Genomic DNA, 226,184 nt, shown 5'->3' with positions numbered 1-226,184 from the left:
CAGTGAAACGATGCATCGCCGATGGTAGTGTGGGGTTTCCCCATGTGAGAGTAGGTCATCGTCAAGATTAAATTCCAGAACCCCTGTTTGCTAACGCAAACAGGGGTTTTGTTTTGGGCGGTCGAAAAGACAGCTAACATCCCAGTTCCGCCAATAACTGCCCACAGTGCTAAAGTCGCACCCTCGATTTTGCTTTTCCCAAGGAAGCCGTTATGCCGGATGCAACGTCCCTCAGTGCTGGATTCATGGTGGTTCACGGCAACCGCCTGGACGAACTGCGCAGCCTGGTGGTCAGTTGGATGCGCCGCTACCCCCTGGCGCCCCTGCAAAATGAAATCGCCCTGGTACAAAGTAACGGCATCGCCCAGTGGCTGAAGCTGGCCCTGGCTGAAGACCCGGAAGATGACGATATGGGCGGTTGTGGCATCGCCGCCGCGATCGATGTGCAATTGCCCGGCAGCTTCATGTGGCAGCTTTACCGCATGGTTCTGGGCCGAGATGAAATTCCGCCCAAATCCCTGCTCGATAAAGCCCCACTGACCTGGCGTCTAATGCGCCTGCTCCCAGAGCTTATCGATCAGCCGCACTTCGAACCGCTGCAGCGCTTCCTTACCCACGACACCGACCTGCGTAAACGCTACCAGCTCGCCGAACGCCTGGCGGACTTGTTCGACCAATATCAGGTTTATCGCGCCGACTGGCTGGAGGACTGGGCCGCCGGTCGCCACCAATTGCGTAACGGCCGAGGCGAAACCAAGCCCCTCAACCCGGCTAACTGCTGGCAAGCCGAACTGTGGCGTGCATTGTTGCTGGATGTAGGTGAAGAGGGCATGGCCGAAAGCCGTGCCGGCGTTCACCAGCGATTCATCGAGCGCATCAATTCGCTGGAGAGCGCCCCACCAGGCTTGCCATCTCGAGTCATCGTCTTCGGCATCTCCTCGTTGCCAGCACAGGCGCTTGAAGCCTTTGCCGGCCTGGCGCGATTCAGCCAAGTCCTGCTCTGCGTGCACAACCCTTGTCGCCATCATTGGGCCGACATCGTCGCTGACAAAGACCTGCTGCGTAACGAATACAAACGCCAAGCGCGCAAAGCAGGCATGCCGGTCACCATCGACCCACAAACCCTGCACCAGCACGCCCACCCGTTACTGGCCGCCTGGGGCAAGCAAGGCCGTGACTACATCAGCCTGTTGGACAGTTACGACGACCCCAATAGCTACCGGGCCGCATTCCGCGATGGCCGCATCGACCTGTTCAGCGACAGCGAGCCCACCACGCTGCTCAACCAGCTCCAGGACGATATCTTCGAACTGCGCCCACTCAACGAAACCCGCGAGCTATGGCCTGCCGTCGATCTGGAATGCGATACCTCAATCCGCTTCCACATTGCCCACAGTGCCCAACGCGAAGTCGAAATCCTTCACGACCAACTGCTCCAGCGCTTCAGTGTCGACGCTACGCTGCGGCCCCGGGACATCATCGTCATGGTCCCCGACGTCGACAGCTACGCGCCCCACATCCGCGCCGTGTTCGGTCAGCTTGAGCGCAACGATCCACGCTTTATCCCGTTCACCCTGACCGACCAAGGCCAACGCGGTCGCGACCCTCTGCTCATTGCCGTCGAACACCTGCTGAAACTCCCCGACAGCCGCTTCCCCGTCAGCGAAATCCTCGACCTGCTTGATGTTCCTGCCTTACGCGAACGTTTTGCCATCAAGGAGCGCGATCTGCCCACGTTGCACCGCTGGATCGAAGGCGCCGGTATCCGTTGGGGGCTTAACGCCGAACAACGTGCCGGGCTCGGACTGCCAACGGAGCTGGAACAAAACAGCTGGCGTTTCGGCCTTCGCCGCATGTTGCTCGGTTACGCAGTGGGCACCGGTGCTGCGTGTGACGGCATTGAGCCCTATGACGAAATCGGTGGCCTCGACGCCGCACTGATCGGCCCGCTCGTCGCCTTGCTCGACGCACTCAATGACGCTCATCAAGCCTTGTCGCAACCCGCGCCTCCGAAAGAGTGGGGCGAACGCCTGCAGCGCCTGATGCAATTGTTTTTCCTACCCAGCAGCGAACACGACGACTACCTGATGGGCCAGCTCGAACAACTCCGGGAAACCTGGCTGGAGACCTGCGAGTCCGTAGGCTTGCAGGACGAGTTACCCCTCACTGTCGTCCGCGAGGCCTGGCTGGCTGGCCTCGACCAGGGTCGCCTGTCCCAGCGATTCCTCGCCGGAGCTGTCAATTTTTGCACCCTGATGCCCATGCGTGCGATCCCCTTCAAGCTGGTTTGCCTGCTCGGCATGAACGACGGCGATTACCCGCGCGCGCAACCTCCGTTGGACTTCGACCTGATGGGGAGCGACTACCGCCCCGGCGATCGTTCACGTCGTGAAGACGACCGTTATCTGCTGCTCGAAGCCGTGCTTTCAGCGCGTGACCAGCTATACATCAGTTGGGTTGGCCGTAGCATCCGTGACAATAGCGATCGCCCGGCATCGGTACTGGTCGGCCAACTGCGTGACCATCTCAGCAGTGGCTGGCACCACGCACACAGCGACCAACCGTTGATCGAAGCGATGACACAAGAGCATCCGCTGCAACCGTTCAGCGCCCGCTACTTCCATGAGGGCGACGCGCTATTCAGCTACGCGCGCGAATGGCAGTTACTCCATGAAGCATCCGATGCCCTCCCGACGGATCACGACCTGGCACCCCACCAACAGGAAGAGCCCCTGAGTCTCGGCCAGCTCCAAGACTTCCTGCGCAACCCGGTAAAACATTTCTTCAGTCAACGTCTGAAAGTGTTCTTCGAAGCCGCCGAAGTGCCACTCGCTGACGAAGAGCCCTTCGTTCTCGACGCATTACAACGCTACAGCTTGAGCGACAGCCTGCTCAACGCCGCGCTCACCCAACCCGATCACTTTGATCAGGCCCTGAACGCCCAGGCCCTGCGCTTGCAAGGCAGTGGCCTGTTGCCGATGGTTGGTTTCGGCGAATACCTGCGCAACGAACTGATCGAGCCCTTGCCTGACCTGCTGCGGCGCCACCAGCAACTTCTGGCCCTGTGGCCCACGCCGCACCCCGGCGCCGAACCGGTCAGTTTTGAGCATCATGGTGTTCAGTTGGAAGGCTGGATCAGCGGCCTGCATCGACGCAGTGATGGCGGGTTGCTGAGCGTCACCACCATTCCCAACAGCATTGGCTCGATCAAGACCCGCAAGTGGCACCGCCTGATTCGGCCCTGGGTCAATCACGTGGTTGCCTGCGCCTGCGGCCTGCCGTTAAGCACTGGCCTGGTGGCCAGCGACGACACCTTGCTCCTGTCACCTCTGGATCAATCCAATGCCCAGGACGTGCTCGGCAACCTACTGCTCGCCTGGCACGTCGGAATGAGTAAACCGCTGCCTGTCGCCGTCAAGACTGCTTTTGCCTGGCTCGGCCAAACCGATCCCGCGAAGGCGCAGGCGGCCGCCAGTAAAGCCTACGAAGGTGATGGCCTGACCACCGATGGCGAACGTCGCGAAGCCCCGGCGCTCACCCGGCAATTTCCCGACTACGCCACACTCATCGCCAGCGAAGAATTCGAAGGTTGGTGCGAAACCTTGTATCGCCCCCTGCTCAACGCCCCGTGGCGATCACTCACCGGCGAGGAGGCCAGCGCATGACCAGCAAAGCCTTGGCCCTGGCCTTCCCGCTCAAAGGCAGCCAGCTGATTGAAGCCAGTGCCGGCACCGGCAAGACGTTCACCATCTCGGCCCTCTACCTGCGCCTGGTCCTCGGCCATGGTGGCGACGACGCGGGCTTTGGTCGTGAGCTGCTGCCGCCGCAAATCCTGGTGGTGACCTTCACCGACGCGGCCACCAAGGAGCTGCGCGAACGGATCCGTATCCGTCTGGCTGAAGCCGCTCGCTTTTTCCGCGAAGAAATTGAACAGCCCGACGCGCTCATCGCCGATCTGCGCGCCGACTACTCACCGGAACAATGGCCCGCCTGCGCGAACCGCCTGGACATCGCCGCCCAGTGGATGGATGAAGCCGCCGTCTCGACCATCCACAGTTGGTGCCAGCGCATGCTGCGCGAACACGCTTTCGACAGCGGCAGCCTGTTCACGCAAACCCTGGAAACCGACCACAGCGACTTGCTTGGCGAAGTGTTGCGCGATTACTGGCGACTGTTCTGCTACCCGATGCACGACGACGCGCTCAACTGGGTGCGCAATAACTGGGGTGGACCCGCAGCGCTGATGCCTCGGGTACGCGCGCTGTTTGGCAGCGAACGGCCTACTGGTGAGACCCGCGAGCCCGCCGAGCTGATCAACGCCTGCCTGCAGGAACGCCGCGAAGCGCTGATAACACTCAAGGCCCCCTGGCAACAATGGGCCGCCGAGTTGCGTGACATCTGCCTGCAAGCCGTGGCTGCCAAAGCCGTTGACGGTCGCAAGATGCAAGCGCGTTATTTCGAGCCCTGGTTCGAAAAGATCAGCGCCTGGGCCGCTGACGAAACCCTCGAGCAACTGGACATCGGCACCGGCTTCACGCGTTTGACGCCCGACGGCATCGCCGAAGCCTGGAAAGGCGAACCGCCGCAGCATCCCGGCATCGATGCCATGGCCGGCCTCAAGGCGGCCCTTGATGCGCTGCCGACACCCGACGCGGCCGTGTTGCAACACGCCGCCGGCTGGGTGGGCAAACGCTTCGAGGAAGAAAAGCGTCGTCGCGCCGAAATGGGCTTTGACGACATGCTCATCCGCCTCAACGCAGCCCTGCAGGCCGACGGTGGCGAGCGACTGGCCAGTGTGATCCGGGAGCAATTCCCGGTGGCGTTGATCGACGAGTTCCAGGACACCGACCCGGTGCAATACAGCATTTTCGACAGCATTTACCGCATCGAAGAGAATCACCTCGACAGCGGGCTGTTCCTGATCGGCGACCCCAAGCAGGCGATCTACGCCTTCCGTGGCGCCGACATCTACACTTACCTGCGCGCCCGACAGTCCACTACCGGTCGCCACCACACACTGGGCACCAACTTCCGCTCCAGCCATGCGATGGTCGAAGCGGTGAACCACGTGTTCCAGCGTGCCGAAACAGGCCGCGGTGCGTTCCTGTTCCGCGAGCCTCATGGCGAAAACCCGGTGCCTTTCCACTCGGTGCTGTCCCAGGGCCGCAAGGAACAATTGCAAGTCGGTGGCCAAACGCTGCCGGCGATGAACCTCTGGCACTTGCCCACTGACCAGCCGGTTTCCAATGCGGTTTATCGTCAGCAACTGGCAGCCGCCTGCGCCACGCACATTGTTGAATTGCTCAACGGCGGACAACAAGGTACTGCCGGCTTCCTACAAGCGGACGCAAGTTTCAACGGCGTGCTTCCGTCAGATATCGCCATCCTCGTGCGCGACGGCAAGGAAGCCCAGGCCGTGCGGGCCGAACTGGCCGCCCGTGGCGTACGTAGCGTGTACCTTTCCGACAAGGACTCGGTCTTCGCTGCCCAGGAAGCCCACGACCTGCTGGCCTGGCTCAAGGCGTGCGCCGAGCCGGATGTCGAGCGTCCGCTGCGCGCCGCCTTGGCTTGCGTCACCCTTGACCTGTCACTGCTGGAACTGGAGCGTCTGAACCAGGATGAGCTCGCGTGGGAAAGCCGCGTCATGCAGTTCCGTGGCTACCGTGCGATCTGGCGTACCCAAGGCGTGCTGCCGATGCTGCGCCGCCTGCTGCACGACTTCAAACTGCCGCAAACCCTGATCGCACGCAGCGATGGCGAACGTGTGCTGACCAACCTGCTGCACCTCAGCGAACTGCTGCAACAGGCCGCCTCGGAACTGGACGGCGAACAGGCACTGATCCGTCATTTGGCCGAACACCTGGCGCTCTCGGGTCAAGCGGGCGAGGAACAAATCCTGCGCCTGGAAAGTGATGAGCAACTGGTCAAGGTGGTGACGATCCACAAGTCAAAAGGCCTTGAGTACGACCTGGTTTTCCTGCCTTTCATCTGCTCGGCCAAACCGGTGGATGGCAGCCGCTTGCCGCTGCACTACCACGATGAACACGGTAAATCCCAAGTCAGCCTGCGCCCTACGCCTGAATTGATCGTCCAGGCCGACAACGAACGCCTGGCCGAAGACCTGCGCCTGTTCTACGTAGCCCTGACCCGCGCCAAGCATGCGTGCTGGTTGGGCATCGCCGACCTCAAGCGCGGTAACAGCAACAGCTCCGTGCTGCACCTGTCGGCGCTGGGTTATTTGCTCGGTGCGGGAGCGCCGTTGGGGGAGTCTGCCGGCCTGGCGCGTTGGCTGTTGGACCTGCAAGCAGGTTGCCCTGCCATCGACTATGCCCAGGTGCCCGAAGCGCAAGATATCGTCTTTCACCCACCCCGCAACGAAGCCACGTTGCGAGCGCCATTGCTGCCCAAGCGCAAGGCTGCGGAAAACTGGTGGATTGCCTCCTACAGTGCCTTGCGCATCGGCGACAGCATGAGCGCCGCCACGCTCGAAGCGCCGGAAAGCCCACAGGCCCAGAAGCTGTTCGATGACGAGCGTCTCGACCCGGATGCTCCACGCGAAGTGGCGGCGTCCGGCGGGGATATTCACCGCTTCCCACGCGGTCCTAACCCAGGGACCTTCCTCCACGGTCTGTTGGAATGGGCGGGGGAGGAGGGCTTCAACGTCACGCCCGAGGCCATCGAAAAGGCCGTGGGCGCTCGCTGCAACCGTCGCAACTGGGAAGGCTGGATCATCACCCTCAGCGATTGGCTCGGCCACCTGCTGCAAACACCACTGCCGGTGGATGACGGTCACGTTTCCCTCAGCCGTTTGCAGCAGTACCAGATCGAGATGGAGTTCTGGTTCGCCAGCCACAAAGTCGACGTGCTCGCCCTCGATAAACTGGTGTGCCAATACACCCACAGCGGCGTTTCCCGCGTCGCCGCCGAGCCCGTGCTGCTCAACGGCATGTTCAAGGGTTTTATCGATTTGACCTTTGAACATGATGGCCGCTACTACGTGGCCGATTACAAATCCAACTGGCTCGGTCCCGACGATTCGGCATACACCCAGGACGCCATGGAACAGTCGATCCTCGAGCACCGTTACGACCTGCAATACGTGCTTTACCTGCTGGCCCTGCACCGCCAACTCAAGGCGCGCCTGCCGGACTACGACTACGACCGCCATGTTGGCGGCGCGCTGTACCTGTTCCTGCGCGGTACACAGTCCACGAGCCAGGGGGCGTATTTCACCAGGCCACCACGGGACCTGATCGAAGGCCTGGACCTGTTGTTCCAGGGCAAGCCCATCCCGCCCAAGGCTGAGCCCGCCTGGGAACAAGGAGTGCTGTTATGAGCCTGTCGCCGTTACCGCTTGAGGAGCTGATGCCCCTCAGCCGCGCCGCCGACCTGGTGCAGCTGCTGGAACGCTGGGTGGATCGGGGTTGGTTGCGTGCCCTGGACAAAGCCTTCGTAGGCTTTCTGCACGAGCTAGATCCGCAGTCTGACCCGCTGGTGCTGCTGGCCGCCGCGCTGACCAGCCATCAACTGGGCCATGGCCACGTCTGCCTCGATCTGTTCGAAACGCTCAAGGCGCCGTACTTCGCGCTGTCGTTGCCGCCTGAAGGCGACCTGCAAACCGGCGCCATGCTGCTGCCTTCGCAGTTGCTCGAAGGCCTGGACGGCGCCCACTGGTGCCATGCGCTTGCCGCCAGCCACCTGGTCGCGCTGGCAGGCGATGGCAGCGAATCCGCCCGAAGTCGCCCATTGGTCCTGTCCGGCAAGCGTCTTTATCTGCGCCGCTACTGGACCTATGAGCGACGCATCGACACCGCCTTGCGCTTGCGTCTCGCCACCCATGAAAGTGTCGCCGCCGATTTGCCGCAGCGCTTGGACAGCCTGTTCGACCAACCGCCACCCGACGGCGTGATCGACTGGCAAAAGCTCGCCTGCGCCCTGGCCACTCGCGGTGCATTCAGCATCGTCACGGGTGGCCCCGGCACCGGCAAGACCACCACCGTGGTGCGTCTGCTCGCGCTGTTACAGGCGCCGGCTGTGGAAACCGGCAGCCCGTTGCGCATTCGCCTGGCCGCGCCCACCGGCAAGGCCGCGGCGCGCCTCACCGAGTCCATCAGCCAGCAAGTGCTGTCGCTGAAAGTGCCGGACAACGTGAAGGAAAAAATCCCGACCCAGGTCACCACTGTCCACCGCCTGCTGGGCAGTCGCCCGGGCACGCGGCATTTCCGTCATCACATCGGCAACCCATTGCCCCTGGACGTGCTGGTCGTCGACGAAGCCTCGATGATCGACCTGGAAATGATGGCCAACCTGCTCGACGCCCTGCCGCCGCATGCACGCCTGGTGCTGCTGGGCGACAAGGACCAATTGGCGTCGGTAGAAGCGGGGGCCGTACTCGGCGATCTATGCCGCGACGCCGAAGCCGGCTTCTACAGCGCCGAGACCCGCCAATGGCTGCAAGCCGTCAGTGGCGAAGACCTCAGCGCCAGTGGCCTGCAGGCCGACCTCGATGGCAGCCATCCCCTGGCCCAGCAAGTGGTGATGTTGCGCTACTCGCGACGTTTCGGCGAAGGCAGTGGCATCGGCCAACTGGCGCGTTGGGTCAACCAGCAAGACGCTGAGGAAGCTCGCAAGCTACTGGCAGCGCGCAGCCACAGCGACCTGTTCTGCGTCAGCCTCAAGGGCGAGCACGACCACGCCCTCGAGCGTCTGGTCCTGGACGGGCAGGGTAGCGACGGCGCCCAGGGTTATCGTTACTACCTCAACCTGCTGCAAAGCGCGAGGCCCGGGCCAGGCACCCCGCGCGAAGACCCTGCCTGGACCCACTGGGCGCAACAACTGCTGCAAGCCTTCGACGCGTTCCAACTGCTCTGTGCGGTGCGCAAAGGCCCCTGGGGCGTGGAAGGCCTGAACCTGCGCATCACCGCGGCCCTGCGCAAGGTGCGGCTGATCGAAGGCGAGGAGCAATGGTACGAAGGCCGCCCGGTGCTGATGACCCGCAACGATTACGGCCTGGGGTTGATGAACGGTGATATCGGCATCGCCCTCAAATTGCCCGAAAGTGACGGTGGCCCCCAGGTGCTGCGTGTCGCCTTCCCGCGTAATGATGGCCAGGGCGGCGTGCGTTTCGTACTGCCCAGCCGCCTGAATGATGTGGAAACCGTGTACGCCATGACCGTGCACAAATCCCAGGGCTCGGAGTTCACCCATACCGCGCTGATCCTGCCGGATGCGTTGAACCCGGTGCTCACCAAGGAGTTGATCTACACCGGCATCACCCGGGCCAAGCGCTGGTTCAGCTTGATCGAACCCCGGGGTGGCGTGTTTGAAGAAGCGGTAAGACGCAAGGTCAAGCGCTTGAGCGGGTTGATGCTGGAGTTGGGGCACGAGCCTGAGAAAATTGACTGACAGGTCATGCACTATTTCTGATTCAGGCGCCTGATTTTTCTGAAAAAATAGCGTGCCCCGCAAAGACCGGTCTTCGCGGGGTTTTGCGCCGCTGTGCTATCGTTGCGGCATCATTTAGAAAACATCTGAGAGAATTGCTGCATGAACGTGGCTGTCTCGCCCACAGAGCGCAGTTTGAGCTGGAGACGCAGGCTACTGATGGCGGTCCTGTGTGTGCTCGCGCCACACGTGTTCGCCCAGGCACCCGACCCCGCAGACCTGGCCGCCCAACGCGCCGAGTCGGTCACCCAAGTGGTGCTCGGTATCCTCAGCTATGCGCGTTGGCCGGTAGAGCCTGCGCAATTGCGCCTGTGTATCGTCGGCCCGACCCAATACACCGACGACCTGATCAAAGGCACCACCCAGGCCACCGGCCGTCCGGTCGTGGTGCAGCGCCTGCTGGCCAGCCATCCTGAAATCGTCAATGCATGTGATGCGGTGTACATCGGCAAACTCAGTGCCGATGAGCGCAGCCATTTGTTTACCTCGTTGATCGGTCACCCGGTGCTGAGCATCAGCGAAGGTGGCGACCAATGCACGGTGGGCAGCCTTTTCTGCCTGCGGGTGGGGGATGAGCAAGTGTCGTTCGAGGTCAACCTCGACTCCGTGGCACGTAGCGGCGTGCGCATTCACCCCAGCGTGCTGCAGTTGTCCCGTCGCCGAGCACCTGCGCCATGAGGGGAGATAAGGTGCGACCGACCCTGCGCTCCGTCATCGGCCGAGGGCACCTCATCCTGGCGCTGCTGGCAGTGACCCTGGCGAGCGTCTCGCTGACCCTGCTTGGCGTGTTGGCGCTGCGAGTTTATGCCGAACACAACTTGCACCTGATCGCACGCTCCATCAACTACACCGTGGAAGCGGCGGTGGTGTTCAACGACAGCGCCGCGGCCACTGAAGCCCTCAGCCTGATTGCCTCCACCGAAGAGGTGGCCAACGCCGAAGTCTTCGACGCCAATGGCAAGTTGCTGGCGCAGTGGATACGCCCGGATACCGGCATGCTCTCGCGGGTTGAACTGGAACTGGCGCATACCCTGCTTGAGCAACCCATCAGCCAGCCGATCCTCCATCAAGGGCGAGCCATTGGCAGCACTCATCTCACCGGTCACGGCGGTAGCCTGCTGCGCTTCCTGCTCAGCGGCCTGGCCGGGATTCTCATCTGCACCGCGCTCAGTGCGTGGATCGCGCTGCACCTGGCGCGACGCTTGTTGCGCGGCATCACCGGCCCGCTGCAAAGCCTCGCCGCCGTGGCCCACGCCGCCCGCAGCGAACGCGACTTCGACCGCCGCGTGCCGCCGGCGAAAATCGCCGAACTCGACAGCCTGGGCAGTGACTTCAACGCCTTGCTCGGCGAGATGGAAGCCTGGCAAAGCCACCTGCAAAGCGAAAACGAATCCCTCGCCCACCAGGCCAACCACGACAGCCTCACCGGCCTGCCCAACCGCGCCTTCTTTGAAGGCCGTTTGATCCGTGCCCTGCGAAGCGCGGCCAAGGTCAAGGAGCAGGTGGCGGTGCTTTACCTCGACAGCGACCGCTTCAAAGAGATCAACGACAGCTTTGGTCACGCCGCCGGTGATGCCGTCCTCGTGGCCGTTGCCGAGCGTGTGCGTGCGCAGTTGCGGGAAGACGATTTAGTCGCGCGCCTGGGCGGTGACGAATTCGCCATCCTGCTGGCGCCGTTGCACAAAGTGGAAGACGCCCGGCGCATCGCCGACAAGATCATCGCCAGCATGGACCTGCCAATCCCCGTGCCCGGCAATACCCAGGTATTGACCTCCCTCAGTATCGGCATCGCCATCTACCCCGATCATGGCGCCACCCCAGGTGCCTTACTCAATGCCGCCGACGCAGCGATGTACCAGGCCAAGCGTCTGTCCTCGGGCGGCCAGCAAACGGCGGAGTCGGAGCACTCTGCCGCCAACGTTCACCACAGGAGCTGACCCCTTGTTCTCGACCGCGCGTTTCATGTTTATCTCCCTGCTCGTCGCACTGCTCGCCCTCGGCGGCTGCCAGACGCCCCCGCCCAAAGGCCTGACCCCAGCGCAAGTGGCGGTCCTCAAGCAACAAGGCTTTGCGTTGACCGACGATGGCTGGGCCTTCGGCCTGTCCGGCAAAGTGCTGTTTGGCAGCGACGTCGAGACACTTAACCAACCCAGCACCGACATCGTCCAACGCATCGGCAAGGCCCTGCTGGGCGTGGGTATCGAGCGCGTTCGCGTCGACGGCCACACCGATGCGTCGGGCAAGGAAACCTACAACCAGCAACTGTCCCTGCGCCGCGCCAAAAGTGTGGCTGCGGTGTTGACCGGTGTGGGCATGAAGGAAGAAAACATCCAGCTGCGCGGGCTGGGCAGCAGTCAGCCAGTGGCGTCCAACGACACAGTGGCGGGACGCACCGAGAATCGGCGGGTGTCGATTGTGGTGATCGCGGACTGAGCCCGTCCCGCCGACCTCAATGTAAAACCCAATCAACTGTGGGAGCTGGTTTGCTGGCGATAGCGGTGTCTCAGTACTGGATGTACTGACGGACATACTGCCATCGCCGGCAAGCCAACTCCCACGGTGGGTTATGATGCTTCCCAAATTTGCAGTAGGGGTCACCACGGCATGTCGCTAAACCCAAACGGTAAGGTGCAATGGGGTAGAGAGTCTCTAGAAAACGTCCTGCAACTTAAAGCGAACCGTCGTTGATGGCCCTTTAATCCGCGAACCTGATCTCCCGCGTCTCCCCCATCAACAACCCCTGGTTCTGCTCGGTCACTTCCCTGATGTAATCCCACAACAACGTAATCCGCTTCAACTTCCTCAAGTCCTCCCGGCAGTACATCCAGAACTGCCGCGTAAGCGCAATCTGCTCCCCCAGCACCGGCAACAACCGTAGATCCTGTGCTGCCAGAAAACACGGCAATATCGCCATCGACCGCCCCTGTTGCGCCGCCACGTACTGGGCGATCACGCTGGTACTGCGCAGGCTGGCGCTGGCGCCGGGCACTACGTTCGCCAGGTACAGCAGCTCCGAACTGAACGCCAAGTCATCCACATAGCTGATAAACGGATGCTCGGCCAAATCCGCGGATTTGCGGATGGGCGGGTGTTGGTCCAGGTATTCCTGGGTCGCGTATAGCTGCAGTTTGTAGTCGCACAGCTTGCAGCACACATAGGGCCCGTGTTCCGGGCGCTCCAGGGCGATGACAATGTCGGCTTCGCGCTTGGACAGGCTGATGAAGTGGGGCAGGGGCAAGATGTCCACCGAGATGGCCGGGTAGGTGTCGACGAAGTGGCTCAGCTGCGGAGTGACAAAGAAGCTGCCGAAACCTTCGGTGCAGCCCATGCGCACGTGGCCGGACAGTGCCACGCCGGAGCCGGAGACTTGCTCGCAGGCCATGTGCAGGGTGCTTTCGATGGACTCGGCATAGCCCAGCAAACGCTGGCCTTCGGTGGTGAGGACGAAGCCGTTGGTCCGGGATTTTTCGAACAGCAGGGTGCCGAGGGACACTTCCAGCGAACTGATACGCCGCGACACCGTGGTGTAGTCCACCGCCAGGCGCTTGGCGGCCACGCTGGCCTTGCGGGTGCGGGCCACTTCGAGGAAAAACTTCAGGTCATCCCAGTTCAGGGAGCCCAGGGATGTGATGTTTTTTTGCATATTGGTCCGGCTTTTATGTGCGTTCTTATTAGAGATTTGCACATCTATACTCCAAAAACAGTCCGAACGCCTCATTCTTCAAGGCGATTCAACGCCTTGGTTCTCTGCATAACTATAAGATTTGGAGACCACATGAACGCATCTGCCGATATTTCCGTGCAACAGGTCAAGTTGCTGATCAACGGCGAGTGGGTCGAGTCCAAGACCACCGAGTGGCAAGACATCGTCAACCCGGCCACCCAGCAAGTGCTGGCCAAAGTCCCGTTCGCCACCGCCGATGAGGTCAACGCCGCCATCGACGCCGCCCACCGCGCCTTCCAGACCTGGAAGCTCACGCCGATCGGCGCGCGCATGCGCATCATGCTCAAGCTGCAGGCCTTGATCCGCGAACATTCCAAGCGCATTGCCGTGGTCCTCAGCAACGAGCAGGGCAAGACCATTGCAGATGCCGAAGGCGATATTTTCCGTGGCCTGGAAGTGGTGGAACACGCCTGCTCCATCGGCACCCTGCAAATGGGCGAGTTCGCTGAGAACGTTGCCGGTGGCGTCGACACCTACACGCTGCGCCAACCCATCGGCGTGTGCGCCGGCATCACGCCGTTCAACTTCCCGGCGATGATTCCGCTGTGGATGTTCCCGATGGCGATCGCCTGCGGTAACACGTTCGTCCTCAAGCCGTCCGAACAGGACCCGCTGTCGACCATGCTGCTGGTGGAGCTGGCGCTGGAAGCCGGTGTGCCGGCTGGCGTGCTCAACGTGGTGCACGGCGGCAAGGATGTGGTGGATGCGCTCTGCACCCACAAAGACATCAAGGCGGTGTCCTTCGTCGGCTCGACCGCCGTGGGCACCCATGTGTATGACCTGGCCGGCAAACATGGCAAGCGCGTGCAGTCGATGATGGGCGCCAAGAACCACGCCGTGGTGCTGCCGGATGCCAACCGCGAACACACCCTCAATGCCCTGGTGGGTGCGGGTTTCGGCGCAGCGGGTCAGCGTTGCATGGCCACGTCGGTGGTGGTGCTGGTGGGCGCGTCCAAGCAATGGCTGCCGGACCTCAAGGCGCTGGCGCAAAAGCTCAAGGTCAACGCGGGCAGCGAAGCCGGCACGGATGTGGGCCCGGTGATCTCCAAGCGCGCCAAGGCACGCATCCTCGAGCTGATCGAAAGCGGTGTGAAAGAAGGCGCCAAGCTGGAGCTCGACGGCCGCGACATCAAGGTGCCGGGCTTTGAGCAGGGCAACTTTGTCGGCCCGACCCTGTTCTCGGGCGTGACCCCCTCCATGCAGATCTACACCCAGGAAATCTTCGGCCCGGTGCTGGTGGTGCTGGAAGTCGACACCCTCGACCAGGCCATTGCGCTGGTCAATGCCAACCCATTCGGCAACGGCACCGGCCTGTTCACCCAGAGCGGTGCGGCGGCGCGCAAGTTCCAGAGCGAAATCGATGTAGGCCAGGTCGGTATCAATATCCCGATCCCGGTGCCGGTCCCCTTCTTCAGCTTCACGGGTTCGCGCGGTTCCAAGCTCGGCGACCTGGGCCCGTACGGCAAGCAAGTGGTGCAGTTCTACACCCAGACCAAAACCGTCACCAGCCGCTGGTTCGACGACGACACGGTCAACGATGGCGTCAACACCACCATCAACTTGCGCTGATACCGGGAGACGACCATGAAGATTGCATTTATCGGCTTGGGCAACATGGGCGCACCCATGGCCCGCAACCTGATCAAGGCCGGCCACGCGCTGAACCTGTTCGACCTGAACCAGGCAGTACTCAAGGAGTTGGCCGAACTGGGTGGCACCATCAGCGATTCACCGCGTGATGCCGCCAACGGTGCGGAGCTGGTGATTACCATGCTGCCGGCGGCGGCGCATGTGCGCAGCGTCTGGCTGAATGAAGACGGCGTACTCGCCGGTATCGGCAAGGGCGTACCGGCAGTGGATTGCAGCACCATCGACCCGCAAACCATCCGCGATGTAGCGGCGGCCGCGGCCAAGCAAGGTGTGGCCGTCGCCGACGCGCCGGTCTCGGGCGGCACCGGCGGCGCCCAGGCTGGCACCCTGACCTTCATGGTCGGCGCCACGCCGGAACTGTTTGCCACCCTGCAACCGGTGCTGGCGCAGATGGGCCGCAACATCGTGCTTTGCGGTGAGGTGGGCACTGGGCAAATCGCGAAGATCTGCAACAACCTGCTGTTGGGGATCAGCATGGTCGGCGTCAGCGAAGCCATGGCGCTTGGCGACGCGTTGGGCATCGACACCCAGGTGCTGGCCGGCATCATCAACAGCTCCACCGGGCGCTGCTGGAGTTCTGACACCTATAACCCATGGCCGGGCGTGATCGAGACTGCGCCATCGTCCCGTGGCTACACCGGTGGTTTCGGCGCCGACCTGATGCTCAAGGACCTGGGCCTCGCGACCGAGGCCGCGCGCCAGGCCAAGCAGCCCGTCATCCTGGGCGCCGTGGCCCAGCAGTTGTACCAATCGATGAGCCAGCGTGGGGAAGGGGGCAAGGACTTCTCAGCGATCATCAATAGCTATCGCAAGCCCAAGTAGGGGCGTTTCCGGGAGCCTGCTAATAGTGGGCTCCCGGGTTTTTGCGGCTCAAGCAAACACAAAATACTTGCGCACTGTCTCGACCACTTCCCACGTCCCCTTCATCCCCGGTTCCACCACGAAGATATCTCCAGCCCGCAAGTGAATCGGCGCCAGCCCATCGGGCGTGATGATGCAGTAGCCTTCCTGGAAGTGGCAGTATTCCCACTTCACGTAGTCCACGTACCACTTGCCCGGTGTGCAGATCCAGGTGCCCATGATCTTGCTGCCGTCTTCGCTGGTGTAGGCGTTGAGGTTGACGGTATGTGGGTCGCCCTCCAGCTTCTCCCATTTGCACGCGTCCAGGACGGGCAGTGGGTGGGTGTCGCGCAGTACGGTGATGGGCTTGGACATGATGACTCCGAGGCAGCGAATGGAAAGGTGCACCCTAAGGCCTCGGGCGTTGTGTCAGTGGTCTGAACTCGACATCGGGATGCCCAGAAGCGCAGGCAGGCGGTCATTCGGCAGGCACGGCGACATCCCGTGGGAGCCGGGCTTGCCCGCGATGGCGGCGGCACTGTTTGCATCGCCATCGCCTGACACACCGTCATCGCGGGCAAGCCCGGCTCCTACAGGGGAGGGGGAGGTGTTTCTGAACGGTAGATTTGTGCGCCTTGGCGCTATTTCTTCGCAGTAAGTGCGAAAGATTTCCCGCCTCGCGCCGGAATTCGCAAGAAAATTCGCGGCAGGCCCTCGTATCATTCACCGAAGTAACCGCCGAGAGCCTTCGAATGAACCCAATAAAAACGTGGTGGGATATCAGCCCGCCCTTGAGTACGGCGACCCCGACCTGGCCGGGGGATACGCCGTTCCAGGAAGAACGCGTGTGGCAGTTTGGCCCGGAGTGCCCGGTGAATGTCGGGCGTATCACCCTGTCGCCGCACACCGGTGCCCACGTGGATGCGCCGCTGCATTACAGCGCGGACGGCGCGCCCATCGGCGAGGTGTCGCTGGATGTCTACATGGGCGCATGCCGCGTACTGCATTGCCTGGACAGCGGTGCGCTGGTGCAGCCGCACCAGTTGGAGGGGCGTGTGGATAACCTGCCCGAGCGTGTGTTGCTGCGCACTTATCCACATGCGCCGCTGACCGAATGGGATGCGGACTTCACCGCCATCGCCCCGCAAACCATTGAGTTGCTCGCCAGCCTCGGCGTGCGCCTGGTCGGTATCGACACCCCGTCCCTTGACCCGCAACAGTCCAAGACCATGGATTCACACAACGCCGTGGCCCGCCATGGCATGGCGATTCTCGAAGGCATCGTGCTCGATGACGTACCGGAGGGCGACTATGAACTGATCGCGCTGCCGCTGCGTTTTGCCAACCTGGACGCGAGCCCGGTCCGCGCCATTCTCCGCCCGCTCAAGGAGCCCACGCGATGAGCCAATGTCCCTTCTCTGCCGATTACCAGCCGCCCGAAGAATGGCATAACGCCGAACTGAATTTTTCCGAGTCCATGAGCTACGGCGATTACCTGGACCTGGGCAAAGTCCTCAGCGCCCAGCACCCGCTGTCGCCCGACCACAACGAAATGCTGTTTATCATCCAGCACCAGACCTCCGAATTGTGGATGAAACTGATGCTCCACGAACTCAAGGCTGCCCGCGAACACGTGCGCCTGGGCGAGCTGCCGCCCGCGTTCAAGATGCTGGCGCGGGTGTCGCGCATCTTCGATCAACTGGTGCACGCCTGGGCGGTGCTGGCGACGATGACGCCGTCGGAATACAAGGCGATCCGGCCGTTCCTGGGGCAGTCGTCGGGGTTCCAGTCGTTCCAGTACCGCGAAATCGAATTTATCCTCGGCAATAAAAGCGCAGCACTGTTGCGGCCTCACGCCCATCGGCCGGAGCTGTTGAACGAGTTGAAAGTGGCAATCGCCACGCCGTCGCTGTATGACGAGGCGATCAACCTGATGATCAAGGCCGGCCTGGCGATTGATCCGAAACGTGCCGAGCGCGACCCGACGGCTGCGACGGTTCACGACGAGTCCGTGGAGGCGGCGTGGCGTGAGGTGTACCGCGACCCGACCCGCTACTGGGACCTGTATCAGTTGGCCGAGAAGTTTATCGACCTGGAGGATTCGTTCCGCCAATGGCGCTTCCGCCATGTGACCACGGTAGAGCGGATCATCGGCTTCCAGCCCGGCACTGGCGGCACGGAAGGTGTGGGGTATTTGCGCAAGATGCTCGACACGGTGTTGTTCCCCGAGTTGTGGCGAGTACGCTCGACGCTATAAACAAAAAGCCCCGGATCACCGGGGCTTTTCATTTGGCATGCATTCAAAACTGCAGGAGCTGGCTTGCCTGCGATGGCGCAGCTTCAGCCAGTCCACCCCGTGGCTGACACACCGCCATCGCGGGCACGCCCGGCTCCCCCAAATATCATTGTGCGTTGACGACCGCGTGACTCCTGCGCACCCGCAACCGATACGCCACATAGATAATCCCCACCCACACCGGCATCGCATACACCGACTCGCGAATGCCCGGGATCGCCAGCATCACACTGATGATCATCACCATGAATGCCAGGCACAGGTAGTTGCTGAACGGGAACCAGAAGGTCTTGAACGACGGCGTTACGCCTTGTTCACCCATGGCTTTGCGGAACTTGATGTGGGTGATGCTGATCAGCGCCCAGTTGATCATCAGCGAGGCAACCACCAGCGCAAACAGCCACTCCAGGGCACTCTGCGGTGCCACGTAGTTGACCACCACGCACAGCATCGTCACCAACGCCGAGATCGCCAGGGCCCGAATCGGCACGCCTTGCTTGTTCAGCTTCATCAGCGATTTGGGCGCATCGCCTTGCTCGGCCAGGCCGAACAGCATGCGGCTGTTGCAGTACACGCCGCTGTTGTACACCGAGAGCGCCGCGGTCAGCACCACGAAGTTGAGGATGTGCGCGGCGGTGTCGTTACCGATCAACGCGAAGATTTGCACGAACGGGCTGCCGCTGTAGGCATCGCCCGACGCGCCGAGGGTTTGCAGCAGCTGGTCCCATGGGTACAGCGACAGCAGCACGGTCAGGGCGCCGACGTAGAAAATCAGGATCCGGTACACCACCTGGTTGATCGCCTTCGGGATGACCTTGCGCGGCTCGCTGGCCTCGGCGGCGGTGATCCCCACCAGCTCCAGGCCACCGAACGAGAACATGATGAACGCCATGGACATCAACAGCCCCATGCCGCCATTCGGGAAGAACCCGCCGTGGCTCCACAGGTTGCTGATGGAGGCTTGTGGACCTCCGGTGCCGCTGAACAGCAGGTAGCAACCCAGGACGATCATGCCGACAATCGCCACCACCTTGATGATCGCGAACCAGAACTCGGCTTCCCCGAAGAACTTCACGTTCAGGGTGTTGATCAGGTTCACCGCGACAAAGAACACCAGTGCACTGACCCAGGTCGGGATCTCCGGCCACCAGAACTGGATGTATTTGCCCACCGCCGTCAGTTCGGCCATGCCCACCAGTACGTAGAGTACCCAGTAGTTCCAGCCCGCCAGGAAGCCTGCGTAGCCGCCCCAGTATTTGTGCGCGAAGTGGCTGAAGGAGCCGGCCACCGGCTCTTCGACGATCATCTCGCCGAGCTGGCGCATGATCAGGAACGCGATAAAACCGGCAATCGCGTAACCCAGGATCATCGACGGGCCCGCCGACTTGAGCACCCCGGCCGAGCCGAGGAACAACCCTGTGCCAATCGCCCCTCCCAAGGCGATCAGCTGAATGTGCCGGTTCTTCAGGCCACGCTTGAGGCCTACCGGGTTAACCATGTCATCCGCCATTAACATTCCCTTCTACTTGTTTTTCTCAGGGTTGAGTGCACGCCGCATCAGCCCCTCAGAAGTGCTGAGGGGTCAGATATTACTCTGCGTGAACTTTTCGTAATACAGCTGAACGCCATCAAGTGCCTGATCCGTCAGCCATTGCTGGATGGATTCGACCATTGGCGGGGGGCCGCACAGGTACATATCCGCCGATCTGTCCCGCAATTCGGCCAGGTCGAAATGGTCGGTGAGGTAGCCGCGCTTGCCGGGCCAGTCCTCTGAAGGTGCGCTGAGGACTTCGGTGTAGCGAAAACCCGGGATTTTCGCGGCATAGGCCTGGATGCGCGGCGCTTCGCACAAGTCTTCGGCACCGCGCACGCCGTAGTAGAGGTGCACGGGCTGGTCGCAACCATTGGCGGCCAGTTCATCGAGCATGCCGAGCAAGGCCGATAACCCGGTTCCACCCGCCACCAGTACCAATGGCTGGGTGACGTGACGCAAATAGAAGGCGCCAAGTGGTGCTTCCATCAACAGCTCATCGCCAACCTGGCAACGTTCGCGGATGTAATTGCTCATCACCCCATCAGGCAACAGGCGCAGCAGAAATTGCAGTTGATGGCCCGGAAGGTTGGCAAAGGAGTACGACCGCCAACTGTCCGTGCCCGGCACCGCCAAGCGCGCGTACTGGCCCGGCAGAAAATCCAGCGCCTGTTCCAACTGCACCTGCAGGATCGCCGTACTGGTCGACACTTGCTGCACCGCGCTCACCGTGCCACGCACCTGCACCGGGCCCGGCGCATTGCACAGGCTCGAATCAAAGTCGAAATAGAAGGTTGCATCGGACTTCACCCGCGTCTGGCAACTGAGCATCTTGCGTTGTTGCAGGTCGAGGCTGGAGAGGGCTTCCTCATCGACATAGTCCTGGCTGTAGTCGCCGGACTCGCAACGGCCCTGGCAGGTGCCGCAGACACCTTCGCGACAATCCAGAGGGATCTTGATGCCGTTGCGCAGCGCTGCATCCAACAGGATTTCATTGGCGCCCACCGGGAAAAACAGGGTCTTGCCGTCGGCAAAACTGAAGGCCACTTTGTGATTCATGTATTGCTCTCCGCGTATTTCTGACGTGCGCTCGCCACAACGCTCTCTGCTACAAGTGATAGAAATCGAGCACCGAATTAATCGTGTCGTTGAGCAGCAGCGCGTGCTTGCGGGTGATCAACCAGCTGTCGCCATCGGGTTTCAGGTGATAGGTGGCGTGGCCATAAAATTGCTCTGAGGTGGCCAGGCGATAGAACAGGGTGTGCCAGTTCAGTCGCACCTCCAGCGTGCCATCCGCCTGCTCGGCAATGCGCACGTTGTTGATCAGGTGCAAGGTGCGTGGCATCGGCGTGGCCGACGCGGCCTTGCCGGTGCGCAGGCGGAACACGCGGTCTTCCAGGCCCGAGCGGTTGGCGTAATAGATCAACGACATCTCGCGCTTGGGGTCGCGGGTGTAGACGTGCTCCGAGTCCCACTGCGGCAGGTGGAACTCGCTTTGCGAGTCGAACAACTGCACATAGGCATCCCAGTCCTGGGCGTCGCACAGCGCGGACTTGCGGTAGAAGAACTGCTCGATCTGGTACTGCAACTGGGCATTCATCACTTCACCTCCCGCAGTGTCAGCGCTTGCCTATCGAGGCCGTTGAGCAGGAACTGCTGCCAGTTGCGGTGCTGGTTGACGTAGAGGCCTTCGTGGGTGAACTCGGTGCCGGTCATCGCCGGTTGTATGCCGATGGCTTCGCTGTTGGGCGTGGGGCCGGTTTCCCAGCGGTGGCTGCCGCGTGAGATATCGCTCCAGCGTTCAAGCCGGCCCTGGAAACCGCGCTGGGCTTCGCGAAACTCCACCAGGTCATCCGGTGTGCCCATGCCGGACACGTTGAAGAAATCCTCGAACTGGCGGATCCGGTTTTCCCGGTCGGCATCGGACTCGTTCTTCACCCCCAGGCACTGGCTGATGATCTCGGTCTTGTTCCACGCCACCGGGCGGATGATGCGCAGCTGCGAGCTGATCTGGTCGAGGAAGAACAGGCTCGGGTAGATATTCAGGTTGCGCAGGCGGTGCATCATCCACTCGGCCTTTTGCTGGCCGTGTTCTTCCACCAGGCGCGGCATGATGGTGGCGTAGCCGGAGCGCACGCTGGGGTTGGGCATGTCGCTGAACAACAGGCTGTGGCCGTTATTGAACGCGAACCAGCCGTCATCGGTGTTGGCGTCGCCGGCGCCGAGCTTGCTGTAGTCCAGGGTGCTGCCTGCGCCTGTGCCGTTCTCGGTGTTTACCTGTTGGCGATGTTGCACCGTGGCCACGTAGTTGTAGTGCACGGTGCTGACGTGATAACCGTCCAGGCCGTTTTCGTTCTGCAGCTTCCAGTTGCCGTCGTAGGTGTAGGCGGATTTGCCCGGCAGCACTTCCAGCTCACCGGTAGCGGATTGGGCAACCATCATGTCGAAGAACACTTTGGCGTCGCCGAGGAAGTCTTCCAGGCCGTCGGTGCCATTCACGTCCAGGCTGATGAATACAAAGCCCCGGTAGCTCTCGATGCGTGCCTTTTTCAGGCCGCGTGTGGCTTTGTCGAAACCCTCCGGGTATTCCCCCGGTGCCTTGACCTTCACCAGTCGGCCGTCGCTCTTGTAGCACCAGGCATGGAACGGGCAGGTGAAGGTGGATTGGTTGCCCTTGCCGACCCGCGTCAGGGTGGTGCCGCGGTGCTGGCAGGCGTTGATCAACGCATTGAGCCGACCTTCGCCATCGCGGGTGATGATCATCGGCTGGCGCCCGGCGCGCATCGTCACGAAGTCGTGGTGATTGGCCAGTTCGCTTTCGTGGCAGGCGTAGATCCAGTTCTTTTCGAAGATCAGTTCCATCTCCAGATCGAACAGTTCCGGCTCGGTGAACATATCGCGGGCAATACGGAACACGTCGTCTGCCGGACGAAAGTCCAGGCAGCTTTCGATAAACGTTTTCCACTGCTCGACGCTTCTTGCACCACTCATGGGAGGCACCTTTTTGGGTAGGGGCTAATCGGTGGTTTATTAGAGGCAGCGGGGCAGGGTGCGGGCTATCCGCTTAGTGGGGGAACCTGGGCCGGAAAATTGGGCAGCAAATACCCAACCCGGTGCATAGTCGTGACGGGATGCGCTACTGTCTGGCGGGGCATGAGGCGAGAAAACCGGCGGCTTATCCGCCTAGTCGACGATTGCTATCCACCCAGTGGCTATTGCGCTGGCGTGGCGCATTACTTGCTATGGAACACTAACGACGCGCCGCCAGAGCGCGCAACAGCCTAACCGCCGTGGGTGCACCCTGATGAGCAGCCAAACGATTCAACGCTTCGACCTGGAGGGCGCCCGCAGCTGGATGTCCGGTATCTGCGGGCCCCATCGCCTGGCCACCGCCACGCCCGAACGCCTGCGCTTTCACCACAGCGCCAACGTATTCAAGTCCCGCGCCACTACCCTGGGTGTGATCGAATACGGCACTGACGTGACCATCGACATCGAAGACGCCGAGCACTTCAGCAGCTACAGCCTGAGCCTGCCCCTGGTGGGCGAGCAGGAGTTGAGCAAGAACGGTGAGCGCCTGAGTTCCAACCGCGACCAGGGTGTGATTATCTCGCCCAACGAGCATCAGGTGCTGGCGATCTCCGGCGACTGCCGCAAGTTGCAGGTGGTGATCACGCGCGCGGCGATGAGTGAGTCGCTGGAAGGTTTGCTGCAACGGCCGATCGAGGCGCCGTTGCGCTTTGAGTCGGTGATGGACGCGGTGGACGGTGCTTCAGCGTCGTGGTGGCGCATGGCGCGTTACTTCATTGCGGAGTTGGAGCATGGCAGTGAGTTGTATGAGCAGGCCGCCTTTACCCGCGACCTGGAAAGCTCGCTGATCAAGGGCCTGATCCTGGCCCAACCGAACAATTACTCCGAAGAACTGCGCGATGTCTTGGGGGTGAAACTGCCGCATTACCTGATCCGTGCCCGCCAGTGCATCCACGACAACGCCCGCGAAGCCGTGCACCTGGAAGACCTGGAAGCCGCCGCCGGTGTGTCGCGGTTCAAGCTGTTCGATGCGTTTCGCAAATACTTCGCGCTGTCGCCCATGGCCTATTTGAAGAAGTACCGACTTTCTGCCGTGCGCCAGGAAATCCTCGAACACGGCGCCACCCGTACCATTTCCGAGATCGCCCTGGGGTGGGGCTTTACTCACTTGGGACGGTTCTCGGCGGAGTACCGCAAGCTGTTCGATGAGTCGCCGAGCCAGACGTTGCAGCGCAAGCGTATGCGCAGCGTTTGAAAGCAATGAAGATCAAAAAGTGGGAGCTGGCTTTGGGGCTCAGATCAATTCTTCCACCAGGTGCAGGCAATGACTCAGCCCCGGCGACTGATCATTCACCCGCCGGCTGAGAATGATCGGCGACGTCGCGGTGGCTTCCACAATCGGCGTGTAGCCGATGTCGGCACGGTGCAGCACCTGCACCGAGGCCGGCACCAGTGTCACACCCATGCCGGCGCCGACCAGGCCGATGGCGGTCTGCAGTTCATTGGTCCACTGCGCTACCTTGAGGCTCAGGCCGTGGGCGTCGAACAGCGCGATCACGTGGTCGGCATAGCTGGGGCGAGGGTTGCCGGGGTAGAGCACGAAGGGTTCGGCGGCAAGTTGCGCGAGGGTCGCGGGGGCGGCCAGCAACGGGTGGCCGGTGGGCAGTACCGCCACCAGCCGATCCTCCACCAGCACGCGCTGGACAATGGCCGGGTCGTCGATGCGAATGCGCCCGAACCCTACGTCGATCCGCCCGGCCTTGAGCGCTTCGACCTGCTGCAGGGTCGTCATCTCCGACAGCCCCAACTCCAACTCCAGCGCCTCATGGGTGCGCAGCCGCCGAATCAGCTCCGGCAACACGCCGTACAGGGTCGACGGCGCGAAGCCGATACCCAGCCAGGTCTTCTCACCCTGGCCGATGCGTCGCGTGTTGTCGCAGACCTTGTTCAGTTGTTCCAGCAGCACATTGGCGTGCTCATAGAAAAAGCGCCCGGCCTCGGTCAGCCGCAACGGTCGACCACGCTCAAGCAGCACCACGCCCAATTCGTCCTCCAGTTGCTGGATCTGCCGGCTCAATGGCGGCTGGGCGATGTGCAGGCGTTCGGCGGCGCGGGTGAAATTCAGGGTTTCCCCCAGCACCTGGAAATAGCGCAGGTGACGCAGTTCCATAACGGCTCCTTTCATACCTTGAGGGTATTGCTTGAGACCAATTCTATATTGGAAGCCAAGAAAGATGCGGGACAGAATCGGCTTGAATCTAAAAAGAACCCAACGGGTATTGCCATGCCGATTTGCGCCATCGAGTCGATCGAGACGATCATCGTCGACCTTCCCACCATCCGCCCGCACAAGCTGGCGATGCACACGATGCAAAACCAGACCCTGGTGATCATCCGCCTGCGCTGCGCCGACGGCATCGAGGGCATCGGCGAAGCCACCACCATTGGCGGCCTGAGCTACGGCAATGAAAGCCCCGACAGCATCAAGGTCAACATCGACCGCCACTTCGCGCCGTTGCTGATCGGCCAGGACGCCAGCAACATCAACGCCGCCATGTTGCGCCTGGAACGCAGCATCCGTGGCAACACCTTTGCCAAGTCCGGCATCGAAAGTGCCTTGCTCGACGCCCTTGGCAAACGCCTGAACCTGCCGGTCAGCGAGCTGCTGGGTGGCCGCGTGCGCGATGCCTTGCCGGTGGCCTGGACCCTGGCCAGCGGCAACACCGAAAAGGACATTGCCGAGGCCGAAAAGATGCTCGACCTGCGCCGCCACCGCATCTTCAAATTGAAGATCGGTGCGGGTGACGTCAGCCACGACCTGGCCCATGTGATTGCGATCAAAAAGGCCCTGGGCGACCGCGCCAGTGTGCGCGTCGATGTCAACCAGGCCTGGGACGAAGCGGTTGCGTTGCGCGCGTGCAAGGTGCTCGGCGACAACGGCATCGACCTGATCGAACAGCCCATCTCACGCAACAACCGTGGCGGCATGGCGCGGCTCAACCTGTCGAGCCCGGCGCCGATCATGGCGGATGAGTCCATCGAGTGTGTCGAGGACGCCTTCAACTTGGCCCGCGAAGGCGCGGCGTCGGTGTTCGCCCTCAAGATCGCCAAGAACGGCGGCCCCCGCGCGGTACTGCGCACAGCGGCGATTGCCGAGGCGGCCGGGATCGGCCTGTACGGCGGCACCATGCTCGAAGGTGGCATCGGCACGCTGGCGTCGGCGCATGCCTTCCTCACGCTGAACAAGCTGGCGTGGGACACCGAACTGTTCGGCCCGTTGCTGCTCACCGAAGACATCCTCACCGAGCCGCCGGTGTACCGGGATTTCCAGCTGCATGTCTCCACCGCGCCGGGCCTGGGCCTGGCCGTCGATGAAGAGCGCCTGGCGTTCTTCCGTCGTGACAAACACTAAGAGGCGCCCACCATGCTGTTCCACGTAAAAATGACCGTGAACCTGCCCGTCGACATGAACCCCGAGCGCGCAGCCAGCTTGAAGGCTGATGAAAAAGCCCTCGCACAGCGCTTGCAGCACGAAGGCAAATGGCGCCACCTGTGGCGCATCGCCGGGCACTACGCCAACTACAGCGTGTTCGATGTCGACAGCGTTCAAGAACTGCACGACCTGCTGATGCAGCTGCCGCTTTATCCCTACATGGCCATCGAAGTGAACGCCCTGTGCCGGCACCCTTCGTCGATCCGTGAAGACGACCGTTAAGCCCGTCATGCCCCCAATAATTACAAGATGAGGAATGCACCATGTCCATCCGATTGTCCCAGACTGCCCCAGCCCAACAGTTTCTCGAAGAAGCCAGCGGCAACCTCAACGACGCTGGCAACCCGCGCACCAAGGCGTTGATCTACCGGATTCTGCGCGACACCGTGAACATCATCGAAGACCTGGAAGTGACCCCGGAAGAGTTCTGGAAGGCGGTCAATTACCTCAATGAGCTGGGCAAGAACCAGGAAGCCGGCCTGCTCGCCGCCGGGCTGGGCCTGGAGCATTACCTGGACTTGTTGATGGACGCCGCGGACGAGGAAGCCGGCAAGTCCGGTGGCACACCACGTACCATCGAAGGCCCGTTGTATGTGGCCGGGGCGCCGTTGAGCAAGTACGAGGCGCGGCTGGACGATGGCACGGACGACGCGGTGCCGCTGTTCATGCGCGGGCAAGTGCGCGACACCCATGGCAAGCCGCTGGCCGGGGCGATTGTGGATGTGTGGCAGGCCAATACCGGCGGTACGTATTCGTGGTTTGACCCCACGCAATCCGAATTCAACCTGCGCCGGCGCATCGAGACCGATGCCCAGGGCAACTACCGATTCCGCAGTATCGTGCCGTCCGGCTATGGCTGCCCGCCGACCGGGCCCACCCAGCAACTGCTCGACCAACTGGGGCGCCACGGCCAGCGGCCGGCGCATATTCACTTCTTCATTTCGGCGCCGGGGCATCGGCACCTGACCACGCAGATCAACCTGTCGGACGACCCGTACCTGCATGACGACTTTGCCTATGCGACGCGGGATGAGTTGATCGCCGAGATTCGCTTCAGTGACGACCCGCAACTGGCGCGCGAGTTTGGCGTGGAAGGGCGGTTTGCGCAGATTGATTTTGACTTTGAATTGCAGACTGCCGAAGCGCCGGTAGAACAAAAGCGCATGCAACGAGTCCGCGCGTTGGAAGATTAAATGCGGTTAAACAAGTGGGAGCGGGGTTGCTCGCGAATGCGTGGGATCAGCCAGCCGGTGTATTGACTGGCGCACCGTATTCGCGAGCAAGCCCGCTCCCACGGGTTTTAGGCTGTTGCGGTCATTTGCGGATGACCAGGTCCAACACTTCATCGCGATCCTTGATCTTCTGCAACACAATCTCCGAGCGGATATCCATCACCCCCGCCGTGCGGTTCAGGTGGTTCACGATAAAGTCCGAAAAGTGCTTGAGGTTGCGCGCCTGCACCCGCAGCACATAGTTGCTGGCGCCGGTGATCACATAGGCGCTGGCCACCTCCGGCCAGCCCTGCACCTTCTTGATAAATGTCTCATGCCAATCCTCCACATCCTGGCGCAAGGACAGGTGGACGATGGCCTCCAGCTCAATCCCCAGTTGCTCGGCATTCAGCACTGCACGGTAGCCGCTGATGATGCCCTCGCTCTCCAACAGACGCAGGCGGCGCAGGCACGCGGACGGCGACAGCGCGACTTTTTCTGCCAATTCCTGGTTGCTGATACGGCCATCCTGTTGCAGGAAATGCAGAAGGCGCAGGTCGGTGGCGTCGAGAATCATGGTTAGAATAAATCCGCGTATTTGGGGGTTAAATTCGAATTTCCTACAGCTTAATTAGCCTGTTACCCAGCACTTTGCACGAAAATTCTCTAAAACTTCGTTCATTATTTTGTCCATTCCGACTTATAAGAATCAGGACAGCCCATGACCACTCGAAGCGATTGCCAAGCCCTCGACGCCCAGGACCCGCTGGCGCCATTACGCCGCCAGTTCGCCCTGCCGGAGGGCGTGATCTACCTCGACGGCAACTCCCTTGGCGCACGCCCGGTGGCGGCGCTGGCCCGGGCACAGGCAGTGATCGCCGAAGAGTGGGGCAATGGTTTGATTCGCAGTTGGAACAGCGCCGGTTGGGCGCAGTTGTCCCAACGCCTGGGCGACCGCCTGGCACCGCTGATTGGTGCCCGCGACGGCGAAGTGGTGATCACCGATACCACCTCCATCAACCTGTTCAAGGTGCTCAGCGCCGCGTTGACCGTACAGCGCCAGCGTCAGCCTGGGCGCAAAGTGATCGTCAGCGAGGCGAGTAACTTTCCCACCGACCTGTACATCGCCGAGGGCCTGGCCGAGTTGCTGCAGCAAGGCTATTCGCTGCGCCTGGTGAACAGCCCGGACGAATTGCCCCAGGCCATCGACCAGGACGTGGCAGTGGTGATGCTTACCCACGTCAACTACAAGACCGGCTTCATGTACGACATGCAGGCGCTTACAGCCCTGAGCCACGAGTGTGGCGCGCTGAGTATCTGGGACCTGGCGCACTCGGCGGGCGCGGTGCCCATCGACCTGCATCAGGCCGGTGCCGATTACGCGATTGGCTGCACCTACAAATACCTCAACGGCGGCCCGGGCTCCCAGGCGTTTGTGTGGGTCAACCCGGCGCTGGTGGACGTGGTGCGCCAGCCGCTGTCGGGCTGGTTCGGGCACACCCGGCAGTTCGCCATGGAATCGAACTACGCACCGAGCGCCGGCATCGCCCGCTACCTGTGCGGCACGCAGCCGATCACTTCGCTGGCGATGGTTGAATGCGGCCTGGAGATTTTTGCCCAGACCGACATGGCCAGCCTGCGCAGCAAATCCCTGGCGCTGACCGACCTGTTCATCGCGTTGGTGCAAACCCGTTGCGCCGCCCATGAGCTGGTATTGATCACCCCGCGTGAGCACGCCCGGCGCGGCAGTCATGTGAGCTTCGAGCACCCTGAAGGCTACGCCGTGATCCAGGCCTTGATCGCCCGTGGCGTGATCGGTGACTACCGCGAGCCACGCATCATGCGCTTCGGCTTTACCCCGCTGTACACCCGCTTTACCGAGGTATGGGATGCCGTGGAAATCCTGGGTGACATCCTCGACAACCGCACCTGGGACCAGCCGCAGTTCAAAGTTCGCAACAGCGTCACCTGACACACCGCCGATCAAAATGTGGGAGCTGGCTTGCCTGCGATGACGGTGGTGAATGCACCGGCGCTATCGCAGGCAAGCCAGCTCCCACAGGGTTCAGCGTCAGCAACAACCATCACAATAATAAAGGGGCACACCACGTGACCACGCCAGACAACGGCTTTGCCGAGATCACCCACCGCGAGCTGGGCCTGCGGCGCCAGCTCACTTCCGGCCAGATGAGCATGATCGCCATTGGCGGCGCCATTGGCACCGGGCTGTTCATGGGCAGCGCCTACGCCATCGGTTATGCCGGCCCCAGTGTGCTGGTGAGCTACGCCATCGGCGCGTTGATCACGTTGCTGTTGATGGGCTGCCTGGCGGAGATGACGGTCGCCCATTCCACGTCCGGATCCTTCGGCGCCTACGCCGAGTTCTACATCAGCCCCCTGGCCGGCTTCCTGGTGCGGTACGCCTACTGGGCGGCGATTGTGCTGGCGGTAGGCGCCGAGGTCACGGCGGTGGCGATGTACATGAAGTACTGGTTCGCCGCTGTGCCGGAATGGGTGTGGATCGTGTCGTTTTCCAGCGTGCTGATCTTGCTCAACGCCATCAGCGTGAAGACCTTTGGCAACTTCGAATACTGGTTCTCGACGATCAAGATCAGCGCCATCGTTGGCTTCATCCTCCTCGCCGTTTACGTGGTGTTTGGCTCCGGGAACCCAGAGTACGGGGTGCAGAACTACACCGCTCACGACGGCTTTTTCCCCCATGGCCTGAACGGCATGTGGATCGCGGTGATCGTGTCGATCTTCAGCTACCTGAGTGTGGAGATGATCGCCGTGGCCGCCGGTGAAGCGGCCGACCCGGAACAGGCCGTGAAGAAGGCCTTCCGCGCCACCATCGTACGCCTGGTGGTGTTTTACCTGCTGACCCTGGCGCTGATGCTGGCCATCGTGCCGTGGAACCAGGCCGGGCAAACCCAGAGCCCGTTCGTGACGGTGATGCAGACCATCGGCATTCCCGGCGCCACCGGGGTGATGAACTTCGTGATCCTGATCGCGGCGCTGTCGGCGATGAACAGCCAGCTCTACATCACCACCCGCATGATGTTCAGCCTGTCCCGCGCCGGCTTTGCGCCCACGTCCATGGGCGCCTTGAGCAAGAGCGGCATTCCGCTGAACGCGTTGCTGCTGTCCAGCTCGGGCATTGCCCTGGCAACGTTGCTGAATGTGGTATACCCGGAAAGCTCATTCACCCTGATGATGGCCATCTCGATGTTTGGCGCGATCTTTACCTGGTTCATGATCTTCCTCACGCACTTCTTCTTCCGTCGCTACCGCAAGCGCCACGGCGGCGCGAAGCTGTCGTTCCAGCTGCGGCTGTTTCCCTACAGCACCCTGCTGGGCCTGGTGCTGATGGGCGCGGTGATGATCACCACGTACTTCACCGAGGCGTTCAAGATGACGCTGGTATTTGGCGTGCCGTTCCTGCTGATGCTGTCGGCGGTGTACTACGGGTTTTTCCGCAAGGGCAGGGCCAAGGCGTCGAACAAGGCCTTGGCGTAGCCGGGCAGATGTTCGAACGAGCGTGCGCAGAGCAGTAACCGGCGACAAGCCCAGTCCTCCGTGAGCGGCTGGGCCTTGACGCGACTTTCCGAGGGCGAACGCTGCAGCGCGGCCTGGGGCACGATACCCAGGCCAGCGCCACGGGCGACCATGCGAATCACCCCGTCAAACCCCTCGGCACGGATGCGTGTCTGCAAGCGAAAGCCTTCGTGCAGCGCCTGTTCTTCCAGGTACACCGCCAGCGCACTGTCGGCCGCCAAGCCGACGTAGTCGTGTCGCAGGCTGTCGATGAAACTCACGTTTTGCGGGGTGAGCGGATGGTCCAACGGCATGATCAGCACCAGCGGGTCATCGCGAAAGGGCAGGGTCTGCAAACCGTGGGTGTCGACGGCGTCGGAAATGATCCCGAGGTCGGCCGTGCCCTGGCGCAAGGCCTGGGTGATGCGCAGGCTCGGCAGCTCCTGCAGGTCGATATCGAGGTTGGGGTGCTCGCGCAAAAAGTCCGCCAGCAATTCCGGCAGGTATTCGCTGAGGGCGGTGGTGTTGCACAGCAGGCGCACCTGGCCTTTGACACCTTTGGCGTATTCCGCCAGGTCCTGTTGCAGGTGCTCGGCCTGTTGCAGCAGCAGGCGTGCATGACGGGCGAGGGCTTTGCCGGCGGGCGTTGGCGTGACGCCTCGACGGCCGCGCTCAAGAAACGCGATACCCATGGAGGCCTCCATCGCCCGGATGCGGGCGCTGGCCGCAGCCAGGGATAGATGGCTGCGGGCCGCGCCGGCGGTGATGTTGCCGGTGTCGAGGACGTGCAGGAAAAGGCGCAGATCAATCAGGTCAAAATGCATGGTTGCGGGGTTCCTGTGACTGGACTGGCGTCTTCGCGAGCCAGCCCGCTCCCACATGTGGATGGGCGAGCACCTTCAAGTGTGAAGCGGGCTTGCTCGCGAAAAGGCCCTCAGCCTCACACAAAACAAGAGGCTGCCTCAGTATATGGCGAATTTCCCGCGCCAGCGAAAACCCTCACACTGCCCCCATGAATACCTTCCTCGCGTTCTACCAAAACCTAGGACCAGCCTTGACCCTGCTGGTGATCGGCACCTTCCTGCTGGCTGGCACCGTCAAGGGGGTGATCGGCCTCGGCTTGCCCACCGTCGCCATGGGCATGCTTGGCCTGGCTATGCTGCCGGCGCAGGCAGCTGCATTGTTGATCGTCCCCTCGACGGTCACCAACCTGTGGCAGTTGGCATTCGGCGGTCACCTGGGCGCCCTGACCAAGCGACTTTGGCCGATGCTATTGCTGATCTTCCTCGGCACCGGGCTTGGCACCTTGTGGCTGGGCATGGACGGCGGTGGTTGGGTGATCCATGCATTGGGCGGGGCATTGCTGGTGTACGCACTGAGCGGATTGTTCCTGCCCTCGTTCAGGGTAAAGCCTGAAACCGAACGCTGGTTGGGTCCTCTATGCGGCGTGATGACCGGCGTCATCACCTCGGCAACCGGTGTGTTCGTGATCCCAGCCGTTCCCTATCTGCAAGCCCTGGGCTTGAATCGCGACCAACTGGTGCAGGCGCTAGGACTCTCATTCAGCGTGTCGACGCTGGCATTGGCTGCCGGGCTGGCCTGGCGCGGCACGCTTGGGGGCGGGGAAATCAACGCGTCGCTGCTGGCGCTGGTACCGGCACTGTTGGGCATGTGGTTGGGGCAGGTGGTGCGCAGGCGCGTCAGCGCGCTGTTGTTCAAGCGCGTATTTTTCATCGGCATGGGGTTGTTGGGCGCTCATCTGCTGATCGGTGGTTAACAATGGGCTGGGTATTCGTGCGCTCAGGTCAAATGTATTTTGCCGTGTCGCCGCTTATTCCCCGGGGCCAATGTCGTTAGCCTGCCGGCAGACATTTTTAACCCCTCTGGATGCCCTCCCATGAAAAAAGTCCTCCTGCTCAACGGCGGCAAACAGTTCGCTCACTCCGATGGTCGCTACAACAGCACCCTGCATGACGCCGCCGTGGCGTTGCTGGACCGCGCTGGCCTCGATGTCAACGTCACCCATATCGACGAAGGCTATGACGTTGCCGAAGAAGTCGCGAAATACCTCTGGGCCGATGTGATCATCTACCAGATGCCCGGTTGGTGGATGGGCGCACCGTGGATCGTCAAAAAGTACATTGATGAAGTCTTTACCCAAGGCCACGGCAGCCTGTACGCCAGCGACGGCCGCACCCGTTCCGACGCATCGCAGAAGTACGGCAGCGGCGGCCTGGTCCAGGGCAAGCAGTACATGTTGTCGCTGACCTGGAACGCGCCCCAGCAAGCCTTCGACGACCCGACCGACTTCTTTGAAGCCAAGGGCGTGGACGCGGTGTACTTCCCGTTCCACAAGGCCAACGAGTTCCTCGGTATGACGGGCCTGCCGACCTTCCTGTGTGTGGACGTGATGAAGCGCCCGGCCATCGAGGCTGACGTGGCGCGCTACGAACAGCATCTGGCGCAGGTGTTCAATATCTCGGTGTAAGCTGCTGTGAACCGATAACGAGGAGCGCCTGTGAAAGCCCGATCCGATGAGCTACAGATCTTCGTCAGTGTGATTGAATGCGGGTCGATTTCCGCTGCCGCAGAGCAGGTCGGGCAGACGCCCTCGGCGGTCAGCCGTACCTTGTCGCGCCTGGAAGCCAAGCTCGACACCACGCTGATCAACCGCACCACGCGGCGCATGGACCTGACCGAAGAGGGCAAGTATTTCTTCGAGCAGGCCAAGGTGATCCTGGCACAGATGGATGAGTTGGAAGAACGCCTGTCGTCACGCCAGAAAAAACCGGCGGGTCGCCTGCGTATCAATGCCGCCGTGCCGTTCATGCTGCATGGGATCGTGCCGTACATTGCCGAGTTTCGCAGCCTCTACCCGGAAATCCAGCTGGAGCTGAACAGCGACGACTTGATCATCGACCTGCTGGAACAGAGCACCGATATCGCCATTCGCATCGGTGCCCTGGCCGACTCCACCCTGCATGCGCGCGCCCTCGGCTCCACGCCGCTGCATATCCTCGCCAGCCCCGGCTACCTCAAGCAATACGGCACACCGACCACGGTCGCCGAGTTGGCGGACCATACCTTGCTGGGGTTCACCCAGACCGAAACCCTCAACCACTGGCCGCTGCGCCATGTGGAGGGCGACCGTTGGCTGATCCAGCCCAGCGTGGCGGCCTCCAGTGGCGAAACCGTGCGCCAGTTGACGCTGGAGGGGCAGGGCATCTGCTGCCTGTCGAACTTCATGACCATCGACGATATCGACGCCGGGCGCCTGGTGCCGGTGCTGGAGGCGTTCAACAGCGGTTATCGCCAGCCGATCCACGCGGTGTTCTATCGCAACTCGCAGTTGGCGTTGCGCATCCAGTGCTTCCTGGACTTCATACAGGCCAAGCTGGCGCGGTATGCCTGTTGATTCGTGACCTTGGCGCAAGAGTGAATTGGGCAACAGGGGCTTATTCGTCAGGGATGAGGCCCTGATACTGGACGCATCACTTACCCCGTCAGGAGCACTCTCCATGAACGTATTCGTTACCGGCGCCGCAGGTTTTATCGGTGGTTCCATCGCGACCGGCCTGGTCAAGGCTGGCCACACTGTCACCGGCCTGGTGCGCAGCGCCGAGCAAGCGGCTGAAATGACCGCCCTGGGCATTACCCCGGTGATCGGCAACCTTGACGACACCGCCGTATTGACTGAGCAAGCGCGCAAGGCTGATGCGGTGATCAACGCTGCGAGCAGCGACCATCGCGCCGCCGTAGAAACTCTGCTGGCTGCCTTGAAGGGTTCGAACAAGCCGTTCCTGCACACCAGCGGTTCAAGCATCGTCGGTGACGCGTCGGGTGGCAAGTCCAGCGATGTCATCTACTTCGAAGACAGCCTGCCAGAACCGACGGTCGACAAGGCTGCCCGCGTGGCCATCGACAACCTGATTCTGGCGGCTGCCAAGGACGGGGTGAATTCGGCGGTGATCTGTAACACCCTGATCTACGGGCACAGCCTGGGTGTGAAGCGCGACAGCGTGCAATTGCCCCGTCTGCTCAAGCAGGCACGCAAGAGCGGCGTGGTGCGCCATGTGGGCACCGGGCAGAACATCTGGTCCAACGTGCACATTGAAGATGTCGTGGCGCTGTACCTGCTGGCGTTGACGAAGAATGTACCGGGCACCTTCTACTTCGTGGAAAGCGGCGAGGCGTCATTCATCGACATGACCACCGCGATTGCCGACGCGCTGAACCTGGGCAAACCGCAGGATTGGCCATTGGCGGACGCCGAAGCCGAGTGGGGCTATGAAATGGCTAACTATGGCCTGGGTTCCAACAGCCGAGTGCGCGGCAAGCATGCCCGTGAACTGCTGGGCTGGGCGCCGAAGCGCACATCGGTGGTGGAGTGGATTCGCAACGAGATGGTGTGATGTTCGCGTGATACTGCGCTGCTGCCTTCGCGGGCAAGCCCGCTCCCATAGTTGACCGAGTTCCAACGTTGGAATGCAGTCAGTGTGGGGGCGGGCTTGCTTGCGAAGGGGGCGATACGCTCTTCGAGACTAGCCCCACCTCCTTCAATTCCGTACCATTCCCCGCCTAATCCCCCGCAATGCCCTGGTACCCCATGAACCTCACCCGTCTGCGCGCCGATGCCCTGGCCGGCCTCACCACGTCTTTCGCGTTGCTGCCCGAATGCATCGCCTTTGCCCTGGTGGCCCATCTCAACCCGCTCATGGGGCTGTATGGCGCCTTTATCATCTGCACCCTCACGGCATTATTTGGCGGCCGCCCCGGCATGGTGTCCGGTGCGGCGGGCTCGATGGCGGTGGTGATCGTTGCGTTGGTGGTGCAACACGGCGTGGCGTATTTGCTGGCCACGGTGTTGCTGGGCGGGCTGATCATGGTCGCCTTCGGCCTGCTGCGCCTGGGCAAGCTGGTGCGCATGGTGCCGCACTCGGTGATGCTGGGGTTCGTCAACGGCCTGGCAATCATCATTGCCCTGGCGCAATTGGAGCACTTCAAGAACGGTGAGCACTGGCTCAGTGGCACGCCGCTGTACGTGATGACCGGCCTGGTGCTGGTGACCATGGCCATCGTCTACCTGCTGCCGCGCATCACCCGCGCCGTGCCGCCCGCATTGGTGGCGATCCTCGGCGTCGGCCTGGCGGTGTACCTGCTCGGCCTGCCCACGCGCACGCTGGGCGACATGGCCCACATCGCTGGCGGCCTGCCGACCTTTGCCCTGCCGCAAGTCCCGTGGACCCTGGAAACCCTGGGCATCATTGCGCCCTATGCGTTCCTGATGGCCATGGTCGGGTTGCTGGAAACCCTGCTGACCCTCAACCTCACTGACGAAATCACCGAGACTCGCGGCTACCCCGACCGCGAAAGCGTAGCCCTGGGCGCCGCGAATATGGTCTCGGGCCTGTTCGGGGGCATGGGCGGTTGCGCGATGATCGGGCAAACCGTGATCAACCTCAGCTCCGGCGGGCGCGGGCGTTTCTCCGGGGTGTTCGCCGGGGTGATGATCCTGTTGTTCATTCTGTTCCTGTCACCGTTTATCGAGCGGATCCCGCTGGCGGCGCTGGTGGGGGTGATGTTCGTGGTGTCGCAGCAGACGTTTGCCTGGGCTTCGCTGCGGGTGATCAACAAGGTGCCGCTCAATGACGTGTTGGTGATTATCGCGGTGACCGTCATCACCGTGTTCACCGACCTGGCCACGGCGGTGCTGTGCGGGATTGTGATTGCAGCGTTGAATTTCGCCTGGCAACAAGCGCGGGAGCTGTATGCGGATGAGCACTTGGAGGCCGATGGCAGCAAGCTCTATCGCCTGCATGGCACGTTGTTCTTCGCCTCGACCACGCCGTTCCTGAATCAATTCGACCCGGCCAACGACCCGGCACAGGTGACGCTCGATTGCCGTCACCTGAGCTTTGTCGACTACTCGGCGATTGCCGCGCTGATGACCTTGCGCGAGCGCTATGCCAAGGCCGGCAAGCACCTGCGGGTGCTGCATTTGTCGGAGCGCTGCAAGAAGCTGCTCAAGCGAGCCAAGGTTCACCACGACTGACGTTGCAGGCGCTGGCAACCGGCTCCTGCACGGGGGATTTATGGCCCGACCAGGTCTTCGAGTTCCTGTGCGCGGGTCTGTGTCATGTCGAGCACACACCCGGAGCCGTTGACCTGGTCGATAGTGCCGCCGGTGGCCGAGCCTGCGAAGCCGCAATTGGCGTCACGGTATTTTATCCACAGGCGCTGCACGTCCTGCAGTTGCTGCTTGCGCGCGCCTTCCTGGGCGGCAAGGGCGGTCTTGTAGGCCCTGTTCAGGCGCGCGTCCTGCACCTTGGCTTCCTTGGCGTTGCAATTGACCATGTCGGCGGTCGTGTTGGCGGTGTCCATGCATTTTTTCAACGCCGCGTTGTCGGCGGCCGAAGCCGTGGTGCATAGGGCGAGGAACAGCGTGCTGGCGACAAAAGCGGTGCGAATCATGGTCGGTATCCTGGGCATGGGGGGAGGCGCATTCTATGACGCGAAGGTGCGCGTTGAGTTTCCGGCATCGGCTGATCTTCATGTAAGAACACCCCCCGAATTTTCATAGACGGTTGTCGGGCATATCCCAACGCGACAGCGCTTATCTGTGGGCGAAAATTACTTTCATTAAAATTGAAAATACTCCTCGGTAATGATTTATGAGTTTCACAACCAATTCGACGTGACCCTTTCCGAGGAGTACCGCATGGCCGCATCACCGGGCTTCGGGCTACTGGCATACGCTGCCATCGCCATTATCGCTTTGATCGTGCTGATTGCACGTTACCGGCTCAACCCGTTCATCGTCATCACCCTGGTGTCCATCGGCCTGGCGCTGACGGCAGGGATGCCGGCGGATACCATCATGGGTTCCTACGAGGCCGGCGTCGGCAAAACCTTGGGGCATATCGCCCTGGTCGTGGCGCTGGGCACCATGCTCGGCAAGATGATGGCCGAGTCCGGCGGTGCCGAGCAGGTGGCACGCACGTTGATCAATCGGTTCGGCGAGCGCAACGCCCACTGGGCCATGGTATGCATCGCTTTCCTGGTGGGGTTGCCACTGTTTTTCGAGGTCGGTTTTGTGTTGCTGGTGCCGATCGCCTTTACCGTTGCGCGGCGGGTGGGCGTGTCGATCCTGATGGTCGGGCTGCCGATGGTTGCCGGTCTGTCGGTGGTGCATGCGCTGGTGCCGCCGCATCCGGCGGCGATGATGGCGGTGCTGGCGTATAACGCGTCGGTGGGGCAGACCGTGTTGTATGCGATTCTGATCGGCATTCCTACGGCAATCATTGCCGGCCCGGTCTACGCCAAATTCATCGTGCCGCGTATTCACCTGCCGGCGCAGAACCCGCTGGAACGCCAGTTCATCGACCGCGAACCGCGTACGCGCTTGCCAAGCTTCACGCTGACCATGGGCACTATCCTGTTGCCGGTGGTGCTGATGATGATCGGCGGCTGGGCCAACGCGATCTCCACGCCGGGCAGCGGTTTCAACCAGTTCCTGCTGTTTATCGGCAACTCGGTGATTGCGCTCCTGGTGGCCACATTGGTGAGCTTCTGGACCTTGGGTATTGCGCAGGGTTTCAACCGCGAGTCGATCCTCAAGTTCACCAATGAATGTCTGGCTCCCACCGCGAGCATCACCTTGTTGGTGGGGGCGGGCGGCGGTTTGAATCGCATCCTGGTGGATGCGGGTGTGACCAACGAAATTCTGGGGCTGGCCCACGCTTTTCATCTGTCGCCATTGGTCATGGGTTGGCTGTTTGCCGCACTGATGCGTATTGCCACGGGCTCGGCCACGGTCGCCATGACCACCGCGTCCGGCGTGGTGGCGCCTGTCGCCATGGGCCTTGGCTATCCACACCCCGAATTGCTGGTGCTGGCCACCGGCGCCGGCTCGGTGATTTTTTCCCACGTGAACGACGGCGGCTTCTGGCTGATCAAGGAATACTTCAATATGACGGTGATCCAGACCTTCAAGACCTGGACCGTGCTGGAGACTTTGATTTCTGTGGTGGCCTTCGGTCTCACCTACGGCCTGTCTCTTGTTTTATGAGCCTCATCTTATAACCCGGAGACCCCATGGACATCCTCTACCAGATCCGCGCCCGCCAGGACGCCTTCAGCGCCGGCGAAGGGCGTATCGCCAAGCTGATGCTCGATGACGTGGGGTTTGCCGCGTCGGCCAGCCTGGAAGAGTTGTCCCAACGGGCCGAGGTGAGCACCGCCACCCTGTCGCGGTTCGCGCGCAGTGTGGGCTGTCGCGACCTGCGTGACTTGCGCCTGCAATTGGCCCAGGCCAGTGGGGTGGGCAGTCGCTACCTCGACCCTGCGGGGTTGCCCGAGCAGTCGGCATTTCACCGGCAGATCCTGGGGGATATCGAGGCGACGTTGCGTCAGCACTTGTCGGGGTTCAACCAGGCCAGCTTCGTCGATGCGGTCAACCTGCTGGGCAAGGCGCGGATGATCCACGCATTCGGCATGGGCGGCCCGTCGAGCCTGTGCAGCGATGAGTTGCAAGTACGCCTGGTACGCCTGGGCTATCCGATTGCCGCCTGCCATGACCCGGTGATGATGCGCGTCACCGCCGCAACACTGGGGCCGGAGCATGCGCTTATCGTGTGTTCTTTGACCGGCCTGACGCCCGAACTGCTGGACGTGGTGGAGCTGGCGCGCAACTACGACGCGCGCATGGTTGCCATCACCTTGGCCGACTCGCCGTTGGCTCGGCTGGCGGATGTACTGCTGCCCCTGCAGCCGGCGGAAACCAGCTTTATCTATAAGCCCACTGCGGCGCGCTACGGCATGCTGCTGGCCATCGACCTGCTCGCCACCGAACTGGCCCTGGCCCTGCCGGATGACAACCAGGAGCGTCTGCGGCGGATCAAGCTGGCCCTGGACGATTATCGCGGCGGCCCTGACAGCCTGCCGCTTGGAGACTGATATGAGATACGACACGCTGATACGCCAGGCGCTGATCATCGATGGCAGCAACACCCCGGGCTATGTGGCCGATGTGGGCCTGCGCGACGGGCGCATCGAGACGATTGGCGACCTGTCGAACGCCCAGGCTGAGCATGAGATCGATGCGAGTGGCTGCGTCTTGGCACCGGGTTTCATCGACGTGCACACCCACGATGACACGGTGGTGATTCGTCATCCACAGATGCTCCCCAAGCTCAGCCAGGGTGTGACCACGGTCATTGTGGGCAACTGTGGTATCAGCGCGTCGCCGGTGAGCTTGCGCAGCGATCCGCCGGACCCGATGAACCTGTTGGGTACGCGTGAGGCTTTCACTTACCCGCGCTTTGCCGATTACCGCGCCGCTGTGGAAGGTGCCCATCCGGCGGTGAACGTCGCTGCACTGATCGGCCATACCGCGTTGCGCAGCAACCATATGGACGACCTGCACCGCACCGCCTCCACGGATGAAATCGCGGCCATGCGCGTGCAGTTGCGAGAGAGCCTCGACGCCGGTGCCCTTGGTTTATCCACAGGCCTGGCCTACGCCAGTGCGTTCAACGCCGAGACCGACGAGGTGCTGCAATTGAGTGAGGAACTCACCGCGTTCGGTGCGGTGTACACCACCCACTTGCGCAGTGAATTCGAACCGGTGCTGGAGGCGATGGACGAAGCGTTCCTGATCGGCCGGCATGCCCAGGCACCCGTGATCATTTCCCACCTCAAATGTGCCGGTGCCGGTAACTGGGGGCGTAGCCCGCAGCTGTTGGCCTCGTTGGAACTGGCGGCGAAAACCCATCCGGTGGGCTGTGATTGCTACCCCTATGCTGCGAGTTCCTCGACCCTGGATCTCAAGCAGGTGACCGACGCGTTTCGTATCACCATCACCTGGTCGACGCCGCACCCGGAACTGGGCGGGCGAGATCTGCAGGATATTGCCGCAGAGTGGGACGTTTCATTGATGGACGCAGCGCGCCGGCTACAACCGGCGGGCGCGGTGTATTACGGGATGGATGAAGCGGATGTGCGGCGCATACTGGCGCACCCGCTGTCGATGGTCGGGTCAGATGGGTTGCCCGAGGATCCGTTCCCGCATCCGCGTTTGTGGGGCGCGTTTCCACGGGTATTGGGGCATTTCAGCCGCGATGTCGGGTTGTTCCCATTGCACACCGCCGTGCACAAGATGACCGGCCTTTCGGCGGCGCGTTTTGGCCTGGCCGAGCGAGGTGAAATTCGCGCAGGGCACTGGGCCGACCTGGTGTTGTTCGACCCGCTGCGCGTGCGCGACATGGCGGATTTCAAGGCGCCGCAACGCGCAGCGGAGGGCATCGATGGGGTGTGGGTCAACGGCGTGTTGAGCTATAGCGATGGGCAGGCCAATGGCCGGCGACCGGGTCGCTTCCTGGCACGTACTGGGGATTTGCGTCGTGGGTTTTCGTCTCTATAGTGGTGGCTCTCATACACGGAGCGGTCACCATGCACTTAGGAAAAGTCACCCCTATCCTGCGGATTTTCGACGAGGCCAAGGCGTTGGAATTCTACGTCGATTTCCTGGGGTTCAAGGTGGATTGGCAGCATCGTTTCGAGGCGAATTTCCCGCTGTATTTGCAGGTGTCGTTGGGTGAATGTGTGCTGCATTTGACTGAGCATCATGGCGATGCCTCGCCGGGTGCTGCGGTGCGGATCCAGGCGCAAGGGGTGGACGCCTATCAGCAGCAGTTGGCGGGCAAGGATTATCGGTATGCCAAGCCTGGGGTTGAGGAAACACCTTGGGGATCGCGGGAGATGAGCATCAAGGACCCGTTCGGGAATCGCGTGGTGTTTGTCGAGGAAGGCGAGGGCTGAAGGGCAAATCGCAGGCAATAAAAAACCGCCTTGGTAGGGCGGTTTTTTTTGCAATCCCAGTTAGTGGCTGGGGTTGCTGTCTCAAAGATGCAATGACCCGCAGGCGGATACTACCGACGGTCATTTTATCGCGCAAGGTTAGGCGATGGTCGGCACCGATAATCTTGAGCGTTTCATTATGTCGATTTCCGCTGCAGTAGCTTGCCGTAAATCTTCGAAACAACTACTGGATATTTAACCACTTTCCGTCACACCTTCATGGCGGATTTTGGTTAGGCTTCACCCCGTTCTGCGTTGGTTGCTTTTAGGTGAGCCGGGTACGCGCGCGAATTTTGGACTGATCGCCACGGGCTAGTAATCCGTGCCGGATTCATGCGGGAAGCCCATTAGCCCGGCCGCCTCAAAGATGCGATGACCCGCGTCCAAAGGCTCACGTGTTCCGGTAAGTGCGCTGGAGGTAAGGCCCAACTCACGGAGGGCCGAGTATGTCTAAGTTTGCACGACGTACGTGGAACCTCGTAGTGAACTGCCTACGTGCTTATCACGTCTGGAAGTTCCTGCGGGACAGCTTCGATGACCGCTAAGGTCTGAGAAGTGGAGCCGCCTCGGTCTAGGCCGAGGCGGCTTTTTGGTTGCTTACACCCGGAAATGACTGACCATCTGCTGCAACTGGCTGCCCAGCCGCGCCAGTTCCACACTCGACTTGGCTGTCTCGTCACTCGCCGTAGCGGTCTGTTCCGACACATCACGCACATTCACAATGCTGCGGCTGATCTCTTCAGCCACGGCGCTTTGCTGCTCGGCGGCGGCGGCGATCTGCTGGTTCATCGACTGGATATTCGACACCGTACGCGTGATGTTCTCCAGCGACACGCCGGCCTTGCGGGTCAGCTCGACACTGCTGTCGGTGAGGCTGCGGCTGTTGTTCATCACATTGGCCACTTGCTGGGTGCCATTCTGCAACCCGGCGACCAGGCCTTCGATTTCCTCGGTGGACTTCTGCGTGCGCTGGGCCAGGCCGCGCACTTCGTCAGCCACCACGGCAAACCCACGACCGGCTTCACCGGCACGCGCCGCTTCAATCGCGGCGTTGAGGGCCAGCAGGTTGGTCTGTTCGGCGACGGCCTTGATCACGTCCATCACGCTGCCGATCTTGTTGCTCTCTTGTTGCAGGTGGGTCATGGCGTCAGTGGAACGTGCCACTTCAGCGGCCAGGCGCTCGATCTGGGCGATGGCCTCAGCCACCACTTTGTCGCCTGCGCGGGCTTGGCCATCGGCATCGGCTGCCGCCAGGGAGGCTTGTTCGGCGTTACGTGCGACTTCCTGCACCGTGGCGGTCATTTCGTGCATCGCCGTGGCGACCTGATCGGTCTCGATCTTCTGGCTGTTCACGCCGGCGCTGGTTTGTTCGGTCACGGCCGACAACTCTTCAGCGGCGCTGGCGATCTGGGTCACGCCGTCGCGGATGCCGCTGATCAATTCACGCAGGGTGGTGCCCATGCGCTGGATACCTTGTTGCAGCACGCCCAATTCATCCCGACGAGTGACCTGGATGTTGTGGCTCAAGTCGCCGGAGGCAATGCGTTCCACCACGGCCAGGGTTTCCTGGATCGGGCGAGTGATCTGGCGGGTGATGATCAGTGCGGCGATGATGCCCACCAGCAGTGCCAGCAACGTGCTGATCAACTGCAGGCTACGGGCCTGGTCGCTTTCGGCATCGCGGCGAGTCAGTTGAATCTCGTACAGCTTGTCGCTGATCGTGACGATGTCGGCACCTTGTGTCGTCATTTCGGCACGGGCGTTAACGATGTTGGCGTTGGCCGCCTTGTAGTTCTGCACGGCGCTGCGATAGGCACCCAGGGCGGTTTCCAGCGCGGTCAATGCGCTTTGCTGGCTGGTACCGAAGGCGGCGCTGAGGTTTTTCAAGCCGGCGATGGCTTTTTCAATCTGTGCGGCAGCGCGGGCTTCTGTGTCCGGGTTGACGTTGCCGGTGTAGCCGCGCACTTCGTAGCGGGCCAACTGGAATTGCATCTTGGCGTCGGCCACGGCCTGGAATTGGGCAAGATGCTCCGAACTGTCGGGCATTTGCTTCACGCTGGCTTCCAACGCATCGATCTGTGCGTTGGCGATGTCGGCTTTGTCGCCCATCACCTGGCGGGAGGCGTTGCCATTACGGTAGGCCTCGCGCATTTTGTTCAACGACTGCTGGTACGCAGTGATGATGGATTTCTGCTCGTTGAGCAGCTTGAGGTTTTCCGGGCTCTTGAAGCTATCCAGCAATTTCTGTTGCTGGGCGGCGAAGGCATCCAGGTTGGTCTGTACGTTCTGGGCCACCGCTTCGTCGCCGTTGGCGAGCATGTATTGCAGGCGCACGATGCGCAGTTTGGTCAACGACGCGTTGAGCTGGGTGATATCGCTCATCCAGTTACTGCGGTCGATCAGGCTGCCCAGGCTGGTCCAGCCAGTCAATGCCAGTATCGACGTGAGGACAAGCACCAGGCCGAAGCCCAGGCCCAGTTTGAGGTTGACGCTGATGTTGCCGAACCAGCTATTCATCGAATGCTCCGCAAGAATGATGGGGTGTGCTGGACGGTTATTGATTTTGGAGCCAGCTGCTGTGTAGGGCTGTATCGGCGGCAAGCGGTGAATCTGAAATGCTATTTTGTCAGGGGTGACGAAGGGGCGCGATTGCAGGGAGCGGCCGGGGAGGGCTGATCATGGGTGGGTCTTGTGTGCTAGTCTGCTGGCCCTTTTAGTTCTGGGTAGCACGGGGAAACACGTGTTGTCCTACAGCGGAGCCTCTTCATGTCCGAAGTTAATCTGTCCACCGACGAAACCCGCGTCAGCTACGGTATCGGCCGTCAGTTGGGCGACCAACTGCGCGACAACCCGCCACCGGGCGTAAGCCTGGACGCGATCCTGGCTGGCCTGACCGACGCGTTCGCCGGCAAGCCTAGCCGCGTTGACCAAGAGCAAATGGCTGCCAGCTTCAAAGTGATCCGCGAAATCATGCAAGCCGAAGCAGCGGCCAAGGCTGAAGCCGCGGCTGGCGCTGGCCTGGCGTTCCTGGCTGAAAACGCCAAGCGTGATGGCATCACCACCCTGGCTTCCGGCCTGCAGTTCGAAGTGTTGACCGCAGGTGATGGCGCCAAGCCGACCCGTGAAGACCAGGTACGTACCCACTACCACGGCACCCTGATCGACGGCACTGTGTTCGACAGCTCCTACGAGCGCGGCCAGCCTGCAGAATTCCCGGTTGGCGGCGTGATCGCTGGCTGGACCGAAGCCCTGCAACTGATGAATGCCGGCAGCAAATGGCGTCTGTACGTGCCGAGCGAACTGGCTTACGGCGCTCAAGGCGTTGGTAGCATCCCGCCGCACAGCGTTCTGGTGTTCGACGTCGAGCTGCTCGACGTTCTGTAAGACCCGATAGCATCGGCGCCGGCTTCATGTGGGAGGCGGCTTGCCTGCGATAGCATCACCTCGGTAGCAGGGTTGACCGAGTTGTCTGCATCGCGGGCGCGCCCGGTTCCCCTATGAAGCCGGTGCACTCAGGTCTTGTGGATGTTTTCATGGATGGAACTTGCCATTCAGCTCCGTCGCCGGGCGCAACGCTCGGGCATAGCAGAACAGAAACAGATTACGCACCACCTCCTTCAGTACCCCAGGTTCACTCGAGCTCAGCCCGTTGACGTCCAGGTCACCCTGGTCCTGCAGTTCATTCAGCGCTTCTTCTTCCAGTACCGCACAGACTTCGCCGGTTTCCCGATGCAGGATCCGCAGGTAAGGGTGTGGGCGGTCCAGCCAGGCATCTATCAAATAAGTCATGGGTCGCATCTCCTTGATGGGTTTCAATGAGAATAATTCTTATTCGTAGAATAGCAAGTGCCTATTGGCGGTTTCTGGTTTTTTCTGTGTGGATATTGCGTTCGATCAACGAGGAGGGCGAAACGCCATCCCGCGGCGGGCGCGGGATGGAGACAGCAGGTTCAGACTTTGCGCACGAACTCGGACTTGAGCTTCATCGGGCCGATACCGTCGATCTTGCAATCGATATCGTGGTCGCCGTCGCACAGACGGATGTTCTTGACCTTGGTGCCGACCTTGACCACCAGGGACGTGCCCTTGACCTTGAGGTCTTTGATCACGGTGATGGTGTCGCCGTCCTGCAGGACGTTGCCCACAGAGTCTTTCTTCACGGTTTCGTCGCTGGCTGCTTCGGCCTCGTCATTAGCGGACCACTCATGGGCGCATTCCGGGCAGATCAGCTGGGCGCCGTCTTCGTAGGTGTATTCGCAATTGCATTTCGGGCAGGGTGGCAACGTGCTCACTAAAGCTCCTTGAAAGTCAGGATGGCTAAAAAGCGCACATTATATAGGGTTTTAGAGGTGGGTGGGGTTGGGCTCGGGCTAATGTGGAAACTGGCTGGCCTGCGAGAGCGGCAGTGAATTCACTCCCGTTATCGCAGGCCAGCCAGTTTCCAGATTACTGAGTGCGCAATCAGTGTGTACGCGCGACCGCAAACTCACTCAGCTCAACCAGGGCGTCCCGGTATTCGCTGGCCGGAAGGGCTTCCAGGCACTTGATCGCACGGGCCACGTAGTCGCGTGCCAGTTGCGCGGTGTACTCCAGGGAGCCGGACGCCTCGACAGCGGCACGGATGGCCTCCAGGTCTTCGATCCCGCCTTTCTGGATCGCCTTGCGCACCAGGGCGGCCTGTTCCGGCGTGCCTTCGCGCATGGTGTAGATCAGCGGCAAGGTCGGCTTGCCCTCGGCCAGGTCATCGCCGACGTTCTTGCCCAGGGTTTCGGCGTCGCCTTTATAGTCGAGCAGGTCGTCTACCAACTGGAACGCCACACCCAGGTGGTCACCAAAGGTGCGCAGGGCTTCGGCTTGTTCGGCCGTCGCACCGCACAGCGCGGCCGCGCTGTGGGTGGAGGCTTCGAAGAGCATCGCGGTTTTGCCGCGAATCACTTCCATGTAGGTTTCTTCGGTGGTGCTGGCGTCACGGACCTTCGACAGTTGCAGCACTTCGCCTTCGGCGATGATGCGCGTGGCCTGCGAAAGAATCTTCATGACGGGCATCGAGCCGAGTTCGACCATCATCTCGAACGAGCGCGAGTACAGGAAGTCGCCAACCAGCACGCTAGGGGCATTGCCCCACATGGCATTGGCGGTCTCGCGGCCACGGCGCATGCCAGACATGTCGACCACGTCGTCATGGAGCAGGGTGGCGGTGTGCAGGAATTCGATAGTGGCAGCCAGCAGGCGCACGTCATCGCCTTCGCGACCCAGGGCCTTGCCGCACAGCAACACTAATAAAGGACGCAGGCGTTTACCGCCCGCCGACGTAATGTAGTCGCCAATTTTGGAGACCAGCGGCACTTTAGAAGTCAGCTGCTTCTTGATGATGCCGTCGACGGCGCTAAAATCGTCCGCGACCGCGCGGTAGAAAGCTTGGGGTTGCATCAGCGACAGTCGCTCCAGAAGGGTTGCGCGGCATGCTAGGACCCAGGCCCCGTAGTGTCAAGGCGCGATAGACGGCCTCTTGCAACACCCGGTTGCCTTGCGTACAATCGCGCACCCTGAACTTCCTGGGCAGCACCTGCCTTACGCAATTGCATTCGGGACGTCCATCCCATGCAGCCATGCCAGCCAATACCTCTTCTTATAAAGCGCTGGGTGAGCAGGATTATCGGAGAAATACCATGTCGTACGCAGTAATTGTTACTGGTGGCAAGCAATACAAAGTCGCCCCAGGTGAATACCTGAAGATCGAAAAACTGGAAGTCGCTACCGGCGAATCCGTTACTTTTGATCGCGTTCTGTTGGTCGCCAATGGCGATGACGTGAACATCGGCGCTCCAGTTGTTGCTGGCGCTACCGTTGTGGCTGAAGTGATCTCCCAAGGTCGTCACGATAAAGTCCGCATCATCAAGTTCCGTCGTCGTAAGCACCACATGAAGCGTATGGGCCACCGCCAGTGGTACACCGAGATCAAAATCACCGGTATTCAGGCTTAATTTCAGCCTAATTCCTCACTAGGAGAATTGACTCATGGCACACAAAAAAGCTGGTGGTAGTACCCGTAACGGTCGCGACTCAGAAGCCAAACGCCTTGGCGTGAAGATGTATGGCGGCCAGAAAATCATTCCGGGCAACATCATCGTGCGTCAGCGCGGCACCCAATTCCACGCCGGTTACGGTGTTGGCATGGGTAAAGATCACACCCTCTTCGCGAAAATCGAAGGCGTGATCAAGTTTGAAGTAAAAGGCGCGTTCAACCGCCGTTACGTGAGCGTTGTCGCAGCTTAATTGCGAGATCGCTGGAAAAGCCCTGTCTTGCGACGGGGCTTTTTCGTTTGTGGGGTGAGTCTCTTGCAAAGCTGTTTGTGATGGGCTCAGGCGCTGGATTTGCGGTCGTTGATTGAGGTCGCTGCGCTCATTTTTGCAAGAGTCTTATGTCTTGGTTTCTTAAGCTCGTCCGTGCGGCGAGAGGCGTTTTGTTATGAAGTTCGTTGATGAAGTTTCCATCCGAGTAAAAGCAGGCGACGGCGGTAACGGTTGCATGAGTTTCCGTCGCGAAAAATTCATCGAAAACGGTGGCCCGAACGGCGGTGACGGCGGTGACGGCGGTTCCATCTACATGATGGCCGACGAAAACCTGAACACCCTGGTCGACTACCGTTACACCCGGCACTTCGATGCCGAGCGTGGCTCCAACGGTGGCAGCACCGACTGCACCGGCAAAAAAGGTGAAGACCTGGTACTGCGTGTACCGGTCGGCACCACGATCATCGACTCCGCCACCCAGGAAGTGATCGGCGACCTGACCAAGGCCGGCCAGAAGCTGATGGTTGTGCAGGGCGGCTGGCACGGTCTGGGTAACACCCGATTCAAGTCCAGCACCAACCGTGCGCCACGCCAGACCACGCCAGGCAAGCCCGGCGAGCAGCGTGACCTCAAGCTGGAAATGAAAGTACTCGCCGATGTAGGCCTGCTGGGCCTGCCAAACGCCGGTAAAAGTACCTTCATTCGCTCGGTTTCGGCCGCCAAGCCGAAAGTCGCCGACTACCCGTTCACCACCTTGGTACCCAACCTGGGCGTGGTCAGCGTTGACCGTTGGAAAAGCTTCGTGATCGCCGACATTCCCGGCCTCATCGAAGGCGCTTCCGATGGCGCAGGCCTAGGGATTCGCTTCCTCAAGCACTTGTCGCGTACCCGTCTGCTGTTGCACCTCGTGGATATGGCGCCGCTGGATGACACCAGTGCACCGGACGCCGCTGAAGTGATCGTCAGTGAACTGACCAAGTTCAGCCCGTCCCTGGCTGAGCGTGATCGTTGGCTGGTGCTGAACAAATGCGACCAGATCCTCGAAGAAGAGCACGAGGAGCGCGTCAAGGAAATCGTCGACCGCCTGGAGTGGGAAGGCCCGGTCTACGTGATCTCGGCCATCGCCAAAGAAGGCACCGAACGCCTGACCCGCGACATCATGCGCTACCTCGAAGACCGTGCCGACCGCCTGGCCGCCGATCCGGTATTCAAGGCCGAACTGGCCGAACTCGACCAGCGCATCGAAGACGAAGCCCGTGCCCAGCTGCAAGCCCTGGACGACCAGCGTGCCCTGCGCCGCAGCGGCGTGAAGTCAGTCCATGACATCGGCGACGATGATTGGGACGAAGAAGACGTGGATGATGAAGACGGTCCGGAAATCATTTACGTGCGCGACTGATTCGTTGCAGTAAACTTAAGCGCCGCTCACTCGAGCGGCGTTTTGGTATCTGTAGTCTTTAAAGTAGTCACGAATAACGTTATGGGCGGCGCTGGGTCGCGTGCAGCCCTCTATCTAAGGTTGAAGATGATGCGGAGCAAAGTGACAGGTGCACAGCGCTGGGTCGTAAAGATCGGAAGTGCGCTGTTGACGGCGGATGGCAAGGGGCTGGATCGCGCAGCCATGAGTGTCTGGGTCGAGCAGATGGTGGCCTTGCATGAGGCCGGTGTCGAGTTGGTGCTGGTGTCGTCCGGGGCGGTTGCCGCCGGCATGAGCCGCCTCGGCTGGACCGCGCGACCCAGCGCGATGCACGAGCTGCAAGCCGCCGCCGCCATCGGCCAGATGGGCCTGGTGCAAGCCTGGGAATCCAGCTTTGCCGAGCACGGCCGCCACACGGCGCAGATCCTGCTGACCCACGACGACCTGTCCGACCGCAAGCGCTACCTCAACGCCCGCAGTACGTTGCGCGCCTTGGTGGAGCTCAAGGTGGTGCCGGTGATCAACGAAAACGACACGGTGGTCACCGACGAAATCCGCTTCGGCGACAACGACACCCTGGCCGCCCTGGTGGCCAACCTGGTGGAAGCTGACCTGCTGGTGATCCTCACTGACCGCGACGGCATGTTCGACGCCGACCCGCGCAACAACCCCGACGCCCAACTGATCTACGAGGCGCGTGCCGATGACCCTGCGCTGGACGCCGTGGCCGGCAGCGTCGGCGGCGCCCTGGGCCGTGGCGGCATGCAGACCAAGCTGCGTGCAGCGCGCCTGGCCGCACGGTCCGGCGCCCACACCATCATCGTCGGTGGGCGCCTGGACCGCGTGCTGGACCGCCTCAAGGCCGGGGAGCGCATTGGTACGCTGCTGTCGCCGGAACGCGGCATGCTCGCGGCGCGCAAACAGTGGCTGGCCGGTCATCTGCAAACCCGTGGCACGCTGGTGTTGGACGACGGCGCGGTGTCGGCCCTGTCCCAAGGCAACAAGAGCTTGCTGCCGGTGGGCGTCAAGTTGGTGCAGGGCAGTTTCCGCCGTGGCGAGATGGTGGTGTGCGTGGCGCCGGACGGTCGCGAGATCGCCCGCGGCCTGGCGAACTACAGTGCCCTGGAAGCGCAGAAGATTATTGGACAATCGTCCGATGCGATTGTCGGATTATTGGGTTACATGGCCGAACCGGAACTGGTGCACCGCGATAACCTGATCCTGGTCTAATCAAAGGAATACACGATGCGCTCAATGAAAGTATTGCTCGGCTTGCTTTTGGCCATGCCACTGCTGGCCTCGGCTGAAGAAATTGCCCAAGTGTCGACCGTGTTCAAGTTTGTCGGCCCCAATGACCGGATTGTGGTCGAAGCCTTCGATGACCCCAAGGTCGACGGCGTGACCTGCTACCTGTCGCGTGCCAAGACCGGCGGCGTCAAGGGCGGCCTGGGCCTGGCCGAAGACCGCGCCGAAGCCTCGATTGCCTGCCGCCAAGTGGGCCCGATCCACTTCAAGGGCGAGCTCAAGGACGGCGACGAAGTCTTCAAGGAACGCACCTCGCTGGTGTTCAAGACCATGCAGGTGGTACGTTTCCTCGACAAGAAGCGCAACACCCTGGTGTACCTGGTCTATAGCGACCGCCTGATCGAAGGCAGCCCGCAGAACGCCGTGACGGCCATTCCGATTCTGCCCTGGCCGACCGCTCAGTAACCCGCAGGCGAGTTTTGTAATCGGCGTCTATGATTGCAGGCTTGCGGGTTGTAATCTCGAAAGGCCGCAATGCGAAGAACATGGGATATCTGGAGTTCGTCATGAGTGCTTTCCACGACCTGAAACTCAAAGCTTTGGACGGACAAGACCTGCCACTGGCGCCCTTCAAGGGGCAAGTGGTGCTGGTAGTCAACGTGGCCTCCAAATGTGGTTTGACCCCGCAATATGCCGCGCTGGAAAACCTCTACCAGCAGTACAAGGACCAGGGATTTACCGTGCTCGGCCTGCCGTGCAACCAGTTTGCAGGGCAGGAGCCGGGTACCGAGGAAGAGATCCAGTCGTTCTGCAGCCTGAACTACGGCGTGACGTTCCCGTTGGGCAGCAAGCTTGAGGTCAACGGTCCTGATCGTCATCAGCTGTACCGCCTGCTGGCGGGTGAGGGCGCCGAGTTTCCTGGGGATATCACCTGGAACTTCGAGAAATTCCTGCTGGGTAAGGATGGACGGGTACTCGCGCGCTTTTCTCCGCGTACGCCGCCCGATGATCCGTCGGTGGTCCAGGCCATCGAAAAAGCCCTGGCCTGAAACACCGGTTCGATCGTTCCCACGCCCCGCGTGGGAATGCCCTTCGGATGCTCCGCGTCCTGCTTTTACCCCTTAATCACCCAGATCAATAGTGCTATCCTGCACGGCGCGCTGCCCATATTATCGACATCATAAACCCTGTCTTCCGTGGAGCGCTCCCATGCCCGTCCAAGCCTTGTTCAAACCTTTCCAGCTCGGTGCATTGCAACTGTCGACCCGCGTCGTCATGGCGCCAATGACACGGTCGTTTTCCCCGGGTGGCGTACCCAGCGCCAAGGTGATCGAGTATTACCGCCGCCGCGCCGCTGCCGGCGTGGGCCTGATCATCACTGAAGGCACCGTGGTCGGCCACCGGGCGTCCAACGGTTACCCAAACGTCCCGCATTTCTATGGTGAAGCCGCGCTGGCCGGCTGGAAGAAAGTCGTCGACGCCGTGCACGCCGAGGGCGGCAAGATCGTTCCACAGCTTTGGCATGTGGGCAGTGTGCGCCGTATTGGCACCGAGCCTGATGCCAGCGTGCCGGCCTACGGTCCGATGGAGAAACTCAAGGACGGCAACGTGGTCGTCCACGGCATGACCCACCAAGACATCAAGGATGTCATCAACGCCTTCGCCCAAGCCGCCAAGGATGCCCAGGGCATCGGCATGGACGGCGTGGAAATCCACGGCGCCCACGGCTATCTGGTCGACCAGTTCTTCTGGGAGGGCAGCAACCAGCGTACGGACGAATACGGCGGCAGCCTGGCCAACCGCTCGCGCTTTGCCATCGAGCTGATCCAGGCCACGCGTGCTGCGGTGGGCCCGGACTTCCCGATCATCTTCCGTTTCTCCCAGTGGAAGCAACAGGACTACACCGCGCGCCTGGTGCAAACGCCGGAGGCGCTGGGAGCATTTCTCAAGCCGTTGTCTGACGCCGGCGTGGACATTTTCCACTGCTCTACACGCCGTTTCTGGGAGCCTGAATTCGAAGGTTCCGACCTCAACCTGGCCGGCTGGACCCGTCAGCTCACCGGCAAGCCGACCATCACCGTGGGCAGCGTTGGCCTGGATGGCGAGTTCCTGCAGTTCATGGTCAACACCGACAAGGTCGCGCAACCGGCCAGCCTGGAAAAGCTGCTGGAGCGCTTGAACAACGACGAGTTTGACCTGGTGGCCGTGGGCCGTGCATTGCTGGTGGACCCGGATTGGGCCGTGAAAGTGCGCGAAGGGCGCGAGGGTGACATCCTGCCGTTCAGTCGTGAGGCGTTGACGACCCTGGTGTAAGTGGCGACAGGACGGGCAGTGGGTGCCCGTCCTCACACACACCGCGTAACTGGCGTTCGAATTGCTCGATGATCGCCGGCCAGCCCTGGCGGCTGGCATGTTGGCGAGCGTTCAGTCGAGCCCGGCGCAAGGTCTCGCGCTCTTCCAGCAACCAGATGGCGGCATCGCAAAAAGCATTCTCATCCCCCGGCATCGCCAGTACGCCATTGTAGCCATGACGAATATGCTGGGTTGCGGCCGCCTGGTCGTACGCCACTACGCCGAGCCCGGAAGCCATGGCCTCTAGCACCACATTGCCGAAGGTTTCGGTCAGGCTGGGGAACAGGAACAGATCCCCGCAAGCATAGTGCCGGGCCAGCTCTTCGCCGCGCTGGGTACCGCAGAACACCGCGTCGGGCAGTTCCTGCTCCAACAGCGGGCGCTGCGGGCCATCGCCGACGATGATCAACTTCAGCCGGCGCCAGGGATAAGCATCCTGCAGCGTATCGAAGCAGCGTTTGAGCAGCCCCAGGTTCTTCTCCTGCGCCAGGCGCCCGACATGCAGGACTGCAATGTCGTCGTTTTCCAGGCCCCAGCTTTCGCGCAATGCATTGTCACGCTTGGCCGGGTGGAACAACTGGCTGTCGACCCCGCGGGACAACATTCCCAGGCGCTCGAAATGCCGGCGCTCCAACTCCAGCCGCTGGCTGGCGCTGGGCACCAGGGTCAGGGTCGAACGGTTGTGAAACCAGCGCAGGTAGTGAGTGACCATACGGCTCAACAGGCTCAAACCATATTGGTTCGAGTACTGCTGGAAATTGGTATGGAAGCCGCTGACCACGCTGATTCCCAGGCGACGTGCCGCGCGCAGGGCAGACAGGCCCAAGGGCCCTTCCGTGGCAATGTACAGGACGTCCGGGCGCTGGCGCGTCCAGCGCCTCAGCAACTTGTGCATCGACGACTGCCCCCATTGCAGGCCCGGATAACCCGGCAGCGGCCAGCCGCGGCACAGCAGTAGCGCGTCGTCGCTGGGGCGGCTCTGGTCGACGCCCTGGCGCGGGCGCACCAGCTCGACTTGATGGCCACGAGCGCGCAACCCCTCGCACAGGCGGCCAAGGGTATTGGCCACCCCGTTGATCTCTGGCGGGAAGGTTTCGGTGATGAGGGTGATGTGAAGCGAAGCTGTCGTCATGACCCACAGTGTCGCTGTAGGCCATGTCGTCATTGTGTCATCGAGATGATGGATTTATGACGTGGTCACTTTTTGCTGCTGTGCCATTGCCTCGGCCCCTTGCTCGCGCACCCAGAACAACGTGGCCCCGGCCACCGCCGCCGGCATCATCAGCAGGTTGACCACCGGCACGAGCAGCACCAGGTAAACGATCCCGCCAAAGCTCATGCTCTGCCAGCGCTTCTGGCGCAGCCAGGCGAGCATTTCGTTCCAGCCCAGCTTGTGGTTGTCGGCCGGGTAGTCGATGTACTGGATCGCCATCATCCACACGCCAAACAACAGCCAAAGCGGTGCCGCGATCAGGTTGACCACTGGAATGAACGACAGGATAAACAGGCCGATGGCCCGTGGCAGGAAGTAGCCCAGCTTGCGCATTTCCCGCGCCAGGGTGCGGGGGACCATGGCGATCAACTCGCCCCAGCTGAAGGCTGGGAAGTCATCGGTGCCTCGCACGACCACTTCGACCTTCTCTGACAGGAAGCCGTTGAAGGGCGCCGCGATAATGTTGGCCAGCATCGTGAAGGTGAAAAACACCATCAGCACCACCAGCACCACGAACAATGGCCATAGCAGGTAATTCAGGAAGCTCAGCCAGCTCGGCAGTGTCGGCATCAAGTGGTCCACCCACAGGCTGAACTGATGGCCGGCGAAATAGATCAAGCCGACGAACAGCACCAGGTTGATCGTCAGCGGCAACAGCACAAACAGGCGCAGGCCTGGGCTCAACACCAGTTTGAGGCCTTCACGCAGGTATTGCGGGCCGGAAAGAGCAGGGGCGGGCATGGAGAACTCCGAGCAAAGGAACGAACGCGCCGACCTTACCGGCTTTGCCTTCAAGGCGAAAGCGGCGACATCCGTGGTAACAAAGCCGTCGATTAATCGTGTGGACTGCATAGAGACCACCTATGAGCTGGATTGTTATTCCGTATTTCCTTAATCTTGCCCCCCTCGATACGCTGCACCCATTATTTTTCAGGGCCTGCGAGTTCAAGCCTTCCCCAAGTGCTTCGTGGTCCCTTTTTTATTCCAGCCACCTTGTACTCCGGGTGGTCGATAGGAGTGAGTCATGTCTGATACCCGTCATTCGCGAGTGATTATTCTCGGTTCCGGCCCTGCCGGTTACAGCGCTGCCGTCTACGCTGCCCGGGCCAACCTCAAGCCGTTGCTGATCACCGGCATGCAGGCGGGCGGTCAGTTGACCACCACCACTGAAGTCGACAACTGGCCGGGCGACGTCCACGGCCTGACCGGCCCGGTGCTGATGGAGCGCATGAAAGAGCACGCCGAACGCTTCGAAACCGAGATCGTGTTTGATCACATCAACAAGGTCGACTTCTCCAAGAAGCCTTACAGCCTCACCGGCGACAGCGGCGTCTACACCTGTGACGCGCTGATCATTGCCACCGGCGCCAGCGCCCGTTACCTGGGCCTGCCATCGGAAGAAGCGTTCATGGGCAAAGGCGTGTCCGCCTGCGCGACCTGCGACGGTTTCTTCTACCGCAACAAGCCGGTCGCCGTCGTCGGTGGCGGCAATACAGCCGTGGAAGAGGCGCTGTACCTGGCCAACATCGCCAGCACCGTGACCCTGGTTCACCGCCGCGAGACCTTCCGCGCCGAGAAGATCCTGATCGACAAGCTGCACGCCCGTGTGGCTGAAGGCAAGATCATCCTCAAGCTCAACGCCACCCTGGACGAAGTCCTGGGCGACAACATGGGCGTGACCGGTGCGCGCCTGAAAAACAACGACGGCAGCTACGACGAGTTGAAAGTCGACGGCGTGTTTATCGCCATCGGCCACACCCCGAACACCTCGCTGTTCGAAGGCGTGCTGGAAGCCAAAGACGGCTACCTGGTGGTGCAGGGCGGCCGTGAAGGCAACGCGACGGCCACCAACATCGAAGGTATCTTCGCTGCCGGTGACGTGGCTGACCACGTGTACCGTCAGGCCATCACCTCGGCCGGCGCCGGCTGCATGGCGGCATTGGACGCAGAGCGTTACCTCGACGGCCTGCAGAACGCTTCGTTCTGAACCCGTTGACCTAAAAAAACCGGCCCTGAGGCCGGTTTTTTTATTTCCGCGATTTAACTAACACCCAAGAACACATGTGGGAGCTGGCTTGCCTGCGATAACGGTGCACCAGGCACCATCACCATCGCGGGCACGCTGACCGGGTTAGCGGCGGGTCAGGGGGTGTGCGCTGAACTCCACACCGGCCAAGCCATTGGCGATCAATGCACGGATGTTGCCATGGTCGCTGCCCTCAGGCGTTGCCACCACCGAACGGTAATGCTCGCCAAACGCCAGCAACGCTTCCTGATCGCTCAACCCTTCCAGCAATGCCAATCCCAGTGTCTTGCACGAACCTTCGTTCTGCCCGGCAGCGTTTTCCACATCGCCGTTGGTGAAGGCTTGCGGCTGGTAGTCATAACCGGCAGCGACAAACGCCAGGGTATCGGCAAAAACGTGTTCGCCGCTGTTGAGGCTGGCGCGCAGGGTGTTCAGATCAGTCATGGGGTTTTCCTTTGGCGAACGCGGCCTGCTGGTCGGCGCTGGCTTCTTTCTGGTATTGGGCTTTCCACTCGGCGTACGGCATGCCGTACACCACTTCACGGGCATCATCGAGGCTCAGTTCGATCTGGCGCTCATCGGCTTCGGCCTTGTACCACTTGGACAAGCAGTTGCGGCAGAAGCCCGAGAGGTTCATCAGGTCAATGTTCTGCACATCCTTGCGGCTGTCCAGGTGGGCCACCAGCCGGCGGAAGGCGGCGGCTTCGAGTTCAAGGCGTTGTTGGTCGTTCATGGCGGTCTCTTCGAGACAGCTTCAAGCGGGTAAGCTTCAAGCTGCAAGTTGGAGTGAGATTGGCGTTAACGTGTGGCTTAAAGCTTATCGCTTGAGGTTGAGCGGCTCGCCGCGAGCGTTATCGACACCGATTCGGCAAAGCGCAGCGCATGCGGCTTGTCCACTTCGACCTCGGCGTACAGCACCGACTCGTTGCTCATCACCAGGTCAAGCAACTCCTGGGTCAGGCGCTCCAGCAGGGCAAAACGGTTGCCCTCGACGTGGGCGATGATTGCCTTGGTGATGGTGCGGTAATTCAGCGCGTGGTCGATATCGTTGTCGCGCACGGCGTCCTGGGCGGCATACAGGATGGTCAGGTTGATCAGCACATCCTGTTTGTTGAGGATCTCGTCCTCGTTGATGCCGATGTAGGTGCGCAGGCACAGGTCCTTGACCCGGATGCGCGCCATGCCTGGTTGAAGTTGTGGCATTGCTACTTGCTCCGTCCGATCAGTTGCAGGAACTCCATGCGCGTGGTGTTCGACTCGCGGAACGCGCCGAGCATCACCGAGGTGTTCATGGTTGAATTCTGTTTTTCCACGCCGCGCATCATCATGCACATGTGCTTGGCTTCGATCACCACGGCCACGCCGGCGGCCTGGGTCACGTCCTGGATGGCGTCGGCGATCTGCCGCGTGAGGTTTTCCTGGATCTGCAGGCGGCGGGCGAACATGTCGACGATGCGCGCCAGTTTCGACAGGCCCAGCACCTTGCCGGTCGGAATGTAGGCCACGTGAGCCTTGCCGATAAACGGCAGCAGGTGGTGTTCGCACAGTGAGTACAACTCGATGTCCTTGAGGATCACCATCTCGTCATTGTCAGAGGCAAACAGCGCACCGTTGACGATTTCTTCCAGGTTCTGCTCGTAGCCATGACACAGGTATTGCATGGCCTTGGCGGCGCGCTTGGGCGTATCGAGCAAGCCTTCGCGCTCGGGGTCTTCGCCCAAGCCCTTGAGGATCTCGCGGTAATGGTGGGGCAGGGATAAGGTCATACAACATCCTCACAAACGGCTTACTTGATATGCCGCCCGCCGTTGACGGTCAGGGTGGTACCGGTGACATAGGGGTTGTCCAGCAGGTAACGCACGCTCTGGTAGATCACTTCGGGCCCGGGCTCGATGCCCAGTGCCGACTTGGCCAGCACCTTGGCGCGGTAGGCTGCGTCATCGCCGTCGTTGAACATCACCATTGCCGGAGCGATGCCGTTGACCTTGATCAGCGGCGCAAGCTGCGCGGCAAACGACAGGGTCAGGCTGTCGAGCCCGGCCTTGGTGGCGCAATAGGCGATGTGCTGGCGGCTGCCCTTGCGCACCACGTCATCGCTGATATGCACGATGTCGGCGGGTGAAGAGCGTTGCAGCAAGGGTGAACAATGCAGGTTGATCAGGTACGGCGCAAGCATGTGCACGCTGAACATGTCGATCAAGGCGCGGCTCTCGTCACCCGGGGTTTCTGCAACCCAGGCCGAAGCGTTGTGGATGATGGCCCGCAAGCTGGGCGTCAGGTTCTTGAGCTCAGCGATAAACGCAAGGATCCCGGCTTCGCTGGAAAAGTCGGCAAACACACCGATCGCCCCGCGTTCGCGCAGCGCGTGCACGCCGGGGCGCTCGCTACGGTAGCTGAATATGACCGATTGGCCCTCGTCCAGCAGGCGCTGGGCGCAATGCAGGCCGACACGTTGGCCGGCACCGGTGATCAGGATCGGGGCATTTGTTGCGGTCATGGGGGGCTCGAATCGCTGGCAGATTGAAACTATACCAGCGACCGGCCACCCCGTGTATTCACGCCGCGGCTTCGGTGGCCTTGCGCGGGGTCGGGGCAGGATGCAGCCAATTCGCCAACAGGTGGGTCGACAGCGGGATGAACCAGTAGACCATCAGGGGCGTGAGCGCCAGGGTGCTGACCAGCACGCGTGGCGCCAGGTCCAACTCGCCCAGCAGCGGGCCCAGGACGAAGTTGAAGAGCAGCGACACCGGGAAAAACGCCAGCCAGATCGCTACTGCCTGCTTCCAGCGCGGCGGACGTGCCCCTACCGCGCCGAACCAGCCGTCGATGCCGCGCACGCGGTGCTCGGATGGGTCGGCAAACAAGTCGCTGCCACGGCTGAGCCACGCGCTGCGGGAGGCGGAAAACTCCCAGGCATGCAGGGTCTTCTCATCGGCGAAGCGGAATATGATCTGGAATTCATCATCATTGGGCGGTGGCGCGAGGACGCCTGAACCCAGGTAGCCGGGAAAGTCCGTGGCCAATTGCTCGCCTTCGCGCAGCCAGGCCATCAGTTCTTCGTAGCGACCCTTGGCCACGCGGCGCGCAACCATCAGGGTGACGGGTGAGGTAGACATTATGTATCTCCAGTAATCGGGTGCGCTGGACCGGGTAGGTGGCACACAGGCGTAGCCGCGGGGTAATGCGGCTGCGCTAAAAAACAGGCAAGGATTATTCCTGTTTTGCAAAAATACGCCAGACACTTCGGTCGGTTTGCCTGGCTGCTTGAATCGGACAGTTGATTCGGCGTTAAATGGGACCCACATTTACACGGATGTTTCCGACCTCAAATGCCCGAAATTACTGTGCCTCATCGCGAAATAGTCCACGGTATCCGTTCGGATGCCGATGCGTTGTTTCCTATTCGTGAAGTTTCGAGACTGACAGGTGTCAACCCGGTGACATTGCGTGCGTGGGAGCGACGTTACGGGCTGATCCAGCCCACGCGCACCGAAAGTGGGCACCGACTCTACTCCAAGACCGATATCCAGACCGTCAATCGTATTCTCGACTGGATCGAGCGCGGCGTGGCCGTGAGCAAGGTGGGCAAGATTCTCGCCCGTGACGATCAGCAGGCCGAAGCGGTACGGGCCGAGCGAGATACGGTCGAGGAAAATGAATGGCCGCAATGGCAGGTGCGGCTGATGCAGGCTGTCAGTGAATTCGACGACCGGCAGTTGGAAAGCCTCTATGGCCAGGTGCTCGCCAGCTACCCGCTCAGCGTGGCGTTCCAGGACATCCTGATGCCTCTGTGGAGCAACCTGCTACGCCACCAGGGCCGTTTTGGCCAGGCCAGCGAATGGCTGTTCCTCGACAGTTTCCTGCAAGTGCGTGCCTTGGAGCGCCTGCGCCTGGCATGTGCCACGAAGGCTCCACGGGTTTTGCTGGCGGCCATTCCCGGCGAGTGCCGTAAATTGGAGTTGCTGGTTGCCGCGTTGATGATGAGTCGAGATGCGCTGGCCGTGCAGGTGCTGCCCATGGGGCAACCGCTTGATGAATTGACGCTGGTCTGTGAAAAGACTCGGCCCCAAGGGCTCGTCCTCTTTTCCAATCACTCACACAACCAGGATCTGGCTGCGCGCCTGAACCGCTTGGCGTTGACCCTGGATTGCCCGCTGTTCCTCGCCGGTGCAGCCTCTGACCTTGCCGGGGCAGGGCTGTCGGGCACGTCCATCGGCTGCCTGGGCAATGACGGTCGCTCGATGCAGCAGCGCTTGCAGCAGTTTCTCGGCGGGACGCTGGATACCTGATCTCAGGCGTGCATCTGGGGGTGGACCAGGCGGTGTTGGTGCAGGATGAATTGGCGCAGGCGCTCGGTTTCATCCACGTCGCCCTGGTTCAGGCGGTAGGCAAACAACCCCCGTGCAGTTTCCCGCTCGAACGTGCCGCGCAGTGCGATGCGTTCATAGCCCGAGGGGCTGAACCACAGGGAAAAGGTTTTCGGCGGTTTGATCCTGCCGCGAATCTCCACCAGCACACCCTTGAATGACACCTCATGCACCCACAGTGCGCCCGGGGTGCCCTTGATGTTTTCCAGCGCTACGGGTGATTCCAGTGCCAGGCGCCACGGGCGGATCATCGGCCCGTCTTCGAAAATGCTCGGCACACCCAAGCGCAAATGCACGGCATGAAACTCATCCTCTACCAGGTGCAGGGGGAAGGTGAGTTGCTGGTTATCGAATTGCGCCTGGAGGGTGACGTGGTCGTGGGCGGCCAGCCGAGTGAGCAAATCGCGAAGTTGCGCGCCGCCATTGACGGTCAGGCTCGACGAAGCATCCCGCAGGTTGAGCTGTGGGTTGTGCTGCATGTTCTGAATGAAATCCAGCTCATCCTGGGTCAGAAGCGCATCGCGTTGCATCGATCGAGCTCGGTGAGGGGGTGTTAAAATGCCATTATCCTCCGTAATGAACGTATTTTCTAAATTTTGTTAGATCCGCTCGTCGCTTTGAGCGCCGCCAGCTCGGCCCCGACCCGCGCCAGCTCGGCTTCCAGTTGAGCCACGCGTTGCTGGGCCTTGATCTGGAGGGTGACGTCCTTTTGCACACCGACAAAGTAAGTCTGCTTGTCGGCCTCGTTGTATACCGTTGAAAGCGACAGCTCGTTCCAGAAGTGACTGCCGTCCTTGCGATAATTGCGCAGGATTTCCCGGCAGGATCCGCTGCTTTCCAAGGCATCGCGGATGGCCATCAGGGCCGGTTGGTCGCGGTCGCCCGCTTGGAGGAAGCGGCAATCCTGATAAAGGATTTCATCAAGGGTGTAGCCGGTCAGCCGTTCGAATGCCGGGTTGACATAGATCAGCGGCTTGTCCTTGCCTTCGCGTTCGGCAATGACGATACCGTCGTTGGATGCGTTCACGACCAGTTGCATCAGCTTGGCGTTAATCATTGAGCGGTCCATGGCTTGTGATTGAAGTTGGCAGTTTATGACATGCCCTGAATGTTGCACGGGGTGCGCCGAAATATTTGCGCCAGCTGTTAATATCCCAGGCTTTCGCTCAACTACAGGATCAGATTGATGAAAGTCGCCATCCTTTCCGGCTCGGTCTACGGCACGGCTGAAGAAGTTGCCCGTCACGCTGCCGGTATCCTCAATGCCGCCGGTTTTGAGGCCTGGCACAACCCTCGCGCCAGCCTGGCGGATGTGCAGGCGTTTGCGCCGGACGCTTTCCTGGCGGTGACCTCCACCACCGGCATGGGCGAACTGCCCGACAACCTGCAACCGCTGTATTCGATGATTCGCGACCAACTGCCGGCCGCCTGGCGCGGCCTGCCCGGTGCGGTGATCGGCCTGGGCGACGCCAGCTATGGCGACACGTTCTGTGGCGGCGGTGAGCAGATGCGCGAGCTGTTTGCCGAACTGGGCGTGCGCGAAGTGCTGCCGATGCTGCGCCTGGACGCCAGTGAAAGCGTCACGCCGGAAGCCGATGCCGAGCCATGGCTGGCTGAACTGGTCACTGCACTGCGCGCTTGACCGGAAATTCGCGCAGCAACGCGAGCCAGGCCTGGGCGGCCTTCGACAGATAGGCGCCTTCACGCCAGATAAACGCAATGTCCCAGCGCAGGTACTCGGGTGCCTTCAATGTGAGGCGTACCACGCCTGGCCGCACCAGCCCACGGGCGACCACACTGGGCAGCAGCACCACGCCCTGGCCGGCGGCGACCAGGGCGGCGAGGAAGTCCGCCTGGCCACTGCGACCGATTTCCTTCGGCGTAAACCCCAGTTGCTCACATGCCTGCATCAGGCGGTCGTTCAGCACGAAGCTGCGCTGGTACATCAGGAACGGCGTCTCCGCCAACTCCTCCAGGCGTACCTGGGCGTTATCCGCCAGGGGATGATCGATCGGCAATAACGCATCCAGTGGCTCGTCGCAGAACGCTTGCCAGGCAAATGCCGGGTCGCTGGGCTTCAAGCTGCCCCCCACTTCCAGTTCACCACTCAGGATGGCCTGCTCGATATTGCGGCTGCCGCCTTCCAGCAGTTGGGTGGTCACGTTCGGATAACGCCTGCGGTATTCGGCAAACAGCCCCGCGAACAAGGTGTCGCCCGCCAGCAGTGGCAGGCCCAGGCGCAATTCACCGCGGGTCAATTGCTGCATGTCATCCAATTCGCTGAGCAGCTCGTTTTGCAGGCGCAGCATGGCTTCGGCACGTTGCAGTACCACGTGGCCAGCGGCGGTCAGGCGGATCTGCGAGCCTATCCGGTCAAGCAGTGGCGTGCCGAGGCTTTGCTCCAAGTGCGCGACCTGCTTGCTGACAGCAGACTGGCTGATATGCAGGGTTTTGCCGGCCTGGGTAAATCCGCCCTGGTGGATCACTTCGACAAAACTGCGCAGCTGTTTGAATTCCATGGTGCGATTCCCGGCGTCGTATTCCAGAGTGGAATGGTTGGCAGTCTAACAATTCGCTGTGGGGATGGGGCGAGCCTCTCTAAAATGAGCGCCTGCGAGGACCCAAAGCCCATGAAACGTTTTATCCGTTTGTTCATTGAACTGGTCGTACTGCTGGCTATCTACCTGCTTGGCTGCCAACTGGCCGTGTGGTTGAAGTGGCCGGTTCCCGGTGGCGTCGTGGGCCTGGGCCTGTTGTTGGCAACCTTCGCCAGCGGCCTGGTCAAGCCGGCGGCCCTGCAATTGGGCGCGGGCGTGCTGATGGCCGAGATGCTGCTGTTCTTCATCCCCGCCTTGATGAGCCTGTTGGACTATGGTGGCCTGCTGCGCAATGACGGTTGGCGCATCCTGCTGGTGATCGGTTTCAGTACCTTGGCGGTGATGCTGGTCACGGCGTTCACCGTGGAGCTGGTCTGCCGCTGGAGGCTGCGCCATGAAGCTTGAACTGATGCCGGTGTTCTGGCTCGCCTTGACCTTGGGGGCGTACATCTTCAGCCGCTGGATCTACCGGCGTACCGGTCGCTACCTGTTGTCGCCGTTGATCCTGGTGCCTGTACTGCTGCTGGCGGTGGCCGTGCCCATGAACACGGCCTACGCCGAATACGCGGCCGACACCCACTGGCTGATGCTGGTACTCGGGCCGGTGACCGTGGCGTTCGCCGTGCCGATCTGGCAACAGCGGCGGCTGTTGGCGCGGCACTGGTCGGCGTTGTTGCTGGGGATGGTCGCGGGCAGCGCGGCGTCCATCGCCACTTCGTTCGGCCTGGCCAAAGCCCTGGCCTTGGACAGTGCGGTGACGATGTCGCTGGTGCCGCGCTCCATTACCACGCCGTTTGCCATGCCGGTGTCCTCCGACCTTGGCGGGGTACCGGAGCTGACGGCGGTGTTCGTGATGTTCACCGGTGTGTTTGGCGCCATGCTCGGCGGCGTGCTGCTCAAGTGGTTACCGTTGCGCACGCCTCTGGCGCGGGGCGCGTTATTCGGGGTAGGGGCCCACGGTGCGGGCGTCAGCCGGGCGCATGAAGTGGGGGGCGAAGAGGGCTCGGTCGCAGGGTTGGTGATGGTGCTGACGGGCTTGCTCAACCTGTTTGCCGTGCCTTTATTGGCGGCACTTCTCTGACACTGCTTGTGCGCAATTTAAACTATTCTCAACACTGACTCGTACGGTCATCAAGCTGGCTGCGAAGGCAACTCCTGCAGCCCCGACGTCTGACTAGACTGGCCCATCACTCAAAAAAACAATAACAATAACGTGCGCCAAGGAGGTCGTTACCGTGAGCCTAGTCCCCGTTCTATCGCCACAGAATGTCAAAGATCAGGTCAGCGCCGCCGAGTGGCAAACCCGCGTCGACCTGGCAGCCTGCTATCGCCTGGTGGCGATGCATGGTTGGGATGACCTGATCTTCACCCATATCTCCGCCAAGGTGCCGGGCACCGATGATTTCCTGATCAACCCCTATGGGCTGATGTTCCATGAGATCACTGCGTCGAGCCTGGTCAAGGTCGATCAAGCCGGCAACAAACTGATGGACAGCCCGTACGAGATCAACCCTGCGGGCTACACCATCCACAGCGCCATTCATGAAGTGCGTCACGATGTGACCTGTGTGTTGCATACCCACACCGCTGCCGGTGTCGCGGTGGCGGCGCAGAAGCAGGGTGTGTTGCCGATCAGCCAGCAATCGATCTTCGTACTGTCCAGTCTGGCCTATCACGCCTACGAGGGGGTGGCGTTGAACCACGAAGAGAAGGCCCGTCTGCAGGCCGACCTGGGCGAAAACAGCTTCCTGATGTTGCACAACCACGGTCTGCTGACCTGCGGCAGCACCATCGCCGACACCTTTTTGATGATGTTTACCTTCCAGCGCGCCTGCGACATCCAGGTGCTGGCGCAAAACGGCGGCGCCGAATTGATCGCCATCGGGCCGCAGATCCTTGCCGGCGCCAAGGCAATGGTGGCGGCTGTCACAAAGAGTGCTCAAGGTATGGGGGGCGCGCTGGCCTGGCCGGCGTTGCTGCGCAAGTTGGACAGCTTCGATCCTGGGTATAAAACCTGATGCCACTCGCCGAGATCCCGCTGAGTGTCTGGCGCAAACGCAGCCAGACGTTCGACTTCCACGGCCACACCATCCGCTACTGGGTGGCGGGGCAGGGAGAACCGTTGCTGTTGATCCATGGCTTCCCCACTGCCAGTTGGGACTGGCATTACCTGTGGCAGCCCCTGGCCCAGCGCAACCTGGTGATTGCCTGTGACATGCTCGGTTTTGGCGATTCGGCCAAACCTCTGGACCATGGTTATTGCCTGCTGGAGCAGGCGGATCTGCAGCAAGCGTTGCTCGAGCACCTGCGCGTGGAGCAGCCAGTACACGTGCTCGCCCATGACTACGGCGACAGCGTTACCCAGGAACTGCTCGCCAGGCACTACGAAGGTCGCTTTCATATGGCCAGCTGTGTGTTTCTCAACGGTGGTCTGTTTCCCGAAACCCATCGCCCGGCCCTGGTGCAGAAGATGTTGCTCAGCCCCCTGGGCTGGATGATCGGCCGCGCCTTCGGACGCAATGCCCTGGCGAACAGCTTCAATCAGATTTTCGGCCCCAATACCCGCCCCAGCGAAAGTGCCCTGGATGATTTCTGGAGCCTGATCGACTCTCACGAAGGCACGCGCATCCTGCATAAACTCATCGCCTACATCCCTCAGCGTCGACGCCTGCGTGAACGTTGGGTGCACGCGATGCAGCAGGGTGAAGTACCGCTGCGAGTGATCGATGGCGAGATCGACCCGATTTCCGGCGCCCACATGGTGGAGCGTTACCGCGCGTTGGTGCCACACGCCGACACGGTGCTGTTGGCCAATATCGGCCACTACCCGCAGATCGAGGCGCCGGTGCAGGTGCTCAAGCATTACCTGGCGTTTCGCGAGCGCATTGCTGGCCCCGTGTGGGAGCTGGCTTGCCTGCGATAGCATCGCTGCGGTTCGACTGAAAGGCCAAGGCGCTTGCATCGCAGGCGTGCCAGCGCCCACATGATCATCCCTCTGCCTTATCGAGCACCATTCAGGCTCAGTCGTGGTTATTGTGACCATGGCCCTCGTGCCTGACACTCGACCCATTCCCATTGTCGCCATTGGAGTTCGGTATGAGTGAATCAGTGCAGTTCCAGGATAAGGTCGTGATCGTCACCGGTGCCGGCGGCGGATTGGGTCGGGCCCATGCGCTGCTGTTCGCTAGACACGGCGCCAAAGTGCTGGTCAACGATCTGGGTGGCTCCACCCAGGGCGAAGGCGCCAACGCTTCGGCTGCTGACCGGGTCGTGGCCGAAATTCGCGAGGCGGGTGGTATCGCCGAGGCCAACCATGACTCTGTCACCGACGGTGACAAGATCGTGCAGAACGCCCTCGACGCTTTCGGCCGTATCGATGTGGTGGTCAACAACGCCGGTATCCTGCGCGACAAGACTTTCCACAAAATGGACGACAGCGACTGGGACCTGGTTTACCGGGTGCACGTCGAAGGCGCCTACAAAGTGACCCGCGCCGCCTGGCCTCATCTGCGCGAGCAAGGTTATGGCCGGGTGATCTTCACCGCGTCCACCTCGGGCATCTACGGCAACTTCGGCCAGTCCAACTACGGCATGGCCAAGCTCGGCCTGTATGGGCTGACCCGCACCCTGGCGCTGGAAGGGCGCAAGAACAACATCCTGGTCAACGCCATCGCGCCCACGGGGGGCACGCGCATGACTGAAGGCTTGATCCCGCCGCAAGTGTTCGAGCGCCTCAAGCCGGAGCTGGTCAGCCCGCTGGTGGTGTACCTGGGCAGCGAGGCCTGCCAGGAAACCTCCGGGCTGTTTGAAGTCGGTGGCGGCTGGATCGGCAAGACCCGCTGGGAACGCAGCCTGGGTGTGGGCTTTGACCCGCAAGCCGGTTTCTCGCCCGAGGACGTGGCGGCACACTGGCAGCAGATCTGCGACTTCGAGGGGGCCGCGCACCCCAAGGACAACATCGAGGCCCTGAAGGAGATGATGGCCAATCTACAGAAATACAGCCTGTGATCGTTGCTTGAAAAAGCTTGAATCCTGCGGGGCGCTGACAGCGCCCCGTTTTATTTTGGGCAAAAAAAAGCCGCTGCAAACGCAGCGGCTGAAGTAAGACGTTGGATCAAGGAGCGATAAATCAACGTCAGTGAACACCGGTAACAGATTGAAAAAAGACATCAATCCATCTGAATCAGGCTTTTCTTCCGGAGGGGGAAGCGGGCCATTTGCCCTGAAAGCCCGGCAAGAATAGCCGTTAGTAACAAAATGAGTAATGCCGATTCATGACAAGGACTGTTGCCGATTCGGCAACAGTTGCTGGGCGTGCTATCCATTCTCCTGATAACCCGCCATCCACCTGATGCATGCGCGCGCCCAGACCCCGGCCAGAGCGGCCTGTCATCCTTTCGAGCGACAACACGAATCCCTCCTTGGTGCGCTTATCGCTCCCCATGGGCGGCAGTAGGGTGGGGCCTTCTGTCACTCACCGGGGAAGACGCATGACAAGAACAACAATGCGCGCCATCTTCAGGCCACAGGCGCTGGCCGCTGCGGTTGCGTTGGGTTGCTGTGCCCAGGCACAGGCTGTTTCTTTCAACATTGGCGAGATCGAAGGGCAATTCGATTCGTCGCTGTCAGTGGGCGCGAGTTGGGGGATGCGTGATGCCGACAGCAAACTGGTGGGCACCGTGAATGGCGGCACCGGCCAGGCTTCCACGGGGGATGACGGGCGCCTGAACTTCAAGAAGGGCGAGACCTTCTCCAAGATCTTCAAGGGCCTGCACGACCTTGAGTTGAAGTACGGCGACACAGGCGTATTCGTACGCGGCAAGTACTGGTACGACTTCGAACTCAAGGACGAAGACCGCGAGTTCAAGCCCATCAGCGACCACAACCGCAAGGAAGGCGCCAAATCCAGCGGCGCGCAAATTCTCGATGCATTCGTCTACCACAACTATTCGCTGGGTGACCTGCCGGGCACCGTGCGCGCGGGCAAGCAGGTCGTGAGCTGGGGCGAAAGTACCTTCATCGGCAACTCCATCAACAGCATCAACCCGATTGACGTGTCGGCCTTTCGCCGTCCCGGTGCCGAGATCAAGGAAGGGCTGATTCCGGTCAACATGCTATTCGCGTCCCAGACCCTCACCAACCAACTGACGGTAGAAGGTTTCTACCAGCTGGAGTGGGACCAGACGGTACTGGATAACTGCGGCACCTTCTTCGGTGGCGACGTGGCGGCGGATGGGTGCACCAACAACTACACGGTGGGGAACCCGGCGATTGCGCCATTGCAACCTGTGGCTGCGGCGTTTGGCCAAGGGTTTGGCGTGACCAATGAAGGGGTGATCGTACGCCGCGCAGGTGACCGTGACGCGCGTGATTCCGGTCAGTTCGGCGCCGCGTTGCGCTGGCTCGGGGATGACACCGAGTACGGCCTGTACTTCATGAACTACCACAGCCGCACGCCGACGGTGGGCACCATCACCAACACCACCAGCCTGGCCACGCTCGGCGCGATTGCCGGTACCGCCAACGGCCTGGCGCCGGGTTCCGGCGCGGGCCTGGTGCAAAGCCTGATGCTCGGCCGCGGCCAGTACTACCTCGACTACCCCGAAGATATCCGCCTGTTCGGTGCCAGCTTCTCGACGACCTTGCCCACCGGCACGGCGTGGACCGGTGAGATCAGCTACCGGCCCAATGCCCCGGTGCAGCTCAATACCACCGACTTGACCCTGGCCCTGATCAACCCGGTCGCCGGTCAGCTGGCGTCACCCATCCGCAGCAACTTCGGTGACGACAACAAAGGCTATCGCCGTAAAGAGATCACTCAGATCCAAAGCACCATGACCCAGTTCTTCGACCAGGTGCTGGGCGCCGAACGGCTCACGGTGGTGGGTGAAGCGGCCATCGTCCATGTCGCAGGCCTGGAAGATAAATCCAAACTTCGCTATGGCCGCGACTCGGTGTACGGCGCCTACGGTTTCCAGGGTGACACCGATGGTTTCGTCACCTCCACCTCCTGGGGCTACCGCGCGCGGGCGATCCTGGACTACAACAACGTGATTGCCGGGATCAACCTCAAGCCCAACCTGTCCTGGTCCCATGACGTCGCCGGCTACGGCCCCAATGGCCTGTTCAACAAAGGCGCCAAGGCGATCAGCGTCGGTGTCGATGCGGACTACCGCAATACCTACACCGCCAGCCTCAGCTACACCGACTTCTTTGGTGGCGACTACAACACCCTGACCGACCGCGATTTCCTCGCCCTCAGCTTCGGCGTGAACTTCTGATCTGGCTTAAAGAAGGACAAGACTCTATGCGTAAGCTATTTGCGGTAATGGCCCTCAGCCTCTTGGCAGCCAATGTGATGGCAGCTGTGTCGCCGGACGAGGCTGCCAAGCTCGGTACCACCCTGACCCCAGTGGGCGCCGAAAAAGCCGGCAACGCCGACGGCTCGATCCCGGCCTGGACCGGTGGCATCCCCAAGAACGCCGGCGCGGTCGACAGCAAGGGCTTCCTGGCCGACCCGTTTGCCAGTGAAAAGCCGCTGTTCGTGATCACCGCGGCCACCGTCGACAAGTACAAGGACAAACTTTCCGACGGCCAGGTGGCGATGTTCAAGCGCTACCCCGAGACCTACAAGATTCCGGTGTACCCGACCCACCGTACGGTGAACCTGCCGCCGGAGATCTACGAGTCGATCAAGCGCAGCGCGCTGAACGTCAAGCCGATCAACGACGGCAACGGCCTGGAGAACTTCACCGGCAACCGCTACTACGCGTTTCCGATTCCCAAGAATGGCGTGGAAGTGCTGTGGAACCACATCACCCGTTATCACGGCGGCAACCTGCGCCGCATCATCACCCAGGCCACACCGCAGACCAACGGCAGCTACACGCCGATCCGCTTCGAGGAAGAAGTGGCCGTGCCGCAACTGATCCCCGACATGGACCCGGCCAAGGCGGCCAACGTGCTGACCTTCTTCAAGCAGTCGGTGACCGCGCCGGCGCGCCTGGCGGGCAACGTGCTGCTGGTGCATGAAACCCTCGACCAGGTGAAGGAACCGCGCCTGGCGTGGATCTACAACGCTGGCCAGCGCCGCGTGCGCCGTGCGCCGCAGGTGGCATATGACGGACCGGGGACGGCTTCCGACGGGCTGCGCACCTCGGACAACTTCGACATGTTCTCCGGCGCCCCGGACCGCTACGACTGGAAGCTGGTCGGCAAGAAAGAAATGTACATCCCCTACAACAGCTACAAGCTCGACCAGCCGACGCTCAAGTATGACGACATCATCAAGGCTGGCCACATCAACCAGGACCTGACGCGCTATGAGCTGCACCGCGTATGGGAAGTGGTGGGCACGGTCAAGCCGAGTGAGCGGCATATCTACGCCAAGCGCCACATGTACATCGACGAAGACAGCTGGCAGGTGGCGCTGGTGGATCACTACGATGGGCGTGGCCAACTGTGGCGGGTGGCCGAGGGGCATGCGCAGTTCTACTACAACCACCAGACCCCGGCCTACACCGTGGAAACCCTGTACGACATCATCGCCGGACGCTACCTCGCGCTGGGTATGAAGAATGAAGAGAAGAGCAGTTTTGTGTTTGGTTTCAATGCCAAGGCGGCGGACTACACGCCGGCGGCATTGAGGGCTGAGGGCGTGCGCTGAGCCTTGATGTGAAACGCAATCCCAATGTGGGAGCGGGCAAGCCCGCTCCCACATCGAGTTGTGGATGCCTTGAATTTTATGCTCGCCAATCACCCTGCTGAATCTTTCTTCAACAACCGCCAACCACAGGACTAGGGTAGGCGCCAGGTTGCATAACAATAAGAACGCAGGATGCAGCAATGACCGCCATGACACGCTGCCTGGACCGTCCTGGATTCATGCCTCGGCTGTCCGCCCACCATCTGCTGCGCCCACGCTTGGCCGAGCCGTTGCTGGCCGCACCGGTCAGGGTCAAGTTGCTGTGTGCCCCTGGCGGCAGTGGCAAGAGCGCGCTGCTCGCCGAGTGCGCGTTGCAGGCGCCAGCCGGCTGCCTGGTGTACTGGTTGCCGCTCAATGGTGCTGCCCTCGGCCCGATCGATCTTTGCCAACGGCTGGCGCAGATCCTCGGCCTGCCGTTCAGCGATGAAACGACGCTGCTGCTCGACCTCACTCGCTGGCAGACGCCAGCATGGTTGTTCATCGATGACTTCTGTCGCGCCGCCACACCCGAAACCGACGCGTTGCTCGACCGCTTGCTCACGGTCAGCAGCCCGGCGTTGACCTGGTGGCTGGGTGCGCGTCGTCGCCCCCTGTGTAACTGGCCGCGGTTGCTGCTCGACGATGAGTTGCTGGAGTGCGGCGCTGACCTGGCATTCACCTCGGCCGAGATCCAGCAACTGCTCATCCACGTGCCGGGGCAAACCGTCGACAGCGTGTTGCAGTTCAGTGCCGGCTGGTGTGCCGGTGTGCGCATCGCCTTGCTCGGCGATGCCCACCCGGAGAGGACCTTGCTCGATTACTTGCAGCACGAGCTGTTCAGTACGTTGCCGCCCGAACTGGCCGAAGCCTGGCGTGTGCTGGCGCATCTGCCGCGCTTCAACCCAGGGTTGTGCGAGCACCTGTTCGGCCATGGCGACGGCGATCAATACCTGCGCGATCTGCAGGCGCTCGGCGCGTTTATCCAGCCTTGGGAAGACACAGACTGGTTGCAGGTCTTTCCGCCGCTGGGCCGATTGCTGCGTGATGAGCCCTGGCCGGCCAAGCGCTCCTGGCACCGACGGGCCTGCCAGTGGTTCACCGCCGAACAGGACTGGCAGGCTGCGTTTGAACACGCGTTGCTGGCCGAAGAATATGAAGTGGCGGTGAGCCTGTTGCAGCACTTCAGTTTCGAGGACCTGTTCCGCCAGCAGAATGCGGTGTTGCTGTTGCGCCTGCATGAACAGCATGGCGATGAATTGATGCTGGGCTCGGCGCAACTGGTCGGGCTGGTGACGGCGGCGTTGCTGTTCGCCGGGCGTTTCGACCAGGCCGCGCGATGCATCGACCAGTTGGCGCGCTTCGCTCCGCAACCGACGGCGGCGCAACAGCGCTACCTGCTGGCCCGCTGGCAGGCACAGTGGGGCTGGCTGCTGCACCTGGGCGGCGATGCCGAGCGTTCCCGCGAACATTTCCTCGAGGCGCTGCAAGCGTTACCCGACAGCGCCTGGACGTCACGCCTGATGTGCTTGTCGGGCCTGACCCAGCAAGCCTTGCTGCGCGGCGAGTTGGACGTCGCCCAGGGCCTCAGCCGTGAAGCGCTGTGCCTGGCCCGTGCCCAGGGTTCGCTGTTGCTTGAGGCGCTGCTCGAACTGGATCACGCGCAGTTGCTGGAACAGCGTGGCGCGCCGTACCGAGCGCAAAGCCTGCTGGAAAACGTGCAGGCGATGTTGGTCGAGCAGCGGCTCACGGCCGGGCCGCTGGTCGGACGCATCGCGTTGCGCCGTGGGCATCTGGCGTTGCGCCAGGGGCACGACAGCCTGGCCGCCGACTGTTTCGAAACAGGCTTGGCGATGTGCCTGCACAGCCAGGACAAACGCGTGCTCTACGGGTTTCTCGGACTGGCCCTGCTGGCTGCCAACCGTGGCGATTACGCCCAGGCCTTTGTGCAACTGCGCGAGGCCGAGCGCTTGATGCAGCAACGCCAGGTCCCCGACACGGTGTATCGCGCAGTGTTGCTGCTGGTCAGCGGCCACTTCTGGTTGCAGCAGGGGCGCGCCGAACTCACGGCGCAAGCAGTGCGTCGCGTGCTTCGCCACTTCCGTGGGCCCCAGGCCAAGCAGGCTCCGCCGGCCACCCTGGAACTGATCCCGCGCCTGGAATACCTGCTGGTGCTGGCGGAAGTGAAACTGGGCTGCGCCGATCAACCGGTGGCGCGGCTCAAGGCCTTGCTGCACGCCACGCACCAGCGCGGCATGCTCTGCCTGGAAACCGAACTGCACCTGGTGCTGGGGGAGGTCGCCTGGCAAGTCGGTGACCCTGCGCTGGCGCGCCGTTCGCTGCAGGCCGGGCTGGCGCTGGCGGCACGCTGCCAGGTGCAGCAGGCGATTCGCGAGCTGCGGTTGCGTTCGCCGGGGTTGTTGAGTGAACTGGGCATGGAGCCACAGGCTTCAGCACCGGGCGTGGTGGAAAGCCCCCTGAGCCAACGCGAGTTGGAAGTGCTGCAACTGATCGCCCTTGGCAACTCCAACCTGGAAATCGCCGACCGCCTGTTTATCTCCCTGCACACCGTCAAGACCCATGCGCGGCGCATCCACAGCAAGCTAGGTGTGGAGCGACGTACGCAAGCGGTGGCCAAGGCCAAGACCCTGGGGTTGATGACCTAGGCGCAGAACGCCTGGCGATATTCGCCGGGTGTCGCGCCCATGGCTTGGCGGAAGCGATGGGTGAAGTGGCTGGCGCTGGAGAAACCGCACATCAACGCGATCTCGTTCAAGGGCAGGGCGCCACTGCGCAGCAGGGCCTGGGCGCGAGTGACGCGGCGCGCCAGCAGATATTGATGGGGCGGCAGGCCGAAGCTTTGACGGAACATCCGCGCGAAATGGTATTCCGACAATGCACACATCCCGGCGAGTTGGCCCAGGCTGATCGGGTCTTCGAGGTGCTGGTCGATGTACTCCACCAACAGCCGCCGTTGGTGCGCCGCCAGCCCGCCTTTAAGGCGCAGCCCGTCGAGGGCGCCCACTTGGCTAAGCAGGGTGTGGCTGAGCATTTCATGGGCCAGGCTGCTGGTCAGCAGGCGCTCGGCGGGTTCGTGCCAGTTCAGCGCGATCAACTGGTGAAAGCGCCGCGCCTGGCTGGCATCTTGCAGGAAGGTGCTTTCGCGCAGTTGCAGGGTGCGCGGCTCGCGGTCGAGCAGGGTGACGCAGCCCAGGGCAAATTGCTCCGGGCTGAAATACACGTGGGCCAGGCGTATCTCGCCGTTGATCACCCAGGCCGACTGATGCTCGGCCGGCAGGATGCACAGTTTGTCCGGCCCGCCCTTGGTGCCCGGTTGGTCACGCCGAAAGGTGCCGGTGCCACCGCCGATGTAGCACGACAGGGTGTGATGTGTCGGCGCCTGGTAGTCCTGTGAGTCGTGGTGGTTGCTCCACAAGGCCGCAGACAAGCCGTCACCGAGCTCGGCGCAGGCTTCCAGGCGTGCGTTGGGCGAGCGGTTAAGGGCTTGAAAGACTTGCAGGGATTCCAGATCAGGCATGGTTCGTACTCTTTGACGTCTTGCATCCTACTCCCCGCCGCCGAGGCTGTGATCCCACCGCCCGACAAAAGCGCAAGATTGTGCAAGAGCGCGCCCTGGATTAGGCGCCACACTGTGGCTCTATCGATGGAGCCTGCTATGAACCTTTCCCTGTATTTACTCACTGTGCTGATCTGGGGCACCACCTGGATCGCCCTGAAATGGCAACTGGGCGTGGTGGCGATTCCGGTGTCCATCGTCTATCGCTTCGGCCTGGCGGCGCTGGTGCTGTTTGCGTTGTTGCTGCTCAGCCGCAAGTTGCAGGTGATGAACCGGCGCGGCCACCTGATTTGCGTGGCCCAGGGGGTGTGCCTGTTTTGCGTCAACTTCATGTGCTTTCTCACGGCCAGCCAGTGGATCCCCAGCGGCTTGGTGGCGGTGGTGTTTTCCACGGCCACGTTGTGGAACGCGCTGAATGCCCGGGTGTTTTTCGGCCAGCGGGTGGCGCGCAATGTGTTGATGGGCGGCGCCCTGGGGCTCGCCGGGCTGGGCTTGCTGTTCTGGCCGGAACTGGTCGGGCACACCGCCAGCCCGCAGACCCTGCTTGGCTTGGGGCTGGCGTTGCTGGGGACCTTGTGTTTCTCGGCCGGCAACATGCTCTCGAGCCTGCAACAGAAAGCCGGGCTGAAGCCGCTGACCACCAATGCCTGGGGCATGGCCTATGGTTCGGCGATGCTCGCGACGTATTGCCTGGTACGCGGGATTCCGTTCGAGATGGACTGGAGCGCGCGGTATGTCGGTGCGCTGTGGTACCTGGTGATTCCGGGCTCGGTCATTGGCTTTACCGCGTACCTGACCCTGGTCGGGCGAATGGGGCCGGAGCGGGCGGCGTATTGCACCGTGCTGTTCCCAGTCGTTGCGCTGAATGTGTCGGCGTTCGCCGAGGGGTATCAGTGGACGGCGCCGGCGTTGGCGGGGTTGGTGTTGGTGATGTTGGGGAATGTGTTGGTGTTTCGTAAGCCTAAGGCTGCGAGCCCGGTTTTCAAGGCGAAGGCGGTCTGATGTGGGGGCAGGCAAGCCAGCTCCCCCATTTGGATTGGAGTTATCTGGTTATTTCATGCCCAGGCGCTTGGCCATGCGGCCTAGGTTGGCGCGGTCCAGGCCCAGTTCGCGGGCGGCGCTGGCCCAGTTGTGCTGGTGGCGTTCCAGGCAGGCGCTGATGACCTGGCGTTGATAGTGCTCCGTGGCTTGGCGCAGGTCGCCGGTGACGATGGGGGCCGTGTCGGCCGGCGCTTCGATCAGTGGCGCGCTCACATCGGGCAGGTCCAGGTCCTGGGCATTCAGGCTCAGAATCTTCGGCCGTTCGCGACAATTCCCCAGGGCTTTGAGTGCGCTGCGTCCGATCAAATGTTCCAGCTCCCGTACATTGCCCGGCCAGTTATAGGCCAGCAGCGCCGCCTGGGCATCGCTGGTCAGGCGCAGGCTGCCCAGGCCCATGCGTGAGCGGTTCTGTTCAAGAAAGAAGCCGGCCAGCAACAACACATCACGCCCGCGTTCGCGCAATGCGGGCACTTGCAGCGGGTACACGCTGAGGCGGTGATAGAAGTCCGCGCGGTAGCGACCATTGCGCACTTCGTCGGCGAGGTCGCGGTTGGTGGCAGCGATCAGGCGCACGTCCACCTGGTGTTCCTTGTCCGAGCCCAAGCGCTGCAACTGGCCACTTTGCAGCACGCGCAGCAGCTTGGCTTGCACCGTCAGCGACAGTTCGCCGACTTCGTCCAGAAACAACGTGCCGCCATTGGCCAGCTCGAATTTGCCACGCCGTTCGTTCAAGGCGCCGGTGAAGGCGCCGCGCACATGGCCAAACAGCTCGCTCTCCACCAGGGTTTCCGGCAGGGCGGCGCAGTTGAGGCTGATCAGCGGTTTATCGGCGCGGGGCGACGCCGCGTGAAGGGCCTGGGCCACCAGTTCCTTGCCCACCCCGGTCTCGCCGGTGATCAGCACGGTGAGGTCGCTGCCGCCCACCAGCTTGATTTCTTCTACCAGGCGCTTGTGGCTTTTGCTCTGGCCGATCATTTCCTTGTGCTGCTGGCCGCTGGCCTGACGGTAGATCTCGGCACGCTGGTGTTCGTCTTCGGCGCGCAGGGCCAGGCGCTCGATGCGCTCGGCGACGTTGACGGTGGCAGCGGCGAGGCTGGCGAAGGCTTGCAGGGCGTCCAGTTCCACGCGCTCGAAGCGCTCGGTGTCCAAGGCGTCCAAGGTCAGCAGGCCCCAGGGCTGGTCGTCGACGAACAGCGGGCAACCCATGCAATCGTGCACTTCCAGGTGCCCATGCAAGCCATCCACCAGGCCGTCGTAGGGGTCGGGCAATTCGCTGTCGCTGTCAAAACGCGTGGGGCCAGGGCTACTGAGCAGCACGGCAAAACGCGGATGCTCGCTGACCTTGAAGCGCCGGCCCAAGGTGTCGGCGCTCAAGCCATCCACGGCGAGCGGCACCAGCCAGTCACCGTCCAGGCGCAACAGTGCGGCGGCATCGCAGGGCAACAGCGCGCGCATGGCTTGCAGCAGGCGGCGGTAACGCTCGCCTTCGGGCAGCTCGCGGGACAGGTCGGCGACCAGAGGCAAGAGGGTGGTGAGCAGCGGTTGCGCAGTCATAATGACTCCTTGTAGTCCTTATGACTATAAGTTGTAGGAGGTCATACTGACTACATTTAATTTAACTCATTGAAAAACAACGAATAATAAGTTGGCACGAATACTGAGTAAGCCAGGGTAATCCGTGAAGAAGCCCAGGAGGCTCCCATGCTTAGTGCCCAAGACCGTGCCATCGTCAAATCCACCGTGCCCCTGCTGGAAAGTGGCGGCGAAGCGCTGATCACCCACTTCTACCGCATGATGCTCTCGGAATACCCGCAGGTGCGCCCGCTGTTCAACCAAGCCCACCAGGCCAGCGGCGACCAGCCCCGCGCCCTGGCCAATGGCGTGTTGATGTACGCGCGGCATATCGACCAGTTGGACCAGTTGGGCGACCTGGTGGCCAAGATCATCAACAAGCACGTGGCCCTGCAGATTCTGCCGGAGCACTATCCGATCGTCGGCGCCTGCCTGCTGCGCGCCATTTCCGAAGTGCTGGGCAGTGAGATTGCGACCCCTGAGGTGATGAGTGCCTGGGGCGCGGCCTACGGCCAGTTGGCGGACATCCTGATCGGCGCCGAGGCGGCCATTTATGCAGAGAAAGCCCAGGCGCCTGGCGGCTGGCGGGGGGCGCGGCCGTTCCTGCTGGTCAAGCGGGTGGAGGAGAGCGACGAAATCATCTCGTTCTATTTCGCCCCGGTGGACAACGGGCCGATACTCGCCGCGGCACCGGGTCAATACATCGGCATGAAGCTGATGCTGGATGGCGAGGAAGTGCGCCGCAACTATTCCCTGTCGGCCCTGACCGATGCCGGCCTGTACCGCATCAGCGTCAAGCGCGAAGCGGGTGGGCGGGTGTCCAACTACCTGCACGACCAAGTGCATGTCGGGGCGACCATCGACCTGTTCCCGCCGTCGGGTGAGTTCACCCTGGCGGCCAGCGACAAACCACTGGTGTTGATCAGCGGCGGCGTCGGCATCACACCGACCTTGCCGATGCTCGAGGCCGCCCTGGCCACTCAGCGTCCGGTGCACTTCATCCACTGTGCGCGTAACGGCGGCGTGCACGCATTCCGCGACTGGGTAGACACCCTGGCCGCCAAGCATCCACAGCTCAAGCGCTACTACTGCTACGCTGAGGACGACGGCGTAAGCCCCGCAGCGGACAAGGTCGGCCTGCTGAGCCAGGACCAACTGGCCGCCTGGTTGCCCGAGCAGCGCGACCTGGATGCCTACTTCCTCGGCCCTAAAGGCTTCATGGCCGCGATCAAGCGCCACCTCAAGGCCTTGGGCGTGCCCGAGACACAAAGCCGCTACGAATTCTTCGGCCCGGCCGCTGCCCTGGAATAGGGTTTCACCGATACACCGAGTCGGCGCCGTCGCGGGCAAGCCTGGCTCCCACAGGGAAACACGATCCCCTGTGGGAGCCGGGCTTGCCCGCGATGGCGTCCGCCCCGTCACAACATTTCCCTGGATTAATCCCCCGTTAACCCCTTTCTGTTTAAACCACTGCCTGTGTGTAAACTTGCGGCCATTGGCACAACCAAACAAAGGGAAACGGAGATGAGTGACGAATTGCGTTTAGGCAGGGAGCGGCGCTTTCTGGTGTTACTGGGCATTATCTGCCTGGCGCTGATCGGCGGTGCGCTTTACATGCAGGTGGTGCTGGGCGAGGCGCCATGCCCGCTGTGTATCCTGCAACGCTACGCCTTGCTGTTGATTGCGATCTTCGCGTTCATCGGCGCGGCCATGCGCACCAAAGGCGCTCTCACGCTGTTTGAAGGCCTGGTGATACTCAGCGCCCTCGGCGGGGTAGCCGCCGCCGGCCACCACGTGTACACCCAGTTCTTTCCTCAGGTCAGTTGCGGCATCGATGTGCTGCAACCGATCGTCGACGATCTGCCCCTGGCGAAAGTGTTCCCGCTGGGCTTCCAGGTCGATGGCTTCTGCAGCACCCCCTACCCACCGGTACTTGGCCTGTCCCTGGCACAGTGGGCACTGGTTGCGTTCGTGTTGACGGTGATCCTGGTGCCACTGGGTATCTACCGCAATCGCCAGCGCAAAGCCTGACACCCGCGTGACCTGCTGCTGCAAAACGCCCCGGTCGTTTTTGAACGAAGGCCGGGGCGTTTTTACGTGTAGGGATTTGTGAACAGAACGTGACGCCGGACAATTTCGGCTGCGCGCAGCGTGCGACATGTTGTCACACGGAAGCTGTCGCAGGACGTTTCTGACCCGCTAGACCGCCGCTTAAATTTGCATAAAACGGTCAAGATGTGCTGTCAGTTCGTGGTTCTGGCGAGCACCCGAACCTCGCGCCGCGCCAGCGATTCGGTGATGTCCGAATGCCTTGTTTTATGGGGGGTTGCATCGGTTTGGCATGCCCTTACGCGCTGTAAGGGTCCCCATGGATTGCTCAATAACACGGCAATTTTTGTGGTTTTTGCGAGGAATCGAACGCGATAAGATCGCGAACCGCTGCAATAATGGTGAAGGATTATTGCTGTAATCGATAAAAATTATTTCTTTATCAGACATGGTTTATACATCGCTAGCTAACTACAATCGCCCGCACTGAATGTCTGGTGCTGTTCAATATTTGAGCACTGGAGCGGTCGAGGGGCAGATGGATGGCTCTGTGCGACCCCAAGGTTCCGGCAGCCTTTCAACTATCCGCACCAAATGGAATTGGTCTGTAACAAGGCCTTTAACCACGAAATCGAATAAGAACTCACCGCAGGTCCGTGAAACGCCCCGTTATGGCGTGACGGGCAGGCTCTTATTCAATCGAAGAGAAATGCCAACCCTTGGCAGGGTGAAGTGTTGGCGATCAAAACCCAACTGCATTGCGCAAGCTGCTTTAGAGGTCGTGAGATGAGTAAAAACAGGTACCCCCGATTACTAGGCTTTTTGCCGCTGCTTGGCATGATGTTAATGCTGGGAGGCTGCAAGTGGACCTTGATGGACCCGAAAGGACAGATCGGTCTGGATCAACGAAACCTGATCATCACTGCCACCCTGCTGATGCTGCTGGTCGTGGTCCCTGTGATCATCATGACCTTCGCCTTCGCCTGGAAATACCGTGCGTCGAACACCAGCGCGACCTACGCGCCGAAGTGGTCGCACTCCACCAAGATTGAAATCGCGGTGTGGCTGGTCCCGATCCTCATCATCATCGCCCTGGGTTACATCACCTATAAGTCGACCCACGAGCTGGACCCGTACCGTCCGCTGGAATCCGACGTCAAGCCGATCAATATCGAAGTGGTCGCGCTGGACTGGAAGTGGCTGTTCATCTACCCGGACCTGGGTATCGCCACGGTGAACCAGATCCGTTTCCCGGAGAACACCCCGCTCAACTTCCGGATCACCTCCGACGCCGTGATGAACTCGTTCTTCATCCCAGCCCTGGGCGGCCAGATCTACGCGATGGCAGGCATGCAGACCCGACTGCACCTGATCGCCAACGAAAAAGCTGAAATGGAAGGCATCTCCGCGAACTACAGCGGCGCTGGCTTCACCGGCATGAAATTCAAAGCGATCTCGACGAGCCAGGAAGATTTCAACGCCTGGGTAGCCGAAGTCAAGGCCGCACCTAAACAGCTTGATCAAGCTGAATACGACGCCCTGACCAAACCGAGCCAGAACAACCCAGTCGCCCTGTACTCCGCGTATGAGCCGAACCTGTTTCAGAAAATCGTCGACAAGTACGAAGGTATGAAGCCAGGCAAGCCGGTCAAGCACGAGAAGAAAGAAGTGGCCGCGGTTGAAGGTTCTGACACGGGCTCGCATTCAACTGCTGGGGCAGAGGAGTAAACGATGTTTGGTAAATTAAGTTGGGATGCGGTCCCGTTCCACGAGCCGATCGTAATGGTGACCATCGCCATGATCGCGCTGGGTGGTCTGGCACTGTTTGCAGCAATCACTTATTTCAAGAAGTGGACCTACCTGTGGACCGAGTGGCTGACTTCGGTCGACCACAAGAAAATCGGCGTCATGTACGTCATCGTTGCCATGGTCATGCTGCTGCGTGGTTTTGCCGACGCCATCATGATGCGTACCCAGTTGGCCATGGCCACCGAGGGTTCGCCTGGCTACCTGCCACCTGAACACTATGACCAGATCTTCACCGCCCACGGTGTGATCATGATCATCTTCATGGCGATGCCATTCTTCACCGGCTTGATGAACCTTGCCTTGCCGCTGCAGATTGGTGCCCGTGACGTTGCCTACCCGTTCCTGAACTCCCTGAGCTTCTGGCTGCTGGTTTCCGGCGTTGTGCTGATCAACGTTTCCCTGGGCGTCGGCGAATTCGCCAAGACCGGTTGGGTTGCGTATCCGCCATTGTCGGGCCTGCAATACAGCCCTGGCGTGGGTGTGGACTACTACATCTGGGCGCTACAGTTATCAGGGCTCGGGACGACATTGACGGGGGTCAACTTCCTGGCCACCGTCCTGAAGATGCGCGCCCCTGGCATGAAACTGATGGACATGCCGATCTTCACCTGGACCTGCACCTGGGCAAACGTCCTGATCGTGGCTTCGTTCCCGATCCTGGCCGCTACCATGGCGCTGCTGTCGCTTGACCGTTACCTGGATTTCCACATTTTCACCAACGAACTTGGTGGCAATCCAATGATGTACGTGAACCTGTTCTGGGCATGGGGTCACCCTGAGGTGTACATCCTGATCCTGCCAGCGTTCGGTATCTTCTCCGAAGTGATCTCGACCTTTACCGGCAAGCGCCTGTTCGGTCACCACTCGATGGTTTACGCATCGGGCGCGATCTCTGTACTGGGCTTCATGGTTTGGCTGCACCACTTCTTCACCATGGGTTCGGGGGCCAGCGTCAACGCCTTCTTCGGCCTGGCGACGATGCTGATTTCCATCCCGACGGGGGTGAAGCTATTCAACTGGCTGTTCACCATCTACCACGGTCGTCTGCGCATGACCAGCCAGGTCCTGTGGACCCTGGGCTTCATGGTGACCTTCGCCATCGGCGGCATGACCGGCGTACTGCTGGCCATTCCAGGTGCTGACTTCGTACTGCACAACAGCCTGTTCGTGATCGCTCACTTCCACAACGTGATCATCGGTGGTGCTGTATTCGGTTACATCGCTGGTTTCAGCTTCTACTTCCCGAAAGCGTTCGGCTTCAAGCTGCACGAAGGTTGGGGCAAGGCTGCATTCTGGTTCTGGATCTCGGGCTTCTTCGTCGCGTTCATGCCGCTCTACGCTCTGGGCTTCATGGGCATGACCCGTCGTCTGAACGCCACCACCAACCCTGAGTGGGTGCCGTACCTGTACGTCGCCATGTTCGGTGCGGTGATGATCGCTGTGGGTATTGCCTGCCAGCTGATCCAGCTGTACGTGAGTATCCGTGACCGTAAGCAGAACGCTTGCGAATCCGGTGACCCATGGAATGGCCACACCCTGGAATGGTCGACTTCGTCGCCACCACCGTTCTACAACTTCGCCGTGATCCCTACTGCGAACACCATTGATGCGTTCACCGAAGCCAAGGAAGACGGTACTGCGTACCAGCGTCCTAAGCACTACGAACCGATCCACATGCCAAACAACACCGCCACTGGCGTGGTGATGGGTGCGCTATTGACCGTGTTCGGTTTCGCGATGATCTGGCACATCTGGTGGCTGGCAATCGCGAGCCTGGTGGGCACCATCGGCTACTTCATCGTCCACGCTGCACGTGATGATCAAGGCTACATGGTGCCGGTCGAGACGATCGAACGCATCGAAGCCGAGCAACACGCTCGCCTGGTCGCCGAGAAGAAAATCCCGGCCAACCGTGTAGAAACCTCGTTGGAACAGGCTTAAACCATGTCGAACTTAGTGACCAATGCTGGACACGCCCATGTCGATGACCATGGGCACGATGACCATCACCACGACTCGGGGCCGATGACCGTTTTCGGTTTCTGGCTCTACCTGATGACCGACTGCATCTTGTTTGCGTCGATCTTCGCGGTGTACGCGGTACTGGTAAACAACGTAGCGGGTGGCCCGTCGGGCCACGACATCTTCGAACTGCCCTACGTGCTCGGCGAAACCGCCTTGCTGTTGTTCAGTTCGATCACCTACGGCTTCGCCATGTTGGCCTTCTACAAGGGCAACAAGAAAGGCGTACTGAGCTGGTTGGCACTGACCTTCCTGTTCGGCCTGGGCTTTATCGGCATGGAGATCAACGAGTTCCACCTGCTGATCTCCGAAGGCTACGGCCCGCACCGTTCCGGCTTCCTGTCCGCGTTCTTCACGCTGGTAGGCACCCACGGTCTGCACGTAACTGCCGGCCTGCTGTGGATGGCGGTGATGATGTATCAGGTCAATAAACACGGCCTGACCAACACCAACAAGACTCGCCTGAGCTGCCTGAGCCTGTTCTGGCACTTCCTGGACGTGGTCTGGATCTGCGTCTTCACCGTTGTTTACCTGATGGGGACTCTGTAATGGCTAATGCACACTCCCATGACCATGACAGCCATGATTCGAGCCACGGCAGCGTTAAGTCGTACGCTATCGGCTTCATCCTGTCGGTAATCCTGACGCTCATCCCGTTCGGTCTGGTGATGTACCCGACCCTGCCGAAGTCGATCACTCTGATGATCGTGCTGGCATTCGCGGTGATTCAGGTTCTGGTTCACCTGGTGTACTTCCTGCACCTGGATCGTTCTAAAGAGCAGCGCGATAACGTGATTGCGTTCGTGTTCGCAGGCTTAGTAATCCTGCTGCTGGTTGGCCTGTCGATATGGATCATGTTCAGCATCCATACGTTCATGATGGCGAAGTGAGGTAAGACCCGATGTCGCTTAAGCACTTTATCCAAATCACCAAACCGGGGATCATTTTCGGTAACGTGCTTTCTGTGGCGGGCGGTTTCTTCCTGGCCTCCAAGGGACATGTCGATCTGGCCATCTTCCTGGCTGCAATGATCGGCACATCCCTGGTGGTAGCTTCCGGATGTGTGTTCAACAACTGCATCGACCGTGACATCGATATCAAGATGGAGCGCACCAAGAATCGCGTGCTGGTCCAGGGCCTCATCTCCCTGAAACTGGCACTGATCTACGCGACCGTCCTGGGTGTTGCCGGTGTGGCATTGTTGTACAAGGTGGCCAATCCGCTGGCGGCGCTGTTTGCCGTGATCGGCTTTGTCATCTACGTCGGCCTCTACAGCCTGTACCTCAAGCGCAAGTCGGTTCACGGCACGCTGGTGGGCAGTCTGTCGGGGGCGATGCCGCCGGTGATTGGTTATGTGGCTGTAACCAATAGCTTCGACATGGCCGCGCTGACGCTACTGGTGATGTTCAGCCTGTGGCAGATGCCGCATTCCTACGCCATCGCGATTTTCCGCTTCAATGACTACCTGGCTGCTTCGATTCCGGTCTTGCCGGTCAAACGCGGCATCCAGGTCGCCAAGAAACACATCCTGCTGTACATCCTGGCCTTCCTCGTGGCGACCTTGATGTTGACCTTCAGTGGCTACGCCGGCATGAGCTACCTTGCCGTCGCCGCGGCCATGGGCATGTACTGGTTGTACATGGCCTGGACCGGCTACAAGGCGGTGGACGACACCGTCTGGGCGCGCAAGCTGTTCGTGTTCTCGATCTTCACCATCACCGCGCTCAGCGTGATGATGTCCCTGGATTTCCAAGTGCCGAAAGAGCTGTTGCTGACCTACGCTCACTGAGTGGTACCGCAGTGAAAAAGCCCCGCCTTCGAGAGAAGCGCGGGGCTTTTTCTTGGGCGCGGGTTTAAATTCGCGGGCGTACTTCTCGTCATACCTCTCTGTACGCGCTGTGCGAATCCATCACCCGCCAACAAGGAGTAGCCACATGGTGAGCGTAAGTCGTCGGTCCCTTCTCGCCCTGGGCGCCGCCCTGCCTTTGCTGGGGCGCCTTGATTGGGCTGTTGCCAGCCCGCCGTCGAACACGACTGACAAGGTGCTGCTCAACTACAACGAAAGCCCCTACGGACCCTCACGGGCCGCCCGTGAGGCCATGCAGCAGGGAATTGCCGCATCCGGGCGTTATCCCTACAAACACATGTACGCCCTGGCCGCGCTGTTTGCCCAGCAGCAAGGCCTGTCGGAAGAGCAGGTGGCGGTGTTTTCGGGCTCCATGGCAGCCCTGCGCTATGCCGTCCTGGCATTCACCCGCCAGACCCGAGGGCTGGTGATGGCCACACCGTCCTACGAAGTACCGCGCCAGGCGGCCGAGTCGAACAAGGCACCGGTGAAGGAAGTCAGCCTGAGCGCCGACCACGCCCACGATATTCCGGCCATGCTCGCCGCCGACCCCGAGGCCGGCATGTTGTACCTGTGCAACCCCAACAACCCCACCGGTACCATCACCCCCACCGAGGCCATCCGCCAGGCATTGGCGGAGAAACCCAAAGGCAGCGTGCTGGTGGTGGACGAGGCTTATATCGACTTCGCCGACGTACCCAGCGTCGTCAGTTGGGTCAAGGACCACGATGACCTGCTGGTGCTGCGCACCTTCTCGAAAATCTACGGCATGGCCGGCGCCCGCCTGGGCCTGGCGATCGGTCACCCGGCGCTGCTGGAGCGGCTGGCGGTGTTCGGCGGTGATAACGTCCCGGCGGGCACCACCTTGCTCGGCGGCCTCGCCAGCCTGGAAGACGTGAAACTGCTGCCACAACGCAAGGCGCTCAACCAACAACAGCGCGATGAGACCGTGGCCTGGCTGCAAGAGCGTGGGTTCACGTGCACGGCGTCACAGGCCAACTGTTTCATGATCGACGTGAAACAACCGGCGGAGCAGGTGATCGAGGCACTGGCGGCGCAAGGCGTGATGATCGGGCGGGTGTGGAAGGACTGGCCCCAGTGGGTGCGGGTGACCGTGGGGAACAAGCGGGAGATGGCGCGGTTTCGCGAGGTATTCGCGCAGGTTGAACGGGGCGTTTGATTCAGTACAAACCCAATGTGGGAGCTGGCTTGCCGGCGATTCAAACGCCTCGGTGTATCAGTGATGCCGAGGTGATGCTATCGCAGGCAAGCCAGCTCCCACATTCAGGCTTGCGGTGTTTCAGGTCACTGCTGCGCGATGCTGTACCCAGCGAACGCCGTCTGCTGCTGCAACGCAGTAATCACGCTCTTGCGGCTCAGCGGCTGTTCAGCACCGGAGTTATCCACAAAGCTCTCGACTTCCAGCTCGGCTTCATCCCCATCGCCCACAAAGCTGAAGCCCAGGAACTCGAACGCCTCACGATCGACGTTCAGTTTCGAGCGCGGTGTACGCAGCGGCAGGGTGACGCTGCTGCCATCCTTGCTGATCACAAACACTTCGGCTTCCTTCTTGGGCCGTGACGCCTTGGTCTTGCCGGCGCTTGGGTTGCTGATGGCCTGGTGACTCTGGTTCAGCACTTTCAACGCCAGGCCATAGACCAGCTCCTGGAACTCGGGGTCGTCCTTGAAGCTGGACAGGATTCGGCTGATCGAGAACTGGGTGCTCAGGTGTTCCAGTGCAGCGTTATCGGCAGCCTCGGCATCCTTCAATTGCTTGAGCTGGCCCATCAGGTCGTAGGCCTTGTCGTCGTCGAAGGCATCGTGGGCCTGGCGGATGGCCACTCGCAGTTCGCGGATCTGGTCGCTTTCCTTGGAGGTGTGGAAAGCGTCCAGCACCATCTCGCTGATGATCTTGGCCGCTGGCAGATGCTGTGAAAGATTGATGGCGTTTTCGTATTCGGCTTTGGCGTGCAAGGCGACTACGGATTCTTCGGTGGCGGATTTTTCGGTGTAAGAATCGGACATTGAAATTTCACTACTTCAGTAAACGAGGACAAAAAAGCGTCGGGCATTTTCAGGGGGGAGGGGGAGCAGGTCAAGGCAGCACAATGCCCTTATCCCGACGCAACGCCGTCAGCGCCCGTTGCAGCCGGACTGCCCGCCCGCAAAACAGGCCTACGGTAAAGCCTGACACGCCACCCATCGCCATCAGCATCGTCGGCGTGCCGAGCAGCAACGGATGCACCGCCTGCTGGTAGCCGAAGTAGTACTTCACCGCAAAGAACAACTGCGAGATCAGCAGGGTCTTCCAGGTGCCTGGCAACACCAGGGTTTCGCCATTGGCATCCAGCCGTGCGCCTCGCGGATTGAACAGCAGCATCCCCACCAGGCTGCCCAGCACCGCGCCGCCAACCCAGGCACTGCTCGACAAGATTGAAGGCGCCAGCGACATCAACGACCACACCACCAGCACCACCGGCAGGAGCACCAGCGAGCGGCGATTCTCGCGGCCGCCCAGGCAGGCCTTGATGCCGTAGTAGCAGATCCACAGGTAAATGGCGTAGACCCAGATGGGCGTGCCTTGGAGGATATCGAGCATGATGTGCCTGCGTGCGGTGATGGGAGGGGGGCGATAGTCGTCGAGCGCTCTAGGCCGTGTCCATCGATTTGGCCCAGACCCCTATCAACACGCGGTGTCAGTATTGACCCCGGCATGGCCTGCACCTGCGCGGCGGCGTTCGTCATGCGCAACGTCCCGATCGGTGTGCGCGAGAAATTCCCGCGGGGCAAGCCTGCCGATGCGCGTGACTAGTCCAACTGCTTGAGGCAGGCCTCGAGGATATCCAGGCCTTCCTCCAGCACCGCAGGTTCAATGGTCAGCGGCGCCAACAAGCGGATGATGTGCCGCGCCTTGCCGCTGGGCATCAGCAACAACCCCGCGTCCCGCGCCAGGCTCAATAATTGAGCAAGCTGTTTGGGCGCGGGTGAGCCGTCGGCGTTGGCCAGCTCGATGCCGCGCATCGCACCCACGCCGGTCAGTCGACCGAGGTAGGGCGTCAGGCCTTGTGCGCGCCAGGTTTCATAACGGCTGACGATGGCTTCTTCCTGTTGTGAGCCCCAGGCGTGCAGGTGTTCATCGGTCATTGCATCGAGGGTGGCCAGTGCCGCCGCACATGCGATGGGATTGCCGGAATAGGTGCCGCCCAGTCCACCTTTGGGCAAGTTGTCCATCAGCGCCTTGCGCCCCACCACCGCGCCCAACGGCACGCCCCCGGCAATACTTTTGCCCAACAGGATCAAGTCGGGTTCGATACCCAGGCGCGAGAAGGCGAAACGGTTGCCGGTACGGCCAAAGCCCGATTGGATTTCATCGGCAATCAGCAGGATAGTGTTCTCATCGCAAAAGCGCCGCAGGGCCTGGGCGAATTCGCTGTCCAGCGCGAGAAAGCCACCTTCGCCCTGCACCGGCTCGATGATGAAACAGGCCACATCGGCGACGTCGATTTCCACGCTGAACAGGCGGTCCATGGCCTTCAGCGCTTCGCCACAGGTCACGCCGTTGTCGGCACTGGGGTAGGGCAAGTGATACACCGGGCCCGGCAGTACACCGACCTTTTGTTTGTAGGGCGCCACCTTGCCGTTGAGGTTGAGCGTGGCCAGGGTACGGCCGTGGAAAGCGCCGTCGAAGGCGACCACTGCGGTACGGCCGGTGGCGCCACGCACGATCTTCAGCGCGTTCTCCGCCGCTTCCGCGCCGCTGTTGGTGAGCATGCCGCTGACCGGATAGTCCACCGGCATGAACGCGGTCAGGCGGTCCATCAACTCGATATACGGCGCGTGTGGGGCAGCGTTGAACGCGTAGTGAGTCAGCCGGGTGGCTTGCTCGCGAATGGCTTCGACCACGCCAGGATGGCAATGGCCGAGGTTGAGCACACCGATACCGCCGACAAAGTCGATATAGCGTTTGCCCGAGGTGTCCCAGACCTCGGCGTTTTTACCGTGGCTGAGGCTGATGGGGTGAACGATGGAGATCGATTGGCTGATGGTTTCGCGGCTCATGAATCGGGGACTCGGCAGTGACGGGCTTGTTTTTATCTAAGCCGGGCGCCTGCCTTTGTCGCAAACGAAATAAAGTCGCCGGGTCATTATTAAAAGTCGGGATGTGCGCCGATGTATTCCACCATCCAGTTCAGGAAGGCCTTCACCTTGGGAATCTCGCCGGCATGTTCGGCGTGGGCGATAAAGTGCGCGCCGCTGCTGGGCATCGCATAGTTCCACGGAATCACCAGGCTGCCCTGGGCCAGTTCTTCGGCCACCAGGTACTGCGGCACCAAGGCCACGCCATAGCCTGACTGCGCCGCGCGAATGCACATGTAGAACGTGTCGAAGCGCGGTCCGTGGTAGCTGTTCTGCGAGTGCAGGCCCTGTTCCAGGAACCATTCGTGCCAGGCTTCCGGGCGCGAGGTGCATTGCAGCAGCGTGTGGTGCGACGACGCATCGCTGCCCTCGGCGACGAAACCCGGTGCACACACAGGTACCACGGCTTCACGGAACAGCTCGATGCAGGTCGCTCCCGGCCATGAGCCCTGGCCGAAGAAAAACGCGATATCGGCCTTGGCCTGCAGCACATCGAAGGGCTCCAACTCGTTGCGCACATCCAAGTGGATATTTGGATGTTTCGCTGCAAATGTCTTGAGTTTGGGCACCAGCCAACGGTCGCCGAAGGTTGGTTGGGTGGCGATGCGCAGCACTTCGGTTTCGCCGCCGTAGGTGAGGATGTAGCGACTGGAAATGTCCACTTGGGTCAGGATCTTGTGCACTTCTGCCAAGTACAGCGACCCCGCCGGCGACAGGTACAAGCGCTGGCGCACGCGTTCGAACAGGTTATGGCAGAGCATCTCTTCCAACTGCGCCACCTGCTTGCTCACTGCGCTCTGGGTCAGGTGCAGCTCTTCGGCGGCGCGGGTGAAACTCAAATGGCGGGCGGCCGCTTCGAAGCATTGCAGGGCGGTCATCGAAGGGGTCAAGCGTTTTGAAATCATGCAGTTCATTCCAAATCGGAAGGAGCCTTTGCCTAAAGGTCGTTTGTGGCAGCGGCGTAAAGCCGTTGATACTGCCCGGCAGCACTATAAACCGGCGCGGGCTGTGCGGCGCCGAATAATAAGGAATGACAGGGAGAGCCTTGCATGAACCCATTCAAAATGACGTTGGCCGCCATTGGCACCGCCGCCGCGCTTGGCCTGGCGAGCACCGCGCAGGCGGGCGTGACCTTGGACGCGATCCAGAAAAAAGGCTTCATCCAATGCGGCGTCAGCGATGGGCTGCCGGGCTTCGGCGTACCGGACAGCCAAGGCAAGATGACCGGTATCGATGTGGACGTGTGCCACGCAGTGGCGGCTGCCGTATTCGGCGATGCGTCGAAAGTGAAGTTCACCCAACTGACTGCCAAGGAACGCTTCACTGCGTTGCAGTCCGGTGAGATCGACCTGATCTCGCGCAACACCACGTGGACCAGCTCGCGTGATTCGGGCATGGGCCTGGTCTTCACCGGCGTGACTTACTACGACGGTATCGGCTTCCTGGTGAATAACAAGTTGGGCGTCACCGGTGCCAAGCAATTGGACGGTGCGACCGTGTGTATCCAGGCGGGCACCACCACCGAACTCAACGTCTCGGATTACTTTCGCACCAACGGCATGAAGTACACGCCGATCACCTTCGACACCGCCGACGAAAGCGCCAAGGGCCTGGAAGCCGGGCGTTGCGACGTGCTGACCACCGACCAGTCGGGCCTCTACGCCCAGCGCATCAAGATGGCCCACCCGGACGAGTTCGTGGTGTTGCCGGAAGTGATTTCCAAGGAACCGTTGGGGCCGCTGGTGCGCAAAGGCGATGACGAGTGGTTCAGCATCGTCAAGTGGACCCTGTTCGCCATGCTCAATGCCGAGGAAATGGGCATCACCTCGCAGAACGTCGAAGAGCAGGCCAAGACCAGCAAGAACCCGGATGTTGCACGGCTGCTGGGGGCCGACGGTGAATACGGCAAGGACCTGAAACTGCGCAAGGATTGGGTGGTGCAGATCGTCAAGCAAGTGGGTAACTACGGCGAAGTGTTCGAGCGCAATATCGGCCAGGGCAGCGTGCTGAAGATCAAGCGCGGCCTCAATGCGCTATGGAACAACGGCGGTATCCAGTACGCGCCGCCGGTTCGATAACACGCCGGGGTGTCATTGCGACACCCCATCCTTCCCCGCAGCCTTGGCGCGATACAACGCCTGGTCGGCACGCGCCATCAGGGCCGCGGGGGATTCATCCCGCTCACGCTCGGCAACGCCCAGGCTCAGGGTGACGTTGAAATCACCCGCGTGTGGCGTGCTCCTCATTGTCTGGTGAATGCGCTGCGCCAGTGCGGTGGCGGTCTCCAGCGAGGTTTTGGGCAGCACCAGTACAAACTCGTCACCTCCCCAACGGGCGAGCAGGTCAGCCGGGCGCAGGCAGCTTTGAAGGCACGCCACCACCCGCACCAGCGTCTGGTCGCCCACGCTGTGACCGTACCGGTCATTGATCGGCTTGAAGTTATCGATATCCACCGCGATCAACGCCAGCGGCAGCCGAAAGCGCTGGGCGCGGTCGCACGCTTGCAGCAATACTTTTTCCAGAAGGTAGCGGTTGGCAACCAGGGTCAGGGCATCCCGCTCGGCCAGGGCGCGGTTTTCATCCAGCTGAAGTTGCAATTGCTGATTGACCCGCGACAGTTCGCGCGTGCGTTCAGCCACCAATGCCTCAAGGGATTGATTGCGTCGTTCCAACTGTTCAACGGAGCATTTCCTGAGGTGTATATCGCGGTGTGCCCCCACCATGCGCGCCACCGAGCCGTCGGCATTGCGCGCAATCACGTAGCCCCGGTCTTCGATCCACAAATAGCTGCCATCCTTTTTGCGGCAACGGTACTCGGCTTGGTAGTGGGGCGCGCGACGGTGGATGTAGTCGTCAAACAGCTTCATCACCTGGGCGTAATCGTCCGGGTGAATCACGTTCTCCCAGGTGAACACGCTGTTCTCCAGCGCATGGCGGTGGTAGCCAAGCATTTCGTACCACCCTGGACTGCGGTAGACGAACCCGGTATTGGCGTTCCAATCCCAGATTCCGTCGCTGACCAACTCCAGTACGGTGTGCAGCATGTCGGCGTTGAAGTGAGAGAAGTCTTGCTTCAGCGGATTGTTGTCGGAGGTATCGCCCATCTTCGCGTTCCTTGCCTGGGCTGGCATTCAAGACCAGCCGATGTTGACGCCGATACTCCGTGGCTGGCGCTACTGTACAACGTGGCCTGGTTGCTTTGAATAGGGCGGGTGCACCGCTGAAGGTTGGTGGCCATTAGCTATTGCTGCGGGGCTTCCATCCGCGTCCGCGCCTTGCCATCTGCGTTGTGCTGGTAGATCGCTTCAGGCTGGCCCTGCTCATTGAAAAACACCTGGCCAATCCCCGCCGAGTTCCATAGCCGCTCGCCGGCTTCGGCATGCTCCGGGATATGCGGCACTACCTGCATGGTACGGCGACGGGTGAACCAGTTGAGGGGCGAGCGCGGCGAGTAAAGCCAGCGATTGAGGCGGTCGAACCATTCCAGCAGGCGCGGGGGGAACTCGTTCTTGATGCCGCTGCTGGTGATCTGCCAGATCCTGGGGCCGGCATTGCGATGGCGGATGAGCACCTCGTAGACGAACGAGTAGTGCACGTCCCCGGAGAGAATTACGTAGTTACCCGGTGTACGCGAGTGACGGAAGATATTGAGGATTACATGGGCCGCGCCGCGATGGGCCATCCAGTTTTCGGCGTCCACCAGCAACGGGTGGCCGCACCAACTGAAGATTTTCTGCACCGTCTCGATCAACTTGACGCCAAAGATCGGCGCGGGCGAGACGATGATGGCCGAAGGGTGGTCCAGCAGTTCCTGTTGCAGTTCACTCAAGGCCTCCCAGTCCAGCAGGCCGGAGGGTTGCTTGAGGGTGAACTCGCTGCGCCAACGACGGGTGCGGGTGTCGAGCACCACCAGGGCGGGGGTGGTGGGCAAGACGTAATGCCACTGCTGGAACGTGAGCAGCGTATCGATCAATTCATCCTGCGCGACGGCCTCGAGGTGGTTGGCCTGGGCCCGGTGGGTGAGCGCCTGGGTCTGGCTCACCTGTTCGCCAAATGCATCCGGCTGATTGCCCCAGCCCTGGCACAGCATGTAGGCCAGCAGGGCGTTGCCGATGATGCGTTTGGAGAATGGGTGGCCGTAGGCAGTTTCTTCCCATTGGGCACTGAGGTTCCAGTCGTCGGTGATGTCGTGATCGTCGAAGATCATCAAGGTCGACAGGTGGGCGAAGACCCGCGCGACGCCCGGCAGGCCGTCGCGGAATCGGTCGACCTGTACCTGTTCGCGGGCATATCGCTGCTGTTCTTCTGGGCTCAGTTGCGGCGTTTGGGGCGTGATCAGCGTCCATGGCGTGGGTGACCACACCAGCAGATACATCGCGATGACTTCCGCGAACGTCACCAGATGATTGTCCGCGGTGCTGCTGGTGAAGATGGGCTTTTTCACGCCCCCAAAGAAGCGCTCACGCAGGGTTTCGTTACTGTCCAGTGCCGGCAGCAGGTCGGCACGGTGGTAGTAACTGGCACGATGCCCATAGAGGGTGGCGCTGTCGTCTACCACGGCGCCCTCCAGGTATTCGTCAAACAGGCCTAGACGGTCGATCACTGCATGAATTGCCCGCAGCATTGGCCCGGCCACGTCGTCGGCGTACACCTGGTCGCCGCTCATCATCAGCAGGGTTGGGCGGTCGGCCGGGGTCTGGGCGTCGGCCAGCAGGCGGTCGACGCACAGCAGGCCTTCGTCGGCGCTGTGATGGGGTTTGCGGCACGAGCCGTGTACCAACTGATGGATACGGCCGTGCAAAACGAAACTCGGTAATTGGGCATTGGCGTACAGCAGGTGCGGGGCCCAGTCGGCGATACCGCCGTCGTCACACAACAGGTCGTAGCTGATCTCCACGTCCAGGGGCAGGGCGTCATCCAGCGACACATCGATCAAGTGGATAAACGCCTGGCGACCCACCGGTACGACTTGGCAGTGGTCGAGTGTGATCTCCCGTGTCTGCGTGGGCAGATGCAGCGTTAGCGTCAACGTCAGTGCTCGGCTGCCGACAAGCCACAACACCAGGCGCCGAGGTTCGAGGCGTCGCAGCAGTGGGCCGGCCAATACGGCGGGCAGTGTGTCGAGGTGCGGCATGCAGGCAAAGATTCCAGGCTGGATTGAACCGGCAAGATTATCGCAGTGAATGTCAGTGTTTTGTTAACAGGGCAATACGAAGGGCCGTGCACAGCCCTTCGCATCATAGTGGGTTAAAGCAGATTGCCTTGGCCCAGGCTGTCTAGCCCACCGCCGGTTTTGCGTTGTCGGTCATTGGCTGCCGAGCCTTGAACATCCGCGGCGTTCAGTTGGATGCGTGTGTCATCAAGGCTGCGCTTCTTGCGCAGCAGCCCTGCATCGTCCTGCTGCAGCGTGGGGTATTGAAAGTTGCCAAGTGTGTGGTTGATTGCGCCAAGCATGGGCGTTTCCTTCTAGATCAGTAGGGAATGCTTCGACTCATGGAGCGAAGCGAAGCCAAACTTATAGGGGGCAAACCGGCCCAGCTATAAACGCCCTGCTGCAAGATATGACGGGCCCTTGTGGCGTACGCTGGAAGTCGTTGCCCGGGCTGTTTTGTGCAATCGCGCGCGCGGGGTGACGTCGCACCGTCCCTGGCTTGCAGACCAAGCGCGGCCGATTGTGTGCCACCACGTTGCGTAACGCGCTGTCGCAATCCGGCAGGTAGTGCAGGCTGTCGTCAGCGGCAACCCTCACGCCCGCGTATCGACCGTGCCGCCCATGGCGCCTGCCCGTATGAGGCTTACCTGGCAACGCGAAACAAGCGTGGGAGCTGGCTTGCCTGCGATAGCTTCACCTCGGTATCACTGATACACCGAGGCGTCTGCATCGCGGGCAAGCCCGGCTCCCACACAGGCGCCACATTCATACCGCATCAGACATGCGAGTCCTTGATGACCTTCGGCACCGTAAAACGGAACTCACTGCCGCGGCCCACTTCACTTTCGGCAACGATCTTGCCGCCATGGGCCTGGACGATGCCTTGCGTGATGTACAGCCCCAGGCCGCTGCCGGTGGGGTTGTTTTCCGCCTGGGTCCAATACCGATCGAACACATGCGGCAGTTGTTCCGGCGCAATCCCCTCACCGGAGTCGCGTACCGAGAAGACGATTTCCTCGCCATTGCTCATGGCGCTGATGCCGATATTGCCCTGGCGCGGGGTGAACTTGATGGCGTTGCCGATCAGGTTCGACAACACCTGGAACATACGCTCAGGGTCGCCATTGATCTGCAGGCCCGGCTCGGCGTTGAACGACAGGTCGATGCCCTTTTCCATCGCCAGCGGTGCGAGCAAGGAGTAAGCCTCTTCGAACATCTGGCTCACGTCGAGCGTCACTGGCTTGACCACATACCGTCCGGCCTCGATTTTCGAGGTGTCGAGCAGGTCTTCCAGCAGCACGTTCATGCGCCCGGCAGCCTGTTGCATCGTGTCGATGGCCGAGGAAATCCGACGCGAGGTGTGCGGGCCATCAGAACTGAAGGCTTTTTGCATCATGCCGCACAGCATGGAAATCACGGTCATCGGGTTGCGCAGGTCGTGGGACACCACCGCCACCAGCTCATCACGCGCGCGTACGGCTTGTTGTTCGCGCAGCACCTGTCGCGCCAAGTCGTTTTCCAGGGCCGAGCGGCGCAGGTCGTTGGCGGCGAAACGGTCGCCATGGCTCCACTTGGTGGAAATGCCGGCCATTTCCACTTTCCAGATTTCAAACGATGTACGTGGGCGAAGGCGCAGGCCACCGTTAGAGTTTTCCAGGGCCAGCGGCTTATCTGGGTTGCCGCTCCAATTGATGTTCTCTTTCACTTCCGGGCGAAACCACAGCACGCCGTTGTCCACGGGCTTGGGCAGGCTCATGGCCAATACACCGCTGGCCACCTGCTGGAACTCCACTGCCGGCGGGTACACTGACACCAGGTTATGGCTGGAAAACACCGGCTCGCCGCTTTTCTGGAGCCACTTGTGCAAGGCGCGGATCTGCGCCGGCTCCGGGCAGTTGCCATAGCGGTGCAGTTGCTTGTCTTCGATAATGGCCACGCCGCCGGACAAGGTCAGCTCCATCAGCAACTGACCTTGCTGGGCCAGGCCGTCGAACACATTGTCGTTCGAACTCTTCATCGCTTGATCCAACCGGGCCAGGGCCTCGACTTTTTCTTCACGCTGACGGCTCAGGTCCAGGGCTTCCATGGCGCTGATCTGCAGTGAAAGCACCTGGCCGATGGTCTGGCAAGTGGTGCGAAGATCGTTCGGCACCAGCAGCGGCTGGCGGTTACCGCAACTGATCAGGCCCCAGAGTTTATCGCCCTTCATCAGCGAGATGCTCATGGACGACAGCACGCCCATGTTCTGCATGTACTGGCAGTGAATCGGCGACACACTGCGCAGGGTGGAAAAGCTCAAGTCCAGCGGCTGGCCAGTGTCCGGGCGCAGCTTGGGCAGCAGCGGCACCGGCTCATAGGCCGCATTCGGGATGATGCGCAGCCAGTTGGTGCGATACAACTCGCGGGCCTGCTCCGGGATGTCGGACGCGGGGAAGAACAGCCCGTTGAAGAGTTCCATGGACGGCGCCGAGGCTTCGGCAATCACTTGGCCATGGCCTTCTTCTTCGAAGCGGTAAATCAGGACGCGGTCGTAGCCGGTGATGGCCTGGATTTCGTTCACACTGATTTCGTACAGCGCTTGCAGGGTTTTCGCCGCCTGCAAGCGTTGCAGCATTTTGCCCAGGTCGCTGCTGCGAGCATTCTGCGACCGTGGGCGGAAATCCTTGAGCCGCGGTTCGAACTCCAGCACCAGCACGTTCTGATGGCGGTGCAGCAGGCCTTCGAATTCCGCGCCGTTGAAGGTGACGTGCAGCGCAGGGGCATCGAAAAACGTGTTGTTCTCGGCCATGGCGGCAACGGCCTTGGCGTGTTCGGCGCCGACCAGGGTGTGCAGCGGCTGGTCGAGCAGTGACTCGGCGGCGTGCCCGAACAAGGTGGCGACGTTGGCGCTGATCTGAATGATCTTCAGGTCCGGTTCCGACAACGTCAGCAGCACGCCGTGGGGCTGGATCGCCCCCGGAAAACGGATAGGCTCGTCGGCGCAGTTGGCAAGCAGCTCTTCAAAATCGTCGGGTTTCATAGCAGTACCTCCTGGCTGTCGAGCCATTGCTCAAAGCAGCTGAACGTCGAACGGGCTGCATCCACCGCGCGCTGCCGGGCAGGGGCGTCCAGTGGCATGCTGCCCAGGTAATCGAGAAAATCCTTCCAGCGGCGGCCGGTTTCTATGCCGTAGACGTTCAGGAACGCGCCTCCGGTGTCGGCCTCCAGGCCCAGGCGCTGGGCCATTTCCCGACGCAACACTTGGCCGCCCAAGGTCGCGCCCTCCAGTACATACAAGGCACCGAGGCAGGCAGCGGGTGTGTCCAGCGGGGGCAGGTTGGCGCAGCGGGGCAAAGCGTTGATGGCGTGGTCATCCAGGCCAAGGGCGTAGAGGTCCCTCACCAGCGTTGGCGTTTTCACACGCATCGCCTGGTCGAAGCCTTCGGGGATCAACTCACAGTCGTACAGTGCCGCTTCCATCGGCGCATAAAAGCCGTAGTACGCCTGGAGCAAACGTTGGTACCAGTCGGCATCCAGTCGCTCGGAAAAAAACGGCAAGCGCTTTTCCAACGCTACGTGCAGCAGGGCCGTGCCGGTGCGCAACGACTCCAGCAATGAGGGCGCACCAACGTCATGGGCCTGTGAATGCATTCAATAAGCTCGAAGTGTGGGCCTCTCGGCCATGAATGACGCGTGGAAATGGGCGGCGATTCTACACACCTCATGGCCATCAACTGAACGCACAGGGCGAAAAGGCTGACCAGCGGATCAGAAAAGTCGCTCCTTGCTCCAATAATGACCCTAAAAGGCACCCTGAAGTTCGGTTCAGGTGATGTCGCGACGCTATCAGTGCATGGACAAGCCTTGCTGGGTCAACGCCGTCTGTACGCACTGAAGCAGATGCTCAGTGCTCCACGGCTTGGGCAAAAATCGCACCGAGCCTCCCAGTTGCGCCGCCAGTTTAGTGTTGCCCGAGGTGAGCACCACCGGCACCGTTGGCCAACGGTGGGCCACCACCTTGCTCAAGTCATAGCCATTGAGCAGCCCCGGCATCTGGATGTCGCTGACAATCAGGTCGACCGGATCATCGCCCCGCTCCAGGTAAATCATCCCCTCATCCGCCGAAGGAAAAGATGTAACGACTGCACCGAAATCCTCCAGTACATCGACCATTAACGCGCGAATGATTTCGTCGTCTTCCAGTACCAAAATCGATGGCTGAGCCATGATCCTTACTCCTCCATCAGGGATTCAGTAAGGTGGAGTGGGAGGGACTGAAATAGGTTCGATTGGATGTGTGTGAGGGCGATGGGTGGTCGTTCCAGAGCATTTCCCGGGTGATTGCCAGAAGCGGCAGAGTGATGTCGATACAGGCATAATCGGTCTACCGTTGCCCGCCGTGGAGCCTTTGATGAAGTACGCCTTGTTCACCCTCGCCCTGATCCTTAACACCGGGTCGGCCTTCGCCGCCGGCGATGCCGAGGCGGGCGGCAAGCTCTTTGCGAAGACCTGCGGCGGCTGCCACAGTATCGGTGAGGGCGCACGCGGGGGCTTTGGCCCGGAACTCAATGGCATCATCGGCCGTCCTGCGGGGACGACCACCGACTATCAGTATTCCGACGCGATGAAAAACTCCGGCGTGGTCTGGACCCGCGACAAACTCGCGGCCTATATCGAGGCGCCGAAGAAGGTGGTGAGCGGCACGCGCATGATCTTCTGGGGCATCAGTGACCAGGAGAAGATTGACAACATCCTGGCCTACCTCGAAACGTTCCAGCCGAAATAATCATTCCCGCACGTTCTTGAACAGCATCAACCGCGCACTCTCGTGCAGGCCTCGGGTCAGGCCTTGCAAACGCTGGAACTCCTCGGGATGCTGCGCGGCCACGTCGTCCCGCGGGGTGAGGGACGCCAGGTCATGCAGGGTCGGTGAACTGCCGTCGTGCTGCATCTGCAGCAGGAAGTCCTGGGTCACGCCACCGATGATCGGGAAGGTGCCTTCCTGCAGTACCAGCGGCACCATGCGTTCGCCTTCCGGCGCCGGTTGCTGGATATCCCGGCCCATCGTGCCATTGCGAAACGGCACGCCCGCCATGCCGGCTACCGTGGGTAGCAGGTCTGCCAGGCCGACGGCTTCTTCGATCACCCGGGGTTGCAGGCCGGGCGCATGGATCAGCAGTGGCACGTTGTTGCTTTCCAGGCCCAACTGTTCGAAAGCGGGCGCCATGTGGGGGATCTGGCTGATGCGCGTGTTGTGGTCGCCAAAGAACACAAAGATGCTGTTGTCGTAGTAACCGCCTGCCTTGGCGATTTCCATCAGCCGGCCGATGTTGTAGTCCAGCAGGCGCACTGCGTTGTATTGCTCGACGCTGCGTGAGCCGGCGGCCTGGGCCTGCTCCAGTGTCACGTCGCTGACCTGGAAGCCATCGTTGTGCTCGGGGATGGTGAACGGGCGGTGATTGCCGGAGGTTTGCAGGTAGGCGAAGAAGGGCTGCGCCTTGGGTACAGCGCGCAGTAATGCGTCGCCTTCCTTGAACAAGTCCAGGTCGGAAATGCCCCACACGTCTACCCGTGGCGAACGCCAGTGGCGCTCTTCAAACAGCTGCACGCCTTCGATGCTCTGGCGGATCAGGGCATTGATATTCGCCCAGCCGGCGTTGCCACCGATCATGTAGAACTTCTGGTAGCCCTCGAAGGCGTTGATCAGCGTGTGTTGCCGCGTGATCAGCGGGTTACGCGTGGCGGTCTCCTGGCGGGTGACATCCGGCACGCCGGTGATGCTCGCCCACACGGTCTTGGCGGTGCCCGTGACGGGGACGTAGAAGTGTTTGAAGAACCAGCTTTGCGTGGCCAGTTTGTCCAGGTTCGGTGTGGGGTTGAGTGGATTGCCATAGGCACCTACGGCGCTGGTGCCGAGGGATTCGAGCATCACGAAGATCACGTTCGGCGGGCGTTCGACGGCCAGGCGATAAGGCTGCACGCCTTGTGTGCGGGTGAAGTCCAGTTGCTCGGCATCCGGCTGGTCCACGCCCAGGTACTGAGCGACCTGTGGGTAATGCTCGCGTACCTGGGCTTCATCGAATTGCGATTGACCAACCTTGAGCGTGTCGTACAAAAACAGCACCGGGTTCAGGCCCACCGCCGCCACCTGCGCGTTGCCGGAGAAGAACGCGTCGCTCCAGCGCAGCGGCACTGGATTCTCCAGGTTGAGGTTGGCGACGCGACCGAGCAGGGCCAGCAGCACGCCGACCACGCCGATGATGGAAACAGCCACCAAAGACAGTTTGCCGCTGGCACTGGGCGCACGGTCCAGGGTCAACCGCTCAAGGCACACCAACGCCCACACCCACAACGCCACCGCCGCCAGCCAGCACGCGGTTATCCACAGCACTGGATAGGTTTCCCACACCATCTGTTGTGAAATCTGTGCGTCTTGCAGGTAACGCAGAACCGTCGCATTGATGCGCACGCCAAGGTAGGCGTAGTGGCCGAAGTCGATGATGTACACCAGGCCGACCACGGCCAGTGCCACCATCAGGTAGGCGCGGGCCAGCCAGCGCAGGGCGGGGCGTGTGGTCAGGTTCCAGCGTGGGATCCAGGCGAGCAGCGCCAGCGGCAACAGGAGCAGCACCGCCAGGCGCAGGTCGAAACGCAGGCCGATGCCCAAGGTTTCCAAGAGTGCCGGGGTGCCCAGATCAAGGCCGGAAAAACCCAGCACGAACACCAGCCGCAGCGCGACCAGCAAGGCAAACACCAACCCGATCGCGCCCACGCCGTAGCGCAGGCGGCGTGATTGCAACGCACCCATCATTGACCTCTGCTCAATTTCATAAACACCACAATCAACTGTGGGAGCGGGTTTGCTCGCGAATGCAGTGGTTCAGTGCCAGCCATGCTGCCTGACTCTGCGCATTCGCGAGCAAGCCCGCTCCCACAGTTTGAGTTGCATCAATCCCGCGACCACGCAGTAACCCGCCAACAGCGGGTCGACCAGGTAATCCCAATAGTTTTCCGACGCCTTGAGCCGCAGCGCGAAGGCCAGGGTGCCCACCGCCAGCATCCACACGGCCAGTGCATTACGGCGCCACAGCATCAGCAGCGCCAAGGCACCCACCAGCACAATCATGGGCCGAGGGTTGAAGCCCCAGCGGTACGGATCGACATAGGTCAGGCCCAAGGTGGCGGGGTACAGCAGCAGGCTCAACACTGCGAACAGCAGCAACATCTGCACCTGATGCGCACGGCTGATCGGCTGTACCACCCCCAATCGGCGGAGTACAACCCACGCCAGCAACACCAGCGTGGTGATCGCCAGGTCATCGGTAAAACTGCGCACATACGCCGCCAGCGGCAGCTCATTGACCGGGATAAAACTCACCGCCGCCACTACCGGCAACCACCACGGGCGCCACGGAGCGCTGAATCGAAACGCACTCAACAGCACAAACCCCAGCAGCACGAAACTCAAATGAGCCTGCCATAAAGAAACCATTACAGGCGCTCCGCCAGCCAGGCTTCGTTGAAGCTGACATGTTTGATAAAGGTGTTATTCCACGAGTACACCAAGTGGTACATGCCGTCCGGGCTGCGGCTGAAGTACGGGTACTCGTATTCGAAGTCACAGCCCTGGGGTTTGCACACGCGGTAATCGAGGTTGCTGAGAAAGCGCTGCTCCAGCGGCAGGCGCCTGGCGCCACTGGAAGCGCGGAAACCTTCGCCGATGATTTCTTTATAGGCCTGGGGCGAAAACGGTTGGCCGAGCGGGTCGGGTGACTGGTCCAGCTCTACCACCGTGCGCCATTGGCTGAGCTGGGCGTCGGTGCCGTAGAGGCTGAGCTTGAAGCGGCCATCCTGCAGGTCGTTGAGCGCCACCAGCAAGCCGTCATCCTGGGTGCCCACTGCTGCCAGTGAGGAATTGGGGTTGGCCGGCTCCAGCGGGTACGGCTCGCTCCAGGTTTGCCCGGCGTCTTCGGTGCGGCTGGCAAGGACGCGGTGATGGGTGTCGCCGGCATAGCGCAACATCGCCACGGCGCGCTTGCCATCCAGTGGCACGATGGTCGGTTGCAATGAGTTCTTGCCGCGGCTGATGCGGAATTTATCGATCACCGCCCCGTCGGCGCTCAGGTACAGGTATTCGGCAAACTTGCCCATGAACTCGTGGTACACCGGCAGGCCGATGGAACCGTCGGCATGGAACACCGGCGCGGCGCGCACCAGGGTGCTGATATTGAAGAACGGCGAGGTCACCAGTTGCCTCGGCGGCGACCAGCTGGCGCCCAGGTCGTCCGACACCATCAGGTTGATTGCACTGGTGGCCCAGCCGCCGACTGACACCGACACGTAAAACATCCACAGGCGTTTGTCCGGCCCCAGGGCGATGACCGGGTTGCCCAGTTTGCGAATGTAGCGTTGGGTGCCATCGCGGGTGCTTTCGCGCGTGGCCAGGACCTGCTCGGCACCCCATTCGCCGCTGCGCGCATCAAAGCGTGCGGTGCGCACCTGCACGTCGGCGGCGCCCTCGCGCGAGCCGGCGAACCACACCGCCATCAAGTCACCGCCGGGCAGGGCGGTAACGGACGACGAGTGCACGAAGTCGGTGAGCTGGGTGGACACGAACCGGCTGCTGTACTGCGCCGGGGCCGCCACTTTTGCCGTGTTCGGGCTGGCCTGGGCAAACGGTGCCAATACATGGGGCGGATGGCTCTGCCAGGCGGCAAAAAATACCCCCAGCAGGCTGAATATCAATAAGACGGAGCGCATAGGGGACCTGTGGGTAAAAGGGTTACTGCGCACGCTCATCCGGCAGGCGCTTCCTGCGACCGGTGAGCATGGATAACGGCAGGTTGTCCCGCACCTGGAGGCTTTCAACGATGGCGGCCAGCACATGCACACAGACCAGCCCCAGCAGCACATTGGCGGCGGTCTCGTGGATTTGCCGGGGCCAGTCGGCGCCCCATAACGCGTCGACTTCCTGCATCAGGAAGCCGCTGGTGCCGATGGTCAGCAACGCCAGCAACATCAACAGCATCACCAGCGCGCCAATCGGCGAATGCCCCAGGCGATGCTGGGGCCTTCGGTTTAGCAACGAGCGCAAGTGCGCATTCAGGCGTTTCGGCGTCGGCCAAAAGTCCGCCCAGCGCGCGCTGCGCGGTCCGACAAATCCCCACACCACGCGTACCAGCAGCCAGGCCATGGCGTAGTAGCCCAGCCAGACATGCCAGTCATCGCCTGCTTCGTTAAAGAAGTAATTGGCGACAAAGACCCCGGCGATCGACAGATGAAACAGCCTCACCAGCGGGTCCCACAGGCGCAGGGATTCGCCTGGCATCAGCCCTTGATCTCGGTCTTCACGGCTTTGCCGGTGACCGGGTCGTGGTAGATCTCGACCTTGCGCTTGTCTTTGTCGAAGCCGTAGATCTCGTAGCAGTTGCCGTCAGTGACCTTGAACTTGCTGATTGTGTAGCCTTCGGCCTTGAGCTTGTCCTGGAAGGCCTTTTCGTCTTGCCATTGCGAGCGCTCGGCGGTAGTGCACTGCGGGCCGGCGACGGCCAGGGGGCTGGCGAGAATCAGGGACAGCAGGAGAATTTTGCGCATGGAAAAGCTCTCAGCAGAAGTGGGAGGTTTCACAGTGCAAAACCAACCTTAGCGCAACCTTAGTTGGCAATGCGCCGTAACATCTTTGCCGAAATAGCCTGGGCCAGAACCCGGCATGATGCCGCCGATTCCTACAGAGATTTTACTATGCGCCTACTCCTTGTCGAAGATGACCGTGCCCTCGGCCAGGGGATTCGCGTGGCGTTGGGCGCCGAAGGCTATACCCTCGATTGGTTGCAGGATGGCCTCGCGGCCCTGCATGCCCTGCGCACGGAAAGCTTCGACCTGTTGCTGCTCGACCTCGGCTTGCCGCGCCTCGATGGCCTTGATCTGTTGCAGCAATTGCGCGCCGAGCAACACGACGTGCCGGTTCTGATCCTCACCGCGCGAGACGGCACCAGCGAACGCATCGCCGGCCTGGACGCGGGTGCCGACGACTACCTGGTCAAGCCATTCGATGTGGAAGAACTCAAGGCCCGCGTGCGCGCCCTGCTGCGCCGCAGCCAGGGCCGCGCGCAACCGATGCTGGAACACGCCGGCATCAGCCTCGACCCGGTCACCCAGCAGGTGCGCTACCAGGACGCCGACATCATCGTCACCCCGATGGAATACCAACTGCTGCACCAACTGATGGTGCGCCCCGGCAAAGTCGTGACCCGCGAGCGGTTGTCGCGTGCGTTGTATGGCTGGCAGGATCGGGTCGAGAGCAACACCTTGGAAGTGCTGATCCACAACCTGCGTAAAAAATTATCCACCGAGCTGATCCGCACTGTGCGCGGTGTCGGCTATGTGCTGGCGCTCAAGCCATGACCTCGGTCCGCGCGCGTATCCTCATCCCGGTATTACTGCTGATCCTGGCGGGTGACGCCCTGATCAGTTGGTTGGTGCTGCGCGACAGCCACCACGAGATCGAAGAAGTCTACGATGCCCAGCTCGCCCAGAGTGCGCGTCTGCTCCAAGGTGTGCTGCGCCAGCGTGATCCAGGGGAAGCGGATTGGGAGCGTTTGTACCAGGCGTTCGACCAGGCCATGAGTCGCGTGGGGGAGGATGGCGTGGCCCACCCCTATGAAACTCGCCTGACCTTCCAGGTATGGAACCGTGAGGGTGAATTGCTCGTGCGCTCTGCCGAAGCCCCCGTGTTGGCAGCGCCGCCGGCGACCCTCGGTTCCCACGACCTGATGGACAACGGCAACGACTGGTGCGCCTTCCTCCTCGCCGACCCGCAGCAAGGGCTGCTGATCTGGGTGGGCGAGCGCGATGACATACGCCAGGACCTGATCCAGCGTATCGTGCGCCACACCCTCTGGCCGACGCTGATCGGCGTGCCGTTGCTGGCGCTGTTGATCTGGCTGGTGATCGGCTGGGGCTTCACACCCCTGCGCGCGATGGCCCTGTCCATCCGTGGGCGGACTGCCGAAACCTTGCAACCCTTGCACCTCAAGCCTTTGCCCAGCGACTTGGAACCCATGCAAACCGCGCTTAACCGCCTGTTGGTTCAAGTGGATGAGCTGCTGGAGCGCGAACGCCGTTTCATCGCCGACGCTGCCCATGAACTGCGCACACCGCTGGCGATCCTGCGCATTCACGCCCAGAACGCGCAGACTGCTGTCACCGAGGAGCAGCGCGGCGAAGCGTTGGAGTTCCTGGTCAACGGTGTCGACCGCGCCACGCGCATCGGCAGCCAATTGCTGACCATGGCGCGCATCGAACCGCAGTTGAACAACCCCGTGTGCGGGCGTGTGCACCTGACCGAACTGGTGCGCGAAGAACTCGCCGAGTTGACGCCACTGGCCATGGAAAAAGGGGTGGAACTGGTGCTCGAAGGCAATGAGGATTGCTGGGTAGAAACCGAGCCTGTGGCATTGGCCATTGCGTTCCAGAACCTGGTCACCAATGCCCTCAATTTTTCCCCTGTGGGCAGCGAAGTGAAAGTGGTGATTGGTGCTCATTGCCTGAGCGTGAAAGACCAGGGACCGGGGATTCAAGAGGCGCACATCGAGCGCCTGTTCGAGCGGTTTTACAGCCGTGGCAATGCCAATGGCGCAGGGCTGGGGTTGGCGATCGTGCAGATGATCGTCGGCAAGATCGGCTGCCGGTTGGCACTGCATAACCGCAAGCAGGGTGGGTTATGTGCGCGGTTGGTGTTTAACGAGCCCTAAGGGGAGCGCAGAGCGACGCCGATTAAATGTGGGAGCTGTCGAGCCCTGGCGAGGCTGCGATGGCGGCGGCATTGCGGGTATCTTCTTCGGCTGATACATCGCTTTCGCAGCCTCGCTGAAGCTCGACAGCTCCCACAGGGGATGTGCGGTGTCGGCTTTATTTAGGTCTGAAGTGTGAGCGCAATTTTTGCTGCGACGCCGATTAAATGTGGGCGCTGTCGAGCCCTGGCGAGGCTGCGAAGGCATCACCTCGGTATGCCTGCCAAACCACAATGCCTGTATCGCTGCTGTCCTTCAGCCCGACAGGCACACATCCCCCGTGCGGAACAATTTGTTTAAATTCGGGTCCAGTTCTCACTCTACATCCCCGATAAGGACATCCCCATGAAGCGCATCGCGCTGCTTTGCATCGCCCTCTCACTGGGCGCCTGCCAATCCAACCAACGCGACTCATCGCCCAGCCTGCTCAAGGACGGCATCCAGTTTCGGCAGAAAACCGTGGCCGTCGATGCGGATCACGCCAAAGTCATCATGAAAGCCTACGGCGGCACCGCCCCCGTGGAGTTCTCGATCCGCCGCGAAGGCGACCCCGACCAGCGCATGGAAACCCTCGGCACCGTGATGGACACTGGCGAAGGCCGCGTCCTCAACTGGATCGCCAAGCTCAACCAAACCGTTGCCAGTGCAGGGTTCAAGCGTTTTCCACAGCTGGAAATCCAGGCCGATCCTGGCAAGCAACTCACCGTGGCCAGCACGGCGAGCAATCGGGGCAACGGGGTTTACTACAGCTGTGGGCCGGTGATGAGCACCTTCAGCCCGGAGAAGGCAAAGGTGTACCTGGTGGAGTTTCAGTTCAAGCTGGATCCTTCGGCGTGTGCGCTGCAGGTGTTTGATATTACGGATCCGGGGAATCGTGTGTTGATTGGTGGGGCGGGGAGTGAAGCGAAGGCGGGGTGAGTAGGGTTGATTAAGCGGTGGGTGTTGCCCGCCGTTTGCGTGGAAAAGGGCGGGCGAGTACCACACCGTTGAACGTATGGGTGCAGCAATCACAATCGGGTTTCATCTGCTCGGGTGTCAGCTGTGGGTTGACCTTTTGCAGCAGGCCTGCTTCGTCGATACACAAACCGCTGTAGTAGCTGTTCTCATCCGTTCTCACGGACTCCTCCTTGTCGCCTTCATGCATCGCAACGATCCAGAATACGGGCTCCGGGCGATCCAAGCGGGCTTTGGCTTCGCTGAAAACCTCATCCCACGGGTGGCCGACTTTGGATAGGAGAAACCGGAATAGCGGGGTGTAATCAAAGCCGTGTCGTAGATGGCTGTGCATCGAGCCGCGGTTTGAAAGTTTGCCTTTTTCGCTTTTGGTGTGCCGCTCGTACCGGTAGGCGCGACAACTGCCGTGGCGCACGCCGTGGGTTCGGGTGTTGACTGAGCGGTAGAGGACGGGCTTTTGCAGTGTGGGTTTCATCACATCAGGACGCCTTTTTGGGTTGCTTTGGGGGCGGTGGCCAGGCGCCTTGGTAGTGAAAAGAAATCTGGAAGTCGAAAAGATCGGGCTCTATCACCCGCCGGAAATGTGGCTGAAGAATCACTATCCAACTTGGGAGTACGTCAAATCCGCCTGCATAGATTTGCGGTTCCTCGTGTAAATCGAGTTCTTCAAGAATACTGTTGTCTTCCTCAAAGTCTGCTGAGTATTCAGCTGCCTCCAGGATTTCTGTTTGTTTGTTGAACCATTGCAACCGTATTTTCATTGCCATCGCAAACGCTCCACTTATTTCTCTATACGTCTTTCATCTTTGGCCGGGCCACGCCGCTCACCGGTATAAGGGTCAAATGAACCTAGGTGTTTCACATCACTGTATCGGTAGACTTCCAGTTCACCTTTTTCTGAATCCCATTCAAAAAGTCGCTTTCCTTTCGCGTCCTTCCAACGCTCCCGAAGACCGCCACCATTACGTTTTCGCGTCTTTCTCTTCTGTTCTATCAAACCAGGGAAACCCGTAATGTCCTCGGTTTTGGGTGCCGGAAAGTAACTGTGGTCTGGGTTTTTCAAGCCCTTCCGAGGCTCATTCACCACCACATACAGCGGCCGAACCCCCGACTCCGCCGGGAACACCAGGATAAAATCCCGGTACTCCGGTGGATAAATCGGGTTCACCAGAATCTGCGCGGCCTTCTCCGTCGGCGGATAAATCCAGATCACTGGCGCTTGCGGCGCAGCCTCCAAGGCTGGAATACCTAAGGTGTCACTTGGATCAACGGCGGGCGTCCAGATCAACTCCACACCCTCATCCAGATCTGCCACAAACTGATCGCCACGGTGTTGGAACTGCACCACATCAATCATTTGCCAATCGGCATGGTTGCCCGTGTAAAACCCATACCCCTTGAGCGTGCCGTCCTCGCGTTGCTCGATATGCAGACGCATGTGCGAACGCGCCCGTTGCATCGTGCGTAACTGCTCCTCGCTGTAGAGCGCGCTATCACCCAGCTCCGACGGCCAGGCCAGCGCCACCAACCCCGTGAGCAGGCCCCCGGCAGCGGACCCGACGGCAGTCACCGCCGACTCCAGAACCGCCGAGCGCAACGCCAATTGCCCCAGGCCTGCGGGCAGTGCACTGCCGCCAATCTTGCGCAAGGCGACTGTGCCCTGGCTGCCCACCTCACGCCCGCCCAGCAGGCTTAAATGGGCGTACTCCTTGATGAGTTCCAGCGGGACATACCCGGCCGGGTTGAAGTATTGGGTGATGCCGTCAGGCAGTTGGCAGGGCTTAAGGAAAACGCAGCCGGGCGGTTTGGCGAGCGTGGGGGCCGGGGCAGGGGGTGGTTCGAAATAATCAACAGACGGCAAATAGGACACGCGCGATGGCTGCGGAGTCAGGATCCGTCGTTTGCGTATCGCTTCTTCGGTGGGCGGATAAAAGCGTTCTGACATGACGGGCTGACTTCCTTGTGCGAGGAAGTGAGCCTACGAGGGGGGCCCAGAAGGTTATGTCGGCTTAATTCGGTGGTTGGCGTGGGAAAAGTGGACAGTGCTTCCTTCGGCAACTTGTTTCGAATATTGCGATTTTCGTTTGTTTCGTTTAGCTTCGGTCGCAACTGAATTAAGTGTCGCCGGAGCTGCATCATGATCACCAATCACCTTCCCAAAACGATCCTTCCGCTGGAAAAGGAAGTCGAAGCCGCCGTACAAGGCCAGCGCGAATTGGCGTCCTTGCTATCGACCAAATTTGAAACCCAGCGCATCGACATCTTTGACAAAGAAGACAAACCCCACACCCTCGTACTCCCAACCTCAGCACTGCGCCTGTTGGTGGATATCCTGGGCGAGTTGGCTATCGGCAATGCCGTCAAGGTAGTCCCGGTGCATGCCGAACTCACCTCGCAGGAGGCCGCTGACCTGCTTAACGTTTCACGGCCACACCTGGTCAAGATGCTGGAGGAAGGCGCTATTCCCTTTACAAAAACCGGTCGGCATCGGCGAATCCGGTTTTCGGATTTGATGGCGTTCAAGCAGCGGCGAGATGAGGAAAGCCAGGAAGCAATGGAAGCGCTGGCGAATCAGGCCCAGGAGCTGGGAATGGGGTATGACGGATGAGGTGTTCGCCTTTTACCGCTGTATATGATGCTTGTGTTCTCTACCCGGCGGCGCTTAGGGATTTGCTGATGTGGCTTGGCCTGTCAGGGCTGTATCGAGCGAGATGGACTAGCCAGATTCATGAGGAGTGGAAGCGCAACGTACTCAAGAACCGACCCGATCTCACTGCTGAGCATGTGAATTGCACGTCAGCGCTGATGGACAAGGCTATACCTGACGCTTTGGTTACTGGATATGAGGATCTGTGTTCGAGCTTGGATCTGCCCGATCCGGATGATCGTCACGTACTGGCGGCCGCAATTCGGAGTAAAGCTGAGGTTATTGTGACCTTCAATTTGAAAGACTTCCCGACGCAGATCCTGTCTGCTTATGACATTGAGCCGATGCATCCGGATGACTTTATTTCGGATCTATGGGATCTGGATCAGGCGGCGGTGCTGGGGGCTGCGCAAAAGCAGAGGCGGGCGTTGAAGCGGCCTCCGATGGAGGCGGGAAGTTATCTTGAGATGTTGATGCGACAAGGGCTGGCACAGACAAGTAAGCTGCTTGGACCTTATGAGGTCATGCTATAAATTTTATATGTGAAGGTGTGACTTTGACTGAGGGTAACTGCGCCTGAAAAACCGTAAGGCAATAGCGCGCCTGCAGTAAAGAAGACCTCGGGACGCCAAGGTCTTTTTTTGCCCGCCGATCAGCCCAGCAGATGCTTGGAAATCAACCGCGAGATTTCCACAATCGACGTCTTCCCCGTGAACTCGAACTTCACCTTCCCCAACGACGAAAAGTAAATCTCCAGCTCCGAGTCCAGATCAAACGTCCCGGACGTCTCCACCGAATACGCCACGATGTTCTTATACGGCAGCGAGGTGAAGTCCTTCTTGCTGCCGGTAATGCCTTGCACGTTCACCGCGATGATGCGCTTGGTGGTGAACACCACACCGTCACGCATGGCCTTGTAGGCGTCGACCACTTCCTCACCGTCGAGCAGCAGGGCCGAGACGCGTTCGGCGTATTCATTGTTTTGCTTGAGCTTGAAGAAGCCTTTGTTGTTGAAGTCGATCATGGGCCTGCCCTTGGGTGAGTGGTGCGGTGGGTGTATGACGTTTTGCTCGCGGATCTGTATCTAACACGCGCATTTTGAACGCCCTACCATGGCGTCCAAGCCTACAACGTTGGCCAAATGTTTCACGTCGACAGAACAACAATCAAGGAGCCAAACGATGCCTGAAGTGTCCAGCTGGTTGGCCTATGCGCTGATTTCACTCGGCATGGTGCTGACGCCCGGCCCGAACATGATTTACCTCATCTCGCGGTCGATTTGCCAAGGGCGTACCGCGGGCTTTATTTCCTTGGGCGGCGTTGCGTTGGGCTTTTTGGTGTACATGCTGTGCGCGGCATTGGGGATCACCGCGTTGGTGATGGCGGTGCCATTTGCCTACGACGCCCTGCGATTGGGCGGTGCACTGTACCTGGCTTACCTGGCCTGGCAGGCGATCAAGCCGGGTGGCCGTTCGCCGTTCCAGGTTCAGTCCCTGCCCCAGGACAGCCCGCGCAAGCTGTTTACCATGGGCCTGGTGACCAACCTGCTGAACCCCAAGGTGGCGGTGATGTATATGTCGTTGCTGCCCCAGTTCATCGACCCGAACGGCCACGGCAGTGTGCTGGCGCAATCCTTGGTGCTGGGCTTTACGCAGATTTTCATCAGTGTGAGCGTCAACGCGCTGATTGCCACCATGGCGGGTTCGATCGCGGTGTTTTTTGTCACCCGCCCGGGCTGGCAAGTGGTGCAGCGCTGGCTGATGGGCTCGGTGCTGATGGGGTTGGCGGTGCGGATGGCGGTTGAAGGGCGGCGGTAGAGCGCCTTACTGGATGTCTTTGAGGTAATCCTTCAGGTTGGTCAGTGGTCCGCGCAGTTCATCCAACTGAGCAGCGTGTTGCACGTCACTCGCCAACCGTTGCAGCTCGCGGCCCATCACCGTATCGGGGCCGCCCAATGCCTCAAGTGCTTGATCGACACATTCCGCTAGTTTGGATTGAATAACGGCCAAATTGCCTTGCCGCACCAACAACCCAAACACTTCCCGCTCATACCCGTCCATCACCGGATCATCCCGCAAAACTGGGCTGCCGCCGTCCGTCTCGTGCACCAGCTTCAGTGCAAAAAGCGCAACCGCTTCCAGCGTCAATTCCATGGTGTCGGTTCCTCGGGGTGTGGGGGACGGCGATGATCACTGTTCTGCGCGTGAAAAAAAAGACCCACTACCGTGAACGTGGCGGCTCCCGCCACCGCAAAGTCCTGGGCCCGAGGAACGATATTAGTTAGCCATGTTCCAACTGGCCGTGCCAAGCGCACCCGGCCACCAGACGGAGAGGGTGCACGGCTTAACCCATTACAAGGACGCAAACACTCATGCAGTCATCGCCCACCCAAGCACCTTCCGCCACCGGCGAACGGGTCGCCAGTTTTCGCCACGGCAAGGGCTTCCTGATTTTCAGTGTGGTCTTCGGGGTTGTGTTGCTTGCCCTGGCCGGTTTCGTGCTGTACCTGGGCACGATCCTGCCACCGGGCAACGATGGCCCGGTCAACCTCCAGACGTCACGTGGCATGGCCTTGAACTTCGCCAACCCGCATACCCTTATCTACGCCACCAGTGCCTTGCTGGCCGTACTCGCCCTGGGCGTGTTTGCGGCCTACGCCTGGCACAAAAAACTGCGCGCCCCACGCTACAACGTGTTTGAGTTCGGCATCGAGCGCATCATCAACGAGCAACGCGAGTACACGGCGTTCGCCGATATCGAAGACCTGTACCTGTTCGGCTCCGGGCAAACCGTGATGACCGGCATGATCACCAACCTGGCCTATCGCCGTAACGCATCCGAGCCGTTCCATCGGGTGACTGAAAGCCTCAAGGGCTTCTACGAGTTCCAGCAATTGGTGCGCGAACTGCACGTACGTGCACGCATGCCGGCAGTGATCGCGACGCTGGAGATGGGTGCGGCGGTGACGTTCAACTGCATCAGCTCGGGGCAGGTCTGGGGCAAGCGCGTGAGCGGCAACTTCCTGAAAATTACCACCACACCGATCTTGGTCAGCCGCGCATTCCTGGAGTACCAGGGCCGCAACGTGCCGATGTCGTCGCTGCGCACCGTCGACCTCAACGCCTGGACCGAAAAAGTGGTGATCAAGGACGAGAGCGGCAACCCCGTGTTGTCGACCATCGCCACCGGCATTCTGAGCCACGACCTGTTCCTCAATACCCTCGACGCCGTGTTTGCGGCTGAACGACACACACGCGAGCTGGCTTGAGCCGGCCGCGTCATAGCTGAGGATAAAACGATGATTTATCGCGGCGCAGGCTGGCTGACGTTGTTTACACCGGTGGCCATGGTGCTGCTGTTGATGTGGCTGTGGCCCGACCCCAGCGTCAAACCCGGCAACACATCGCTGATGCAGGTGTTGATCGGCTTCGGGGTGGGTTCAGCGATCAACACCGTGCTGGGCGTTGTACTGAACCGACAACCGCACACCGATGGCGTGCGCCACCACTTCTTTTTTATGCCGATGCAGTGGCCGGCGCTGGCGATCACGGTGGTTTGCACGCTGATCGCCTTACTGAAATAACCCTACCGGCCGCTCGGCAAGGGCGGCCGCGTCTCGGCCTGTTCAAGGCTGACAGGGTAAGTGGTGTCAGTATCGCCGTCTTCCACGTGCAGGTTGCTTGGGTTCGTCGCAAGATCATCTACGGTTCGAGCGGGCGGGCGACCTCAAGCAAATGCCAGCTTCAGATCCACTGATCATTCACAGCGGTACGCTCCCCACCTTCATGCCCGGTATTCAAGATGCCCCGTGGCTCGATCATCATCAGCTTGGCCTCGCCTTCGGAGGCTGTGCTGTGCTCTACGCCGCGAGGGACCACGTACAGCTCACCTTGCGCCACATAGACCGGACCGCCTGGAAGGTCGATACGCAGGGTGCCTTCGAGTACCAGGAAGGCCTCGTCGGTTTCGGGGTGGGAATGCCAGATGAACTCGCCTTCGATGCGTACCACCTTGAACTGGTAGTCGTTCATCTCGGCGACGACGCGTGGGCTCCAGTGTTGGTCGATCAGGGAGGCTTTATGAGTGAGGTTTATGGGGTGGGTTGAGGGCAGTGGCTGGACCATGACGGGTGCTCGGATGGGGGGAGACGTCAGGTTAGCGAGGGAGGGGGTGGTGGGGCTTGTACGATCTTGCGAGGTAGCGGTGGTTGATTGTGTAGGGCGCGCACTTTTCTACAGAGGAAAAACGGTCGTGAGTTTCATGGTCTTTTTTTAGGATGGGCCGAGGGAGACTCGCGTGTTTCATATAAATCGTGGTTTGCAGCTCAATTATGTAAGCAGGGATACAAATCCCTATGGCCTGCTTGAGTGCGCGCCTGCGTTGGTAAGTGCTCCCCGTTGATAGAACCTTAAGTCGTATGGCACGGGTTGCAGCAGTGGAAGCATCCGTTGATCTTCTCGTTCACCCATGTTGATAGAGCTGCAACTGCAGCGCTGTGGCATATGAATACAGCCGGTTGTGGTGTTGTGTATCGCCTAGTCGCCTTTAGGCTGAACATTCTTGTTGATGATGAAAGACTGCACCTGCCAAGCCCTCGCGAGCTATCTATTCACGGAGGTTGTTATGAGGTCATCAGACTGTTATCGGTGGAATTTCAAGTGAATCGCTGTGTTTTCTTGGATGCGGTTTGACCCTCAGCGCTTGCGCAGCGAGGGTCATTGCCGCTTGAGAGTTTGCTCTATCTTAGTTTGAAACCTGTTCAAGGAAGATCAGTTGCAAAGGCTCCTTGAGCAAGCTATCGGCATTTGCTGCAAATTCCTTGAAGTACGGCGTTGCAAAGTGCGCATCGAGGGCGGCCTGATTCTTAAAGGCTTCACGCATGTAGAACGTACCCGGCTCGTCACGCAGCTCAAACAGCACATAGTCAAGGTTACCGGGCTCGGTGCGCGTTGGTTCAACCAGCGCCAACAAGCCTTGCTTGAGTGCCTGCTGCTGACCGGGTTTGGCCTTGAGCACGGCGATGGATACCAAGGGCTTTTGCATAGCGGTCGCTCCGTTGGGGGAAAGGTTCGGGTGTTGGCTGGCGCAGCCTGAGGTCATCGACACCATCAGCGTCAACCCCATGGACTTGATCAAGGTATTCATGCAAACCCCTCCAGCACAATCTTGCCACGCGCCTTGTTGCTCTCGACCAGCGCATGGGCACGGCGCATGTTGGCCGCATTGATAGCGCCGAAATGCTCACCCAGGGTGGTCTGCAAAATGCCTTGGTCGATCAGTTTGGCGATGCGATTGAGCAGATGATGCTGGTGGATCATGTCCGGGGTTTCGAACAGCGAGCGGGTGAACATCAACTCCCAGTGCAGGGACAATGACTTGAGCTTGAGCGGCATCACGTCCAGGCTGCGGGGATCATCGATCACTCCCAGGCGCCCTTGTGGTCGCAACACTTCGATCAATTGCGGCAAATGCTCTTCGGTGTGTGTCAGGCTGGCCACATGACTCACCTCGCCAACGCCCAGCGCCTGCAGTTGGGCCAGCATCGGCTGGCGATGGTCTATCACGTGATCGGCGCCCATGCGCTTGACCCAGTCGACAGTCTCCGGGCGCGAGGCGGTACCGATCACGGTCATGCCGGTCAACTCGCGAGCCAGTTGCACCAGCATCGAGCCCACGCCGCCGGCGGCACCTACCACCAGCAACACATCGCCATCGCCGCCGTCTTCGCGTACACCCAGGCGATCAAACAACAATTCCCAGGCGGTGATCGAGGTCAGCGGTAAGGCCGCAGCGTGGGCAGCGCTCAACGACTGAGGCCGGTGCCCGACAATACGCTCGTCCACCACCTGCAGTTCACTGTAACTGCCTGCCCGGGTCAGCGAGCCGGCGTAGTAGACCTTGTCCCCCGGCTTGAACAAACGGACTTCGGCGCCGACGTCGCGCACGGTACCGGCCGCGTCCCAGCCGAGCACCTTCGGTTCCTTGGCGAAGCTGCCGGAGCGGACTTTGGTGTCCACCGGGTTGACCGCGACCGCCTCCACTTCCACTAGCAGGTCCCTAGGGCCAGGCGTTGGCGCGGCAATATTGACGTCTTGCAGTGAGCGCGGGTCGTGGATGGGTAGACCGTGTTCGGTAAAGGCGATGGCTTTCATGGCAACTCATTGATGAGGGGGTTGCGAGCATCTTTACCGTTTCCACTACAAAGAAAAATCAACACAATGCAGCAACACTTTCACTCTGGTAGCGAAAATGATCCGTATCGATGACCTTGCTTTGTTCTTGCGCAGCGCCGCCCTGGGCAGCTTTACCGCCGCCGCGGTTGAGGCTGATTTGCTGCCGGGGCAGGTGGCCGCCGCGATCAAGCGGCTGGAGCGGGAACTGGAGGTGCGCCTGTTCACCCGCACGACGCGCAGCTTGCGCCTCAGCGCTGAAGGTGAGCAGTACCTGCCCACGGCGCGGTCAGTGCTCGAACACCTGGAGCAAGGTCGGGCCAACCTGCACGGTGACAATGCGCCGTTGCGTGGCACCCTGCAGATCGCCGCCCCGTCGGACCTGGGGCGCAATATCCTGCTGCCGTGGCTCACCGAATTCCGCCGCTTGCACCCCGAGTTGAACCTGCGTTTTCTGCTCTCTGACCACGTGAGCAACCTGTTTCGTGACCCCGTGGATGTGGCCATTCGCTACGGGCTGAACGAAGACGCCAACTACATTGCCTTGCCCCTGGTGCCCACTAACCGTCGGGTACTGGTGGCGTCTCCGGACTACCTGGCCCGCCATGACGCGCCACGAACGCCGCAGGACCTGTCGCGTCACGCGTGCCTGCCCTACCTGCAAAACGGTCGGCTGCATGACCGCTGGCAATTGGGTACGCAAACGGTGCACGTCGCCGGCCCGTTGTTCAGCGATGACGCCGATATAGTGCGCCGCTGGGCCCTGCAGGGCGAAGGGATCGCCTACAAATCCTGGCTGGACGTCTGCGCCGACGTACACGCAGGCCGTCTGGTGGTGCTGCTGACCGACTATCCCGGCGATGTGTACCCGCTGAGTTTCGCCTGCCCTCATCGCGGTCAGGTATCACGGGCAGTGACTGCGCTGCATCAATGGCTGAGGGAGCGCTTCATCGCCATTCCTCCTGTTGTCAGCGACGATTAGAACATTCTCATTTTGACAATCCTTCTGAATCGCCAAGCCATCTCTGATTATGAAAATTAGGCCAGTGTTCCTTGAGTATTACGGTATCGGCTCTCTACCAAGGCCAGTGCTAACTGGCTCATGTTGTGATCAGGGTTGCTTTTGCAGTAGCTATCGGCAAATGCAAGTGCCTTATCGTTGTCAAAAATCTCTGCCTGAAGGTTATTGGCGCTGTGCGTATATTGCTACCGCTGGGGCTGGCGTCTTCGCAGGCAGGCCAGCTCCCACAGGGGGGTGTGTTTGAGGTTGAGAGCAGGCGGTGATCGGTAATTCTGCTGACCGCCCACTTTTCTACAGGCGAAAAAAAAGACCTTGAATTTCAAGGTCTTTTTTTAAGATGGTGCCCGAGGGAGACTGTAGCCTCCCAAGTAATCTGTGGCTTGCAGCTAAATTACACCGTTAGGGATACATGCAGGGATACACCTCTGCCAGGGCTGAGTTCATTGGAGCAGAGCTATAGGCATATCGCGCTAACGGTCGTGCATCGTTGATCGGTCACGCCAAGGCTACAACCAACGATGCGGTGATCATCGGAATTGGCGTAAAGAGGCCTTTCAAATGACGCTCACACCACTGTTAGGAGTACTTACGAAATCCAAAGCCTAGACTCTTTTGCATTTTGATAGTCCGTTGAACTGAAGCGGGTAGGGGGGTGAAAAGCGTCTCTATCTGGGCTAGGTAGTCTTTTGTGACATTCCAGAAGTGTTCGGGCATCCCGTGATCCGCTAGATTCTCAAAGACACCGCCCTTTTTAAAATGGCGTTCCAGGTACATCGCCACGCCGTGGAGCTTGGCCTGCCAGTTCCACGGATAGACATCCTTCATGTCATCCGACATTTTAAGAGAGGGTTGTATAATCGCCGTCCCATGAGCGAGAACGTTACGAAGAGCGAACATGACCGTGATTGCTTCTTTGGCTTCTGCAGTGACTGATTTGTCGACAGATATGTCTGTGTAGAGCTCAATTTGGCGTTTGAGAGACTCCCACCCCCCCGCCATTTCGACTTCGGCATTAAACTTCGCCAGGAGTTGCTCCATTTTGCTTGGAGCGGTTTGTCCGGCAGCCATACCTCGCTCAACTGCCTCGCTGATGTCATCACGTAGCTTGTGTGCAAGGATGCTGCGAAGTGTCCCTTCGATTATCGAAGCATTCAGAATCAGCAGCGCGAAGGCGTTATTGTAGTTAGTCCACTGAAGTGGATCTGTGCTTTGACTTTCCGCTCGATACTGCTCTGACTCCCACGCCTTCTTGTGGGCCATCGCTAAGCTCTCATAAGCCACCACCAGCGAAGTGGCGGTTTCTAAACCTTTGTAGGCAGCCATAAATACTCCTAGTAATTGGACTCATATCCCGAACGGCGGCCATATCCTACTACTCATTTTTGCAATGATCCGCAGTGAGTGATTGGTTCTGGGGGCATTATCAGTCTTCATTGGCTTCAGGACGTCGTAGGAATGGTGGGGCCCCTGAGGAATACCTTGTGACACGGGGTCAGAAACCCGCGGGATCGTGGTAGCGGCAGCCACACCAGCTTACTGAAATTTCAACATTGAAATTGAAAGGATCTTGAAGAGAAAAGGGCATCCTTACCGGATCTGTAACGGTGCATGGTTTCGTTCAGGATTGTGAACGATTGGCTCGGTCAACTCGGTCAACCAGTCAACTAACTTTGGAGCCCAGCCACTAATGAGATCCGGCGGGTTCTATGCCCCGTATCTAAAAGAATTCTCCAGGGTCCCCACCATCGAACCAAAGCCAAGAGCATGACCCACCTCGCTCGCTGAAGGAGCAATACGCTAGGGGCTAGGGGGCTACCCTAATAAAACCGTGTTACCGGTGTTACGCGTGTTACATAAGTATATAACTATATGATTTTAATGGATTTATATCGCGTTACACATCTGTGGCTGGTTTGCCGATATGCGTGTTACATGGCGAAAAGGTGTTACACCAATTAATGCCTTGGTAGAGCTGTTTTTGATGATTGCAGCAGGTGCCGTCGACCTAGGGGCTTCGTTTAGAAGGGCAGCTACCGGCCAATAGCAGTCATTGCTTAGGCGCTGAATCAGACGCTGTAGACGCCTAAAGTCATGAGGGTGCGAATCTCTCCTTAATTGCCACATTCATAAAGCACAACATATTGATTTTAATAAATAAAATCTGGAGTTTGTGGTATTTGTAATCTGAAAAAAGGCCATATGGGACTGAGATGGGACTGGAGCGATATTTTGGTGCGATAGTGGCGACCACCGAATGGGGGCCTGACCTTCGCCAGCTATTTGATGAGCTAGGCTTCTGCGAACCGAACTCCAAGGAAGGCTGCTATGCCAAATAACTCAGATTCCAACATTGCCACTGCAGACGCACTCACGTTGCTATTGCACAACCAGCATGCACTTGGAGCGGCAATAGAGGAGGTCACAAGCTGGCTTTCAGGGAATGGCTTAGAAACCGTGGCAGAAAACGCAGTCATGGCGATGGAAACCTTGGACACAAATGCCAAAGCAATCAGAGATGCGATTATGCGTCTGCGGCAGTCCTAGAGAGTTGACTCTGATTCGGCGAACGAAAATGACCGGATTTTTTTAAGAGTTCGCGATAGTCATCTATCGGCCAAAAGGGATCGGAATAAATTCTGCTCCCGCCGCCAGATTGCGTCGCTCCTACTACACATCAGCACGATAGAAATTCCATGCTGAGGTCATCCAGTTGGCTTCTCGTAGACTCAATTTTACCGACTATTAGGTCGAGCGAGTTTTTGGAAAATTGGACAAGTTCATGTTCAAGCCCCCTCTTGCTGAATTTAATTTTGACTTGGGTGTACCCATCCACATTGGTTTGCATCCAATTCGCATGAACCACCTTGTTGCGGAGGCTTCCACACTCTCGTAGGTCTGAAAGGAGCTGTGGGAGCCAAGCAGGCTGATTCCCTCTCTCGCGGAAAAAATCAGAAGTGAATCGTTCGAACAAATCCAATTTTGTGGAGTACATCATATTCCCCACGACCAAGAGACCTTTTTGATCTGTTCGGTCAGATATGAATCCGCACAGGATGTTATCGATGTCCGCCTCAAGTGTATTAAACCAGAGGACAACTTCACCGATTAGAGGCATCAACTCGGAGACGTACTCATACGCATTAGCTGTATCTCCGAGACCTTCAATAATCAGTTGGCCTACCGGTATGGTCCTGGTCTTCATGGGTATCCGATCCTCTTAGTTAATCTACCGCACACAGTACGGCCTGAACACTGACGTTACGAGTGGTATCAGGTCGTGCCTTGTATACATCTGACCAGTGCTGTATTACGCACCGCGCTGATTGTTGAAATGAGTCAGCAGATCGGTTTCTTTCAACTCGTAATGCCCCATCAATTGGTAATAGTTGGTCACCGCTCGGTCAAGCAAATCCTTTGCTTCGGCCTTCGGATCAAAATAGACGGTTGAGTCATCGCTACCATTCATGTGTTTTGTCGAATTCTTCGCTTTATTCATTAGGTTATGGATAGCCTTCTCGGTGGCTGGCTCGCCCTCTAAAAATCGCGATAGATGTAGAGCACCGTTCCTCATGCTGTTGAATGATGACTCACCACCTTTCGACTCTACATGCTTACCCAGTATCTCTTCGGCAGCACCGGCAAGGCATATCGTTGCGAAATATTCTGGCGGTTCACTGAAAAAATGACGCAAGGCGGTATCGAGTAATTGGGATGCAATTTCGATTTTTTTCGTAGGGGTAGACATGTTGATTTACCTAATAAGTCTGGAAGGGAGAGACTAGTTCATAAGTAGAATTTTTTTTCTTGGCTGCGGTGACGTTCGATAAGTGATCATCGGTGATTTCTTAACCGCATTCAGCCGGTCGCTGTCAAGACGCGTCGCATGGATCTTTAGGCATGCATGTAATTCCGCCATATGTTCAATCGGCGCCCATACCTAGCCTATGCGAGGGCGCCTTTTCGTGGAACCAAGAGAACCGCTCCCCCAGGACTGGTCTACCATTCCACGACCTTCTGGTTTAAGGACAGGCCGACACTGGATCAAGAGGCGATTCGTCGTTGAGCACAAACAATAATCGGCGCTGGCATTTACGAAGAAGTACTATGCTCGCTCGTCGAGCGACACGCCGTGCGTGAATGCCTGGTGGCCTGGATTGACGGCGACCCCGACTGGGGCCTGTCGACTGCCTGGCCGGCAGCGGGGGAAGCTGGGTGCGACATGAGCCGATACGCAGCTGAGCCAGTCTGACGGCGGTGGGGCGCATTGCCGAGAGCGTCGGCTCAAGTGGATTCAGTGTAGAGCTGTAACCGGTGACAGCTTCAGGGTCACTTGCAACCTGCCCACCACATCCGGTCCGTCCTCATTGATCCACGTCCCGTAGTGCTTACGCATCATGTTGCCGTTGGTATAGCCATCTGTTCAGCGATCCAGTCGGTCGACGCCACGCCGGTGGTAAGCAGCTGACCGGCATAGGGGTGCCGGCATTGACCAGGTCTACGGTAACGAACGCCGGCGGCGAGCAAGTGCGCCTTGAAGAATTGATCGCGTACCACGGAGTCTTTGGCGTGCGGCAGGCCGCTTTTGGTATTCAGGAACACGAAGCGCAGCTTTTGTGGGCGCGCCGTTTTGTTGTTCCGCTCGACGAACTCCACGATTTCCGCTTTTCGGTGGCGGTTCAGCGCATCGATCTTGCGCAGGTCGCCCCGTTCGATGCTGCCATCGGTGCGGGCTTGGCTGCTTGTTTCAGCACTCGTTCGCGAACGACGGTCAGTCGGTCCAGCTCGTTCAGATCGTCTTTGGACAGGCTGCCGACTTTGTCCAGGAGCAGGGGGCAGTCAGCGGTTTTTCGTCCGGCAGCATGTCTTCCCATCCGCCCTGGCGGATCCAGGACTACGACTAGGTGCAACCATCAATCTGGGCGAGAGGATCACCAGCGTGGCCCTTGCCGGCGACCGAATGGACGACGCAATCCGTCATAGCGTAGAGCGGCAATTCCCCGAACTCACCGGCGGCTACCACCTGCCACGCTTTGGCCGAGTGGTGGCCGTGCCCTATGCGCCCGCCGCACCTGGTCTGTGCGACGACTTCCGGCCGCGCTTTGGCGTCGACGTGGAAGTGTTGCTGCCCGATGGCAAGCCAGATCCGAACCTGCCGATCCTGACAGGTCTGCCGCTGCCGGCGCCGATGGGCGGGTAAGAGGCGGGTATGTTTGGCTTCCCTGAAAAGGGAACCATGGTTGTGGTCAGCTTTGCATACGGCCTGCCGAACGAGCCCTTTATTACGCAGATCCTGCCTCATGGCCTTAGCCTGCCCGGGTGCCGAAGGGGGACCTAGTGTGGCAGCACAGCGAAGCTTGTCAGCAGCGTGTAGACGCCGACGGCAACTGGCTGCGCCAAACGGACGGCAAGATCCAGGACAAGGCGATCGAGCGGGAACTGGAGGCGATGAAGAGCATTGGGAGCTTCCAGAGCCACACCAGGACGATGGACGATTATTCAACCGTGAATCGGCGGGCGGGATCAAGACGCTCGAGGCGCTGGGCGCGCTCAAGCTGTTATCGGGTGGATCTGCGAGCCTGGCGGCGGTGGACGATCTGCACCAAGCGACCGGGCGCGGCTTGAACCTAGTGGTGGGGCAGAAGCATAACGCTACGGTGGGAGGGGATATGGAGGAGAGGATTATGGGAATGCGCCAAAGCGTCACGTCGGAAAATTGAGCCTTTAAAGCAAATTAGACTTGGGTAGGATCGGAGAATGTTAGCGTACTCAAGGTGTTGTGCGATTTGCTCGACTTGGTACGGGAGATTAATTTCCATCTGGCGGGACATGTTCGTGGGGCAACTCCGGCACCGGACAATGCGACGGCGTTTGCTCAGGCCGCTGCATCCACGCTGGTGCTCTCGACTCAGCTGACTCCGATTGCTCTCTAATCGCTAGACGAGGGTTTCGCTTCTGTGATTTTAAAACGTATTATTCTGCACCTCGATCTCGGAGCAGTTGGTTGAGGCTGGACGGCAGCGGCCACACGAATCTCGGTAGGCATGGATAGAGACTTGATGAATTCTAATGCTCAACATCAAATTACGTTTGCTTGGTGGAATACAGGGCTTGCTCCTTCTGCGGTCAGTCGCTCTACCCAAGACCAAAGAGACGTAGCTTGCTCGGTTATTATTTACATGATGGCGATCATCCAAGCAGATTTAATTGCGTTAGGTGAAATGTCTGATGAGGACTTTTCATATGTGGCTGAAAAGTGCGCCGCTGAAGGTTATGTTTTTGTCAGTGAGATAACCGATGCAGGTAAGTCGACCTTTGATATTTGTTATGTTTATAATTCGAATAAGCTTTTCGTGTATGGCTCAAAGGATATTATTTCCGGGAGAGGCAAAGCGACGTTGAAGGTTGCCAAGAAGCTTGAGCTACTCGCCCTAGGTTCAAGTTCCATGTTTCACGTTTATATTTCTCATTGGCCTAGTAGGCTCTGGTGTAGTGAAAATAATTTTAAACGAAGCATTCTGGGTGTTCGGCTTCGAGATCAGGTGGATACAATAATCGATAATATGCCAGATAAACCATTGGTTGTTTTGCTCGGAGATTACAATGATGAACCATTCGCGCAGTCACTCAGTGAGCTTTTAATGGCGTCGCGGGATATCGACTTGGTTCGGCGTAAGCCTGATTTGCTCTATAATCCCTTCTGGAAGCACCTGTCAAAAGTCAATGCGGAAAGTCAAACTGCCGGGAGTTATTTCTATAAGGGTGGCGAGGTTACGAAGTGGTTGACCTTTGATCAGGTAATTTTTTCCCATGCCTTCATTGAGGCAAAGGAATGGCGCTTGCTTGATGATTGTGAGCATATTTTAGATTTTTCGGACTATACTAAATTGGTTAAAAGCTCTGCTTCTAAATTTGACCACTTGCCAGTTTATGGAACAATTGAAAAGGTAGCCTGATATGGTTGATTTTATTGGTTCTCTTCAAAAGGGTCTCAGTGCCGCTCATATGGCGGAAAAGAATAAGCTGGAAATAAACTCTGTGTTTTCAATTCTAAATGAGCAGCTTTTTAATGCTTTTGAGGGTAAAATAAAAGTTGGGGTTTATAATAGGGTTAACCCATTTGGAGGGCTTCTAACCTTTTCGTCAAATAAGCCTAAGCCGGAAAGTCAGTTTATTGGAGCGAAAAATCCTCTTGCGGAAGACCAGTCTGCGGTGGAACTTGCAGGCTGGAAAATTGACGCTAATGGATATCCTTGCCATATAATAACGGCTGATGCTGAGACATACTGTGAGAATAAAACAGCGCTAGAGTATGGGTTGCAGTATTTACTTAGTCTGCCTGATGTCGGTGAAAAGGTTTTAGAGCTCTTGGCGCGAAAACCGAAGTCTGTAGTTAAACCTGACTAAAGTAGATTAAGTCCCTGAGCTAGAGGGGTGTTATTTTTGGTGATAGGTGTATGGCCTTGCCATTTATTTTTGCGCCATCATATTTGTGCATCAGCTCGATCGTTGATGCACTCGATTCTCGTAAGGACAAGCGTATTCGTGGCTATGCGCGATAACGTGGCGCCAATCAGTTGTGGCAGCAGCTCTCGCTGTCGGTGTTATACCTGTCAGCAGCGCTGCTATGGTTGAGTTGTAGCATGTCCCGCGCACTCTCACGTCTCCTTCTTTAGTTTCTAGCGTCACGCCCTAAGACGCATTGGTGTAAGCAGCATGTATGTGGCAGAATTGCCTTATTTGTCGCTGCGCATAACATGCAACGCTTTCATGGCGAACTCCTGCGCAATGTTTTCTTGTTCAAACACATTGCACTAATCATCCCACATGATTTCCAGGATCTAACGCAGTGTCGGGCCTCTGCGATCAACATCTTATGATGCGCATCAGGATTTAGCAGTGAAGCCTAGTCATCAGTAGCGCATTCCAAGCGTCGATGGTCGATGGTGTGTGCTTCAGGAGACGCACTTTGCGCGTAGAGCGCCGAGTTTTCGTCACGCGATAGGCCCCGCGCACCTTCGAGCGCCGGAAAGTTAACTTCCCCTGTTTGAGATCGACATTCTCCCGGGCCAACGCGATGGTCTCCGACACCGTGGCCCCGCCCAAATCATGAGCTGCACCATCAGCAGTTCCTGGGTGATATTGGTGGGTGTTTCGAGGATCTGCTTGATTTCCGCCCTGGTGAACGGATCAGTCGCCTCTGGATCGGGCAGGCGCACGAATAACCCCTCAGTCGGGTAGTGTGCGACCTTTTTCCGGGTACGGTCCAGCCGGAACACCTGACGCACGTTGCTGATGATGTCGCGGGTGAGGGAGGTGGCGCAGATCTATGCGGCCAATGAACTGGAGCCTATTCAGGCGCGTATGGCGCAGGTGAATGACTGGCTCGGGAGGAGGTAATGCAATTCAAACCTTATGAGCTGGCCCCTACTCAGTGAATAGGGGCTTTTCCGTCTGAGGGTCAGTCGTCGAAAACAACTTCACGGTCGTTGAGGTCAAAACTTGATATAGAGATCGCAAAGCGTTTGAACAAACCGAAAAAATCATTGAGAGGCATCTCAAGGTCAATCTTGCGAACCTGGACAGGTTGGCCTGATATGACTTCCTCATGAATCGTCTCGTATTTCCCCCCAGATGAAACTAGTGCAGTCACATAAACAGGTTTGTCCTGAACGTCGCCATGAACTTCACCTGACCACAGTTCAATACCGATCAGCGCTTCACCAGGGTTGAGCAGACCCTTTTCCTCTAGATAGTGGGAAAAGTCTCTATTGTCGTGTCGATCTGCTGCTGCGGTCCCTTTTAGGTCGTTGTACTGAACACTTGCCCCGAAAGTATCTTGCCCCATTACTCAATCTCCTTGATCTGAATACCACCGCCTTTATGGCGGTTTTTTTTGCCCTCAAAAGGGCTTGTGTGTGGCTGAAGCTTAGCTGGTCTCAGTGTCAAACTTGCGCTTTGGAAGCATTAAAAATGGCAAATTGACCATAGCATTTCGGGGTTGTCATGGTAACCGTATCCAGCAATTTGGCTCAATAAAGACTGGGGGCGGTGCATTCATGGAGCTCCGGTTGCGCAGCCCGCACGTTCGGGTGGTGAACTGGCGCATATCGTAGGGGAAATGACGTTCTACATGACCCGGCGCTGGCTGTCGGCCCCCTACCTCGCCTGCGGGCTAAATAGGTCGTTTTTTCTGCGCCCCCTGCGGACTACTATCGGCGGCTTTGGTTGGGCGCTTACTTGGCGTTTGGGAGGGGGTAGAAACCTGCGGGACCCTGCGAAGGTGGATATTCATAAGCTCGCAGCCGCCACAGACTGAAAGCCGAAAAATCTAGGGTATTTTTGTAATGGAAGGATATATCGAGGCGGAAGCTTCTTAGGCTTCCGCTTCGTCATCACTCTCCCTTTCTTTTGAGTTGGACGTCAATGAAATCAAGCTCTGCCTTGATTGCATCAATCGTGAGCGTCTCAACCTTGGTGATTTTGTTTGCTCTTGCGTTGAGCTTTTTCATACCAGCGATGCCGACAATTATTCCGTTTAAATGCAGCTTTCGGGCCCTTAGGTCATCAGGCATCTGAGCGCTGTTCTTTGGTAGTGGGTTCATGGTTAGACCGATGGTAGGCCCGAAGCAACCGGCCCTCGCCGGTTGTTTCGGGGAGGGTTTAGATTAGGCCGCCAACAGGTCAAGCAGGCTGTGTTGGTGTGAGCGTTCTGCAAGCTCGCGGAAGGTCCAGCTTCCGAAGTTTTCACCTTGCTCAGGGATTTGCAGCTTCAGCAGAGAAACCGGATCTTGACTAATCAGTCTTCGCGCAGCCCATAGCTTGCCGCCGGTCTCCAGCAGTGCTTTCGCCGCCTCATTCCATTGTTCTTCCAGCACAGTGTTCGCCAGGTGAGCCGCTTTGTTCTCGATCTTGGCGCGTTCTTTTTGTGCCTCTGTGATGTGCAGGTCAATCGTTACCAGCTCTTGCTCCAGCGCTGTGATGATCAGTTGTTGGCGACGGTGATGCTCAGCCGCAGCCGTGAGGTTTTTTGCTGCCTTTTGAGCTTCCGCGTTAGCGGCCTTCTCGCCCTCCACGTCGCCCCAGGCGACTGCCTGCGCATAAGCAGTGGCTGCGTCCGTTTCAGCTTGGCGAGCCTTTGCCATGTCTTCCTGATCGCTCTGGCGGACTTGCTGCAACCTGGTCTCGATGCTGCTGCGCTTTTCGTTAAGCTCCATCTCGTCGGCTTTCCAGTTCGCAATGCCACTGAGGTAGCCCGCAGCCAAGCTCTCACGGTTCGCCAGAGCCTCGAGGCGATCGATTTTTTGATTCAGGAGATAGATCTCATGATCTCGTGAGTCGATGCGTCTTTTGTGATCGTTGATTTCGTCTTGCACTGCCCGTTGGCGGCCCTGTTGGATAATCTCGGGGCTTTCCAGCGCCTCTTCGAGGGGCATCAAATCGCGCTGAATACTCTCCATTTCGAGGGTCAGTGTGTCGCGGCGGTCTTTCAGTTCTTGGATAGTGTTCATCTGTATTGTCTCTGGGTACTGCAGTTGATAGGGATAGTTGTCGAACGGCTGGCGAGGCCGGGAATGAGCCGGCACTACCTCGATCAGCAGGCATGCCGTCAAGCGGCCTTGGCCTCGCCTTCATCCGTTCCGGGAACTGTCTTCACCACATAGCAGCGTTGAGGCCCTAACCCGGGCAGACGAATCAAGCTGTACGCCTTTCCGTCATTTCCCGGCTCGAGCACGCCCCGTTGCAGCAGCTCCTTGTTCACCGCACTAATATTCATGCCCTTGAAGATCTCGGCCCTCCAGGCTTCCGGCAGCACGTAGTAGGTGTTGGTGGTGTGCAGGGCATCACCCATGCCGTGTTCCATCGTCTTGCGAAAGCCCAGTCGATCAATCGTGCGTGGGCCGTGTTCATCGATCTTGGCAGCCGCAGATTCCCAGCGGGTGAAGCGGCTTTCTCCAAAGCGTTCGATAACCTGGTGCAGTCGAGCCACAATCGCATCCCCCTCGAAGTTACCGGCGCCGCCACGCTCGGCTAGCCATGCATGCAGGCAAACCCGTGCAGCCGTCGTGGCCGTACCATCAGGCCAACCGGTGACTCCAAAGGCGGTAGCCAACTCTCCGGCCGCTGCGGCGAGGCCAAAGCGAAGGGCGGCACGCTGGGCCTGCCCACTGGCCGAGGCGGGCAGGTTTTGGGTGATGAACTGTTCCACCGTGCGGCGAATGATCACTGTCCACCTGAGCATTTCCCCGGGCGCGCACAGTGCGTGCAGGAAGGCGGTGAGGGGTGTGCCGTAGTACTTGGCTACGCGAGCCTTGAGCGCATCGGAGAGGGCAGCAGCATCCTCAAAACCATTCAGCACATCGAACATGCCGAGGCCTTTGCTCGCATCCGCAGGCACCGCAAGCATGCGCACCTCCATGCCTGCTTTCAGCTCCTTGTTTGCATCCGCCATGTGCTGCGCCAATGTCTTCTCGCCGGTCGAGAGAAACAGCAAGCGCCACTCCTGCACCTGTCGGCCTGCTTGTCCTCGATCATTCGCCCGGGCCTTGCCGGTGCCGTTTCCGAGCATGTACACCGTTTCCCCAATGATGCGTGCGTCACACATGCCGATTTCATCCAGCACCAGGAGGCCGTCTGAGTGTGCGGCGGCGATGGACTCCAGCGCGTTGTCTGTCGAGCGCCATGAACGCACCAGGCGAGGCCCGCCATAAACCGATGCAGCGACTTGCAGGTGAGTGGTCTTGCCCCCGGAGCTGTCGCCATACAGGTGGAAACCGCCCGACTCATGCCCCAGCATGTTCAGCAGAGGCCCTGCAAACGCCACAGAGACGACAAACGCCAAGCGATGGTTACCAACGCATAGCGCGCCGATTTGCTGCTGCCATTGCTCCAGGGTGCCCGCTTCGCTGATTGGTGGAAGCTGCGCACCGGCTTCATAAAAATGCAGGTGTTCGGCGTGCGAGCCGATTTGCTGTTCGGGCAAAAGGAAGGCGTTGTCGTGCCAGCCCAGGCGCGTCACCAATCGTGCGCGCTGGGCGCTATCGAAGCCGCCGAGATAGCTCTGCAGGTCATTACGGGCATTACGCCCCGACCGACTTCCAGCGAGGCGTAGGCCCATGTCTACCAGTGGCCCAAGTACATCCTTGCCGAAGTCGCCGGTCATGGTTCGGGCCGGAATGTTCCAACGTTTTTTAGCGCCGTCCGGGTCATCGAACTCAACCAACAAGCCCCAGTTGTGGCCCTTGTCGTCGCGAGTGCGGGCGATGATTTCCAGAGGCGAGCACACGGGGCGTGCCTCACCATCGTCGCCGGAATAAAAAACACCTTCAGCGGTCAGACGAAAGCCGCCCGGCAACAGATCATTTTTCGATTTCGCGGGGCGTTTGGCGGGTGCCTTGGCCTTCGGTTGTTGAGGTTCGGTTGGCTCAGCGGCACCGCCGTAAAACTCACCGCTGCGCACCATTTCGGCTAAGTGACCAGCGGTCCAGCCTTTGGCTAATGCGTCTGCTGCATCGTCTCCGTCAGCCCATTTTCCACCTTTGACGAGTGTTGGCTTGCCGCCTTTGCTGCTGGGCTTGAGATTGAACACGTCGAGCGCAATTCGTTGCACTGACGCGGCGCCCAGCTCAATCAGCTTGAGCTCAATGGCCTCCATGCACGTCTTGCCGCTGGCATCGTTATCCGGCCACAGCGCCACAGCGCGCCCTTTGAGTGGCGTCAGGTCGGCCTTGTGCCAAGAGTTGGAGCCGTTCGGCCAGCACGTGGCGACGTGTTCCGGCATCAGTTGAGCAGCGGCATCAGCTGCTTTCTCTCCCTCACACAACACCACGTGCGCATCGGCACGCTGTGCCAGCTCATCCAGGCGCAGCAGTGGCCGAGGCTCTGGCAACCCTTGCCAGCGCCATTGTGTGGTTTGTCCATCGGAGCGCTTGCACCAGGTCAAAGGCGCAAAGACTTTTCGCGGTTTGCCGTCTTCATCGGGGCCCAGGTCGAAGCGATACAGCGCCATGACTGGCTGGCCCTGCACATCGCGATAGATCCACACCTTGGACGGGGCGCCGTGTTGCCGATGTTTGGCCGGGCACTTGTTCATGGCCTCGGCCGGGATCGGCTGAATCGCGATCCACTCCGGCGCTGCGGGCTTTGTCGGTGAGTTTTTGGTGGTTGCAGATCCTGCGGAAACGCTGAGCAGATCCGCCAGCTTTTTGCAGGCCTCAACGTCGGTGCCGCCATCGATGTAACGCACCAGGTCGATCAGGTCACCGCCCTTATCGCCGGTGGCAAAATCCGCCCAGGTGCCTTTGCTCAAATTGATCTTGAGTGAGCCCGCACGTTTGTCAGAGCGGGTAGGGTTTGGTGCTGTGTATTCCTTGCCGCCATCAACACGTTTGCCATTTGGCAGCCAGTGAGCAAGCACACGTTCGATGTTCTTGAGAGCAGCGCTTTTTACGTCTGCAAAGCTGGGGCGTTTTGAGGTGTTGCCGGTGCGCTGAGTCATGGCGCTGTACTCGCTGCGTAGAGAGCATCGTTCACGTCATCGATCAGCGCTTTTGCCATCTCGCCCAGGTAGAACGCCGGCCAACTGAACCGCTCGCCTTTGTCACTCATGGCGGCATCGAGGGTCAGTTGATTGGCGTAGTACTGAAACAGCGATATGGCCTCAAGTGCGTCCTCGATCGGCACGCCTGCATTCACTCGGAATAGTTTCTGATGAGTGTCGTTAGCACAGGAGAACTCGGCACGCCCGAGAGTAGTGGCAGTGTTCACAAGGCACCGCCTTTCTGGCCCATTGGCACAGAGGAGGCGTCACCGTACAAGGCGAGTGTTTTGATCAAGCCCAAGGTGCCGCGCACGTCCCAAATAACGGATGACAGCACGCGGTTGGAGAGCACGGGTTTATCGCCGTCTAAATGATCTTCCAGCAGCATCAGAACTGAATCGGCGCGGTCGAGGGCGCAGGTGATAGCGTCGATGGGAATACCGGCTTCAGCATCCTGGCTGACGCAGAGCAGATCCTCGGGAAGTGAGAAGCCTGGGAGTATGCTCATTGGGCACCCCCTGCGGCTTCCAAGGCTCGCGCTTTGGACATATGGGCGTTGTAACGGGAGAGACGTGTAGCGAGGCTGGAGTTGGCGTGTAAAGCGGCGAGAGCCATGGCTCGATGAGCAGCGGCGCGAATTTTGGACGGATTGAGGGCGTGCATGTGGTGTAGCTCCTTTTCTGTGTAGGAGCTGCCACTGATCGTCGCCAAACGAATTAGGGTGGCAGCTGTGCGCAGGTTGGCGAACCGGGGAAAAGGAACCCGGCAGACCCGAAGGTCTCCCACGCACAGCCACCATAAAATAGGAATGCGGGCACAAAAAAAGCGCCTGCAATCGTAATGGGGGCGCCTGTGCGCCTTTTCTATCCGGGTCGCCAAACCCGGTCGCTGAATTTGCAGCGACGGGCACACAGTAACGCCCGTTTTTTGAAAGTGCAACTGTGCAGATCTCTTGCGGTTTTTTTCGATGCGGCATAAATTGACCAGGCATGTAGATTTACCTCAACGCCTCCGGTTGCCGCCGGGGGCGTTTTCGTTTCAGGCATGGATGTCCCAGCGCAGGGAGACAAAGGGCAACAGGTCGCCTTCGAGGCACGCGCGCGCATCCTCATAGGCATCGATTTGTTGGCCTTCGTCGACGATGATTGCTTGAGGGGCTTGGCAGGGAACTGACAATGCACACCAGATGCCATCCCTCCATCGCATCACCATCACTTCCCGGTGCAGGCGTTTTTGCTCAGTGCGGTAACGTTCAAAACGCTGCATACCGCGTGATGAGAACCCGACCTTTCTGAGTACTGAAAAAGGCTGCAAGATGGCCCTGTTGGCTACACGATTTTTCATGCTGCCACCTGATCGCGGGCAGCGATGCGTGCGCGAGTCCATGCCTGAACTTCTCCCAATACCCACGCAACCGGAGCGCTTCGGGCATTGCTGTTACTCAGCTTCACCGGCAACGGGAATCCGCTTTCAGGTTGACGCATCAGCTTGTAGATAGTCGGGCGTGCGAGCCCTACGATTGAAATGACCTCGGGCATGCGGATGAGAGTCATAGAGGGATCATGCGAGGGAATTGCTTTTAGTACGGTAGTCATAGCGAGCTAACCCTTTGTTAATTGAGACAACGGGTCATACGCTACGCAGGGGAGGGGGAGTGGACTGTGTCCGCTCCCTTTTTTATTTCAGAGGTCTAAGGCCCAGAGCGGTCAAATGCTCTCGAATGGTTTTTTTTGTACCGTGGCCCTTCCGTTCGGAAAGAATATTGGTCAGTTCTGCATCGGACAGACTTCGCATTTCAATTTTCCGACCGTTAATGATTTGCTCAGCAGACGCCTTGATTTTTGCTCGTCTATCCATCGTGTCAGTCTGTATTTTTGAGCTGGGATCTCGGTTCCCCTTACCGGCTTCCTGGCCTCGTCTTGTCGCCTTTTTTGAAAAGGCGTCGTTTAGAATTCGATGCATCAGGCTTGATGTGTTGAAGCCTTTTTGAAATACATTCATCTGCTCCACTTGGCGATAAAGACTCGCCATCAACAGTGCCTGATTCGCCTCTCCTAACAAAGTAGCGAAGTCTTCTCGTGCTCGGATTTCGTTTCCGCTACTGCGGTCCCGCTCTTTTTCAATCAGGGCAAGGTACTGGCGTGGTGAGTCATGTTTCAGCTGCACTATCAGGTCTGCATCAATGCCGTAAGTGGTGAGCTCAAGATCGAACAGCCAATTTGCGAGCGTCTCAACCGCCTGCGTTGCAAGTACCAGGGCATAGGTCGCCACAAGCTGTGAATCTGCTGCGGAATGACTGACCCCAAGAAACCGTCGAATGACACTAGGCAATGATCCTGCCTCTGCATAACTGGCATGCTCGCTAATTGCATCGCGAAGTCGATAAAGGGTTCTTGTTACCGACTCTGCGCACGGAGCGTAGGAGCCGTCCTCAAGCCAGAACGATGTAGCGGTGCTGATCAGATCGAAGGCATCTTTGAAGTGTTCGTTGAACTGCGGAAACAGCACAAGATTGCGAACGGCAATCTCGACTTCGTCCTGATCCCACACCAGGCACGTTATGTCGACGCCTGCAATTTCTAGCTCCTCTGCCTCGATGCCTCGCTCAATGTCCATCTAGGTCTTCCCGACGCCCCGAGGTCAGTGGGCTAACGCAGCGATTTGCGGATAAAAACGCCGATGCCAGCAGGGTCACGGGTGTGGCCGTTCTGTAACACGACTCCTCCATGTAACACGTGCTGCTCACAAGTTTTTCAGCGCGTGTAACGCTGAATATATTCAATAAATACAATGGTTTATTGGTTTGCGTAACACGCGTAACACCCGTAACACGATTTTTGAGGGGGTATAGGGTTGACGGCTTCACACGGCCTTCCCAAATTGACCTTGCACTACATTTCCGGCCTCTAGGGAATCAAGGTGATCGGCGTACCATTGCATCATTTTTACGCGTTGCTCAAAGTATTGGGCCTTGTTGTATACCCCCGAGATGCCTTCCTCTTTGTGAGCCAACTGCGCTTCAACGTGTTCCTTCGGCCAGCCATGCTCTCTAAGTAACGTGCTCGCGGTGTGTCGAGTGCCGTGGCCTACGAGACGACCTTTGTAGCCGATGGTTGCGAAGACTTTGTTGATTGTGTTTTCGCTGATGGTTGGGTTCTTCGCTCCTACACCGGGGAAAAGCCAACGACTCCGCCCCGTTAAGCTGTGCAGATCCCTCAACGCTATAACTGCTTGATGGGGAAGGGGGCATACAAAGTCCCGGCGCATCTTCATCTTGGCAGCAGGCGTCGTCCAAATTGCCCTCTCAAGGTCGAACTCTTTCCATTCAGCCAAGCGGACCATGCCTGGTCGGGAAGCCGTCCAGATACAAAGCCATGCGGCGGTGCGTGCCGTCAGTCTGCTCGGAGTGTATTTGAGTGCTTGGAGGAACTCAGCCAATTCAGGCTCCAGCAAGTGTGGATGCTGCTGAGTCTTGGGTGCCTGCGCGGCAATATCGCGAAGTCGGCTACCTGGATCGTTTTCGGTGAGTCCTAAACCAATCGCTCGGCCGAAGATTTGGTTGATCCAGGTGCGGCACTTTTCCGCCACGTTATGAGCGTCTCTGGCTTCGAGGGATGCCTGGAGATCTGCACAGTCGGTACGGGTGATTTCGTCGAGGGGCTTGTCTCCCAATGCGGGGAGTATGTCCTTGTCGAGGTAAGTGCGGATTTTGTGAAGGGTGGAGGGGGCGAGGCCCTTTTCTTCCTTGGCCTTGAGCCAAGCTTCAGCAGCAGCTCTAAACGTTCGGGCTTTGGCCGCATCGATTGCAGCTTTAGCGGATCGTTTCTGCTCAAGCGGATCGGCACCGCTACTCACTACTTTGCGTAGATCGGCAGCTTTGTCTCTTGCCAGCGCACCACTGACCTCTGGGTAACCCCCGAGCCCCATCCAAGCCCAATTGCCTGCCGGACGTTTGTAGCGTAGCTGCCAGGATTTACCACCATCAGGTTTGACCCTGAAGTAGAGGCCGTTTCCATCTAGCTCCCGGTATTCCTTTGACTCCGGCTCCAGCCCTGCAAGCGTTGTGTCTGCGAGAGGGCGGCGCTTGATATCTGCGCGCTTCATCCTTGTATCCCAAAGTTCGGTATTTTTCTCAGGATACAAGCAGGGATACAGGGATACAACGGATAAGGGGATACAGAGGTAGATGGCCAGACACAAAAAAACCGGCTCAAGTGGCCGGTTTCTCTGGTGCTGAGAGTCTGGTAGAGACTTTCAGATACTGCTATATGGTGCCCCGAGGGAGACTCGAACTCCCACTCCTTTCGAAAACGGATTTTGAATCCGCCGCGTCTACCAATTCCGCCATCAGGGCTCAATGGCGGCGAAGTATAGAGAGGTGATTACCGTTGGTCAATCACGTTTCATGGTCAATTTTGACTATTTCCGCTAGACTTCCCGGCCCTGCTAGACGAACCCCATCATGCGCGTTGCTGACTTTACTTTTGAGCTCCCTGATTCGCTGATCGCTCGCCACCCTTTGGCCGAGCGTCGCGCCAGTCGACTGCTGACCCTGGACGGGGTGAGCGGTGCCCTCGCACACCGTCAATTTACTGATTTGCTTGAGCATTTGCGCCCAGGCGATCTGATGGTGTTCAACAATACCCGGGTGATTCCGGCGCGGCTGTTTGGCCAGAAAGCTTCCGGCGGCAAGCTGGAAATTCTGGTGGAGCGGGTGCTGGACAGCCATCGCGTGCTGGCCCATGTGCGCTCCAGCAAGTCGCCGAAACCGGGGTCGAGCATCCTCATCGATGGCGGTGGCGAAGCCGAGATGGTGGCGCGTCATGATGCGCTGTTCGAACTCAAGTTCGCCGAAGAGGTCTTGCCGCTGCTGGAGCGTGTCGGCCATATGCCGTTGCCTCCTTATATAGACCGCCCCGACGAAGACTCGGACCGCGAGCGCTATCAGACGGTCTATTCGCAGCGCCCTGGCGCTGTTGCCGCGCCAACGGCCGGGCTGCATTTCGACCAGCCGCTGCTGGATGCGATTGCGGCCAAGGGCGTCGAGACCGCCTATGTGACCCTGCACGTGGGGGCCGGTACGTTTCAGCCGGTGCGTGTGGATAACATCGAAGACCACCATATGCACAGCGAATGGCTGGAAGTCAGCCAGGACGTCGTGGGCGCGGTTCAAGCGTGCAAGGCGCGCGGCGGGCGGGTGGTGGCCGTGGGCACCACCAGCGTGCGCTCGCTGGAAAGTGCGGCGCGTGATGGTGTGCTCAAGCCGTTCAGTGGCGACACCGATATCTTCATTTACCCAGGCCGGCCGTTCCATGTGGTCGATTGCCTGGTCACCAACTTCCATTTGCCGGAATCCACGCTGTTGATGCTGGTGTCGGCATTTGCCGGTTACCCCGAGACCATGGCCGCTTATCAAGCCGCCATCGACAATGGGTACCGTTTTTTCAGCTACGGTGATGCGATGTTTATCACCCGTAACCCGGCGCCACGCGGCCCAGAGGAACAACTATGAGTCGTATGTCGTTTGAACTGCTCGCCACCGACGGCAAGGCCCGTCGTGGTCGCCTGACCTTCCCGCGCGGCACCGTCGAGACCCCGGCGTTCATGCCGGTGGGCACCTACGGCACCGTCAAGGGCATGCTGCCGCGTGACATCGTTGCCACCGGCGCCGAGATCATCCTCGGCAACACGTTCCACCTGTGGCTGCGCCCGGGCACGGAAGTGATCAAGAAGCATGGCGACCTGCATGACTTCATGAAGTGGCAAGGCCCTATCCTGACCGACTCGGGTGGTTTCCAGGTGTTCAGCCTGGGCGCCATGCGCAAGATCAAAGAGGAGGGCGTGACCTTCGCCTCGCCGGTGGACGGTTCCAAGGTGTTCATGGGCCCCGAAGAGTCGATGCAGGTGCAGCGCGACCTGGGCTCCGACATCGTGATGATTTTCGACGAGTGCACGCCGTACCCGGCCGACGAAGACGTCGCGCGTATTTCCATGGAGCTGTCCCTGCGTTGGGCCCAGCGCTCCAAGAATGCCCATGGCGATAACACGGCGGCGCTGTTCGGTATCGTCCAGGGCGGCATGCACGAAAGCCTGCGCAAACGCTCGCTGGAAGGCCTGGACAAGATCGGTTTTGACGGCCTGGCCATCGGCGGTCTGTCGGTGGGCGAGCCCAAGCACGAGATGATCAAGGTGCTGGATTACCTGCCAGGCCTGATGCCGGCTGACAAACCTCGTTACCTTATGGGCGTTGGCAAACCGGAAGATCTCGTAGAGGGTGTGCGCCGCGGTGTGGACATGTTCGATTGCGTGATGCCAACCCGTAATGCCCGCAATGGGCATCTGTTCATCGATACAGGCGTGCTGAAGATCCGTAACGCGTTCCATCGCCATGATGATTCGCCGCTGGATCCTACCTGTGATTGCTACACCTGCCAGAACTTCTCCCGTGCTTATCTGCACCATCTGGACAAGTGTGGGGAAATGCTGGGTAGCATGTTGAATACCATCCACAATTTGCGTCACTACCAAGTCCTGATGGCTGGTTTGCGCGAGGCTATTCAACAGGGTACATTGGCCGCCTTCGTCGATGCCTTCTATGCCAAGCGCGGGCTCCCTGTGCCGCCCTTGGACTGAGTTTTCCGACCCTAAGATTCACTATTTGCAACTGGAGTGCTAAATGAGCTTTTTTATCTCTAACGCCATGGCTGACGCCGCTGCGCCTGCCGCTGCCGGTCCTATGGGCGGTGGTTTCGAGTGGATTTTCCTGGTCGGCTTCCTGGTCATCTTCTACCTGATGATCTGGCGTCCACAGGCCAAGCGCGCCAAAGAGCAGAAGAACCTGCTTGGCAGCCTGCAGAAAGGTGACGAAGTTGTGACCACCGGCGGTATCGCTGGCAAGATCACCAAGGTTTCCGATGCTTTCGTGGTACTGGAAGTCTCCGACACCGTAGAAATGAAGTTCCAGAAGGGCGCCATCGCCGCCACGCTGCCAAAAGGCACGCTCAAAGCGATCTAAGTAACAACCTTTACCAATCGACGGGGCGCGCAAGGCGCCCCGCGTTATAAGCGGGCGGCGTGATGCTGAACAAATACCCTCTGTGGAAATACGTACTGATCCTGGCGGTGCTGGCGATCGGTTTTATTTATTCCGCTCCCAATCTCTATCCTGATGACCCGGCGATCCAGATCACTGGCGCCAGCACTTCGCTGCAGGTCAATCAGGCTGACCTGGAACGCGCGAGCAAAGCGCTCACTGATGCGGGTATCCAGGTCAAGGCGGCAACATTGGCGGCTGATGCGAAGGGCGGCTTGTTGCGCCTGACCAAGGCAGAAGACCAATTGCCAGCCAAGGATGTCGTACGCAAGGCCATGGGTGACGACTATGTTGTCGCGCTCAACCTGGCACAGACCACGCCAACCTGGCTGCGCAAGATCGGCGCGCACCCGATGAAGCTGGGCCTGGACTTGTCCGGTGGTGTGCACTTCCTGCTGGAAGTCGACATGGACAAAGCCCTCGACGCGCGCTTGAAGGTCTACGAAGGCGACGTGAAGAGCCTGCTGCGTAAAGAGCGCCTGCGTTATCGCAGCCTGCCGCAGCTCAATGGTGCCATCCAGCTGGGCTTCTCTGACGAAGCGTCCCGCGAACAGGCCCGTGCCCTCATTCGCAAGAACTTCAACGATTTCGACATCGTACCGGCCGACCTGAACGGTCAACCTGTGCTGCGTCTGGCGATGACCCCAGCCAAGCTGGCGGAAATCCGCGAATACTCCATCAAGCAGAACTTGACCACGGTGCGTAACCGCGTCAACGAGCTGGGTGTGGCCGAGCCGATCGTCCAGCGCCAGGGCGCCAACCGCATCGTGGTTGAGCTGCCGGGCGTGCAGGACACCGCTGAAGCCAAGCGTATCCTGGGCAAGACTGCCAACCTGGAATTCCGTCTGGCGGCTGAGCCGGGTGCTACCCGCGCCACTGCCGAAGAGTTCGAGTTCCGCGAAGGCAACCGTCCTCCAGCGCTGATCGAGCGTGGCTTGATCATCACCGGTGACCAGGTAACTGACGCCAAGGCCGGTTTCGGCGAGCACGGCACCCCTGAAGTGAACATCCGCCTGGATGGTCATGGTGGCGAACTGATGAGCCGCGCCACGCGCAGCAACGTCGGTCGCAGCATGGCGGTGATCTTCATCGAGCAACGCCCGGTGACCACCTATACCAAGCAGATGGTCAATGGCGTCGAGAAAGACGTGCCGGTTCAGACCTTCAAGGAAGAGAAGAAGATCATCAGCCTGGCGACCATCCAGTCGCCGCTGGGTGCTCAGTTCCGTATCACTGGCCTGAACGGCCAGGGCGAGTCCTCGGAACTGGCCCTGCTGCTGCGTGCCGGTGGCCTGGCTGCGCCAATGTACTTCGCTGAAGAACGTACCATCGGCCCGAGCCTGGGTGCCGACAACATCACCAAGGGTATCGACGCGGCCTTGTGGGGCATGCTGTTCGTGTCGCTGTTCATCATCGCCATCTACCGCTTCTTCGGCATCATCGCCACCGTGGCCCTGGCGGGCAACATGGTGATGCTGCTGGCCTTGATGTCGCTGCTGGGCGCTACACTGACCCTGCCAGGTATCGCCGGTATCGTACTCACCATGGGTATGGCGGTAGACGCCAACGTACTGATCTTCTCGCGGATCCGTGAAGAGATCGCGGCGGGCATGACCGTACAGCGTGCAATCAACGAAGGCTTCGGCCGGGCATTTACCGCGATTCTCGACTCCAACTTGACCACCTTGCTGGTCGGCGGGATTCTCTTTGCCATGGGCACCGGCCCGGTCAAAGGTTTTGCGGTGACCATGTCCCTCGGTATCTTTACCTCGATGTTCACGGCCATCATGGTGACCCGCGCAATGGTCAACCTGATCTTTGGCGGGCGTGACTTCAAGAAGTTGTGGATTTAAGGGGCTGCCATGTTACGTACAATCAACTTCATGGGCGTTCGCAACGTTGCGTTCGGCGTCACCGTGCTCCTTACCGTTCTGGCGTTGTTCAGCTGGTTCCATAAGGGCCTGAACTACGGTCTGGACTTCACCGGCGGTACGCTCATCGAGCTGACCTACGAGAAGCCGGCCGACGTTACCCTGGTGCGCAACGAGCTGGTCAAGGCCGGCTATCACGAAGCCATCGTGCAGAGCTTCGGTGCCACCACCGACCTGCTGGTGCGTATGCCGGGCGAAGACCCGCAACTGGGTCACCAGGTTGCCGAGGCCTTGCAGAAGGTCGGCGGCGATAACCCGGCGTCGGTCAAGCGCGTCGAGTTCGTGGGCCCGCAGGTCGGTGAAGAGCTGCGCGACCAGGGCGGCCTCGGCATGCTGATGGCGCTGGTCGGCATCATGATCTACCTGGCTTTCCGCTTTCAGTGGAAGTTCGGTGTCGGCGCCATTGTGTCGCTGATCCACGACGTGATCGTGACCGTGGGTATCCTGGCGTACTTCCAGATCACCTTCGACCTGACCGTATTGGCGGCCGTGCTGGCGATCATTGGTTACTCACTCAACGACACCATCGTGGTATTCGACCGGGTTCGTGAGAACTTCCGTGTGCTGCGCAAGGCGACGCTGATCGAGAACATCAACATCTCGACCACCCAGACCCTGCTGCGGACCATGGCGACGTCGATCTCCACCTTGCTGGCGATTGCCGCGCTGATGATCTTCGGTGGCGACAACCTGTGGGGCTTCTCCCTGGCGCTGTTCATCGGCGTCCTGGCGGGCACCTACTCGTCGATCTACATCGCCAACGTGGTGCTGATCTGGCTGAACCTCAACAGCGAAGACTTGATCCCTCCTGCCGCCACCGGCAAGGAGGTCGACGACCGCCCTTGATGGGTGTTTGTCGATCGCTGTTACAAGAAAGGCGCGAGTATTGAACTCGCGCCTTTTTTTTTGCTCCAAGGCTGGGTATAGCGCGGACGTTTCGGTCCGCTTGTGATGGTCAGGAGGTTCAACGTGAACAAGTCGTTGCTGGTTGGTGCGGTATTGGGTGCTGTCGGTGTGACTGCCGGGGGTGCTGTTGCCACCTACAGCCTGGTAAAAAGCGGCCCTGAGTATGCGCAAGTGCTGGCGGTGCAGCCGGTGAAAACCCAGATTAAAACCCCGCGCGAGGTCTGCAAGGACGTCGCTGTGACCCGGCAGAAGCCGGTTCAGGATCAACATCAGATCGTCGGTACCGTCGTGGGTGCCCTGGCTGGTGGCCTGCTGGGCAACCAGGTCGGTGGCGGTAATGGCAAGAAGCTGGCTACGGTGGCCGGTGCGGTCGGTGGCGGTTACGCCGGTAACAAGGTTCAGGAAGGCATGCAGAACCGCGATACCTACACCACCACCCAAACCCGTTGTAACACCGTCAACGACATCAGCGACAAGGTGGTCGGCTATGACGTGCGTTACAACCTCGATGGCAAGGAAGGCACCGTGCGTATGGATCGCGACCCGGGTGGTCAGATTCCAGTCGACAAAGAAGGTCGCCTGGTCCTCGGCCAGAACCAGCAGTAATCCCGGGCTGGCGTCGGTCCAGATGGGGGAGTGGGCACGTCGGCTCCCCATTGGATTGAGTGTGCATCCGTGGGTATTGGGTGTTCCCAACGCCCAGGCATAAAAAAAGCACCCCTCGGGGTGCTTTTTTTGTGCTCGCTCGCTTAGCGCTTCAGCGAAGCCGGCAGGTGCGGCTGGATAGCCGTCAGCACCGCCTTGAAGCATTTGGTGTTGCCGGCAACCACGTGGCCTTTCTCAAGGAAGTCGTGACCGCCGGTGAAGTCGCTCACCAAACCGCCCGCTTCCTGGATCAGCAGGGCGCCTGCAGCCATGTCCCACTCGGACAGGCCCGACTCCCAGAACGCATCGAAACGACCCGCGGCCACATAAGCCAGGTCCAGGCTCGCTGCACCGGCGCGACGGATGCCGGCAGTCTGGCCAACCAGGGCGCGGAACATACCCAGGTAGTTTTCCAGGTTGTCCATCTGGTCGTCACGGAACGGGAAGCCGGTACCCAGCAGGGCGCCGTCCAGGCTGGTACGACCGCTGACGCGCAGGCGACGACCGTTCAGCTGGGCGCCACGGCCACGGCTGGCGGTGAATTCTTCCTGGCGGACGGGGTCCAGGACAACGGCGTGTTCCAGGCGGCCACGGTATTTGCACGCGATGCTCACGGCAAAGTGCGGGATGCCGCGCAGGAAGTTGGTGGTGCCATCCAGTGGGTCGATGATCCACAGGTAGTCTTCGCCTTCGCCGCTGCCTTTGTGCAGGCCGGTTTCTTCACCGAGGATGCCGTGGGTAGGGTAGGCCTTGCGCAGAGCGTCGATGATTTTCTGTTCGGCGGCGCGATCCACCTCGGATACGTAATCCTTGGCGTCTTTTTCGTCGACCTTGATGGTATCCAGGCGCTCGATGGAGCGGAAGATCAATTCACTGGCGCTGCGGGCGGCGCGCAGCGCGATATTCAGCATGGGCTGCATGGATGTGTCACCTAAGGTTGTTAAAGAAAGCCGAGCATTCTAGCAGAAACTTTCTTCAGGTGAAGGACGACGTTAGCTTTCATGGCATAACCTTAGGCTGTTCTGTAAGATTTGCTCCCCTTTCCCGTGTCCGAGAGCGCCTCCCTTGCTGCAAAACATTCGTGTCGTCTTGGTCAATACCAGTCATCCCGGCAACATCGGCGGGGTGGCGCGAGCCATGAAAAACATGGGGCTGACGCGCCTGGTGCTGGTCGAACCGCGTGTGTTCCCGCACCACGAGGCTGATGCCCGTGCGTCCGGTGCCAATGACATCCTGGAAAAAGCCCAGGTCGTCGCCACCCTGGAAGACGCCTTGGTCGGCTGCAACCTGGTGCTCGGCACCAGTGCCCGTGACCGTCGCATCCCCTGGCCGCTGCTGGATCCGCGCGAATGCGGCACCAAAGTGGTGGAAGAGGCCGCCGGTGGCGCTGAAATCGCCTTGGTCTTTGGTCGTGAAGACTCCGGCCTTACCAATGAAGAGCTGCAGCGATGTCATTACCACGTGCACATCCCATCAGACCCTGGGTTCAGCTCGCTGAACCTCGGGGCGGCGGTGCAGGTGTTGAGTTATGAAGTGCGCATGGCCTGGCTGGCCGCTGAAGGCCAGCCGAGCAAGGTGGAGAAGGACGAAGTGGCGTCGACCAAGAGTGGCGAGTTGGCCACCATGGACGAACTGGAGCGGTTCTATGAGCACTTGGAGCAAACCCTGGTGGCCATCGAGTTCCTCGATCCGGAAAAACCACGGCACTTGATGGCACGCCTGCGTCGCCTTTACGGACGCAGCTCGGTCAGCCGGGCAGAAATGAATATATTGCGTGGCATCCTCACGGAAACCCAGAAAGCGGCCCGTGGCGAGCTTCTTAAGCGGAAGGATTAAAAATGTTCGAGCGTTTGCGAGAAGATATCCAGAGTGTGTTCCACCGTGACCCGGCGGCGCGCAACGCCTTTGAAGTGCTGACGTGCTACCCCGGCATGCACGCGATCTGGATCCACCGCCTGTCTGGCGCCTTGTGGGGCATGGGCTGGAAATGGCTGGCGCGGCTGGTGTCGAACTTTGGACGCTGGTTGACCGGGATCGAGATTCACCCGGGTGCCAAGGTCGGTCGTCGCTTCTTTATCGATCATGGCATGGGCATCGTGATTGGCGAGACCGCCGAGATTGGCGATGACGTGACGCTCTATCAGGGCGTGACCCTGGGGGGTACGAGCTGGAACAAAGGCAAGCGTCATCCGACCCTGGAAAATGGCGTGGTGGTCGGGGCGGGCGCCAAGGTGCTCGGGCCGTTCACTGTCGGCGCGGGTGCCAAGGTGGGTTCAAATGCCGTGGTGACCAAGGCGGTGCCGCCTGGCGCAACGGTAGTGGGTATCCCTGGCCGAATCATCGTCAAGCCGGAGGTTGGCGACGAGCAGGAAGCCAAGCGCAAGGCCATGGCTGAGAAGATCGGCTTCGATGCCTACGGTGTCAGCGAAGACATGCCTGACCCGGTAGCGCGTGCCATTGGCCAATTGCTTGACCACCTCCAGGCGGTGGACGGCAAGCTGGAGGGTATGTGCGGTGCGCTGAAGGATCTGGGCAGTCCGTACTGTGCGAAAGATCTGCCCGAGTTGCGCGAAGAGGACTTCGCCGAAATCAAGGATGAGGCCGGTGCGACCAAGGCTGGCTAGATTTCAAGACCGGTAAGATCCCTGTGGGAGCTGGCTTGCCTGCGATTGCGGTCTGCCAGCCTCCCTTGAGTGGCTGATCCACCGCCATCGCAGGCGAGCCAGCTCCCCCATTTGATCTCCATTGGTCTTGAGGTCGGGCGTTAGCCCTGTTCCTGCTGTTCGTCCCCACCCCATCCTGCTATGATTCGCGCGCCCTTTTTACGGGTAATCCTGACTAAAGTACTAGGTCTTATAGTTGACTTAAATACTCGGGAATCGCATACTTGCCCACATTCTGAAACACCTTGGTAATTGTCCATGAGACTGACTACAAAAGGCCGATACGCGGTGACCGCCATGCTTGACCTGGCTTTGCACGCGCAAACTGGGCCGGTGTCCCTGGCCGATATCTCCGAGCGCCAAGGCATTTCCCTGTCCTACCTCGAGCAGTTGTTCGCCAAGTTGCGTCGCAGCAATCTGGTTTCCAGCGTTCGTGGTCCAGGTGGCGGCTATCAGCTGTCCCGCGACATGCAGGGCATCCAGGTCGCTCAGGTGATCGATGCGGTCAACGAATCCGTCGATGCCACCAAATGCCAGGGCCTGGGTGACTGCCACGCCGGCGACACCTGCCTGACGCACCACTTGTGGTGCGATCTGAGCCTGCAGATCCATGAGTTTTTGAGTGGTATCAGCTTGGCTGATCTTGTGACTCGCCGTGAGGTGCAAGAAGTAGCCCAGCGTCAGGACCAGCGCCGTTGCAACACCAAGGCGCCGCGTCTGGACAAGATCGAAGCGTCCGCCGTCGAGTGACAGCCGAAGAGCTAACGGCACGCCAGCCAGCCTGATTTAGGAGAAAGTCCATGAAATTGCCGATTTACCTTGATTACTCAGCGACCACCCCGGTTGATCCGCGTGTCGCGCAAAAGATGAGCGAATGCCTGCTGGTTGACGGAAACTTCGGCAACCCGGCCTCCCGTTCCCACGTGTTCGGCTGGAAAGCCGAGGAAGCGGTCGAGAACGCTCGTCGCCAGGTCGCTGACCTGGTTGGCGCAGACCCGCGTGAAATCGTCTGGACCTCCGGTGCCACCGAGTCCGACAACCTGGCTATCAAGGGCGCGGCGCATTTCTACGCGACCAAAGGCAAGCACCTGATCACCACCAAGATTGAGCACAAGGCTGTCCTCGACACCATGCGCCAACTGGAGCGTGAAGGTTTCGAGGTCACCTACCTCGAGCCAACCACCGACGGTATCGTCACCCCGGCCATGATCGAAGCCGCGCTGCGTGAAGACACCATCCTGGTTTCCGTGATTCACGTGAACAACGAAATCGGCACCATCAACGACATCGCGGCCATCGGCGAGCTGACCCGCTCGAAGGGCATCCTGCTGCACGTCGACGCTGCTCAGTCCACCGGCAAGGTCGATATCGACCTGTCGAAACTGAAAGTCGACCTGATGTCGTTCTCTGCCCACAAGACCTACGGTCCTAAAGGCATCGGCGCGCTGTACGTGAGCCGCAAGCCACGCGTGCGCATCGAAGCCACCATGCACGGCGGCGGTCACGAGCGCGGCATGCGTTCGGGCACCCTGGCGACCCACCAGATCGTCGGCATGGGCGAAGCTTTCCGTGTGGCCAAGGAAGACATGGCTGCCGAAAACGTGCGCATCAAGGCCCTGAGCGACCGCTTCTACAAGCAGGTCGAGAACCTTGAAGAGCTGTACATCAACGGCAGCATGACCGCCCGTGTACCGCACAACCTGAATTTGAGCTTCAACTACGTCGAAGGCGAGTCGCTGATCATGGCGCTCAAGGACCTGGCGGTTTCGTCCGGCTCGGCCTGCACCTCGGCGTCCCTTGAGCCTTCGTATGTACTGCGCGCCCTTGGCCGCAACGACGAACTGGCACACAGCTCGATCCGCTTTACGTTCGGCCGTTTCACCACCGAAGAGCAAGTCGACTACGCCGCGCAGAAAGTCTGCGAAGCCGTCAACAAGCTGCGCGTTCTGTCGCCGCTGTGGGACATGTACAAAGACGGTGTCGATATTTCCAAGATCGAGTGGGCGGCACACTAAATATAGAAGCCGCCACCCAAGCTCTGTAGGAACGTGGCGGTAAACGCAGGCGTTTCTACAGGGTTCCAGAGCGGCCCTGATGAGTGAGGATTCAGTACCATGGCTTACAGCGAAAAGGTCATCGACCACTACGAAAACCCGCGCAACGTCGGCAAGATGAACGCGGAAGATCCTGATGTCGGCACCGGCATGGTCGGCGCTCCGGCGTGCGGCGATGTTATGCGCCTGCAGATCAAGGTCAACGACGCTGGCGTCATCGAAGACGCCAAGTTCAAGACCTACGGCTGCGGTTCGGCCATCGCCTCCAGCTCCCTGGCGACCGAATGGATGAAAGGCAAGACCCTGGATGAGGCTGTCACTATCAGCAACACCCAGCTGGCCGAAGAACTGGCCCTGCCGCCAGTGAAAATCCACTGCTCGGTACTCGCAGAAGACGCCATCAAGGCGGCCGTTCGCGACTACAAGCAGAAGAAAGGCTTGATCTAAGCATTTGGCGACGAGTAAGGAGTCAACGATGGCTATCAGCATGACAGAAGCGGCTGCGCAGCACATTCGCCGCTCCCTGAATGGGCGCGGTAAAGGTGAGGGGATTCGTCTGGGTGTTCGCACCACGGGCTGTTCCGGCCTTGCCTACGTGCTGGAGTTTGTCGACGAGGTGGTTGAAGAGGACCAGGTGTTCGAGAGTCACGGCGAGAAAGTGATCATCGACCCCAAGAGCCTGACCTACCTGGACGGCACCGAACTCGATTTCGTCAAGGAAGGGTTGAACGAAGGCTTCAAGTTCAACAACCCCAACGTACGCGGTGAATGTGGCTGCGGCGAAAGCTTCAACATCTGAGGCTATTCGTGGGTACTCCTTGTCATTTCGCTTTATTCGAGCTGCAGCCGAGCTTTCGGCTGGACCTTGAGCAGCTTGCCACGCGCTACCGAGAACTGGCGCGTGGCGTGCATCCGGACCGCTTCGCTGACGCTTCCGAGCGTGAGCAACGCCTGGCGCTGGAGCAATCGGCCAGCCTCAACGAAGCCTATCAGACGCTCAAAAGCCCTCCTAAACGCGCGCGCTACCTGCTCGCGATGAACGGTGGCGAGTTGCCGCTGGAAGTCACGGTTCACGACCCGGACTTCCTGATGCAACAGATGCAGTGGCGTGAAGAGCTCGAAGACTTGCAGGACGAAGCCGATCTGGCGGGCGTCGCGGTCTTCAAGCGTCGTCTGAAAACGGCCCAGGATGAGCTCAACGAAAGCTTCGCAGCCTGTTGGGATGATGCAGCGCAACGCGAACAGGCCGAACGCCTGATGCGGCGCATGCAGTTCCTCGACAAGCTCACCTACGAAGTGCGCCAGTTAGAAGAGCGCCTCGACGATTAACCCAGTGTGCTGCCCGTGATGCACGCCTGATAGACAGATAAGACCTGATTACCATGGCCCTACTGCAAATCGCCGAACCCGGCCAAAGTCCTCAACCGCACCAGCGTCGCCTGGCAGTCGGGATTGACCTGGGCACCACCAATTCCCTGGTTGCTGCCTTGCGCAGCGGCCTGTCCGAGCCGTTGCCCGACGTCAACGGCCAGGTAATCCTGCCATCCGCCGTGCGTTATCACGCTGATCGCACCGAAGTCGGTGAGTCGGCCAAGCTGGCAGCGTCTACCGATCCCTTGAATACCGTGCTGTCGGTCAAGCGCTTGATGGGTCGTGGTCTGTCCGACGTCAAGCAATTGGGCGACCAGCTGCCGTACCGCTTTGTCGGCGGCGAATCCCACATGCCGTTCATCGACACTGTCCAGGGCCCGAAAAGCCCGGTAGAAGTGTCTGCCGATATCCTCAAGGTGCTGCGCCAGCGCGCGGAAAAAACCCTGGGCGGCGAACTGGTGGGTGCAGTGATCACCGTCCCGGCGTATTTCGATGACGCTCAGCGCCAAGCCACCAAGGACGCGGCGAAGCTCGCCGGCCTGAACGTGCTGCGTTTGCTCAACGAGCCGACTGCAGCCGCCGTGGCTTATGGCCTGGACCAGCATGCAGAAGGCTTGGTCGCTATTTACGACCTTGGCGGCGGCACCTTTGATATTTCGATCCTGCGCCTGACCGGCGGCGTGTTCGAAGTGCTCGCTACCGGTGGCGACAGCGCCCTGGGGGGTGATGACTTCGACCACGCCATTGCGAGCTGGATCATCACCAGCGCCGGCTTGTCTGCCGACCTGGACCCGGGCGCGCAGCGCAACCTGCTGCAAACCGCCTGCGCCGCCAAGGAAGCACTGACGGACGCTGCGAGCGTCGAAGTGTCCTACGGCACGTGGTCGGCCCAGCTGACCCGTGAAGCCTTCGATGCGTTGATCGAGCCGATGGTCGCCCGCAGCCTCAAAGCCTGCCGCCGCGCCGTGCGTGATTCCGGTATCGAGCTGGAAGACGTAGGTGCCGTGGTCATGGTCGGTGGCTCCACCCGCGTGCCACGCGTGCGTGAAGCCGTTGCCGAAGCCTTTGGTCGCCAGCCGCTGACGGAAATCGACCCGGATCAAGTGGTCGCCATCGGCGCCGCGATCCAGGCCGATACCCTGGCCGGTAACAAACGTGATGGTGGCGAACTGCTGCTGCTCGACGTGATTCCGCTGTCCCTGGGACTGGAAACCATGGGGGGGCTGATGGAGAAGGTGATTCCGCGCAACACCACCATCCCCGTCGCCCGTGCCCAGGACTTCACCACTTACAAAGATGGCCAGACGGCCATGATGATTCACGTGCTGCAAGGCGAGCGTGAGCTGATCAGCGACTGCCGCTCCCTGGCACGCTTTGAATTGCGGGGTATCCCGGCGATGGTGGCGGGTGCGGCGAAGATTCGCGTGACCTTCCAGGTCGATGCCGACGGCTTGCTCAGCGTCGCTGCGCGTGAATTGGCCTCCGGGGTTGAAGCCAGCATCCAGGTCAAGCCGTCCTACGGCCTCACCGACGGCGAAATCACCAAGATGCTCAAGGACTCGTTCCAGTACGCCGGCGATGACAAGGTCGCCCGTGTGTTGCGTGAGCAACAAGTGGATGCCCAGCGCCTGCTCGAAGCGGTGCAGGGTGCCCTTGATGCCGACGGCGAGCGCCTGCTGGATGCTGAAGAGCGCATGGTTATCGACCTGCAGATGCAGGAACTGGCCGAACTGATGAAAGGCAACGATGGCTACGCCATCGAGCAGCAGACCAAGCGCTTGTCGCAGGTGACTGATGCCTTTGCCGCCCGCCGCATGGATCAGACGGTGAAAGCCGCACTGGCCGGGCGCAACCTGAATGAAATCGAGGAATAATCAATGCCGCAGGTCATTTTTCTGCCACACGCCGAGCACTGCCCGGATGGTATGGTCGTGGAGGCTGAGACCGGCAAGTCCATCCTCGAAGTTGCCCATGACAATCATATCGAAATCGAAAGCGCCTGCGGCGGTGTGTGCGCCTGCACCACGTGCCATTGCGTGATTCGCGAAGGATTCAATAGCCTTGAAAAGGCTGATGAGCTGGAAGAAGACTTTCTTGATCGTGCCTGGGGCCTGGAAGCGACTTCTCGCCTAAGCTGTCAGGCCAAGGTCGGGACCGAAGACATCACCGTCGAAATCCCGAAATATTCCCTCAACCATGCAGCCGAAGCGCCGCATTGATTCAAGGAAATGTCATGAGCCTGAAATGGGTTGATGTACAAGAAATCGCTATACAGCTTGCTGAAGCTCATCCGGAGGTCAATCCTCTGACTGTCAACTTCGTCAAGCTGCGCAACCTGGTGATGGAGCTGCCGGACTTCGATGACATCCCCGACCGGGGTGGCGAGAAGGTCCTGGAGGCGATTCAAGGCCTGTGGATCGAAGAAGCAGACTGAGCCGCCTTTTTACGCAGTTAGGCAATACCCAATAACCCGCGTATAATTCGCGGGTTTAATTTTTCGTAAATTACCGTTTCTGGAGTTACACCATGGCTGTTCAACGTACTTTCTCCATCATCAAGCCTGACGCTGTTGCAAAAAACGTCATCGGCGAGATCACCACTCGTTTCGAAAAAGCCGGCCTGAAGGTTGTAGCTTCGAAACTCAAGCAACTGTCCAAGGCTGAAGCTGAAGGCTTCTACGCTGAGCACAGCGCTCGTGGCTTCTTCGGCGACCTGGTTGCCTTCATGATCTCCGGTCCTGTTGTTGTTCAGGTTCTGGAAGGCGAAAACGCTATCGCTCTGAACCGTGAGCTGATGGGCGCTACCAACCCTAAAGAAGCTGCTGCCGGCACCATCCGTGCTGACTTCGCTGAATCCATCGACGCCAACGCTGTACACGGCTCGGACTCCGAAGCCGCTGCTGCTCGCGAAATCTCGTACTTCTTCGCCGCTACTGAAGTAACCGCTCGCTAAGCATCGGCTTAAAGAGTGAGGGTGAATCCATGACGACATCGACTGTAAAAACCAACCTGCTGGGGCTGACCCAGCCGGAAATGGAGAAATTCTTCGACTCAATCGGGGAGAAGCGTTTCCGTGCCGGTCAGGTAATGAAATGGATTCACCACTTTGGCGTCGACGATTTCGACGCCATGACGAACGTCAGCAAGGCCTTGCGCGATAAGCTCAAGGCCATTGCTGAGGTCCGTGGTCCCGAAGTGGTCAGCGAGGACATCTCCAGCGACGGCACCCGTAAGTGGGTGGTGCGCGTGGCGTCCGGCAGCTGCGTCGAGACGGTATACATTCCCCAGGGCAAACGCGGCACCTTGTGCGTTTCGTCCCAGGCAGGCTGTGCCCTGGACTGCAGTTTCTGCTCCACCGGCAAGCAAGGCTTCAATAGCAACCTCACCGCCGCCGAAGTGATCGGCCAGGTGTGGATTGCCAACAAATCCTTTGGCAGCGTACCGGCGACCGTCGACCGTGCCATCACCAACGTGGTGATGATGGGCATGGGTGAGCCGCTGCTGAATTTCGACAACGTCGTTTCGGCCATGCACCTGATGATGGACGACCTGGGCTACGGCATCTCCAAGCGCCGCGTGACCCTGTCGACCTCCGGCGTGGTGCCGATGATCGATGAGCTGTCCAAGCACATCGACGTCTCCCTGGCGTTGTCGCTGCACGCACCCAATGACGCATTGCGTAACCAATTGGTGCCGATCAACAAGAAGTATCCGCTTAAGATGCTGCTCGAATCTTGCCAGCGCTACATGTCGTCCCTGGGCGAGAAGCGCGTGCTGACCATCGAGTACACCTTGCTCAAGGACATCAATGACAAGGTTGAACACGCGGTCGAGATGATCGAGTTGCTCAAGAACATCCCGTGCAAGATCAACCTGATTCCGTTTAACCCGTTTCCACATTCTGGCTACGAGCGGCCGAGCAACAACGCCATCCGCCGTTTCCAGGATCAACTGCACCAGGCCGGCTACAACGTCACCGTACGCACCACGCGTGGCGAAGACATCGACGCCGCCTGTGGTCAATTGGTAGGGCAGGTGATGGACCGCACCCGCCGCAGCGAGCGCTATATCGCCGTGCGTGAATTGAACGCCGCCGACGATCTGCCGCAAATTGCTGTGAATCGAATCTGAGAGAGGATCTCTATGCCCTTGCGCCTTGCGCTGCTTTTGCTTGTTACCGGTCTAGTCGCCGGTTGTGTTTCATCGGGCCATGACAGCCCTTTGCAAACCGGTAAAGGCCGTGAAGAGGCGCGAGTTGCCTATGTGCAACTGGGCTTGGGTTACCTTCGACAAGGCATGAGCGAACAGGCCAAGGTGCCGTTGAAGAAGGCCCTTGCGCTGGACAGCGACGACGCCGATGCCAATGCCGCACTGGCCCTGGTATTCCAGGCCCAGGCCGAGCCTGAACTGGCCGAACAGTACTTTCACAAGGCCCTGGCCTCCCGTCCTGCCGACCCACGGCTGCTGAACAACTACGGCAGCTTCCTGTTCGAGCAGAAACGGTATGACCAGGCCGCCCTTTATTTCCAGCAAGCCAGCGCCGATACCCTCTATCCTGAGCGTTCGCGCGTGTTCGAGAACCTCGGGGTTACTTCGATGCGCCTTGGCCAGCGTGACAGCGCGCGCCAGCAACTGGAAAAAGCCTTGCACTTGAACAGTCACCAGCCTCGGGCATTGCTCGAAATGGCTGAGTTGTCCTACGAAGACAGGCATTATGTGCCGGCACGTGACTATTACGAGCGTTTTAGCCTGCTCAGCGGGCAAAATGCACGTAGTCTATTGCTCGGTGTGCGCCTGGCGACGGTTCATGAAGAACGCGACACGGCCGCACGTTTTGGCCAGCAACTCGAACGACTCTATCCCGGTACGCCGGAATATCAGCAATACCTGTCGGAGCAATGATGAAAGCGGCGCACCCGGAAGTTGTAGCAGCTAATCGCGTAAACCCAGGCGACACCTTGCGTCAGGCCCGCGAAAGCAATGGTTGGTCGCTGGCGGAAGTGGCCCTCAAGCTCAATTTGACCACCACCTCCCTGGGCAATCTGGAAGCCGGTGCGTTCGATAAGCTGCCGGGGCATACCTTCGCCCGCGGCTATATCCGTGCCTACGCCAAGCTGCTGGGGATCGACCAAGCCGTACTGGTCCAGGAATTTGACCAGTTCACCGGCACCGACTCCCAGGGCAGCAATGTGCATGGCCTGGGTCGCATCGAAGAACCGGTGCGGGTTTCCCACACGATTTTGCGCATTGTCAGCCTGTTGCTGCTGATCGCTGTCATTGGTGGCGGTTTCGTCTGGTGGCAAGACCAGGCCTCCCAGCGCACCAAGGACCTGACCAGCAACGCCATGGAGCACGTCGAGGTCGAAAGCGCCGACGGCACGACCCAGATTCATCCGCTGGATGAGCCGGAAGACCAGGCTGTGGTCGAAGGCCAAGCCGCACCTGAAGCGCCGGTTGCCACTGAGCAGCCAGCACCGGAAACCGCACCCGCCGCGACGGCTGCCGTACCGACTCCCGCGACGCCAGCTGCTCCGGCTCACACCCCGGCTGCCCCGGTTGCCCAGGCCCATACTCCGGCTGCGCCTGTGCAGGCGCCAGCGACTGCAACGCCAGCTGCCCCGGCGGCTCCTGCGATTTCGCCGCCCACCGCTCCAGCATTGATCGCCGGTGATGGCCGCGTACAGATTACCTTCGTCGCTGACTGCTGGACGCAAGTCACCGACGGCAATGGCAAAGTGCTGTTCAGCGGTCTCAAGCGTAAGGGAGATACGCTCGACCAGGGTGGCAAGCCTCCTTTGACGCTGCGTCTGGGCTTTGCCCGTGGCGCGCAAGTGGCCTACAACGGCCAGCCTGTGGACGTGGCGCCGTTCACCAGTGGCGAGACCGCTCGCCTGAAGTTGGGACAATAGTCATGCACGGCGAATCTCCAATCAAACGTCGCGTATCGCGCAAGATCTGGGTCGGCTCGGTGCCGGTGGGTGGCGACGCCCCCATCGCGGTACAGAGCATGACCAACAGCGACACCAATGACGTGGCCGCCACCGTTGCCCAGATCAACCGTCTGGAAGCCGCTGGCGTGGACATCGTGCGGGTGTCCGTGCCGGACATGGACGCTGCCGAAGCCTTCGGTCGCATCAAGCAACTGGTCAAGGTGCCGTTGGTTGCCGACATTCACTTCGACTACAAGATCGCATTGCGCGTAGCCGAGCTGGGTGTGGACTGCCTGCGTATCAACCCGGGCAACATCGGTCGTGAAGACCGTGTGCGCGCTGTGGTTGACGCTGCTCGTGACCGTGGCATTCCGATCCGTATCGGTGTCAACGCCGGCTCGCTGGAAAAAGACCTGCAAAAGAAATACGGCGAGCCTACCCCGGCGGCGCTGGTTGAATCGGCGTTGCGCCATGTTGAACACCTGGAACGCCTGAATTTCCAGGACTTCAAGGTCAGCGTAAAGGCCTCCGACGTGTTCATGGCGGTAGAGGCCTACCGCCTGCTGGCCAAGGAAATCGTGCAGCCGTTGCACCTGGGTATCACTGAAGCCGGCGGTTTACGCTCAGGCACAGTGAAATCTGCGGTGGGTCTCGGTATGCTGCTCGCCGAAGGGATTGGCGATACTATCCGCATCTCCCTGGCGGCAGACCCGGTAGAGGAAGTGAAGGTCGGTTACGACATTCTCAAATCCCTGCATTTGCGTTCCCGTGGCATCAACTTCATTGCCTGCCCGAGCTGCTCGCGGCAGAACTTCGACGTGGTGAAAACCATGAACGAACTGGAAGGACGCCTCGAAGACCTGCTGGTGCCGCTGGATGTTGCGGTGATCGGTTGTGTGGTCAACGGTCCGGGTGAAGCCAAAGAGGCGCACATCGGCCTGACCGGTGGTACACCGAACCTGATCTACATCGACGGCAAGCCGTCGCAGAAGTTGACGAATGACAATCTGGTGGATGAGCTCGAAAGACTGATCCGCGAGAAAGCGGCCGAGAAGGTCGCGGCTGACGCAGCGCTGATCGCGCGCGGCTAAGAACGAATTTAAGGATTTGATGTGAGCAAGTCTCTGCAAGCCATTCGTGGCATGAACGACATCCTGCCGGAGCAGACGCCGCTGTGGCGCTATTTCGAGGGCACTGTCGCGCGCCTGCTGGATAACTACGGTTACAAGCAGATCCGCATGCCGATCGTCGAGTTCACCGAGCTGTTCAAGCGCTCCATCGGTGAAGTGACCGACATCGTCGAAAAAGAGATGTACACCTTTGAAGACCGCAACGGCGACTCCCTGACCCTGCGTCCGGAAGGCACTGCCGCGTGCGTGCGTGCCGTGCTCGAGCATGGCCTCACCGGTGGCGGCCAGCCGCAGAAGCTGTGGTACATCGGCCCGATGTTCCGCCACGAGCGCCCGCAGAAGGGTCGCTATCGCCAGTTCCACCAGATCGGCCTGGAGGTGTTCAACCTCGACGGCCCGGACATCGACGCCGAGCTGATCGTGCTGACCTGGCGCCTGTGGGGCCAACTGGGCATCCGCGACGCGGTCAAGCTTGAACTCAACAGCCTGGGCACCAGCGAATCCCGGGGCCGCTACCGCGTTGCCCTGGTCGAGTACCTGTCCGCCCACCTGGACAAGCTGGACGAAGACAGCCAGCGCCGTCTGAAGACCAACCCATTGCGCGTCCTCGATACCAAGAACGCCGACACCCAGGCCGTGCTGGTCAACGCGCCAAAAATGGCCGATTACCTGGACGACGAATCCCGTACGCACTTCGAGGGCCTCAAGGCGCGTCTGGATGCGGCCGGTATTCCGTACGTGATCAACCCGAAACTCGTGCGTGGCCTCGACTACTACAGCAAGACCGTGTTCGAGTGGGTCACCGACAAACTCGGCGCCCAAGGCACCGTGTGTGCCGGTGGCCGCTACGACGGCCTGGTAGAGCAGATGGGCGGCAAGCCGACCACGGGCGTGGGTTTTGCCATGGGCATCGAGCGGCTGATCCTGCTGCTCGAAACCCTTGGGCAGGTCCCGGAAGAAATTTCCCGTCAGGTGGACGTGTACCTGTGCGCCTTTGGCGAGGCCGCCGAACTGGCTGCCCTGGCCCTGAGCGAAAAAGTCCGCGACCAACTGCCGAACCTGCGCCTGCAGATCAATGCCGGCGCCGGCAGCTTCAAGAGCCAGTTCAAGAAGGCCGACAAGAGCGGTGCGCTGTATGCACTGATCCTCGGCGAAGACGAACTGGCCCAGCAAGTGATAGGTTTCAAACCCCTGCGTGGCCAGGGTGAGCAACAGAACATTGCCTTTGATGCGCTCGCTGCGCACTTGGCCACCTGCGTCGTGCAGGGTTGAAGCTGTCGAACAGCCGAATTTAGCGATTAAGGAGTATTGGGGTGTCGAGTACTGATGATGAGCAACTGGCCGAATTCAAGGACTGGTGGCAGCGTAACGGCAAGCCCCTGGTTACTGGCGGGCTGCTGGCTTTAGTGGTGGTGTTCGGCTGGCAAGCCTGGACCAAGTATCAGGCCAACCAGTCCCAAGGCGCCTCGATCCTCTATCAGCAACTGCTGGAAACCACGCTGACGCCGGACGGCAAGCCTGACCCGGCGCAGGTTGCCGACCTGGCCGGCAAGCTGAAGAACGAATTCGGTGGTAGCACCTACGCCCAATACGGCAGCCTGTTCGTCGCGAAAGTCGCGGTCGACACCGGCAAGCTGGATGACGCCGCCGCTGAGCTGAAGGCCATCGCCGACAAGCCGACCAACCCGACCCTGGGTGAAATCGCACGTCAGCGCCTGGCTCAGGTACTGGCGGCACAGAACAAGGCTGACGAAGCACTCAAACTGCTCGACGGCGATGCTGACAAGGCATTTGTAGCCACTCGCGAAGAGCTCAAGGGCGACCTGTTGGTCCAATTGGGTCGTACCGACGAAGCCAATGCTGCGTACCAAAAAGCCAAGGCGGCGCTGTCTGATGAAGCGGCGGTCGGTGGCTTACAAATCAAGCTGGACGACTTGGCCAAAGGGGATGCGTGACGTGATCCGTTGGAAACATGCAGCATTGCTGGCTCTGGCCGTTCTGGCCGCGGGTTGCAGCAGCAACAGTAAAAAAGAACTGCCGCCTGCGGAGCTCACCAGCTTCAAGGAAGAAGTGGTCCTGCAAAAGCAGTGGAGCCGCTCCATCGGTGATGGCCAGGGTGAAACCTACAACATGTTGGTGCCGGCAATCGACGGTGACAACATTGTGGCGGCTGACGTGACCGGCGTGGTGATCTCCATGGATCGCATGAACGGCGACGTCAAGTGGAAGAAAGACCTCGAATTGCCTGTCTCCGGCGCCGTAGGCGTGGGTTACGGCATGGTCATGCTCGGCACGCTGAAAGGCGAAGTCGTGGCCCTGGATTCGAGCACCGGTGAAGAGAAATGGCGCGCTCGCGTGACCAGTGAAGTCCTCGCACCGCCTGCCACCAACGGCGATATCGTCGTGGTGCAAACCCAGGACGACCGTGTGATCGGCCTCGACGCCAGCACTGGCGAACAGCGCTGGTTGTACGACAGCACCCCTGCGGTGCTGACGCTGCGCGGTACCAGTGGTCCGATTGTGACCAACAATCTGGCCGTTGCAGGCCTGTCGACCGGTAAAGTGGTCGCCCTGGATACCCAGAACGGCGTGCCGGCCTGGGAAACCCGTGTGGCCATTCCTCAAGGTCGTTCCGAGCTGGACCGCGTAGTGGACATCGACGGTGGCTTGCTGCTGTCCGGTGAAACCCTCTACGTCGCCACTTACCAGGGCCGTGTCGCGGCACTGGACCTGCAGAGCGGTCGTGTGAACTGGCAGCGTGATGCTTCCAGCTACGCCGGTGTCGCCCAAGGGTTTGGCAGCGTCTACGTAAGCCTGGCGTCCGGCACCGTTGAAAGTGTCGACGAGCGTTCCACCACTGCACTGTGGAGCAACGACTCCCTGGCTCGCCGCCAACTGTCGGCACCAGAAGTATTCTCCAGCTACGTGGCGGTCGGTGACTTCGAAGGCTACCTGCACCTGCTGAGCCAGGTGGATGGTCGCTTCGTAGGTCGTGAGCGTATCGACAGCGACGGCCTGCGTGCGCGTCCGCTGGTGGTGGGTAACATGCTTTATGTGTATGGCAACAGCGGCAAGCTGGAAGCCCTGACCATCAAGTAAGAACTATGCTTGGGGTAACACCCAGGCGGCCCCGCTTCGGCGGGGCATGCGGCATTTGATTATGCTGCCCCGAGCACCAGCCGCTGCCTTGCAGCGGCTTTTGTATTTTCTGAAATAACGAAGTGGAGAGCCGCATGGTTCCCGTAATCGCCCTGGTGGGCCGACCTAACGTCGGCAAGTCCACCTTGTTCAACCGCCTGACCAGGACTCGCGACGCCATCGTCGGCGACTTGTCCGGTCTGACCCGTGATCGCCAATACGGTGAGGCAAAGTGGCAAGGGCGCTCCTACATTATTGTCGACACCGGTGGTATCTCCGGTGACGAGCATGGCATGGACGAAAAGATGGCCGAGCAGTCGCTGCTGGCCATTGAAGAAGCCGATGTCGTGTTGTTCCTGGTGGACGCCCGTGCGGGCTACACCGCTGCCGACCAGATGATTGGCGAGCACCTGCGCAAGCGCAACAAGCGTTCCTATCTGGTCGCCAACAAGATCGACAACATCGATCCTGAGCAGGCCCGTGCCGAATTCAGCCCGATGGGCCTGGGCGACGCGATTCCAATCGCCGGTGCCCACGGTCGCGGTATCACCCAGATGCTGGAAATCGCCCTGCGCGACTTCCCCAAGGATGACGTCGAGGAAGAAGAGGGCGAGGAAGAGATCGTCGCCGAAGGTGAGGAAGCCAAGCGCATTCCTGGCCCGAGTGAAAAAGACGGCATCAAGATCGCCATCATCGGCCGCCCTAACGTTGGCAAGTCGACCCTGGTCAACCGCATGCTCGGTGAAGACCGGGTCATCGTGTACGACCAGCCCGGCACCACTCGCGACAGCATCTACATCCCGTTCGAACGTAACGACGAGAAGTACACGCTGATCGACACCGCCGGTGTGCGCAAGCGCGGCAAGATCCACGAGGAAGTTGAAAAGTTCTCCGTGGTGAAAACCCTGCAGGCGATCAAAGACGCCAACGTGGTGATCTTTGTGATGGACGCCCGCGAAGGCGTGGTAGACCACGACCTCAACCTGCTGGGCTTTGCCCTTGAAGCCGGTCGTGCCTTGGTGATCGCGATCAACAAGTGGGACGGCATGACGCCAAGCGAGCGCGACTTCGTCAAGATCGAGCTGCAGCGTCGCTTGTTCTTCGTCGAGTTCGCCGATATCCACTTCATCTCGGCACTGCACGGCACCGGCGTGGGCAACCTCTACGCTTCCGTCCAGAACTCGTTCAAGTCCGCGGTCACCCGCTGGCCGACCAACCGCCTCACCCAGATCCTGGAAGACGCCGTTGGCGAGCACGCGCCGCCGATGGTCAACAACCGCCGGATCAAACTGCGTTACGCCCACTTGGGTGGTGCCAACCCGCCGATTATCGTGATCCACGGTAACCAGATCGAGAAGGTGCCTAAGTCGTACGTGCGTTATCTGGAAAACACTTACCGCCGTGTCTTGAAACTGGTCGGTACGCCGATCCGTATCGAGTTCAAGGGTGGCGAGAACCCGTACGAAGGCAACAAGAACACACTGACTGACCGTCAGGTGAACAAGAAGCGTCGCTTGATGACTCACCACAAGAAGGCCGACAAGAAGCGCCGGGATAAAAGGTAGGTAAGCGACGAGTGGCAAGCGCCAGGTAAAAGCGAGAGTGTTTTCAGCGTGTAGCTAATAGCTTGACGCTCAAACCGCCAGGTACAAAAAAGGGCTCTAAATGAGCCCTTTTTTGTGCCTGGCGGTTTGCCCCTTGACCTGCTTGCAGCTTGCAGCTTAAAACTTGCAGCTCACCCGAAGGGGGCTCCCATGATCACCAGCAAGCTGCCGAATGTCGGCACAACGATTTTCACCACCATGTCGCAACTTGCCGCTGAAACCGGCGCACTCAACCTGTCCCAGGGCTTCCCGGACTTCAATGGCCCTCAAGGTTTGCTCGATGCAGTGGGCAAGCATATTGCCCTCGGTCACAACCAATATGCGCCTATGACCGGCCTGCCAGTGCTGCGGCAGCAGGTGGCCGCCAAGATCGCCCGCAGTTATGGCGCGACGGTCAATGCCGACAGTGAAGTGACCATCACCCCTGGCGCCACCGAAGCAATTTTCTGCGCGATCCAGGCGGTGATTCGCCATGGCGATGAAGTCATCGTGTTCGACCCCTGCTACGACAGCTACGAGCCCTCAGTGGAACTGGCCGGTGGGCGTTGCGTGCATGTGCAACTGAGCCTGGACGGCTTTGCCCTCGACTTCGAGAAGGTCAAGGCGGCGCTGTCACCGCGCACGCGCATGATCATCCTCAACTCCCCCCATAACCCCACCGGCGCGCTGATCAGCCGCGCCGAGCTGGACCAATTGGCCGAACTGATCCGCGACCGTGATATCTACCTGGTCAGCGACGAAGTCTACGAACACCTGGTATTCGACGGCGTGCCGCACGTCAGCGTGCTGGCCCATGAAGAGCTGTACCGGCGCGCCTTCGTGGTCAGCTCGTTCGGCAAGACCTATCACGTCACCGGCTGGAAAACCGGCTACGTGGTCGCGCCGCCGGCCCTCACCGCAGAACTGCGCAAGGTGCATCAATACGTCAATTTCTGCGGCGTAACCCCGCTGCAGTACGCGCTGGCCGACTTCATGGCCGAACACCCGGAGCACGTCGAGGCGCTGCCAGCGTTCTACCAGGCCAAGCGCGATCTGTTCTGCGATTTGCTGGCGCCGTCCCGTTTCAGCTTTACCCGCGTGACCGGCACCTACTTCCAGTTGGTGGATTACTCCCGGATCCGTCCGGACCTGGACGACGTCGCCATGTCCCTCTGGATGACCCGCGAACACGGCGTGGCCACCATTCCAGTCTCGGTGTTCTACCAGACCCCACCCCAAGGCCAGCGCCTGGTGCGCCTGTGCTTTGCCAAACGCGAGGAAACGCTGCAACAAGCGGCGGAAAAACTATGCGTGATCTGAGTGCACTGCCGAACCTGAATATCGCCCTGGTCCAGACCAGCCTGGCCTGGCATGACCGCCAAGCCAACCTTGAACACTTCGAGCTGCTGCTTGAGCAAGCCAGAGGCGCCGACCTGATTGTACTGCCGGAGATGTTCACCACCGGTTTCTCCATGGCGTCAGCCACCCTGGCCGAGCCGGAGAACGGTCCGACCCACCGCTGGCTCCAGGCCCAGGCAGCGAAGTACGGCGCCGTGATCACCGGCAGTGTGATTATCCAGGCCGCCGACGGCAGCCATCGCAATCGCCTGCTGTGGGCACGGCCGGAGGGTGAAGTGTTGCATTACGACAAGCGCCACCTGTTCCGCATGGCCGGCGAGCACGACCACTACACCCCTGGCGAACGCCAGGTGCAGTTCGAATTAAAGGGTTGGCGCATTCGCCCATTGATTTGCTACGACCTGCGCTTCCCGGTGTGGAGTCGCGATGCCCAGGACACTGACCTGCTGCTGTACACCGCCAATTGGCCAGGTGCGCGTCGCCTGCATTGGAACCGATTGCTGCCGGCGCGGGCCATCGAGAACCTGTGCTATGTGGCGGCCGTTAACCGCGTGGGCACGGATGGGAAGGGGTTTGCCTACACGGGGGACAGTCAGGTGCTGGACTTCCAGGGCGAGACCCTGCTCAGTGCAGGGGAAGCGGATGGGGTGTTCCAGGTGAACCTGGATGCGGCGGAATTGGCCGCGTATCGCACCAAGTTTCCGGCGAACCTGGATGCCGACAGCTTCCAGTTCGTCTGATCGACCGCTATCGCGGGCCAGCCCGCGAAGAGGCCATCAGCCTCATCCAAGACCCACAGCAAAAAAGGCCCCTGGATTCACACCCAGGGGCCTTCGCATTTAAGCAGGCGTTTTACGCTGCCTTCGCTTCCTGCTGGCTCAACGAGCGGTTCAGCGCACTGAACAGTGCCTTGAAGCTGGCCGTGGTGATGTTTTCATCAATACCCACGCCATGCACCGGGCGCTCGCCGTTTACACGCAGTTCGATGTAGGCCGCTGCCTTGGCGTGGGTGCCTGCACCGATCGCATGTTCGTTGTAGTCCATGATCTCCACGCCAATCGGCAGGCCCGCCACCAGCGCTTCCAACGCGCCGTTGCCTTTACCTTTCCAGTGCAGGTTGGTTTCGCCCTGGCCCTTGCCCGAGACTTCCACCTCGACAAAGCTGTTGCCGTTCTCTTCCTGCAGGCGATGGCTGACCAACGCGTACGGGGTATTGGCTTGCAGGTATTCACGCTGCAGCAAGGCGTAGATCTGCGGTGCGGTCATCTCCAGGCCGACGCGGTCGGTTTCAGCCTGTACCACTTGGCTGAACTCGATCTGCATGCGGCGCGGCAAGCTGATGTCGTATTCCTGCTCCAGCAGGTAGGCGATGCCGCCTTTGCCCGACTGGCTGTTCACGCGAATTACCGCTTCGTAGCTGCGGCCAATGTCGGCCGGGTCGATCGGCAAGTACGGCACTTCCCACAGCGCATCGTCTTTCTGCTGGGAGAAGCCCTTGCGGATGGCGTCCTGGTGCGAGCCGGAGAACGCCGTGTGAACCAGGTCACCGACGTATGGATGACGCGGGTGGACCTGAATCTGGTTGCACTCCTCGACGACTTTGCGCACGCCATCGATGTCGGAGAAATCCAGCTGCGGGTCAAGGCCCTGGGTGTACATATTCAGCGCGACGGTCACCAGGTCGACGTTACCGGTGCGCTCGCCATTACCGAACAGGCAGCCTTCGACACGGTCGGCGCCGGCCATCAGGCCCAGTTCGGTGGCGGCCACGCCGGTGCCACGGTCGTTGTGGGTGTGCAGGCTGATGATCACGCTGTCACGGCGGTTGATATGACGACCGAACCACTCGATCTGGTCGGCATAGATGTTTGGCGTGGCGCATTCCACGGTGGCCGGCAGGTTGAGGATCATCTTGTGCTCGGGCGTCGGGTTCCACACCTCGATCACCGCATCGCACACTTCCTTGGCGAACTCCAGCTCGGTGGCGCTGAAGGTCTCAGGGGAGTATTCGAAGGTCCACTGGGTTTCCGGCTGTTGGGCGGCATATTTGACGAACAGCTTGGCCGCGTTGACCGCGATGGCCTTGATGCCTTCCTTGTCCTGGTTGAACACGATACGGCGGAAGGACGGCGACGTGGCGTTGTACAGGTGCACGATGGCCTTTTTGGCGCCGCGCAGGGATTCGAATGTGCGTGCGATCAGGTCTTCACGGCCCTGGGTCAGCACCTGGATGGTGGTGTCCTCGGGGATGTGGTTGTCTTCGATCAGGGTACGCACGAAGTCAAAGTCGGTTTGCGAGGCTGCCGGGAACGAGGCTTCGATTTCCTTCACGCCAACGGCGACCAGGGTCTTCCAGAAGCGCAGCTTTTTCACGGCGTCCATCGGCTCGATCAGCGACTGGTTACCATCACGCAGGTCGGAACTGCACCAGATCGGCGCTTCGGTGATGGTCTTCGATGGCCAGGTGCGGTCCGGGATATCGATGGTCGGGAACGCGCGGTACTTCGAAGACGGGTCTTTGAGCATGCTCATCGGGAAATCCTTTGTTGTAGGGGCCGAGAAAAGGCGGCCTGCCGTAGAACTGTTTTTAGGGATAAAACGTCAAGACGAGGCAGATCGATTCAGCCTGGCAGTCGTGCGCTGACTAGGCACAGGCTGCGGTGCTGGCGGAGCTGAATGAGGGTGTGAGAGGTTTTCATAAGCTCAACCCTAACCGCAGGGGTGAAAGATGGCAAGCAGTCGAGAAAAATTGAGAGAAGTTCTTCTATCGGCGTGGGAAACGAGATTTTATGCCCTTATATGAGGCTGGGTCTGGTTTTAATTGCGCGCCCATTATCGGGCGCGCAATTGAACGATTCAGGGTTGGAACGCGCCGATAAAGATCGCCGGGTCGACCCTCGCGTCGTTCAGGCTGACGTTCCAGTGCATGTGCGGCCCGGTCGCACGGCCCGTCGAACCGACCTTGCCCACCACGGCACCGCGTGCCAGTTGCTGGCCGACTTTCACGTCGATCTTCGACATATGGCAGAACATGCTGATGAAGCCTTGGCCATGGTCAACGAACACGGTGTTGCCGTTGAAGAAGTAGTTGCCGACCAGAATCACCTTACCGTTCGCCGGGGTCTTGATCGGGGTACCGGCCGGCACGGCGAAATCCAGGCCCGAGTGGGGGTTGCGCTCTTCACCGTTGAAGAAGCGACGCACGCCAAACTTGCTCGACAGCGGCCCGTTCACCGGCTTGTCCAGCACCAGGTTGCTCGGCAGGTTCGGGCTGAAACTGCGGTAGGCCTTGATTTGCACCGCCAGCTCGGCCTCGATGCGCTTGAGTTGCGCCGGGTCGGGGTTCACTTGGCTTTTGTTTTTCAGGGTAATGCGTTGTTCCGGGTACTTTTTGTAACCGACGATAAACGGCAGGTTACGCCCGCCGCTGCTGATGCGTTCGTTGCCTGGCTTGACCGTCAACGGAATACCGACAATCGCCAGCCAATTGTCGGCCTCTTTCACCACCAGCACCGGCTTGCCCTGATAGGTGGCTTTCGGGGCCGCCGCTGCGGGACCCAGCTCGACGACGGCAACGCCACCCGGCACCGGTTTGTTCAAGGTGCGGGTGATGTAGCTGTCGGCGTGGGCGTTGAAGGCGAGGCAAAACAACATCAGCAGGCTAAAGAGACGTGGCATCAATCAATCCAATAACGAAAGTGTGACGGGTGTCAGGTGGTTGTCTTCCACCCGCACTTGCAATTGGCCTTCACCGAGGCGCGCGGTCAGGCGCTGGCCGGTGTGGGTCTGTGCGGCGTTGCGAATCGCCTGGCCGCGCTCGTCCAGCAAGATGCTGTAGCCACGGCCCAGGGTTGCCAGCGGGCTGACCACGTGGAGCGTCTGCACCTGGCTTTGCAACTGCAGGCGCCGCGCCTTGAGGCCTTCGCGCATGGCCCGGGGCAGGCGTTCGGCGAGGCCGTCCAGGCGTTGGCGTAGCAGGGCGAGCTGGCGCCCCGGGTGTTGGCCGGCCAGGCGGGTTTCGAGACGGATCAGGCGTTCGCGCCGAGTGTTGAGGCTGCGCTCGAATGCGCGGCGCAAGCGCATGTCCAGGTCATCCAGGCGCTGGGCCTGTTGGCGCAGGCGTTCACCGGGATGACGCAAGCGCCGGGCCATGCCTTCCAGGCGCAGGCGGTCGTGGCTCAGGCGGTTGCGCATCAGCATCACCAGGCGGCGGTGCAGGTTTTCGACCTGGCGCACCAGGTGGCTGGCATCTGGCGCAAGCAATTCGGCCGCGGCAGAGGGGGTAGGGGCGCGTACGTCCGCCACGAAGTCACTGATCGATACATCGGTTTCATGGCCGACGGCACTGACGATCGGTGTGATGCAGGCATCCACCGCACGCGCCACGGCTTCTTCGTTGAAGCACCAGAGGTCTTCCAGGGAGCCGCCGCCACGGGCCAGGATCAGCGCATCGAAGCCGCGCGCATCCGCCAGCTTCAACGCGCGCACGATCTGGGGGATTGCTTCGCGGCCTTGCACAGCCGTGGGGATCAGTGTCAGTTCAATGTTCGGCGCCCGACGGCGGAACACGCTGATGATGTCGCGGATCACCGCGCCCGTCGGTGAGCTGATGATGCCAATGCGCCGTGGGTGCGCCGGCAGCGGTACTTTGCGCTCGGCGCTGAACAGGCCTTCGGCGCTGAGCTTTTCCTTCAATGCATCGAAGGCCAGGCGCAACGCCCCATCGCCGGCCGGCTCCACGGTATCGAGGATCAACTGGTAGTCGCCACGGCCTTCGAACAGCGAGACCTTGCCGCGTACTTTCACTGCCAGGCCATCTTTCAGCGCTTGGCGCACGCGTGCGGCGTTATTGCGAAACAGTGCGCAACGCACCTGCGCGCCGCTGTCCTTGAGGGTGAAGTACACATGACCAGAAGCCGGGCGAGCGAGGTTGGAGATCTCGCCTTCGACCCAGATATTGGTGAACACGTCTTCCAGCAACACCCGCGCGCGGCCGTTGAGCTGGCTGACAGTCAGGACTTCGCGGTCCAGGCCCAGGCGGGCAAAAGGATCTTTAATCATGGGCGGCAGTTTATAGGCATTCGCGCAAGGTTTGGCAGAATTGCTCCACCAGTGCGCTCGGCGCCTGCGCGCAGGCCAGGGCCACGGTGCTGAGGCAGTCCGGGTCGGCCAGGGGTAAAAAGTGCACGTTGGCCGGGGCAATGTCCCGCATGGATTTTGGTAACAAGGCAATACCGAAGCCGGCCTGGATCAACTGCAGTTGGGTAGTCTTGCGTGACCTCACGCGCGCGGCCTTGGGAAAGAATCCCGCACGCATGCACAACTCGGCTGACAGATAACTCAGGCCGCCACGCTGGGGGTGGGGAATCGAGATAAACGCTTCGTCCTGCAACTGCTCCAGCTGGATGGGCGCCTGACTGCGTACCAGCGCATGGTTCGGGGGAACGGCCAGCAGCAGTGGCTCGCTGTACAAAGGCACCACCCGCACGCCCTCGCGCTGGCGCAACACCGGCAAGCGCAGCAACCCGACGTCCAGGCGACCGTCGGCGATGTCTTCCAACTGCGCTTCGGAGGACAGTTTGGCGATGTCCATCGACACCCCCGGGCAACGCTCCAGCCAGGTACTGATGCCTTGCAGCAACAATCCGCTCATCGGCACAGTGCTCGAATGGCTCAGGCGCAGTGTGCCGAGTTCGCCATTGCCCACTTGGGTCGCCATCTCGCTGGCCTTGAGTAACTCAGCCAGCAGGTTGCGCGCGCGTGGGCAGAAGGCCTCGCCAGCAGCGGTGAGGCGCGGTTGGCGTGCGGTGCGTTCGAACAACGGGGTCTGCAGCTGGGTTTCCAGCGCCTTTATCTGCCGGCTGAGGGCTGATTGCGCCACGAACAGGCGCTCTGCGGCGGCACTGAAACTGCCGCTGTCGACGATTTCGACGAAGTAGCGCAGTTGGCGGGTAGAGATCACGCGTCATGCCTTTTCGAGATGGGTAGGGGGCTTTGAAGATATTAGTCGCATCCCTCGCCGATGGCTAAAGTGATGGCTACCTCTAACAAGGAATTACCCATGGGCCCGGTTGAGCTGATGAGTCAGTGGTCGTTTGGTGGTGCGGATTGGCTGGTGATCGGCGTGGGCGTGGTGGTGGCCTACATCGTGTTTGGCATCGCCGGTTTCGGCACTGCGCTGGTCGCGGGGCCGATCCTGATTCTGTTCATGCCGCTGTCGAAGCTTATCCCGCTGCTGGTATTGCTGGATTTTGTCGCGGCATTTGGCAACCTGCTCCAGTCGCGGCACGACCTGAACAAGCCGGAACTGCTGCGATTGCTGCCATGCATGGCGATTGGCTGCACACTCGGCGTGGTGTTTTTGCTCAATCTGCACTCGGATCTGCTGCTGCTGTTGATGGGGCTGTTTATCAGTGCCTACGCGCTTTACAGCTTGGCGGTGAAAGCGCGGCCGACGCAGCTGGCGGCCGCTTGGTCGATTCCCATGGGCACCGTTGGCGGGTTGTTTGGAGCGCTGTTTGGCAGTGGTGGCTTTCTGTATGCGATCTACCTGAACAGCCGCCTGCCCAAGGACGCTGCGCGTGCCACGCAAAGCGCGCTGATCAGTTGCAGCACGGTGGTGCGCCTGAGCCTGTTCCTGGTCGCCGGGGTGTATGCGGATCTGCCGCTGCTGATGTTGGCGCTGTGCCTGTTGCCGGCGATGGCCCTGGGGCTGTGGTGTGGGCGCAGGCTGACGATGCGCATGTCGCGCGAGGCGTTTGTGCGGTTGGTGACCTGGCTGGTCCTTGCCAGTGGCATTGCGTTGATTGGACGGTACTTGAGTACTTGACCTGTGTGGGGCAGGGATTAAGCTGCCAGCCTTCAGGGCTCCATCGCGGGCAAGCCCGGCTCCCACAGTTGATCGCATCCAGTGTGGGAGCCGGGCTTGCCCGCGATGGCGTCAGACGCCACACCGCAGGACTCCCATGAATTCCCAAAGCATCCTTGTCCCGAAAATCTCCACCTTGCCCGTCCACGAACCCCGCGCCCGGGCGATCGTGCGCTGGCTGGTGCGCAAGAACATCATCAAGGAAGCGCCGACCACCTGTGGCCGCACCGGCAACCGCATGGGCTACGCCCTGGCTGACGGTGCGCGAGCGGTCGTGCTGCACCCCGAGGCGCTGCCGTTCAACGAGCCTATCAACGGCCTGGAGATCATCTACAAGCGCTGCATCTATACCCCGGCCAAGGGCTTTCTCGAAGAGGCCGGCTGCCCGGAATGCCTGAAGGAAGTCGGCGAAGCGCTGTTCGAAAGCCTGGAAGATTGGATGCCCGGCCACACCGACAACTTCACCTGCCCGCTGTGTGGGCATGAAGACGACATCAATGGGTTCCTGTTCCTGCAGGAATGCGGGTTTTCCAACCTGGGCTTCATTTTCAACAACTGGGCGGAGGCGGGGTTCAAGCAGAGCTTTATCGACGAATTTGCCGATTGGCTGGACCAGAAGATGAGTTGGGTCAAAGTCGAACTTTAATCCATCTATCAGTATTACCAAGTTTGTCAGAGTTTTACATTGAGCCCGACAGGGTGCATGTATATAATGGCGCGCTTCCATTTTCCCGCTCGGGAGCCCCCGCGATGCTGCGTATCAGCCAAGAAGCTCTGACATTCGACGACATTCTCCTAGTGCCCGGTTATTCCGAGGTGCTTCCTAACGAAGTCAGTCTCAAGACCCGCCTAACCCGTGGCATCGAGCTGAATATTCCCCTGGTTTCCGCTGCCATGGACACCGTCACCGAAGCCCGTCTGGCCATCGCTATGGCTCAGGAAGGCGGCATCGGCATCATCCACAAGAACATGACCATCGAGCAGCAAGCTGCCGAAGTGCGCAAGGTCAAGCGTTACGAAGCCGGTGTGGTGAAAGATCCAATCACCATCGAAGCCGACGCCACCGTGCGTGACCTGTTCGACCTGACCCGCCTGCACAACATCTCCGGCGTTCCGGTACTGCACGATGGCGACCTGGTCGGCATCGTCACTTCCCGTGACGTGCGTTTCGAGAACCGTCTTGAAGTCACCGTCCGTGAAGTGATGACGCCTAAAGAGCGCCTGGTCACCGTCAAGGAAGGCGCCGACAAGAACGATGTGCGCGAACTGCTGCACAAGCACCGCATCGAGCGCGTGCTGATCGTCGACGACAAATTTGTCCTCAAGGGCATGATGACCGTCAACGACATCGAAAAAGCCAAGGCTTACCCATTGGCCAGCAAGGATGACCAAGGTCGTCTGCGCGTTGGCGCTGCGGTCGGTACCGGTAAAGACACCGGTGACCGCGTTTCGGCCCTGGTCGCTGCCGGTGTTGATGTGGTGGTGGTCGACACCGCCCACGGTCACTCCAAAGGCGTGATCGACCGCGTGCGTTGGGTCAAGCAGAACTTCCCTGACGTGCAAGTGATCGGCGGCAACATCGCCACTGGCGCTGCCGCCAAGGCCCTGGCCGAAGCCGGCGCCGACGCAGTCAAGGTCGGTATCGGCCCAGGCTCGATCTGCACCACGCGTATCGTCGCGGGTGTCGGCGTACCGCAAATCAGCGCCATCGCCAACGTCGCCGCTGCCCTTGAAGGCACGGGCGTACCGTTGATCGCCGACGGCGGCATCCGTTTCTCCGGTGACTTGTCCAAGGCCATCGTTGCCGGTGCTTCCTGCGTGATGATGGGCTCGATGTTCGCCGGTACCGAAGAAGCGCCAGGCGAGATCGAACTGTTCCAGGGTCGCTCCTACAAGGCTTACCGTGGCATGGGCTCGCTGGGCGCCATGTCCCAGGCGCAAGGCTCTTCCGACCGTTACTTCCAGGACTCCTCGGCAGGCGCCGAGAAGCTCGTCCCGGAAGGCATCGAAGGCCGTGTGCCGTACAAAGGCACCCTGAGCGCGATCATCCATCAACTGATGGGCGGCCTGCGTTCCTCGATGGGCTACACCGGCAGCGCCGACATCGAAGAAATGCGCACCAAGCCAGAGTTCGTGCGGATCACCGGCGCCGGCATGGCTGAATCCCATGTCCACGACGTGCAGATCACCAAGGAAGCGCCAAACTACCGCGTAGGTTGAGGCTTCCAGCAAAACGTTAAGTAACCGGGGCTGTTCTTTCAGCCCCGAGTTGTTTCTGATTCATTAGACGAGACTGACTTCATGGCCCTCGACATTCACGCCCACCGCATCCTGATCCTCGATTTCGGTTCCCAGTACACCCAGCTGATCGCCCGCCGCGTGCGTGAAATCGGCGTGTACTGCGAACTGCATCCGTTCGACATGGACGACGAAGCGATCCGCGAATTCGCACCGAAAGGCGTCATCCTCGCCGGTGGTCCAGAGTCCGTGCACGAAGCCAACAGCCCGCGCTGCCCGCAAGCCGTATTCGACCTGGGCGTACCGGTCTTCGGTATCTGCTACGGCATGCAGACCATGGCCGAGCAACTGGGCGGCAAGGTTGAAGGTTCCGAGCTGCGTGAATTCGGTTATGCCCGTGTAGACGTGGTCGGCAAGAGCCGCCTGCTGGACGGCATCGAAGACCACATCGACGCCGACGGCCTGTTCGGCCTCGACGTGTGGATGAGCCACGGTGACAAGGTCACCAAGATGCCGGAAGACTTCCACATCCTGGCCAGCACCCCGAGCTGCCCGATCGCCGGCATGTTCAGCGACGAGCGTCGTTACTACGGCGTGCAGTTCCACCCGGAAGTGACCCACACCAAGCAAGGCGGCCGCATCCTGTCGCGCTTCATCCTCGACATCTGCGAGTGTGAAGCCCTGTGGACCCCGTCGAAGATCGCTGAAGACGCCATCGCCCAGGTGCGCGCCCAGGTCGGCACCGACAACGTATTGCTCGGCCTGTCCGGCGGTGTTGACTCCTCCGTGGTTGCTGCGCTGCTGCACAAAGCCATCGGCGACCAACTGACCTGCGTCTTCGTCGACAACGGCCTGCTGCGCCTGCACGAAGGCGAGCAAGTGATGGCCATGTTTGCCGAGAACATGGGCGTCAAGGTGATCCGCGCCAACGCCGAGGACCAGTTCCTCAACAACCTGGCCGGCGAGTCCGACCCGGAGAAGAAGCGCAAGATCATCGGTCGCACCTTCATCGACGTCTTCGATGCGCAGTCCAACAAACTGGACAACATCAAGTTCCTCGCCCAGGGCACCATCTACCCTGACGTGATCGAGTCGGCCGGCGCCAAGAGCGGCAAGGCCCACGTGATCAAGTCCCACCACAACGTGGGTGGCCTGCCTGAGGAAATGAACCTCAAGCTGGTAGAGCCGCTGCGCGAACTGTTCAAGGATGAAGTCCGCCGTCTGGGCCTGGAACTCGGCCTGCCGTACGACATGGTCTACCGTCACCCGTTCCCGGGCCCTGGCCTGGGCGTGCGGATCCTCGGTGAAGTGAAGAAGGAATACGCCGACCTGCTGCGTCGCGCCGACCACATCTTCATCGAAGAACTGCGCAAGGCCGACTGGTACCACAAAGTCAGCCAGGCATTCGTGGTGTTCCAGCCGGTGAAATCCGTAGGCGTCGTAGGCGATGGCCGTCGTTACGCATGGGTCGTGGCCCTGCGTGCCGTAGAGACCATCGACTTCATGACCGCTCGTTGGGCACACCTGCCGTACGAACTGCTGGAAACCGTCAGCGGCCGTATCATCAATGAGATCGAAGGCATTTCGCGCGTTACGTATGACGTGTCGAGCAAGCCGCCGGCGACGATTGAGTGGGAATGATCCCCTGTTGAGCACTCGCTACTGAGTACTCACGGGTTGGTCTGAACGATGCCGCAAGCCTGTGAAGGCTTGCGGCATTTTTTGTAGCGGCAGATTAGAGTGGTTGGCTCCAGTCGGCGAGGGTCAGCCCCATGGCTTGCACGGCCTTGACCAGCTTGATCATGCTTTTGAAACGCTTGCCGCTGATCGCTGGCCAGGACGGGCGTTCAATGAAGTAGCGGCCGCCATCGGTGTTGATGGCAGTAGACACGATGGCGTTGTCGTTGGCGCGATGAACCAGTTGGGTCGGCCCGCGGGACCGTTGCAACGTGAACATCCCCTTGCACGGCAGTATGTCCTCCAGGGTACGGTTTTCCTGACCGGCCCACGGGGTCTCTACCTGCAGAAGCAGGTCGCTTTTGAGGCTATAGGCACGGTGTGGGATTAGTTCGATACCGGTCCTGCCGGGATCGACGATAATGCCCTCTGATTCGCCCTGTGCAACATCTTCGACTCGCACGCCAACGGCTTCTTCCCGTTCGCTGAGGCCTGGTACACCCTCAAACGTGTTCGCGTGGGTTTCCCCCACGAGGGCCACCCATTTATGCACACCCCTGACTGCCTGATCAGTGTTGATGATTGAGCGTGCGTAAAAATTCATCATCTTTACGCGAGGATCATCGAGCGTTTCCACGACGTTGACGCCTTGCGGAGCAACAGGCTCGAAGCCCTCCAGTCGATAGCTGGCCATGCAATCAATGGCTTGCACCTGGATGCGGTTCTGTCGGGCGGCTTTTACCACTTCCAAAAACGTATAGCGCTTGAGTGGGTCGGTGGAGTGGCCGGTGTCCAGACCCGCGAGGTACTGCTCCAGTGCCTCGGGCATCTCCCCGCTGCGGGCGAAGGCGTGCAGGGCGGTTTGATGGAAGTCAGTCAGCAGGTGCTCCATGTACAGGGTTTTCACGCCTTGCCGAGCCAGGAGGGGCATGTTCTCGATCAGCCACTGTTTGCTGCCTATGCCGGCATGGTTTTCCCCAATGACAATCCCCCTGGCTTCCTGGAGCAGTGTGCTGACGATGGTTTCGGCGTTGGCATCGGCCGCCAGCGCGGGCAGGTGAGGCCGTGGGGGCAGCACGATGTTGGCGTAATCGTTGACAGCATCCTGATAGAGCTGCTGGCGCACGGTCTTGAAGTCGTCATAGGGGTTGGCCGCGCCGGATCCGAGCAGGTCAAGGTCGCCATAGTCTTCATGCAGTGCGGGGTTGCCCGGGGTCAGTGCGGCCTCCCTGAGCAAGGGGCGTAGGTTCGGCGGGATGTCGTAGGCCGAGGCTGGCAGCGCAGGCACCGGCGCAGTTCTGTTGAACACAGACCGTAGCATGCCGCCCTTGAGTGCGAGCTTGGGTGCCAGCTCCCATTCACCTTGGGCATTCAGGCGCACCGGCAGGGAGCCCTCAGAGGCATTCGGGTTGGCGGGGTCGATAATGGCCCAGTTACCTGCCCCGTTGATGTCATCCTCATAGCGCACGGCATAGGCTGCATCCTTTTTCAGGATGGCGTTGGGCGGGTCGCTGTTGAGTTGATAAATGCAGCGGAATTTACCGGTTTCGGCCATGGGCGTGGCACCTTCGAGAATCTCGTTGAGTTGCCAGGCCACTGGTATTTGCACCGCCCCATTGTTTTGCCCGGGCGTAAGCGGCTGATCAAGTCCCGAAGTGCTTGTGCCCGTGGCCTCGCTGACCTGACTGAGCGCCGGGCCGACGTTGACCCGTTGCAAGTCTTGCTCCTCGAGTGCCCGGGCGAGGGCCGCCAAGCTGTTATAGCGCGCGCCCTTGAGCAGCGGCCAGGCTTGGGCGTCGATGAAGAATGCGCCCGAAGCGGTGCGCTCAATCGAGTGACGAACGATCGCCCCTGTGCGGGTGTGGTGCAGGATCACGAGGCCGTCTTCTGCCTGCTCGAAAACGAACATACCGTTGTGCCTCAGCAGGCTGCGGAGTTGCTGGGGCATCTGTCCGGGTGTGTGTTCGGGGGGAGGCGACTCAGCGGGTTGAGCGGTTTCGCGGTAGTGAGCCATTTCAGCCGCTTCGGCGTCTGCGTCGAGCTCGGCCAATGGCCCTATTTCCTTGAGCAGTGGCAGGTTGAATAACGTATTGATGCCGGCAAGCACTGCACCAATGACGGCGTCCTTGCGTTCGGCGGACGTCTTGGCGTTGGCGGCCTTGTCGATATTCAAGGCCATGGCGGACAAGCTTGCACCAATGACCGGCAAGGCGATCGGCCAGCCAAGCAGGCTCAAGGGGCCGAACGCACGCAGGCCGGCAGTCAGGTAACCCAGCCAGAGTTGCTGGCGCATCTGGCCGTTGGAGGTGAGCGATATCTCGGCTTCGGCCAGCAAGGCTTCGCGTGTCGAGTTGCGCAAGGCGCTGAAAGCGTCACCCTGGATCACTCGACAGCGCCGGTTGACCTGGTTGTAGTCGGCCTTGCCCCAGGCGCCGACCATACGGTTCATCAACGGGGTGATTTCATCATTGATGGCCTGCCGGTCGGACAGCTGGAAGTGCATCAGCAGGGCCGTGCGGCTGGCCTTGTCATTCATGCGAATCAAGGCCCACCAATGCAGGTCCCTGGGGGTTTCACAGGTGTGGAAGGCCTCGTCATCGCCTGGGACATAAATGATCTGCCGTCCGGCCGGGTCACCAATGCACAGAATGTCGATGGCGACGTAGTCAGCGATACTCAGTTTGCACACTTTCAGGCCCGCGTCCGTGGGTGTCTCGCTGCGCAGCGTTGCCAAGCTGACGGGCCAGGTCAGTGGGCTGCAGGTGGCTTTGATGACCGTGTGAAAGTCGGCGTCGCTCAGTTGCCGCTTGTCCCGAGCCAGCACGGCTTTGTTGAGAAAGTTACATTTGGCCAGGCTCCTGAAATCTTCGGAGAAGTCGGCCCAGAAGGCGTCGAGTGTGCGGTGGTAACGCTCACTGAAATTGATCCGCCACAAATCATTCAGCACCTCGTTGCCGTGCAGGCGTACTTCATTGGTCTGATCGAAGTTCTGGTGCTCGGGGCCTGCCGAGTAAAAGCCGCCGTTCACGTCGAGCAAGTCCGCGTTGTCTTGATCGGTCACCAGGAAACGGTGGATCACCAACTGCACCAAGGTCAGTGAGGCATGGGGCTGTTCATTGCGGTGTTCCCAGCCTGTAAAGGTATTGCTGTTGCTTTGGGCGCTGTTGAAACGGTGGTAGTAGACCGTCTCGGGGTCGGTGGTGGGCAGGCCGTATCGACCGAGGATTTCCCGGGCCACCAGGCGTGCCTCTGCGTGCAACTCCGGGCAGGCGCGGATAAGCGTGGCAGCGGTGGCCTTCAGTTGGTCCCGGTCGCTGGCATTGGGTAGGGGGATGGTGGTGAGTGGCATGTTCTCGCTCCTGGAGTGGGAGCGAGAAGGTTCAGCGATTGTTCATCGGGTGATGCGCTGCATAGCTAGGGCCGTCTTCGGGCATCAGCGCCGCGCGATGTCGGAGAAGTAGAACTTGTCTAGCGTATGCCGCGACTCGGTGTACTCGAACTGCCGCCCATCCTGCAAAAACGTCTGGTTGCTCACCACGATGACATGGCTCTGGCCTTCGAGGTCCAGGTGGGTCTGGTCGTCCTTGCCGCGCGGCAAGGCTTCGATGGTGCGTTGGGCGTAGGCAATTTGCAGCTGCAAGGTCTGTTCAATAAACGCGTAGATCGACTGTTCGGCAATCGAGCGGTCCAGGCCGGGGATCACGTCGGCCACGAAGTGGTTGATGTCGAGGATCACCCGTTTACCGCCGATGCGCCGTACCCGCTTGATGCGGGTGATCAGGGTGCCAGCTTCGGCTTCGATGTGCTGCAGCAATGAGCCTTCCAGCGGGAACTGGGTGAATTCGACCACTTCGGTGCGTACGTCATCGCCCAGGTCGGCGTGGGTTTCGTGGAAGCTGACAATGCCGCCCAGTTGGAACTCGATCGGGTTCGGCGAGAGCACGAAGGTACCCTTGCCGTGGATCTTTTGCGCAAACCCTCGCTCCTGCAACTGCTCGATGGCCCGACGCACGGTGCCTCGGCTGGCCTGGTAGCTGTCCATCAATTCGGTTTCGGAGGGAAGGCGCGTGCCGCGCTGCAGGCGTTCAGTGGTGATGCTGGCAAGCAGATCCGTATAGATCTGGTTGTATTTGCTCATGGGGATGGCTCTTTGCCGGGGTTGCGGTCAAGGCAGGAACCTTAGTGGCAGAGCGGGGGTTTGTCCATTAGACCCTTGGATTTATGCGGCTTACAGCGATGCCGCGGCCTACAGGAAATAAACAAAATGTAACTCGTACAGACGAGTTGTTGCTTTAACTCGTACAGACGAGTACTTTTGCCTTCGGCGTGCTGCCAATGACTGCCCCCAAATAAAAAAATCAAAGTGGAAACCAAGCATGAGCCACGACTATTCGAACATCGCCCGCGAGATTCTCGAGCACCTCGGGGGCAGCGACAACCTTGAGCAAGCTGCCCACTGTGTGACCCGCCTGCGCCTGGCGCTCAAGGACCCGAGCCGGGTCAACAGCAGCGCGCTGAACCAGGTCGACCTGGTCAAGGGTTCGTTCTTCACCGGTGGCCTGTTCCAGGTAGTGATCGGTCCCGGCGAAGTGGAAAAGGTCTACGCCGCCCTGCGCGAGCAGACCGGTCTTGCGGCCGCCACCATCGCCGACGTGAAGAAGAAGGGCGCCGACAAGACCAATGCCATGCAGCGGCTGGTGAGGGTGTTTTCCGATGTGTTCATGCCGATCCTGCCCGCGTTGATCATTGCCGGCCTGTTGATGGGTGTGAACAACCTGATGGGCGCCAAGGGCATGTTCATCGAGGGCAAGACACTGCTTGAGGCCTATCCGAACCTGGATGGCCTGTGGAGCCTGATCAACCTGATGGCCAACACCTCGTTCGTGTTCCTGCCGGCGCTGGTGGGCTGGTCGGCGGCCAAGCGCTTTGGCGGCAGCGAAATCCTCGGCATCGTGCTCGGCCTGATGCTGGTGCACCCGGACCTGCTCAATGCCTGGAACTACGGCAAGGCGGTCGCCGGTCTCGACGGCCAGAGCCTGCCGTACTTCGATATTTTCGGCTGGTTCCAGATTGAAAAGGTCGGCTACCAGGGCCAGATCCTGCCGATCCTGATGGCGGCCTATGTGATGAGCGTCATCGAGAAGTGGCTGCGCGCGCGCGTGCCCAATGCGATTCAACTGCTCGTGGTGCCGATCACCACTATCGTCGTTACCGGTGTGCTGGCCCTGGCCATCATCGGCCCGGTCACCCGTCATCTCGGCATCCTGATCACCGAAGGTGTGGTCACCCTGTTTGACCTTGCACCGATGGTCGGCGGGGCGATCTTCGGCCTGCTGTATGCGCCGCTGGTGATCACCGGCATGCACCACATGTTCCTCGCCGTGGACCTGCAGCTGATCTCCACCCAGGGCGGCACTTTTATCTGGCCGATGATCGTCATGTCCAACCTGGCCCAAGGCAGTGCCGCGCTCGCGGTGTTCTACACCACCCGCAATGCACGGGACAAAAGCATGGCGTCGACCTCGGCGATTTCCGCGTATTTCGGCATCACGGAACCGGCGATGTTCGGGGTGAATCTGCGCTTCAAGTTTCCGTTCTATGCCGCCCTGGTGGGTTCGGCGCTGGGCAGCGTTTTCCTGTCGCTGAACAAGGTGCAGGCGTCGGCCATCGGCGTGGGGGGCTTGCCGGGGTTTATTTCGATCGTGCCGCACTCGATCGCCATGTTTGTGATCGGGATGGTCATCGCGATTGTCGTGCCGTTTGTCCTGACCTGTGCGTTGAGCATGAAGATTGTTCGGCCTGGGTATCGCGTTGCCTGATCTAGCGCTATCGCCGGCACGCCGGCTCCCACATTTGAATGCGTTTCCCTGTGGCAGCCGGGTTTGCCCGCGATGAGGCCCTCAAGGCCAGTACACCACTCTACTGAAGGAACCCACCATGCAAGACTGGCAACACTCGGTGATCTACCAGATCTACCCCAAAAGCTTCCACAGCCACGCGGGTAACGCCACCGGTGACCTGCTGGGCATCCTGGACAAACTCGACTACCTCAAATGGCTGGGCGTCGACTGCCTGTGGATCACCCCGTTCCTGCGTTCGCCGCAACGCGACAATGGCTACGACATCAGCGACTACTACGCCATCGACCCCAGCTACGGGACCATGGCTGACTGCGACCTGCTGATCAGCGAAGCGGCCAAGCGTGGCATCAAGCTGATGCTCGACATCGTGGTCAACCATACGTCCATCGAGCACGAGTGGTTCCAACAGGCGCGCAGCAGCCTCGACAACCCGTACCGCGACTTCTACATCTGGCGCGACCAGCCGAACAACTGGGAATCCAAGTTCGGCGGCTCGGCCTGGGAATACGAGGCGCAGACCGGCCAGTACTTCCTGCACCTGTTCGACCACACCCAGGCCGACCTGAATTGGGACAACCCCAAGGTGCGCGCCGAGGTGTTCAAGTTGATGCGCTTCTGGCGGGACAAGGGCGTGGGCGGCTTCCGCCTGGATGTGATCAACCTGATCTCAAAGCCTGCCGATTTCCCCGAGGACAACAGCGACGGCCGTCGCTTCTACACCGATGGCCCGAATGTGCACGAGTACCTGCAGGAAATGCACCGCGAAGTCTTCGAAGGGCATGACCTGATCAACGTCGGCGAGATGTCGTCCACCCGCCTCGAACATTGCATCCGCTACTCCAATCCGGCGTCGAAAGAGCTGTCGATGACCTTCAACTTCCATCATCTGAAAGTCGATTACCCGAACCTGCAGAAGTGGGTGAAGGCCGACTTCGACTTCCTGCAACTCAAGCAGATCTTCTCCGACTGGCAAATGGGCATGCAGGCCGGTGGCGGCTGGAACGCGCTGTTCTGGTGTAACCACGACCAGCCACGGGTGGTCTCGCGTTTCGGCAATGACGGTGAGCACCGCGTGGTTTCGGCCAAGATGCTGGCGACCGCGCTGCACTTCCTCCAGGGCACGCCGTATGTGTACCAGGGCGAAGAGCTGGGCATGACCAATCCGGGCTTCGACGCTATCTCGCAGTACCGCGATGTGGAGACCCTGAACATCTTCCGTCTCAAGCGCGATGCGGGTGAGTCCGAGGCGTCGAGCATGGCGGCGATCATGCAGAAGTCCCGCGACAACGGGCGTACGCCGATGCAGTGGAATACCCAGGCCAACGCGGGTTTCAGCACGGGCGAGCCGTGGATCGGCATCCCGGCCAATGCGGCGCAGATCAACGTCGAGAACCAGCTGGAGGATCCGGATTCGGTGCTGCATCACTACCGGGCGCTGATTGCCTTGCGTCGTCACGAACCGCTGATCCTGGAGGGCGTTTATCGCCCACTGCTGCAAGACCATCTGCAGGTCTGGGCGTACCTGCGCGAGGGCCACGGGGAACGCCTGCTGGTGCTGAATAACTTCTACGGCACGCCCTGCGACGTCCAGCTGCCGGACGGCGTGATCAACCCGGCCAGCGAACAACGCCTGCTGATCAGCAACTACCCCGATTGCCCGATGCGTACGGGCACGCTGGTGTTGCGTCCTTATGAATCGTTCGTGCTGCACCTCAAGGACTGAGACCCGCTCTAACCCCGTGTGGGAGCACGGGGCGCTTTGAAAAAACATAATAAAAATATCGGAGTGCTTTATGAAAACAACAATAAGGCTGGGCCTCGTTGCGTCTTGCCTGGGTTTGCCGTTTGGCGCCCAAGCCTTGGAATTTGCCGGTTACTTGCGCAGCGGCGCAGGCACTTCAACGGGCAGCGGCCCCCAGCAATGTTTCCAGCTGCCGGGGGCGCAAACCAAATACCGCCTGGGTAACGAATGCGAACAGTACGCCGAACTGGAGTTGCGCCAGGACCTGCTGACGCTGGACGATGGCTCGGTACTCAGCGTCGATGCGATGGCGTCGCTCTATAACAAGTACGACCGCGAGTTGAAGTTCCAGGGCGAAAACAACGGCACCGCGCGCATGCCGCAACTGTACGCGCAATGGTCCAATCTGCCCGCCCTCAATGGCGGTTCGGTGTGGGCCGGTCGGCGTTACTACAAGCGTAACGACATCCACATCTCCGATTTCTACTACTGGAACCAGAGCGCCACGGGCGGTGGTATCGAGGACGTGCTGATCGGCGACCTCAAGTACAGCTACGCGATTTCCCGCAAGGACAACCTGTACCAGAAGGAGTACGCCACCCGTCACGACTTCAACGTCGCAGGCTTCAAGACCAACCCAGGCGGCGAGCTGGAACTGGGCCTGAGCTACATCGAAAAAGCCGGCGGGCGCGACACCAACAGTGGCTGGGCGATCACCGCGCAGCACGTGCAAAAACCTTTCCTGGGCGGCAAGAACAAGTTCGCCCTGCAGTACGGCGAAGGCCCCGGCACTGGCCTCGGGTACACCGGCAATACGTTGCTGGATAACAGCAGCAAAAGTTACCGCGCCGTGGAATTTTTCGACTGGCAGGTGACCCCGCGTTTTGGTGGGCAGGTCGAGGCGGTGTACCAGAAAGACATTCGCCCCGGCAGCCAGGACCAGACCTGGATGTCCATCGGTGTGCGTCCGGCGTACGCGATCAGCGAGCAGTTCAAACTGGTCACCGAGCTTGGCCATGACCAGGTCGACGCCACCGGCGGTACACGCAAGCTGAGCAAATTTACCTTCGCCCCGACCTGGTCACCCAAGGGACCGGATTTCTGGGCGCGACCGGAAGTACGCTTGTACTACACCTATGCAACCTGGAACGAAGCGGCCAAACGTGCGGCGAATGAATTGGCGGCGGGTTCGGCATTGTCCGATACCGGCTCCTATGGCACGGCGCGACATGGGTCGAACGTTGGCGTGCAAGTCGAATACTGGTGGAAATAGCGCGAACTCATGTGAATGCGCTTTGTGTGGGCGCTGGCTTGCTCGCGATGCGGGCGACTCGGTCTTTCAGTAAAGCTGAGGCGATGCTATCGCAGGCAAGCCCGCTCCCACCTTGGATCGTCGTCATCTTGGGGTTGCATCACCCAATGATTTTTACAGAACAAAACAGCAGGTGAAGTCATGACCCCATCTAAACCCCTGGAATTGCTGGCCCCCTTGTCGGGTGTGCTGCTGCCACTGGACAAGGTGCCCGACCCGGTATTTTCCAGCCGCGTGATCGGCGACGGCCTGTGCATCGACCCGACCTCGCAGACCTTGTGTGCACCGCTGGCCGGGGTGATCAGCAATATCCAGGACAGCGGGCATGCCGTCAGCGTGACTGACGACAACGGCGTCCAGGTGCTGCTGCACATCGGCCTGGACACCGTGAACCTGGCGGGCCAAGGCTTCACCCGGTTGGTACAGGAAGGCCAACGGGTGGAGGCCGGGCAAGCGCTGATCGAGTTCGATGCCGACTACGTGGCGCTTCATGCGCGCAGTCTGCTGACCTTGATGCTGGTGGTCAGTGGCGAACCGTTTAGCGTGTTGACGAGCGGTCTTGTGGAGGCCGGCCAGCCACTCTTGCAGTTATCCCCAAGTGAAACCGTGGACGCGGTGGACGAGGAGGAGGGCGATGCACTGTTCTCCAAGCCACTGACCTTGCCCAACCCCAACGGCCTGCACGCCCGCCCAGCGGCGGTGTTTGCCCAGGCGGCGAAGGGCTTCAAGGGCAGCATCTACCTGCACAAGCAAACCCAGAGCGCCAACGCGAAGTCGCTGGTGGCGATCATGGCGTTGCAGACCGTGCAGGGCGACACCTTGCAAGTGAGCGCGGCGGGGCAGGATGCCGAGGTGGCGATCCAGGCACTGGTTGCCTTGTTGGCGCAAGGCTGTGGTGAAGCGGTGGCGAGTGTTGCCGAGCCGGTCGCGACGGTGTTGTCGGCGACATTGCTAAAAGGCGTGTGCGCCTCACCGGGTTCGGCGTTTGGTCACGTCGTTCAAGTGATCGAGCCTGCGCTGGCTATTCCTGAACACGGCGCCGGGGCAGCGACCGAACGTGCCGCCCTGGCGCGCGGCCTCCTGGCTGCAACCGAAGCGTTGCAAGCGCTGCAGGACGACGCTGCCGGCAGTGCCCAGGCGGAGATTTTCCGTGCTCATCAGGAACTGCTTGAAGACCCGACCTTGCTTGAACAGGCCCACAGCCTCCTGGCCAGCGGCAAGAGCGCTGCCTTTGCCTGGAACAGCGCCACGGTCGCAACGGCCAAGCAGTTCCAGGGTTCAGGCAATGCCTTGCTGGCCGAGCGTGCGGCCGACCTGGCGGATGTCGGCCAGCGCGTACTGAAGCTGATCCTGGGGATTCGCGACAGCGCCTGGGAGTTGCCCGAGCGCGCTATCCTGATCGCCGAGCAACTGACCCCTTCGCAAACCGCCAGCCTGGATACCCGCAAAGTGCTGGGGTTTGTCACCGTCGGCGGCGGCGCAACCAGCCACGTCGCGATCCTCGCCCGCGCCCTTGGCCTGCCGGCAATTTGCGGTGTTTCACCCCAGGTGCTGACGCTGGCCAACGGCAAACAAGTGCTGCTCGACGCCGACAAAGGCGAGCTGCACCTGGAGCCGAACCTGGCCGAGATCGAACACTTGGAGGCAGCGCGCAAGCAGCAGGTGCTGCGCCATCAGCGCGACGTGGCGCAGGCGTCTTTGCCAGCCATTACCCGCGACGGACATCACGTCGAGGTCACCGCCAACGTCGCCTCGTTGCAGGAAGTGGAGCATGCCCTGACCCTGGGCGGCGAAGGCGTCGGCCTGTTGCGTTCGGAGTTCCTCTACCTGGACCGCAGCCGCGCGCCGAGCCCCGAGGAGCAAGCCGGCACCTACGCCTCGATCGCCCGTGCCCTGGGCACCGAGCGCAACCTGGTGGTGCGCACACTGGATGTCGGTGGTGACAAGCCGCTGGCCTATGTACCCATGGACGCCGAGACCAACCCGTTCCTCGGCTTGCGCGGCATCCGCCTGTGCCTGGAGCGTCCGCAGCTGCTGCGCGAACAGTTTCGCGCGATCCTCGCCAGCGCCGGTCTTGCGCGGCTGCACATCATGTTGCCGATGGTCAGCCTGCTCTCGGAGTTGCACCTGGCGCGCAAGCTCCTTGAAGAAGAAGCGCTGGCGCTGGGGCTCACCGAGTTGCCAAAGCTGGGCATCATGATTGAAGTACCGTCGGCGGCGCTGATGGCGGATGTGTTCGCGCCCCACGTGGACTTTTTCTCCATCGGCACTAATGACCTGACCCAATACACCCTGGCCATGGACCGCGACCACCCGCGCCTGGCCAGCCAGGCCGACAGCTTCCACCCTGCCGTGCTGCGCCTGATCGCCACCACGGTCAAGGCCGCGCATGCCCATGGCAAGTGGGTAGGCGTGTGCGGCGCGTTGGCCTCCGAAGCGCTGGCCGTGCCGGTGCTGATTGGTATGGGGGTGGATGAGTTGTCGGTCAGCGTGCCGTTGATCCCCACCATCAAGGCCACCGTACGCGAGCTGGACCTGGCCGACTGCCAGATCATCGCTCGCCAGGTCTTGGACCTGGATGAAGCCGCCCTCGTGCGTGACGCCCTGCGCCAATATCAGGCGGCCACCGTTGAAACCTCACCTGTCGTGGAGCTTTGAGCATGTTCGAGAAATTGCAGCGGGCGTTCTGGAAAGCCCTCACGCCGGATTTGATTGCCGAGACCGTAGCAACACCGCCGCAAGGTCTGCTGTCGGCCGAAGTACTCAGCGCGCTGGGCGGCGCGGATAACCTCAAGTCGCAGCAGCGTGTGGCGCTGACGCGGGTGCGGGTGCAGTTGCAGGATACGGGGCGGTTGGATGAGCCTGCGCTAAAGGCAGCAGGCGTGGCGGGCGTGATGGTGTTGGCGGGCGGGGTGGTGCACCTGCTGAGCGGTCTTTAAGCCAAGCGCAGATAAACATGGGGGAGCGGGCTTGCCCGCGAAGGGGGAGGGTCAGTCACCAGATGTGTCGACTGACCCACTGCTTTCGCGAGCAAGCCCGTTCCCACATGCGCCCTGCAGTGTTCTTACAACTGTGGGTTATCTTCCGGCGGCTTGGTCTTGTCCACGCCTGGCACATGCAAGTTGCCTTCGACCACCTGGTTGCCCTCCAGCTGCGGCTGGGTCACCCAGGTGAGGATGTCGTAGTACCGCCGGATGTTCGCTACGAAGTGCACCGGTTCACCACCGCGCGCATACCCATAGCGGGTCTTGCTGTACCACTGCTTCTGCGACAGGCGCGGCAGCATCTTCTTCACGTCCAGCCACTTGTTCGGGTTCAGCCCTTCGCGCTTGGCCAGTGTGCGTGCGTCCTCCAGGTGTCCGGTGCCGACGTTATAGGCGGCGAGGGCGAACCAGGTGCGGTCCGGCTCGGCGATGCTGTCGTCCAGTTCATCCTTGATCTTGGCCAGGTACTTGGCGCCGCCCATGATGCTTTGCTTGGGGTCCAGTCGATTGGACACGCCCATGGCCTGGGCGGTGTTCTGGGTGAGCATCATCAGGCCGCGCACACCCGTCTTGGAGGTGACGGCCGGCTGCCACAGCGATTCCTGATAGCCGATGGCCGCCAATAGGCGCCAATCGACCTTTTCTTCCTTGGCATAGGCCCGGAAATGTTTCTCGTACTTGGGCAAGCGCTGCTGCAAATGCTGGGCGAAGGTGTAGGCGCCCACATAGCCGAGCACGTCGACGTGCCCGTAGTAGCGGTCTTTGAGGCGCTGCAAGGTGCCGTTCTTTTCGACTTTATCCAGGTAGCTGTTGATCTCGTTGAGCAGGCTGTTGTCTTCACCCGCTGCCACGGCCCAGCTCTGGTTGCTGGCGTTGCCCAGGTCGAACGCGACGCGCACGTTGGGGAAGTACACCTGGTTCATCGCGACTTCGTTGGAGTCCACGAGGGTCAGGTCGATTTGTCCCTCGTCCACCATACGTAACAGGTCGACTACCTCAACAGCGTCGGACTCTTCGTATTCAATCGCAGGATTCTGCTTTTTAAGCGCCGCCAGTTGTTCGGCATGGGTGCTGCCCTTGAGCACCATGATCTTCTTGCCCACCAGGTCCGCCGCATTGGTCGGGCGCGACTGGCCGTTGCGGTAGATGACCTGCGGGGTAACTTCAAGATAAGGGTGGGAGAAACGGACTTGCTGCTGGCGCTGTTCGCTGCTGACCAGGCCGGCCGCTGCGATGACCGGGCCGTTCGGCTTGCCCAACTGGCCGAACAGGTCGTCGAGGTTGTCGGCGGTCTCGATTTCCAGCTTCACGCCCAGGTCGTCGGCGAAGCGCTTGACCAGCTCGTATTCGAAACCGGTTTCACCGTTGCGGTCCTGGAAATAAGTGGCCGGGCTGTTCCGAGTAACCACCCGCAATACGCCATCCTCCTTGATTCGCTCGAGCGTGCTGGGTTTATCAACACAGGCGCTGAGCATCAGGAAGAGTCCGGTGGCGATGAGCCATTTGGCGCATCGCGGGCGCAAAGCAGTTGGGGAGAACATCTGCGCAGTATACGCAAACGGCCCACGGCGCCATATCTCGACAGCGTGGGAGTTGTCTGCTAGTACCGGCAAAACTGTGCTGTAGCCCGCAGAAACGCGGCTTGCCGAGGGATTGTGACGGTTAAAATAACTGCGCCGAATACCCTGTAGGGCCCCTCGAAAGGGGGCTAATCCGGCCAACTGACGTCTGGCAGCAGCCACCGGTAGCGTTTCGGGTGCCGTTGGCGGCGGTTTACGCTAGAATGCACGGCCTCAAAGCACACCCCCTTCCCGAGGCTGTCCCGAAGATGTTGATCCTGCGCGGCGCTCCTGCCCTTTCTGCCTTTCGCCACAGCAAACTCCTTGAGCAACTGAGCCAGAAGGTTCCAGCTGTTACAGGCCTGTACGCTGAATTTGCTCACTTCGCCGACGTTACCGGCGTGTTGACCGCCGACGAACAGCAAGTGCTGGCACGCCTTCTGAAGTACGGCCCAAGCGTTCCGGTTCAAGAGCCTAGCGGCCGCTTGTTCCTGGTTCTGCCGCGGTTCGGCACCATCTCGCCCTGGTCGAGCAAGGCCAGCGATATCGCCCGCAACTGTGGCCTGGACAAGATCCAGCGCCTGGAGCGGGGTATCGCTTTCTACGTCGCCGGCCAGTTCAGCGATGCCGAAGCCGAGCTGATCGCCAGCAGCCTGCACGACCGCATGACCCAGATCATCGTCAGCCAGCTGGAACAGGCTGCCGGCCTGTTCAGCCACGCCGAGCCCAAGCCGCTGACCGCGATTGACGTGCTTGGCGGTGGCCGCGCCGCCCTCGAGAAGGCCAATACCGAACTGGGCCTGGCCCTGGCCGAAGACGAGATCGACTACCTGGTCAACGCCTTCAACGGCTTGAAGCGCAACCCGCACGACATCGAGCTGATGATGTTCGCCCAGGCCAACTCCGAGCATTGCCGTCACAAGATCTTCAACGCCAGTTGGGACATCGACGGCGAAAGCCAGGAAAAAAGCCTGTTCGGCATGATCAAGAACACCTACGTGATGCACAGCGAAGGCGTTCTTTCTGCTTATAAGGACAACGCCTCGGTCATCGTCGGCTCCGTCGCCGGCCGTTTCTTCCCGGACCCCGAGACCCGCCAGTACGGCGCGGTGCAGGAACCGGTGCACATCCTGATGAAGGTTGAAACCCACAACCACCCGACCGCGATTGCCCCGTTCCCGGGTGCAGCCACGGGTTCCGGCGGTGAAATCCGTGACGAAGGCGCAACCGGCCGTGGCGCCAAGCCCAAGGCGGGCCTCACCGGTTTTACCGTGTCCAACCTGCAGATCCCGGGCTTCGAACAGCCGTGGGAAGTGCCGTACGGCAAGCCTGAGCGCATCGTTACCGCGCTGGACATCATGATCGAAGGCCCATTGGGCGGCGCCGCGTTCAACAACGAATTCGGGCGTCCGGCGCTGACCGGTTACTTCCGCACGTTCGAACAGTCCATCACCACCCCGCGTGGTGATGAAGTGCGCGGCTATCACAAGCCGATCATGCTGGCTGGCGGCATGGGCAACATCCGTGAAGAACACGTCAAGAAAGGCGAGATCCTGGTCGGCTCCAAGCTGATCGTCCTCGGCGGCCCGGCGATGTTGATCGGCCTGGGCGGCGGCGCGGCTTCCTCCATGGCCACCGGCACCAGCTCGGCCGACTTGGACTTCGCTTCCGTACAGCGCGAAAACCCAGAGATGGAACGCCGCTGCCAGGAAGTCATCGACCGTTGCTGGCAGTTGGGTGACAAGAACCCGATCAGCTTCATCCACGACGTCGGCGCGGGCGGCTTGTCCAACGCCTTCCCGGAACTGGTCAACGATGGCGACCGTGGTGGCCGTTTCGAACTGCGCAACATTCCAAATGACGAGCCGGGCATGGCCCCGCACGAAATCTGGAGCAACGAATCCCAGGAGCGTTACGTACTGGCGGTTGGCGCGCAAGACTTCGCGCGCTTCCAGGCCATCTGCGAACGTGAGCGCTGCCCGTTTGCCGTGGTCGGCGAAGCCACTGCCGAACCACAACTGACCGTCACCGACAGCTACTTCGGCAACAGCCCGGTGGACATGCCACTCGAAGTGCTGCTGGGCAAAGCCCCACGCATGCACCGCTCGGCGGTCCGTGAAGCCGAGCTGGGCGATGACTTCGACCCAAGCACGCTGGAACTGGCCGATAGCATCGAGCGCGTGCTGCACCACCCGGCCGTGGCAAGCAAAAGCTTCCTGATCACCATCGGCGACCGCACCATCACCGGCCTGGTTGCACGTGACCAAATGGTCGGCCCGTGGCAGGTCCCGGTGGCTGACGTTGCCGTCACCGCCACCAGCTTCGATGTCTACACCGGTGAAGCGATGGCCATGGGCGAGCGCACGCCGCTGGCCCTGCTGGACGCTCCGGCGTCGGGCCGCATGGCCATTGGTGAAACCCTCACCAACATCGCCGCGTCGCGCATTGGCAAACTGTCCGACATCAAGCTGTCGGCCAACTGGATGTCGGCAGCCGGTCACCCGGGTGAAGACGCACGCCTGTACGACACCGTCAAAGCGGTCGGCATGGAACTGTGCCCTGAACTGGGTATCACCATTCCGGTGGGCAAGGACTCCATGTCCATGGCCACCCGCTGGAACGAAGACGGCACCGACAAGAGCGTCACTTCGCCGCTGTCGCTGATCGTGACCGGTTTCGCCCCGGTCACCGATATCCGCCAGACCCTGACCCCACAACTGCGCATGGACAAGGGCACCACTGACCTGGTCCTGATCGACCTGGGCCGTGGCCAGAACCGCATGGGCGCCTCGATCCTCGCGCAGACCCATGGCAAGCTCGGCAAGCAGGCACCGGACGTCGATGACGCCGAAGACCTGAAAGCCTTCTTCGCCGTGATCCAGGGCCTGAACGCCGACGGCCACCTGTTGGCTTACCACGACCGTTCCGACGGTGGTTTGCTGACCAGCGTTGTCGAGATGGCTTTCGCCGGTCACTGTGGCCTGAACATCGTGCTCGACAGCGTTGCCGAGGATGCGTCCGAAATCAACGGCATCCTGTTCAACGAAGAGTTGGGTGCGGTGATCCAGGTTCGCCAGGACGCTACCCCGGACGTGCTCGCGCAATTCAGCGCCGCTGGCCTGGATGACTGCGTGGCCGTGATCGGCCAGCCGATCAACAATGGCGAGATCAACATCTCGTTCAACGGCGACACGGTGTTTGCTGGCCAGCGCCGCTTGCTGCAACGCCAGTGGGCCGAGACCAGCTACCAGATCCAACGCCTGCGTGATAACGCCGACTGCGCCGAGCAGGAATTCGACGCGATCCTGGAAGAAGACAACCCGGGCCTGAGCACCAAGCTCAGCTTCGACGTCAACCAGGACATCGCCGCGCCTTACATCAAGAAAGGCATCCGCCCACAGGTTGCGGTACTGCGTGAGCAGGGCGTCAACGGCCAGGTGGAAATGGCGGCCGCGTTCGACCGTGCTGGCTTCAATGCGATCGACGTGCACATGAGCGACATCCTCGCCGGTCGCGTTGACCTCAACGAGTTCAAAGGCTTGGTCGCCTGCGGCGGTTTCTCCTACGGCGACGTACTGGGTGCCGGTGAAGGCTGGGCCAAGTCGGCCTTGTTCAACAGCCGTGCCCGCGACGCGTTCCAGGGCTTCTTCGAGCGTAACGACAGCTTCACCCTGGGTGTGTGCAACGGTTGCCAGATGATGTCCAACCTGCACGAACTGATCCCGGGCAGCGAGTTCTGGCCGCACTTTGTGCGTAACCGTTCCGAGCAGTTCGAAGCCCGTGTCGCCATGGTGCAGGTGCAGGAGTCCAACTCGATCTTCCTGCAAGGCATGGCCGGTTCGCGCATGCCAATCGCCATTGCCCACGGTGAAGGCCATGCCGAGTTCGAAAGCGAAGAAGCCTTGCTCGAAGCCGACCTGTCCGGTTGCGTGGCCATGCGTTTCGTCGACAACCACGGCAAGGTCACCGAGACCTACCCGGCTAACCCGAACGGCTCGCCACGCGGGATCACCGGCCTTACCAGCCGCGACGGTCGCGTGACCATCATGATGCCGCACCCGGAGCGTGTATTCCGCGCCGTGCAGAACTCGTGGCGTCCGGAAGAGTGGAACGAAGACGGCGCCTGGATGCGCATGTTCCGCAACGCCCGCGTGTGGGTGAACTAAGGCCGTGTACAAGCTCAGCTTCTTCGTGCCCGACAGCCATGTGGAGACAGTGAAAACCGCCGTCTTCGCCGCTGGCGGCGGGCGCATCGGCAGCTACGACAGCTGCGCCTGGCAAGTGCTGGGCCAGGGCCAATTCCGCGCATTAGACGGCAGCCAGCCGTTTATCGGGCAGGTCGGCCAGGTTGAAGTGGTTGAAGAATGGAAGGTTGAGCTGGTGGTGGCGGATGAGTTGATCGTGGCTGTCGTGGCGGCGCTCAAACTAAGCCACCCGTATGAAACACCGGCTTATGAAGTGTGGCAGTTGGCGGATTTTTGATTCGCACGCTGCATCAACAAGAAACCCGCTGGGCCCGTTTGGCCAGCGGGTTTTTTGTTGCGTGTAAGGCCAATCGCGGGCAAGCCCGCTCCCACATTTTGCTTTGCGAATACATGCAAATGTGGGCGCTGGCTTGCCTGCGATCAGGTTGGTCCGGTCAGTGATAATCTACACCCTGACACCCACCTCACGCCCGCTGACCAATCGCTCCAGCGCCTCACTCAACCCCGACGCCTTGTCACCGATCAACAGGTGCCAGACACCACTGTCCAACTGGCTCACACCTTGGCAACCCAGCGCGGTCAGCCCTGCTTCGGACAGCGCTGAATCGTCCCCCAATTCCACCCGCAACCGGGTCATCGCCACCGCATCCAACTGGCGCACATTCCCTCGGCCACCCAAGGCATCCAGCCATTTCTCGGCCTCCTGCATATTCACTGCAACCGGCTTATCCCCAGGCACAGCCTTCACTGGCATGCTGGCAACAAACGTCGGCATGGCCAGCCGAATCTCATCGGCAATGCTGTCGGCCATCGGCCCTACCACCACCTGCAAGCTCCCGCCATTGCCCGGTCGAACCACAGCCATGGCGCCCAGTGCTTTGAGCTCGGCATCCACTGCCTTGTTGCGGTCAACCATGTCCAGGCGTAAGCGAGTCGTGCACGCGCCGACACTCAACAGATTCGCCGCCCCTCCCAGCGCACGGATGTAGGCGCTGGCCCGCTGGTTATCGCTCATCGCTTCAGCTTGTACGACCTGGATATCTTCACGCCCCGGCGTTTTCAGGTTGAAGCGGCGAATGCAGTAGTTGAAAACGCTGTAGTAGATCAGCGCATACGCAAAGCCCACCGGGAACACCAGCCAGCCATTGGTGGACTTGCCCCAGCCCAGCACCATGTCGATAAACCCACCGGAGAACGTAAAGCCCAGGTGGATATTCAGCATGTCAGTGACAGCCATCGACAGGCCAGTCAGCACGGCGTGGATCAGGTAAAGGAACGGTGCGAGGAACATGAAGGCGAATTCGATCGGCTCGGTCACCCCGGTCAGGAACGAGGTCAGCGCCATCGACAGGAAAATCCCGCCCATCACTTTGCGGCGCTCTGGCAGCGCGTTGCGGTACATGGCCAGGCACGCTGCGGGCAAGCCAAACAGCATGACCGGGAACATGCCGGTCATGAACTGGCCGCCTTTCGGGTCGCCTGCAAAGTAGCGGGTGAGGTCGCCCGTCACGACCGCGCCGGTAGCGGGGTCGGTGAAGGTGCCGAACACGAACCAGGCCATGTTGTTGAGGATGTGGTGCAGGCCGGTGACGATCAGCAAGCGGTTGAACACGCCGAACACGAAGGCACCAATGCTGCCGCTTTCCATCAGCAACACACCGAAGCTGTTGATGCCATGCTGGATCGGCGGCCAGATCAGGCCGAAGATCACGCCCAGCGCGACCGCTGAAAACCCGGTGACAATCGGCACAAACCGTCTCCCACCAAAGAACGCCAGGTACTCGGGCAGCTTGATGTCCTTGAAGCGGTTATACAGCCCGCCCGCCATCAAGCCGCTGGCGATACCGGCGAGCATGCCCATGTTGATGCTGGTGTCCATCACCTTGAGTGTGGAGACCATCACCAGGTAACCAATCGCGCCGGCCAGGCCCGCGGTACCGTTGTTGTCGCGGGCGAAACCCACGGCAATCCCGATGGCGAAGATCAGCGCCAGGTTGGCGAAGATCGCCTGCCCCGCGTCGTGCATCACGGCGATGTTCAGCAGGTCGGTGTCGCCCAGGCGCAGGAGCAGGCCGGCGATCGGCAGGATCGCGATCGGCAGCATCAGTGCGCGGCCCAGGCGTTGCAGGCCTTCGATAAAGTGTTGGTACATGGCGTGTCTCCCTTTGTTGTTGTTATCAGCTCAGCGGCCAGTGGTGTTGACAGGCTTGGCGCACGGCCTTGGCACTGCTCAGGTCGAGCAGCCCATGGCTCAGTTGCCGGCATTGCGCCGCGTCCAGGTGGCGGACGCGGTCCTTGATTTCTCCGATCTGCAGCGGGCTGACGGACAGCTCGCTGACCCCCAGGCCGACCAGCACCGGTGTGGCCAGCGGGTCGGACGCCAGCGCGCCGCACACACCAACCCAGCGCCCGTGTTTCGCAGCCCCCGCGCAGGTCTGGGCGATCAGCCGCAACAGCGCCGGGTGCAAGGCATCGACCCGTGCGGCAAGGCCTGCGTGGTCGCGGTCCATGGCCAGGGTGTACTGGGACAGGTCGTTGGTGCCGATGGACAAGAAGTCCGCATGCTTGGCCAGTTGCTCGGCCATCAGTGCGGCGGCAGGCACTTCGATCATCACGCCCAGCTCGGGGCGCTGGGTCAGTTCCAGCGCCACGCACAACTCATCCAGGCGCTGGCGGATCTGCAGCAATTCATCGACCTCGCTGACCATTGGCAGCAGGATGCGGCAGCGTTCCAGTGGGCAGACTTGCAGCAGGGCGCGCAACTGCTGGTCAAGCAGGTCCGGGCGTACCTGCGCCATGCGAATACCGCGCAGGCCCAGCACCGGGTTGGCTTCGACCGGCAGGGGCAGGTAGTCCAGTTGCTTGTCGCCGCCCACGTCGATGGTGCGGATGATCACCGACTTGTCGCCCATGGCATCCAGCACGGCTTGATAGGCGTGGCGCTGTTCCTGCTCATCCGGGGCGGTGCGGCGGTCGACGAAGAGAAACTCGGTGCGCAGCAGGCCGACGCCATCGGCGCCGTTTTCAAACGCCACCTGGGCTTCGGCGCTGGAGGCGACATTCGCGGCCACCTCGATACTCACACCGTCGGTTGTGTGCGCCGGTTGCTGGGCCTGGGCCTGTTGCTGCTGGCGCCGCAGTTTCTGCGCGTCGCGAATCTGGTGCACTTCGGCATGGCGCGCGTCGCTGGGGGCCAGTTCCAGGCGGCCATTGGCGGCGTCGAGTACCACGCGTTGGCCGTGGGGCACGTCAAGTACCTCGGGACCCAACGCCACCACACAGGGTAAACCTTTGCCGCGCGCCAGGATCGCCACATGAGACGTCGCGCCGCCTTCGGCCATGCAAATGCCAGCGGTCTGTTGTGCGCTCAGTTGCAGCAAGTCAGACGGCGTCAGTTCATGGGCGCTGACAATCGCCCCGGCCGGTAATTCGAAATGCCAGGCCTCGCCCAGCAGTGCACGCAACACCCGTTGTTGCAGGTCGCGCAGGTCATTGGCGCGTTCGGCAAACAACGGTTTGCCCAACGCTTGCAGCACCGCGCATTGCGCCTGGATTGCATCGCGCCAGGCGTGGGTCGCGGCGCTGCCGTGTTCGATGGCGCCCGTGGCGGCGTCCAGCAGGGCTGGGTCGTCCAGTAGCGCGAGGTGGGCGGCGAAGATGTCCTCTTCCTCGACGTTCTTGCGTTGGCGGGCGTGCTCGAGGGTGCTGCGGATTTCGCTGCGCACTTGCTCCAGGGCTACGTCCAGGCGTTGCAGTTGCTCGTCGGCGACATGGTTGCCGGTGTCGTCCGGCAGTTCGATACCGGTCAAGCGCAACAGCGGCCCGCAGACCAGGCCCGGCGCGGCGCACACGCCTTGCAACACACCGACTTCGGTATTCACCGGGCGCTGCGCGACAACGGCCGGTGCGTGGTGTGCTTCCTTGATGGCGGCTGACAAGGCGGCGACCAATGCCTGCAACGCCGCCTCGGCATCTTTGCCACGGCAGCTCACGCGCACTTCGTCACCTTCACCAATGCCCAGGCCCATCAAGCCAATCAGGCTGTCGCACGAGGCTGATTTATCACCGAAGTGCAGCTGCGCCTGGCTGCTGAAACCCTGGGTGGTCTTGCGAATCAACGCGGCCGGACGCGCATGCAAGCCGCCGCGATGGGTGATGCGCACGTGGGCGCTGGCTTCACCCGCCGAGTTATCCACCGGCGCTTCAACCGACGCCGCCGAACGTGCCACGATCTGCAACAACGGCTGCCCTACCTTCACCGCTTGCCCTGCAAGCGCACGCAATTGGAAGCGCTCGCCATTGGTCAGGATGATCAGGCTCACCAGGCTCTTGCACTGGCGCGCAATGCGGTCCAGATCAAACTGCACCAGCGCCTGGCCCTGGCTCACCCGTGCCCCGTTCTTGACCAGCAAGGCGAACCCTTCACCGTTGAGTTCCACCGTATCAATGCCCACATGCATCAACACCTCGGCACCGTTGTCGGCGCGGATCGTCAGCGCATGCCCGGTGCGCGCGACGTGGATGATTACCCCGTCACATGGTGCATGCAGGCAGTCATTGAGCGGATCGATGGCAATGCCGTCGCCCATGGCGCCGCTGGCGAACACGTCGTCGGGAACATTGCCCAGGGTCAGCACCGGCCCGGTGAGAGGGGCGCTGAGGGTCAGATCATTATTGTTGTTGGACATGGGCACGGTACTCATCAGGAAAAACGGCAATCGACTCGAACTCAGTGAGTGCGAGTGACTTTGCTCAGGTGACGCGGTTGGTCCGGGTCCATGCCCCGGGCGACGGCCAGGCCTGCGGCCATCACGTAGAAACTCTGGATGGCCAGGATCGGGTCCAGGGTCGGGTGTTCGGCGCAGGACAGGGTCAGGTCGCGCTCGGCGATATCGTCCGGTGCCGCCAGCAATACCCGGGCGCCGCGTTGGCGCATATCGGCGGCCAGGCTCAGCAGGCCGGCCTGCTCGGCGCCGCGTGGAGCGAACACCAGCAGCGGGTAGTTCTTGTCGATCAAGGCCATCGGCCCGTGGCGCACCTCGGCGCTGCTGAAGGCTTCGGCCTGGATCGCCGAGGTTTCCTTGAGCTTGAGCGCGGCTTCCTGGGCGATGGCAAACCCGGCGCCTCGGCCGATCACCATAAGTTGCTGGCAGTCGCGCAGCGCGTCGATGGCGACTGTCCAGTCCTGTTGGGCGGCCGCACGCAGGTCGTCGGGCAGGGCACGGCAGGCCTGCAGCAGCGCGGGTTCTTGATTCCAGTGGCCGATCAACTGCGCGCTGGCGCTGAGGGTGGCGATAAAGCTCTTTGTGGCGGCCACGCTGTGTTCAGGCCCGGCGCACAGGGGCACGTGGAATTCGCAGGCGGCTTCCAGCGGCGAGTCTTCGGCGTTGACCAGCGAGATGCTCAGGGCCCCGCGTTTGCGCAGCAGGCGCAGGCTGTTGACCAGGTCCGGGCTCTGGCCCGATTGGGAGAAACCAAAGGCCACTTGGCCGCTGACCTTCAACGGTGCTTGCAGCAAGGTCACCACCGACATTGGCAACGACGCCACCGGGATCCCCACATGTTGCATCGCCAGGTAGGCGAAGTAGCTGGCGGCGTGGTCCGAGCTGCCACGGGCGATGGTCATCGCCACTTGCGGCGGCTGGCGGCGCAGGCGGCCGGCGACTTCTTCCAGCAGCGGGTCCAGGCGTTGCAGTTGCGCCGCGACGGCGTCGCAGGAGGCCAGGGCCTCTTCAAGCATTTTTGAAGTCAATGGTTTCTCCTTCGACCATTACGTCGGTGAGTGTCAGGGAGCGGTCCAGGCGCACGCAGTCGGCAAAGCTGCCGGGTTGCAGGCGGCCGCGTTCTTCCAGGCCCAGGTAGTCCGCAGGAAATTGCGACAGGCGTTGTGAGGCTTCGCTGATGGGCAAGCCGATCTTCACCAGATTGCGCAACGCCTGGTCCATGGTCAGCGTGCTGCCGGCCAGGGTGCCGTCGGCCAGGCGCACACCGCCCAGGCATTTGGTCACGGTGTGGCTGCCTAGCTTGTATTCGCCATCGGGCATGCCGGCGGCGGCGGTGGAGTCGGTGACGCAATACAGGCACGGGATCGAACGCAGGGCCACGCGCATGGCGCCGGGGTGGACGTGCAGCAGGTCCGGGATCAACTCCGCGTACTTGGCGTGAGCCAGCGCGGCGCCGACGATGCCTGGCTCGCGGTGATGCAGCGGGCTCATGGCGTTGTACAAATGGGTGAAGCTGGTGGCGCCGGCAGCGAGGGCGGCGACGCCCTCTTCGTAGCTGCCCAGGGTGTGGCCGATCTGCATGCGCACGCCGCGTTCGCTGAGGGTGCGGATAAGACCGTCATGCCCGGCGATTTCGGGGGCGATGGTGATCACCCGGATCGGCGCCAGGCGCAGGTAGGCTTCCACTTCGGCCATCAGCGCGGTGTGGGCAAAGTTAGGCTGCGCGCCGAGCTTGCCTGGGTTGATGTAGGGGCCTTCCAGGTGCACGCCGAGTACACGGGCGCTGCCGGTAGCACGTTGCTCGCAGAAGGTGCCGAGCTGGCCGAGCACGCTGGAGATCTCCTCCACCGGTGCAGTCATGGTGGTAGCCAGCAGCGAGGTGGTACCGAAACGCACGTGGGTGCGGGTGATGGTCTCGAAAGCCTCGACGCCTTCCATGATGTCCTTGCCGCCACCGCCGTGCACATGCAGGTCGATAAAGCCTGGCAGCAGGTAGGGCAGGTCGTTGTCAGCCGGGTCGCACGGCGCGCCTTCGATGGCGATCACTTTGCCGTGCTCGTGCACCAGGCGGCCGCGAATCCAGCCGCTGGGCGTGAGGATGTTGTCTTCGGACATGGGCAGTTCTCTAGGTTCGCAGTTCAGCGGAATAGTCATGGCGGCGCAGTTCTGCGACGAAGTCGTAGTAGTCGTTGCGGCAGTAGGTGTCGGTGATTTCGATGGGCGTGTTGTCGGCGGTGTAGCCAACCCGGGTCATCAGCAGCATGGCGGTGCCGGGGGCGATGCCCACCAGCTTGGCGAACTCGTCCGAGGCGTTGATTGCCTGGATATGCTGCAGGGCGCGCACCACGGGTTTGCCGATGCCTTCCAGGTACTCGTACAGCGAATTGCCGATGGCTTGCGGGTGCGGCAGCACGGAGGCGGGCATGGCAGTCATTTCAATCGCCATGACGGTGTCATCGGCTTTGCGCAAGCGTTTGAGGCGCGCCACTTTGTCGGTGGGCGACAGGCCCAGGCGGATCAGCTCTTCGTGGGTCGGTGGGGTGATGTCGCGTTCCAGCCACTGGGAAGTGGGGACAAACCCCTTCAGCCGCAGCATCTCGCTGAAGCCCGACAGGCGTGACAGCGGTTGTTCCAGGCGCGGCGTGATAAAGGTGCCGGAACCCTGGCTGCGGCGGATCAGGCCTTGGGCAAACAACACTTCCAGCGCTTTACGCGCGGTCACTCGCGAAATACTCAATTGCTCGCTGAGGGCGCGTTCCGAGGGCAGTGCCTGCTCGGATTTCCACTGGCCGGCGTGGATGGCCGCTTCGAGGTTGCGCGCCAATTGCAGGTACAGCGGCGTGGATTGCTTGTCGTCGGGACGCAGCGTCAGGATGGGATTCATCTGTGAGGTTTCCGATGCGGTTATTGGAGTGTTGTCGCCCGGTGTGGGCCGGAAATTAATACCACTTAAATACCATGTCAATGCTGCCAAAACGGTGCAAGTGCCGGTTTTAGGGCGCTCTATTGGTGCCTGGTATCAAGTGGTATTAGAGAGGTCTTTATTGCGTGCAGAAGTGTGCAGCGCGTGGGGGTGAACTGGTATTCACCAGCAAGCGCTGCCAGGGGCAGGAATTATTTTCAGATTATTTTACGAACGGTACGCGACTACGGCCGAATCTCGATGAGGGTGCCGTCCTTGACCAGGTTCCAGACTTCGCGCATATCCACATTGCGCATGCCGATGCAGCCGTCGGTCCAGTCCAGGGTGTGGAACCACTGCTCCGGGTAATCCTCGGTGTCGGGCGTGCCGTGGATCATGATCATGCTGCCGGGCTTGACCCCTTCGCGGCGCGCGCGGGCGGCGTCGCTGATGTTCGGGTAGGAGATGTGCATGGCCAGGTTGAAGCGGTCGCTGGTCTTGCGCCAGTCGATCCAGTAGAGCCCCTCTGGCGTGCGGCGGTCACCCTCGATCAACTTGTGGCCCTTGGGGTTTTTACCCAAGGAAATACGGTAGGTCTTGAACGGTTTGCCGTCGTTGATCAACTGCAACTGGTGCGCGGACTTGAGTACCAGGACTTTTTCGACGGTTTTACCGCCCAGGGTTTGCACCGTGGAGGCTGGCGCCAGTGTGGCGAATGAAAGGCAGAGCAGCACCAGTAACCAACGCATCAAAACGGGTATCCCTTGTGTCATGGCGCAGGCTTGCCCATTGGCGGCACGGCCTCGCTGCGCACCGGGAACGACTGCAGCCTGCGGTCAGCGAAAAAGTATTCCAGGGTACGCCCGACCGTGCGGAAAGCCAGCTCGGACCAAGGGATGTCGGCTTCGTCGAACAGTTGCACTTCCAGGCTTTCGGGGCCGGCGGCGAAGTCCGGGTCGAGCAGGTCGGCGCGGTAAAAGATATGCACCTGGTTGATATGCGGCACGTCGATCAGGGTGTAGAGGCTCAGGTTATGCACCCGGGCGCAGGCTTCTTCCAGGGTTTCGCGCATGGCGGCCTGTTCCACCGTCTCGCCGTTTTCCATGAAGCCCGCGGGCAGGGTCCAGTAACCCAGGCGCGGCTCGATGGCGCGGCGGCACAGCAGCACTTTGTCGCCCCACACCGGCACGGTGCCGGCGACGATATTGGGGTTCTGGTAGTGGATGGTCGAGCAGTGATCACACACAAAGCGCAGGCGGCCGTCGCCTTCGGGGATGCGTTGGGTAACCGGTTTACCGCACTGGCTGCAGAAATTCATGCTGGGGTTCCTGGAAAGTGCGTCTATCTTGGCGTGACAGGCAAGGCGCTGCAAGTTGTCGTTTAGCGACACCGCACGGGTTTTGGGGTTGGGCACCCGCACGCTTTGGTGCATGATGCAAGGTAGCCAACAGACCGAGATGACTCATGCTGGACGAGCTACTTCGCCGGGTAAGCAATCACACTCCCCATACGCTGGAAACCGACGGGCGTTTCCCCGAGGCCGCGGTGCTGGTGCCAATTACCCGCAGTGACGAACCTGAGCTGATCCTGACGCTGCGCGCCAGTGGCCTGTCCACCCATGGCGGCGAAGTGGCCTTCCCCGGTGGGCGCCGCGACCCCGAAGACCCGGACCTGATCTTCACCGCGCTGCGCGAGGCCGAGGAGGAAATCGGCCTGCCGCCCGGGCTGGTCGAAGTGATTGGCCCGCTGAGCCCCTTGATCTCCCTGCATGGCATTCGAGTGACACCGTATGTCGGCGTCATCCCCGATTACGTCGAATACCTGGCCAACGATGCCGAGATTGCCGCCGTTTTCAGCGTGCCGTTGGAGTTTTTCCGACAAGACCCACGCGAACATACCCACCGGATCGATTACCAGGGGCGCAGTTGGTACGTGCCCAGTTATCGGTTCGGCGAATACAAGATCTGGGGGCTGACGGCAATCATGATCGTCGAGCTGATCAATCTGCTCTATGACGACGCCAAGATTAGCCTGCACCAGCCACCCAAGAGCTTCATCAATATCTAAGCCATCGCTTGAATGGCAAAGCCGTGAGGGAAAACCATGAAATACCGCCTGGGCGATACCCGCGTCGAGACTCATCCACAGAGCTGGGTGGCACCCAATGCCACGCTGGTGGGCAAGGTCAAGCTGGAGGAGGGCGCCAACGTCTGGTTCAACGCGGTGTTGCGTGGTGACAACGAACTGATCTTGATCGGCAAGAACAGCAATGTGCAGGACGGCAGTGTGATGCACACCGACATGGGCTACCCGCTGACCCTCGGCACCGGCGTGACCATTGGCCACAACGCCATGTTGCACGGCTGCACGGTGGATGATTACAGCCTGATCGGTATCAACGCAGTAATCCTCAACGGCGCCAAGATCGGCAAGCACTGCATCATCGGCGCCAATTCGCTGATCGGTGAAGGCAAGGAAATCCCCGATGGTTCGCTGGTGATGGGCTCGCCGGGCAAGGTCGTACGTGAACTGACCGATGCGCAAAAACGCATGCTCGAAGCCAGCGCTGCGCACTATGTGCACAACTCGCAGCGCTATGCGCGTGATCTGGTCGAGCAGGAAGAATGAGTGCAGTTGAACGACCTGTAGCCTCGCCCTGTGTGAATATTTGCGCGCTGGACGAGGACGATATCTGTACCGGCTGCCAGCGTACGGTGGATGAGATTACGCGTTGGGGCCGCATGGATAATGCCGAACGCCGGGTGGTGTTGGGGTTGTGCCATGAGCGGGCGGTGGCGGGTGGGTTGGTGTGGGTGACTCCGGGGATATCCGGCGCCTGATAGACCGCTTTCGCGAACAAGCCTGCTCCCACATGTCGACCGCATTCCTACAGGACAAACGCAATCAACTGTGGGAATGGGCTTGCCCGCGAGGGGGCCCTCCCAGACGACATATTTCCAAATGTGAAGTACCCTGTGCCCCTTGTTCACAGGTCCATCCCCCATGCTCTTCCTGATCGCTTACATCAGCAGCGTCGTGCTGATCAATTTCGCCTTCTCCACCGCCCCGCACCTGGACGTCATCTGGTCCGCCTGGGGTGGCCTGGTATTCATCCTGCGCGATATGGTGCAAACCCGCTTCGGCCACGGCGCAATCATCGCGATGCTGGCGGCGCTGGTGCTGTCGTACATCACCTCCGACCCGTCCATTGCCCTGGCCAGCGCCACGGCGTTCGCGGTGTCCGAGTGCATCGACTGGCTGGTGTTCAGTATCACCAAGCGCCCGCTGCACGATCGCCTGTGGATAAGTTCGGCGCTGAGCATCCCCCTCGACACGTTTATCTTCTTCGGCCTGATTGGCGCGCTCACCCCGGCGGTGGCGGGCACCGCGCTGGTGTCCAAATTCGCCGGGGTCACGGTGGTGTGGCTGATCATGGCCTGGCGTGTGCGCAAGCGAGCCGTCGTCAACTGACGCCAATTTTTACAGTTCATGTAAAATGCCGGCCTTTCTCCCCATGATCCGCTCCCCTGAGGACCTGAGATGACCCGAATCGGAACTCCATTGTCGCCAACCGCGACCCGCGTTTTGCTGTGTGGCTGCGGTGAGCTGGGCAAGGAAGTGGTAATCGAACTGCAACGCCTGGGCGTTGAAGTGATTGCCGTGGATCGCTACGCCAACGCGCCCGCCATGCAGGTGGCGCACCGTAGCCACGTGATCAACATGCTCGATGGCGCCGCCCTGCGTGCGGTGATCGAAGCGGAAAAACCGCACTTCATCGTGCCGGAAATCGAAGCCATCGCCACTGCCACCCTGGTGGAACTGGAGGCCGAAGGCTTCACCGTGATCCCGACCGCGCGTGCCACCTCGCTGACCATGAACCGCGAAGGCATCCGCCGCCTGGCCGCCGAAGAGCTGGACCTGCCTACCTCGCCGTACCACTTCGCCGATACCTTCGAAGACTACAGCAAGGCCGTCCAGGACCTGGGCTTCCCGTGCGTGGTCAAGCCGGTGATGAGTTCGTCGGGCAAGGGCCAGAGCCTGCTGCGCAGCGCCGAGGACGTGCAGAAAGCCTGGGACTACGCCCAGGAAGGCGGCCGTGCGGGTAAAGGTCGCGTGATCATAGAAGGCTTTATCGACTTCGACTACGAAATTACCCTGCTGACCGTACGTCACATCGGCGGCACCACCTTCTGCGCGCCAGTCGGTCACCGTCAGGAGAAAGGCGATTACCAGGAATCCTGGCAGCCGCAGGCCATGAGCCCGATTGCCTTGGCCGAATCCGAGCGCGTTGCCAAAGCGGTGACCGAGGCCCTGGGGGGGCGTGGCCTGTTTGGCGTGGAGTTGTTCATCAAGGGTGATCAGGTGTGGTTCAGCGAAGTCTCGCCGCGTCCGCATGACACCGGCCTGGTGACCCTGATTTCCCAGGACCTGTCGCAGTTCGCGCTGCACGCGCGCGCCATCCTGGGCTTGCCTATCCCATTGATCCGTCAGTTCGGGCCTTCGGCTTCGGCGGTGATTCTGGTGGAAGGGCAGTCGACCCAGACGGCGTTCGCCAACCTGGGCGCCGCGTTGAGCGAGCCGGACACGGCGTTGCGTCTGTTTGGCAAGCCGCAAGTGAACGGCCAGCGTCGCATGGGTGTGGCATTGGCGCGGGATGAGTCGATTGAAGCGGCTCGGGCCAAGGCCACCCGTGCTTCGAAGGCGGTTGTAGTAGAGCTGTAACCGCGTCGCGCCCTTCGCGAGCAAGCCCGCTCCCACATTCGATCGCATTGCCAAGTCGGGCACCGATCAAAATGTGGGAGCGGGCTTGCTCGCGAAAGCGGTCGATCAGGCAACCTTGTTCAAATCGTTATCCCGCGTCTCTTTCAGGCACAGCACAGCAATCAAGCTGAGCAACGCTGCCGCCGACACATACCCACCGACATAACTCAGGCCACCCATCGCCACCAGCTTGGTCGCGAAGAACGGTGCCGCCGACGCCCCGACAATACCACCCAGGTTATAGGCCGCCGAAGCGCCGGTATAACGCACGCGGGTCGGGAACAGTTCTGGCAACAGCGCGCCCATCGGCGCGAAGGTCACGCCCATCAGGAACAGCTCCAACGCCAGGAATAGCGCCACGGCCCAAGTGGACCCGTGGGTGAGCAGCGGTTCCATGGTAAAGCCTGAAAGAATCGCCAGGATTGCACCGACGATCAGCACCGGTTTGCGCCCGAAGCGATCGCTAGCCAAGGCTGCCAGCGGTGTCGCCAGCCCCATGAACAGCACGGCGAAGCACAGCAGGCCGAGGAAGGTTTCGCGGCTGTAGCCCAAGGTGGAAACGCCGTAACTCAGGGAGAACGCCGTGGTGATGTAGAACAGCGCATAGCACACCACCATCGACGCGGCGCCCAGCAATACCGGCAGCCAGTGCTGGCTGAACAATTCCACCAGCGGCACTTTGACCGGGGCTTCCTTGGCCACGGCGTTGGCGAACACCGGCGTTTCATGCAGCTTCAGCCGCGCATACAGGCCGACCATCACCAGCGCAGCGCTGAGGATGAACGGAATGCGCCAGCCCCAACTGCGGAACTGCTCGTCGTTCAGGCTCATGGCCAGGATCAGGAACAAACCGTTGGCCGCCAGGAAACCGATCGAAGGGCCGAGTTGCGGGAACATGCCGAACCAGGCGCGTTTGCCCTTGGGCGCATTTTCGGTCGCCAACAGCGCCGCGCCGCCCCATTCGCCCCCCAGGCCAAGCCCTTGGCCGAAGCGCAGTACGCACAACAGGATCGGCGCCCAGGCACCGATGCTGTCATAGCCGGGGAGCAGGCCAATCAGCGTGGTGCACACGCCCATCAGCAGCAGCGAGGCCACCAGGGTTGATTTACGCCCGATGCGGTCGCCGAAGTGGCCGAACAATGCCGAGCCCAGTGGGCGGGCGATGAAGGCGATACCGAAGGTCAGGAACGAGGCCAGCATCTGCGCCGTGCCGGAGCTCTGCGGGAAGAACACCGGTCCGATCACCAGCGCAGCAGCCGTGGCGTAGATATAGAAGTCGTAGAACTCGATGGCGGTGCCGACGATGCTCGCCGTGGCGACCCGTGCAGTCGAGTTGGTCGGGGCGGCGGTCGCGGCCTCGTGGTAGGTGGTGCTCATGGCGGTATCCCTGATGGTCATTGCGCGTTTGGACGCGGATTATTATTGGTCGAACACCCATGGATCAGGGTAGTGCGCGGGGCGGCTCGGGATGGGAGCGAACACCGGTCAGACACGGTGAAGCGGTGCCTGGACGCGTTCAGTGCGGGTAGCACGCGGTCGGGCGCGGCTCTGGTAAGCCGCCCCGATTATAGGAAGGGGTTTGCGAATCCAACAAGGGGCTGGCGAGGATCTTTGGAAGGTGGCCCGGTCAGCGTGGGAGCTGGCTTGATCAAGGTCGATCAGGCGGCGACGGGCATTCGGCTGGTATGCCAGATCAGCACCTTGCTCACCCGGTTGTCCTCGGTCTCGAGGATCTCCAGGCGGTAGCGGCCGATCTTCAGGCACACCGCGCAGTCCGGGATGGTCTCCAGGGCTTCGGTGACCAGGCCGTTGAGGGTCTTGGGGCCGTCGCTGGGCAGGTGCCAGCTCAGGCTCTTGTTCAGTTCGCGGATCGAGGCGGCACCGTCGATGATGTAGCGGCCATCGGGCTGGGCCTCGATGTGCGGGTTGTCCGCGCTCTGTTCGCTTTCGAATTCGCCGACGATTTCTTCGAGAATATCTTCCAGCGTGACAATGCCAAGCACTTCGCCGTATTCGTCCACCACCATGCCCAGGCGCCGCTGCTGTTTGTGGAAGTTCAGCAGTTGCAGTTGCAGGGGCGTGCTTTCCGGGACGAAGTAGGGTTCGTGGCAGGCGGCGAGCAATGCCTCTTTGGTCAGGCTGGCGTCGGGCAGCAGGTGCTGGATCTGCCGGGTGTTGAGCACGGCCTGCACCTGGTTGATATCACTGTGGAACACCGGCAGGCGCGTACGTGGGGACGTGCGCAGTTGCTCGATGATGTCCTCGATCGAGTCATCCAGGTTGATGCCGTCCACTTCACTGCGCGGCACCAGGATGTCATTCACGGTGATGTTGTCCAGCGCGTGGATACCGGGCATGCGTGGCGTGCGGCCTTCGTCGGTATCGGGTTCAGGCTCGTCGTCGTGGTCGGGCAGCGGTTCATCGCTTTTCTTCACCACGCCGGCCTTGCGCGCAAACGGACGGAGCAGCAACAGGCTGATGCCATTGAGCAGCCAGGCCAGGGGGTAGAGGATTTTCAACGGTACGCCCAACAGCGTATTGCCAAAGCCGAGCACGGCTTGTGGGTAGCGAGTGGCCAGGGTGCGTGGCAGGTAGTCGGCGAATATCAGCAACAGGGCACACGAGATCAGCCAGCCGAGCCATGGGCCATTCTGTGCCCAGGCGTAGATCGCCAGCAGCGTGCAGAGGATCACTACCGCAGCGCGGCACAAGCTGTTGCACAGGATCAGGCTGTGGCGTGGAAAGTTCAGGCGGGCGGCAGCCTTGTCGCCCTGGCGTGTACCGGGGCGCAGGGCCAGTAAATGTTGTTGCGCGGCTTCGATGGCGGTAAACAGCGCCGCCCACAAAACCAGCAAGGCGACTACCGCTAGCATTGGCCCCAGGGGCAAGTTATCCATGATCGCTGCCCGTCAGATATGCAGGATGTATTCGCGAACCAGCTTGCTGCCGAAATAGGCCAGCATCAGCAGGCAGAAACCGGCCAGGGTCCAGCGAATCGCCTTGTGCCCGCGCCAGCCGAGGCGGTTACGGCCCCACAACAAGACACTGAACACTACCCAGGCCAGGCACGCCAGCAGGGTTTTGTGCACCAGGTGTTGGGCGAAGAGGTTTTCGACGAACAGCCAGCCGGAGATCAGCGACAGCGACAGCAGTGTCCAGCCGGCCCACAGGAAGCCGAACAGCAGGCTTTCCATGGTTTGCAGCGGTGGGAAGTTCTTGATCAGCCCGGACGGGTGCTTGTGCTTGAGCTGGTGGTCCTGCAGCAGCAGGAGCAAGGCTTGGAACACCGCGATGGTGAACATGCCGTAGGCGAGGATCGACAGCAGGATGTGCGCGAGGATGCCCGGCTCTTCGTCAATCACCTGTACGGTGCCGGTCGGCGCGAATTGCGCCAGCAGCACCGTCAGCATTCCCAGCGGGAAGAGCAGCACCAGCAGGTTCTCGACGGGAATCCGGTAGCAGGCCATCAGGGTCAGTGCGATGACGGCGGCGGCAATCAGGCTGGCGGCGCTGAAAAAATCCAGGCCCAGGCCGACCGGCGTCATCAAATGCGTGAACAGGCTGGCAGCGTGGGCCAGCAGGGCGAGGACGCCAAGGCCTACCAGCAGGCGTTTGTCGGCCTTGGCGCCTTGGGCCAGACGAGTGCCCTGATAGAGGGTCGCAGCGGCATACAAGATGGCGGCGGCGAGGCTGGGTAGCAAACTGGGTGACAAAGGGAGCATAAATCCTGTTAAGCAGGCCCGAAAGGCGCTGAGTTTGGCATACCCCTGCGTAACACGAAAGACTCTCAGGCCAGACAGCGGGTGTGCATGGCGGCAGTCTTCGCTATAATCCGCGACCTGCCCACGCCGCAGGCTCGCCGAGCGCTGTTTTTAATAGCGATTTACCACAGCCTGGGCTGCCATTACCTCGGTCTACCAATGCATTTCGATGAATAGGGCCTGAAAGGATCGCGCATGTTTGAAAACTTGACTGACCGTCTCTCGCAGACGCTGCGCCACGTTACCGGCAAGGCCAAGCTGACCGAGGACAATATTAAAGACACCCTGCGCGAAGTGCGCATGGCGTTGCTGGAAGCCGACGTGGCCTTGCCGGTGGTGAAGGATTTCGTCAACTCGGTCAAGGAGCGCGCGGTCGGCACCGAAGTGTCCCGCAGCCTGACCCCGGGCCAGGCCTTTGTGAAGATCGTCCAGGCCGAACTCGAAAGCCTGATGGGCGCGGCCAACGAAGACTTGAACCTCAGCGCCGTGCCACCGGCCGTCGTCTTGATGGCCGGTCTGCAGGGTGCGGGTAAAACCACCACTGCCGGCAAGCTGGCGCGCTTCCTTAAAGAGCGCAAGAAAAAGTCCGTGATGGTGGTGTCGGCCGACGTCTACCGTCCGGCAGCTATCAAGCAGTTGGAAATGCTTGCGGGCGAAGTGGGCGTGACCTTCTTCCCGTCCGACCTGAGCCAGAAGCCGGTCGACATCGCCAACGCTGCTATTAAAGAAGCCAGGCTGAAATTCATCGACGTGGTCATCGTCGATACCGCCGGTCGCCTGCACATCGACGAAGAGATGATGGGCGAGATCAAGGCGCTGCATGCCGCGATCAACCCGGTCGAGACGCTGTTCGTGGTCGACGCGATGACCGGCCAGGATGCGGCCAACACCGCCAAGGCCTTCGGTGATGCACTGCCGCTGACCGGCGTGATCCTCACCAAGGTCGACGGCGACGCCCGTGGCGGTGCTGCGTTGTCGGTGCGTGCCATCACCGGCAAGCCGATCAAGTTCATCGGTATGGGCGAGAAGAGCGAAGCGCTCGAACCGTTCCACCCTGAGCGTATCGCCTCGCGTATCCTCGGCATGGGTGACGTACTCAGCCTGATCGAACAGGCCGAAGCGACCCTCGACAAGGACAAGGCCGACAAACTGGCCAAGAAGCTGAAGAAGGGCAAGGGCTTCGACCTCGAAGACTTCCGTGACCAGCTGCAACAGATGAAGAACATGGGTGGCCTTGGCGGCCTGATGGACAAGCTGCCGAATATCGGCGGTGTGAACCTGGCGCAAATGGGCAATGCCCAGGGCGCGGCAGAGAAGCAGTTCAAGCAGATGGAAGCCATCATCAACTCCATGACCCCGGCCGAGCGCCGCGACCCTGAGCTGATCAGCGGTTCGCGCAAACGTCGGATCGCCATGGGTTCTGGCACCCAGGTGCAAGACATCGGTCGCTTGATCAAGCAGCACAAGCAGATGCAGAAGATGATGAAGAAATTCTCCGCCAAAGGCGGCATGGCCAAGATGATGCGCGGCATGGGCGGTATGTTGCCCGGCGGCGGCATGCCAAAAATGTAGTGACCTGTTTCGAGGATAGCTGCTCACGTATGGCGGGTGCTATCCACGAAACAGGCCACAAGAATTCGAGCAAAAGCTCGCTTTTGCTCCGACCCACAGGGATGTGGGATCTCCAGCAAACCCGCGATTGGCGGGCGCTGACTCGCCGTTTTAACCGACGGCTCTATAGCAGATCTGAATGGCACGCCGATAGGCGCCAGAAAAAGACATTTGCAAAAGTCCGGATATTCCTTAGAATATGCGGCCTTTCGGGCACCTATGCCCGCTGTGCATTTAGATTTGCAGCACCGACTACAGGAACGATGTTCACATGCTAACAATCCGTCTTGCCCTTGGCGGCTCCAAAAAGCGCCCGTTTTACCACTTGACCGTAACTGACAGCCGCAACCCACGTGACGGCTCTCACAAGGAACAAGTTGGCTTCTTCAACCCGATCGCTCGTGGTCAAGAAGTTCGTCTGTCCGTGAACCAAGAGCGCGTAGCCTACTGGCTGAGCGTTGGTGCACAACCATCTGAGCGTGTTGCTCAGCTGTTGAAGGACTCGGCTAAGGCCGCAGCCTGAGCAATATGAACGCGACGCCAGCTGTTGCTGATGATTTGATCGTTATCGGCAAGATTTACTCTGTTCATGGCGTTCGCGGCGAAGTGAAGGTGTATTCCTTTACTGATCCGACTGAAAACCTGTTGCAGTACAAGACCTGGACGCTCAAGCGCGAAGGCAGTGTGAAACAGGTCGAGCTGGTCAGTGGACGCGGGAGCGATAAGTTCCTGGTCGCAAAGCTCAAGGGTCTTGATGATCGTGAAGAAGCTCGTCTTCTGGCCGGTTATGAGATCTGCGTGCCGCGCAACCTGTTCCCTGAATTGACCGATGGCGAGTACTACTGGTACCAGCTGGAAGGTCTGAAGGTTATTGATCAACTCGGGCAACTGCTCGGGAAAATCGATCATCTTCTGGAAACCGGCGCCAATGATGTAATGGTGGTCAAGCCTTGCGCTGGCAGCCTGGATGATCGTGAACGCCTGTTGCCGTATACCGAGCAATGCGTGTTGGCCGTCGACCTGGCAGCGGGCGAGATGAAGGTGGAATGGGACGCGGACTTCTAAGCGTGGCTAATTTGCGCATTGAAGTGATCAGTTTGTTTCCCGAGATGTTTTCCGCCATCAGCGAGTACGGCATCACCAGTCGGGCGGTGAAACAGGGGCTGTTGCAGCTTACCTGTTGGAACCCGCGAGACTACACGACGGATCGGCATCACACTGTGGACGATCGCCCATTTGGCGGTGGCCCGGGCATGGTGATGAAGATCAAGCCCCTGGAAGACGCGTTGGTTCAGGCCAAGGCTGCTGCCGGGGAGAAGGCGAAGGTAATTTACCTGTCCCCTCAAGGCCGTCAGCTGAAACAGGCGGCGGTACGCGAACTGGCGAATGAGGAAGCACTGATCCTGATTGCCGGTCGCTATGAAGGCATTGACGAGCGTTTTATTGAGGCTCATGTCGATGAAGAGTGGTCGATTGGGGACTATGTCCTGTCTGGCGGCGAGCTGCCGGCGATGGTCCTGATAGATGCGGTTACACGACTGCTGCCTGGAGCTTTAGGGCATGCGGACTCCGCGGAGGAAGATTCCTTCACGGATGGTTTGCTGGATTGCCCGCACTACACCCGACCGGAGGTGTATGCGGATCAGCGTGTTCCCGACGTATTGCTAAGTGGCAATCACGCACACATCCGGCGTTGGCGTTTACAGCAGTCCCTTGGTCGGACCTATGAACGACGCGCCGATCTTCTGGAAAGCCGCTCGCTTTCTGGAGAAGAGAAGAAGCTGCTCGAGGAATACATCCTCGCGCGGGACGATAGTTAACAACGTATCGATGGTAGGTCCATTGACTTACCTTAGGAGCACAGCATGACTAACAAAATCATCCTTGCACTCGAAGCAGAGCAGATGACCAAAGAGATCCCTACCTTTGCCCCAGGCGACACCATTGTCGTCCAGGTGAAAGTGAAGGAAGGCGACCGTTCGCGTCTGCAAGCGTTCGAAGGCGTGGTAATCGCCAAGCGTAACCGTGGTGTGAACAGTGCTTTCACTGTTCGTAAAATCTCCAACGGTGTTGGCGTAGAGCGTACTTTCCAGACCTACAGCCCGCAAATCGACAGCATGGCCGTCAAGCGTCGCGGTGACGTACGTAAAGCCAAGCTGTACTACCTGCGTGACCTGTCCGGTAAAGCAGCTCGCATCAAGGAAAAACTGGCTTAAGTCCAGCTTCCCGATGCAGAAAAAAGCAGCCTACGGGCTGCTTTTTTGTGCCTGAAATTTGTCCATCCCGGTATTTGTCCATGACCACCCGCCTCGAAGAAATCCAGCGCCGCACCGACCTGTCCGTTACCCACGTGACCAAGGCCGTGTTCCCGCCGACCACCAACCACCACAACACGCTGTTCGGCGGCACTGCCCTGGCGTGGATGGATGAAGTGTCGTTCATCACCGCCACGCGTTTCTGCCGCTTGCCGCTGGTGACGGTGTCTACTGACCGTATCGATTTCAATCATGCGATCCCTGCTGGCTCCATCGTTGAGCTGATCGGCCGTGTGATCAAGGTCGGCAACACCAGCCTCAAGGTCGAGGTGGAAGTGTTCGTCGAGAGCATGAGTGCCGATGGTCGCGAGAGGGCGATCCAGGGCGTGTTCAGTTTTGTCGCGATTGATGCGGATAAGCGTCCAGTGCCGGTTTTGCCTGGGTTTGTAGACTGACCTGAGACCGAGTCACGGCCATTGCAGGCAAGCCAGCTCCCACATCCGATCGGTGTCGGTTACACATGGATGGCCCGACACAAAACCCCTGTGGAGCTGGCTTGCCTGCGATAGGATCTACCAGACATTACGTAATCAGCCTGAGCCCCCATGCCCGCCATTGACCACCCCTTGATCGACCGCTTCCTCGACGCTCTCTGGCTGGAAAAAGGCCTGTCGGACAACACCCGCCAGGCTTACCGCAGTGACCTGGCGCTGTTCAATGGCTGGCTGCAGGAGAAAAACCTCGAACTGATCAACGCCGGTCGCGAGCTGATCCTCGATCACCTGGCCTGGCGCCTGGAGCAGCATTACAAACCGCGCTCCACCGCGCGATTCCTCTCGGGCGTGCGTGGGTTTTATCGCTACCTGTTGCGGGAAAAACTGATCGCCCTCGACCCCACCCTGCAAGTCGACATGCCGCAACTCGGCAGGCCACTGCCAAAATCCCTGTCGGAAGCCGACGTAGAGGCCTTGCTCGCTGCGCCCGACCTCAGCGAAGCCATCGGCCAGCGCGACCGTGCCATGCTCGAAGTGCTGTACGCCTGTGGCCTGCGGGTGACCGAGCTGATCAGCCTGACCCTGGAGCAAGTGAACCTGCGCCAGGGTGTGTTGCGCGTAATGGGCAAGGGCAGCAAGGAGCGGCTGGTTCCCATGGGCGAGGAGGCTATTGTGTGGGTCGAGCGCTACATGCGCGATGCCCGCAGCGAGCTGCTGGGCGGGCGCCCCAGTGATGTGCTGTTCCCCAGCCTGCGCGGCGAGCAGATGACCCGTCAGACTTTCTGGCACCGCATCAAGCACCAAGCCAAGGTCGCCGGGATCGGCAAGGCCCTGTCGCCCCACACGTTGCGCCATGCGTTCGCCACGCATTTGCTCAACCACGGGGCGGATTTGCGCGTGGTGCAAATGCTGCTCGGCCACAGCGACTTATCCACCACCCAGATCTACACCCATGTGGCACGCGCACGCTTGCAGGATATGCACGCCAAGCATCACCCGCGAGGCTGAAAACCGCCAATTTGTCCCGCCCACGGGCTGCCGTGCGGCCCAACTGTGGTAGGCTTTGCCGGTTAGCAAAGGGGACGGCCCAGTGCTGCGTTTTTCCAAGCAGCGTTCCTTCCCGTCCCTGCGTCTGCCTTCAGGAGTTCCCATGCGCTTGACCCAGATTATTGCCGCCGCAGCCATTGCGTTGGTTTCCACCTTTGCGATCGCCGATGATGCGGCCGAGCAGACCATCCGCAAGAGCCTGGCGAACCTGCAGCTCGACACCCCGATCGAAAGCATCAGCGCCAGCCCGATGGCCGGCCTGTATGAAGTCAAGCTCAAGGGCAGCCGCGTGCTGTACGCCAGTGCCGACGGCCAGTACATCGTCCAGGGTTATCTGTTCCAGTTGAAGGACGGCAAGCCGGTCAACCTGACCGAGAAGGCCGAGCGCCTGGGCGTGTCCAAGCTGATCAACGGCATCCCGGTGGCTGAAACCGTGGTGTACCCGGCCATTGGCGAGACCAAGACCCACATCACCGTGTTCACCGACACCACCTGCCCGTACTGCCACAAGCTGCATGCCGAAGTGCCGGCGCTGAACAAACTGGGCGTGGAAGTACGCTACGTCGCGTTCCCACGCCAGGGCTTGGGCTCGCCGGGTGACGAGCAGCTGCAAGCCGTATGGTGCTCGGCCGACAAGAAAGCGGCCATGGACAAGATGGTCGATGGCAAGGAAATCAAGGCCGCCAAGTGCGCCAACCCGGTTTCCAAGCAGTTCGCCCTGGGCCAGTCGATCGGCGTGAACGGTACACCGGCCATCGTTTTGGCTGACGGCCAAGTGATTCCGGGCTACCAGCCGGCGCCACAAGTTGCCAAACTGGCGCTGAGTGCCAAATAAACCAGCATCGTCGAACCTTTGACGATCATGGCCCGTGGATAAGTCGACGGGCCATTAATTGAAAGCCGCAGTTGTGCGGCTGTTTTCCACGGCCGACCTAGCGTCGGCCGTTTCATGGGGAGTTCTTCAGTGAAACCGGTCAAAGTAGGCATCTGTGGGTTAGGGACCGTCGGTGGCGGCACCTTTAACGTGCTTCAGCGTAACGCTGAGGAAATTTCCCGCCGTGCAGGGCGTGGGATTGAAGTGGCGCAAATTGCCACGCGTTCGCCAAAGCCTCAGTTCCAAACGACCGGTATTGCGATTACCAACGATGTGTTCGCCGTTGCCACCAACCCTGAAATCGATATCGTCATCGAGCTGGTGGGCGGCTACACCGTGGCCCGCGAGCTGGTACTCAAGGCCATCGAGAACGGCAAGCACGTGGTCACTGCCAACAAGGCGCTGATCGCTGTGCACGGCAACGAGATCTTCGCCAAGGCGCGTGAGAAGGGCGTGATCGTCGCGTTCGAAGCTGCTGTGGCCGGTGGTATCCCGGTGATCAAGGCCATCCGTGAAGGCCTGTCTGCCAACCGTATCAACTGGGTGGCCGGCATCATCAACGGCACCGGTAACTTCATCCTCACCGAAATGCGCGAGAAGGGCCGCACCTTCGAAGACGTGCTGGCCGAAGCCCAGGCCCTGGGTTATGCCGAAGCCGATCCGACCTTCGACGTGGAAGGCATCGATGCAGCGCACAAACTGACCATTCTGGCGTCCATCGCCTTTGGTATTCCGCTGCAGTTCGACAAGGCCTACACCGAAGGCATCACCAAGCTGACCACCGCCGACGTGAACTACGCCGAAGCCCTGGGCTACCGCATCAAGCACCTGGGCGTGGCGCGCAGCACCCCGGCCGGTATCGAGTTGCGTGTGCACCCGACGCTGATCCCGGCCGACCGCCTGATCGCCAACGTCAATGGCGTGATGAACGCCGTGATGGTCAACGGTGACGCTGCGGGTTCGACGCTGTTCTACGGCGCCGGTGCCGGCATGGAGCCGACCGCTTCGTCGGTGATCGCCGACCTGGTGGACGTGGTTCGCGCCATGACCAGCGACCCGGAAAACCGCGTACCGCACCTGGCCTTCCAGCCGGATTCGCTGTCGGCGCACCCGATCCTGCCGATCGAAGCCTGTGAAAGCGCCTACTACCTGCGCATCCAGGCCCAGGATCATCCGGGCGTGTTGGCCCAGGTCGCCAGTATCCTGTCTGAGCGTGGGATCAACATCGAGTCGATCATGCAGAAGGAAGTCGAGGAGCAGAACGGCCAGGTGCCGATGATCCTGCTGACCCACCGCGTGCTCGAGCAGCACATCAACGATGCGATTCGGGCTCTCGAAGCGCTCCAGGGCGTGGTTGGGCCGGTCGTCCGGATTCGTGTCGAGCATCTAAATTAATTTAGCTGCAAGCGCCTAGCTGCAAGCTGCAAGTAAAAGCAGATCTGCTCTAACTTGCAGCTTTTAGCTTACAGCTTGCAGCCCAAACCGAAGGTTTGCTTTCATGCGCTATATCAGCACCCGCGGCCAGGCACCGGCCCTGAATTTCGAAGACGTCCTGCTGGCAGGCCTTGCCACCGACGGCGGCCTGTACGTGCCGGAAAACTTGCCACGCTTCACCCAGGAAGAAATCGCTTCGTGGGCCGGCCTGCCGTACCACGAGTTGGCTTTCCGGGTGATGCGCCCGTTCGTCACCGGCAGCATCCCGGATGCGGACTTCAAAAAGATTCTGGAAGAGACCTACGGCGTATTTTCCCACAACGCCATCGCGCCGCTGCGTCAGCTGAACGGCAACGAATGGGTACTGGAGCTGTTTCACGGCCCGACCCTGGCGTTCAAGGACTTCGCCCTGCAACTGCTGGGTCGTTTGCTGGACTACGTGCTGGAGAAGCGCGGCGAGCGCGTGGTGATCATTGGCGCCACCTCCGGTGATACCGGCTCGGCTGCCATCGAAGGCTGCAAGCACTGCGAAAACGTCGACATCTTCATCCTGCACCCGCACAAGCGCGTGTCGGAAGTGCAGCGTCGCCAGATGACCACCATTTTTGGCGAGAACATCCACAACATCGCCATCGAAGGCAATTTCGATGACTGCCAGGAAATGGTCAAGAACAGCTTCGCTGACCAGAGCTTCCTGAAAGGCACGCGTCTGGTGGCGGTGAACTCGATCAACTGGGCGCGGATCATGGCCCAGATCGTCTACTACTTCCATGCCTCGCTGCAGTTGGGCGGGCCGGCGCGTTCGGTATCGTTCTCGGTGCCGACCGGCAACTTCGGCGACATTTTCGCCGGTTACCTGGCGCGCAACATGGGCCTGCCGATCAACCAACTGATCGTCGCCACCAACCGCAACGACATCCTGCACCGCTTCATGAGTGGCAACCAGTACGTCAAGGAAACCCTGCACGCGACCCTTTCGCCGTCCATGGACATCATGGTTTCCTCGAACTTCGAGCGCCTGCTGTTCGACATGCACGGTCGTAACGGCGCGGCCATTGCCGGCCTGATGGACACCTTCAAGAGCGGTGGCGGCTTCAGTGTTGACGAAGAGCGCTGGACCGAAACCCGCAAGCTGTTTGACTCCCTGGCCGTGGACGACGCACAGACCTGCGAAACCATCGCAGACGTCTACGCCCAGACCGGTGAGCTGCTCGACCCGCACACCGCCATCGGTGTGAAGGCCGCGCGCGAATGCCGTCGCAGCCTGGACATCCCGATGGTGATCCTCGGTACGGCCCACCCGGTGAAATTCCCGGAGGCGGTGGAGAAGGCCGGCGTTGGCAAGGCGCTGGAATTGCCGGTGCACCTGGCAGACCTGTTCGAGCGTGAAGAGCGTTGCACCGTATTGGCTAATGACCTGAAGGCCGTGCAGGCGTTTGTGAGCCAGCATGGCAACCGTGGTAAGCCGTTGTAAGGCAAATTGCGCAAATAAAAACGCCGCTTTCCCTTCCCTGGGTCAGCGGCGTTTTTTTGTATCAGGCAGGCTCGATCGAGGGGGGCTGCATAGTTTCTGAGCGACGACGATTATGCTGCCCACTGCGGCCTACAGGCCTGTCGCGATACCTGCGCTCCTGCCTGCACGGCAAAGTGATCAGCGCCCACCGCGTGCAGGATTGACCTTCGGTCTCAGCGCCCGGAAAACCCGAAGACCGTCGCCCATTGGGTAAGCACTTATGCGCGGCCGTTTTTTCGTTGTCATGTTGCAAGCGCATGCTGGTCCAAGTCACTCCCTGACGGCCCCATAAAGACGATAAAGCGAACTTTCCTACGTCCCAAACAGTCACTTAGGATAGATGCAGCTCCCGTTGAAACGATTGTTCCCGAACTATTGAGTGGTGATCGAGATGGAAAGTATCAGCCTATTGCTCGAAGAAGCACTGAGCCCTTATCAGGTTACGCTGACCACCTCTGGTGTGCAGGACGAATGCCTGGTAACCGTGAAGAATCCTGCCGGCGCGATCGTGGTCGAACGTGAAGTCGATCGCGCACAATTGATGGATAAACGCGTACTGGTGGATGTGGTGGATTGCCTGTTGCGCGACATCAAGATTGCCGAAGGGCGCCTGGAACCCTCGGTCATCGCCGCATTGCGCAACGCTGCCCAGACCCGCAGCACCGCCGTCGCATGAAGAATTGTTTAAGTGTGGAAACTTCCTACAACGTGGCCGGTCAGATTTCGTAACAGCAAGAGCAAACATTGTGCTCCGGTGTTTGTGCCTTGTTGTACTGGTCTTTGTAGGCCACGTTTAACCCTGAAGTGTCTCCCCACGCTTCGGGGTTTCTTTTTGCCCGCGATTTGTCACGGTTCTGGCGAGTCCTGAAAAAAGTGCGGGGTGTCGCGCAGGTACTGCTCGCGCATGACCGGATCCAACCATGTGGCGTACGTCTGTTGCGCGTCTTCCAGAGGGAGGTCGCGCAGCACCTGGTCGATTCGTGCAATCGCTCGGCGCCCCTGGGCGGTATCCGAGCAGGCGATATGCGTGCGTTGGTAGAGGGCCGTGCCTTTGATCGGGTAAAAACTCAGGTCATCGGCAGCGATCCCTTGTTGCAGCGAGTGGTAGCGGATTTCCGGCCAGTAACCCAACACCGCCTCCAGCCTCCCCAGGCGCTGCATTTGCAGCAAGCTGCCTAGTGCGTCATTGCCGTAATGGAGCGCCAGTTTGTGCGCGTCGGCGTGTTTAAGCCGCTCATCGATAGCCGGACCATAGCTGCGTTCTGCAGTGGCACCCACGCGCGCTCCTGGGGTGTCGAGAAAAGCCTGCAGGTCGAACTGCCCGTCCACGATAAACGGCGCCATGGCATCCTGCTGGCTGCGCCGAATCGTGACGCCATTACTGGGGACGACGAGTGCCTGGCGAGAAAACACTACGTACGTGGCCCGTTCCGGCGTCCACAGCAGCGAGGGATCACAGGTGAACGAGGCGGTGTCACGCAACATTTGCGTGCCCCGCGCGCGGTTGACGTGCAGCACCTGGTGCCGATATTCCGGCAGGCGTTCGATCAGTCTCGGTAGCAGTTGGTCCAGGGCGCCCTGGCCTTTGCGTGGGCCTTCGAAAATGGTCAGGGGTGGCAGGTCACGCACTAGCCAGATCAGCGTGTCTTCAGCGTTGGCCGTCAGGGGCCAGCCGCAGGCGAGCAGGAGGCTGAGGCATAGCTGAACGAGCCGACGAGCCATCAGATCGCGCCTTCCTCGCGCAAACGCGCAATGGCGGCAGCGTCATAACCGAGCCCGCCCAGCACCGCGCTGTTGTGTTCGCCCAACTGTGGCCCCACCCATTCGCAGCTGCCCGGCGTGTCCGAGAGCTTGGGCACGATGCCCGGCATCTTGAAGTCTTTGCCGTCGGGAAGCTGGGCCTTGAGGAACATTTCCCTGGCGAGAAACTGCGGGTCACCGAGCATGTCCTCGGCACTGTAGATCCGGCTGGCAGGCACTTGGGCTTTATTCAGCAGGTCGACCACCTGCTCCAGCGGCAACGAATTCACCCAGCGATCAATCACCCCATACAGCTCGTCACGGCGGCTGTCGCGCCCGTCATTGCTGCTTAGTTCCGGGTCATTGGCCAAGTCTTCGCGGCCAATGGCCGACATGAAACGCTTGAAGATCGCATCGCCGTTGGCGCCAATCTGCACATGCTTGCCATCGGCGCTGGTGTGGATCGAGGACGGCGTGATGCCGGGCATGATGTTGCCGGTGCGTTCGCGAATGAAGCCGAACACGTCGAACTCCGGGATCATGCTTTCCATCATGGCGAAGATGGCTTCATACAGTGCCACATCCACCACCTGGCCCAGGCCGCCGTTGACTTCGCGATGACGCAGCGCCATCAGCGCACCGATCACCGCCCACAACGCAGCAATCGAATCGCCAATGGAAATGCCGGTGCGCACCGGCGGGCGGTCTTCGAAACCGGTGATGTAACGCAGGCCGCCCATGGACTCACCCACCGCCCCGAACCCTGGCTGGTCTTTCATCGGACCGGTCTGGCCGAAACCGGAGAGGCGCACCATCACCAGCTTGGGGTTGAGCGCGTGCAGGGTTTCCCAGCTTAGGCCGAGCTTTTCCAGCACGCCGGGGCGGAAGTTCTCGATCAGGATGTCGGCGTCCGCCAGCAATTGCTTGAGGATGGCCAGGCCGTCCGGGTGCTTGAGGTTCAGCGTCAGCGATTGCTTGTTGCGCGCCTGCACGAACCACCACAGTGAAGTGCCCTCGTACAGCTTGCGCCATTTGCGCAGGGGGTCGCCGCCGTCCGGCGATTCGACCTTGATCACCTCGGCGCCGAATTCCGCACAGATACGAGCGGCGAACGGGCCCGCGATGAGGGTGCCGAGTTCGATGACCTTCAGGCCGGCAAGTGGTTTGGCATTAAACGACATGGGTATCCTTGTCTGCGCAGGGCGGTGGTGTGATGCCTTTTAACATACGCGAGCAACCCCGGGATAAGGATGATGCAGCGCAGGATTCGTTGAATGGCCTCGCCATCGGTTAGACTGGCCGCCTTTCCCTGTCTCTAGAAGTCCGTTCATGGCCCAGCCGTCCACGACCTACAAATTCGAACTCAACCTCACTGACCTCGACCGCTCGGTGTATGAGAGCGTCAAGCAGACCATCGCTCGCCATCCTTCGGAAACCGAAGAGCGCATGACCGTGCGTCTGTTGGCCTACGCCCTCTGGTACAACGAGCAGTTGGCGTTTGGCCGTGGCCTGTCAGATGTAGACGAGCCAGCCCTGTGGGAAAAAAGCCTGGATGACCGGGTCCTCCACTGGATCGAAGTCGGCCAGCCCGATGCCGACCGCCTCACCTGGTGCTCGCGCCGCACCGAACGCACCAGCTTGCTGGCTTATGGCAGCCTGCGTGTGTGGGAAGGCAAAGTGGTACCGGTGGCCAATAACCTGAAAAACGTACACATCGCCGCTGTTCCCCAGGAAGTCCTCGAAACCCTCGCCAAGGACATGCCGCGTGTCATCAAGTGGGACGTAATGATCAGCGAAGGTACGATCTTCGTGACTGATGATCGCGGCCAGCACGAAGTACAACTGCAATGGCTGGTTGGCGAGCGCGGCTGAACCTGCAGGCACCGGCTTGCCGGCGCCTTCAGTTGGCCTGTGTCGTTTTCAGCCTTGTTGTCTAACCGTTGTAATAGAAGAGAAGCCCCCGTCGCCCCATGCGTATTGATCCTCGCCCGTTGCCTGCCGTCCTGCCGTTTCTCGGTGAACTGCCACCGCTGTTGACCCGTCTCTACGCCGCACGCGGGGTGCAGTCCGAGGCCGAGCTGGACAAAAGCCTGGCGCGGTTGATTCCCTATCAGCAGCTCAAGGGGATCGATGCGGCGGTGGACCTGCTGGTGACGGCGTTGGAGCAGCGTCAGCGCATCCTTATCGTGGGTGACTTCGACGCCGATGGCGCCACCGCCAGTACGGTAGGCACCCTGGGCCTGCGCTTGCTTGGTGCGGCGCACGTCGACTACCTGGTGCCCAACCGCTTTGAATACGGCTACGGCCTGACCCCTGAAATCGTCGCAGTGGCGCTGCAGCGCGAGCCGCAGTTGCTGATCACCGTGGACAACGGCATCTCCAGCGTCGAAGGCGTGGCGGCGGCGAAAGCGGCGGGGTTGCAAGTGCTGGTGACCGACCACCACTTGCCCGGCGATGAATTGCCGGCGGCGGATGCCATCGTCAACCCGAACCAACCCGGTTGTGAGTTTCCGAGCAAGGCCCTGGCCGGCGTCGGCGTGATCTTCTACGTGCTGATGGCCCTGCGGGCGCGCCTGCGCAGCTTGGGCTGGTACGAGAACACGCCCCAGCCCAACATCGGCGAGTTGCTCGACCTGGTCGCCCTGGGCAGCGTCGCCGACGTGGTGCCCCTGGACGCTAACAACCGCATCCTGGTGCATCAAGGCCTGGAGCGCATCCGCGCCGGTCGTGCGCGGCCGGGCATCAAGGCGATCCTTGAAGTGGCCAAGCGCGATGCCGCACGTATCACCTCCACCGACCTGGGCTTTATCCTCGGGCCGCGGCTGAATGCTGCCGGGCGCCTGGATGACATGAGCCTGGGGATCGAATGCCTGCTCACCACCGACGTTGCCGCCGCCCGTGAAATGGCCGCGCAACTGGATGGCATGAACCAGGACCGTAAATCCATTGAGCAAGGCATGCAGCGCGAGGCCTTGGCCCAGCTCAAGGACCTGCCTGTGGAGTCGATGCCTTACGGCCTGTGCCTGTTCGACCCGGAATGGCACCAAGGTGTGATCGGGATTCTGGCGTCGCGCATGAAAGAGCGCTATTTCCGCCCGACCATCGCCTTCGCCGATGCCGGTGACGGCCTGCTCAAGGGCTCAGGCCGCTCTGTGCAGGGGTTTCATATCCGTGATGCCCTGGCGGTGGTGGCGAGTCAGCACCCCAACCTGATCGCCAAATACGGCGGCCACGCCATGGCGGCCGGCCTGACACTGCCTGAGGAAAACTTCCCACTGTTTGCCGAAGCGTTTGACGCTGAAGTACGTCGGCAACTGCGCGAAGAAGACCTCACCGGGCGGCTGCTGTCCGACGGCACACTGGCGGTGGAAGAGTTCCACCTGGAGCTGGCCCGTGCATTGCGGCATGCCGGGCCTTGGGGGCAGCACTTTCCCGAGCCGTTGTTCCACGGCGTCTTTCAGTTGGTGGAACAGCGCGTAGTGGGCGAGCGGCACTTGAAGGTCGTGCTCAAGAGTGAGTGCGGGTCTGTGAAGCTCGATGGCATTGCCTTTGGGGTGGACCGTGAGGTCTGGCCTAACCCGACTGTGCGTTGGGTGGAATTGGCCTACAAGCTGGATGTGAACGAGTTTCGGGGCAATGAAACCGTGCAGTTGATGATCGCGCATATCGAACCGCGCTAGCGCTCACGCTTACCGCAACGCCAATGTGGGAGCCGGCTTGCCTGCAATAACATCGCCGCGGTGTGACTGACACATCACGGTGATGCTATTGCAGGCAAGCCAGCTCCCACAAAAGCCAGCTTGCATTGGGTCCTGCGTACAGCCTGAAGTTACTCGGCCTTGTCCTTGGCCTGGTGCTTGACGATGATGTCCACCAACCGCTTGGCCAGCGCTGGGTAGTTCTCGTCGAAGTGATGCCCACCTGGCAGCTTCAACGCCTCGCCTACGGCTGTCTTGTCCGTGCAGCCGCTCTCGTCGACTTCTTCTGCACCATAGATGCACACCACTTTCTCAGGCGGCAGCTTGGCCATTTCCGGGCCTGTGGCGGCTTCTTTGCCCGCGTTGCCCAGCCAACCTTCCACTTCGATCTCGAAGCTGCCGGTGCGTGCGAAGGCCAGCAGAATGATCGCATCCACACGCTGCTGTTCGTTTTCCGGCAGGCGGTTGTAGATGGCCGGCAATACATCGGCACCGAACGAATAACCGGTCAGCACGAAGCGCTTGGTGCCCCACTTCTGCCGGTAGTGCTGCATCAGCTCGGTAAGGTCCTTGGCGCTTTGCTCCGGGGTCTTGTGCTGCCAGTAGTAGCGCAGGGTGTCGATACCAACCACTGGGTAGCCGATCTTGGCCATTTCACCGGCCACGTCACGGTCGAGGTCACGCCAGCCGCCGTCGCCGGAGAGGAACAGGGTCACGGTGTCCTTGGCTTGGCCTGCCGGTACTTCAACCACCGGAATCGCCAGGCCGCCGTTGTCCGAGCCCACCAGTTGCTTGCGCAACTCGTTGTTCAGCACTTGCGGGTAGTGAATGTCGTAGTCGCTGATGCTGGTGGTGGCGCGCGGTGTGTCGCGTACGAAACTGGCGGCATCATCTTCAGGGTTGTCGTTCCAGGCCACCAGCCAGTTGCCGTGCGCGGAAGTCTTGGGCAGCGGGTCCTTGCAGCCTTCCTGGGTCATGGCAAAACCAACGGAGATGGCGTTGGCCTTGTCGTCGTTCTGTGTGGCCAGCCAGCGCCATGCCAGGCTTGCGCCAGGGCCGATGCCGCTGACCAGGGTGGCCGGGCCCTTGAGCTGGCCCAGGGCGCTTTGCAGCGCCTGTTCCTGCAACGTGCAGTCGTCCTTGGGCAGGATCACCTGGACAATTTGCGCCTTGCCGCCCTGGCTCAAGGCAATCAGTTGGCTGTCAGTCAGGGTTTCATCGGCCATTACAGCCACGGCCACGCGGGCTTTCGGCGTGCCGTTCGGGGTCACGCGGGTCATGACCGAACCGTCAGCCTGGGGCAATTGCTCCAGGGTCGGCTGCGGGGCAGGGCGGTTCCAGTACCAATAGCCGCCACCCAGGATCAAGGCGAGCAGCACTACGAAGGCCAATACATACCGCCAGGAGCGTCGAATCATCAGCGTTTCACCAATCCAGTCAAGCCGCCCGCGATCAGGGCGGCGGTATCGGCCAGTGCCACCAGCGGATCAAGTCCTGCGGGCACGGCCATGTAACGGGGTTCCCAGTCAGGCTGGAACTTGTCTTTGAAGCGGCGCAAACCTTGGAAGTTATACAGTTGCTCGCCGCGGCGGAACACCATTGAGCCCAGGCGTTGGGTCAGCGGGGCGCCACGTCGTGGTTGCAGGCCCGACAATGGCACCATGCCGAGGCTGAAGCGGGCGTAGCCGTGACTCTTATAATGTTGAATCAGGCCGACCATCATGAATTCCATGGTCAGCTTGGGCGCGTCCGGGTGGGCGCGCATCAGGTCGAGACTGGCCAGGTCGTGGTTGTAAGTCTCGAGCAGGTTGGCGAAGGCCACCGGGCGCCCTTCGAAGCGAATGATCGCAATGCGAAAGTGCTTGAGGTAGTCATCACTGAAGCGTCCCAGTGAAAAGCCTTTTTCCCGCACGTTCTTGCCGGTCAGCCACGCATCGGAGATGACCTTGAGTTCGTCCATCGGCGCCGTGCCCGGTTCAAAGATCTCCAGGGACAGGCCATCTCGCGAGCCACGGTTCCAGGTGTAGCGCAGGTCCTTCATCTCTTTGCCCTTGGCTTCCAGGTCAAAGCGTTTCAGGTCGACGCGGGCTTCTTCGCCCAGCTTGATCGCGGTGAGGCCGATGTCCATGTAGTACGGCAGGTTCTCCGCGCGGACCTGGTAGAACACCGGGCGCGCATGGTGGATGTCGCACAGGTCGCGGAACTGCCAGATCATTTCGGCCCGTGGCTGGGTGGGGCCGATCGGGTCGTACAGGGCGACCAGGCTGCGCCCACGACGGGCGTACATCAGGAAGGCCTCGTCGTTGGGGTGGAACAGCAGCGCCTTGTCGCCCGTGAGCGCCAAGCCACCGTCGGGCTGGGAGGAGGCCATCAGGATCTTGCTGGCGCGTTCCAGTTCGTCAGGGGTGGGCAGGTGGATCACCGGGCGCGCGGTGCGCAGCAGCCAGGTCAGGGACACGATCACCAGCAACACGGCGGCGCCCAGCAACGAGCGCAGGCCCCGTGGGGCGTTGGCGTCCAGGGTGAACTGCCACCACAGCTGGTGGCTGTACGGCACATCTTGATAGGCGAACAGCAGCAGCCAGATCGAGGCCCCCAGCACGCAGACACTGGCCACCAGGTACAGCGGCGAGAAGGGCAGTTCGGTGAGGCGACTGGCACGGTAGAACGAGCGTCGGAAGATCGCCAGCAAGATGGCGGTCATGGTCATCAGGCTGGCTTCTTCCCAGTCGAAACCTTTGAGCAGCGAGAGCAGGGCACCCACCAGCAACAGCACCATGGTCAGCATCCAGGCGGCCGACAAGCGTCGACGCAGGCCCTGGGCCAGCAACAGGCAGAGGACGCCGATCAGGCTGGCGCCAAAGTGCGAGGCGTCAATCAGGCGGTGGGGAATCAGGAAGCCGATGTTTTCCAGGCGTGAATCGATTTCGGGCGTGGCGCCAGAGAACAGCAGGACCACGCCGGACAGAAAAACCAGGACGGCCAGTACTGGCGCTGCCAGCCCCGAGGCGACCCGCAGGCTTTGCTGGGTCTGGAACAGGCGCTGCGCTTCGTTGACCAGCAGGAACACGCAGGCGATCAGCAGCGGCAGCACCACGTAGATCATGCGATACAGCAGCAGGGCCGCGGCCAAGGGCGCAGCGCCCAGTTTGTCCGCGAAGGCCGCCAGCAGGATCGCTTCGAATACGCCGACACCGCCCGGTACATGGCTGAGCACGCCGGCGGCCAGGGCCAGCAGGTACACGAGCAGGAAGGGGCCGAAGGGCGGCGCTTCCGGCAGCAACATATAAAGGACGGTGGCGGCAGCGGCGACGTCCAGCGCGGTGATGATCAGTTGCAGGAAGGTCAAGCGTCGGCCAGGCAGGCGCAGGGTGCGGCGGCCGGCTTTTACCAGCAGATTGTCCGGGTAGGGTTGTTCGGGCAGGCGGCGGCGATAAATACCGATGCACAACACCGCCGACAACAGCAGCACGGCGCCAGCAATACCGCCGAGCAAACCTTGTGACAGATGCAGGTAGGTGGATGCCGCCGGCAAGTTACTTAATGTCGCCAATGCGGCCAGAGGTGGCAGCGCACAGCCCAGGGCCAGGCTGGCGAACACGGTCATGTGGGCGACTTCCGAAGCCCCGATGCCATGGCGTGCATATAGACGGTAACGCACCGAACCGCCCGACAACATCGACAAGCCAATCGCATTGCCGATGGCAAATGCGGTAAAGCCGCCCAGGGCCAATGTCTTGGCGGGCAGTTTTACCCCCGCGTAGCGCGCGCCGGAAAATTCGTAGCCCAACAGAATGACGAAACCGGCGACAGCCGCCGCAAACGCGCCGAGCAGGGCAGGCCTGGGCACTTCCAGGATCGAGTCGTGGAGGGCGTAGAGGTCGAGTTCCAGCAGCAGGTGGCGACAGGCGATCAGGGCGATGGCAAACAGCAGGAGCGTGACGGCCAGCCCGATGGGTTGCCGATACTTGCTCACCAGATCCAGCCAACGCAAGCGAGTGGGAGTGATCGGTTGTTCTGCTGTGACAGTGTCTTGTGGTTCAGACGAGTTGGCGCGCATCAATCACCTCGTGGATTGTGCGCGACAGGATGGAGGTATCCAGCCAAGTTACCAATCCCTATGGACAAAATAATTACAAATATTAACGCGTATCACCGGGCACGGCGACAGCGGCCATTGGTCGTAGAGGGTAGCGCTTGAGCATTGAGCATAGCTCGCAATGAGATGGACTCTACAAACCGTCTACGGTTTCATGAAAGATGCCATGCCATTGTTTCAGAAGAACTTTTTGACCGGATACAAAAAAGGCCACTCTTTCGAGTAGCCTTTTTTGATGTTTGGTTGCGGGAGCCGGATTTGAACCGACGACCTTCGGGTTATGAGCCCGACGAGCTACCAGACTGCTCCATCCCGCGTCTGTGGGCGGCATTCTACAGCCCAGCGGCGAGGTGTCAACCGTTAATGGGCCGATGGGTCAAATAAGTGTGAATTAGCCGCCCAGGCAACCTAAGTTCGCGATTGAAAACGCTTTTATGGTGAGCGGGCTTGCCCTGCGCTGGACTGCGAAGCCATCCAGAAGGGGCGTGCGAACTTGATCACGACGTGCGTCGCCGTTCGGCGCGGGAGAGTGCGTTCGCCACAAACAAAAAAGGCCACTCTTTCGAGTGGCCTTTCTTGATGTTTGGTTGCGGGAGCCGGATTTGAACCGACGACCTTCGGGTTATGAGCCCGACGAGCTACCAGACTGCTCCATCCCGCGTCTGTGTGTCGGCATTCTACAGAGGAACGCCGGTGTGTCAACCTGTGAATTGAAGAAAAGCGCTTGTGGTTCAATCGCTTAGCGTTCCATGAAGGCCCCTTGATACCCCGCGAGCCCAGTCTGGCCGAGGCTTTCAGCTCTATTGGCATGCTGGATTCGATTGAGAAAATAAATTCATCCTGGATTTTTCCTACCGCTCAAGCGGAAGATTCAAACTACTGGTGCTATATACAGGTGTGAATGCGATACTGGCCACCCGTAGGTACACACCCCGTTTATATGACGCAGCGCAAAATCATCCACGTCGACTGTGATTGCTTCTACGCCGCCATCGAGATGCGCGATGACCCGAGCCTGGCGCAAAAGCCGCTGGCAGTGGGCGGCTCGGCGGACCGGCGCGGGGTGATTGCCACCTGCAACTACGAGGCGCGGGCCTATGGTGTGCGATCGGCTATGTCCTCGCGCCACGCCTTGAAGCTGTGCCCGGACCTGACGATCGTCAAGCCGCGTATGGATGCCTATAAGGAAGCGTCGAAGGAAATTCAGACGATCTTTCGCGACTACACCGATCTGATCGAACCGTTGTCGCTGGATGAAGCTTATCTGGACGTATCCGACAGCCCGCATTTTGGCGGCAGCGCCACGCGTATTGCCCAAGACATTCGCCGTCGCGTGTCCAACCAATTGCATATCACCGTGTCTGCCGGTGTGGCGCCAAACAAGTTCCTGGCGAAGATTGCCAGCGACTGGAAGAAACCCAATGGGTTGTTCGTGATCACGCCGGACCAGGTTGAAGACTTTGTCTCGCAGCTACGTGTGAGCAAGTTGCACGGCGTGGGCAAGGTCACGGCGGACAAGCTAGCGCGCCTGGGAATCGAAGATTGCTTGCAGTTACGCGAATGGAACAAGCTGGCGCTGGTGCGCGAATTTGGCAGTTTTGGTGAGCGGCTGTGGAGCCTGGCGCGTGGGATCGATGATCGTGCGGTGCAGAACGACAGTCGCCGGCAATCGATCAGTGTGGAAAATACCTACGACGTGGACCTGCCGGATCTCACAAGCTGCCTGGCAAAACTCCCCGAGCTAATGGACACCCTGGCGGGGCGCATGGCGCGCATCGACAGCAGTTACCGTGCGGGCAAGCCGTTCGTTAAAGTAAAGTTTCATGATTTTACCCAGACGACGCTTGAGCAGGCGGGGGCAGGGCGGGATCTGGAGAGTTATCAACAGCTGCTGACGCAGGCCTTCAATCGCGGCGGGAAGCCGGTGCGGTTGCTGGGGATTGGGGTGCGGTTGCTGGATTTGAGCAACGGCAATGAACAGCTTGAGTTTTCCTGGTAGAAACCGGGTGTTAAAGGTGGGGGCGGGCAAGCCCGCTCCCACCTTTAGATTTTCGATGGTCTTGAGGAGTCAACGAGCCCCGGGGTCCGCCACCAGTCGCCCTGCATCCTTGGTCAGCGCCTGCAGGAATTCCTGCTGCAACTCGGGGTCATTGCGGGTCAGTTCGATCAGGCTTTGTTCCAGTTCGCTGGCTTCTTCCTCCAGCCCCAGCTCCGACAGGCGCTTGACGCGGTGCACCCACTGGCTCACTTCGTCGTCTTCCAAGTCGTCGTAGATCAGGCCGTGGGCTTCCAGCAATTTGCCGCGCAGGGTGTTGCTGATCGCCAGGGTCGAGTCCGAATGGACGTCGTCCTGGCCATCTGCCACGCTGATTTTCAAGGTCGTGACGCGGTTCAGGTCCTGCTCGGCAAATGGGCTGTCCAACAGGTTCAGGCGCAGGACGCCGTTGCGGTCGGTGGTCAGCTCATGGACTTGCTTGCCCGCAGTGACCTGCACCGGGCGTTCGCTCCAGGGCAGGCTCGAATACTCCACACGCTTGTCGCGCTGGACTTCATCGATACCCGCCAGGTTCTGTTGCGCACGGCCGTGGGATTGCACGTTCATGAACGGGTTGAGACCGTCCACGCCGTAGGTCAGCCAGTCGTGGGTCATGCTGGTCGGCAGGTTGCCGAGGGCGAAGATATTCGCCACGTTGGCGCCCGCGCCCGCCACCAAGGCGACCGCCCCCAATGGCATCTCGTAGAGTTTGCGCCAGGGTTGATAGGGGGTGTAGCGATCGTAGCGGCGGGTGACTTCGAACTCGGTGACCTCGAAGGTCTTCTGCTCGTGAATGCGAACCCGGCGTTGCGGCAGCTCCAGCACTTTAGGGTCGCCGACATCGATCTGCAGGCTGTGGTCGAGCAACTTACGCTCGACCCG

General features: G+C 60.5%; 209 protein-coding genes, 3 tRNA genes and 6 pseudogenes (1 of these 218 running past the window's edge). 126 read left to right on the top strand and 92 right to left on the bottom strand.

Annotated features, from left to right (window positions below; all coding sequences use genetic code 11):
• Positions 1 to 212 precede the first annotated feature (212 nt).
• From recC to CQ002_RS14620, 6 genes are all read left to right on the top strand, one after another.
• Positions 213 to 3,665: an exodeoxyribonuclease V subunit gamma gene (recC, locus tag CQ002_RS14645; RefSeq protein WP_105162859.1), complete on the top strand. Its 3,453-nt coding sequence runs from the start codon at positions 213 to 215 to the stop codon at positions 3,663 to 3,665.
• Positions 3,662 to 7,336, top strand: a complete 3,675-nt coding sequence (gene recB / locus CQ002_RS14640) for an exodeoxyribonuclease V subunit beta (protein ID WP_105162858.1) — start codon at positions 3,662 to 3,664, stop codon at positions 7,334 to 7,336. Before recC ends, recB begins: the two co-directional genes overlap by 4 nt.
• A complete protein-coding gene (gene recD, locus CQ002_RS14635) occupies positions 7,333 to 9,405 on the top strand; it encodes an exodeoxyribonuclease V subunit alpha (protein ID WP_105162857.1) in 2,073 nt (690 codons plus the stop codon). The genes recB and recD overlap by 4 nt, the downstream gene beginning before the upstream one ends.
• 141 nt (positions 9,406 to 9,546) lie before the next feature.
• Complete coding sequence (locus CQ002_RS14630; protein WP_069078155.1) at positions 9,547 to 10,122, top strand: YfiR family protein; 576 nt, start codon at positions 9,547 to 9,549, stop codon at positions 10,120 to 10,122.
• Entirely contained in the window at positions 10,119 to 11,381 is a 1,263-nt protein-coding gene (locus CQ002_RS14625) for a diguanylate cyclase domain-containing protein (protein ID WP_034109356.1), read from the top strand. The genes CQ002_RS14630 and CQ002_RS14625 overlap by 4 nt, the downstream gene beginning before the upstream one ends.
• 4 nt (positions 11,382 to 11,385) lie before the next feature.
• Entirely contained in the window at positions 11,386 to 11,877 is a 492-nt protein-coding gene (locus CQ002_RS14620; RefSeq protein WP_034109355.1) for an OmpA family protein, read from the top strand.
• 262 nt (positions 11,878 to 12,139) lie between these two features.
• Here CQ002_RS14620 and CQ002_RS14615 read toward each other — a convergent pair whose 3' ends face one another.
• The gene (locus tag CQ002_RS14615; protein WP_034109354.1) at positions 12,140 to 13,087 is read right to left on the bottom strand and encodes a LysR family transcriptional regulator; all 948 of its coding nucleotides are present in this window, start codon (positions 13,085 to 13,087) and stop codon (positions 12,140 to 12,142) included.
• Between the two features lie 132 nt (positions 13,088 to 13,219).
• Between CQ002_RS14615 and CQ002_RS14610 the strand changes: the two genes are divergently transcribed.
• Complete coding sequence (locus tag CQ002_RS14610; RefSeq protein WP_034109353.1) at positions 13,220 to 14,737, top strand: CoA-acylating methylmalonate-semialdehyde dehydrogenase; 1,518 nt, start codon at positions 13,220 to 13,222, stop codon at positions 14,735 to 14,737.
• 15 nt (positions 14,738 to 14,752) lie between these two features.
• Entirely contained in the window at positions 14,753 to 15,640 is an 888-nt protein-coding gene (gene mmsB / locus CQ002_RS14605; protein WP_105162856.1) for a 3-hydroxyisobutyrate dehydrogenase, read from the top strand.
• A gap of 48 nt (positions 15,641 to 15,688) precedes the next feature.
• Here the strand turns inward: mmsB and CQ002_RS14600 are convergent, their stop codons facing one another.
• Positions 15,689 to 16,033 carry a cupin domain-containing protein gene (locus CQ002_RS14600; RefSeq protein ID WP_034109351.1) on the bottom strand — a complete coding sequence of 115 codons (345 nt, stop codon included), beginning with the start codon at positions 16,031 to 16,033 and terminating at the stop codon, positions 15,689 to 15,691.
• A gap of 377 nt (positions 16,034 to 16,410) precedes the next feature.
• On the opposite strand from CQ002_RS14600, the gene kynB reads away from it, so the two are divergent.
• Positions 16,411 to 17,061, top strand: coding sequence for an arylformamidase (kynB, locus tag CQ002_RS14595; RefSeq protein WP_098467368.1), 651 nt, complete (start codon positions 16,411 to 16,413; stop codon positions 17,059 to 17,061).
• Positions 17,058 to 17,915: a tryptophan 2,3-dioxygenase gene (kynA, locus tag CQ002_RS14590; protein ID WP_034109349.1), complete on the top strand. Its 858-nt coding sequence runs from the start codon at positions 17,058 to 17,060 to the stop codon at positions 17,913 to 17,915. Before kynB ends, kynA begins: the two co-directional genes overlap by 4 nt.
• A gap of 145 nt (positions 17,916 to 18,060) precedes the next feature.
• On the opposite strand, the gene CQ002_RS14585 is transcribed toward kynA, so the two are convergent.
• From CQ002_RS14585 to antA, 4 genes are all read right to left on the bottom strand, one after another.
• Positions 18,061 to 19,464: an amino acid permease gene (locus CQ002_RS14585; RefSeq protein WP_034109348.1), complete on the bottom strand. Its 1,404-nt coding sequence runs from the start codon at positions 19,462 to 19,464 to the stop codon at positions 18,061 to 18,063.
• A 72-nt stretch (positions 19,465 to 19,536) separates the two neighbouring features.
• The gene (gene antC / locus CQ002_RS14580; RefSeq protein ID WP_105162855.1) at positions 19,537 to 20,544 is read right to left on the bottom strand and encodes an anthranilate 1,2-dioxygenase electron transfer component AntC; all 1,008 of its coding nucleotides are present in this window, start codon (positions 20,542 to 20,544) and stop codon (positions 19,537 to 19,539) included.
• 49 nt (positions 20,545 to 20,593) lie between these two features.
• Positions 20,594 to 21,085, bottom strand: coding sequence for an anthranilate 1,2-dioxygenase small subunit (gene antB / locus CQ002_RS14575; RefSeq protein ID WP_034109346.1), 492 nt, complete (start codon positions 21,083 to 21,085; stop codon positions 20,594 to 20,596).
• The gene (gene antA, locus CQ002_RS14570) at positions 21,085 to 22,476 is read right to left on the bottom strand and encodes an anthranilate 1,2-dioxygenase large subunit (RefSeq protein WP_034109345.1); all 1,392 of its coding nucleotides are present in this window, start codon (positions 22,474 to 22,476) and stop codon (positions 21,085 to 21,087) included. The genes antB and antA overlap by 1 nt, the downstream gene beginning before the upstream one ends.
• A gap of 313 nt (positions 22,477 to 22,789) precedes the next feature.
• On the opposite strand from antA, the gene CQ002_RS14565 reads away from it, so the two are divergent.
• The gene (locus CQ002_RS14565; protein WP_069078160.1) at positions 22,790 to 23,770 is read left to right on the top strand and encodes a helix-turn-helix domain-containing protein; all 981 of its coding nucleotides are present in this window, start codon (positions 22,790 to 22,792) and stop codon (positions 23,768 to 23,770) included.
• 39 nt (positions 23,771 to 23,809) lie between these two features.
• On the opposite strand, the gene CQ002_RS14560 is transcribed toward CQ002_RS14565, so the two are convergent.
• The gene (locus tag CQ002_RS14560; RefSeq protein WP_034109343.1) at positions 23,810 to 24,685 is read right to left on the bottom strand and encodes a LysR family transcriptional regulator; all 876 of its coding nucleotides are present in this window, start codon (positions 24,683 to 24,685) and stop codon (positions 23,810 to 23,812) included.
• 114 nt (positions 24,686 to 24,799) lie between these two features.
• Here CQ002_RS14560 and CQ002_RS14555 point away from each other — a divergent pair, with 114 nt between their 5' ends.
• From CQ002_RS14555 to catA, 3 genes are read left to right on the top strand one after another with little or no spacing between them, the layout of a single operon-like run.
• Entirely contained in the window at positions 24,800 to 25,927 is a 1,128-nt protein-coding gene (locus CQ002_RS14555) for a muconate cycloisomerase family protein (RefSeq protein ID WP_034109342.1), read from the top strand.
• A gap of 12 nt (positions 25,928 to 25,939) precedes the next feature.
• Positions 25,940 to 26,230 (top strand): muconolactone Delta-isomerase, encoded by a 291-nt coding sequence (gene catC, locus CQ002_RS14550; RefSeq protein WP_034109341.1) that lies wholly within the window; start codon positions 25,940 to 25,942, stop codon positions 26,228 to 26,230.
• A gap of 41 nt (positions 26,231 to 26,271) precedes the next feature.
• The gene (catA, locus tag CQ002_RS14545) at positions 26,272 to 27,201 is read left to right on the top strand and encodes a catechol 1,2-dioxygenase (RefSeq protein WP_034109340.1); all 930 of its coding nucleotides are present in this window, start codon (positions 26,272 to 26,274) and stop codon (positions 27,199 to 27,201) included.
• Positions 27,202 to 27,322: 121 nt separating this feature from the next.
• Here the strand turns inward: catA and CQ002_RS14540 are convergent, their stop codons facing one another.
• Positions 27,323 to 27,796: an Lrp/AsnC family transcriptional regulator gene (locus CQ002_RS14540; RefSeq protein ID WP_016974903.1), complete on the bottom strand. Its 474-nt coding sequence runs from the start codon at positions 27,794 to 27,796 to the stop codon at positions 27,323 to 27,325.
• Positions 27,797 to 27,940: 144 nt separating this feature from the next.
• Between CQ002_RS14540 and kynU the strand changes: the two genes are divergently transcribed.
• Entirely contained in the window at positions 27,941 to 29,191 is a 1,251-nt protein-coding gene (kynU, locus tag CQ002_RS14535) for a kynureninase (protein WP_105162854.1), read from the top strand.
• 137 nt (positions 29,192 to 29,328) lie between these two features.
• On the top strand, positions 29,329 to 30,735 hold the full coding sequence (locus CQ002_RS14530; protein WP_034109338.1) for an amino acid permease: 1,407 nt from the start codon (positions 29,329 to 29,331) through the stop codon (positions 30,733 to 30,735).
• Here the strand turns inward: CQ002_RS14530 and CQ002_RS14525 are convergent.
• Positions 30,681 to 31,577, bottom strand: a complete 897-nt coding sequence (locus CQ002_RS14525; protein ID WP_105162853.1) for a LysR substrate-binding domain-containing protein — start codon at positions 31,575 to 31,577, stop codon at positions 30,681 to 30,683. The genes CQ002_RS14530 and CQ002_RS14525 overlap by 55 nt on opposite strands.
• Positions 31,578 to 31,765: 188 nt before the next feature.
• Between CQ002_RS14525 and CQ002_RS14520 the strand changes: the two genes are divergently transcribed.
• The 5 genes from CQ002_RS14520 (at position 31,766) to CQ002_RS14500 (ending at position 36,805) form a co-directional block, all read left to right on the top strand.
• On the top strand, positions 31,766 to 32,530 hold the full coding sequence (locus tag CQ002_RS14520) for a sulfite exporter TauE/SafE family protein (protein WP_034109336.1): 765 nt from the start codon (positions 31,766 to 31,768) through the stop codon (positions 32,528 to 32,530).
• Between the two features lie 120 nt (positions 32,531 to 32,650).
• Positions 32,651 to 33,241, top strand: coding sequence for an NAD(P)H-dependent oxidoreductase (locus tag CQ002_RS14515; protein WP_034109335.1), 591 nt, complete (start codon positions 32,651 to 32,653; stop codon positions 33,239 to 33,241).
• Between the two features lie 30 nt (positions 33,242 to 33,271).
• On the top strand, positions 33,272 to 34,168 hold the full coding sequence (locus CQ002_RS14510) for a LysR family transcriptional regulator (RefSeq protein WP_105162852.1): 897 nt from the start codon (positions 33,272 to 33,274) through the stop codon (positions 34,166 to 34,168).
• A gap of 103 nt (positions 34,169 to 34,271) precedes the next feature.
• A complete protein-coding gene (locus CQ002_RS14505) occupies positions 34,272 to 35,165 on the top strand; it encodes an NAD-dependent epimerase/dehydratase family protein (RefSeq protein WP_069078166.1) in 894 nt (297 codons plus the stop codon).
• Positions 35,166 to 35,359: 194 nt separating this feature from the next.
• A complete protein-coding gene (locus CQ002_RS14500) occupies positions 35,360 to 36,805 on the top strand; it encodes a SulP family inorganic anion transporter (RefSeq protein WP_034109332.1) in 1,446 nt (481 codons plus the stop codon).
• A gap of 38 nt (positions 36,806 to 36,843) precedes the next feature.
• Here CQ002_RS14500 and CQ002_RS14495 read toward each other — a convergent pair whose 3' ends face one another.
• Positions 36,844 to 37,224: a lysozyme inhibitor LprI family protein gene (locus CQ002_RS14495; protein ID WP_069078167.1), complete on the bottom strand. Its 381-nt coding sequence runs from the start codon at positions 37,222 to 37,224 to the stop codon at positions 36,844 to 36,846.
• 247 nt (positions 37,225 to 37,471) lie between these two features.
• Here CQ002_RS14495 and CQ002_RS14490 point away from each other — a divergent pair, with 247 nt between their 5' ends.
• From CQ002_RS14490 to CQ002_RS14475, 4 genes are read left to right on the top strand one after another with little or no spacing between them, the layout of a single operon-like run.
• Complete coding sequence (locus CQ002_RS14490) at positions 37,472 to 38,821, top strand: gluconate:H+ symporter (protein ID WP_105163164.1); 1,350 nt, start codon at positions 37,472 to 37,474, stop codon at positions 38,819 to 38,821.
• 26 nt (positions 38,822 to 38,847) lie between these two features.
• On the top strand, positions 38,848 to 39,708 hold the full coding sequence (locus CQ002_RS14485; protein ID WP_034109330.1) for a MurR/RpiR family transcriptional regulator: 861 nt from the start codon (positions 38,848 to 38,850) through the stop codon (positions 39,706 to 39,708).
• Between the two features lies 1 nt (position 39,709).
• Positions 39,710 to 41,173, top strand: a complete 1,464-nt coding sequence (locus tag CQ002_RS14480; RefSeq protein ID WP_034109329.1) for an amidohydrolase family protein — start codon at positions 39,710 to 39,712, stop codon at positions 41,171 to 41,173.
• A gap of 29 nt (positions 41,174 to 41,202) precedes the next feature.
• A complete protein-coding gene (locus CQ002_RS14475; RefSeq protein ID WP_010206499.1) occupies positions 41,203 to 41,571 on the top strand; it encodes a glyoxalase superfamily protein in 369 nt (122 codons plus the stop codon).
• A gap of 636 nt (positions 41,572 to 42,207) precedes the next feature.
• Here the strand turns inward: CQ002_RS14475 and CQ002_RS28865 are convergent.
• Positions 42,208 to 42,801 (bottom strand): annotated as a pseudogene (locus CQ002_RS28865) (methyl-accepting chemotaxis protein); the annotation flags it as partial.
• A gap of 261 nt (positions 42,802 to 43,062) precedes the next feature.
• Positions 43,063 to 44,127, bottom strand: a pseudogene (locus CQ002_RS28860) (methyl-accepting chemotaxis protein); the annotation flags it as partial.
• Between the two features lie 249 nt (positions 44,128 to 44,376).
• Here CQ002_RS28860 and CQ002_RS14465 point away from each other — a divergent pair.
• Positions 44,377 to 44,994 carry an FKBP-type peptidyl-prolyl cis-trans isomerase gene (locus CQ002_RS14465; protein ID WP_003176055.1) on the top strand — a complete coding sequence of 206 codons (618 nt, stop codon included), beginning with the start codon at positions 44,377 to 44,379 and terminating at the stop codon, positions 44,992 to 44,994.
• Between the two features lie 147 nt (positions 44,995 to 45,141).
• Here CQ002_RS14465 and CQ002_RS14460 read toward each other — a convergent pair whose 3' ends face one another.
• From CQ002_RS14460 to CQ002_RS14450, 3 genes are all read right to left on the bottom strand, one after another.
• The gene (locus CQ002_RS14460; protein ID WP_003194088.1) at positions 45,142 to 45,399 is read right to left on the bottom strand and encodes a hypothetical protein; all 258 of its coding nucleotides are present in this window, start codon (positions 45,397 to 45,399) and stop codon (positions 45,142 to 45,144) included.
• Between the two features lie 161 nt (positions 45,400 to 45,560).
• Entirely contained in the window at positions 45,561 to 45,902 is a 342-nt protein-coding gene (locus tag CQ002_RS14455) for a zinc ribbon domain-containing protein YjdM (RefSeq protein WP_034109327.1), read from the bottom strand.
• A 169-nt stretch (positions 45,903 to 46,071) separates the two neighbouring features.
• The gene (locus tag CQ002_RS14450; protein ID WP_034109326.1) at positions 46,072 to 47,040 is read right to left on the bottom strand and encodes a polyprenyl synthetase family protein; all 969 of its coding nucleotides are present in this window, start codon (positions 47,038 to 47,040) and stop codon (positions 46,072 to 46,074) included.
• Between the two features lie 239 nt (positions 47,041 to 47,279).
• Here CQ002_RS14450 and rplU point away from each other — a divergent pair, with 239 nt between their 5' ends.
• The 7 genes from rplU to CQ002_RS14415 all read left to right on the top strand — a co-directional run bounded on the left by rplU (position 47,280) and on the right by CQ002_RS14415 (position 52,879).
• The gene (gene rplU, locus CQ002_RS14445; RefSeq protein WP_007950961.1) at positions 47,280 to 47,594 is read left to right on the top strand and encodes a 50S ribosomal protein L21; all 315 of its coding nucleotides are present in this window, start codon (positions 47,280 to 47,282) and stop codon (positions 47,592 to 47,594) included.
• A gap of 34 nt (positions 47,595 to 47,628) precedes the next feature.
• Positions 47,629 to 47,886 (top strand): 50S ribosomal protein L27, encoded by a 258-nt coding sequence (gene rpmA, locus CQ002_RS14440; RefSeq protein ID WP_003176049.1) that lies wholly within the window; start codon positions 47,629 to 47,631, stop codon positions 47,884 to 47,886.
• Positions 47,887 to 48,079: 193 nt separating this feature from the next.
• Complete coding sequence (gene cgtA / locus CQ002_RS14435; protein WP_010206489.1) at positions 48,080 to 49,303, top strand: Obg family GTPase CgtA; 1,224 nt, start codon at positions 48,080 to 48,082, stop codon at positions 49,301 to 49,303.
• Between the two features lie 129 nt (positions 49,304 to 49,432).
• The gene (proB, locus tag CQ002_RS14430; protein WP_034109325.1) at positions 49,433 to 50,551 is read left to right on the top strand and encodes a glutamate 5-kinase; all 1,119 of its coding nucleotides are present in this window, start codon (positions 49,433 to 49,435) and stop codon (positions 50,549 to 50,551) included.
• 15 nt (positions 50,552 to 50,566) lie between these two features.
• Complete coding sequence (locus CQ002_RS14425; protein ID WP_034109324.1) at positions 50,567 to 51,031, top strand: CreA family protein; 465 nt, start codon at positions 50,567 to 50,569, stop codon at positions 51,029 to 51,031.
• A gap of 101 nt (positions 51,032 to 51,132) precedes the next feature.
• Complete coding sequence (locus CQ002_RS14420; protein WP_034109323.1) at positions 51,133 to 51,615, top strand: glutathione peroxidase; 483 nt, start codon at positions 51,133 to 51,135, stop codon at positions 51,613 to 51,615.
• Positions 51,616 to 51,775: 160 nt separating this feature from the next.
• Positions 51,776 to 52,879, top strand: coding sequence for an NADH:flavin oxidoreductase (locus CQ002_RS14415; protein WP_105162850.1), 1,104 nt, complete (start codon positions 51,776 to 51,778; stop codon positions 52,877 to 52,879).
• Here the strand turns inward: CQ002_RS14415 and CQ002_RS14410 are convergent.
• The gene (locus tag CQ002_RS14410) at positions 52,848 to 54,050 is read right to left on the bottom strand and encodes a glycosyltransferase family 1 protein (RefSeq protein WP_034109321.1); all 1,203 of its coding nucleotides are present in this window, start codon (positions 54,048 to 54,050) and stop codon (positions 52,848 to 52,850) included. The two genes, CQ002_RS14415 and CQ002_RS14410, sit on opposite strands and share 32 nt — an antisense overlap.
• Before the next feature lie 54 nt (positions 54,051 to 54,104).
• The gene (cysZ, locus tag CQ002_RS14405) at positions 54,105 to 54,872 is read right to left on the bottom strand and encodes a sulfate transporter CysZ (protein ID WP_098467357.1); all 768 of its coding nucleotides are present in this window, start codon (positions 54,870 to 54,872) and stop codon (positions 54,105 to 54,107) included.
• A 283-nt stretch (positions 54,873 to 55,155) separates the two neighbouring features.
• Here cysZ and trxB point away from each other — a divergent pair, with 283 nt between their 5' ends.
• Entirely contained in the window at positions 55,156 to 56,118 is a 963-nt protein-coding gene (gene trxB, locus CQ002_RS14400) for a thioredoxin-disulfide reductase (RefSeq protein ID WP_105162849.1), read from the top strand.
• Between the two features lie 144 nt (positions 56,119 to 56,262).
• On the opposite strand, the gene CQ002_RS14395 is transcribed toward trxB, so the two are convergent.
• The 6 genes from CQ002_RS14395 to CQ002_RS14370 all read right to left on the bottom strand — a co-directional run bounded on the left by CQ002_RS14395 (position 56,263) and on the right by CQ002_RS14370 (position 59,273).
• Entirely contained in the window at positions 56,263 to 56,601 is a 339-nt protein-coding gene (locus tag CQ002_RS14395) for a HopJ type III effector protein (protein ID WP_177431170.1), read from the bottom strand.
• Positions 56,594 to 56,890, bottom strand: coding sequence for a DUF1244 domain-containing protein (locus CQ002_RS14390; protein ID WP_034109318.1), 297 nt, complete (start codon positions 56,888 to 56,890; stop codon positions 56,594 to 56,596). Before CQ002_RS14390 ends, CQ002_RS14395 begins: the two co-directional genes overlap by 8 nt.
• A gap of 77 nt (positions 56,891 to 56,967) precedes the next feature.
• A complete protein-coding gene (gene folX, locus CQ002_RS14385) occupies positions 56,968 to 57,360 on the bottom strand; it encodes a dihydroneopterin triphosphate 2'-epimerase (protein WP_034109317.1) in 393 nt (130 codons plus the stop codon).
• Between the two features lie 2 nt (positions 57,361 to 57,362).
• Positions 57,363 to 57,923, bottom strand: coding sequence for a GTP cyclohydrolase I FolE (gene folE / locus CQ002_RS14380; RefSeq protein ID WP_025858052.1), 561 nt, complete (start codon positions 57,921 to 57,923; stop codon positions 57,363 to 57,365).
• Between the two features lie 20 nt (positions 57,924 to 57,943).
• Entirely contained in the window at positions 57,944 to 58,654 is a 711-nt protein-coding gene (folM, locus tag CQ002_RS14375) for a dihydromonapterin reductase (RefSeq protein ID WP_034109316.1), read from the bottom strand.
• Between the two features lie 58 nt (positions 58,655 to 58,712).
• Positions 58,713 to 59,273 carry an antibiotic biosynthesis monooxygenase gene (locus CQ002_RS14370; RefSeq protein WP_034109315.1) on the bottom strand — a complete coding sequence of 187 codons (561 nt, stop codon included), beginning with the start codon at positions 59,271 to 59,273 and terminating at the stop codon, positions 58,713 to 58,715.
• 213 nt (positions 59,274 to 59,486) lie between these two features.
• Between CQ002_RS14370 and CQ002_RS14365 the strand changes: the two genes are divergently transcribed.
• Positions 59,487 to 60,446: a MerR family transcriptional regulator gene (locus CQ002_RS14365; protein ID WP_105162847.1), complete on the top strand. Its 960-nt coding sequence runs from the start codon at positions 59,487 to 59,489 to the stop codon at positions 60,444 to 60,446.
• A gap of 2 nt (positions 60,447 to 60,448) precedes the next feature.
• Here CQ002_RS14365 and CQ002_RS14360 read toward each other — a convergent pair whose 3' ends face one another.
• The gene (locus CQ002_RS14360; protein ID WP_034109313.1) at positions 60,449 to 61,054 is read right to left on the bottom strand and encodes a hypothetical protein; all 606 of its coding nucleotides are present in this window, start codon (positions 61,052 to 61,054) and stop codon (positions 60,449 to 60,451) included.
• Between the two features lie 59 nt (positions 61,055 to 61,113).
• Positions 61,114 to 61,581, bottom strand: a complete 468-nt coding sequence (locus CQ002_RS14355; protein WP_105162846.1) for a PAS domain-containing protein — start codon at positions 61,579 to 61,581, stop codon at positions 61,114 to 61,116.
• A 129-nt stretch (positions 61,582 to 61,710) separates the two neighbouring features.
• Between CQ002_RS14355 and CQ002_RS14350 the strand changes: the two genes are divergently transcribed.
• Positions 61,711 to 62,166, top strand: a complete 456-nt coding sequence (locus CQ002_RS14350; protein WP_034109311.1) for a flavodoxin — start codon at positions 61,711 to 61,713, stop codon at positions 62,164 to 62,166.
• Here CQ002_RS14350 and CQ002_RS14345 read toward each other — a convergent pair.
• Positions 62,147 to 63,043: a LysR family transcriptional regulator gene (locus CQ002_RS14345; protein ID WP_105162845.1), complete on the bottom strand. Its 897-nt coding sequence runs from the start codon at positions 63,041 to 63,043 to the stop codon at positions 62,147 to 62,149. The genes CQ002_RS14350 and CQ002_RS14345 overlap by 20 nt on opposite strands.
• A gap of 111 nt (positions 63,044 to 63,154) precedes the next feature.
• On the opposite strand from CQ002_RS14345, the gene CQ002_RS14340 reads away from it, so the two are divergent.
• The 8 genes from CQ002_RS14340 to CQ002_RS14305 all read left to right on the top strand — a co-directional run bounded on the left by CQ002_RS14340 (position 63,155) and on the right by CQ002_RS14305 (position 73,468).
• Complete coding sequence (locus tag CQ002_RS14340; protein ID WP_034109309.1) at positions 63,155 to 63,526, top strand: CidA/LrgA family protein; 372 nt, start codon at positions 63,155 to 63,157, stop codon at positions 63,524 to 63,526.
• Positions 63,516 to 64,202, top strand: a complete 687-nt coding sequence (locus CQ002_RS14335) for an LrgB family protein (RefSeq protein WP_034109308.1) — start codon at positions 63,516 to 63,518, stop codon at positions 64,200 to 64,202. The genes CQ002_RS14340 and CQ002_RS14335 overlap by 11 nt, the downstream gene beginning before the upstream one ends.
• Before the next feature lie 154 nt (positions 64,203 to 64,356).
• Positions 64,357 to 65,139, top strand: coding sequence for a class II aldolase/adducin family protein (locus CQ002_RS14330; protein ID WP_069078178.1), 783 nt, complete (start codon positions 64,357 to 64,359; stop codon positions 65,137 to 65,139).
• The gene (locus CQ002_RS14325) at positions 65,139 to 66,044 is read left to right on the top strand and encodes an alpha/beta fold hydrolase (protein WP_105162844.1); all 906 of its coding nucleotides are present in this window, start codon (positions 65,139 to 65,141) and stop codon (positions 66,042 to 66,044) included. Before CQ002_RS14330 ends, CQ002_RS14325 begins: the two co-directional genes overlap by 1 nt.
• A gap of 173 nt (positions 66,045 to 66,217) precedes the next feature.
• Positions 66,218 to 67,129, top strand: coding sequence for an SDR family oxidoreductase (locus CQ002_RS14320; protein ID WP_034109305.1), 912 nt, complete (start codon positions 66,218 to 66,220; stop codon positions 67,127 to 67,129).
• Between the two features lie 482 nt (positions 67,130 to 67,611).
• Entirely contained in the window at positions 67,612 to 69,402 is a 1,791-nt protein-coding gene (locus CQ002_RS14315) for a DUF1302 domain-containing protein (RefSeq protein ID WP_034109304.1), read from the top strand.
• 26 nt (positions 69,403 to 69,428) lie between these two features.
• Complete coding sequence (locus tag CQ002_RS14310) at positions 69,429 to 70,787, top strand: DUF1329 domain-containing protein (RefSeq protein ID WP_034109303.1); 1,359 nt, start codon at positions 69,429 to 69,431, stop codon at positions 70,785 to 70,787.
• A gap of 179 nt (positions 70,788 to 70,966) precedes the next feature.
• Positions 70,967 to 73,468, top strand: coding sequence for a LuxR C-terminal-related transcriptional regulator (locus CQ002_RS14305; RefSeq protein ID WP_034109302.1), 2,502 nt, complete (start codon positions 70,967 to 70,969; stop codon positions 73,466 to 73,468).
• Here CQ002_RS14305 and CQ002_RS14300 read toward each other — a convergent pair.
• Positions 73,465 to 74,340, bottom strand: coding sequence for a helix-turn-helix domain-containing protein (locus tag CQ002_RS14300; RefSeq protein WP_105162843.1), 876 nt, complete (start codon positions 74,338 to 74,340; stop codon positions 73,465 to 73,467). The genes CQ002_RS14305 and CQ002_RS14300 overlap by 4 nt on opposite strands.
• A gap of 138 nt (positions 74,341 to 74,478) precedes the next feature.
• Between CQ002_RS14300 and CQ002_RS14295 the strand changes: the two genes are divergently transcribed.
• Positions 74,479 to 75,381, top strand: a complete 903-nt coding sequence (locus CQ002_RS14295; protein ID WP_069078181.1) for a DMT family transporter — start codon at positions 74,479 to 74,481, stop codon at positions 75,379 to 75,381.
• Between the two features lie 48 nt (positions 75,382 to 75,429).
• Here the strand turns inward: CQ002_RS14295 and norR are convergent, their stop codons facing one another.
• Positions 75,430 to 76,974, bottom strand: a complete 1,545-nt coding sequence (norR, locus tag CQ002_RS14290) for a nitric oxide reductase transcriptional regulator NorR (protein ID WP_034109299.1) — start codon at positions 76,972 to 76,974, stop codon at positions 75,430 to 75,432.
• 147 nt (positions 76,975 to 77,121) lie between these two features.
• On the opposite strand from norR, the gene hmpA reads away from it, so the two are divergent.
• From hmpA to CQ002_RS14245, 8 genes are all read left to right on the top strand, one after another.
• Entirely contained in the window at positions 77,122 to 78,303 is a 1,182-nt protein-coding gene (gene hmpA, locus CQ002_RS14285; RefSeq protein ID WP_105162842.1) for an NO-inducible flavohemoprotein, read from the top strand.
• A gap of 213 nt (positions 78,304 to 78,516) precedes the next feature.
• Complete coding sequence (locus CQ002_RS14280) at positions 78,517 to 79,023, top strand: disulfide bond formation protein B (protein ID WP_034109297.1); 507 nt, start codon at positions 78,517 to 78,519, stop codon at positions 79,021 to 79,023.
• Positions 79,024 to 79,827: 804 nt separating this feature from the next.
• Positions 79,828 to 80,769, top strand: a complete 942-nt coding sequence (gene cyoA, locus CQ002_RS14270) for a ubiquinol oxidase subunit II (RefSeq protein WP_027607622.1) — start codon at positions 79,828 to 79,830, stop codon at positions 80,767 to 80,769.
• A 3-nt stretch (positions 80,770 to 80,772) separates the two neighbouring features.
• Positions 80,773 to 82,791: a cytochrome o ubiquinol oxidase subunit I gene (gene cyoB, locus CQ002_RS14265; RefSeq protein ID WP_034109296.1), complete on the top strand. Its 2,019-nt coding sequence runs from the start codon at positions 80,773 to 80,775 to the stop codon at positions 82,789 to 82,791.
• A 3-nt stretch (positions 82,792 to 82,794) separates the two neighbouring features.
• Positions 82,795 to 83,421, top strand: a complete 627-nt coding sequence (locus tag CQ002_RS14260; RefSeq protein ID WP_010206435.1) for a cytochrome o ubiquinol oxidase subunit III — start codon at positions 82,795 to 82,797, stop codon at positions 83,419 to 83,421.
• Positions 83,421 to 83,762: a cytochrome o ubiquinol oxidase subunit IV gene (cyoD, locus tag CQ002_RS14255; protein WP_017734785.1), complete on the top strand. Its 342-nt coding sequence runs from the start codon at positions 83,421 to 83,423 to the stop codon at positions 83,760 to 83,762. The genes CQ002_RS14260 and cyoD overlap by 1 nt, the downstream gene beginning before the upstream one ends.
• An 11-nt stretch (positions 83,763 to 83,773) precedes the next feature.
• Complete coding sequence (gene cyoE / locus CQ002_RS14250) at positions 83,774 to 84,661, top strand: heme o synthase (RefSeq protein WP_003194050.1); 888 nt, start codon at positions 83,774 to 83,776, stop codon at positions 84,659 to 84,661.
• A 145-nt stretch (positions 84,662 to 84,806) separates the two neighbouring features.
• The gene (locus CQ002_RS14245; RefSeq protein WP_105162841.1) at positions 84,807 to 85,898 is read left to right on the top strand and encodes a pyridoxal phosphate-dependent aminotransferase; all 1,092 of its coding nucleotides are present in this window, start codon (positions 84,807 to 84,809) and stop codon (positions 85,896 to 85,898) included.
• A gap of 125 nt (positions 85,899 to 86,023) precedes the next feature.
• Here CQ002_RS14245 and CQ002_RS14240 read toward each other — a convergent pair whose 3' ends face one another.
• From CQ002_RS14240 to CQ002_RS14225, 4 genes are all read right to left on the bottom strand, one after another.
• Positions 86,024 to 86,743, bottom strand: coding sequence for a hypothetical protein (locus tag CQ002_RS14240; RefSeq protein WP_105162840.1), 720 nt, complete (start codon positions 86,741 to 86,743; stop codon positions 86,024 to 86,026).
• Between the two features lie 70 nt (positions 86,744 to 86,813).
• Positions 86,814 to 87,317 (bottom strand): DUF6622 family protein, encoded by a 504-nt coding sequence (locus CQ002_RS14235; protein WP_105162839.1) that lies wholly within the window; start codon positions 87,315 to 87,317, stop codon positions 86,814 to 86,816.
• A 209-nt stretch (positions 87,318 to 87,526) separates the two neighbouring features.
• The gene (locus tag CQ002_RS14230) at positions 87,527 to 88,777 is read right to left on the bottom strand and encodes an aspartate aminotransferase family protein (protein ID WP_034109292.1); all 1,251 of its coding nucleotides are present in this window, start codon (positions 88,775 to 88,777) and stop codon (positions 87,527 to 87,529) included.
• A gap of 89 nt (positions 88,778 to 88,866) precedes the next feature.
• The gene (locus tag CQ002_RS14225; RefSeq protein WP_105162838.1) at positions 88,867 to 89,760 is read right to left on the bottom strand and encodes a LysR substrate-binding domain-containing protein; all 894 of its coding nucleotides are present in this window, start codon (positions 89,758 to 89,760) and stop codon (positions 88,867 to 88,869) included.
• 144 nt (positions 89,761 to 89,904) lie between these two features.
• Between CQ002_RS14225 and CQ002_RS14220 the strand changes: the two genes are divergently transcribed.
• Entirely contained in the window at positions 89,905 to 90,933 is a 1,029-nt protein-coding gene (locus CQ002_RS14220; protein WP_034109290.1) for an amino acid ABC transporter substrate-binding protein, read from the top strand.
• 12 nt (positions 90,934 to 90,945) lie between these two features.
• On the opposite strand, the gene CQ002_RS14215 is transcribed toward CQ002_RS14220, so the two are convergent.
• The 6 genes from CQ002_RS14215 to CQ002_RS14190 all read right to left on the bottom strand — a co-directional run bounded on the left by CQ002_RS14215 (position 90,946) and on the right by CQ002_RS14190 (position 98,213).
• The gene (locus CQ002_RS14215) at positions 90,946 to 91,959 is read right to left on the bottom strand and encodes a sensor domain-containing diguanylate cyclase (RefSeq protein ID WP_098467346.1); all 1,014 of its coding nucleotides are present in this window, start codon (positions 91,957 to 91,959) and stop codon (positions 90,946 to 90,948) included.
• Positions 91,960 to 92,096: 137 nt separating this feature from the next.
• Complete coding sequence (locus tag CQ002_RS14210) at positions 92,097 to 93,989, bottom strand: alkaline phosphatase D family protein (protein WP_105162837.1); 1,893 nt, start codon at positions 93,987 to 93,989, stop codon at positions 92,097 to 92,099.
• Between the two features lie 113 nt (positions 93,990 to 94,102).
• Positions 94,103 to 94,309: a hypothetical protein gene (locus tag CQ002_RS14205; protein WP_034109287.1), complete on the bottom strand. Its 207-nt coding sequence runs from the start codon at positions 94,307 to 94,309 to the stop codon at positions 94,103 to 94,105.
• Between the two features lie 473 nt (positions 94,310 to 94,782).
• Positions 94,783 to 97,026 (bottom strand): ATP-binding protein, encoded by a 2,244-nt coding sequence (locus CQ002_RS14200; protein ID WP_105162836.1) that lies wholly within the window; start codon positions 97,024 to 97,026, stop codon positions 94,783 to 94,785.
• Entirely contained in the window at positions 97,023 to 97,637 is a 615-nt protein-coding gene (locus CQ002_RS14195) for a biliverdin-producing heme oxygenase (RefSeq protein ID WP_034109285.1), read from the bottom strand. The genes CQ002_RS14200 and CQ002_RS14195 overlap by 4 nt, the downstream gene beginning before the upstream one ends.
• 195 nt (positions 97,638 to 97,832) lie before the next feature.
• Positions 97,833 to 98,213, bottom strand: coding sequence for a response regulator (locus CQ002_RS14190; protein ID WP_034109284.1), 381 nt, complete (start codon positions 98,211 to 98,213; stop codon positions 97,833 to 97,835).
• 184 nt (positions 98,214 to 98,397) lie between these two features.
• Between CQ002_RS14190 and CQ002_RS14185 the strand changes: the two genes are divergently transcribed.
• Positions 98,398 to 98,772: a cytochrome c family protein gene (locus CQ002_RS14185; RefSeq protein ID WP_034109283.1), complete on the top strand. Its 375-nt coding sequence runs from the start codon at positions 98,398 to 98,400 to the stop codon at positions 98,770 to 98,772.
• On the opposite strand, the gene CQ002_RS14180 is transcribed toward CQ002_RS14185, so the two are convergent.
• From CQ002_RS14180 to CQ002_RS14160, 5 genes are all read right to left on the bottom strand, one after another.
• Positions 98,773 to 100,794 carry an LTA synthase family protein gene (locus CQ002_RS14180; protein ID WP_034109384.1) on the bottom strand — a complete coding sequence of 674 codons (2,022 nt, stop codon included), beginning with the start codon at positions 100,792 to 100,794 and terminating at the stop codon, positions 98,773 to 98,775.
• 72 nt (positions 100,795 to 100,866) lie between these two features.
• Positions 100,867 to 101,478: a hypothetical protein gene (locus tag CQ002_RS14175; RefSeq protein WP_034109282.1), complete on the bottom strand. Its 612-nt coding sequence runs from the start codon at positions 101,476 to 101,478 to the stop codon at positions 100,867 to 100,869.
• Positions 101,478 to 102,746 (bottom strand): exo-alpha-sialidase, encoded by a 1,269-nt coding sequence (locus CQ002_RS14170; protein WP_034109281.1) that lies wholly within the window; start codon positions 102,744 to 102,746, stop codon positions 101,478 to 101,480. Before CQ002_RS14170 ends, CQ002_RS14175 begins: the two co-directional genes overlap by 1 nt.
• A gap of 22 nt (positions 102,747 to 102,768) precedes the next feature.
• Positions 102,769 to 103,314 carry a cytochrome b/b6 domain-containing protein gene (locus CQ002_RS14165; RefSeq protein WP_034109280.1) on the bottom strand — a complete coding sequence of 182 codons (546 nt, stop codon included), beginning with the start codon at positions 103,312 to 103,314 and terminating at the stop codon, positions 102,769 to 102,771.
• Positions 103,314 to 103,580 (bottom strand): PepSY domain-containing protein, encoded by a 267-nt coding sequence (locus CQ002_RS14160; RefSeq protein ID WP_015885790.1) that lies wholly within the window; start codon positions 103,578 to 103,580, stop codon positions 103,314 to 103,316. Before CQ002_RS14160 ends, CQ002_RS14165 begins: the two co-directional genes overlap by 1 nt.
• 147 nt (positions 103,581 to 103,727) lie before the next feature.
• Between CQ002_RS14160 and CQ002_RS14155 the strand changes: the two genes are divergently transcribed.
• From CQ002_RS14155 to CQ002_RS14145, 3 genes are all read left to right on the top strand, one after another.
• Positions 103,728 to 104,390 (top strand): response regulator, encoded by a 663-nt coding sequence (locus CQ002_RS14155; protein WP_034109279.1) that lies wholly within the window; start codon positions 103,728 to 103,730, stop codon positions 104,388 to 104,390.
• Positions 104,387 to 105,739: a sensor histidine kinase gene (locus CQ002_RS14150; RefSeq protein WP_034109278.1), complete on the top strand. Its 1,353-nt coding sequence runs from the start codon at positions 104,387 to 104,389 to the stop codon at positions 105,737 to 105,739. Before CQ002_RS14155 ends, CQ002_RS14150 begins: the two co-directional genes overlap by 4 nt.
• 384 nt (positions 105,740 to 106,123) lie before the next feature.
• Complete coding sequence (locus CQ002_RS14145; RefSeq protein ID WP_034109277.1) at positions 106,124 to 106,696, top strand: hypothetical protein; 573 nt, start codon at positions 106,124 to 106,126, stop codon at positions 106,694 to 106,696.
• 10 nt (positions 106,697 to 106,706) lie between these two features.
• On the opposite strand, the gene CQ002_RS14140 is transcribed toward CQ002_RS14145, so the two are convergent.
• From CQ002_RS14140 to CQ002_RS14130, 3 genes are read right to left on the bottom strand one after another with little or no spacing between them, the layout of a single operon-like run.
• Complete coding sequence (locus tag CQ002_RS14140; RefSeq protein ID WP_234010359.1) at positions 106,707 to 107,207, bottom strand: hypothetical protein; 501 nt, start codon at positions 107,205 to 107,207, stop codon at positions 106,707 to 106,709.
• Between the two features lie 4 nt (positions 107,208 to 107,211).
• Complete coding sequence (locus CQ002_RS14135; protein ID WP_105162835.1) at positions 107,212 to 107,499, bottom strand: colicin E3-like toxin immunity protein; 288 nt, start codon at positions 107,497 to 107,499, stop codon at positions 107,212 to 107,214.
• Between the two features lie 14 nt (positions 107,500 to 107,513).
• Positions 107,514 to 108,677 (bottom strand): S-type pyocin domain-containing protein, encoded by a 1,164-nt coding sequence (locus CQ002_RS14130; protein WP_105162834.1) that lies wholly within the window; start codon positions 108,675 to 108,677, stop codon positions 107,514 to 107,516.
• Positions 108,678 to 108,869: 192 nt separating this feature from the next.
• On the opposite strand from CQ002_RS14130, the gene CQ002_RS14125 reads away from it, so the two are divergent.
• Together CQ002_RS14125 and CQ002_RS14120 are read left to right on the top strand one after the other, a co-directional pair.
• Positions 108,870 to 109,340, top strand: coding sequence for a helix-turn-helix domain-containing protein (locus tag CQ002_RS14125; protein WP_034109274.1), 471 nt, complete (start codon positions 108,870 to 108,872; stop codon positions 109,338 to 109,340).
• Entirely contained in the window at positions 109,337 to 109,912 is a 576-nt protein-coding gene (locus CQ002_RS14120; protein ID WP_034109273.1) for a PIN domain-containing protein, read from the top strand. The genes CQ002_RS14125 and CQ002_RS14120 overlap by 4 nt, the downstream gene beginning before the upstream one ends.
• Before the next feature lie 119 nt (positions 109,913 to 110,031).
• On the opposite strand, the gene CQ002_RS14115 is transcribed toward CQ002_RS14120, so the two are convergent.
• Positions 110,032 to 110,403: a PH domain-containing protein gene (locus CQ002_RS14115; protein ID WP_098467339.1), complete on the bottom strand. Its 372-nt coding sequence runs from the start codon at positions 110,401 to 110,403 to the stop codon at positions 110,032 to 110,034.
• 157 nt (positions 110,404 to 110,560) lie between these two features.
• Between CQ002_RS14115 and CQ002_RS14110 the strand changes: the two genes are divergently transcribed.
• Complete coding sequence (locus CQ002_RS14110) at positions 110,561 to 111,196, top strand: LysE family translocator (RefSeq protein WP_034109271.1); 636 nt, start codon at positions 110,561 to 110,563, stop codon at positions 111,194 to 111,196.
• A gap of 6 nt (positions 111,197 to 111,202) precedes the next feature.
• Here the strand turns inward: CQ002_RS14110 and CQ002_RS14105 are convergent, their stop codons facing one another.
• Positions 111,203 to 111,532 carry a hypothetical protein gene (locus tag CQ002_RS14105; RefSeq protein WP_069078201.1) on the bottom strand — a complete coding sequence of 110 codons (330 nt, stop codon included), beginning with the start codon at positions 111,530 to 111,532 and terminating at the stop codon, positions 111,203 to 111,205.
• A gap of 218 nt (positions 111,533 to 111,750) precedes the next feature.
• On the opposite strand from CQ002_RS14105, the gene CQ002_RS14100 reads away from it, so the two are divergent.
• Together CQ002_RS14100 and CQ002_RS14095 are read left to right on the top strand one after the other, a co-directional pair.
• The gene (locus tag CQ002_RS14100) at positions 111,751 to 112,647 is read left to right on the top strand and encodes a hypothetical protein (protein ID WP_034109269.1); all 897 of its coding nucleotides are present in this window, start codon (positions 111,751 to 111,753) and stop codon (positions 112,645 to 112,647) included.
• Positions 112,648 to 112,677: 30 nt separating this feature from the next.
• Positions 112,678 to 112,962, top strand: a complete 285-nt coding sequence (locus CQ002_RS14095) for a hypothetical protein (protein ID WP_069078203.1) — start codon at positions 112,678 to 112,680, stop codon at positions 112,960 to 112,962.
• 160 nt (positions 112,963 to 113,122) lie between these two features.
• On the opposite strand, the gene CQ002_RS14090 is transcribed toward CQ002_RS14095, so the two are convergent.
• The 3 genes from CQ002_RS14090 to CQ002_RS14080 all read right to left on the bottom strand — a co-directional run bounded on the left by CQ002_RS14090 (position 113,123) and on the right by CQ002_RS14080 (position 115,531).
• On the bottom strand, positions 113,123 to 113,503 hold the full coding sequence (locus tag CQ002_RS14090) for a cupin domain-containing protein (RefSeq protein ID WP_105162833.1): 381 nt from the start codon (positions 113,501 to 113,503) through the stop codon (positions 113,123 to 113,125).
• Positions 113,504 to 114,122: 619 nt separating this feature from the next.
• Positions 114,123 to 114,422 (bottom strand): putative quinol monooxygenase, encoded by a 300-nt coding sequence (locus CQ002_RS14085; RefSeq protein ID WP_034109382.1) that lies wholly within the window; start codon positions 114,420 to 114,422, stop codon positions 114,123 to 114,125.
• 98 nt (positions 114,423 to 114,520) lie between these two features.
• Entirely contained in the window at positions 114,521 to 115,531 is a 1,011-nt protein-coding gene (locus tag CQ002_RS14080) for a zinc-binding alcohol dehydrogenase family protein (RefSeq protein ID WP_034109265.1), read from the bottom strand.
• A 97-nt stretch (positions 115,532 to 115,628) separates the two neighbouring features.
• Between CQ002_RS14080 and CQ002_RS14075 the strand changes: the two genes are divergently transcribed.
• Positions 115,629 to 116,531, top strand: a complete 903-nt coding sequence (locus CQ002_RS14075) for a LysR family transcriptional regulator (RefSeq protein ID WP_105162832.1) — start codon at positions 115,629 to 115,631, stop codon at positions 116,529 to 116,531.
• 615 nt (positions 116,532 to 117,146) lie between these two features.
• On the opposite strand, the gene CQ002_RS14070 is transcribed toward CQ002_RS14075, so the two are convergent.
• Positions 117,147 to 117,893, bottom strand: a complete 747-nt coding sequence (locus tag CQ002_RS14070; RefSeq protein ID WP_105162831.1) for a hypothetical protein — start codon at positions 117,891 to 117,893, stop codon at positions 117,147 to 117,149.
• Between the two features lie 1,002 nt (positions 117,894 to 118,895).
• Between CQ002_RS14070 and CQ002_RS14065 the strand changes: the two genes are divergently transcribed.
• A complete protein-coding gene (locus tag CQ002_RS14065) occupies positions 118,896 to 119,114 on the top strand; it encodes a hypothetical protein (RefSeq protein ID WP_105162830.1) in 219 nt (72 codons plus the stop codon).
• A gap of 130 nt (positions 119,115 to 119,244) precedes the next feature.
• Here CQ002_RS14065 and CQ002_RS14060 read toward each other — a convergent pair whose 3' ends face one another.
• From CQ002_RS14060 to CQ002_RS28555, 3 genes and pseudogenes are all read right to left on the bottom strand, one after another.
• Entirely contained in the window at positions 119,245 to 119,772 is a 528-nt protein-coding gene (locus tag CQ002_RS14060) for a hypothetical protein (protein WP_105162829.1), read from the bottom strand.
• A gap of 105 nt (positions 119,773 to 119,877) precedes the next feature.
• Positions 119,878 to 120,315, bottom strand: a complete 438-nt coding sequence (locus CQ002_RS14055; protein ID WP_069078208.1) for a hypothetical protein — start codon at positions 120,313 to 120,315, stop codon at positions 119,878 to 119,880.
• 546 nt (positions 120,316 to 120,861) lie between these two features.
• Positions 120,862 to 121,268 (bottom strand): annotated as a pseudogene (locus tag CQ002_RS28555) (site-specific integrase); the annotation flags it as partial.
• A 259-nt stretch (positions 121,269 to 121,527) separates the two neighbouring features.
• On the opposite strand from CQ002_RS28555, the pseudogene CQ002_RS14040 reads away from it, so the two are divergent.
• From CQ002_RS14040 to CQ002_RS14030, 3 genes and pseudogenes are all read left to right on the top strand, one after another.
• Positions 121,528 to 122,500 (top strand): annotated as a pseudogene (locus CQ002_RS14040) (hypothetical protein).
• A gap of 126 nt (positions 122,501 to 122,626) precedes the next feature.
• The gene (locus CQ002_RS14035; RefSeq protein ID WP_146117467.1) at positions 122,627 to 123,523 is read left to right on the top strand and encodes an endonuclease/exonuclease/phosphatase family protein; all 897 of its coding nucleotides are present in this window, start codon (positions 122,627 to 122,629) and stop codon (positions 123,521 to 123,523) included.
• A 1-nt stretch (position 123,524) separates the two neighbouring features.
• A complete protein-coding gene (locus tag CQ002_RS14030) occupies positions 123,525 to 123,974 on the top strand; it encodes a hypothetical protein (protein WP_105162827.1) in 450 nt (149 codons plus the stop codon).
• Between the two features lie 507 nt (positions 123,975 to 124,481).
• Here the strand turns inward: CQ002_RS14030 and CQ002_RS28550 are convergent.
• A pseudogene (locus CQ002_RS28550) lies at positions 124,482 to 124,873 on the bottom strand (site-specific integrase); the annotation flags it as partial.
• A 1-nt stretch (position 124,874) separates the two neighbouring features.
• Between CQ002_RS28550 and CQ002_RS28545 the strand changes: the two are divergent.
• Positions 124,875 to 125,005: pseudogene (locus CQ002_RS28545) on the top strand (Presumed portal vertex protein); the annotation flags it as partial.
• 23 nt (positions 125,006 to 125,028) lie between these two features.
• On the opposite strand, the gene CQ002_RS14020 reads toward CQ002_RS28545, so the two are convergent.
• From CQ002_RS14020 to CQ002_RS13970, 11 genes are all read right to left on the bottom strand, one after another.
• A complete protein-coding gene (locus CQ002_RS14020) occupies positions 125,029 to 125,415 on the bottom strand; it encodes a hypothetical protein (RefSeq protein ID WP_105162826.1) in 387 nt (128 codons plus the stop codon).
• Positions 125,416 to 125,962: 547 nt separating this feature from the next.
• Positions 125,963 to 126,172, bottom strand: coding sequence for a hypothetical protein (locus CQ002_RS14015; protein WP_234010358.1), 210 nt, complete (start codon positions 126,170 to 126,172; stop codon positions 125,963 to 125,965).
• A 63-nt stretch (positions 126,173 to 126,235) separates the two neighbouring features.
• Complete coding sequence (locus CQ002_RS14010) at positions 126,236 to 127,078, bottom strand: chromosome segregation protein SMC (RefSeq protein WP_105162824.1); 843 nt, start codon at positions 127,076 to 127,078, stop codon at positions 126,236 to 126,238.
• Between the two features lie 98 nt (positions 127,079 to 127,176).
• A complete protein-coding gene (locus CQ002_RS14005) occupies positions 127,177 to 130,065 on the bottom strand; it encodes a DUF927 domain-containing protein (protein ID WP_105162823.1) in 2,889 nt (962 codons plus the stop codon).
• A complete protein-coding gene (locus CQ002_RS14000; RefSeq protein ID WP_105162822.1) occupies positions 130,062 to 130,334 on the bottom strand; it encodes a DUF3077 domain-containing protein in 273 nt (90 codons plus the stop codon). Before CQ002_RS14000 ends, CQ002_RS14005 begins: the two co-directional genes overlap by 4 nt.
• A complete protein-coding gene (locus tag CQ002_RS13995; RefSeq protein ID WP_105162821.1) occupies positions 130,331 to 130,615 on the bottom strand; it encodes a hypothetical protein in 285 nt (94 codons plus the stop codon). The genes CQ002_RS14000 and CQ002_RS13995 overlap by 4 nt, the downstream gene beginning before the upstream one ends.
• Before the next feature lie 530 nt (positions 130,616 to 131,145).
• The gene (locus CQ002_RS13990) at positions 131,146 to 131,451 is read right to left on the bottom strand and encodes a hypothetical protein (RefSeq protein WP_105162820.1); all 306 of its coding nucleotides are present in this window, start codon (positions 131,449 to 131,451) and stop codon (positions 131,146 to 131,148) included.
• Entirely contained in the window at positions 131,448 to 131,702 is a 255-nt protein-coding gene (locus tag CQ002_RS13985) for an AlpA family transcriptional regulator (protein WP_026078127.1), read from the bottom strand. Before CQ002_RS13985 ends, CQ002_RS13990 begins: the two co-directional genes overlap by 4 nt.
• Positions 131,703 to 131,784: 82 nt before the next feature.
• Positions 131,785 to 132,723 (bottom strand): hypothetical protein, encoded by a 939-nt coding sequence (locus CQ002_RS13980; protein ID WP_105162819.1) that lies wholly within the window; start codon positions 132,721 to 132,723, stop codon positions 131,785 to 131,787.
• A gap of 246 nt (positions 132,724 to 132,969) precedes the next feature.
• Positions 132,970 to 134,211 (bottom strand): tyrosine-type recombinase/integrase, encoded by a 1,242-nt coding sequence (locus CQ002_RS13975; RefSeq protein WP_105162818.1) that lies wholly within the window; start codon positions 134,209 to 134,211, stop codon positions 132,970 to 132,972.
• Positions 134,212 to 134,376: 165 nt separating this feature from the next.
• A tRNA-Leu gene (locus tag CQ002_RS13970) sits at positions 134,377 to 134,461 on the bottom strand.
• 108 nt (positions 134,462 to 134,569) lie between these two features.
• On the opposite strand from CQ002_RS13970, the gene queA reads away from it, so the two are divergent.
• The 6 genes from queA (at position 134,570) to CQ002_RS13940 (ending at position 140,643) form a co-directional block, all read left to right on the top strand.
• Entirely contained in the window at positions 134,570 to 135,619 is a 1,050-nt protein-coding gene (queA, locus tag CQ002_RS13965; protein ID WP_105162817.1) for a tRNA preQ1(34) S-adenosylmethionine ribosyltransferase-isomerase QueA, read from the top strand.
• Between the two features lie 5 nt (positions 135,620 to 135,624).
• Positions 135,625 to 136,740 carry a tRNA guanosine(34) transglycosylase Tgt gene (gene tgt, locus CQ002_RS13960; RefSeq protein WP_003175976.1) on the top strand — a complete coding sequence of 372 codons (1,116 nt, stop codon included), beginning with the start codon at positions 135,625 to 135,627 and terminating at the stop codon, positions 136,738 to 136,740.
• Between the two features lie 43 nt (positions 136,741 to 136,783).
• The gene (gene yajC, locus CQ002_RS13955; RefSeq protein WP_003175975.1) at positions 136,784 to 137,122 is read left to right on the top strand and encodes a preprotein translocase subunit YajC; all 339 of its coding nucleotides are present in this window, start codon (positions 136,784 to 136,786) and stop codon (positions 137,120 to 137,122) included.
• A gap of 62 nt (positions 137,123 to 137,184) precedes the next feature.
• The gene (gene secD / locus CQ002_RS13950) at positions 137,185 to 139,053 is read left to right on the top strand and encodes a protein translocase subunit SecD (RefSeq protein WP_034109262.1); all 1,869 of its coding nucleotides are present in this window, start codon (positions 137,185 to 137,187) and stop codon (positions 139,051 to 139,053) included.
• A 9-nt stretch (positions 139,054 to 139,062) separates the two neighbouring features.
• Positions 139,063 to 139,977 carry a protein translocase subunit SecF gene (gene secF, locus CQ002_RS13945; RefSeq protein ID WP_034109261.1) on the top strand — a complete coding sequence of 305 codons (915 nt, stop codon included), beginning with the start codon at positions 139,063 to 139,065 and terminating at the stop codon, positions 139,975 to 139,977.
• A 123-nt stretch (positions 139,978 to 140,100) separates the two neighbouring features.
• Positions 140,101 to 140,643, top strand: coding sequence for a glycine zipper 2TM domain-containing protein (locus tag CQ002_RS13940; RefSeq protein WP_069078215.1), 543 nt, complete (start codon positions 140,101 to 140,103; stop codon positions 140,641 to 140,643).
• A gap of 143 nt (positions 140,644 to 140,786) precedes the next feature.
• Here CQ002_RS13940 and suhB read toward each other — a convergent pair whose 3' ends face one another.
• Positions 140,787 to 141,602, bottom strand: a complete 816-nt coding sequence (gene suhB / locus CQ002_RS13935; protein ID WP_003175971.1) for an inositol-phosphate phosphatase — start codon at positions 141,600 to 141,602, stop codon at positions 140,787 to 140,789.
• 145 nt (positions 141,603 to 141,747) lie between these two features.
• Here suhB and trmJ point away from each other — a divergent pair, with 145 nt between their 5' ends.
• From trmJ to CQ002_RS13830, 21 genes are all read left to right on the top strand, one after another.
• Positions 141,748 to 142,518, top strand: coding sequence for a tRNA (cytosine(32)/uridine(32)-2'-O)-methyltransferase TrmJ (trmJ, locus tag CQ002_RS13930; RefSeq protein WP_027605410.1), 771 nt, complete (start codon positions 141,748 to 141,750; stop codon positions 142,516 to 142,518).
• A gap of 2 nt (positions 142,519 to 142,520) precedes the next feature.
• Positions 142,521 to 143,306 (top strand): serine O-acetyltransferase, encoded by a 786-nt coding sequence (gene cysE, locus CQ002_RS13925; protein WP_034109258.1) that lies wholly within the window; start codon positions 142,521 to 142,523, stop codon positions 143,304 to 143,306.
• A gap of 297 nt (positions 143,307 to 143,603) precedes the next feature.
• Positions 143,604 to 144,095, top strand: coding sequence for a Fe-S cluster assembly transcriptional regulator IscR (gene iscR / locus CQ002_RS13920; RefSeq protein ID WP_003194020.1), 492 nt, complete (start codon positions 143,604 to 143,606; stop codon positions 144,093 to 144,095).
• Positions 144,096 to 144,145: 50 nt separating this feature from the next.
• Positions 144,146 to 145,360 carry an IscS subfamily cysteine desulfurase gene (locus CQ002_RS13915; protein ID WP_017530022.1) on the top strand — a complete coding sequence of 405 codons (1,215 nt, stop codon included), beginning with the start codon at positions 144,146 to 144,148 and terminating at the stop codon, positions 145,358 to 145,360.
• Between the two features lie 99 nt (positions 145,361 to 145,459).
• On the top strand, positions 145,460 to 145,846 hold the full coding sequence (gene iscU / locus CQ002_RS13910; protein WP_003175965.1) for a Fe-S cluster assembly scaffold IscU: 387 nt from the start codon (positions 145,460 to 145,462) through the stop codon (positions 145,844 to 145,846).
• A gap of 28 nt (positions 145,847 to 145,874) precedes the next feature.
• Positions 145,875 to 146,198, top strand: coding sequence for an iron-sulfur cluster assembly protein IscA (iscA, locus tag CQ002_RS13905; protein ID WP_003209680.1), 324 nt, complete (start codon positions 145,875 to 145,877; stop codon positions 146,196 to 146,198).
• 8 nt (positions 146,199 to 146,206) lie between these two features.
• Complete coding sequence (gene hscB, locus CQ002_RS13900; protein WP_028617850.1) at positions 146,207 to 146,728, top strand: co-chaperone HscB; 522 nt, start codon at positions 146,207 to 146,209, stop codon at positions 146,726 to 146,728.
• A gap of 53 nt (positions 146,729 to 146,781) precedes the next feature.
• Entirely contained in the window at positions 146,782 to 148,644 is a 1,863-nt protein-coding gene (gene hscA, locus CQ002_RS13895; protein ID WP_105162816.1) for a Fe-S protein assembly chaperone HscA, read from the top strand.
• 3 nt (positions 148,645 to 148,647) lie between these two features.
• Entirely contained in the window at positions 148,648 to 148,989 is a 342-nt protein-coding gene (gene fdx / locus CQ002_RS13890) for an ISC system 2Fe-2S type ferredoxin (RefSeq protein WP_105162815.1), read from the top strand.
• 14 nt (positions 148,990 to 149,003) lie between these two features.
• On the top strand, positions 149,004 to 149,204 hold the full coding sequence (iscX, locus tag CQ002_RS13885; protein ID WP_003238461.1) for a Fe-S cluster assembly protein IscX: 201 nt from the start codon (positions 149,004 to 149,006) through the stop codon (positions 149,202 to 149,204).
• A 92-nt stretch (positions 149,205 to 149,296) separates the two neighbouring features.
• Positions 149,297 to 149,722 (top strand): nucleoside-diphosphate kinase, encoded by a 426-nt coding sequence (gene ndk / locus CQ002_RS13880; protein ID WP_003175956.1) that lies wholly within the window; start codon positions 149,297 to 149,299, stop codon positions 149,720 to 149,722.
• A 29-nt stretch (positions 149,723 to 149,751) separates the two neighbouring features.
• Complete coding sequence (gene rlmN / locus CQ002_RS13875; protein WP_025859274.1) at positions 149,752 to 150,900, top strand: 23S rRNA (adenine(2503)-C(2))-methyltransferase RlmN; 1,149 nt, start codon at positions 149,752 to 149,754, stop codon at positions 150,898 to 150,900.
• Between the two features lie 12 nt (positions 150,901 to 150,912).
• A complete protein-coding gene (gene pilW / locus CQ002_RS13870; protein ID WP_105162814.1) occupies positions 150,913 to 151,671 on the top strand; it encodes a type IV pilus biogenesis/stability protein PilW in 759 nt (252 codons plus the stop codon).
• The gene (locus CQ002_RS13865) at positions 151,671 to 152,678 is read left to right on the top strand and encodes a RodZ family helix-turn-helix domain-containing protein (protein WP_069078217.1); all 1,008 of its coding nucleotides are present in this window, start codon (positions 151,671 to 151,673) and stop codon (positions 152,676 to 152,678) included. Before pilW ends, CQ002_RS13865 begins: the two co-directional genes overlap by 1 nt.
• A 2-nt stretch (positions 152,679 to 152,680) precedes the next feature.
• Positions 152,681 to 153,790 carry a flavodoxin-dependent (E)-4-hydroxy-3-methylbut-2-enyl-diphosphate synthase gene (gene ispG, locus CQ002_RS13860; RefSeq protein WP_025859271.1) on the top strand — a complete coding sequence of 370 codons (1,110 nt, stop codon included), beginning with the start codon at positions 152,681 to 152,683 and terminating at the stop codon, positions 153,788 to 153,790.
• A gap of 21 nt (positions 153,791 to 153,811) precedes the next feature.
• Entirely contained in the window at positions 153,812 to 155,101 is a 1,290-nt protein-coding gene (gene hisS / locus CQ002_RS13855) for a histidine--tRNA ligase (RefSeq protein ID WP_034109254.1), read from the top strand.
• Positions 155,102 to 155,142: 41 nt separating this feature from the next.
• Positions 155,143 to 155,784, top strand: a complete 642-nt coding sequence (locus CQ002_RS13850) for a YfgM family protein (RefSeq protein WP_015885737.1) — start codon at positions 155,143 to 155,145, stop codon at positions 155,782 to 155,784.
• Entirely contained in the window at positions 155,777 to 156,928 is a 1,152-nt protein-coding gene (gene bamB / locus CQ002_RS13845) for an outer membrane protein assembly factor BamB (RefSeq protein ID WP_021492276.1), read from the top strand. Before CQ002_RS13850 ends, bamB begins: the two co-directional genes overlap by 8 nt.
• Before the next feature lie 134 nt (positions 156,929 to 157,062).
• Positions 157,063 to 158,532: a ribosome biogenesis GTPase Der gene (gene der / locus CQ002_RS13840; protein WP_034109253.1), complete on the top strand. Its 1,470-nt coding sequence runs from the start codon at positions 157,063 to 157,065 to the stop codon at positions 158,530 to 158,532.
• Between the two features lie 189 nt (positions 158,533 to 158,721).
• On the top strand, positions 158,722 to 159,870 hold the full coding sequence (locus CQ002_RS13835; RefSeq protein ID WP_105162813.1) for a pyridoxal phosphate-dependent aminotransferase: 1,149 nt from the start codon (positions 158,722 to 158,724) through the stop codon (positions 159,868 to 159,870).
• On the top strand, positions 159,858 to 160,649 hold the full coding sequence (locus tag CQ002_RS13830) for an amidohydrolase (protein ID WP_034109251.1): 792 nt from the start codon (positions 159,858 to 159,860) through the stop codon (positions 160,647 to 160,649). Before CQ002_RS13835 ends, CQ002_RS13830 begins: the two co-directional genes overlap by 13 nt.
• Before the next feature lie 112 nt (positions 160,650 to 160,761).
• On the opposite strand, the gene leuA is transcribed toward CQ002_RS13830, so the two are convergent.
• From leuA to CQ002_RS13805, 4 genes are all read right to left on the bottom strand, one after another.
• Positions 160,762 to 162,441: a 2-isopropylmalate synthase gene (gene leuA, locus CQ002_RS13825; RefSeq protein WP_034109250.1), complete on the bottom strand. Its 1,680-nt coding sequence runs from the start codon at positions 162,439 to 162,441 to the stop codon at positions 160,762 to 160,764.
• A gap of 324 nt (positions 162,442 to 162,765) precedes the next feature.
• A complete protein-coding gene (locus tag CQ002_RS13815) occupies positions 162,766 to 163,587 on the bottom strand; it encodes a M23 family metallopeptidase (RefSeq protein WP_069078220.1) in 822 nt (273 codons plus the stop codon).
• A 3-nt stretch (positions 163,588 to 163,590) separates the two neighbouring features.
• Entirely contained in the window at positions 163,591 to 164,970 is a 1,380-nt protein-coding gene (xseA, locus tag CQ002_RS13810; protein ID WP_105162812.1) for an exodeoxyribonuclease VII large subunit, read from the bottom strand.
• A 10-nt stretch (positions 164,971 to 164,980) separates the two neighbouring features.
• Entirely contained in the window at positions 164,981 to 165,871 is an 891-nt protein-coding gene (locus tag CQ002_RS13805) for a LysR family transcriptional regulator (RefSeq protein WP_034109247.1), read from the bottom strand.
• A gap of 99 nt (positions 165,872 to 165,970) precedes the next feature.
• Here CQ002_RS13805 and CQ002_RS13800 point away from each other — a divergent pair, with 99 nt between their 5' ends.
• The 4 genes from CQ002_RS13800 to guaA all read left to right on the top strand — a co-directional run bounded on the left by CQ002_RS13800 (position 165,971) and on the right by guaA (position 170,656).
• Positions 165,971 to 166,738 (top strand): sulfite exporter TauE/SafE family protein, encoded by a 768-nt coding sequence (locus CQ002_RS13800; RefSeq protein WP_105162811.1) that lies wholly within the window; start codon positions 165,971 to 165,973, stop codon positions 166,736 to 166,738.
• A gap of 136 nt (positions 166,739 to 166,874) precedes the next feature.
• Entirely contained in the window at positions 166,875 to 167,423 is a 549-nt protein-coding gene (locus CQ002_RS13795) for a sugar ABC transporter ATPase (RefSeq protein WP_105162810.1), read from the top strand.
• A 104-nt stretch (positions 167,424 to 167,527) separates the two neighbouring features.
• On the top strand, positions 167,528 to 168,997 hold the full coding sequence (gene guaB / locus CQ002_RS13790; protein WP_034109244.1) for an IMP dehydrogenase: 1,470 nt from the start codon (positions 167,528 to 167,530) through the stop codon (positions 168,995 to 168,997).
• Positions 168,998 to 169,078: 81 nt separating this feature from the next.
• A complete protein-coding gene (guaA, locus tag CQ002_RS13785) occupies positions 169,079 to 170,656 on the top strand; it encodes a glutamine-hydrolyzing GMP synthase (protein ID WP_034109243.1) in 1,578 nt (525 codons plus the stop codon).
• A 94-nt stretch (positions 170,657 to 170,750) separates the two neighbouring features.
• On the opposite strand, the gene CQ002_RS13780 is transcribed toward guaA, so the two are convergent.
• Complete coding sequence (locus CQ002_RS13780; RefSeq protein WP_105162809.1) at positions 170,751 to 174,041, bottom strand: membrane-targeted effector domain-containing toxin; 3,291 nt, start codon at positions 174,039 to 174,041, stop codon at positions 170,751 to 170,753.
• A gap of 84 nt (positions 174,042 to 174,125) precedes the next feature.
• A complete protein-coding gene (gene treR, locus CQ002_RS13775; RefSeq protein ID WP_034109242.1) occupies positions 174,126 to 174,830 on the bottom strand; it encodes a trehalose operon repressor in 705 nt (234 codons plus the stop codon).
• A gap of 238 nt (positions 174,831 to 175,068) precedes the next feature.
• Between treR and treP the strand changes: the two genes are divergently transcribed.
• From treP to CQ002_RS13750, 5 genes are all read left to right on the top strand, one after another.
• Positions 175,069 to 176,511 (top strand): PTS system trehalose-specific EIIBC component, encoded by a 1,443-nt coding sequence (gene treP, locus CQ002_RS13770; protein WP_034109241.1) that lies wholly within the window; start codon positions 175,069 to 175,071, stop codon positions 176,509 to 176,511.
• A 118-nt stretch (positions 176,512 to 176,629) separates the two neighbouring features.
• A complete protein-coding gene (gene treC, locus CQ002_RS13765; RefSeq protein ID WP_105162808.1) occupies positions 176,630 to 178,276 on the top strand; it encodes an alpha,alpha-phosphotrehalase in 1,647 nt (548 codons plus the stop codon).
• Between the two features lie 70 nt (positions 178,277 to 178,346).
• The gene (locus tag CQ002_RS13760) at positions 178,347 to 179,567 is read left to right on the top strand and encodes a carbohydrate porin (RefSeq protein WP_034109239.1); all 1,221 of its coding nucleotides are present in this window, start codon (positions 178,347 to 178,349) and stop codon (positions 179,565 to 179,567) included.
• A gap of 180 nt (positions 179,568 to 179,747) precedes the next feature.
• Positions 179,748 to 182,264: a phosphoenolpyruvate--protein phosphotransferase gene (gene ptsP / locus CQ002_RS13755; RefSeq protein WP_105162807.1), complete on the top strand. Its 2,517-nt coding sequence runs from the start codon at positions 179,748 to 179,750 to the stop codon at positions 182,262 to 182,264.
• 2 nt (positions 182,265 to 182,266) lie between these two features.
• Entirely contained in the window at positions 182,267 to 182,545 is a 279-nt protein-coding gene (locus tag CQ002_RS13750) for a PTS transporter subunit EIIB (RefSeq protein WP_069078226.1), read from the top strand.
• 125 nt (positions 182,546 to 182,670) lie between these two features.
• On the opposite strand, the gene mltF is transcribed toward CQ002_RS13750, so the two are convergent.
• A complete protein-coding gene (mltF, locus tag CQ002_RS13745; RefSeq protein ID WP_034109236.1) occupies positions 182,671 to 184,131 on the bottom strand; it encodes a membrane-bound lytic murein transglycosylase MltF in 1,461 nt (486 codons plus the stop codon).
• Between the two features lie 287 nt (positions 184,132 to 184,418).
• Here mltF and purL point away from each other — a divergent pair, with 287 nt between their 5' ends.
• Both purL and CQ002_RS13735 read left to right on the top strand, forming a co-directional pair.
• On the top strand, positions 184,419 to 188,315 hold the full coding sequence (gene purL / locus CQ002_RS13740; protein WP_105162806.1) for a phosphoribosylformylglycinamidine synthase: 3,897 nt from the start codon (positions 184,419 to 184,421) through the stop codon (positions 188,313 to 188,315).
• A gap of 4 nt (positions 188,316 to 188,319) precedes the next feature.
• Entirely contained in the window at positions 188,320 to 188,631 is a 312-nt protein-coding gene (locus tag CQ002_RS13735; protein ID WP_098467328.1) for an NGG1p interacting factor NIF3, read from the top strand.
• 168 nt (positions 188,632 to 188,799) lie between these two features.
• Here the strand turns inward: CQ002_RS13735 and nagE are convergent, their stop codons facing one another.
• From nagE to CQ002_RS13700, 7 genes are all read right to left on the bottom strand, one after another.
• Entirely contained in the window at positions 188,800 to 190,506 is a 1,707-nt protein-coding gene (gene nagE / locus CQ002_RS13730) for an N-acetylglucosamine-specific PTS transporter subunit IIBC (RefSeq protein ID WP_105162805.1), read from the bottom strand.
• A 25-nt stretch (positions 190,507 to 190,531) separates the two neighbouring features.
• Positions 190,532 to 193,042: a phosphoenolpyruvate--protein phosphotransferase gene (ptsP, locus tag CQ002_RS13725; RefSeq protein ID WP_105162804.1), complete on the bottom strand. Its 2,511-nt coding sequence runs from the start codon at positions 193,040 to 193,042 to the stop codon at positions 190,532 to 190,534.
• A 41-nt stretch (positions 193,043 to 193,083) separates the two neighbouring features.
• Complete coding sequence (locus tag CQ002_RS13720; protein ID WP_105162803.1) at positions 193,084 to 194,106, bottom strand: SIS domain-containing protein; 1,023 nt, start codon at positions 194,104 to 194,106, stop codon at positions 193,084 to 193,086.
• Positions 194,087 to 195,193 carry an N-acetylglucosamine-6-phosphate deacetylase gene (gene nagA, locus CQ002_RS13715; RefSeq protein WP_034109230.1) on the bottom strand — a complete coding sequence of 369 codons (1,107 nt, stop codon included), beginning with the start codon at positions 195,191 to 195,193 and terminating at the stop codon, positions 194,087 to 194,089. The genes CQ002_RS13720 and nagA overlap by 20 nt, the downstream gene beginning before the upstream one ends.
• Positions 195,194 to 195,203: 10 nt before the next feature.
• Positions 195,204 to 195,962, bottom strand: a complete 759-nt coding sequence (locus CQ002_RS13710) for a GntR family transcriptional regulator (protein WP_034109229.1) — start codon at positions 195,960 to 195,962, stop codon at positions 195,204 to 195,206.
• 263 nt (positions 195,963 to 196,225) lie between these two features.
• Positions 196,226 to 196,729, bottom strand: coding sequence for a murein L,D-transpeptidase family protein (locus tag CQ002_RS13705; RefSeq protein ID WP_034109228.1), 504 nt, complete (start codon positions 196,727 to 196,729; stop codon positions 196,226 to 196,228).
• Between the two features lie 20 nt (positions 196,730 to 196,749).
• A complete protein-coding gene (locus CQ002_RS13700; RefSeq protein ID WP_069078232.1) occupies positions 196,750 to 197,298 on the bottom strand; it encodes an NUDIX hydrolase in 549 nt (182 codons plus the stop codon).
• A 146-nt stretch (positions 197,299 to 197,444) separates the two neighbouring features.
• On the opposite strand from CQ002_RS13700, the gene CQ002_RS13695 reads away from it, so the two are divergent.
• From CQ002_RS13695 to purT, 5 genes are all read left to right on the top strand, one after another.
• Positions 197,445 to 198,047, top strand: a complete 603-nt coding sequence (locus CQ002_RS13695; protein ID WP_017736785.1) for a CoA pyrophosphatase — start codon at positions 197,445 to 197,447, stop codon at positions 198,045 to 198,047.
• A gap of 36 nt (positions 198,048 to 198,083) precedes the next feature.
• Positions 198,084 to 198,608, top strand: a complete 525-nt coding sequence (locus tag CQ002_RS13690) for a gamma carbonic anhydrase family protein (protein WP_105162802.1) — start codon at positions 198,084 to 198,086, stop codon at positions 198,606 to 198,608.
• Complete coding sequence (locus tag CQ002_RS13685) at positions 198,605 to 198,820, top strand: DUF1289 domain-containing protein (protein WP_034109225.1); 216 nt, start codon at positions 198,605 to 198,607, stop codon at positions 198,818 to 198,820. Before CQ002_RS13690 ends, CQ002_RS13685 begins: the two co-directional genes overlap by 4 nt.
• Before the next feature lie 163 nt (positions 198,821 to 198,983).
• The gene (locus CQ002_RS13680) at positions 198,984 to 199,451 is read left to right on the top strand and encodes a VUT family protein (RefSeq protein ID WP_034109224.1); all 468 of its coding nucleotides are present in this window, start codon (positions 198,984 to 198,986) and stop codon (positions 199,449 to 199,451) included.
• A 69-nt stretch (positions 199,452 to 199,520) separates the two neighbouring features.
• The gene (gene purT / locus CQ002_RS13675; RefSeq protein ID WP_034109223.1) at positions 199,521 to 200,702 is read left to right on the top strand and encodes a formate-dependent phosphoribosylglycinamide formyltransferase; all 1,182 of its coding nucleotides are present in this window, start codon (positions 199,521 to 199,523) and stop codon (positions 200,700 to 200,702) included.
• Positions 200,703 to 200,807: 105 nt separating this feature from the next.
• On the opposite strand, the gene CQ002_RS13670 is transcribed toward purT, so the two are convergent.
• The 3 genes from CQ002_RS13670 to CQ002_RS13660 form a co-directional block, all read right to left on the bottom strand.
• Positions 200,808 to 202,118: an MFS transporter gene (locus CQ002_RS13670; RefSeq protein WP_069078233.1), complete on the bottom strand. Its 1,311-nt coding sequence runs from the start codon at positions 202,116 to 202,118 to the stop codon at positions 200,808 to 200,810.
• Positions 202,119 to 202,399: 281 nt separating this feature from the next.
• Positions 202,400 to 203,638 (bottom strand): transporter associated domain-containing protein, encoded by a 1,239-nt coding sequence (locus CQ002_RS13665; RefSeq protein WP_105162801.1) that lies wholly within the window; start codon positions 203,636 to 203,638, stop codon positions 202,400 to 202,402.
• A gap of 12 nt (positions 203,639 to 203,650) precedes the next feature.
• Positions 203,651 to 204,463, bottom strand: coding sequence for an inner membrane protein YpjD (locus CQ002_RS13660; protein ID WP_034109220.1), 813 nt, complete (start codon positions 204,461 to 204,463; stop codon positions 203,651 to 203,653).
• Positions 204,464 to 204,697: 234 nt separating this feature from the next.
• Here CQ002_RS13660 and ffh point away from each other — a divergent pair, with 234 nt between their 5' ends.
• From ffh to CQ002_RS13605, 11 genes are all read left to right on the top strand, one after another.
• On the top strand, positions 204,698 to 206,074 hold the full coding sequence (gene ffh, locus CQ002_RS13655) for a signal recognition particle protein (protein WP_003175900.1): 1,377 nt from the start codon (positions 204,698 to 204,700) through the stop codon (positions 206,072 to 206,074).
• A 310-nt stretch (positions 206,075 to 206,384) separates the two neighbouring features.
• On the top strand, positions 206,385 to 206,636 hold the full coding sequence (gene rpsP, locus CQ002_RS13650) for a 30S ribosomal protein S16 (RefSeq protein ID WP_025854836.1): 252 nt from the start codon (positions 206,385 to 206,387) through the stop codon (positions 206,634 to 206,636).
• A 5-nt stretch (positions 206,637 to 206,641) separates the two neighbouring features.
• Positions 206,642 to 207,178, top strand: a complete 537-nt coding sequence (rimM, locus tag CQ002_RS13645) for a ribosome maturation factor RimM (protein WP_003175898.1) — start codon at positions 206,642 to 206,644, stop codon at positions 207,176 to 207,178.
• Complete coding sequence (gene trmD, locus CQ002_RS13640) at positions 207,160 to 207,933, top strand: tRNA (guanosine(37)-N1)-methyltransferase TrmD (RefSeq protein ID WP_024077235.1); 774 nt, start codon at positions 207,160 to 207,162, stop codon at positions 207,931 to 207,933. The genes rimM and trmD overlap by 19 nt, the downstream gene beginning before the upstream one ends.
• A 45-nt stretch (positions 207,934 to 207,978) precedes the next feature.
• Positions 207,979 to 208,329, top strand: coding sequence for a 50S ribosomal protein L19 (gene rplS, locus CQ002_RS13635; protein WP_003175895.1), 351 nt, complete (start codon positions 207,979 to 207,981; stop codon positions 208,327 to 208,329).
• Between the two features lie 80 nt (positions 208,330 to 208,409).
• On the top strand, positions 208,410 to 208,823 hold the full coding sequence (locus CQ002_RS13630; RefSeq protein WP_017736774.1) for an acyl-CoA thioesterase: 414 nt from the start codon (positions 208,410 to 208,412) through the stop codon (positions 208,821 to 208,823).
• 150 nt (positions 208,824 to 208,973) lie between these two features.
• The gene (gene xerD, locus CQ002_RS13625; RefSeq protein ID WP_034109219.1) at positions 208,974 to 209,870 is read left to right on the top strand and encodes a site-specific tyrosine recombinase XerD; all 897 of its coding nucleotides are present in this window, start codon (positions 208,974 to 208,976) and stop codon (positions 209,868 to 209,870) included.
• 142 nt (positions 209,871 to 210,012) lie between these two features.
• Positions 210,013 to 210,744 (top strand): thioredoxin fold domain-containing protein, encoded by a 732-nt coding sequence (locus CQ002_RS13620; RefSeq protein ID WP_034109218.1) that lies wholly within the window; start codon positions 210,013 to 210,015, stop codon positions 210,742 to 210,744.
• Positions 210,745 to 210,873: 129 nt separating this feature from the next.
• Complete coding sequence (locus tag CQ002_RS13615; protein WP_034109217.1) at positions 210,874 to 212,178, top strand: homoserine dehydrogenase; 1,305 nt, start codon at positions 210,874 to 210,876, stop codon at positions 212,176 to 212,178.
• Between the two features lie 103 nt (positions 212,179 to 212,281).
• On the top strand, positions 212,282 to 213,691 hold the full coding sequence (gene thrC, locus CQ002_RS13610; RefSeq protein WP_034109216.1) for a threonine synthase: 1,410 nt from the start codon (positions 212,282 to 212,284) through the stop codon (positions 213,689 to 213,691).
• Between the two features lie 430 nt (positions 213,692 to 214,121).
• Positions 214,122 to 214,406: a DUF3509 domain-containing protein gene (locus CQ002_RS13605; protein WP_034109215.1), complete on the top strand. Its 285-nt coding sequence runs from the start codon at positions 214,122 to 214,124 to the stop codon at positions 214,404 to 214,406.
• Positions 214,407 to 214,576: 170 nt separating this feature from the next.
• On the opposite strand, the gene CQ002_RS13600 is transcribed toward CQ002_RS13605, so the two are convergent.
• Entirely contained in the window at positions 214,577 to 215,452 is an 876-nt protein-coding gene (locus CQ002_RS13600; RefSeq protein ID WP_105162800.1) for a TIGR02285 family protein, read from the bottom strand.
• Positions 215,452 to 216,651 (bottom strand): CaiB/BaiF CoA-transferase family protein, encoded by a 1,200-nt coding sequence (locus tag CQ002_RS13595; protein ID WP_105162799.1) that lies wholly within the window; start codon positions 216,649 to 216,651, stop codon positions 215,452 to 215,454. Before CQ002_RS13595 ends, CQ002_RS13600 begins: the two co-directional genes overlap by 1 nt.
• Positions 216,652 to 216,799: 148 nt before the next feature.
• On the opposite strand from CQ002_RS13595, the gene CQ002_RS13590 reads away from it, so the two are divergent.
• Positions 216,800 to 217,342: a YaeQ family protein gene (locus tag CQ002_RS13590; RefSeq protein WP_003193952.1), complete on the top strand. Its 543-nt coding sequence runs from the start codon at positions 216,800 to 216,802 to the stop codon at positions 217,340 to 217,342.
• A gap of 98 nt (positions 217,343 to 217,440) precedes the next feature.
• On the top strand, positions 217,441 to 219,150 hold the full coding sequence (gene recJ, locus CQ002_RS13585) for a single-stranded-DNA-specific exonuclease RecJ (RefSeq protein WP_034109212.1): 1,710 nt from the start codon (positions 217,441 to 217,443) through the stop codon (positions 219,148 to 219,150).
• 149 nt (positions 219,151 to 219,299) lie between these two features.
• Here the strand turns inward: recJ and CQ002_RS13580 are convergent, their stop codons facing one another.
• From CQ002_RS13580 to CQ002_RS13565, 4 genes are all read right to left on the bottom strand, one after another.
• A complete protein-coding gene (locus tag CQ002_RS13580) occupies positions 219,300 to 220,586 on the bottom strand; it encodes a virulence factor family protein (RefSeq protein ID WP_105162798.1) in 1,287 nt (428 codons plus the stop codon).
• On the bottom strand, positions 220,586 to 223,228 hold the full coding sequence (mprF, locus tag CQ002_RS13575; protein ID WP_069078237.1) for a bifunctional lysylphosphatidylglycerol flippase/synthetase MprF: 2,643 nt from the start codon (positions 223,226 to 223,228) through the stop codon (positions 220,586 to 220,588). The genes CQ002_RS13580 and mprF overlap by 1 nt, the downstream gene beginning before the upstream one ends.
• 279 nt (positions 223,229 to 223,507) lie before the next feature.
• A tRNA-Met gene (locus tag CQ002_RS13570) sits at positions 223,508 to 223,584 on the bottom strand.
• Positions 223,585 to 223,851: 267 nt separating this feature from the next.
• Positions 223,852 to 223,928 (bottom strand) — tRNA-Met (locus CQ002_RS13565).
• Positions 223,929 to 224,207: 279 nt separating this feature from the next.
• Between CQ002_RS13565 and dinB the strand changes: the two genes are divergently transcribed.
• Positions 224,208 to 225,266 (top strand): DNA polymerase IV, encoded by a 1,059-nt coding sequence (gene dinB / locus CQ002_RS13560; protein ID WP_034109209.1) that lies wholly within the window; start codon positions 224,208 to 224,210, stop codon positions 225,264 to 225,266.
• A gap of 69 nt (positions 225,267 to 225,335) precedes the next feature.
• Here dinB and CQ002_RS13555 read toward each other — a convergent pair whose 3' ends face one another.
• Positions 225,336 to 226,184, bottom strand: the 3' portion of a protein-coding gene (locus CQ002_RS13555; RefSeq protein WP_034109208.1) for a hypothetical protein. Its footprint extends 105 nt past the window's final position; 849 of the gene's 954 nt are visible here — the last part of the coding sequence; the start codon falls outside the window, past its right edge; it ends in the stop codon at positions 225,336 to 225,338.

It is taken from the genome of Pseudomonas sp. MYb13 (assembly GCF_002980075.1).
Taxonomy (GTDB): Bacteria; Pseudomonadota; Gammaproteobacteria; order Pseudomonadales; family Pseudomonadaceae; genus Aquipseudomonas; species Aquipseudomonas lurida.
The sequence above is the reverse complement of the archived record's forward strand: the minus strand, read 5'-3'. Positions and strand labels throughout refer to the sequence as shown.

Excerpts from the sequence above, each read along its gene's own strand:
- recC (WP_105162859.1), top strand. The coding sequence starts at position 213 with ATGCCGGATGCAACGTCCCTCAGTGCTGGATTCATGGTGGTTCACGGC.
- recB (WP_105162858.1), top strand. The coding sequence starts at position 3,662 with ATGACCAGCAAAGCCTTGGCCCTGGCCTTCCCGCTCAAAGGCAGCCAG.
- recD (WP_105162857.1), top strand. The coding sequence starts at position 7,333 with ATGAGCCTGTCGCCGTTACCGCTTGAGGAGCTGATGCCCCTCAGCCGC.
- CQ002_RS14630 (WP_069078155.1), top strand. The coding sequence starts at position 9,547 with ATGAACGTGGCTGTCTCGCCCACAGAGCGCAGTTTGAGCTGGAGACGC.
- CQ002_RS14625 (WP_034109356.1), top strand. The coding sequence starts at position 10,119 with ATGAGGGGAGATAAGGTGCGACCGACCCTGCGCTCCGTCATCGGCCGA.
- CQ002_RS14615 (WP_034109354.1), bottom strand. The coding sequence starts at position 13,087 with ATGCAAAAAAACATCACATCCCTGGGCTCCCTGAACTGGGATGACCTG.
- CQ002_RS14610 (WP_034109353.1), top strand. The coding sequence starts at position 13,220 with ATGAACGCATCTGCCGATATTTCCGTGCAACAGGTCAAGTTGCTGATC.
- mmsB (WP_105162856.1), top strand. The coding sequence starts at position 14,753 with ATGAAGATTGCATTTATCGGCTTGGGCAACATGGGCGCACCCATGGCC.
- CQ002_RS14600 (WP_034109351.1), bottom strand. The coding sequence starts at position 16,033 with ATGTCCAAGCCCATCACCGTACTGCGCGACACCCACCCACTGCCCGTC.
- kynB (WP_098467368.1), top strand. The coding sequence starts at position 16,411 with ATGAACCCAATAAAAACGTGGTGGGATATCAGCCCGCCCTTGAGTACG.
- kynA (WP_034109349.1), top strand. The coding sequence starts at position 17,058 with ATGAGCCAATGTCCCTTCTCTGCCGATTACCAGCCGCCCGAAGAATGG.
- CQ002_RS14585 (WP_034109348.1), bottom strand. The coding sequence starts at position 19,464 with ATGGCGGATGACATGGTTAACCCGGTAGGCCTCAAGCGTGGCCTGAAG.
- antC (WP_105162855.1), bottom strand. The coding sequence starts at position 20,544 with ATGAATCACAAAGTGGCCTTCAGTTTTGCCGACGGCAAGACCCTGTTT.
- antB (WP_034109346.1), bottom strand. The coding sequence starts at position 21,085 with ATGAATGCCCAGTTGCAGTACCAGATCGAGCAGTTCTTCTACCGCAAG.
- antA (WP_034109345.1), bottom strand. The coding sequence starts at position 22,476 with ATGAGTGGTGCAAGAAGCGTCGAGCAGTGGAAAACGTTTATCGAAAGC.
- CQ002_RS14565 (WP_069078160.1), top strand. The coding sequence starts at position 22,790 with ATGAGCAGCCAAACGATTCAACGCTTCGACCTGGAGGGCGCCCGCAGC.
- CQ002_RS14560 (WP_034109343.1), bottom strand. The coding sequence starts at position 24,685 with ATGGAACTGCGTCACCTGCGCTATTTCCAGGTGCTGGGGGAAACCCTG.
- CQ002_RS14555 (WP_034109342.1), top strand. The coding sequence starts at position 24,800 with ATGCCGATTTGCGCCATCGAGTCGATCGAGACGATCATCGTCGACCTT.
- catC (WP_034109341.1), top strand. The coding sequence starts at position 25,940 with ATGCTGTTCCACGTAAAAATGACCGTGAACCTGCCCGTCGACATGAAC.
- catA (WP_034109340.1), top strand. The coding sequence starts at position 26,272 with ATGTCCATCCGATTGTCCCAGACTGCCCCAGCCCAACAGTTTCTCGAA.
- CQ002_RS14540 (WP_016974903.1), bottom strand. The coding sequence starts at position 27,796 with ATGATTCTCGACGCCACCGACCTGCGCCTTCTGCATTTCCTGCAACAG.
- kynU (WP_105162854.1), top strand. The coding sequence starts at position 27,941 with ATGACCACTCGAAGCGATTGCCAAGCCCTCGACGCCCAGGACCCGCTG.
- CQ002_RS14525 (WP_105162853.1), bottom strand. The coding sequence starts at position 31,577 with ATGCATTTTGACCTGATTGATCTGCGCCTTTTCCTGCACGTCCTCGAC.
- CQ002_RS14520 (WP_034109336.1), top strand. The coding sequence starts at position 31,766 with ATGAATACCTTCCTCGCGTTCTACCAAAACCTAGGACCAGCCTTGACC.
- CQ002_RS14515 (WP_034109335.1), top strand. The coding sequence starts at position 32,651 with ATGAAAAAAGTCCTCCTGCTCAACGGCGGCAAACAGTTCGCTCACTCC.
- CQ002_RS14505 (WP_069078166.1), top strand. The coding sequence starts at position 34,272 with ATGAACGTATTCGTTACCGGCGCCGCAGGTTTTATCGGTGGTTCCATC.
- CQ002_RS14500 (WP_034109332.1), top strand. The coding sequence starts at position 35,360 with ATGAACCTCACCCGTCTGCGCGCCGATGCCCTGGCCGGCCTCACCACG.
- CQ002_RS14495 (WP_069078167.1), bottom strand. The coding sequence starts at position 37,224 with ATGATTCGCACCGCTTTTGTCGCCAGCACGCTGTTCCTCGCCCTATGC.
- CQ002_RS14490 (WP_105163164.1), top strand. The coding sequence starts at position 37,472 with ATGGCCGCATCACCGGGCTTCGGGCTACTGGCATACGCTGCCATCGCC.
- CQ002_RS14485 (WP_034109330.1), top strand. The coding sequence starts at position 38,848 with ATGGACATCCTCTACCAGATCCGCGCCCGCCAGGACGCCTTCAGCGCC.
- CQ002_RS14480 (WP_034109329.1), top strand. The coding sequence starts at position 39,710 with ATGAGATACGACACGCTGATACGCCAGGCGCTGATCATCGATGGCAGC.
- CQ002_RS14475 (WP_010206499.1), top strand. The coding sequence starts at position 41,203 with ATGCACTTAGGAAAAGTCACCCCTATCCTGCGGATTTTCGACGAGGCC.
- CQ002_RS14465 (WP_003176055.1), top strand. The coding sequence starts at position 44,377 with ATGTCCGAAGTTAATCTGTCCACCGACGAAACCCGCGTCAGCTACGGT.
- CQ002_RS14460 (WP_003194088.1), bottom strand. The coding sequence starts at position 45,399 with ATGACTTATTTGATAGATGCCTGGCTGGACCGCCCACACCCTTACCTG.
- CQ002_RS14450 (WP_034109326.1), bottom strand. The coding sequence starts at position 47,040 with ATGCAACCCCAAGCTTTCTACCGCGCGGTCGCGGACGATTTTAGCGCC.
- rplU (WP_007950961.1), top strand. The coding sequence starts at position 47,280 with ATGTCGTACGCAGTAATTGTTACTGGTGGCAAGCAATACAAAGTCGCC.
- rpmA (WP_003176049.1), top strand. The coding sequence starts at position 47,629 with ATGGCACACAAAAAAGCTGGTGGTAGTACCCGTAACGGTCGCGACTCA.
- cgtA (WP_010206489.1), top strand. The coding sequence starts at position 48,080 with ATGAAGTTCGTTGATGAAGTTTCCATCCGAGTAAAAGCAGGCGACGGC.
- proB (WP_034109325.1), top strand. The coding sequence starts at position 49,433 with ATGCGGAGCAAAGTGACAGGTGCACAGCGCTGGGTCGTAAAGATCGGA.
- CQ002_RS14425 (WP_034109324.1), top strand. The coding sequence starts at position 50,567 with ATGCGCTCAATGAAAGTATTGCTCGGCTTGCTTTTGGCCATGCCACTG.
- CQ002_RS14420 (WP_034109323.1), top strand. The coding sequence starts at position 51,133 with ATGAGTGCTTTCCACGACCTGAAACTCAAAGCTTTGGACGGACAAGAC.
- CQ002_RS14415 (WP_105162850.1), top strand. The coding sequence starts at position 51,776 with ATGCCCGTCCAAGCCTTGTTCAAACCTTTCCAGCTCGGTGCATTGCAA.
- CQ002_RS14410 (WP_034109321.1), bottom strand. The coding sequence starts at position 54,050 with ATGACGACAGCTTCGCTTCACATCACCCTCATCACCGAAACCTTCCCG.
- cysZ (WP_098467357.1), bottom strand. The coding sequence starts at position 54,872 with ATGCCCGCCCCTGCTCTTTCCGGCCCGCAATACCTGCGTGAAGGCCTC.
- trxB (WP_105162849.1), top strand. The coding sequence starts at position 55,156 with ATGTCTGATACCCGTCATTCGCGAGTGATTATTCTCGGTTCCGGCCCT.
- CQ002_RS14395 (WP_177431170.1), bottom strand. The coding sequence starts at position 56,601 with ATGACTGATCTGAACACCCTGCGCGCCAGCCTCAACAGCGGCGAACAC.
- CQ002_RS14390 (WP_034109318.1), bottom strand. The coding sequence starts at position 56,890 with ATGAACGACCAACAACGCCTTGAACTCGAAGCCGCCGCCTTCCGCCGG.
- folX (WP_034109317.1), bottom strand. The coding sequence starts at position 57,360 with ATGCCACAACTTCAACCAGGCATGGCGCGCATCCGGGTCAAGGACCTG.
- folE (WP_025858052.1), bottom strand. The coding sequence starts at position 57,923 with ATGACCTTATCCCTGCCCCACCATTACCGCGAGATCCTCAAGGGCTTG.
- folM (WP_034109316.1), bottom strand. The coding sequence starts at position 58,654 with ATGACCGCAACAAATGCCCCGATCCTGATCACCGGTGCCGGCCAACGT.
- CQ002_RS14370 (WP_034109315.1), bottom strand. The coding sequence starts at position 59,273 with ATGTCTACCTCACCCGTCACCCTGATGGTTGCGCGCCGCGTGGCCAAG.
- CQ002_RS14365 (WP_105162847.1), top strand. The coding sequence starts at position 59,487 with ATGCCCGAAATTACTGTGCCTCATCGCGAAATAGTCCACGGTATCCGT.
- CQ002_RS14360 (WP_034109313.1), bottom strand. The coding sequence starts at position 61,054 with ATGCAACGCGATGCGCTTCTGACCCAGGATGAGCTGGATTTCATTCAG.
- CQ002_RS14355 (WP_105162846.1), bottom strand. The coding sequence starts at position 61,581 with ATGATTAACGCCAAGCTGATGCAACTGGTCGTGAACGCATCCAACGAC.
- CQ002_RS14350 (WP_034109311.1), top strand. The coding sequence starts at position 61,711 with ATGAAAGTCGCCATCCTTTCCGGCTCGGTCTACGGCACGGCTGAAGAA.
- CQ002_RS14345 (WP_105162845.1), bottom strand. The coding sequence starts at position 63,043 with ATGGAATTCAAACAGCTGCGCAGTTTTGTCGAAGTGATCCACCAGGGC.
- CQ002_RS14340 (WP_034109309.1), top strand. The coding sequence starts at position 63,155 with ATGAAACGTTTTATCCGTTTGTTCATTGAACTGGTCGTACTGCTGGCT.
- CQ002_RS14335 (WP_034109308.1), top strand. The coding sequence starts at position 63,516 with ATGAAGCTTGAACTGATGCCGGTGTTCTGGCTCGCCTTGACCTTGGGG.
- CQ002_RS14325 (WP_105162844.1), top strand. The coding sequence starts at position 65,139 with ATGCCACTCGCCGAGATCCCGCTGAGTGTCTGGCGCAAACGCAGCCAG.
- CQ002_RS14320 (WP_034109305.1), top strand. The coding sequence starts at position 66,218 with ATGAGTGAATCAGTGCAGTTCCAGGATAAGGTCGTGATCGTCACCGGT.
- CQ002_RS14315 (WP_034109304.1), top strand. The coding sequence starts at position 67,612 with ATGACAAGAACAACAATGCGCGCCATCTTCAGGCCACAGGCGCTGGCC.
- CQ002_RS14310 (WP_034109303.1), top strand. The coding sequence starts at position 69,429 with ATGCGTAAGCTATTTGCGGTAATGGCCCTCAGCCTCTTGGCAGCCAAT.
- CQ002_RS14305 (WP_034109302.1), top strand. The coding sequence starts at position 70,967 with ATGACCGCCATGACACGCTGCCTGGACCGTCCTGGATTCATGCCTCGG.
- CQ002_RS14300 (WP_105162843.1), bottom strand. The coding sequence starts at position 74,340 with ATGCCTGATCTGGAATCCCTGCAAGTCTTTCAAGCCCTTAACCGCTCG.
- CQ002_RS14295 (WP_069078181.1), top strand. The coding sequence starts at position 74,479 with ATGAACCTTTCCCTGTATTTACTCACTGTGCTGATCTGGGGCACCACC.
- norR (WP_034109299.1), bottom strand. The coding sequence starts at position 76,974 with ATGACTGCGCAACCGCTGCTCACCACCCTCTTGCCTCTGGTCGCCGAC.
- hmpA (WP_105162842.1), top strand. The coding sequence starts at position 77,122 with ATGCTTAGTGCCCAAGACCGTGCCATCGTCAAATCCACCGTGCCCCTG.
- CQ002_RS14280 (WP_034109297.1), top strand. The coding sequence starts at position 78,517 with ATGAGTGACGAATTGCGTTTAGGCAGGGAGCGGCGCTTTCTGGTGTTA.
- cyoA (WP_027607622.1), top strand. The coding sequence starts at position 79,828 with ATGAGTAAAAACAGGTACCCCCGATTACTAGGCTTTTTGCCGCTGCTT.
- cyoB (WP_034109296.1), top strand. The coding sequence starts at position 80,773 with ATGTTTGGTAAATTAAGTTGGGATGCGGTCCCGTTCCACGAGCCGATC.
- CQ002_RS14260 (WP_010206435.1), top strand. The coding sequence starts at position 82,795 with ATGTCGAACTTAGTGACCAATGCTGGACACGCCCATGTCGATGACCAT.
- cyoD (WP_017734785.1), top strand. The coding sequence starts at position 83,421 with ATGGCTAATGCACACTCCCATGACCATGACAGCCATGATTCGAGCCAC.
- cyoE (WP_003194050.1), top strand. The coding sequence starts at position 83,774 with ATGTCGCTTAAGCACTTTATCCAAATCACCAAACCGGGGATCATTTTC.
- CQ002_RS14245 (WP_105162841.1), top strand. The coding sequence starts at position 84,807 with ATGGTGAGCGTAAGTCGTCGGTCCCTTCTCGCCCTGGGCGCCGCCCTG.
- CQ002_RS14240 (WP_105162840.1), bottom strand. The coding sequence starts at position 86,743 with ATGTCCGATTCTTACACCGAAAAATCCGCCACCGAAGAATCCGTAGTC.
- CQ002_RS14235 (WP_105162839.1), bottom strand. The coding sequence starts at position 87,317 with ATGCTCGATATCCTCCAAGGCACGCCCATCTGGGTCTACGCCATTTAC.
- CQ002_RS14230 (WP_034109292.1), bottom strand. The coding sequence starts at position 88,777 with ATGAGCCGCGAAACCATCAGCCAATCGATCTCCATCGTTCACCCCATC.
- CQ002_RS14225 (WP_105162838.1), bottom strand. The coding sequence starts at position 89,760 with ATGATTTCAAAACGCTTGACCCCTTCGATGACCGCCCTGCAATGCTTC.
- CQ002_RS14220 (WP_034109290.1), top strand. The coding sequence starts at position 89,905 with ATGAACCCATTCAAAATGACGTTGGCCGCCATTGGCACCGCCGCCGCG.
- CQ002_RS14215 (WP_098467346.1), bottom strand. The coding sequence starts at position 91,959 with ATGGGCGATACCTCCGACAACAATCCGCTGAAGCAAGACTTCTCTCAC.
- CQ002_RS14210 (WP_105162837.1), bottom strand. The coding sequence starts at position 93,989 with ATGCCGCACCTCGACACACTGCCCGCCGTATTGGCCGGCCCACTGCTG.
- CQ002_RS14205 (WP_034109287.1), bottom strand. The coding sequence starts at position 94,309 with ATGCTTGGCGCAATCAACCACACACTTGGCAACTTTCAATACCCCACG.
- CQ002_RS14200 (WP_105162836.1), bottom strand. The coding sequence starts at position 97,026 with ATGAAACCCGACGATTTTGAAGAGCTGCTTGCCAACTGCGCCGACGAG.
- CQ002_RS14195 (WP_034109285.1), bottom strand. The coding sequence starts at position 97,637 with ATGCATTCACAGGCCCATGACGTTGGTGCGCCCTCATTGCTGGAGTCG.
- CQ002_RS14190 (WP_034109284.1), bottom strand. The coding sequence starts at position 98,213 with ATGGCTCAGCCATCGATTTTGGTACTGGAAGACGACGAAATCATTCGC.
- CQ002_RS14185 (WP_034109283.1), top strand. The coding sequence starts at position 98,398 with ATGAAGTACGCCTTGTTCACCCTCGCCCTGATCCTTAACACCGGGTCG.
- CQ002_RS14180 (WP_034109384.1), bottom strand. The coding sequence starts at position 100,794 with ATGGGTGCGTTGCAATCACGCCGCCTGCGCTACGGCGTGGGCGCGATC.
- CQ002_RS14175 (WP_034109282.1), bottom strand. The coding sequence starts at position 101,478 with ATGGTTTCTTTATGGCAGGCTCATTTGAGTTTCGTGCTGCTGGGGTTT.
- CQ002_RS14170 (WP_034109281.1), bottom strand. The coding sequence starts at position 102,746 with ATGCGCTCCGTCTTATTGATATTCAGCCTGCTGGGGGTATTTTTTGCC.
- CQ002_RS14165 (WP_034109280.1), bottom strand. The coding sequence starts at position 103,314 with ATGCCAGGCGAATCCCTGCGCCTGTGGGACCCGCTGGTGAGGCTGTTT.
- CQ002_RS14160 (WP_015885790.1), bottom strand. The coding sequence starts at position 103,580 with ATGCGCAAAATTCTCCTGCTGTCCCTGATTCTCGCCAGCCCCCTGGCC.
- CQ002_RS14155 (WP_034109279.1), top strand. The coding sequence starts at position 103,728 with ATGCGCCTACTCCTTGTCGAAGATGACCGTGCCCTCGGCCAGGGGATT.
- CQ002_RS14150 (WP_034109278.1), top strand. The coding sequence starts at position 104,387 with ATGACCTCGGTCCGCGCGCGTATCCTCATCCCGGTATTACTGCTGATC.
- CQ002_RS14145 (WP_034109277.1), top strand. The coding sequence starts at position 106,124 with ATGAAGCGCATCGCGCTGCTTTGCATCGCCCTCTCACTGGGCGCCTGC.
- CQ002_RS14140 (WP_234010359.1), bottom strand. The coding sequence starts at position 107,207 with ATGAAACCCACACTGCAAAAGCCCGTCCTCTACCGCTCAGTCAACACC.
- CQ002_RS14135 (WP_105162835.1), bottom strand. The coding sequence starts at position 107,499 with ATGGCAATGAAAATACGGTTGCAATGGTTCAACAAACAAACAGAAATC.
- CQ002_RS14130 (WP_105162834.1), bottom strand. The coding sequence starts at position 108,677 with ATGTCAGAACGCTTTTATCCGCCCACCGAAGAAGCGATACGCAAACGA.
- CQ002_RS14125 (WP_034109274.1), top strand. The coding sequence starts at position 108,870 with ATGATCACCAATCACCTTCCCAAAACGATCCTTCCGCTGGAAAAGGAA.
- CQ002_RS14120 (WP_034109273.1), top strand. The coding sequence starts at position 109,337 with ATGAGGTGTTCGCCTTTTACCGCTGTATATGATGCTTGTGTTCTCTAC.
- CQ002_RS14115 (WP_098467339.1), bottom strand. The coding sequence starts at position 110,403 with ATGATCGACTTCAACAACAAAGGCTTCTTCAAGCTCAAGCAAAACAAT.
- CQ002_RS14110 (WP_034109271.1), top strand. The coding sequence starts at position 110,561 with ATGCCTGAAGTGTCCAGCTGGTTGGCCTATGCGCTGATTTCACTCGGC.
- CQ002_RS14105 (WP_069078201.1), bottom strand. The coding sequence starts at position 111,532 with ATGGAATTGACGCTGGAAGCGGTTGCGCTTTTTGCACTGAAGCTGGTG.
- CQ002_RS14100 (WP_034109269.1), top strand. The coding sequence starts at position 111,751 with ATGCAGTCATCGCCCACCCAAGCACCTTCCGCCACCGGCGAACGGGTC.
- CQ002_RS14095 (WP_069078203.1), top strand. The coding sequence starts at position 112,678 with ATGATTTATCGCGGCGCAGGCTGGCTGACGTTGTTTACACCGGTGGCC.
- CQ002_RS14090 (WP_105162833.1), bottom strand. The coding sequence starts at position 113,503 with ATGGTCCAGCCACTGCCCTCAACCCACCCCATAAACCTCACTCATAAA.
- CQ002_RS14085 (WP_034109382.1), bottom strand. The coding sequence starts at position 114,422 with ATGCAAAAGCCCTTGGTATCCATCGCCGTGCTCAAGGCCAAACCCGGT.
- CQ002_RS14080 (WP_034109265.1), bottom strand. The coding sequence starts at position 115,531 with ATGAAAGCCATCGCCTTTACCGAACACGGTCTACCCATCCACGACCCG.
- CQ002_RS14075 (WP_105162832.1), top strand. The coding sequence starts at position 115,629 with ATGATCCGTATCGATGACCTTGCTTTGTTCTTGCGCAGCGCCGCCCTG.
- CQ002_RS14070 (WP_105162831.1), bottom strand. The coding sequence starts at position 117,893 with ATGGCTGCCTACAAAGGTTTAGAAACCGCCACTTCGCTGGTGGTGGCT.
- CQ002_RS14065 (WP_105162830.1), top strand. The coding sequence starts at position 118,896 with ATGCCAAATAACTCAGATTCCAACATTGCCACTGCAGACGCACTCACG.
- CQ002_RS14060 (WP_105162829.1), bottom strand. The coding sequence starts at position 119,772 with ATGAAGACCAGGACCATACCGGTAGGCCAACTGATTATTGAAGGTCTC.
- CQ002_RS14055 (WP_069078208.1), bottom strand. The coding sequence starts at position 120,315 with ATGTCTACCCCTACGAAAAAAATCGAAATTGCATCCCAATTACTCGAT.
- CQ002_RS14035 (WP_146117467.1), top strand. The coding sequence starts at position 122,627 with ATGAATTCTAATGCTCAACATCAAATTACGTTTGCTTGGTGGAATACA.
- CQ002_RS14030 (WP_105162827.1), top strand. The coding sequence starts at position 123,525 with ATGGTTGATTTTATTGGTTCTCTTCAAAAGGGTCTCAGTGCCGCTCAT.
- CQ002_RS14020 (WP_105162826.1), bottom strand. The coding sequence starts at position 125,415 with ATGGGGCAAGATACTTTCGGGGCAAGTGTTCAGTACAACGACCTAAAA.
- CQ002_RS14015 (WP_234010358.1), bottom strand. The coding sequence starts at position 126,172 with ATGAACCCACTACCAAAGAACAGCGCTCAGATGCCTGATGACCTAAGG.
- CQ002_RS14010 (WP_105162824.1), bottom strand. The coding sequence starts at position 127,078 with ATGAACACTATCCAAGAACTGAAAGACCGCCGCGACACACTGACCCTC.
- CQ002_RS14005 (WP_105162823.1), bottom strand. The coding sequence starts at position 130,065 with ATGACTCAGCGCACCGGCAACACCTCAAAACGCCCCAGCTTTGCAGAC.
- CQ002_RS13995 (WP_105162821.1), bottom strand. The coding sequence starts at position 130,615 with ATGAGCATACTCCCAGGCTTCTCACTTCCCGAGGATCTGCTCTGCGTC.
- CQ002_RS13990 (WP_105162820.1), bottom strand. The coding sequence starts at position 131,451 with ATGAAAAATCGTGTAGCCAACAGGGCCATCTTGCAGCCTTTTTCAGTA.
- CQ002_RS13985 (WP_026078127.1), bottom strand. The coding sequence starts at position 131,702 with ATGACTACCGTACTAAAAGCAATTCCCTCGCATGATCCCTCTATGACT.
- CQ002_RS13980 (WP_105162819.1), bottom strand. The coding sequence starts at position 132,723 with ATGGACATTGAGCGAGGCATCGAGGCAGAGGAGCTAGAAATTGCAGGC.
- CQ002_RS13975 (WP_105162818.1), bottom strand. The coding sequence starts at position 134,211 with ATGAAGCGCGCAGATATCAAGCGCCGCCCTCTCGCAGACACAACGCTT.
- queA (WP_105162817.1), top strand. The coding sequence starts at position 134,570 with ATGCGCGTTGCTGACTTTACTTTTGAGCTCCCTGATTCGCTGATCGCT.
- tgt (WP_003175976.1), top strand. The coding sequence starts at position 135,625 with ATGTCGTTTGAACTGCTCGCCACCGACGGCAAGGCCCGTCGTGGTCGC.
- yajC (WP_003175975.1), top strand. The coding sequence starts at position 136,784 with ATGAGCTTTTTTATCTCTAACGCCATGGCTGACGCCGCTGCGCCTGCC.
- secD (WP_034109262.1), top strand. The coding sequence starts at position 137,185 with ATGCTGAACAAATACCCTCTGTGGAAATACGTACTGATCCTGGCGGTG.
- secF (WP_034109261.1), top strand. The coding sequence starts at position 139,063 with ATGTTACGTACAATCAACTTCATGGGCGTTCGCAACGTTGCGTTCGGC.
- suhB (WP_003175971.1), bottom strand. The coding sequence starts at position 141,602 with ATGCAGCCCATGCTGAATATCGCGCTGCGCGCCGCCCGCAGCGCCAGT.
- cysE (WP_034109258.1), top strand. The coding sequence starts at position 142,521 with ATGTTCGAGCGTTTGCGAGAAGATATCCAGAGTGTGTTCCACCGTGAC.
- iscR (WP_003194020.1), top strand. The coding sequence starts at position 143,604 with ATGAGACTGACTACAAAAGGCCGATACGCGGTGACCGCCATGCTTGAC.
- CQ002_RS13915 (WP_017530022.1), top strand. The coding sequence starts at position 144,146 with ATGAAATTGCCGATTTACCTTGATTACTCAGCGACCACCCCGGTTGAT.
- iscU (WP_003175965.1), top strand. The coding sequence starts at position 145,460 with ATGGCTTACAGCGAAAAGGTCATCGACCACTACGAAAACCCGCGCAAC.
- iscA (WP_003209680.1), top strand. The coding sequence starts at position 145,875 with ATGGCTATCAGCATGACAGAAGCGGCTGCGCAGCACATTCGCCGCTCC.
- hscA (WP_105162816.1), top strand. The coding sequence starts at position 146,782 with ATGGCCCTACTGCAAATCGCCGAACCCGGCCAAAGTCCTCAACCGCAC.
- fdx (WP_105162815.1), top strand. The coding sequence starts at position 148,648 with ATGCCGCAGGTCATTTTTCTGCCACACGCCGAGCACTGCCCGGATGGT.
- iscX (WP_003238461.1), top strand. The coding sequence starts at position 149,004 with ATGAGCCTGAAATGGGTTGATGTACAAGAAATCGCTATACAGCTTGCT.
- ndk (WP_003175956.1), top strand. The coding sequence starts at position 149,297 with ATGGCTGTTCAACGTACTTTCTCCATCATCAAGCCTGACGCTGTTGCA.
- rlmN (WP_025859274.1), top strand. The coding sequence starts at position 149,752 with ATGACGACATCGACTGTAAAAACCAACCTGCTGGGGCTGACCCAGCCG.
- pilW (WP_105162814.1), top strand. The coding sequence starts at position 150,913 with ATGCCCTTGCGCCTTGCGCTGCTTTTGCTTGTTACCGGTCTAGTCGCC.
- CQ002_RS13865 (WP_069078217.1), top strand. The coding sequence starts at position 151,671 with ATGAAAGCGGCGCACCCGGAAGTTGTAGCAGCTAATCGCGTAAACCCA.
- ispG (WP_025859271.1), top strand. The coding sequence starts at position 152,681 with ATGCACGGCGAATCTCCAATCAAACGTCGCGTATCGCGCAAGATCTGG.
- bamB (WP_021492276.1), top strand. The coding sequence starts at position 155,777 with ATGCGTGACGTGATCCGTTGGAAACATGCAGCATTGCTGGCTCTGGCC.
- der (WP_034109253.1), top strand. The coding sequence starts at position 157,063 with ATGGTTCCCGTAATCGCCCTGGTGGGCCGACCTAACGTCGGCAAGTCC.
- CQ002_RS13835 (WP_105162813.1), top strand. The coding sequence starts at position 158,722 with ATGATCACCAGCAAGCTGCCGAATGTCGGCACAACGATTTTCACCACC.
- CQ002_RS13830 (WP_034109251.1), top strand. The coding sequence starts at position 159,858 with ATGCGTGATCTGAGTGCACTGCCGAACCTGAATATCGCCCTGGTCCAG.
- leuA (WP_034109250.1), bottom strand. The coding sequence starts at position 162,441 with ATGAGCATGCTCAAAGACCCGTCTTCGAAGTACCGCGCGTTCCCGACC.
- CQ002_RS13815 (WP_069078220.1), bottom strand. The coding sequence starts at position 163,587 with ATGCCACGTCTCTTTAGCCTGCTGATGTTGTTTTGCCTCGCCTTCAAC.
- xseA (WP_105162812.1), bottom strand. The coding sequence starts at position 164,970 with ATGATTAAAGATCCTTTTGCCCGCCTGGGCCTGGACCGCGAAGTCCTG.
- CQ002_RS13800 (WP_105162811.1), top strand. The coding sequence starts at position 165,971 with ATGGGCCCGGTTGAGCTGATGAGTCAGTGGTCGTTTGGTGGTGCGGAT.
- CQ002_RS13795 (WP_105162810.1), top strand. The coding sequence starts at position 166,875 with ATGAATTCCCAAAGCATCCTTGTCCCGAAAATCTCCACCTTGCCCGTC.
- guaB (WP_034109244.1), top strand. The coding sequence starts at position 167,528 with ATGCTGCGTATCAGCCAAGAAGCTCTGACATTCGACGACATTCTCCTA.
- guaA (WP_034109243.1), top strand. The coding sequence starts at position 169,079 with ATGGCCCTCGACATTCACGCCCACCGCATCCTGATCCTCGATTTCGGT.
- CQ002_RS13780 (WP_105162809.1), bottom strand. The coding sequence starts at position 174,041 with ATGCCACTCACCACCATCCCCCTACCCAATGCCAGCGACCGGGACCAA.
- treR (WP_034109242.1), bottom strand. The coding sequence starts at position 174,830 with ATGAGCAAATACAACCAGATCTATACGGATCTGCTTGCCAGCATCACC.
- treP (WP_034109241.1), top strand. The coding sequence starts at position 175,069 with ATGAGCCACGACTATTCGAACATCGCCCGCGAGATTCTCGAGCACCTC.
- treC (WP_105162808.1), top strand. The coding sequence starts at position 176,630 with ATGCAAGACTGGCAACACTCGGTGATCTACCAGATCTACCCCAAAAGC.
- CQ002_RS13760 (WP_034109239.1), top strand. The coding sequence starts at position 178,347 with ATGAAAACAACAATAAGGCTGGGCCTCGTTGCGTCTTGCCTGGGTTTG.
- ptsP (WP_105162807.1), top strand. The coding sequence starts at position 179,748 with ATGACCCCATCTAAACCCCTGGAATTGCTGGCCCCCTTGTCGGGTGTG.
- CQ002_RS13750 (WP_069078226.1), top strand. The coding sequence starts at position 182,267 with ATGTTCGAGAAATTGCAGCGGGCGTTCTGGAAAGCCCTCACGCCGGAT.
- mltF (WP_034109236.1), bottom strand. The coding sequence starts at position 184,131 with ATGTTCTCCCCAACTGCTTTGCGCCCGCGATGCGCCAAATGGCTCATC.
- purL (WP_105162806.1), top strand. The coding sequence starts at position 184,419 with ATGTTGATCCTGCGCGGCGCTCCTGCCCTTTCTGCCTTTCGCCACAGC.
- nagE (WP_105162805.1), bottom strand. The coding sequence starts at position 190,506 with ATGTACCAACACTTTATCGAAGGCCTGCAACGCCTGGGCCGCGCACTG.
- ptsP (WP_105162804.1), bottom strand. The coding sequence starts at position 193,042 with ATGTCCAACAACAATAATGATCTGACCCTCAGCGCCCCTCTCACCGGG.
- nagA (WP_034109230.1), bottom strand. The coding sequence starts at position 195,193 with ATGTCCGAAGACAACATCCTCACGCCCAGCGGCTGGATTCGCGGCCGC.
- CQ002_RS13710 (WP_034109229.1), bottom strand. The coding sequence starts at position 195,962 with ATGAATCCCATCCTGACGCTGCGTCCCGACGACAAGCAATCCACGCCG.
- CQ002_RS13705 (WP_034109228.1), bottom strand. The coding sequence starts at position 196,729 with ATGCGTTGGTTACTGGTGCTGCTCTGCCTTTCATTCGCCACACTGGCG.
- CQ002_RS13700 (WP_069078232.1), bottom strand. The coding sequence starts at position 197,298 with ATGAATTTCTGCAGCCAGTGCGGTAAACCGGTTACCCAACGCATCCCC.
- CQ002_RS13695 (WP_017736785.1), top strand. The coding sequence starts at position 197,445 with ATGCTGGACGAGCTACTTCGCCGGGTAAGCAATCACACTCCCCATACG.
- CQ002_RS13690 (WP_105162802.1), top strand. The coding sequence starts at position 198,084 with ATGAAATACCGCCTGGGCGATACCCGCGTCGAGACTCATCCACAGAGC.
- CQ002_RS13685 (WP_034109225.1), top strand. The coding sequence starts at position 198,605 with ATGAGTGCAGTTGAACGACCTGTAGCCTCGCCCTGTGTGAATATTTGC.
- CQ002_RS13680 (WP_034109224.1), top strand. The coding sequence starts at position 198,984 with ATGCTCTTCCTGATCGCTTACATCAGCAGCGTCGTGCTGATCAATTTC.
- purT (WP_034109223.1), top strand. The coding sequence starts at position 199,521 with ATGACCCGAATCGGAACTCCATTGTCGCCAACCGCGACCCGCGTTTTG.
- CQ002_RS13670 (WP_069078233.1), bottom strand. The coding sequence starts at position 202,118 with ATGAGCACCACCTACCACGAGGCCGCGACCGCCGCCCCGACCAACTCG.
- CQ002_RS13665 (WP_105162801.1), bottom strand. The coding sequence starts at position 203,638 with ATGGATAACTTGCCCCTGGGGCCAATGCTAGCGGTAGTCGCCTTGCTG.
- CQ002_RS13660 (WP_034109220.1), bottom strand. The coding sequence starts at position 204,463 with ATGCTCCCTTTGTCACCCAGTTTGCTACCCAGCCTCGCCGCCGCCATC.
- ffh (WP_003175900.1), top strand. The coding sequence starts at position 204,698 with ATGTTTGAAAACTTGACTGACCGTCTCTCGCAGACGCTGCGCCACGTT.
- rpsP (WP_025854836.1), top strand. The coding sequence starts at position 206,385 with ATGCTAACAATCCGTCTTGCCCTTGGCGGCTCCAAAAAGCGCCCGTTT.
- rimM (WP_003175898.1), top strand. The coding sequence starts at position 206,642 with ATGAACGCGACGCCAGCTGTTGCTGATGATTTGATCGTTATCGGCAAG.
- trmD (WP_024077235.1), top strand. The coding sequence starts at position 207,160 with ATGGGACGCGGACTTCTAAGCGTGGCTAATTTGCGCATTGAAGTGATC.
- rplS (WP_003175895.1), top strand. The coding sequence starts at position 207,979 with ATGACTAACAAAATCATCCTTGCACTCGAAGCAGAGCAGATGACCAAA.
- CQ002_RS13630 (WP_017736774.1), top strand. The coding sequence starts at position 208,410 with ATGACCACCCGCCTCGAAGAAATCCAGCGCCGCACCGACCTGTCCGTT.
- xerD (WP_034109219.1), top strand. The coding sequence starts at position 208,974 with ATGCCCGCCATTGACCACCCCTTGATCGACCGCTTCCTCGACGCTCTC.
- CQ002_RS13620 (WP_034109218.1), top strand. The coding sequence starts at position 210,013 with ATGCGCTTGACCCAGATTATTGCCGCCGCAGCCATTGCGTTGGTTTCC.
- thrC (WP_034109216.1), top strand. The coding sequence starts at position 212,282 with ATGCGCTATATCAGCACCCGCGGCCAGGCACCGGCCCTGAATTTCGAA.
- CQ002_RS13605 (WP_034109215.1), top strand. The coding sequence starts at position 214,122 with ATGGAAAGTATCAGCCTATTGCTCGAAGAAGCACTGAGCCCTTATCAG.
- CQ002_RS13600 (WP_105162800.1), bottom strand. The coding sequence starts at position 215,452 with ATGGCTCGTCGGCTCGTTCAGCTATGCCTCAGCCTCCTGCTCGCCTGC.
- CQ002_RS13595 (WP_105162799.1), bottom strand. The coding sequence starts at position 216,651 with ATGTCGTTTAATGCCAAACCACTTGCCGGCCTGAAGGTCATCGAACTC.
- CQ002_RS13590 (WP_003193952.1), top strand. The coding sequence starts at position 216,800 with ATGGCCCAGCCGTCCACGACCTACAAATTCGAACTCAACCTCACTGAC.
- recJ (WP_034109212.1), top strand. The coding sequence starts at position 217,441 with ATGCGTATTGATCCTCGCCCGTTGCCTGCCGTCCTGCCGTTTCTCGGT.
- CQ002_RS13580 (WP_105162798.1), bottom strand. The coding sequence starts at position 220,586 with ATGATTCGACGCTCCTGGCGGTATGTATTGGCCTTCGTAGTGCTGCTC.
- mprF (WP_069078237.1), bottom strand. The coding sequence starts at position 223,228 with ATGCGCGCCAACTCGTCTGAACCACAAGACACTGTCACAGCAGAACAA.
- dinB (WP_034109209.1), top strand. The coding sequence starts at position 224,208 with ATGACGCAGCGCAAAATCATCCACGTCGACTGTGATTGCTTCTACGCC.